The 230,686-nt window shown below is 71.7% G+C and carries 184 protein-coding genes, 1 tRNA gene and 7 pseudogenes (2 of these 192 cut by a window edge); 114 read left to right on the top strand and 78 right to left on the bottom strand.

All coding sequences use genetic code 11. The features are described from left to right. The 5 genes from CLT72_RS11935 to CLT72_RS11915 all read left to right on the top strand — a co-directional run. Nucleotides 1-1,953 carry the 3' portion of a nitrate- and nitrite sensing domain-containing protein gene (locus tag CLT72_RS11935; RefSeq protein ID WP_101411600.1) on the top strand. It extends 639 nt beyond the left edge of the window, so only the last 1,953 of its 2,592 coding nucleotides appear in the window; its start codon lies off the left edge, out of view; its stop codon occupies nucleotides 1,951-1,953. Nucleotides 1,954-2,044: 91 nt separating this feature from the next. Further along, nucleotides 2,045-2,467: a roadblock/LC7 domain-containing protein gene (locus tag CLT72_RS11930; protein WP_088999398.1), complete on the top strand. Its 423-nt coding sequence runs from the start codon at nucleotides 2,045-2,047 to the stop codon at nucleotides 2,465-2,467. A gap of 5 nt (nucleotides 2,468-2,472) precedes the next feature. Continuing rightward, nucleotides 2,473-2,859, top strand: a complete 387-nt coding sequence (locus CLT72_RS11925) for a DUF742 domain-containing protein (RefSeq protein ID WP_088999399.1) — start codon at nucleotides 2,473-2,475, stop codon at nucleotides 2,857-2,859. Next, nucleotides 2,840-3,451, top strand: coding sequence for a GTP-binding protein (locus tag CLT72_RS11920; RefSeq protein ID WP_101411598.1), 612 nt, complete (start codon nucleotides 2,840-2,842; stop codon nucleotides 3,449-3,451). The genes CLT72_RS11925 and CLT72_RS11920 overlap by 20 nt, the downstream gene beginning before the upstream one ends. A gap of 419 nt (nucleotides 3,452-3,870) precedes the next feature. After that, nucleotides 3,871-4,032 (top strand): hypothetical protein, encoded by a 162-nt coding sequence (locus CLT72_RS11915; protein WP_199184556.1) that lies wholly within the window; start codon nucleotides 3,871-3,873, stop codon nucleotides 4,030-4,032. A 52-nt stretch (nucleotides 4,033-4,084) separates the two neighbouring features. Here the strand turns inward: CLT72_RS11915 and CLT72_RS11910 are convergent, their stop codons facing one another. Then, nucleotides 4,085-6,940 (bottom strand): aconitate hydratase, encoded by a 2,856-nt coding sequence (locus tag CLT72_RS11910; protein ID WP_101411596.1) that lies wholly within the window; start codon nucleotides 6,938-6,940, stop codon nucleotides 4,085-4,087. 161 nt (nucleotides 6,941-7,101) lie between these two features. On the opposite strand from CLT72_RS11910, the gene CLT72_RS11905 reads away from it, so the two are divergent. Next, on the top strand, nucleotides 7,102-7,458 hold the full coding sequence (locus CLT72_RS11905; protein WP_101411594.1) for a VOC family protein: 357 nt from the start codon (nucleotides 7,102-7,104) through the stop codon (nucleotides 7,456-7,458). Nucleotides 7,459-7,491: 33 nt separating this feature from the next. Here the strand turns inward: CLT72_RS11905 and CLT72_RS31920 are convergent, their stop codons facing one another. The 4 genes from CLT72_RS31920 to CLT72_RS11890 all read right to left on the bottom strand — a co-directional run bounded on the left by CLT72_RS31920 (nucleotide 7,492) and on the right by CLT72_RS11890 (nucleotide 11,389). Then, nucleotides 7,492-7,647, bottom strand: a complete 156-nt coding sequence (locus CLT72_RS31920) for a hypothetical protein (protein WP_158242025.1) — start codon at nucleotides 7,645-7,647, stop codon at nucleotides 7,492-7,494. A 185-nt stretch (nucleotides 7,648-7,832) separates the two neighbouring features. After that, nucleotides 7,833-8,486 carry a C39 family peptidase gene (locus CLT72_RS11900; protein WP_101411592.1) on the bottom strand — a complete coding sequence of 218 codons (654 nt, stop codon included), beginning with the start codon at nucleotides 8,484-8,486 and terminating at the stop codon, nucleotides 7,833-7,835. A gap of 1,021 nt (nucleotides 8,487-9,507) precedes the next feature. After that, a complete protein-coding gene (locus CLT72_RS11895; RefSeq protein WP_101415110.1) occupies nucleotides 9,508-10,800 on the bottom strand; it encodes a DUF6596 domain-containing protein in 1,293 nt (430 codons plus the stop codon). Nucleotides 10,801-10,984: 184 nt separating this feature from the next. Further along, a complete protein-coding gene (locus CLT72_RS11890; RefSeq protein ID WP_101411590.1) occupies nucleotides 10,985-11,389 on the bottom strand; it encodes a YciI family protein in 405 nt (134 codons plus the stop codon). Nucleotides 11,390-11,601: 212 nt separating this feature from the next. On the opposite strand from CLT72_RS11890, the gene CLT72_RS11880 reads away from it, so the two are divergent. Next, complete coding sequence (locus tag CLT72_RS11880) at nucleotides 11,602-13,989, top strand: right-handed parallel beta-helix repeat-containing protein (protein WP_486484255.1); 2,388 nt, start codon at nucleotides 11,602-11,604, stop codon at nucleotides 13,987-13,989. 12 nt (nucleotides 13,990-14,001) lie between these two features. On the opposite strand, the gene CLT72_RS11875 is transcribed toward CLT72_RS11880, so the two are convergent. Further along, the gene (locus CLT72_RS11875; RefSeq protein WP_088999406.1) at nucleotides 14,002-14,184 is read right to left on the bottom strand and encodes a hypothetical protein; all 183 of its coding nucleotides are present in this window, start codon (nucleotides 14,182-14,184) and stop codon (nucleotides 14,002-14,004) included. Between the two features lie 19 nt (nucleotides 14,185-14,203). Between CLT72_RS11875 and CLT72_RS11870 the strand changes: the two genes are divergently transcribed. The 4 genes from CLT72_RS11870 (at nucleotide 14,204) to pulA (ending at nucleotide 21,894) form a co-directional block, all read left to right on the top strand. Then, nucleotides 14,204-14,968: a C40 family peptidase gene (locus tag CLT72_RS11870; RefSeq protein WP_101411588.1), complete on the top strand. Its 765-nt coding sequence runs from the start codon at nucleotides 14,204-14,206 to the stop codon at nucleotides 14,966-14,968. 37 nt (nucleotides 14,969-15,005) lie between these two features. After that, entirely contained in the window at nucleotides 15,006-15,395 is a 390-nt protein-coding gene (locus CLT72_RS11865; RefSeq protein WP_101411586.1) for a hypothetical protein, read from the top strand. A 165-nt stretch (nucleotides 15,396-15,560) separates the two neighbouring features. Continuing rightward, entirely contained in the window at nucleotides 15,561-16,250 is a 690-nt protein-coding gene (locus tag CLT72_RS11860; protein ID WP_101415108.1) for a cellulose binding domain-containing protein, read from the top strand. 151 nt (nucleotides 16,251-16,401) lie between these two features. Continuing rightward, nucleotides 16,402-21,894, top strand: coding sequence for a pullulanase-type alpha-1,6-glucosidase (pulA, locus tag CLT72_RS11855; protein ID WP_101411584.1), 5,493 nt, complete (start codon nucleotides 16,402-16,404; stop codon nucleotides 21,892-21,894). Nucleotides 21,895-21,994: 100 nt separating this feature from the next. Here pulA and CLT72_RS11850 read toward each other — a convergent pair whose 3' ends face one another. From CLT72_RS11850 to CLT72_RS11840, 3 genes are all read right to left on the bottom strand, one after another. Then, nucleotides 21,995-23,563, bottom strand: a complete 1,569-nt coding sequence (locus CLT72_RS11850; RefSeq protein WP_250100036.1) for a right-handed parallel beta-helix repeat-containing protein — start codon at nucleotides 23,561-23,563, stop codon at nucleotides 21,995-21,997. Nucleotides 23,564-23,928: 365 nt separating this feature from the next. After that, complete coding sequence (locus CLT72_RS11845; RefSeq protein WP_486484254.1) at nucleotides 23,929-25,428, bottom strand: right-handed parallel beta-helix repeat-containing protein; 1,500 nt, start codon at nucleotides 25,426-25,428, stop codon at nucleotides 23,929-23,931. Nucleotides 25,429-25,771: 343 nt separating this feature from the next. Next, nucleotides 25,772-27,253: an aminopeptidase P family protein gene (locus CLT72_RS11840; RefSeq protein ID WP_101411579.1), complete on the bottom strand. Its 1,482-nt coding sequence runs from the start codon at nucleotides 27,251-27,253 to the stop codon at nucleotides 25,772-25,774. Nucleotides 27,254-27,480: 227 nt separating this feature from the next. Between CLT72_RS11840 and asnB the strand changes: the two genes are divergently transcribed. Then, complete coding sequence (asnB, locus tag CLT72_RS11835; RefSeq protein ID WP_089003352.1) at nucleotides 27,481-29,442, top strand: asparagine synthase (glutamine-hydrolyzing); 1,962 nt, start codon at nucleotides 27,481-27,483, stop codon at nucleotides 29,440-29,442. 146 nt (nucleotides 29,443-29,588) lie between these two features. On the opposite strand, the gene CLT72_RS11830 is transcribed toward asnB, so the two are convergent. After that, nucleotides 29,589-30,689 (bottom strand): lytic polysaccharide monooxygenase, encoded by a 1,101-nt coding sequence (locus CLT72_RS11830; RefSeq protein WP_101411577.1) that lies wholly within the window; start codon nucleotides 30,687-30,689, stop codon nucleotides 29,589-29,591. 357 nt (nucleotides 30,690-31,046) lie between these two features. Here CLT72_RS11830 and CLT72_RS11825 point away from each other — a divergent pair, with 357 nt between their 5' ends. Further along, a complete protein-coding gene (locus CLT72_RS11825; protein ID WP_101411575.1) occupies nucleotides 31,047-31,985 on the top strand; it encodes a carbohydrate kinase family protein in 939 nt (312 codons plus the stop codon). A 169-nt stretch (nucleotides 31,986-32,154) separates the two neighbouring features. Here CLT72_RS11825 and CLT72_RS11820 read toward each other — a convergent pair whose 3' ends face one another. After that, nucleotides 32,155-32,982 (bottom strand): MBL fold metallo-hydrolase, encoded by an 828-nt coding sequence (locus CLT72_RS11820; RefSeq protein WP_101411573.1) that lies wholly within the window; start codon nucleotides 32,980-32,982, stop codon nucleotides 32,155-32,157. Beyond that, nucleotides 32,979-33,389 (bottom strand): thioesterase family protein, encoded by a 411-nt coding sequence (locus tag CLT72_RS11815; RefSeq protein ID WP_374208800.1) that lies wholly within the window; start codon nucleotides 33,387-33,389, stop codon nucleotides 32,979-32,981. Before CLT72_RS11815 ends, CLT72_RS11820 begins: the two co-directional genes overlap by 4 nt. A 96-nt stretch (nucleotides 33,390-33,485) precedes the next feature. Between CLT72_RS11815 and CLT72_RS11810 the strand changes: the two genes are divergently transcribed. After that, nucleotides 33,486-34,517, top strand: coding sequence for a phosphatase PAP2 family protein (locus tag CLT72_RS11810; protein ID WP_101411569.1), 1,032 nt, complete (start codon nucleotides 33,486-33,488; stop codon nucleotides 34,515-34,517). A 15-nt stretch (nucleotides 34,518-34,532) separates the two neighbouring features. Here the strand turns inward: CLT72_RS11810 and CLT72_RS11805 are convergent, their stop codons facing one another. Genes CLT72_RS11805 through CLT72_RS11795 form a run of 3 tightly spaced genes read right to left on the bottom strand, consistent with a single transcriptional unit; the run spans nucleotide 34,533 to nucleotide 36,791 of the window. Next, nucleotides 34,533-36,002, bottom strand: coding sequence for a PH domain-containing protein (locus CLT72_RS11805; protein ID WP_101411567.1), 1,470 nt, complete (start codon nucleotides 36,000-36,002; stop codon nucleotides 34,533-34,535). Beyond that, nucleotides 35,999-36,538 carry a PH domain-containing protein gene (locus tag CLT72_RS11800; protein ID WP_101411565.1) on the bottom strand — a complete coding sequence of 180 codons (540 nt, stop codon included), beginning with the start codon at nucleotides 36,536-36,538 and terminating at the stop codon, nucleotides 35,999-36,001. The genes CLT72_RS11805 and CLT72_RS11800 overlap by 4 nt, the downstream gene beginning before the upstream one ends. A 22-nt stretch (nucleotides 36,539-36,560) precedes the next feature. Beyond that, a complete protein-coding gene (locus CLT72_RS11795; RefSeq protein WP_101411563.1) occupies nucleotides 36,561-36,791 on the bottom strand; it encodes a hypothetical protein in 231 nt (76 codons plus the stop codon). Nucleotides 36,792-37,066: 275 nt separating this feature from the next. Here CLT72_RS11795 and CLT72_RS11785 point away from each other — a divergent pair, with 275 nt between their 5' ends. The 7 genes from CLT72_RS11785 to CLT72_RS11755 all read left to right on the top strand — a co-directional run bounded on the left by CLT72_RS11785 (nucleotide 37,067) and on the right by CLT72_RS11755 (nucleotide 44,233). Then, the gene (locus tag CLT72_RS11785; protein ID WP_101411561.1) at nucleotides 37,067-38,173 is read left to right on the top strand and encodes an AAA family ATPase; all 1,107 of its coding nucleotides are present in this window, start codon (nucleotides 37,067-37,069) and stop codon (nucleotides 38,171-38,173) included. Then, nucleotides 38,152-39,156 (top strand): DUF58 domain-containing protein, encoded by a 1,005-nt coding sequence (locus CLT72_RS11780; RefSeq protein WP_101411559.1) that lies wholly within the window; start codon nucleotides 38,152-38,154, stop codon nucleotides 39,154-39,156. The genes CLT72_RS11785 and CLT72_RS11780 overlap by 22 nt, the downstream gene beginning before the upstream one ends. Beyond that, entirely contained in the window at nucleotides 39,153-40,103 is a 951-nt protein-coding gene (locus tag CLT72_RS11775; RefSeq protein WP_101411557.1) for a VWA domain-containing protein, read from the top strand. The genes CLT72_RS11780 and CLT72_RS11775 overlap by 4 nt, the downstream gene beginning before the upstream one ends. A 623-nt stretch (nucleotides 40,104-40,726) precedes the next feature. Further along, the gene (gene fabG / locus CLT72_RS11770) at nucleotides 40,727-41,431 is read left to right on the top strand and encodes a 3-oxoacyl-ACP reductase FabG (protein ID WP_101411555.1); all 705 of its coding nucleotides are present in this window, start codon (nucleotides 40,727-40,729) and stop codon (nucleotides 41,429-41,431) included. A 33-nt stretch (nucleotides 41,432-41,464) separates the two neighbouring features. After that, on the top strand, nucleotides 41,465-42,232 hold the full coding sequence (gene fabI / locus CLT72_RS11765) for an enoyl-ACP reductase FabI (protein WP_088999425.1): 768 nt from the start codon (nucleotides 41,465-41,467) through the stop codon (nucleotides 42,230-42,232). 112 nt (nucleotides 42,233-42,344) lie between these two features. After that, nucleotides 42,345-43,403 carry a ferrochelatase gene (locus CLT72_RS11760; protein ID WP_101411553.1) on the top strand — a complete coding sequence of 353 codons (1,059 nt, stop codon included), beginning with the start codon at nucleotides 42,345-42,347 and terminating at the stop codon, nucleotides 43,401-43,403. Then, nucleotides 43,325-44,233, top strand: coding sequence for an HAD-IIA family hydrolase (locus CLT72_RS11755; RefSeq protein ID WP_199184555.1), 909 nt, complete (start codon nucleotides 43,325-43,327; stop codon nucleotides 44,231-44,233). The genes CLT72_RS11760 and CLT72_RS11755 overlap by 79 nt, the downstream gene beginning before the upstream one ends. A gap of 258 nt (nucleotides 44,234-44,491) precedes the next feature. Here the strand turns inward: CLT72_RS11755 and CLT72_RS11750 are convergent, their stop codons facing one another. Next, on the bottom strand, nucleotides 44,492-45,286 hold the full coding sequence (locus CLT72_RS11750) for a hypothetical protein (protein WP_101411551.1): 795 nt from the start codon (nucleotides 45,284-45,286) through the stop codon (nucleotides 44,492-44,494). Between the two features lie 118 nt (nucleotides 45,287-45,404). On the opposite strand from CLT72_RS11750, the gene CLT72_RS11745 reads away from it, so the two are divergent. After that, nucleotides 45,405-46,214, top strand: coding sequence for a DUF3097 domain-containing protein (locus CLT72_RS11745; protein WP_101411549.1), 810 nt, complete (start codon nucleotides 45,405-45,407; stop codon nucleotides 46,212-46,214). Between the two features lie 18 nt (nucleotides 46,215-46,232). Here CLT72_RS11745 and CLT72_RS11740 read toward each other — a convergent pair whose 3' ends face one another. Further along, complete coding sequence (locus CLT72_RS11740) at nucleotides 46,233-47,549, bottom strand: serine hydrolase domain-containing protein (protein ID WP_101411547.1); 1,317 nt, start codon at nucleotides 47,547-47,549, stop codon at nucleotides 46,233-46,235. 189 nt (nucleotides 47,550-47,738) lie between these two features. On the opposite strand from CLT72_RS11740, the gene CLT72_RS11735 reads away from it, so the two are divergent. The 5 genes from CLT72_RS11735 to CLT72_RS11715 all read left to right on the top strand — a co-directional run bounded on the left by CLT72_RS11735 (nucleotide 47,739) and on the right by CLT72_RS11715 (nucleotide 53,451). Continuing rightward, nucleotides 47,739-48,212 (top strand): NfeD family protein, encoded by a 474-nt coding sequence (locus CLT72_RS11735; protein WP_101411545.1) that lies wholly within the window; start codon nucleotides 47,739-47,741, stop codon nucleotides 48,210-48,212. Nucleotides 48,213-48,216: 4 nt separating this feature from the next. Next, nucleotides 48,217-49,323 (top strand): SPFH domain-containing protein, encoded by a 1,107-nt coding sequence (locus CLT72_RS11730; protein ID WP_101411543.1) that lies wholly within the window; start codon nucleotides 48,217-48,219, stop codon nucleotides 49,321-49,323. A 149-nt stretch (nucleotides 49,324-49,472) separates the two neighbouring features. Further along, complete coding sequence (locus CLT72_RS11725; protein ID WP_101411541.1) at nucleotides 49,473-50,267, top strand: hypothetical protein; 795 nt, start codon at nucleotides 49,473-49,475, stop codon at nucleotides 50,265-50,267. A gap of 143 nt (nucleotides 50,268-50,410) precedes the next feature. Further along, complete coding sequence (locus tag CLT72_RS11720) at nucleotides 50,411-52,627, top strand: transglycosylase domain-containing protein (protein WP_101411539.1); 2,217 nt, start codon at nucleotides 50,411-50,413, stop codon at nucleotides 52,625-52,627. A 260-nt stretch (nucleotides 52,628-52,887) separates the two neighbouring features. Beyond that, a complete protein-coding gene (locus CLT72_RS11715; protein ID WP_101411537.1) occupies nucleotides 52,888-53,451 on the top strand; it encodes a dihydrofolate reductase family protein in 564 nt (187 codons plus the stop codon). A gap of 3 nt (nucleotides 53,452-53,454) precedes the next feature. Here CLT72_RS11715 and CLT72_RS11710 read toward each other — a convergent pair whose 3' ends face one another. After that, on the bottom strand, nucleotides 53,455-55,317 hold the full coding sequence (locus CLT72_RS11710) for a thiamine pyrophosphate-requiring protein (RefSeq protein WP_101415107.1): 1,863 nt from the start codon (nucleotides 55,315-55,317) through the stop codon (nucleotides 53,455-53,457). Nucleotides 55,318-55,397: 80 nt separating this feature from the next. Between CLT72_RS11710 and CLT72_RS11705 the strand changes: the two genes are divergently transcribed. The 3 genes from CLT72_RS11705 to CLT72_RS11695 all read left to right on the top strand — a co-directional run bounded on the left by CLT72_RS11705 (nucleotide 55,398) and on the right by CLT72_RS11695 (nucleotide 59,663). Continuing rightward, nucleotides 55,398-56,276, top strand: a complete 879-nt coding sequence (locus CLT72_RS11705; RefSeq protein ID WP_250100148.1) for a TrmH family RNA methyltransferase — start codon at nucleotides 55,398-55,400, stop codon at nucleotides 56,274-56,276. Nucleotides 56,277-56,337: 61 nt separating this feature from the next. After that, nucleotides 56,338-57,789 (top strand): argininosuccinate synthase, encoded by a 1,452-nt coding sequence (gene argG / locus CLT72_RS11700; RefSeq protein WP_101411533.1) that lies wholly within the window; start codon nucleotides 56,338-56,340, stop codon nucleotides 57,787-57,789. Nucleotides 57,790-57,878: 89 nt separating this feature from the next. Continuing rightward, nucleotides 57,879-59,663 carry a PucR family transcriptional regulator gene (locus tag CLT72_RS11695; RefSeq protein WP_455644591.1) on the top strand — a complete coding sequence of 595 codons (1,785 nt, stop codon included), beginning with the start codon at nucleotides 57,879-57,881 and terminating at the stop codon, nucleotides 59,661-59,663. 92 nt (nucleotides 59,664-59,755) lie between these two features. Here the strand turns inward: CLT72_RS11695 and CLT72_RS11690 are convergent, their stop codons facing one another. Next, nucleotides 59,756-61,105: a MurL-like N-terminal domain-containing gene (locus CLT72_RS11690; RefSeq protein ID WP_101411531.1), complete on the bottom strand. Its 1,350-nt coding sequence runs from the start codon at nucleotides 61,103-61,105 to the stop codon at nucleotides 59,756-59,758. A gap of 89 nt (nucleotides 61,106-61,194) precedes the next feature. Here CLT72_RS11690 and murD point away from each other — a divergent pair, with 89 nt between their 5' ends. Next, a complete protein-coding gene (murD, locus tag CLT72_RS11685; RefSeq protein WP_101411529.1) occupies nucleotides 61,195-62,541 on the top strand; it encodes a UDP-N-acetylmuramoyl-L-alanine--D-glutamate ligase in 1,347 nt (448 codons plus the stop codon). A 1-nt stretch (nucleotide 62,542) separates the two neighbouring features. Here the strand turns inward: murD and CLT72_RS11680 are convergent, their stop codons facing one another. From CLT72_RS11680 to CLT72_RS11670, 3 genes are all read right to left on the bottom strand, one after another. Next, a complete protein-coding gene (locus CLT72_RS11680) occupies nucleotides 62,543-63,064 on the bottom strand; it encodes a DUF6114 domain-containing protein (protein ID WP_250100048.1) in 522 nt (173 codons plus the stop codon). Nucleotide 63,065: 1 nt separating this feature from the next. Beyond that, on the bottom strand, nucleotides 63,066-63,695 hold the full coding sequence (locus CLT72_RS11675; protein WP_101411527.1) for a DUF6230 family protein: 630 nt from the start codon (nucleotides 63,693-63,695) through the stop codon (nucleotides 63,066-63,068). A 175-nt stretch (nucleotides 63,696-63,870) separates the two neighbouring features. Beyond that, on the bottom strand, nucleotides 63,871-64,641 hold the full coding sequence (locus CLT72_RS11670) for a TetR/AcrR family transcriptional regulator (RefSeq protein WP_486484253.1): 771 nt from the start codon (nucleotides 64,639-64,641) through the stop codon (nucleotides 63,871-63,873). Between the two features lie 379 nt (nucleotides 64,642-65,020). Here CLT72_RS11670 and CLT72_RS11665 point away from each other — a divergent pair, with 379 nt between their 5' ends. Then, the gene (locus CLT72_RS11665) at nucleotides 65,021-65,701 is read left to right on the top strand and encodes a Tat pathway signal sequence domain protein (protein WP_101411523.1); all 681 of its coding nucleotides are present in this window, start codon (nucleotides 65,021-65,023) and stop codon (nucleotides 65,699-65,701) included. Here the strand turns inward: CLT72_RS11665 and CLT72_RS11660 are convergent. Further along, the gene (locus CLT72_RS11660) at nucleotides 65,689-66,741 is read right to left on the bottom strand and encodes a hypothetical protein (RefSeq protein WP_250100050.1); all 1,053 of its coding nucleotides are present in this window, start codon (nucleotides 66,739-66,741) and stop codon (nucleotides 65,689-65,691) included. The two genes, CLT72_RS11665 and CLT72_RS11660, sit on opposite strands and share 13 nt — an antisense overlap. Nucleotides 66,742-66,906: 165 nt before the next feature. On the opposite strand from CLT72_RS11660, the gene CLT72_RS32760 reads away from it, so the two are divergent. Together CLT72_RS32760 and CLT72_RS11655 are read left to right on the top strand one after the other, a co-directional pair. Then, complete coding sequence (locus CLT72_RS32760; protein WP_284039161.1) at nucleotides 66,907-67,035, top strand: hypothetical protein; 129 nt, start codon at nucleotides 66,907-66,909, stop codon at nucleotides 67,033-67,035. 17 nt (nucleotides 67,036-67,052) lie between these two features. Next, nucleotides 67,053-68,543 (top strand): CoA-acylating methylmalonate-semialdehyde dehydrogenase, encoded by a 1,491-nt coding sequence (locus tag CLT72_RS11655; protein WP_101415105.1) that lies wholly within the window; start codon nucleotides 67,053-67,055, stop codon nucleotides 68,541-68,543. Here CLT72_RS11655 and CLT72_RS11650 read toward each other — a convergent pair. Further along, nucleotides 68,515-69,942: an acyltransferase family protein gene (locus tag CLT72_RS11650; protein WP_101411521.1), complete on the bottom strand. Its 1,428-nt coding sequence runs from the start codon at nucleotides 69,940-69,942 to the stop codon at nucleotides 68,515-68,517. The genes CLT72_RS11655 and CLT72_RS11650 overlap by 29 nt on opposite strands. Before the next feature lie 196 nt (nucleotides 69,943-70,138). Between CLT72_RS11650 and ngcE (CLT72_RS11645) the strand changes: the two genes are divergently transcribed. The 3 genes from ngcE (CLT72_RS11645) (at nucleotide 70,139) to CLT72_RS11635 (ending at nucleotide 73,434) form a co-directional block, all read left to right on the top strand. Next, nucleotides 70,139-71,554 (top strand): N-acetylglucosamine/diacetylchitobiose ABC transporter substrate-binding protein, encoded by a 1,416-nt coding sequence (gene ngcE, locus CLT72_RS11645; protein ID WP_101411519.1) that lies wholly within the window; start codon nucleotides 70,139-70,141, stop codon nucleotides 71,552-71,554. A 69-nt stretch (nucleotides 71,555-71,623) separates the two neighbouring features. After that, a complete protein-coding gene (locus CLT72_RS11640) occupies nucleotides 71,624-72,532 on the top strand; it encodes a carbohydrate ABC transporter permease (RefSeq protein WP_101411517.1) in 909 nt (302 codons plus the stop codon). Continuing rightward, complete coding sequence (locus CLT72_RS11635; RefSeq protein WP_101411515.1) at nucleotides 72,529-73,434, top strand: carbohydrate ABC transporter permease; 906 nt, start codon at nucleotides 72,529-72,531, stop codon at nucleotides 73,432-73,434. Before CLT72_RS11640 ends, CLT72_RS11635 begins: the two co-directional genes overlap by 4 nt. Before the next feature lie 383 nt (nucleotides 73,435-73,817). Here CLT72_RS11635 and CLT72_RS11630 read toward each other — a convergent pair whose 3' ends face one another. Next, nucleotides 73,818-74,807 carry a BadF/BadG/BcrA/BcrD ATPase family protein gene (locus CLT72_RS11630; protein WP_101415104.1) on the bottom strand — a complete coding sequence of 330 codons (990 nt, stop codon included), beginning with the start codon at nucleotides 74,805-74,807 and terminating at the stop codon, nucleotides 73,818-73,820. A gap of 190 nt (nucleotides 74,808-74,997) precedes the next feature. Here CLT72_RS11630 and CLT72_RS11625 point away from each other — a divergent pair, with 190 nt between their 5' ends. The 6 genes from CLT72_RS11625 to CLT72_RS11600 all read left to right on the top strand — a co-directional run bounded on the left by CLT72_RS11625 (nucleotide 74,998) and on the right by CLT72_RS11600 (nucleotide 81,811). Then, nucleotides 74,998-75,960, top strand: coding sequence for a MurR/RpiR family transcriptional regulator (locus CLT72_RS11625; RefSeq protein WP_101411513.1), 963 nt, complete (start codon nucleotides 74,998-75,000; stop codon nucleotides 75,958-75,960). Beyond that, complete coding sequence (locus CLT72_RS11620) at nucleotides 75,957-76,706, top strand: sugar isomerase domain-containing protein (protein WP_101411511.1); 750 nt, start codon at nucleotides 75,957-75,959, stop codon at nucleotides 76,704-76,706. Before CLT72_RS11625 ends, CLT72_RS11620 begins: the two co-directional genes overlap by 4 nt. 25 nt (nucleotides 76,707-76,731) lie before the next feature. Next, a complete protein-coding gene (ngcE, locus tag CLT72_RS11615) occupies nucleotides 76,732-78,168 on the top strand; it encodes an N-acetylglucosamine/diacetylchitobiose ABC transporter substrate-binding protein (RefSeq protein WP_101411509.1) in 1,437 nt (478 codons plus the stop codon). Nucleotides 78,169-78,188: 20 nt separating this feature from the next. After that, complete coding sequence (locus tag CLT72_RS11610; protein ID WP_088999454.1) at nucleotides 78,189-79,097, top strand: carbohydrate ABC transporter permease; 909 nt, start codon at nucleotides 78,189-78,191, stop codon at nucleotides 79,095-79,097. Then, nucleotides 79,097-80,023, top strand: coding sequence for a carbohydrate ABC transporter permease (locus tag CLT72_RS11605; protein WP_101411507.1), 927 nt, complete (start codon nucleotides 79,097-79,099; stop codon nucleotides 80,021-80,023). Before CLT72_RS11610 ends, CLT72_RS11605 begins: the two co-directional genes overlap by 1 nt. Nucleotides 80,024-80,107: 84 nt before the next feature. Further along, nucleotides 80,108-81,811, top strand: a complete 1,704-nt coding sequence (locus CLT72_RS11600; RefSeq protein ID WP_101411505.1) for a bifunctional 3'-5' exonuclease/DNA polymerase — start codon at nucleotides 80,108-80,110, stop codon at nucleotides 81,809-81,811. Between the two features lie 61 nt (nucleotides 81,812-81,872). On the opposite strand, the gene CLT72_RS11595 is transcribed toward CLT72_RS11600, so the two are convergent. Continuing rightward, nucleotides 81,873-82,286 (bottom strand): winged helix-turn-helix transcriptional regulator, encoded by a 414-nt coding sequence (locus CLT72_RS11595; RefSeq protein ID WP_088999458.1) that lies wholly within the window; start codon nucleotides 82,284-82,286, stop codon nucleotides 81,873-81,875. Nucleotides 82,287-82,367: 81 nt separating this feature from the next. Here CLT72_RS11595 and CLT72_RS11590 point away from each other — a divergent pair, with 81 nt between their 5' ends. Together CLT72_RS11590 and CLT72_RS11585 are read left to right on the top strand one after the other, a co-directional pair. Continuing rightward, nucleotides 82,368-83,186, top strand: a complete 819-nt coding sequence (locus tag CLT72_RS11590) for an NAD(P)H-binding protein (protein WP_101411503.1) — start codon at nucleotides 82,368-82,370, stop codon at nucleotides 83,184-83,186. Nucleotides 83,187-83,331: 145 nt separating this feature from the next. Next, nucleotides 83,332-83,925 carry a nucleotidyltransferase family protein gene (locus tag CLT72_RS11585; RefSeq protein ID WP_101411501.1) on the top strand — a complete coding sequence of 198 codons (594 nt, stop codon included), beginning with the start codon at nucleotides 83,332-83,334 and terminating at the stop codon, nucleotides 83,923-83,925. A gap of 146 nt (nucleotides 83,926-84,071) precedes the next feature. On the opposite strand, the gene CLT72_RS11580 is transcribed toward CLT72_RS11585, so the two are convergent. The 3 genes from CLT72_RS11580 to CLT72_RS11570 form a co-directional block, all read right to left on the bottom strand. After that, nucleotides 84,072-84,881: a metal-dependent hydrolase gene (locus CLT72_RS11580; RefSeq protein WP_101411499.1), complete on the bottom strand. Its 810-nt coding sequence runs from the start codon at nucleotides 84,879-84,881 to the stop codon at nucleotides 84,072-84,074. A gap of 207 nt (nucleotides 84,882-85,088) precedes the next feature. After that, nucleotides 85,089-86,417 (bottom strand): glycosyltransferase family 4 protein, encoded by a 1,329-nt coding sequence (locus CLT72_RS11575; RefSeq protein WP_101411497.1) that lies wholly within the window; start codon nucleotides 86,415-86,417, stop codon nucleotides 85,089-85,091. A 144-nt stretch (nucleotides 86,418-86,561) separates the two neighbouring features. Then, the gene (locus CLT72_RS11570; protein WP_101411495.1) at nucleotides 86,562-88,505 is read right to left on the bottom strand and encodes an amylo-alpha-1,6-glucosidase; all 1,944 of its coding nucleotides are present in this window, start codon (nucleotides 88,503-88,505) and stop codon (nucleotides 86,562-86,564) included. Nucleotides 88,506-88,816: 311 nt separating this feature from the next. Here CLT72_RS11570 and CLT72_RS11565 point away from each other — a divergent pair, with 311 nt between their 5' ends. The 6 genes from CLT72_RS11565 to CLT72_RS11540 all read left to right on the top strand — a co-directional run bounded on the left by CLT72_RS11565 (nucleotide 88,817) and on the right by CLT72_RS11540 (nucleotide 105,683). After that, nucleotides 88,817-91,255 (top strand): trehalase domain-containing protein, encoded by a 2,439-nt coding sequence (locus CLT72_RS11565; protein ID WP_486484252.1) that lies wholly within the window; start codon nucleotides 88,817-88,819, stop codon nucleotides 91,253-91,255. Between the two features lie 72 nt (nucleotides 91,256-91,327). Further along, nucleotides 91,328-91,948 carry a TetR/AcrR family transcriptional regulator gene (locus tag CLT72_RS11560; RefSeq protein WP_101411491.1) on the top strand — a complete coding sequence of 207 codons (621 nt, stop codon included), beginning with the start codon at nucleotides 91,328-91,330 and terminating at the stop codon, nucleotides 91,946-91,948. Between the two features lie 55 nt (nucleotides 91,949-92,003). Further along, entirely contained in the window at nucleotides 92,004-92,711 is a 708-nt protein-coding gene (locus CLT72_RS11555) for an HAD family hydrolase (protein WP_101411489.1), read from the top strand. A 661-nt stretch (nucleotides 92,712-93,372) separates the two neighbouring features. After that, nucleotides 93,373-102,039 carry a golvesin C-terminal-like domain-containing protein gene (locus CLT72_RS11550; RefSeq protein ID WP_144082242.1) on the top strand — a complete coding sequence of 2,889 codons (8,667 nt, stop codon included), beginning with the start codon at nucleotides 93,373-93,375 and terminating at the stop codon, nucleotides 102,037-102,039. Between the two features lie 212 nt (nucleotides 102,040-102,251). Continuing rightward, on the top strand, nucleotides 102,252-103,109 hold the full coding sequence (locus CLT72_RS11545; protein WP_144082241.1) for a hypothetical protein: 858 nt from the start codon (nucleotides 102,252-102,254) through the stop codon (nucleotides 103,107-103,109). 681 nt (nucleotides 103,110-103,790) lie between these two features. Next, nucleotides 103,791-105,683, top strand: coding sequence for an AfsR/SARP family transcriptional regulator (locus tag CLT72_RS11540; protein ID WP_101411483.1), 1,893 nt, complete (start codon nucleotides 103,791-103,793; stop codon nucleotides 105,681-105,683). 74 nt (nucleotides 105,684-105,757) lie between these two features. Here the strand turns inward: CLT72_RS11540 and CLT72_RS11535 are convergent, their stop codons facing one another. The 4 genes from CLT72_RS11535 to CLT72_RS11520 form a co-directional block, all read right to left on the bottom strand. Further along, nucleotides 105,758-106,525 carry an SH3 domain-containing protein gene (locus CLT72_RS11535; RefSeq protein ID WP_101411482.1) on the bottom strand — a complete coding sequence of 256 codons (768 nt, stop codon included), beginning with the start codon at nucleotides 106,523-106,525 and terminating at the stop codon, nucleotides 105,758-105,760. Further along, nucleotides 106,513-108,348 (bottom strand): C39 family peptidase, encoded by a 1,836-nt coding sequence (locus CLT72_RS31915; RefSeq protein WP_158242024.1) that lies wholly within the window; start codon nucleotides 108,346-108,348, stop codon nucleotides 106,513-106,515. The genes CLT72_RS11535 and CLT72_RS31915 overlap by 13 nt, the downstream gene beginning before the upstream one ends. A 95-nt stretch (nucleotides 108,349-108,443) precedes the next feature. Beyond that, nucleotides 108,444-109,082: a hypothetical protein gene (locus CLT72_RS31910; protein ID WP_158242023.1), complete on the bottom strand. Its 639-nt coding sequence runs from the start codon at nucleotides 109,080-109,082 to the stop codon at nucleotides 108,444-108,446. Between the two features lie 20 nt (nucleotides 109,083-109,102). Then, the gene (locus CLT72_RS11520) at nucleotides 109,103-109,828 is read right to left on the bottom strand and encodes a hypothetical protein (RefSeq protein ID WP_158242022.1); all 726 of its coding nucleotides are present in this window, start codon (nucleotides 109,826-109,828) and stop codon (nucleotides 109,103-109,105) included. A gap of 91 nt (nucleotides 109,829-109,919) precedes the next feature. On the opposite strand from CLT72_RS11520, the gene CLT72_RS11515 reads away from it, so the two are divergent. Beyond that, nucleotides 109,920-112,829, top strand: a complete 2,910-nt coding sequence (locus CLT72_RS11515) for an AfsR/SARP family transcriptional regulator (protein ID WP_158242021.1) — start codon at nucleotides 109,920-109,922, stop codon at nucleotides 112,827-112,829. A 113-nt stretch (nucleotides 112,830-112,942) separates the two neighbouring features. Here the strand turns inward: CLT72_RS11515 and CLT72_RS11510 are convergent, their stop codons facing one another. From CLT72_RS11510 to CLT72_RS11495, 4 genes are all read right to left on the bottom strand, one after another. Then, nucleotides 112,943-113,323, bottom strand: coding sequence for a YccF domain-containing protein (locus CLT72_RS11510; RefSeq protein WP_101415103.1), 381 nt, complete (start codon nucleotides 113,321-113,323; stop codon nucleotides 112,943-112,945). A 130-nt stretch (nucleotides 113,324-113,453) separates the two neighbouring features. Next, nucleotides 113,454-113,729, bottom strand: a complete 276-nt coding sequence (locus CLT72_RS11505) for a hypothetical protein (RefSeq protein ID WP_101411476.1) — start codon at nucleotides 113,727-113,729, stop codon at nucleotides 113,454-113,456. 47 nt (nucleotides 113,730-113,776) lie between these two features. Beyond that, nucleotides 113,777-114,208, bottom strand: coding sequence for a RusA family crossover junction endodeoxyribonuclease (locus CLT72_RS11500; protein WP_101411474.1), 432 nt, complete (start codon nucleotides 114,206-114,208; stop codon nucleotides 113,777-113,779). Between the two features lie 262 nt (nucleotides 114,209-114,470). Then, nucleotides 114,471-115,049, bottom strand: a complete 579-nt coding sequence (locus CLT72_RS11495; RefSeq protein WP_101411472.1) for a mycothiol-dependent nitroreductase Rv2466c family protein — start codon at nucleotides 115,047-115,049, stop codon at nucleotides 114,471-114,473. A gap of 231 nt (nucleotides 115,050-115,280) precedes the next feature. On the opposite strand from CLT72_RS11495, the gene CLT72_RS11490 reads away from it, so the two are divergent. Genes CLT72_RS11490 through CLT72_RS11475 form a run of 4 tightly spaced genes read left to right on the top strand, consistent with a single transcriptional unit; the run spans nucleotide 115,281 to nucleotide 119,653 of the window. Next, on the top strand, nucleotides 115,281-116,570 hold the full coding sequence (locus CLT72_RS11490; protein ID WP_101411470.1) for an ABC transporter substrate-binding protein: 1,290 nt from the start codon (nucleotides 115,281-115,283) through the stop codon (nucleotides 116,568-116,570). A 46-nt stretch (nucleotides 116,571-116,616) separates the two neighbouring features. Then, nucleotides 116,617-117,603 (top strand): carbohydrate ABC transporter permease, encoded by a 987-nt coding sequence (locus CLT72_RS11485; protein ID WP_101411468.1) that lies wholly within the window; start codon nucleotides 116,617-116,619, stop codon nucleotides 117,601-117,603. 1 nt (nucleotide 117,604) lies between these two features. Then, nucleotides 117,605-118,438, top strand: coding sequence for a carbohydrate ABC transporter permease (locus CLT72_RS11480; protein ID WP_088999481.1), 834 nt, complete (start codon nucleotides 117,605-117,607; stop codon nucleotides 118,436-118,438). A 9-nt stretch (nucleotides 118,439-118,447) separates the two neighbouring features. Next, complete coding sequence (locus CLT72_RS11475; protein ID WP_101415102.1) at nucleotides 118,448-119,653, top strand: ABC transporter ATP-binding protein; 1,206 nt, start codon at nucleotides 118,448-118,450, stop codon at nucleotides 119,651-119,653. Between the two features lie 83 nt (nucleotides 119,654-119,736). On the opposite strand, the gene CLT72_RS11470 is transcribed toward CLT72_RS11475, so the two are convergent. Further along, the gene (locus CLT72_RS11470; protein WP_101411466.1) at nucleotides 119,737-120,471 is read right to left on the bottom strand and encodes a YsnF/AvaK domain-containing protein; all 735 of its coding nucleotides are present in this window, start codon (nucleotides 120,469-120,471) and stop codon (nucleotides 119,737-119,739) included. Between the two features lie 154 nt (nucleotides 120,472-120,625). Next, on the bottom strand, nucleotides 120,626-121,735 hold the full coding sequence (locus CLT72_RS11465) for a winged helix DNA-binding domain-containing protein (RefSeq protein WP_101411464.1): 1,110 nt from the start codon (nucleotides 121,733-121,735) through the stop codon (nucleotides 120,626-120,628). 126 nt (nucleotides 121,736-121,861) lie between these two features. Between CLT72_RS11465 and CLT72_RS11460 the strand changes: the two genes are divergently transcribed. Next, on the top strand, nucleotides 121,862-122,251 hold the full coding sequence (locus CLT72_RS11460; protein ID WP_088999483.1) for a DUF4190 domain-containing protein: 390 nt from the start codon (nucleotides 121,862-121,864) through the stop codon (nucleotides 122,249-122,251). A 195-nt stretch (nucleotides 122,252-122,446) separates the two neighbouring features. Here the strand turns inward: CLT72_RS11460 and CLT72_RS11455 are convergent, their stop codons facing one another. Beyond that, nucleotides 122,447-122,935: a GNAT family N-acetyltransferase gene (locus tag CLT72_RS11455; RefSeq protein WP_101411462.1), complete on the bottom strand. Its 489-nt coding sequence runs from the start codon at nucleotides 122,933-122,935 to the stop codon at nucleotides 122,447-122,449. A 117-nt stretch (nucleotides 122,936-123,052) separates the two neighbouring features. Between CLT72_RS11455 and wrbA the strand changes: the two genes are divergently transcribed. Beyond that, nucleotides 123,053-123,670 (top strand): NAD(P)H:quinone oxidoreductase, encoded by a 618-nt coding sequence (wrbA, locus tag CLT72_RS11450; protein WP_101411460.1) that lies wholly within the window; start codon nucleotides 123,053-123,055, stop codon nucleotides 123,668-123,670. Between the two features lie 126 nt (nucleotides 123,671-123,796). On the opposite strand, the gene CLT72_RS11445 is transcribed toward wrbA, so the two are convergent. After that, nucleotides 123,797-125,725: a chorismate-binding protein gene (locus CLT72_RS11445; RefSeq protein ID WP_101411458.1), complete on the bottom strand. Its 1,929-nt coding sequence runs from the start codon at nucleotides 125,723-125,725 to the stop codon at nucleotides 123,797-123,799. A 256-nt stretch (nucleotides 125,726-125,981) separates the two neighbouring features. On the opposite strand from CLT72_RS11445, the gene CLT72_RS11440 reads away from it, so the two are divergent. The 3 genes from CLT72_RS11440 (at nucleotide 125,982) to CLT72_RS11430 (ending at nucleotide 130,429) form a co-directional block, all read left to right on the top strand. Then, nucleotides 125,982-127,361 (top strand): FGGY family carbohydrate kinase, encoded by a 1,380-nt coding sequence (locus tag CLT72_RS11440; RefSeq protein ID WP_101411456.1) that lies wholly within the window; start codon nucleotides 125,982-125,984, stop codon nucleotides 127,359-127,361. A gap of 99 nt (nucleotides 127,362-127,460) precedes the next feature. Continuing rightward, the gene (locus CLT72_RS11435; protein WP_101411454.1) at nucleotides 127,461-130,010 is read left to right on the top strand and encodes a nitrate- and nitrite sensing domain-containing protein; all 2,550 of its coding nucleotides are present in this window, start codon (nucleotides 127,461-127,463) and stop codon (nucleotides 130,008-130,010) included. Beyond that, a complete protein-coding gene (locus CLT72_RS11430; RefSeq protein WP_088999490.1) occupies nucleotides 130,007-130,429 on the top strand; it encodes a roadblock/LC7 domain-containing protein in 423 nt (140 codons plus the stop codon). Before CLT72_RS11435 ends, CLT72_RS11430 begins: the two co-directional genes overlap by 4 nt. Before the next feature lie 72 nt (nucleotides 130,430-130,501). Here CLT72_RS11430 and CLT72_RS11425 read toward each other — a convergent pair whose 3' ends face one another. After that, on the bottom strand, nucleotides 130,502-131,968 hold the full coding sequence (locus CLT72_RS11425; RefSeq protein WP_101411452.1) for a GH1 family beta-glucosidase: 1,467 nt from the start codon (nucleotides 131,966-131,968) through the stop codon (nucleotides 130,502-130,504). Nucleotides 131,969-132,925: 957 nt separating this feature from the next. Between CLT72_RS11425 and CLT72_RS11420 the strand changes: the two genes are divergently transcribed. Then, complete coding sequence (locus tag CLT72_RS11420; protein ID WP_199184743.1) at nucleotides 132,926-135,817, top strand: glycoside hydrolase family 48 protein; 2,892 nt, start codon at nucleotides 132,926-132,928, stop codon at nucleotides 135,815-135,817. A gap of 283 nt (nucleotides 135,818-136,100) precedes the next feature. On the opposite strand, the gene CLT72_RS11415 is transcribed toward CLT72_RS11420, so the two are convergent. Further along, nucleotides 136,101-136,793, bottom strand: a complete 693-nt coding sequence (locus tag CLT72_RS11415) for a DUF3159 domain-containing protein (protein WP_101411448.1) — start codon at nucleotides 136,791-136,793, stop codon at nucleotides 136,101-136,103. A gap of 84 nt (nucleotides 136,794-136,877) precedes the next feature. On the opposite strand from CLT72_RS11415, the gene CLT72_RS11410 reads away from it, so the two are divergent. Continuing rightward, nucleotides 136,878-137,774, top strand: a complete 897-nt coding sequence (locus CLT72_RS11410) for a phosphatase PAP2 family protein (RefSeq protein ID WP_101411446.1) — start codon at nucleotides 136,878-136,880, stop codon at nucleotides 137,772-137,774. A gap of 4 nt (nucleotides 137,775-137,778) precedes the next feature. Here the strand turns inward: CLT72_RS11410 and CLT72_RS31905 are convergent, their stop codons facing one another. Beyond that, nucleotides 137,779-137,925: a hypothetical protein gene (locus CLT72_RS31905; RefSeq protein ID WP_158242020.1), complete on the bottom strand. Its 147-nt coding sequence runs from the start codon at nucleotides 137,923-137,925 to the stop codon at nucleotides 137,779-137,781. A 109-nt stretch (nucleotides 137,926-138,034) separates the two neighbouring features. Between CLT72_RS31905 and CLT72_RS11405 the strand changes: the two genes are divergently transcribed. Beyond that, nucleotides 138,035-138,703, top strand: a complete 669-nt coding sequence (locus CLT72_RS11405; RefSeq protein ID WP_486484251.1) for a maleylpyruvate isomerase N-terminal domain-containing protein — start codon at nucleotides 138,035-138,037, stop codon at nucleotides 138,701-138,703. Between the two features lie 75 nt (nucleotides 138,704-138,778). Here CLT72_RS11405 and CLT72_RS11400 read toward each other — a convergent pair whose 3' ends face one another. Continuing rightward, entirely contained in the window at nucleotides 138,779-139,663 is an 885-nt protein-coding gene (locus CLT72_RS11400) for a DUF1028 domain-containing protein (RefSeq protein WP_101411442.1), read from the bottom strand. 126 nt (nucleotides 139,664-139,789) lie between these two features. Here CLT72_RS11400 and CLT72_RS11395 point away from each other — a divergent pair, with 126 nt between their 5' ends. Together CLT72_RS11395 and CLT72_RS11390 are read left to right on the top strand one after the other, a co-directional pair. Then, the gene (locus CLT72_RS11395) at nucleotides 139,790-140,764 is read left to right on the top strand and encodes an LLM class F420-dependent oxidoreductase (protein ID WP_101411440.1); all 975 of its coding nucleotides are present in this window, start codon (nucleotides 139,790-139,792) and stop codon (nucleotides 140,762-140,764) included. Beyond that, entirely contained in the window at nucleotides 140,761-141,552 is a 792-nt protein-coding gene (locus CLT72_RS11390) for an SDR family oxidoreductase (protein ID WP_101411438.1), read from the top strand. Before CLT72_RS11395 ends, CLT72_RS11390 begins: the two co-directional genes overlap by 4 nt. Nucleotides 141,553-141,954: 402 nt before the next feature. On the opposite strand, the gene CLT72_RS11385 is transcribed toward CLT72_RS11390, so the two are convergent. The 6 genes and pseudogenes from CLT72_RS11385 to CLT72_RS11355 all read right to left on the bottom strand — a co-directional run. Further along, a complete protein-coding gene (locus CLT72_RS11385) occupies nucleotides 141,955-143,022 on the bottom strand; it encodes a DUF2855 family protein (protein WP_101411436.1) in 1,068 nt (355 codons plus the stop codon). An 88-nt stretch (nucleotides 143,023-143,110) separates the two neighbouring features. Continuing rightward, the gene (locus CLT72_RS11380) at nucleotides 143,111-145,336 is read right to left on the bottom strand and encodes a transglutaminase TgpA family protein (protein ID WP_486484377.1); all 2,226 of its coding nucleotides are present in this window, start codon (nucleotides 145,334-145,336) and stop codon (nucleotides 143,111-143,113) included. 194 nt (nucleotides 145,337-145,530) lie between these two features. After that, a complete protein-coding gene (locus CLT72_RS11375; RefSeq protein ID WP_101411434.1) occupies nucleotides 145,531-146,697 on the bottom strand; it encodes a DUF58 domain-containing protein in 1,167 nt (388 codons plus the stop codon). 12 nt (nucleotides 146,698-146,709) lie between these two features. After that, nucleotides 146,710-147,705: an AAA family ATPase gene (locus CLT72_RS11370; RefSeq protein WP_101411432.1), complete on the bottom strand. Its 996-nt coding sequence runs from the start codon at nucleotides 147,703-147,705 to the stop codon at nucleotides 146,710-146,712. A gap of 27 nt (nucleotides 147,706-147,732) precedes the next feature. After that, the gene (locus tag CLT72_RS11365) at nucleotides 147,733-150,303 is read right to left on the bottom strand and encodes a fibronectin type III domain-containing protein (protein ID WP_486484376.1); all 2,571 of its coding nucleotides are present in this window, start codon (nucleotides 150,301-150,303) and stop codon (nucleotides 147,733-147,735) included. A gap of 2,487 nt (nucleotides 150,304-152,790) precedes the next feature. After that, a pseudogene (locus CLT72_RS11355) lies at nucleotides 152,791-153,435 on the bottom strand (tetratricopeptide repeat protein); the annotation flags it as partial. A 221-nt stretch (nucleotides 153,436-153,656) separates the two neighbouring features. On the opposite strand from CLT72_RS11355, the gene CLT72_RS11350 reads away from it, so the two are divergent. From CLT72_RS11350 to CLT72_RS11335, 3 genes are all read left to right on the top strand, one after another. Next, nucleotides 153,657-153,740 (top strand) — tRNA-Leu (locus tag CLT72_RS11350). 595 nt (nucleotides 153,741-154,335) lie between these two features. After that, nucleotides 154,336-155,355, top strand: a complete 1,020-nt coding sequence (locus CLT72_RS11340) for a tyrosine-type recombinase/integrase (RefSeq protein ID WP_486484250.1) — start codon at nucleotides 154,336-154,338, stop codon at nucleotides 155,353-155,355. A gap of 46 nt (nucleotides 155,356-155,401) precedes the next feature. Next, a complete protein-coding gene (locus tag CLT72_RS11335; protein ID WP_101411429.1) occupies nucleotides 155,402-155,689 on the top strand; it encodes a DUF7660 family protein in 288 nt (95 codons plus the stop codon). A gap of 1,268 nt (nucleotides 155,690-156,957) precedes the next feature. On the opposite strand, the gene CLT72_RS11330 is transcribed toward CLT72_RS11335, so the two are convergent. The 3 genes and pseudogenes from CLT72_RS11330 to CLT72_RS11320 form a co-directional block, all read right to left on the bottom strand. After that, nucleotides 156,958-157,695 carry a transposase family protein gene (locus CLT72_RS11330; protein WP_101411427.1) on the bottom strand — a complete coding sequence of 246 codons (738 nt, stop codon included), beginning with the start codon at nucleotides 157,693-157,695 and terminating at the stop codon, nucleotides 156,958-156,960. A gap of 104 nt (nucleotides 157,696-157,799) precedes the next feature. After that, nucleotides 157,800-158,441, bottom strand: coding sequence for a hypothetical protein (locus CLT72_RS11325; RefSeq protein ID WP_144082240.1), 642 nt, complete (start codon nucleotides 158,439-158,441; stop codon nucleotides 157,800-157,802). Nucleotides 158,442-158,998: 557 nt separating this feature from the next. Then, a pseudogene (locus CLT72_RS11320) lies at nucleotides 158,999-159,359 on the bottom strand (helix-turn-helix domain-containing protein); the annotation flags it as partial. 444 nt (nucleotides 159,360-159,803) lie between these two features. Here CLT72_RS11320 and CLT72_RS11315 point away from each other — a divergent pair. The 3 genes from CLT72_RS11315 (at nucleotide 159,804) to CLT72_RS31545 (ending at nucleotide 166,957) form a co-directional block, all read left to right on the top strand. After that, a complete protein-coding gene (locus CLT72_RS11315) occupies nucleotides 159,804-161,189 on the top strand; it encodes a Wadjet anti-phage system protein JetD domain-containing protein (RefSeq protein WP_144082239.1) in 1,386 nt (461 codons plus the stop codon). Next, entirely contained in the window at nucleotides 161,182-162,534 is a 1,353-nt protein-coding gene (locus CLT72_RS11310) for a hypothetical protein (protein ID WP_144082238.1), read from the top strand. Before CLT72_RS11315 ends, CLT72_RS11310 begins: the two co-directional genes overlap by 8 nt. 1,330 nt (nucleotides 162,535-163,864) lie before the next feature. Then, the gene (locus CLT72_RS31545) at nucleotides 163,865-166,957 is read left to right on the top strand and encodes a coiled-coil domain-containing protein (protein WP_486484249.1); all 3,093 of its coding nucleotides are present in this window, start codon (nucleotides 163,865-163,867) and stop codon (nucleotides 166,955-166,957) included. Nucleotides 166,958-167,282: 325 nt separating this feature from the next. Here the strand turns inward: CLT72_RS31545 and CLT72_RS11295 are convergent, their stop codons facing one another. Then, the gene (locus tag CLT72_RS11295; protein ID WP_486484248.1) at nucleotides 167,283-167,750 is read right to left on the bottom strand and encodes a hypothetical protein; all 468 of its coding nucleotides are present in this window, start codon (nucleotides 167,748-167,750) and stop codon (nucleotides 167,283-167,285) included. Nucleotides 167,751-168,071: 321 nt separating this feature from the next. On the opposite strand from CLT72_RS11295, the gene CLT72_RS11290 reads away from it, so the two are divergent. The 15 genes from CLT72_RS11290 (at nucleotide 168,072) to CLT72_RS11215 (ending at nucleotide 183,446) form a co-directional block, all read left to right on the top strand. Further along, entirely contained in the window at nucleotides 168,072-169,133 is a 1,062-nt protein-coding gene (locus CLT72_RS11290) for a hypothetical protein (protein WP_158242019.1), read from the top strand. Nucleotides 169,134-169,135: 2 nt separating this feature from the next. Continuing rightward, nucleotides 169,136-169,504 (top strand): hypothetical protein, encoded by a 369-nt coding sequence (locus CLT72_RS11285; protein ID WP_486484247.1) that lies wholly within the window; start codon nucleotides 169,136-169,138, stop codon nucleotides 169,502-169,504. A 79-nt stretch (nucleotides 169,505-169,583) separates the two neighbouring features. Continuing rightward, entirely contained in the window at nucleotides 169,584-170,207 is a 624-nt protein-coding gene (locus CLT72_RS11280; protein ID WP_144082235.1) for a hypothetical protein, read from the top strand. Nucleotides 170,208-170,210: 3 nt separating this feature from the next. Then, entirely contained in the window at nucleotides 170,211-172,400 is a 2,190-nt protein-coding gene (locus tag CLT72_RS11275) for a hypothetical protein (RefSeq protein ID WP_101411412.1), read from the top strand. A 21-nt stretch (nucleotides 172,401-172,421) separates the two neighbouring features. Next, nucleotides 172,422-173,888, top strand: a complete 1,467-nt coding sequence (locus CLT72_RS11270) for an SCO6880 family protein (RefSeq protein WP_101411410.1) — start codon at nucleotides 172,422-172,424, stop codon at nucleotides 173,886-173,888. Next, entirely contained in the window at nucleotides 173,885-175,459 is a 1,575-nt protein-coding gene (locus CLT72_RS11265; RefSeq protein WP_486484246.1) for a hypothetical protein, read from the top strand. Before CLT72_RS11270 ends, CLT72_RS11265 begins: the two co-directional genes overlap by 4 nt. Continuing rightward, the gene (locus tag CLT72_RS11260) at nucleotides 175,459-177,309 is read left to right on the top strand and encodes a type IV secretory system conjugative DNA transfer family protein (RefSeq protein WP_486484245.1); all 1,851 of its coding nucleotides are present in this window, start codon (nucleotides 175,459-175,461) and stop codon (nucleotides 177,307-177,309) included. The genes CLT72_RS11265 and CLT72_RS11260 overlap by 1 nt, the downstream gene beginning before the upstream one ends. Beyond that, complete coding sequence (locus CLT72_RS11255; protein ID WP_101411408.1) at nucleotides 177,309-177,914, top strand: hypothetical protein; 606 nt, start codon at nucleotides 177,309-177,311, stop codon at nucleotides 177,912-177,914. Before CLT72_RS11260 ends, CLT72_RS11255 begins: the two co-directional genes overlap by 1 nt. Beyond that, nucleotides 177,911-178,177, top strand: a complete 267-nt coding sequence (locus tag CLT72_RS11250; protein WP_101411406.1) for a hypothetical protein — start codon at nucleotides 177,911-177,913, stop codon at nucleotides 178,175-178,177. The genes CLT72_RS11255 and CLT72_RS11250 overlap by 4 nt, the downstream gene beginning before the upstream one ends. Nucleotides 178,178-178,182: 5 nt before the next feature. Beyond that, nucleotides 178,183-178,401 carry a hypothetical protein gene (locus CLT72_RS11245; protein ID WP_101411404.1) on the top strand — a complete coding sequence of 73 codons (219 nt, stop codon included), beginning with the start codon at nucleotides 178,183-178,185 and terminating at the stop codon, nucleotides 178,399-178,401. Beyond that, complete coding sequence (locus CLT72_RS11240; RefSeq protein WP_101411402.1) at nucleotides 178,398-178,889, top strand: hypothetical protein; 492 nt, start codon at nucleotides 178,398-178,400, stop codon at nucleotides 178,887-178,889. The genes CLT72_RS11245 and CLT72_RS11240 overlap by 4 nt, the downstream gene beginning before the upstream one ends. Next, complete coding sequence (locus CLT72_RS11235) at nucleotides 178,886-180,010, top strand: peptidoglycan DD-metalloendopeptidase family protein (protein ID WP_101411400.1); 1,125 nt, start codon at nucleotides 178,886-178,888, stop codon at nucleotides 180,008-180,010. Before CLT72_RS11240 ends, CLT72_RS11235 begins: the two co-directional genes overlap by 4 nt. 136 nt (nucleotides 180,011-180,146) lie before the next feature. Next, entirely contained in the window at nucleotides 180,147-180,671 is a 525-nt protein-coding gene (locus CLT72_RS11230; RefSeq protein WP_101411398.1) for a MarR family transcriptional regulator, read from the top strand. 265 nt (nucleotides 180,672-180,936) lie between these two features. Continuing rightward, nucleotides 180,937-182,193 carry an MFS transporter gene (locus CLT72_RS11220; protein ID WP_486484244.1) on the top strand — a complete coding sequence of 419 codons (1,257 nt, stop codon included), beginning with the start codon at nucleotides 180,937-180,939 and terminating at the stop codon, nucleotides 182,191-182,193. A gap of 164 nt (nucleotides 182,194-182,357) precedes the next feature. Further along, entirely contained in the window at nucleotides 182,358-183,446 is a 1,089-nt protein-coding gene (locus tag CLT72_RS11215) for a pyridoxal-dependent decarboxylase (RefSeq protein ID WP_158242018.1), read from the top strand. On the opposite strand, the gene CLT72_RS11210 is transcribed toward CLT72_RS11215, so the two are convergent. Continuing rightward, nucleotides 183,447-184,112, bottom strand: coding sequence for a hypothetical protein (locus CLT72_RS11210; protein WP_199184824.1), 666 nt, complete (start codon nucleotides 184,110-184,112; stop codon nucleotides 183,447-183,449). Nucleotides 184,113-184,145: 33 nt separating this feature from the next. Here CLT72_RS11210 and CLT72_RS11205 point away from each other — a divergent pair, with 33 nt between their 5' ends. The 3 genes from CLT72_RS11205 to CLT72_RS31900 all read left to right on the top strand — a co-directional run bounded on the left by CLT72_RS11205 (nucleotide 184,146) and on the right by CLT72_RS31900 (nucleotide 187,590). Beyond that, on the top strand, nucleotides 184,146-184,916 hold the full coding sequence (locus CLT72_RS11205) for a tyrosine-type recombinase/integrase (RefSeq protein ID WP_486484243.1): 771 nt from the start codon (nucleotides 184,146-184,148) through the stop codon (nucleotides 184,914-184,916). Between the two features lie 8 nt (nucleotides 184,917-184,924). Continuing rightward, a complete protein-coding gene (locus CLT72_RS11200; protein ID WP_486484375.1) occupies nucleotides 184,925-185,239 on the top strand; it encodes a helix-turn-helix domain-containing protein in 315 nt (104 codons plus the stop codon). A 68-nt stretch (nucleotides 185,240-185,307) separates the two neighbouring features. Then, nucleotides 185,308-187,590 (top strand): XRE family transcriptional regulator, encoded by a 2,283-nt coding sequence (locus CLT72_RS31900; protein ID WP_158242017.1) that lies wholly within the window; start codon nucleotides 185,308-185,310, stop codon nucleotides 187,588-187,590. 65 nt (nucleotides 187,591-187,655) lie between these two features. Here CLT72_RS31900 and CLT72_RS11190 read toward each other — a convergent pair whose 3' ends face one another. The 4 genes from CLT72_RS11190 to CLT72_RS11175 form a co-directional block, all read right to left on the bottom strand. Then, complete coding sequence (locus tag CLT72_RS11190; protein WP_101411383.1) at nucleotides 187,656-188,372, bottom strand: cation efflux transmembrane domain-containing protein; 717 nt, start codon at nucleotides 188,370-188,372, stop codon at nucleotides 187,656-187,658. Next, a complete protein-coding gene (locus tag CLT72_RS11185) occupies nucleotides 188,369-188,737 on the bottom strand; it encodes a metalloregulator ArsR/SmtB family transcription factor (protein ID WP_199184740.1) in 369 nt (122 codons plus the stop codon). Before CLT72_RS11185 ends, CLT72_RS11190 begins: the two co-directional genes overlap by 4 nt. Before the next feature lie 178 nt (nucleotides 188,738-188,915). Continuing rightward, complete coding sequence (locus CLT72_RS11180; RefSeq protein ID WP_101411380.1) at nucleotides 188,916-189,191, bottom strand: hypothetical protein; 276 nt, start codon at nucleotides 189,189-189,191, stop codon at nucleotides 188,916-188,918. After that, nucleotides 189,188-189,580 (bottom strand): ArsR/SmtB family transcription factor, encoded by a 393-nt coding sequence (locus tag CLT72_RS11175; RefSeq protein ID WP_047891325.1) that lies wholly within the window; start codon nucleotides 189,578-189,580, stop codon nucleotides 189,188-189,190. The genes CLT72_RS11180 and CLT72_RS11175 overlap by 4 nt, the downstream gene beginning before the upstream one ends. 98 nt (nucleotides 189,581-189,678) lie before the next feature. Here CLT72_RS11175 and merA point away from each other — a divergent pair, with 98 nt between their 5' ends. Further along, the gene (merA, locus tag CLT72_RS11170) at nucleotides 189,679-191,088 is read left to right on the top strand and encodes a mercury(II) reductase (protein ID WP_101411379.1); all 1,410 of its coding nucleotides are present in this window, start codon (nucleotides 189,679-189,681) and stop codon (nucleotides 191,086-191,088) included. Nucleotides 191,089-191,814: 726 nt separating this feature from the next. On the opposite strand, the gene CLT72_RS11160 is transcribed toward merA, so the two are convergent. Continuing rightward, nucleotides 191,815-192,951, bottom strand: coding sequence for an IS701 family transposase (locus CLT72_RS11160; RefSeq protein WP_101411378.1), 1,137 nt, complete (start codon nucleotides 192,949-192,951; stop codon nucleotides 191,815-191,817). A gap of 65 nt (nucleotides 192,952-193,016) precedes the next feature. Beyond that, nucleotides 193,017-193,822, bottom strand: a protein-coding gene (locus CLT72_RS11155) for an IS5 family transposase (RefSeq protein WP_486484374.1) whose coding sequence is annotated in 2 segments (ribosomal slippage) — nucleotides 193,017-193,484 and nucleotides 193,487-193,822 — 804 coding nt in all. Because the reading frame shifts where the segments join, the coding sequence is not laid out codon by codon here. A 1,056-nt stretch (nucleotides 193,823-194,878) separates the two neighbouring features. Between CLT72_RS11155 and CLT72_RS11150 the strand changes: the two genes are divergently transcribed. The 3 genes and pseudogenes from CLT72_RS11150 to CLT72_RS32755 all read left to right on the top strand — a co-directional run. Beyond that, nucleotides 194,879-195,967 carry a site-specific integrase gene (locus CLT72_RS11150; protein WP_101411376.1) on the top strand — a complete coding sequence of 363 codons (1,089 nt, stop codon included), beginning with the start codon at nucleotides 194,879-194,881 and terminating at the stop codon, nucleotides 195,965-195,967. A gap of 395 nt (nucleotides 195,968-196,362) precedes the next feature. Continuing rightward, nucleotides 196,363-196,551 carry a transposase gene (locus tag CLT72_RS32280; RefSeq protein ID WP_486484242.1) on the top strand — a complete coding sequence of 63 codons (189 nt, stop codon included), beginning with the start codon at nucleotides 196,363-196,365 and terminating at the stop codon, nucleotides 196,549-196,551. 105 nt (nucleotides 196,552-196,656) lie between these two features. Beyond that, nucleotides 196,657-196,833: pseudogene (locus CLT72_RS32755) on the top strand (hypothetical protein); the annotation flags it as partial. Here CLT72_RS32755 and CLT72_RS32275 read toward each other — a convergent pair. Next, nucleotides 196,816-197,118, bottom strand: a complete 303-nt coding sequence (locus CLT72_RS32275; protein WP_199184823.1) for a hypothetical protein — start codon at nucleotides 197,116-197,118, stop codon at nucleotides 196,816-196,818. The pseudogene CLT72_RS32755 and the gene CLT72_RS32275 overlap by 18 nt on opposite strands. Between CLT72_RS32275 and CLT72_RS32750 the strand changes: the two genes are divergently transcribed. The 5 genes and pseudogenes from CLT72_RS32750 to CLT72_RS11115 all read left to right on the top strand — a co-directional run bounded on the left by CLT72_RS32750 (nucleotide 197,030) and on the right by CLT72_RS11115 (nucleotide 200,257). Further along, nucleotides 197,030-197,362: a DDE-type integrase/transposase/recombinase gene (locus CLT72_RS32750; RefSeq protein WP_486484373.1), complete on the top strand. Its 333-nt coding sequence runs from the start codon at nucleotides 197,030-197,032 to the stop codon at nucleotides 197,360-197,362. The two genes, CLT72_RS32275 and CLT72_RS32750, sit on opposite strands and share 89 nt — an antisense overlap. Then, nucleotides 197,284-198,635: pseudogene (locus CLT72_RS11130) on the top strand (IS30 family transposase). The gene CLT72_RS32750 and the pseudogene CLT72_RS11130 overlap by 79 nt, the downstream one beginning before the upstream one ends. Beyond that, nucleotides 198,616-199,038 (top strand): integrase core domain-containing protein, encoded by a 423-nt coding sequence (locus tag CLT72_RS11125; RefSeq protein ID WP_101411374.1) that lies wholly within the window; start codon nucleotides 198,616-198,618, stop codon nucleotides 199,036-199,038. Before CLT72_RS11130 ends, CLT72_RS11125 begins: the two are co-directional and overlap by 20 nt. A gap of 32 nt (nucleotides 199,039-199,070) precedes the next feature. Further along, on the top strand, nucleotides 199,071-199,370 hold the full coding sequence (locus CLT72_RS11120) for a transposase (protein ID WP_088981155.1): 300 nt from the start codon (nucleotides 199,071-199,073) through the stop codon (nucleotides 199,368-199,370). Then, a complete protein-coding gene (locus CLT72_RS11115; RefSeq protein ID WP_101409310.1) occupies nucleotides 199,367-200,257 on the top strand; it encodes an IS3 family transposase in 891 nt (296 codons plus the stop codon). Before CLT72_RS11120 ends, CLT72_RS11115 begins: the two co-directional genes overlap by 4 nt. 164 nt (nucleotides 200,258-200,421) lie before the next feature. Here CLT72_RS11115 and CLT72_RS32745 read toward each other — a convergent pair whose 3' ends face one another. The 8 genes from CLT72_RS32745 to CLT72_RS11075 all read right to left on the bottom strand — a co-directional run bounded on the left by CLT72_RS32745 (nucleotide 200,422) and on the right by CLT72_RS11075 (nucleotide 206,929). Then, nucleotides 200,422-200,613 carry an arsenate reductase/protein-tyrosine-phosphatase family protein gene (locus CLT72_RS32745; RefSeq protein WP_486484372.1) on the bottom strand — a complete coding sequence of 64 codons (192 nt, stop codon included), beginning with the start codon at nucleotides 200,611-200,613 and terminating at the stop codon, nucleotides 200,422-200,424. Nucleotides 200,614-200,623: 10 nt separating this feature from the next. Continuing rightward, a complete protein-coding gene (locus CLT72_RS32270; RefSeq protein ID WP_486484241.1) occupies nucleotides 200,624-201,259 on the bottom strand; it encodes a low molecular weight phosphatase family protein in 636 nt (211 codons plus the stop codon). Between the two features lie 647 nt (nucleotides 201,260-201,906). Beyond that, nucleotides 201,907-202,512, bottom strand: coding sequence for a response regulator transcription factor (locus tag CLT72_RS11100; RefSeq protein WP_101411373.1), 606 nt, complete (start codon nucleotides 202,510-202,512; stop codon nucleotides 201,907-201,909). After that, a complete protein-coding gene (locus CLT72_RS11095; RefSeq protein WP_101411372.1) occupies nucleotides 202,509-203,657 on the bottom strand; it encodes a histidine kinase in 1,149 nt (382 codons plus the stop codon). Before CLT72_RS11095 ends, CLT72_RS11100 begins: the two co-directional genes overlap by 4 nt. Before the next feature lie 38 nt (nucleotides 203,658-203,695). After that, nucleotides 203,696-204,520 (bottom strand): ABC transporter permease, encoded by an 825-nt coding sequence (locus CLT72_RS11090; RefSeq protein WP_101411371.1) that lies wholly within the window; start codon nucleotides 204,518-204,520, stop codon nucleotides 203,696-203,698. A gap of 8 nt (nucleotides 204,521-204,528) precedes the next feature. Next, nucleotides 204,529-205,461 carry an ABC transporter ATP-binding protein gene (locus CLT72_RS11085; protein WP_101411370.1) on the bottom strand — a complete coding sequence of 311 codons (933 nt, stop codon included), beginning with the start codon at nucleotides 205,459-205,461 and terminating at the stop codon, nucleotides 204,529-204,531. Nucleotides 205,462-205,694: 233 nt separating this feature from the next. Further along, nucleotides 205,695-206,621, bottom strand: coding sequence for an IS3 family transposase (locus tag CLT72_RS11080; RefSeq protein WP_101409311.1), 927 nt, complete (start codon nucleotides 206,619-206,621; stop codon nucleotides 205,695-205,697). After that, on the bottom strand, nucleotides 206,618-206,929 hold the full coding sequence (locus CLT72_RS11075; RefSeq protein ID WP_158241945.1) for a transposase: 312 nt from the start codon (nucleotides 206,927-206,929) through the stop codon (nucleotides 206,618-206,620). Before CLT72_RS11075 ends, CLT72_RS11080 begins: the two co-directional genes overlap by 4 nt. 46 nt (nucleotides 206,930-206,975) lie before the next feature. Here CLT72_RS11075 and CLT72_RS11070 point away from each other — a divergent pair, with 46 nt between their 5' ends. Beyond that, nucleotides 206,976-207,323: a transposase gene (locus CLT72_RS11070; RefSeq protein WP_101411369.1), complete on the top strand. Its 348-nt coding sequence runs from the start codon at nucleotides 206,976-206,978 to the stop codon at nucleotides 207,321-207,323. A 71-nt stretch (nucleotides 207,324-207,394) separates the two neighbouring features. Here CLT72_RS11070 and CLT72_RS11065 read toward each other — a convergent pair whose 3' ends face one another. The 3 genes and pseudogenes from CLT72_RS11065 to CLT72_RS11055 form a co-directional block, all read right to left on the bottom strand. Then, nucleotides 207,395-208,378: a transposase family protein gene (locus CLT72_RS11065; RefSeq protein WP_101411368.1), complete on the bottom strand. Its 984-nt coding sequence runs from the start codon at nucleotides 208,376-208,378 to the stop codon at nucleotides 207,395-207,397. Nucleotides 208,379-208,560: 182 nt separating this feature from the next. Beyond that, nucleotides 208,561-209,415 (bottom strand): hypothetical protein, encoded by an 855-nt coding sequence (locus tag CLT72_RS11060; RefSeq protein ID WP_101411367.1) that lies wholly within the window; start codon nucleotides 209,413-209,415, stop codon nucleotides 208,561-208,563. 2 nt (nucleotides 209,416-209,417) lie between these two features. Further along, nucleotides 209,418-209,600: pseudogene (locus CLT72_RS11055) on the bottom strand (YibE/F family protein); the annotation flags it as partial. 821 nt (nucleotides 209,601-210,421) lie between these two features. Here CLT72_RS11055 and CLT72_RS11050 point away from each other — a divergent pair. The 10 genes from CLT72_RS11050 to CLT72_RS11005 all read left to right on the top strand — a co-directional run bounded on the left by CLT72_RS11050 (nucleotide 210,422) and on the right by CLT72_RS11005 (nucleotide 221,674). Beyond that, the gene (locus CLT72_RS11050; protein WP_101409309.1) at nucleotides 210,422-211,666 is read left to right on the top strand and encodes an IS256 family transposase; all 1,245 of its coding nucleotides are present in this window, start codon (nucleotides 210,422-210,424) and stop codon (nucleotides 211,664-211,666) included. A gap of 329 nt (nucleotides 211,667-211,995) precedes the next feature. After that, nucleotides 211,996-213,177 (top strand): glycoside hydrolase family 3 protein, encoded by a 1,182-nt coding sequence (locus tag CLT72_RS11045; protein WP_486484240.1) that lies wholly within the window; start codon nucleotides 211,996-211,998, stop codon nucleotides 213,175-213,177. A 217-nt stretch (nucleotides 213,178-213,394) separates the two neighbouring features. Beyond that, a complete protein-coding gene (locus CLT72_RS11040; RefSeq protein WP_199184738.1) occupies nucleotides 213,395-213,718 on the top strand; it encodes an NADH-quinone oxidoreductase subunit A in 324 nt (107 codons plus the stop codon). After that, nucleotides 213,709-215,013 (top strand): hypothetical protein, encoded by a 1,305-nt coding sequence (locus CLT72_RS11035; protein ID WP_101411366.1) that lies wholly within the window; start codon nucleotides 213,709-213,711, stop codon nucleotides 215,011-215,013. Before CLT72_RS11040 ends, CLT72_RS11035 begins: the two co-directional genes overlap by 10 nt. Then, nucleotides 215,006-215,944, top strand: coding sequence for a complex I subunit 1 family protein (locus CLT72_RS11030; protein ID WP_101411364.1), 939 nt, complete (start codon nucleotides 215,006-215,008; stop codon nucleotides 215,942-215,944). Before CLT72_RS11035 ends, CLT72_RS11030 begins: the two co-directional genes overlap by 8 nt. Continuing rightward, nucleotides 215,944-216,507: an NADH-quinone oxidoreductase subunit J gene (locus CLT72_RS11025; RefSeq protein ID WP_101411362.1), complete on the top strand. Its 564-nt coding sequence runs from the start codon at nucleotides 215,944-215,946 to the stop codon at nucleotides 216,505-216,507. The genes CLT72_RS11030 and CLT72_RS11025 overlap by 1 nt, the downstream gene beginning before the upstream one ends. Then, the gene (locus CLT72_RS11020) at nucleotides 216,504-216,806 is read left to right on the top strand and encodes an NADH-quinone oxidoreductase subunit K (RefSeq protein ID WP_101411360.1); all 303 of its coding nucleotides are present in this window, start codon (nucleotides 216,504-216,506) and stop codon (nucleotides 216,804-216,806) included. Before CLT72_RS11025 ends, CLT72_RS11020 begins: the two co-directional genes overlap by 4 nt. Then, complete coding sequence (locus CLT72_RS11015; protein WP_101411358.1) at nucleotides 216,803-218,743, top strand: proton-conducting transporter transmembrane domain-containing protein; 1,941 nt, start codon at nucleotides 216,803-216,805, stop codon at nucleotides 218,741-218,743. The genes CLT72_RS11020 and CLT72_RS11015 overlap by 4 nt, the downstream gene beginning before the upstream one ends. Nucleotides 218,744-218,746: 3 nt before the next feature. After that, nucleotides 218,747-220,237, top strand: coding sequence for an NADH-quinone oxidoreductase subunit M (locus tag CLT72_RS11010; RefSeq protein WP_101411356.1), 1,491 nt, complete (start codon nucleotides 218,747-218,749; stop codon nucleotides 220,235-220,237). 3 nt (nucleotides 220,238-220,240) lie between these two features. Continuing rightward, nucleotides 220,241-221,674, top strand: coding sequence for a proton-conducting transporter transmembrane domain-containing protein (locus tag CLT72_RS11005; RefSeq protein WP_199184550.1), 1,434 nt, complete (start codon nucleotides 220,241-220,243; stop codon nucleotides 221,672-221,674). Nucleotides 221,675-222,378: 704 nt separating this feature from the next. On the opposite strand, the pseudogene CLT72_RS32740 reads toward CLT72_RS11005, so the two are convergent. After that, a pseudogene (locus tag CLT72_RS32740) lies at nucleotides 222,379-222,684 on the bottom strand (multicopper oxidase family protein); the annotation flags it as partial. Here CLT72_RS32740 and CLT72_RS11000 point away from each other — a divergent pair. Next, nucleotides 222,644-223,313 (top strand): annotated as a pseudogene (locus CLT72_RS11000) (sensor histidine kinase); the annotation flags it as partial. The pseudogenes CLT72_RS32740 and CLT72_RS11000 sit on opposite strands and share 41 nt — an antisense overlap. A gap of 360 nt (nucleotides 223,314-223,673) precedes the next feature. Here the strand turns inward: CLT72_RS11000 and CLT72_RS10995 are convergent. Then, complete coding sequence (locus tag CLT72_RS10995) at nucleotides 223,674-225,236, bottom strand: multicopper oxidase family protein (RefSeq protein ID WP_101411352.1); 1,563 nt, start codon at nucleotides 225,234-225,236, stop codon at nucleotides 223,674-223,676. A 523-nt stretch (nucleotides 225,237-225,759) separates the two neighbouring features. Here CLT72_RS10995 and CLT72_RS10990 point away from each other — a divergent pair. Then, nucleotides 225,760-228,045, top strand: coding sequence for a heavy metal translocating P-type ATPase (locus tag CLT72_RS10990; RefSeq protein ID WP_486484239.1), 2,286 nt, complete (start codon nucleotides 225,760-225,762; stop codon nucleotides 228,043-228,045). Between the two features lie 89 nt (nucleotides 228,046-228,134). On the opposite strand, the gene CLT72_RS10985 is transcribed toward CLT72_RS10990, so the two are convergent. Continuing rightward, a complete protein-coding gene (locus CLT72_RS10985) occupies nucleotides 228,135-229,007 on the bottom strand; it encodes a F510_1955 family glycosylhydrolase (protein WP_101411348.1) in 873 nt (290 codons plus the stop codon). A 180-nt stretch (nucleotides 229,008-229,187) separates the two neighbouring features. On the opposite strand from CLT72_RS10985, the gene CLT72_RS10980 reads away from it, so the two are divergent. After that, nucleotides 229,188-229,640, top strand: coding sequence for a DUF2752 domain-containing protein (locus CLT72_RS10980; RefSeq protein WP_101411346.1), 453 nt, complete (start codon nucleotides 229,188-229,190; stop codon nucleotides 229,638-229,640). 137 nt (nucleotides 229,641-229,777) lie between these two features. On the opposite strand, the gene CLT72_RS10975 is transcribed toward CLT72_RS10980, so the two are convergent. Beyond that, entirely contained in the window at nucleotides 229,778-230,104 is a 327-nt protein-coding gene (locus CLT72_RS10975) for a hypothetical protein (protein WP_101411344.1), read from the bottom strand. Nucleotides 230,105-230,256: 152 nt separating this feature from the next. Here CLT72_RS10975 and CLT72_RS10970 point away from each other — a divergent pair, with 152 nt between their 5' ends. Then, nucleotides 230,257-230,686 carry the 5' portion of a DUF305 domain-containing protein gene (locus tag CLT72_RS10970; RefSeq protein ID WP_101411342.1) on the top strand. Its footprint extends 203 nt past the window's final position, so the window shows 430 of its 633 coding nt (coding positions 1-430); the start codon lies at nucleotides 230,257-230,259; the stop codon falls past the right edge of the window.

The following is a 230,686-nucleotide window of genomic DNA, read 5'->3' as shown; positions in this document are numbered from 1 at the left end:
GCCCAGCGCTACCTCGACAGCCAGGTCCGCACCGACCTGTCGAGCGCCGACCGGGCCCGCTACGAGGCGCTGCTCAGCGGCCAGGCGTACACCACGTTCCGGGCGTTGGAGGACCGGGTCGTCGTGCAGGCACGCGCGGGCGGCGCGCCACCGGTGTCGGCGGCCGAGTGGCGCGCGGCGGCCGACGTGGTGGTCGAGGAGCAGCAGCGCTTCATCATCGAGGCCGGCGACGCGCTCGTGGAGCGGGCCGTGCCCATCGCCGTCGGTGTCGTCCTGCGGCTGGTGCTGGCCGCCGGTCTGGGCCTGCTCGCCGTCATCGCCTCGATCGTCGTGTCGATCACCACCGCCCGGGCCCTCGTGCAGCAGTTGGAGCGGCTGCGCGACGCCGCCTTCCGGCTCGCCAACGAGCGGCTGCCCGGCGTGGTCGAGCGGCTCGGCCACGGCGAGGAGGTGGACGTCGCCAAGGAGGCGCCGCCGCTGGAGTTCGGCGACGACGAGATCGGCCAGGTCGGCAAGGCGTTCAACGCCGTGCAGGAGACCGCGATCCGCACCGCCGTCGAGCAGGCCGAGCTGCGCCGCAACGTCCGCGAGGTGTTCCTCAGCCTGGCCCGGCGTACGCAGGCGCTGGTGCACCGCCAGCTCACCCTGCTCGACGCGATGGAGCGTCGCGAGCACGACGCCGAGGAGCTGGAGGACCTGTTCCGGGTCGACCACCTGGCCACCCGGATGCGGCGCAACGCCGAGAACCTGATCGTGCTCTCCGGCTCCACCCCGGGTCGCGCCTGGCGGCGCAACGTGCCGATGGTCGACGTCGTGCGCGGCGCGGTCGCCGAGGTGGAGGACTACACCCGGGTCAACGTGCTGCCGCTCGGCGCCGTCTCGCTCACCGGCCGCGCGGTCGGCGACGTCATCCACCTGCTCGCCGAGCTGATCGAGAACGGCCTGTCGTTCTCGCCGCCGCACACCTCCGTCGAGGTGCGCGGGCAGATGGTGGCCAACGGCTTCGCCATCGAGATCGAGGACCGTGGCCTGGGCATGAGCGAGGAGGACCTGGCCGCCGCGAACCACCGGATCGTCGACCAGTCCGAGCTGAACCTGGCGGCCGCGTCCCGCCTCGGGCTCTACGTGGTCAGCCGGCTGACCGAGCGGCACGGCGTGCGGGTGCAGCTCAAGGAGTCCGCGTACGGCGGCACCACGGCCGTCGTGCTGATCCCGGCCGAGCTGGTCACCGCCGACGACGAGGACCCGAGCGCCTCCGGTGGCTTCCCGGCCGGTCTGCCCGCCGCCACCCCGGCGCCCGGCACGCCCGGCCAGGTGCCGCCCACCGCCGAGTCGCCGCTCACCGCGGCGCCGGTGGCGCTCGCCGAGCCGCTCACGCCCCGTACGCGGCCGGCCCCGCACGCCGACGCGCCTGCCGAGGAGGACGCCGACACGGGCGGCCTGCCGACCCGGTCGCGCGGCCGGAGCCTGTCGACGGCCGCCCCGGCCCTCGACGCGCGGTTGCCCGTCCGGCCACGCGGTGGCTCCGAGCAGTACGCCCTGGACGGCCCGACCTTCCCGACCGGCCTGCCGGTGGCCGCCGCCCGGCCCGCGCCGGCCGAGGCGACCGGGGCGCCGGACGCGTCGGAGGCGGACACCGGCTCCACCGCGACCGGCGGTCCGGCGCCGACGGCCCGCCAGGTGACCGCGCGTACCGACTCGGGGCTGCCGGTGCGGGTGCGCCAGGCCAGCATCGTGCCGGAACTTCGCGACGATCCGGCCGCTGGCGGGGACGACGACACCGACGACGAAGCGGCGCGCCCGCCGGAGCAGGTACGCCGGATGATGAGCTCCTACCAGACCGGTACCCGGCGCGGCCGCACGGACGCCGCCCGGCTGCTCGGTGGAGCGGGCGACAGCCGTATCGAGGCCGGCGGGGAACCCGACGCCGGCGACGACCTGCAAGCGACCTGACCGGCGCCGCGACGGCGCGGGGGACCTCCGCGCCGTGACGGTCAGCCGAGACGAGCACGGCGACAACTGCCGGGGGAGAAGAGGACGACGAGTGGCGCAGAAGACGGCTTCGAGTGCCGACCTGACGTGGTTGCTGGATGATCTGGTCGGCCGGGTGAAGCAGGCCGACCACGCGGTCGCGCTCTCGACGGACGGCCTGTTGATGGCCGCCTCGCGAGGGCTCAGCCGGGACGACGCCGAGCACCTGGCGGCCATGGCGGCCGGCATCCAGAGCTTGGCCCGGGGCGCGGGCAAGCGCTTCGGCGGAGGCCAGGTGCAGCAGACCATCATCGAGATGCAGTCGTCGTTCCTGTTCGTCACAGCGGCGGGGCGCAACGCCTGCCTCGCCGTCCTCGCCAGCGAGGACGCCGACGTCGGCCTGATCGCCTACGAGATGGCGATGCTGGTCACCCGCGTCGGCAAGTACGTGGCGTCGCCGACGCGGACCGGCGAGCAGCAGACCGGCGAGAAGTAGCCGCGATGACGGTGCAGGGGGAGTCCTCGGAGCACCAGTGGGTCGACGACCATGCCGGCCCGGTCGTGCGCCCGTACGCGGTGACACGTGGCCGGGCCCGGCCGGTCACCGGCACGTTCGACCTGATCTCCCTGGTCACGGCGACCCGCGCGGACGTGAGCCCGGAGGTCGGGCTGGGCCCGGAGCACCTGGCGATAGTCGGGCTCTGCCAGCGGATCCAGTCCGTCGCCGAGATCGCCGCCCACCTTGACCTGCCGGTGGGCACCATCCGGGTCCTGCTCGGTGACCTGGCGGCCCGCAGCCTGGTGCAGGTACGCGAACCGCACACCACGGCCGGCCTTCCCGACAACAGCGTTTTCGAGGCGGTAATCAATGGACTACGGGCACTCTGAGCGGCCGGCGGGAGCGACGCCACTGCCCACCGCGATCAAGATCCTCGTCGCGGGCGGCTTCGGCGTCGGCAAGACCACCATGGTCGGCGCGGTCAGCGAGACGCGCCCGCTGCGTACGGAGGAGGTGTTGACCGAGTCCGGCGTCGGCATCGACGACCTCTCCGGGGTGGAGAGCAAGACGACCACCACCGTCGCCATGGACTTCGGCCGCATCACCATCAGCGACGACCTGGTGCTCTATCTCTTCGGCACCCCGGGCCAGGACCGGTTCTGGTTCGTCTGGGACGAGCTGGCGCTCGGCGCGCTCGGCGCGGTGGTGCTGGCCGATACGCGGCGGCTGGCCGACTGCTTCCCCTCGATCGACTACTTCGAGGGCCGTGGCACGCCGTTCGTGGTGGCGGTCAACTGCTTCGAGGGGGCCCGGACGTACCGGCTCGACGAGGTGCAGGCGGCGCTCAACCTCGATCCGGGGGTACCAGTGCTGCTCTGTGACGCGCGACAGCGGGAGTCCAGCAAGGAGGTGCTCATCACGTTGATGGAGCACGCCATGAAGACCCGCGAGGCCCGCCGCCGCGCCGCCACAACCGAGTAACCGGATACCACCGCCACCGCAGCCGCTGCGGCGCGGGCGGGAGTGCGCCCGCCCGGTCCGGAGCGCGCAACCGCCACCGCACCGCAGCCGCTGCGGCGCGGTAGTCGCCGCTGCGCCGCTGTCCGCTGCGCCGCTGTCCGCTGCGCCGCTGTCCGCTGCGCCGCGTCTTCTCGGCGCGTTGCTGCCTGCTGCGTCGCGCTCCCGGCGCGCTGATTAGATCTTGGTAGGGAATGGCCCCTCCGGGGGCACGTCCGTACCAAGATCTCCGAGCGTGCACCGGTGCCAGCGCGCCGACGAGTGGCAGCGCGGCGTTGGGTGGCGGTGCGCCCGCTGGCGGCGGGGCGAGAGGGCACGGTCTCCGCTTGCCCGCACCGTCGGGTGGACGGCGCACCCGTGTGCACCGTACGCGGCTTCCGTGGGTGCCAGGTGGGGCGTGGCGGCAGTACGTGTACGTGGGCTCCGGCACGCCGGAGACGAACGGCACCGTGGTCGAGCCGCGCACGTACCATCCGTACACCCTCGACCCGGCGGCGGACGTGCCCGCCCTGGTCCTCGCGGGCGCCGGCACCGGCCGCATCTGAGCGGACACGCGATGGGCCCCCCGCCGTGGCAGGGGGCCCATCGTCCGTGCCGTCAGCTGGCGATCATGCGACGCAGCACGTACTGCAGGATGCCGCCGTGCCGGTAGTAGTCCGCCTCGCCCGGGGTGTCGATCCGGACCACCGCGTCGAACTCGACGCCGGTGTCGGTGCTGACCTTGACCGTACGCGGGGTCTCGCCGTCGTTCAGCGCGGTCACACCGGTGATGGAGAACGTCTCCGTGCCGGTGAGCCCGAGCGACTCGGCGGTCTCGCCCGCCGGGAACTGCAACGGGAGCACGCCCATGCCGATCAGGTTCGAGCGGTGGATCCGCTCGTACGACTCGGCGACGACCGCCCGGACGCCGAGCAGCATGGTGCCCTTGGCCGCCCAGTCGCGCGACGAGCCGGAACCGTACTCCTTGCCGGCCAGCACGACCAGCGGGATGCCGGCCTCCTGGTAGGCCACGGAGGCGTCGTAGATCGAGGTCTGCTCGCCGGTCAGGTGGTTGACCGTGAAGCCGCCCTCGACGCCCGGAACCAGCTGGTTGCGCAGCCGGATGTTGGCGAAGGTGCCCCGGATCATCACCTCGTGGTTGCCCCGGCGGGAGCCGTACGAGTTGAACTCGTGGCGCGGCACGCCGTGCTCGGCGAGGTACGTGCCGGCGGGCGAGTCGGCCTTGATGGAACCGGCCGGCGAGATGTGGTCGGTGGTCACCGAGTCGCCCAGCTTGGCCAGCACGCGGGCGCCGGTGATGTCGACGACCGCCTTCGGCTCGCGTTCCATGCCCTCGAAGTACGGGGGCTTGCGGACGTAGGTGGACTCGTCCGCCCAGGCGAAGGTGTCGCCGGTCGGGGTGGGCAGCGACTGCCAGCGCTCGTCACCGGCGAAGACGTCCTCGTACGCGGCGCTGAAGCCGGTGGCGCCGATCGCCGAGGCGATGACGTCCTGGATCTCGGCGCTGTTGGGCCAGATGTCCCGCAGGAACACCGGGTTGCCCTCGCTGTCCTCGCCGATCGGCTCGTTGGCCAGGTCGATGTCCATCGTGCCGGCCAGCGCGTACGCGACCACCAGCGGCGGGGACGCCAGGTAGTTCATCTTGACGTCCGGGTTGATCCGGCCCTCGAAGTTCCGGTTGCCGGAGAGCACGGAGACGACCGCCAGGTCGGCCTCGTTGACCGCGGCGGAGACCTCCTCCGGCAGCGGGCCGGAGTTGCCGATGCAGGTGGTGCAGCCGTAGCCGACCAGGTGGAAGCCGAGCTTCTCCAGGTAGGGCGTGAGGCCGGCCCGCTCGTAGTAGTCCATGACGACCTTGGAGCCCGGGGCCAGGGTGGTCTTCACCCACGGCTTGCGGTTCAGGCCCTTGTCGACGGCGTTGCGGGCCAGCAGGGCCGCGCCGATCATCACCTGCGGGTTGGAGGTGTTGGTGCAGGAGGTGATCGCCGCGATCACCACGGCGCCGTGGTCCAGCTCGTACTCGACGCCGTCTGCGCCGGTGACCCGGGTCGGGTTGCTGGCCCGCCCGCCGGCGCCGAGCGCGCCGTTGACCAGCTCGCGCGGGGCGTCGGCGGGGTCGTTGGTGCCATCGACGGCCGGGGAGTCGCTGGCCGGGAAGGACTCGGCGCTGGCCTCGTCGGCACGGCCCTGCACGCCGAACGGCTTCTCCTGCTGCGGGACGCCCGGCTTGCGGTCGGAGCCGCCGGTCTCGTCGGCGGCCACGTAGTCGGCCAGCGCCGAGCGGAACAGCGTCTTGGCGTTGCCCAGCGGGACCCGGTCCTGCGGGCGCTTCGGGCCGGCCAGGGACGGCTCGATCGTGCCCAGGTCGAGCTCCAGGCGTTCCGAGTACTCCGGCTCGGCGTCCGGGTCGTGCCAGAGGCCCTGCTCCTTGGCGTACGCCTCGACGAGCGCGACCTGCGCGGCGTCGCGGCCGGTCAGCTCCAGGTAGCGGACGGTCTCGGCGTCGATCGGGAAGATCGCGACGGTGGAGCCGTACTCCGGGGACATGTTGCCGATGGTGGCGCGGTTGGCCAGCGGCACGGCGCTCACGCCGGGGCCGTAGAACTCGACGAACTTGCCGACCACGCCGTGCTTGCGCAGCATCTCGGTGATGGTGAGCACCAGGTCGGTGGCGGTGGTGCCGGCCGGCATCTCGCCGGAGAGCTTGAAGCCCACCACGCGCGGGATCAGCATGCTGACCGGCTGCCCGAGCATCGCGGCCTCGGCCTCGATGCCGCCGACGCCCCAGCCGAGCACGCCCAGACCGTTGACCATCGTGGTGTGGGAGTCGGTGCCGACCACCGTGTCCGGGTACGCCTGGCCGTTGCGCTCCATGATCGTACGGGCCAGGTACTCGATGTTGACCTGGTGCACGATGCCGGTGCCCGGCGGGACGACCTTGAACTCGTTGAACGCGGTCTGGCCCCAGCGCAGGAACTGGTAGCGCTCCTTGTTGCGCTCGTACTCCAGCTCGACGTTGCGCTCGAAGGCGTCCTCGCGACCGAACAGGTCGGCGATGACGGAGTGGTCGATGACCAGCTCGGCCGGGGCGAGCGGGTTCACCTTGGTGGCGTCGCCGCCCAGCTCCCGGACGGCCTCGCGCATGGTGGCCAGGTCGACCACGCAGGGCACGCCGGTGAAGTCCTGCATGAGCACCCGCGCCGGGGTGAACTGGATCTCGACGCTCGGGTCGGCGTCGGATTCCCAGGCCCCGAGCTGCCGGATGTGGTCGGCGGTGATGTTCGCGCCGTCCTCGGTCCGCAGCAGGTTCTCCAGGAGGATCTTCAGGCTGTAGGGGAGCCGTTCGTGCCCCTCCACCTTGCTGATCTTGAAAATCTCGTAGCTCGCGTCTCCGACGCGTAGCTGGGTCTTCGCACCGAAGGTGTCGAGGCTCGCCACGTCGTACTCCTTCACACCAGCGACCGTGAGTAGTCCTGAGCAGTCTGTCGCACCGGTCGGGGTGCCGCCGTGGTTAGGGGACACTTACCGCCGATTCTCCGTCGTCAACAAAACCGTACGTCCGTCTTGCTAACTTCGCAACCTCGTGCCATCGTTCGGGACGAGGAGGTGTCACCATGATCCATCACGTTCAGCTCGCCTGCCCACGCGGCTCCGAGGAGGCGTCGCGGGCCTTCTACGTCGGCGTGCTCGGGATGGCCGAGAAGCCCAAGCCAGCCGCGCTCGCGGCCCGGGGCGGCTGCTGGTTCACCGGCCACGGCGCGGAACTGCACTTGGGCGTGGAGGACGACTTCCGCCCCGCCCGCAAGGCCCATCCCGGTCTGCTCATGCCGGACCTGGACATGCTCGCCGCCCGGCTGGCCGCCGCCGGATACCCGGTCACCTGGGGCGACGACGAACTGCCGGGCATGCGCCGCTTCCACTCCCAGGACGCGCACGGCAACCGACTGGAGTTCCTCGCCCCGATCGACTGACCCGCCACTGCCGCCAAGGGCGCGCTCCGGCCGCTACGTCCGCAACCACTGTGCGCTCTCGGCCAGCGCCGGCAGGTACGGGTCCGTGCCGTCGGCGTCGAGCAGGTTGGGCCGTTGGCGCCGACGCGGCCGGCTGAGCCGCGCCCGCCCCGCCCGGGCTGCTGGGGCTGCGGCCTGGCCGCGCGCCATCCGGACGCGATGTACTCGGGCGGCGCTGGGCTGCGGCCTGGCCGCGCGCCATCCGGGACGCGATGTACTCGGGCGGCTGAGTCGCCCCCGCGTCTCATGCCCGACAACGGCATGACGAAAGGGCCGGCCCCATCCGGGGCCGGCCCTTGTCGTCGTTGCGTGGTGCGTGATGGGTGGTGTCGTGGTCAGGCGGTGTAGCCGCGGGTGGCGATCCAGTCGGCGAGGTTGTCGATGTTCATGCGGTAGGAGGCCTGGTTGGGGTCGGCGGAGTCGGCGATGGTGACGGTGTTGCCGTTGTCGCGGTAGCCGACGACGCTGATGTAGTGCCCGCCTTCGAAGGAGTGGGTGGTGCCGTCGGTGTCGGTGGCGGTGCCGGCGATGTTGGCGACGACGGCGTGGCCTTCGTCGATGGCGGTGACGATGTCGGCGCGTAGCTTGTCGGTCTGCTTCTCGTCGGCCTTGGGTTCGCGGATCTCGACGGACTGGTAGGCGTCGCGGCCGGTTTCCTTGTTGAGTACGGGGGTGATGTCGTTGATGGAGTTGGTGCCGGCTTCGGTGGTGCCCATGCGCTGGGCCATGCCGTCGACGTCGATGTTCTTGCCCTGCACGCTCAGGGCGTTGCGGGCGGCGGCGGGGCCGCAGTAGTAGAAGTTGGGCTGGGCTTCGTAGCGCACGCCGAGTTCGCGCTCGCCGTTCTTGCGGTCCTGGGCGACCGAGGCGGAGGCGGGGTTGGCGTGGGCGGGCGAGGCGAAGGTGGTGAGGGGGCCGGCGATGGCGCCGCCGGTGACGGCGAGTCCGGCAGCGGTCAGGGCGGTCTTACGCAGGATGTCGGTACGCATGATGGTCGGCACCTTCCGATCGGGGGTACGCGGACACACGCCAAAGGGGGGGCGGGTGTGCCGCGAAAGGGGGAAAGGGTCGAAGCCAGGGAGAAGGGGTGCGCCCTACGGCTGGGGGGGGTGGGGCGCGTCCCGGGGGGATGCAACGACGCGGACCCGGCCGGCATTCCGGCCTCACCCCCGGCGGCCACCGCAAGGGGCGACTCGGCCCGGCCACCCGCAGGGGGTGACTCGGCCCGGGCACCGCAGGGCCTGCCGGGGGGTCACGCGCTCACGATGGATACAACGACCGGGGCCCCCGACCCATGCCACCGACCCGGTGACCCGCCCCACCCCAAACCCTCGCAAACGAGCCGATACCACCTGGGCGCGCGGACCTGTGACCGAAGACCATGCCTCGAACCGCCCGACATGCCCGAACCAGGCGCCGTGCCCGAACCGCACTCCATGCCCGAAACCACACGCCATGTCCAAGCCGGATTATCGTGCCCGAACCGGACGCCGTGCCCGAACCGGACGCCGTGCCGGAGCCGCATGTCACGCCGGAGCCGGACGCCACCCCCGAGCGGCACGGCCCTGGGCTGGCCCGCCCGCTGCCCGCTGCCCGCCGTCTGCCGTCTGCCGTCTGCCGCCCGCTGCCCGCTGCCCGCCGTCTGCCGTCCGCCGCCGGGCCGTTGCCTCGCAAGCGCGAGATGGCCGCACGGTGATCAGGACTCCATGGGCGTTATCCGGTTGCTCTACGGTCCATGGGGTCCTGATCACCGTGGCTGAGCGTCGTGAACGGCAGCGGCGTACGCGCGGGCGCTATCGGGGCGACGGGGTTTGTCGGCCCGCCGGACGCTCCGCCTCAGAACGCTGGCGCTACGGGAGTTGTCCCGCACGGGGGAGCGGGATCGCGCGCGGGATCCGGGCGTCACGGCCGCCGGGCGTCGCGGCCGCCGGGCGTCGCGGCCGCCGGGCGTCGCGGCCGCCGGGCGTCGCGGACGTGGGGCGGTCCCGTGCGGGGAGCGGGGGCTGGGCGTCAGGTGGCCGTACCGGCCGGGCCGGTCGGGTGTCTTTCGGGCTTCTCGGACGTAGCGTCCATCGAGGTGAGCCGGTCGGCTCGGGCACGCAGGTAGCGCTGCTCCGGGAGGCTGGAGGTGCGCTGGGACGCGAGCAGGTAGTCCTCCCTCGCGGCTGCCGGGTCTCCGGCGAGTTCCCGCAGGTGGGCGCGGGTGGCCGCGAGGCGGTGGTGGCGGGCCATCCGGTCGTCGGCGGCCAGCGCCGACACCATGGCCAGGCCGGCGTCCGGACCATCGGTCATCGCCACGGCGATCGCGTGGTTGAGCGTCGCCATGGGATTGGGCGCGATCCGGCACAGCAGGCGGTACAGGAACTCGATCTGCCGCCAGTCGGTGTCGGCCACGTGGGGCGCCCCCACGTGCACGGCCGCGATGGCCGCCTGTAGCTGGTACGGGCCGAGCGGGCAGCGCAGCATCGCGTCGGTGACGAGTCGGGTGCCTTCCTCGATCAGGTCGGCGTCCCAGCGGAGCCGGTCCTGTTCGCCCAGCGGGACCAGGCCGCCCTCGGCGTCGGTGCGGGTCGCCCGGCGGGCGTCGGTCAGCAGCATCAACGCGAGCAGGCCGGCGACCTCACCGTCGTCGGGCAGCGAGCGGTGGATCGCCCGGGTCAGCCGGATGGCCTCCGTGGCCAGGTCGGGTCGGTGCAGGTCGGGGCCGGAGGTCGCGGTGTAGCCCTCGTTGAAGATCAGATAGAGCACGTGCAGGACGGCGCCCAGCCGCTCGGCGTACGCCGGTCCGCTCAACGTCGTGTCGGCGGCCCGGATCCGTTGCTTGGCGCGGCTGATGCGCGGACCCATGGTGGCCTCGGGCACCAGGAAGGCACCGGCGACCTCGGCCGTGGTGAGACCGCCGACGGCGCGCAGCGTCAGGGCGACCTGCGAGGCCGGGGTGAGCGCGGGGTGGCAGCACATGAACAGCAGCGTCAGGGTGTCGTCATGGTCGCGCGGCACCTGCTCGTCGGGGCCGGGGGCGACCATCGCCTCGGGCAGTTCCCGGCTCGCGCTGGCCGCCTCCCGGTCCCGGCGGGCCCGTTCGCTGCGGATCTGGTCGATGAACCTGCGGGCGGCGACCGTGACCAACCAGCCGCGTGGGTGCTCCGGCACCCCGTCGACCGGCCACTGGACCGTCGCCGCCAGCATGGCCTCCTGGAGCGCGTCCTCGCAGGCGTCGAAGTCGTTGTACCTGCGCAGCAGCGCGCCGAGGACCCGCGGTGCCAGCTCACGCAGCAGGCGCCCGAGATCCTCGCCGCCCACCCGGCCGTCGCGTGCCGGCAGCCGGTCGTGGCCCGCCCGCCCGTCGTCGTGGCCGCGGCCTACAGAGTCACGGCCCGCCCGCCCGTCGTCGTGGTCGCGGCCCGCCCGCCCGTCGTCGTGGGCAGCGGTCGGTACGCCGGTGGACCGGTCGGCGAGCACCTGGCCGCCGACCGGTACGCCCGACTCAGCTCGTCGCCGCCGCACCGCTCACCCGTAACGAGGCCGCTTCGGCCCCCGCGGAGAAGATCACCTCACGGATCTCGACGCCGAGACCCTCCACCCTGGCGTCCGGGATCAGCGCGGCCAGCTCGACGGCCCGGTCCCGGTCGGCGCACTCGATGAGGTAGTAGCCGCCGAGGTACTCCTTGGCCTCCAGGTACGGGCCGTCGCTTACCGTGGGCGCGCCTCCGCGGACCCGGACGACGACGCTCTCGGCCGGCTCGGCCAGCGCGGTCGTCCCGAGCATCTCGCCGGACTCGCGGATCGTCTCGATGAAGTCCTCGTGGCCCTTCATCACCTCGTTGCGTTCGTCCTCGGTGAGCGCCTCCCAGATCTGCGGGTTCATGTGCATGATCAACAGGAACTTCACGTCTGATTCTCCTCGCCCGTGGGCGTCCTGGTGACGCCGCTCGCTCAGTGGTCGTCGCCGGTCCGCCGGTCTTGACATCGTCCCCGATCCGCGACGGGAGAACGCCGCGCCGCTCCGGCCGCGTACGGAAGGGACGAACGGGGGAACGCGGGTCACGCCACCCGGACGGCCCTCATCGTGCCGACGGCGGGGTGGTTGCGACCATGGCGGGCATGGAGATCTGGAACAACCCGTCCTGTTCGAAGTGCGCCGCCGCCCGTACCGCCCTCGACGAGGCAGGGGTCGGCTACGCGGTGCGCCCGTACCTGGACCGGCCGCCGAGCGCGGCGGAGCTGACCGAGGTGCTGCGCCGGCTCGACGCGCGCCCCTGGGACGTCTGCCGTACGGGGGAACCCGCCGCGGTGGCCCTCGGCATGGCCGACTGGCCACGGGACGAGGCGGCGGAGCCGCGCTGGATCGAGGCGATGGTGGCCGCCCCGGAGCTGATCCAGCGGCCCCTGCTGCTGCTCGACGACGGGGGAGCGCTCGTGGGACGTACCGCCGAGGCCGTGGCGGAGGCGGTGCGCCGCACCGGCGTGACGCCCGGCACCGGCGCGGACCCCGGCCCCTCGACGCCCGGCACCGGCGCGGACCCCGGCCCCTCGACGCTCGGCACCGGCGCGGACCCCGGCCCCTCGACGCTCGGCACCGGCGCGGACCCCGGCCCCTCGACGCTCGGCACCGGCGCGGACCCCGGCCCCTCGACGCTCGGCACCGGCGCGGACCCCGGCCCCTCGACGCTCGGCACCGGCGCGGACCCCGGCCCCTCGACGCCCGGCACCGGCCCGCGTCGTCGGAGAGGGCCGCCCCCGCCGGGTAGCACGTTTCCCGGCGGGGGCGGCGGGAATGCGCCGGTCACCGGCGAACGCCGGACGTCGTGGAGGAGGGGTCGGATGCCGCAGCAGGGCGTGTCCACCGCGAAGCGGCTCACCCCCGTCGCGGGGGCGCCCCTGTGGTGCGACGCGCGGGAGTTCGGGCTGCGCGGCGACGGCGTGACGAACGACCAGCCGGCGCTGTCAGCCCTGGTCGACCGCCTCGGCGAGGGGTACGCCGCCGATGGTCGGGCCCGGGTCATCCACTGCCCGCCGGGGATCTACTCGATCCGCGACGCCGGGACGGTCTGGCGCAGCGGGGTGTCGCTGATCGGCTCCGGTCCGGGGGCGACGCGGTTCCTGCTCAGCAACGAGGGCAACCGGGCGAACCCGACGCCGTTGGCCTTCTGGACGACGGTGCAGCACGGCGCGAGCCGCGACCGGTACATCGCCGACTGCACCTTCGCGGACTTCGAGATCGACGGCTCCGGTGTGGCGATGGTCGAGTACAGCTACCTCGCCAAGGGGCTCGGCCTCCAGTACGTGGCGCGCGGCGTCTTCCGCAACCTCTACATCCACCACACCGGCGCCACCGGACTCGGCTGCGACTTCCTCCAGGACAGTCTGATCGACGGCGTGGTCGTGGTCGGGTGCGGGCGGCTCGACAACGGCGAGGAGATGGGCGGCGCGGGCATCGGCGTCGGCATCGGCGGGTGGGGCGACGTGGAGCGCCTCACGATCGCCAACTGCACCGCCCTCGGCAACGGCACCAACGGGATCTTCCTCGAACTCCAGAAGGACTACTGGACCCCGCCGCGCGGCTACCGCATCATCGGCTGCCACAGCCAGGCGAACCGCTTCGGCATCTCCGACTGGGGCGCCGACGGGCTGATCGTCTCCGCCTGCACCCTGACCGGCAACCTGGAGGCGGGCTTCGACGTCTCCGGCAACGGCACGGCGGGAGTCGCCGGCCGGGGCGGCATCATCAGCGACTGCGTGATCGACCGCAACGTCCGCGACGGGATCAGCATGGGCAACACGCCCGGCCCGTACACGGTGCGCGGGAACCGGATCAGCGCCAACGGGGAGTACGGCTACCACGAGCACGACCTGGGGCACGGCCACCGGGGTGCGGCGGCGGGAGTGGTCGTTGACGGCAACGACTTCTCGGACAACGGTCTGGACGCGATCCGGATCGACCGGCCGATGACCGACGCGGTCGTGGTGGGCAACCGGATCCGCAACAACGGCCGCCGGTGCGCCCCGGCCGCCACCGGCCAGGGCGAGTCGGTGCGCTACCAGCACCGGTCCGTCACCGACCTGGCGGCGCACTGGCCGCACGACGGGCACCGGGGCAAGGTGGTGCGGGTCGGCTCACGCACGGCGGTGGTGGTGTCGAACACCGACACCGACCTGACGCTCGCCGAGGTGCGGGCGGACTCGCCGACCGGCTGGAACGAGGACACGCCGCCGCCCGGCGCGTCGTACGAACTGCCGGCGGCCCCGCCGATCAGGGCCGGCATCACCGTCAACGCGCCGTTCGACTCGGCCACGGTGCGCGGCAACCGGATCTGGGACCACCGCGACGAGCAGACCCAGACGTACGGGCTCTGGATCACCCCGGCGGGCAGTTGCGTGTCCTGCCGGATCGAGGACAACGACCTAGCGGGCAACGCCGTCGGGGCGGTGCGGCTGGACACCCCGCCCGTCGGCGGGCGCTGGGACCGCAACCACCACGACGTCGACTGACGTCGGCGGGGCTCAGCGCGCGTCGTCGGTGGGCGCCGTCGCCTCCGCGTGCCGGTCGCGCAGCCGGGCCCGGATCTCCTCCGGGGTGTACGCCCGACGCCGCCGTTCCGCCCGGGCGATGACCACGCCCGACGCCGCGACGCCGGCGAGGCCGGCCAGCCCGAGCACCTTCCACCACCGCATCCCTTGCCGCATCGGCCTAGGGTAGACCCCCATGAGCATCAGCCTGGACGAGGCCGTGGACCTGACCCGTACCGGTGACGTGTGGGTCTTCCGGGGCCGCAGCGTGCCCGACCGGGCCATCCAGTTGACCACGAACAGCCCGGTCAACCACGTCGGCATGGCGGTCGTGCTGGACGACATGCCGCCGCTGATGTGGCACGCCGAGCTGGGCAGGTCGCTGCCGGACATGTGGACGGGCACCCACCAGCGCGGCGTGCAGCTGCACGATCTGCGCGACGCGGTCTGCGTCTGGGCCAACCGGTACGGCCAGCGGGCCTGGCTGCGCCAGCTCGACCCGGCGGCCGACGCGGAGATGGAGAAGGCGGTGCTGCGTACCGTCGCCCGGCTGGACGGCACCCCGTTCCCGTCCACCGCCCAGCTCGCCTGGCGCTGGCTGCGGGGCCGGGTCCCGGCGGTGCGCGTGCCGACCCTGCGCGGCCGGGTCCCGGCGGTGGGCGTGCCGGCTCTGCGCGGCCGGGTCCCGGCGGTGGGCGTGCCAGCTCTGCGTGGCCGCGACGGCGACCGCCCCGAGGTCCCGGCACCCGGGCGTGCCGGGGCCGCGGCACGCGAGCGTGCACTGGAGACGGCGTACTGCGCGGAGGTGGTCGCCGTGACCTACGAGGCGATGGGGCTGCTCCCCGCCGGCCGGCGCCCCAACTGGTACGACCCGGGCCGGTTCTGGAGCGGCGACGACCTCGGCCTCGCGAACGGCGCCCGGCTCGGGGCCGAGATCGAGGTACGCATCCCGCCGCGCTGAGGTTTGGCCCGTGGTCCGGCCGGCAATTGCTGTCCCCGTGAGAGCATCCACCGATCTGGACACGCTGACCGACTTCTTCGACCGGTACGGCGTGGCGCTGACCACCGGCGACGTGGCCGCCATCGCCGCCTGTTACGCGCTGCCCGGGATGGTGGTCGCCGACACGTACAGCTTCTCGTTCACCTCCCCGGCGGCGGTGGCGCTGTCCTTCGTCGGCGCGGCCCCCGACTACCACGAGCGCGAGCTGGTCGCGGCGCACGCGGCCATCGAGGACGTGCAGCCGATGTCGGCGCTGTTGACCATGGTGGCCGTGGAGTGGGAGTTCCTGGACAGCCGGGGCCGCAGGGTGCCCGGCGAGCGCTACCGCTACCTCCTGCGCTCCACCGACGACGGTCCGGTCATCTGCACCGTCCTGCGTACCTCCTGACCGCCGCCGCGACCGCGACGCCCGAAGGCCGTGGCGGCGGCCCGCAGCGCCGCGCCGTGTCGGCACCGGACGCGTGAGTCGGCGTGCGGTCGCGCCGTGCGCGGACGGTCGCACCATGTCGCCGTCGACCGCTACGCTGCCCGGGACGACCGCGGGAGGATGGGCATGCCCGAGACGCGCCGAGCACCGAGCAGGTCCTACGGCACGACCGCCGTCGCGTCGTCGCCGTGGATCGTGGTGTCCGTCGGCGTCGTGGTGATGGTGGTCCTGCTCGCCATCGCGCTGGGCACCTACCGGGGGCGCGGTCCCGCGTTCGACGCACAGCCCGCCCCGCCGCTGCCGACCGTCGGCCTGGCCGACCCGGAGCCGTCGGCGACCAGCGCCATGGCCACCCGCTCGCCCCGGGCGACGACCTCGCCGTCCGCGCGTGCCACCGCCCGCCCCACCCCGACGCGGTCCAGGCCCGAGCGCAGCAGCCGCCCGCCGTCGCCGACCCCCAGCGGCAGTGGTGCGGCGCTGATCGCGCCGCCACCGTCGCCCGCGTCGCCGCTGACGGGCCGCTACCGGGTGGTGGAGTCGTACGCGGACGGCTTCGTCGGTGAGCTGCTGGTCGGCAACACTTCGTCGACGGGTCGGGAGTGGACGGCGCGGCTGACCTTCCCGGGGGCGCGGCTGGGCAGCGCGTGGATCGAGGGCGCGCCACAGGGGACGGCGCAACGGATCGACGACGGTTTCACCTACCGCAGCGGTGGCGACCTGCCCGGGGGCGCGTCGGCCACCCTGCGCTTCTACGTCCAGGGCGCCCAGAGCCGCCCGACGAGCTGTTCGGTCGACGGCGGCGCCTGCCGCGTCTAGCCTTCCCCACCCTCTCCGGCCCGGCGCGAACCTCGCCGGGCCGTTTACTTTGCAAGCCGTCTGCCGTGTTACGACTTTGTTTGCAAGGTATTGCAGAACGTTTCGGCAAGGGCTAGCGTGCGGGCCAGTCAGCGACCAGAGGAAGGCGTCGATGAAACCCCCGCCGATACCGCGCAAGGCCCTGCTCGCCCTCGTCTCCCTGCTCACCCTCACCCTCGTCGGCACCCCGATGGCCGTGCGGCAGCTCGCCGCCGACGCCCCCGACGGCACCGGCCCGCTGCTCACCGCCGGCGCCACGCAGTGGCGCGCCGAGCCCTCCGCGCAGGCGCTGCTCTCCGCTGGTGACCCGCAGGCCCGCGCCGAGCAGTTCTACTTCGTGCTGCCGGACCGGTTCGCCAACGGCGACCGGCGCAACGACACGGGCGGCCTCGCCGGCGACCGCCTCTCCACCGGCCTCGACCCCACCGACAAGGGCTTCTACCACGGTGGCGACCTCAAGGGCGTCATGGACCGGCTCGACTACATCGAGGGGCTCGGCACGACGGCCATCTGGCTCGCCCCCATCTTCAAGAACCGTCCGGTGCAGGGCACCGGGGCCGACGTCTCCGCCGGCTACCACGGCTACTGGATCACCGACTTCACCCAGGTCGACCCGCACTTCGGCACGAAGGAGGACCTGAAGCGGCTGGTCGCGCTCGCGCACCGGCGGGGGATCAAGGTCTACCTCGACGTCATCGTCAACCACACCGCCGACGTCATCAAGTACGCCGAGGACAAGTACACCTACGTGGACAAGGCGACGTCGCCGTACACCGACGCGCAGGGGCGCCCCTTCGAGGACCGCAACTACGCCGACGGCAGCCGGGGCTTCCCGAAGGTGGACACGACGTCGTTCCCGTACACCCCGACGTTCGCGAACCCGGCCGACGCGAGGGTCAAGGTCCCGGCGTGGCTCAACGACCCGACGATGTACCACAACCGGGGCGACTCCACCTTCGCCGGGGAGAACAGCGAGTACGGCGACTTCTTCGGCCTCGACGACCTGTGGACCGAGCGCCCCGAGGTGGTGCGCGGCCTGACCAAGGTCTACTCCGACTGGGTGGCCTCCACCGGCGTCGACGGCTTCCGGCTGGACACCGTCAAGCACGCGAACCTCGAATTCTGGCCGCAGTTCAGCCAGGGCGTCGAGCGCGCCGCCGCGCGCGCCGGCAAGAAGGACTTCTTCATGTTCGGCGAGGTCTACAGCGCCGACCCGGAGATCACCTCGACGTACGTGCGGCGCGGCGGCCTGCCGGCCACCCTCGACTTCGCCTTCCAGGAGGCGGCGCGCGGCTACACCGCCGGCGACGGCTCCGCCAGGGCGCTCGCCGACGTGTACGCCCGCGACGACCTCTACCGCGCCCGCGACACCGACGCACGCCGGCTGACCACCTTCCTCGGCAACCACGACATGGGGCGGATCGGCTCGTTCATCGCCGGCGGCGGCACCGACCCGGCCACCCACCTGCGCCGCGACCAGCTCGCCCACGAGCTGATGTTCCTGACCCGCGGTCAGCCGGTCATCTACTCCGGCGACGAGCAGGGCTTCACCGGCCCGGGCGGCGACAAGGACGCCCGGCAGGACATGTTCGCCTCGAAGACCCCCGACTACCTCGACGACGACCTGCTCGGCACCGACCGCACCCACGCCAGCGACCAGTTCGACCGCGCCCACCCGCTGTACCGGGCCATCGCCGAACTGGGCGCGCTGCGCCAGGCACACCCGGCCCTGCGCGACGGTGTGCAGGTCAACCGCTACGCCGCCGACGGACCGGGCGTCTTCGCGTTCTCCCGGATCGACCCGAAGCAGCGCACCGAGTACGTCGTCGCGGTGAACAACGCCGCGACGGCGCAGACTGTCACCGTGGACACCTGGTCGGCCGGCGCCACCTTCACCGGCGTCTACGGCGCGTCGGCCGCCCCGGTCGCCGGCGCGGACGGCAAGCTCACGCTGACCGTGCCGCCGCTGTCGGCCGTGGTGCACCGCGCCGGCACGCCGATCGCGGCGCCCGACGCCGCGCCACGGATCACGATCACCGCCCCCGCACCCGGCGAGCCCGTCGCCACGAGGGCGGCCGTCACCGCGCAGGTCACCGGCGACCCGCTGGCCACGGTCACCGTCGCCGCCCGGGTCGCCGGCGGCAGGTGGACGCTGCTCGGCAGCGCCGAGACGGCCCCGTACACGGTGCACCACGACCTGACCGGGCTGGCCGGCGGCACGAAGGTCGAATACAAGGCCGTCGTCCGCGACGGGAAGGGGCGCACCGCGACCGCCCGGTCCACCGCGACCGTGGGCACCCCCGCGCAGTCCGCGTCCCGGGAGTGGGCCGTGGTGCACTACCAGCGCCCGGCCGGCGGCTACGACGACTGGGGCCTGTACGCCTGGGGCGACATCGACCCGGCGTACGCGACCGAGTGGCCCAAGGGACAGCCGTTCGCCGGCGAGGACTCCTACGGCCGCTTCGCCTGGGTGAAGCTCAAGCCGGGCGCGAAGTCCGTCGGCTTCCTGGTCGTGGACAAGGCCGGCAACAAGGACGTGGAACAGGACCGGACGATCGACGTGACGAAGACCGGCGAGGTCTGGGTCAAGCAGGGCGACCCGGCGACCTACCCGAGCCGGCAGGCCGCCACCGGCGAGGCCGACCCGCCGGTGGCGGACGGCACCGCGCTCATCCACTACCGCCGCGCCGACGGCAACTACGATGGCTGGGGCCTGCACGTGTGGGACGGCGCCGCCAACCCGACGGACTGGGCCGCCCCGCTCGCCCCCGTCCGGATCGACTCCTTCGGCGCGGTCTTCCGGGTGCCGCTGGCCGCCGGGGCGACCGGGCTGAGCTACATTATCCACAAGGGGGACGAGAAGGACCTGCCGACCGACCAGCGGCTCGACTTCGCCGCCGCCGGGCGGGAGGTGTGGCTGCTCGCCGGCACGCCCGGGCGGCTGCTGCCGTCCACCGCGTCCGGCGCCGCCCGGGACGTCGACCTCACGAAGCAGAAGGCGCACTGGATCGACCGCTCCACCGTCGCCTGGCAGGCCGGGCCCACCGACGGCAGGACGTACGCCCTGGTGGCCGCCCCGACCGGCGGGGTGACCGTCGCCGACGGCGAGCTCGTCGGGACGTACACCACGCTGCCGCTGACCGCGCAGCGCAACGGCCTCACCGAGGCCCAGCGCGCGGCCTTCCCGCACCTGTGGGCGCACGGCGCCTTCACGCTCGACCGGCGGGACCTGGCGAAGGTGCCGGCGGCCCTGCGCGGGCAGCTCCTGGTGACCGAGCGGGACGCCGAGGGCGCCCTGCTCGCCGCGACCGGCGTGCAGATCCCCGGCGTGCTCGACGACGTCTACGCCCGCGCCACCGACGCGCGGCTCGGGCCCACCTTCGCCGGCAGGGTGCCGACGCTGGCGCTCTGGGCGCCGACGGCGCGGCAGGTGTCGTTGCAGCTCTTCGACTCGCCGACCGCGACGCCGCGGACGGTGGCGATGCGCCGCGACGACCGCACCGGCGTCTGGTCGGTGCGCGGCTCCCGCGACTGGGCCGGCCGGTACTACCGCTACCAGGTCCAGGCGTGGCAGCCGGCGACGCAGCAGCTGGTCACCGCCTCGGTGACCGACCCGTACTCGCTGGCGCTCGCGCCGGACTCCACGCACAGCCAGATCGTGGACCTGACCGACCCGGCGCTCGCCCCGGCGGGCTGGGCGAAGCTGCGCAAGCCGGCGGCGGTGCCGTCGACGAAGGTGCAGATCTCCGAGCTGTCCGTGCGGGACTTCTCCGTCGCCGACAGCACCGTGCCGGCCGAGCGGCGGGGCACCTACCTCGCCTTCACCGACCCGGGCACCGCCGGCATGAAGCACCTGAGGGCGCTCGGCGACGCGGGGGTGACCCACCTGCACCTGCTGCCCGCGTTCGACTTCGCCACGATCCCCGAGCGCCGCGCCGACCAGCGGCAGCCGGCCTGCGACCTGGCCGCCCTGCCGCCGGACTCCGAGCAGCAGCAGAAGTGCGTCGCGGCGGTGGCGGACACCGACGGCTACAACTGGGGGTACGACCCGCTGCACTACACCGTGCCGGAGGGCGGCTACGCCGTCGACCCGGCCGGGGCGAAGCGCACCACCGAGTTCCGGCAGATGGTGGCCGGCGTCAACGGCGCCGGGCTGCGCGTGGTGATGGACGTCGTCTACAACCACACCTCGGCGGCGGGCGCCGATCCGAAGTCGGTGCTCGACCAGATCGTGCCCGGCTACTACCACCGCCTGCTCGACGACGGCGCCGTCGCCAACTCGACCTGCTGCGCCAACACCGCCCCCGAGCACGCCATGATGGGCAAGCTCGTCGTGGACTCCCTGGTCACCTGGGCCCGGGCGTACAAGGTGGACGGCTTCCGGTTCGACCTGATGGGCCACCACCCGAAGGCGAACATCCTGGCCGTACGCGAGGCGCTCGACGAGCTGACCGTCGCCCGCGACGGCGTGGACGGCAGGAAGATCCTGCTCTACGGCGAGGGCTGGAACTTCGGCGAGGTCGCCGACGACGCCCGGTTCACGCAGGCCACCCAGGCCAACATGGCCGGCACCGGGATCGGCACCTTCAACGACCGGCTGCGCGACGCGGTGCGCGGCGGCGGGCCGTTCGACGCCAACCCCCGGGTGCAGGGCTTCGCCTCCGGCCTGTTCACCGACCCCAACGGCGACGACGTGAACGGGTCCACGGCCCAGCAGCGGGCCCGCCTGCTGCACCAGCACGACCTGATCAAGGTGGGGCTCACCGGCAACCTGCGCGGCTACCGGTTCACCGACTCGTCGGGCCGGCAGGTCACCGGCGCGCAGGTCGACTACAACGGCTCGCCCGCCGGCTACACCGCCGCGCCGGGGGAGGCCGTCACCTACGTCGACGCGCACGACAACGAGATCCTGTACGACGCGCTGGCGTACAAGCTGCCGCAGGACACCCCGGCGGCGGACCGGGCGCGGATGCAGGTGCTGGCGCTGGGCACGGTGGTGATGGGGCAGGGGCCCGGGTTCGTCACCACCGGCACCGAGCGGCTGCGCTCGAAGTCGCTGGACCGCAACTCGTACAACTCCGGTGACTGGTTCAACCAGATCCGCTGGGACTGCGCGCAGGGCAACGGCTTCGGCGCGGGCCTGCCGCCCGAGCAGGACAACCGGGACAAGTGGCCGTACGCGAAGCCGCTGCTGGCCGACCCGGCGCTGGTGCCGGACTGCGCGGCGATCGACCTGGCCGACGCCCGCTACGCCGAGCTGCTGAGGATCCGGGCTTCCTCGCCGGTCTTCGGGCTGACCACGGCGGAGCAGGTGCAGAAGCGGGTCGCCTTCCCGCTCTCCGGCGCTACCGAGACCCCCGGCGTACTCACCATGACGCTGGACGGCCGCGGCCTTGACGGACGCTGGAAGTCGGTGACGGTGGTCTTCAACGCCACGCCCGAGACGGCGCAGCAGCGGCTGAGCGGGCTGCGCGGGGCGGACGTGGCGCTGCACCCGGTGCTGCGTACCTCGGCGGACGAGGCGCTGCGGTCGGCTTCCTTCGACCGGGCCAGCGGCACGTTCACCGTACCGGCGCGCAGCGTGGCGGTCTTCGTGCAGCGGTAGGCGTGTCACACGTGTCCGGCCCCCTTCCGCCGAGCGGAAGGGGGCCGGACCGTCCTCTGTGTCAGCCGATGCCGTTCCAGCTGGTGCCGCGTGACTGTCGTCAGTTGGCGCAGCCGGTGACGTTGGTGCAGTTGCGGGGTTCGTTCTTCTTGATGATGGTCTTGTTGTCGATGTTGACGGCGGTGGCGTTGCTGTTGTTGTAGATGCCGCCTGCGCCGGCTGTTTCGGAGGCGAAGTTGCCGACGATCTTGCTGTCGCGGATGGTGAGGACGGCGTTGTTGTCGTTGTAGATGGCGCCGCCCTGTTCGGCGTGGTTGCCCTTGAACTCGCTGGCGTAGAGGTTGAGGGTTTCGCCGTTGAACAGGCCGCCGCCGTTGTCGCCTGCGGTGTTGTCGGTGAAGACGGCGTGCCGGATGGTGGCGATGTTGTCGCTGTCGTGGTAGACGCCGCCGCCGTCGTCGGTGGCCTTGTTTCCGGCGATGATGACGTATTCCAGCAGCATGGTGGAGTCGCCGTCGTTGTGGATGCCGCCGCCGTCGTCGCAGGCGGTGTTGTGGGCGATCTTGGTGCGGGTGACGGTGAGGCGGGCGTCGTCTTCGCTGTGGATGCCGCCGCCGTCGTTGCTGGCCTTGTTGTTGGTGATCTGGCTGTAGGCGATGGTGGCGATGCCGTCGTCCTCGTTGGCGATGCCGCCGCCGTTGCCGCTGACGGCGCTGTTGCCGGTGGCGGTGTTGTTGTCGACGCGGGTGTCGTGGACGGTCAGTACGCCTTCGTTGTAGATGGCGCCGCCGTTGCCGCCGTTGCCGACGCCGCGGGCGTGGTTGTTGGCGAGGACGCTCTTGTCGATCTCGACCGTGCCGAAGTTGGCGATGGCGCCGCCGTTGCCCTGGGTGCCGACGCCGGTGACCCGGTTGTCGACGAGCTTGGTGTGCTTCAGGGTGGCCTCGCCGCCCTCCTGGACCAGCAGGGCGCCGCCGTTGGCGCCGCTCGGTGGCGGCGGGGGCGCGGTCACCTGGCCGCCCTTGAGGGTGAGGTCCTTCAGCGTCAGGTCGCCGCCGGAGGCGACCTCGAAGAACCGGAACAGTGCGGTGCCGTCGTGGAAGAACGTCGAGTTGTTGCCGAGGATCGTGATCCGTTGGTCGATGACGGGAAAGGCGTTGTTGCCGGTCTCCTCGGTGAACTTGTACGTGCAGTCCTTGGCCAGCTTGAACGCTCCGCCGTTGTCCTCGTTGGCCCGGTTCACCGCCTCGACCAGCACGTCGGTGTCACACGGCAGTTCCTTGGCGTCCTTGCCGTCGTGGTCCTTGCCGTCACGACCGTCCTTGCCGTCGCGACCGTCCTTGCCCTGCCAGTCCTTGCTGTCCTTGCCGTGCCAGTCCTTGCCCTGCCAGTCGTCCTGGCCACCACGGGCATCCTGGCCACCCTGGCTCTTGCCGGTCTCGCCCGCCCGGTCGTCGCGGCCGGCGGTGTCGTCCTTGGCGACCTGCTCGGCCGTGGACCACTTCAGGTCGGTGAGACGGTCGACCCCGACGGCGCCCGCGCTGCTCGCGGCGGCGACGCCGGCGAGGCTGACCACGCCGGTCAACCCGGCGACGCCGGTGGCGAGCCACAGCTTGCGCCGGCTCTTCGGCGCGGTGTTCTCGGCGTTCTTGCGAAGGTAGTTGGACATCGGAGCTCTCTGCTCTCTCCTCGTACCAGACAGGGCTGCTCCGCCACCGCGGGCTGCCCTGGCTACAAATCGGTTGTAGCTACTGAGGATCACCGTATGAGAATCTTTTTCCCTTCACGGTCATATCCGAGAAGAACCCACGTTAGGGGTATCGCGGGTCAAGGCGTGACGGTCCGGACGCCGAGGAGTCGGGCCCCCAGTCGTGCCGAACCGGCGGGTACGCCACGAGTCGCCTCAACCGCCCGGAAAGCCACCGGAGGCAGGCACCTTTCCGGCCCGTGAGGCGGATTCGTCCCGGACGGCGCCCGCACGGAAGGGATCCCTCCCCCGGGGAGGGGGAAGGGATCCCTTCGTTATGTGGTGGTTCAGTTGGCGCAGCCGGTGACGTTGGTGCAGTTGCGGGGTTCGTTCTTCTTGATGATGGTCTTGTTGTCGATGTTGACGGCGGTGGCGTTGCTGTTGTTGTAGATGCCGCCTGCGCCGGCTGTTTCGGAGGCGAAGTTGCCGACGATCTTGCTGTCGCGGATGGTGAGGACGGCGTTGTTGTCGTTGTAGATGGCGCCGCCCTGTTCGGCGTGGTTGCCCTTGAACTCGCTGGCGTAGAGGTTGAGGGTTTCGCCGTTGAACAGGCCGCCGCCGTTGTCGCCTGCGGTGTTGTCGGTGAAGACGGCGTGCCGGATGGTGGCGATGTTGTCGCTGTCGTGGTAGACGCCGCCGCCGTCGTCGGTGGCCTTGTTTCCGGCGATGATGACGTATTCCAGCAGCATGGTGGAGTCGCCGTCGTTGTGGATGCCGCCGCCGTCGTCGCAGGCGGTGTTGTGGGCGATCTTGGTGCGGGTGACGGTGAGGCGGGCGTCGTCTTCGCTGTGGATGCCGCCGCCGTCGTTGCTGGCCTTGTTGTTGGTGATCTGGCTGTAGGCGATGGTGGCGATGCCGTCGTCCTCGTTGGCGATGCCGCCGCCGTTGCCGCTGACGGCGCTGTTGCCGGTGGCGGTGTTGTTGTCGACGCGGGTGTCGTGGACGGTCAGTACGCCTTCGTTGTAGATGGCGCCGCCGTTGCCGCCGTTGCCGACGCCGCGGGCGTGGTTGTTGGCGAGGACGCTCTTGTCGATCTCGACCGTGCCGAAGTTGGCGATGGCGCCGCCGTTGCCCTGGGTGCCGACGCCGGTGACCCGGTTGTCGACGAGCTTGGTGTGCTTCAGGGTGGCCTCGCCGCCCTCCTGGACCAGCAGGGCGCCGCCGTTGGCGCCGCTCGGTGGCGGCGGGGGCGCGGTCACCTGGCCGCCCTTGAGGGTGAGGTCCTTCAGCGTCAGGTCGCCGCCGGAGGCGACCTCGAAGAACCGGAACAGTGCGGTGCCGTCGTGGAAGAACGTCGAGTTGTTGCCGAGGATCGTGATCCGTTGGTCGATGACGGGGAAGGCGTTGTTGCCGGCCTCCTCGGTGAACTTGTACGTGCAGTCCTTGGCCAGCTTGAACGCTCCGCCGTTGTCCTCGTTGGCCCGGTTCACCGCCTCGACCAGCACGTCGGTGTCACACGGCAGTTCCTTGGCGTCCTTGCCGTCGTGGTCCTTGCCGTCACGACCGTCCTTGCCGTCGCGACCGTCCTTGCCCTGCCAGTCCTTGCTGTCCTTGCCGTGCCAGTCCTTGCCCTGCCAGTCGTCCTGGCCACCACGGGCATCCTGGCCACCCTTCTTGTCGCCTTTCTCGCCGGAGCCCGGGTCGGCCGTGCCGGCGTCGCTGACGTTCTGCCGCAGGGTCGACGACTGCGCGTCCGACAGCCGGTCCGCGCCGCCGGCCTTGTCGTCGCGGGCGGCCAGGCCGCCCAGTGCCGCCAGGCCGACCACGCCGGCAACTCCTGCAGCCACCCAGAGTTTGCGCCGCCCTCGGGCCGGTGCGCCCGTGGGGGCACCACCGTCGGGAGTCGTTACGTCATTGGACATCAGAGCCTTCCGCCCTTTCCTGCTGTCAGACGGGGTCGCACCATCTGAAGCGGCGCGACTAGCCACAAATGGGTTTGTAGCCTCTGATAGCCACCGTATGAGAAGGATCCTCGCGAGATGTCCTAATCCGAGAAAACCCCGTATTCCCCTCACTCCGGACGTGACGCGGCAACCCGGCCGGTCCGGGCAGGAAGGGGGTGAGCAGCGCAAACGACGACGGGACCCGCGCCGGTGGCGGCGGGTCCCGTCGTGTGGTCGTACCCCGGGATCAGCCCGGCAGGCGGGGACCCGCCTCGCGCTGCTCGGCCAGCCAGGTCTCCACCTCGTCGGCGGCGCGCGGCAGCCCGGCGGAGAGGTTCACCGCGCCCGTCGCGGTGACCAGGATGTCGTCCTCGATCCGTACGCCGATGCCCCGCAGCTCCTCGGGAACCAGCTCGTCCTCGGGCTGGAAGTAGAGCCCGGGCTCGACGGTGAGCACGTAGCCCTCGCCCAGCGTGCCGTCGCGGTACTTCTCCTTGCGGGCGTTCGCGCAGTCGTGCACGTCGAGGCCGAGCATGTGACTGGTGCCGTGCAGCGTCCAGCGCCGGTAGACCGTCGACCTCCCGTCCATGGCCTCGTCGACGCTCACCGGCAGCAGGCCCAGGTCCGACAGCGCCTGGGCGAGCACCCGCATCGCCGTCAGGTGGACCTCCCGGAACGCCACGCCGGGCCGGATCGCGTCGATGCCGGCCTGCTGCGCGGCGTGCACGGCGTCGTAGACCTGACGCTGGAGCGGGGTGAAGCGGCCGTCGACCGGCAGCACCCGGGTGACGTCGGCGGTGTAGAGGTGGCGGTTCTCCACGCCCATGTCCATCAGCAGCAGCTCGCCGGGCCGGGTGGCGCCGTGGTTGTGCACCCAGTGCAGGATCGTGGCGTGCTCGCCCGCGCCGACGATCGAGCCGTAGCCGACGTCGTTGCCGTCGTGCCGGGCGCGCAGCGCGAAGATCCCCTCCAGCAGGCGCTCCGAGACGCCCCGGTCCGCCGGCAGGGCCCGGGCCACGTCCTCGAAGCCCCGTACGGTCGCGTCGACCGCGTCCTGGAGCTGGGCGATCTCCCACTCGTCCTTGACCAGCTTCAGCTCCGAGATCGCGATCGCCAGCTCCCGGTCGCGGGCCGGCTGGCCCTCGGCGCGGTGGCCGTCGTACGGGCGCACCGCCGTGTCCACCCGCGCGTCGAAACCGCGCAGCACCCGGGTACGCCCCGGCGCCAGGTCGGCCAGCGTCGCGTCCAGCTCGGTCAGGTCCGCCGTGGGCAGGCCCAGCTCGGCCGACTTCTCGGCCAGGGTGTGCCGCCGGCCCACCCACAGCTCGCCGTGCCGGCTGCGGAAGAACTCGTCGGTCCGCCGCGACGAGCGGGGCCGCATGAACAGGGTGGCGTCGTGGCCCGACCCGTTCGGCCGCAGGACGAGCACGCCGTCCGGGTCGTGGTCGCCGGTCAGGTAGGCGAAGTCGCTGCCCGGCCGGAACGGGTGGTCGGTGTCGTTGGCGCGTACCTTCTCGCCGCCGGTCGGGATCACCAGGGTCTCGCCCGGGAAGGCCGCCGAGAGCGCGGCGCGCCGCTTGGCGTGGTTCGGCACCTCCGGGCGCGGGCCCACCGGCAGGGTGGTGTCCCGCCAGCCCTGCCGCATGAACGCCAGGAACGCCTCGGGGAAGTCCGGGTCGTGCGACTCGGTGCCGTCCGCCGGCCTGCTGTCGGTGCGTCCCTCGGCCATGCTGCGCTCCCTCCGCGTCGTCGCAGGTCAGACGGTACCGCGCGCCGTCGGGGGCCGGCCGGGCCGGGACCGCCGGCAGTGTCGGGGGCGACGGATGCCACCCGTCCGGGGCGTCCCCGGCCGGCCGTCGGCTGCCGACGTCCTCCCGCCCGGGCGCACGGTGTCGCGACGGGGAGAGCCCAGCGGTGCCGCGACGGCCGCTCGGGCCGCGTGGAAAGATGACGACCATGTGCGGACTCCTGGCCTTCTTCAGTGCGCGCGGCGACGCCGCCGCCCACCGCGACAACATCGCCGGGGCGTTGGAATGCCTGCACCACCGCGGACCGGACGAGACCGGTGTCGAGGTGGTCGGCGACGCCTCCGGCCGGTACGCGGACGGGGTGTTCGCGCACAAGCGGTTGGCGATCATCGACGTGGCCTCCAGCCAAGAGCCCCTGTCCTACGCGAACGGGCGCTACCTGCTCACCTTCAACGGCGAGATCTACAACTACATCGAGCTGCGCGAGGAGCTGATCCGGACCTTCGGCGCGCAGTTCGCCACCGCCGGTGACGGCGAGGTGATCGTCGCCGGCTACCACTTCTGGGGCGAGCAGGTGCTCACCCGGCTGCGCGGCATGTTCGCCTTCGTCATCTGGGACCGGCAGGAGCGCCGCGCGTTCGGCGGGCGGGACTACTTCGGCATCAAGCCGCTGCACTACCTGGAGACCGCCGACGGCCTCTACCTGGCCTCGGAGAAGAAGGCGCTGCTGCCCTTCGCCCACTCCAACTACCAGGGCGACGCCGGCATCGACACGGCCAACCTCAGCCACTACCTGACCCTCCAGTACGTGCCCGAGCCCGGCACCCTGCACAAGGGCATCAGCCGGATCGGCTCGGGCGAATACCTGACCTGGTCCCCGGGCGGGCGCATCGACGTGCGCCGGTGGTACCGGCCGGTGTTCCGGCCCACCCCGGTCGACGACGAGCAGCGGCTCTACCACGAGATCCGGGAGACGCTGCGCGAGAGCGTCCGGATGCACATGCGCTCCGACGTGCCGGTCGGCTCGTTCCTCTCCAGCGGCATCGACTCGACCGCCGTGGTGGCCCTGGCCCGGGAGTTCAACCCGAACATCCTCACCTTCACCGTCGGCTACGACGTGCCCGGCTACTCGGAGATCGACGTCGCCCAGGACTCGGCCCGGCACCTCGACGTGACCACCATCCCGACCAAGATCGGGCCGTACGACATGATCGAGGCGCTGCCGAAGATCGTCTGGCACCTGGACGACCCGGTGGCCGACCCGGCCCTGGTGCCCCTCTACTTCGTGGCCAAGAAGGCCGCCGAGCACGTCACCGTGGTGCTCTCCGGCGAGGGCGCCGACGAGTTCTTCGGCGGCTACACCATCTACCGCGAGCCGCTGTCGCTGAGCTCGGTCAACGGGCTGCCCGACGGGGTGCAGAAGGGGCTGCGGGCGGTCTCCAAGGCCATCCCGCAGGGGGTCAAGGGCAAGAGCTTCCTGGAGCGCGGCACCACCCCGATCGAGCAGCGCTACTACGGCAACGCCCGGATGTTCACCGAGGAGGAGAAGCAGCACCTGCTGCGCCGCTACGACCCCTCGGTCCGCTACACCGACGTCACCGCGCCCATCTACGCCGAGTGCACGGAGCTCGACGACGTCACCAAGATGCAGTATGTCGACCTCTACACCTGGCTGCGCGGCGACATCCTGGTCAAGGCCGACCGGATCTCGATGGCGCACTCGCTGGAGGTGCGGGTGCCCTTCCTGGACCGTGCGGTCTTCGACGTGGCGTCGCGGATCCCGGTGGACCTCAAGCTCCCGCCCCGCTCCGACGCCACCAAGTACGCGATGCGCCAGGCGCTCCAGGGCGTGGTGCCGCCGGCCATCGTCAACCGCAAGAAGCTGGGCTTCCCGACCCCCACCCGGGTCTGGCTGCGCGGCGAGATGTACGAGTGGGCCCGGCACGTGCTGTCCACCTCCGGCGCCGGCGACCTGCTCGACCTGTCGTACGCGATGCGGCTGCTGGAGGAGCACAAGCGGGAGGAGGCCGACCACTCCCGCAAGGTGTGGACGGTGCTGATCTTCTGCATCTGGCACGCCATCTTCGTCGCCAAGACCCTCGACCCGGGCATCCAGCGCAACCAGTCCGCCCTGCTCACCAAGCCGGTGGTCGGCTCCATGGTCCGCTGACCCACCCGGCCGGCCCTCAGCCGGCCCCGGCGACCACTTCGCCGGCCCTCCGGCGACCACTTCGCCGATCAAGAGGTTTGCGTCCCCGGAGCCGTTGCCGGGGTACGCAAACCTCTTGATCGTTCAGCGGGGTCGTCCCGTGGGGGTCAGCGGCCGGAGCAGGTGACCGTGGGCAGGGTGTTGGTGCCGTTGGTGGTGGCGACGAAGCCGAAGGTCGTGGTGCCCTCCGGTGGGACCGCGCCGTTGTACGGCGCGTTGGTCACGGTGACCGAGGAGCCGGACGTGCTCAGCGTGCCGCTCCACAGGCTGTTGATGCTCTGCCCGCTGGGCCACGTCCAGTTGGCCGTCCAGCCCGACCACGTCGACGCGCTGTGGTTCATGATCATGACCTCGCCCTGGAAGCCGCCGTTCCAGGCGCTGATCACCTTGAAGACCGGCATGCAGTCACCGCTGTGCGGCGGCGGCGTGGTCGGGTTGGGCGGGGGAGTGGTCGGGTTGGGCGGCGGGGTCGTCGGGTTGGGCGGCGGCGTGCCGCCCGGGCCCACGCCGGTCACCTCGCCGTTGCCGCCGTCGAAGGTGACGTCCGAGCAGCCGAAGAAGTTCTCCTGGCTGTCGGAGCGCACCCAGCGCGAGTAGATGAGGTGCCGGCCGCTCTTGTTGGTGGGCAGGTTGCCGCTGAAGTAGTAGTGCCCGTCGTTGGTGCCGCTCGAGCCGCGCTGCGGCGGGTTGGTCACCGTCAGGAACGGCTGCTCCTCCAGGTCGCTCCAGGCCAGCGGCCGGTCCGGGCTCCAGCTGTCCTTCGTGACGTAGAAGTAGAACGTGCCGGGGTGGTGGGCCCAGTTGCTGTAGCGGAACTCCATCCGGGCCCCGGCCGTCAGGTGGGTCAGCGGCCAGTCGGTGCGGGCCAGGTCGTAGCCGGCGAAGCCGGGGTTGCCGCCGCTGCACAGCTTACCGTCCGGGATGAAGCCGACGGTCCGGCCGCCGGCGTCGGAGCGCAGCACGCTGAACCAGTTGTAGAGCGAGTTGGTCCCGCTCTGGGCCACGGCGGCGGAGCAGGCGGGGTTGTTCGGCTTGATCTCGCCGGTGCTGGTGAGACCGTCCTTCCAGCAGAGGTAGGTGCGGCTGCCGGGGGCCATCGGGGTGCCGTGCGCGGCGGCGGGGTCGGGCCCCGCCGTCAGGACGACGGCACCCGCGAGAAGGGTCGCGGCCGCGGTGAGCAACGCGGCCGTACGCGATCGGTGGGACACGGGTTCTCCTCACTCGCGGGACGCGGGCGCCCCGCGGGCAACGCGCGGGAGGCGGCGCCGGCCGCCCCGCTGCGACGCGGGTAAGACGGTCGCGGCGGACGTGCCCCGGCGCGGATGGCCGGCGGGACGTGCGCCGTCGGCGGCCCGACTGGCGGGCCGGTGCCCTCGCGTGGATGTGAGACCCGGCGCCGGCGGCGCGGCAGCCCCCCGCACCGCCCGGCAAGCGCCATCCCACCACGGACGGCGGCGACGCGCAATAGCCGTTGCTTGATGTGTCAGTAGCGCTCGTCATGGCGCCTGACTGTGCCAGGCTGGTACGACAAGATCGTTCGGTGCGCGCCCTGGACGGAGGCCGGAATGGGATACGCGGTGGTGCTCGGCGAGGCACTGGTCGACCTGCTCGACACCGAGCGCGACGGTGAGCCCGTCTACCGGCAGGCGGTCGGCGGCGGACCGCTCAACGTGGCGGTCGCCGTCGCCCGCCTCGGCGGCGCGGTGCAGTTCGTCGGGTCGCTCGGCGACGACGTCCTGGCCGGGCGGATCCGTGCCTTCCTGACCGGGGCGGGCGTCGGCCTCGCCGGGGCGGTCACCGTCCCCGCCCCGACCGCGCTGGCGGTGGCCACCTTCGCCGGGGCGGAGCCCGACTTCCGGTTCTACGGCGAGCCGCCCTCCTACGGGCTGCTCGGCCCCGACGACCTCGACGCCGGGCTGGTCGCCGGCGCCGACGTCGTCTACTGCGGGTCGATCGTGCTGCTCCAGCAGCCGGTGCTGGCCGCCGCGCGCCGGGCCTGGGGGCTCGCCTCCGGGCTGCGGGTCTTCGACCCCAACGTGCGCCCCCGGCTGCTCGACGGGCCGGGCGCACTGGCCGGGCTGCGCGAGGTGGTGGCGGAGTTCGCCGCCGGCGCCCACCTCGTCAAGCTGAGCGCCGCCGACGCGAAGCTGCTCTACCCCGGCGAGCCGGAGGAGGGCGTGGCGGCCTACCTGCGGGAACTCGGCGCCGGCACCGTCGTGGTCACCCTCGGCGCCGCCGGCGCGGTGCTCGCCCCGGCCGGCGCCGATTCGGTACGCGTACCCGCGCCGAAGGTCGACGCGGTCGACGCCACCGGCGCGGGTGACTCGGTGATGGGGGCGCTCGTCGCGGACCTGCTCGTCGACGGCGAGCCCACGGACCCGGCGGGCTGGCACGAGCGGGTGGCCTTCGCGCTGCGGGTCGCCGGCCTGGTCTGCGAGTCCCCCGGCGGCGCCACCGCCATGCCCACACGCGCCGCGGTCCACACCCGCTTCGCCCGCTGGTAGTGCTTTGTGAGGTCCCGCGTCGCGAGGAGCCGTCGCCACTCGCGGATGACACCGACGAAGCACTAACCTCGGAACGTTGATACCTGTACGGCATAAGAATACCCGTGTGGTATCGGTCGAACGGACTACACCGCCGACGTCGAGATCCGGCGCAGCCAGTTCACCACCGTCAGGCGGTGCCGTCGAGTTCGGCGTAGCCCCGGCGGGCGGCGTGCAGGGCGGCGCGGGCACCGAAGGGCGCCTCGGCGGCGACGCGTTCGGGCGGGGCGCCGCCGGTGTGCCCGGCGCGGATGAGCCAGGCCAGCTCGACGAGTTGGGCGTGCTGGGCGCGGACGAAACCGGCGTCCACCGGCTCGCCGTGCCCCGGCACGACCACGGTGGCCGGGGTGGTCGTCCGCAGCAGCTCCGCCACCGTGTCGGGCCACTGCAACGGGTACGACTCCTCGAAGGCGGGCGGGCCGCTCTGCTCCACCAGGTCGCCGGCGACCAGCACGTCGGCGTCGGGCACGTGCACCACCAGGTCGCCGGCGGTGTGCCCCCGACCCGGGTGGCGCAGCACCACGCGCCGGCCGCCCACGTCGAGCACGGCCTCGCCGTGCACCGTGTGCGTCGGCGCCAGCAGCACGGTCCCGGCGACCTCCTCGGCCAGCGCGGGCTGCGTGTCGCGCAGCTCCGCGTACGCCTCCCGGCGCAGCCGGTCCGGCTCGCGCATCGCCTCGGCGGCGATCTCGTGCGCGTAGATCGGGCGGGGCGGTTCGGCGGCGAGCGTGGCGTTGCCGAAGCAGTGGTCGAAGTGGTGGTGGGTGTTGACCACCGTCCACGGGTGCGGGGTGACCGCCCGCGCGGCGGCGGCCAGCGCGGCGGCCTGCCCGGCGGTGGAGAGCGTGTCGACCAGCAACGCCGCCCCGTCGCCGACGACGAGGGTGACGTTGACGTGCAGCGACGGCTCGCGCAGCACGTGCACCCCGTCGGCGACCTGCACGAAGCGGGCGGTCACGACGACCGCGCGGCGCGTTCCACGAAGCGCTGCCGGTCGACCAGCACCCGCTCCACCCGGCCCTCGGCGACCGTCTCGTCGCCGTCGCTGACGCTCACCTCGAAGTGCAGCCGCCGCCCGTCGACCGCGCTCAGCCGCGCCTGCGCCACCACCGTCCGCCCCACCGGGGTGGCCGCGCGGTGGTCGAGCTCGACCCGGGTGCCGACGGTCGTCGACCCGCCCGGCATCCGGTCGGCGGTGGCCGCCACCGTGGCCGCCTCGGCGAGGGCGAGCACGCGGGGCGTGCCCAGGACGGGCACGTCGCCGGAGCCGACCGCCTGGGCGGTGTCGGCGTCGGTGACGGTCAGCTCCACCCGGGCGGTCAGCCCCGGGGTCAGCGCGGATTCCGGCTGCTCCTGCATGGTCAAAGCCTAGACGAGACGGCACCCGGCGACGGGTCGCCCGGGAGGGACCGCGGTGGTCGGCGTCGGTCGATGCCGCCCGCGCCGTTAACCTTGACCGCGATGTCTGTCGCGACCGACCCCCAGCACCCCGCCCGCACCGAGCCGCCCGCCTCGCCCGACGGCGGGCGTCGCCGCGTGGTCGCGATGACAGTGTGGGGGGTAGCCTTCGTCGCCGGCTGGCTCGGCATCGGCCTGCCGACCGACCCGGCGTACGCGTTCCTGTGGATCTGGGCGGCGACGATCGCCTGGAACAGCAGCCGGCCGTGGCGCAGCCACCTGCGCTTCGCGCGGGACTGGGTGCCGGTCGTGCTGCTGCTCGCCGTCTACAACCTGTCCCGGGGCTTCGCCGACAACGGCGCCACCCCGCACGCGTACGAGCTGATCGTCGCCGACCGGGTCATGTTCGGCTGGGCCACGGGCGGGCAGGTGCCGACGACCTGGCTCCAGGAGCACCTCTACCGGCCCGAGGTGCACTGGTGGGACGTCGCCGTCAGCTGGGTCTACTTCTCCCACTTCGTGGTGGCCCTGGCCGCCGCGGCGGTGCTCTGGCTGCGGGACCGGGGGCGGTGGGCGGCCTTCATGCGCCGCTGGGGCTTCCTCTGCGCCACCGGCCTGATCACCTACTTCCTCTATCCGGCCGCCCCGCCCTGGTGGGCGGCGCAGAACGGCCTGCTGGAGGAGGTCGCCCGGATCTCCACGCGCGGGTGGAAGGCGTTCGGCATGCACGGCGCCGGCAACCTGCTCAACGCCGGGCAGATCGCCTCCAACCCGGTGGCCGCGATGCCCTCGCTGCACACCGCGTTCGCGCTCTTCGTGGTGCTGTTCTTCCTGCGGCAGACCCGCCGCCGCTGGTGGCCGCTGCTGCTGGCGTACCCGCTGGCGATGACGTTCACCCTGGTCTACTCGGGTGAGCACTACGTCATCGACGTGCTGGTCGGCTGGGCGTACGTCGGGATGACCTTCCTCGCGGTCGGCCTGGCCGAGCGCTGGTGGGCGGCCCGCAAGGCCCGCCGGGCCCCGGCGGAGCCCGACGCCGCGCCGACCGACCCGCCGGCCTCCGCCGAGCCGCCGCCGGTGACGGCGGCGCGCTGAGCGGTCCGGGCGCCCTCAGCCCGCCCGGCGGGCGGCGTGCGCGCGAGCCGTCAGCTCCGCCGCCATGGCCCACGCCTCGGTGACGTCGCGGTCCCGGGCGGCGGCGCCAGCACCGCCCGCGGTGTCGGCATGCACCGTCGCCAGCCGCAGCCGCCGCTGCGCCGGCCCCTGCACGACCCGCACGCTCTGGATGCGGGCGTACGGCACGAGCGCCACCTGCCGGGTGAGCAGGCCGGAGCGGACGGCGAAGACCCGGGGGTCGAGCCCGGCGCCGAGCACGCCCCGGCTCAGCGGGTTGAGCCAGCGGGCCCGCGTCGGCGGCGGGCTCAACGGCAGCGCGTCGAGCCGCACCCCGGGCAGCACCTCGGCCACGATCGCCTCGCCGGTCGCCAGGTCGCCGACGGGGAGCAGCCGGTCCGGCCGGTTGCGCTCGTCGGCCTCACCGGCGGAGTAGCCCGCCACCTCCAGCCGCAGCCGCAGCCAACCCTTGACCCGCCACAGCAGCGGCCAGGTCACGCCGACGGTCTGCACCCGGTCCAGCGGCACGGTCTGCGCGCGCGTCTCCAGCAGGCCGTTGCGGATGCGCAGCGTGCCCTCGTCCCGGGCGAGGCGGAAGTTCCAGTCGTCGAGCACCCGCCGTACGGGTTGCAGCAGCACGCCTGCCATGGCGGTGAGGGTGCTCGCCACCGCGACGAACGACCAGGTGTCCTCGGAGAGGAACTGCGCCACCACGAACGCCACGCCGAACGGGATCATGAACGCCTGCGGGGTCAGCAGCTGGCTGACCAGCAGATCGTTGTTCGCCACGGCGTGCAGGGGCCGGCCGGGTGGCGCTGCCGGCGTCGCGGACGGGGCGGCGGCCACCCCGGCCGGCGACGGCGGGCGCGTCTCGGCCGCGACCCGCCCGGCGAGGGCGAGCAGCCGCTGGCGCAGGGCGTTCGCCTCGACGACGCCCAGGTAGGCCAGCGGCGCCTCGGTCTTGCCCCCGCCCACCACCTCCAGCCGCAGCTCGGCCAGGCCGGTGAGCTGGGCGAGCAGCGGCCGGACCACCTCGACGGCCTGGAGCCGTTCCAGCGGGATCGCCCGGGTGCGCCGCCAGAGGAGCCCCTCGTACACCCGCAGCTCGCGGCCCACCACGTGGTAGCCGGTGTAGTACCAGCTCACCACGGCCAGCACGGTGGCGCCCAGGGCGAGCACCGCCGCCATCAGGGCGAACCAGCCGAAGCCGACGCGGGACAGCGTCGACCAGGACAGCCCGGCGATGACCACCACCAGGGACTTGGCGCCGTGCAGGGCGGGGCTGAGGGGATGCAGCCGCTGCCGTGGCTCGGCGTGCTCGGGCGGCCCGGCGTGCTCGGGCGGCCCGGCGTGCTCGGGCGGACTTGCGTGTTCGGGCGGACTTGCGTGTTCCGGCGGCCCGGCGTGCCCGGGCGGTCCGGGGAGGGCGACGGGCTCCGCCCCGGGGCGGGCGGCCGGGTCGCTCACAGTCCCTCCGCCCGGTCCTCGCCCAGGGCGGTGAGCCGGTCGCGCAGCCGGGAGGCCTCCGCCGGGCGCAGCCCCGGCACCCGGGCGTCGGTCGCCGCCGCGGCCGTGTGCAACTGCACGGTGGCGAGCCCGAACGCGCGCTCCAGAGGGCCCGCGCTGACGTCCACGAACTGCATCCGGGAGTACGGGACGATGGACAGCCGCCGCACCAGCAGCCCGTGCCGGACCAGCAGGTCGTCCTCCCGCTCCGCGTAGCCCCAGGCCCGTACGGCGCGCACGATCGCCACGCTGCGCAGGACGCCGAACAGCAGGACCAGGCCGACCGCCGCGCCGAGGAACCAGCTGCCGCTGACCGCCCAGGCGACGCTCAGCCCGAGGGCCAGGACGATCAGCACCACCGCCAGGCGGATCAGCTCCACCCAGATCTGGTCGGACGAGATCGACTGCCAGCGGACGGTGTCCGGCCACGGCTCCAGGGGGCCCGCCGGCGGGAGGGACGGCGCCGGTGGCGGGCCGGCGGACCCGTCACCGCTCACCGGGGAAGTCCGTTGTGCGCGCTCACCCTTCGAGCGTAGGCGATCCGGGGGCCGCTACGACCTCCCGGAGGAAGCCACGGGCGTCGAGGAAGTCGCCGAGGGTGGCGCGGTGCGCGGTGCACGCCAACCAGGTCTTGCGCCGGTCGGCGTCGTGCAGCCGCGGATTGTTCCACCTCAGCGCCCATTCGGCTGGGGCGCGACAGCCGCGGGACGAGCAGATCAGGGGCTCGTCGGCGGGGAGGGGGGTGCTCATCCCGGCCAGTCTAGGGCGGCGGCACCGGAAGTTTGAGCGCCGGGCGGCCACGGGGGGAGCCGCCCGGCGACGGGGTGAATGGTACACGCGCCGGACCGGTCCGTGTCCAGACGTGATCGGCGATTCCGTGCCGCGCGACGGCGTGGCGGGCCGGCTACGTGCCAGCCGGGACGGTACGGCGAAAATCGCCTTCTCCCCACCTCGGCGCTCAGCCGGGCATGCGAGTCTTGATACGCACCACGCCGCCCGACAACCGATCATGCTGTGGAGGACCGGTGGCCCAGCCGACCACGCCCGACGCCCCGATGCCGAACGGGACGGGCCCGGAGACACCCGAGCCGGTGACCACGCCGGCCGAGGACGCGACCCTGCTCGAGCGGGCGTTGTTCGAGATCAAACGGGTGATCGTCGGGCAGGACCGGATGGTGGAGCGGATGTTCGTCGCGCTGCTCGCCCGGGGCCACTGCCTGCTGGAGGGCGTGCCGGGGGTGGCGAAGACCCTCGCGGTGGAGACCCTCGCGAAGGTGGTCGGCGGCTCCTTCGCCCGCGTGCAGTTCACCCCCGACCTGGTGCCCGCCGACATCATGGGCACCCGCATCTACCGGCAGTCGAGCGAGAAGTTCGACGTCGAACTGGGCCCGGTGTTCGTCAACTTCCTGCTCGCCGACGAGATCAACCGGGCGCCGGCCAAGGTGCAGTCGGCGCTGCTGGAGGTGATGAGCGAGCGGCAGGTCTCCATCGGCGGCGAGAGCCACCGCGTGCCCGACCCGTTCCTGGTGATGGCGACGCAGAACCCGATCGAGCAGGAGGGCGTCTACCCGCTGCCCGAGGCCCAGCGGGACCGCTTCCTCATGAAGATCGTCGTCGGCTACCCGACCGACGCCGAGGAGCGGGAGATCGTCTACCGGATGGGGGTCGCCCCGCCGCAGCCGGCGCCAGTCTTCACCACCCCCGACCTGATCGCCCTGCAACGCAAGGCGGACCAGGTCTTCGTGCACAACGCCCTGGTCGACTACGCGGTCCGGCTGGTGCTGGCCACCCGTGCCCCGGCCGAGCACGGGATGCCCGACGTCGCCCAGCTCATCCAGTACGGTGCCAGCCCGCGCGCCTCGCTGGGCCTGGTCCGGGCCACCCGCGCGCTGGCGCTGCTGCGTGGGCGCGACTACGCCCTGCCGCAGGACGTGCAGGACATCGCGCCGGACATCCTGCGCCACCGGCTCGTGCTCAGCTACGACGCGCTCGCCGACGACGTGCCCGCCGACCACGTGGTGCACCGGGTGATGTCCACCATTCCGCTGCCCTCGGTCGCGCCCCGGCAGCAGGCGACCCCCACGCCGACCGCCGCGCCGCCGGGCGGCGGTTGGCCCGGGCAGCGCCCGTGACCTCACCCGCCCGTCGGCCTGCCGACGTCCCCTCCGACCGCACCGAGGCCGTCCTGTCGCGGCTGCAACTGATGGTCACCCGCAAGCTCGACGGCCTGCTCCAGGGCGACTACGCCGGCCTGCTGCCCGGCCCGGGCAGCGAGGCGGGGGAGTCCCGCGAGTACCGCCCCGGCGACGACGTACGCCGGATGGACTGGCCGGTCACCGCCCGCACGACGATGCCGCACGTGCGGCGTACGGTAGCCGACCGGGAGCTGGAGACGTGGCTGGCGGTGGACCTCTCGGCGAGCCTGGACTTCGGCACCGGGCGATGGCTCAAGCGTGACGTCGTGGTGGCCGCCGCGGCGGCGCTGGCGCACCTGACCGTACGCGGCGGCAACCGGATCGGCGCGGTGATCGGCAGCGGCGGCGGCGCGAGCGCCCCGGCCCGCCGGTGGCGCGCCGCGCCCCCGGTGGCCGGCCCGGACGTCTTCACCCGGCTGCCCGCGCGCTCCGGCCGCAAGGAGGCCCACGCGCTGCTGCGGGCGATCGCCGGCACCGAGATCCGTCCCGGGCGCAGCGACCTGGGTGCCCTGGTCGACATGCTCAACCGGCCGCCCCGGCGCCGGGGCGTGGCGGTGGTGATCTCCGACTTCCTCGCCCCGCCGCAGCGGTGGGCCCGGCCGCTGCGTAAGCTGCGCGTCCGGCACGACGTGGTGGCGATCGAGGTGGTCGATCCCCGGGAGCTGGAGCTGCCCGACGTCGGAGTGCTGCCGGTGGTCGACCCGGAGACCGGTGAGCTGCACGAGGTGCAGACCGCCGACCCGAGGCTGCGCCAGCGCTACGCCGAGGCGGCGGCCGCCCAGCGGGCGGAGATCTCCGCGGCGCTGCGCGGCGCGGGTGCGGCCCACCTGCGGCTGCGTACGGACCGAGACTGGCTGCTCGACATGGTGCGTTTCGTGGCCGCGCAGCGGCACGCGCGCACCAGGGGGACGACACGATGATCCGCTTTCTGCAACCGTGGTGGCTGCTGGCCGTGCTGCCGGTGCTCGCCCTCGCCGCGCTCTACGTCTGGCGGCAGCTGCACCGCCGGTCGTACGCGCTGCGGTTCACCAACGTGGACCTGCTGCGCACCCTGGCGCCGAAGGGGCTGGGCTGGCGGCGGCACGTGCCGGCCACGGCGTTCCTGCTCTGCCTGCTGGTGCTGGCGACCGCGCTGGCGCGGCCGTCGGTCGACACCCGGGAGCCGCTGGAGCGGGCCACCGTGATGCTCGCCATCGACGTGTCGCTGTCCATGCAGGCCGACGACGTGTCGCCGAACCGGCTGGAGGCGGCGCAGGAGGCGGCCAAGCAGTTCGTCGGCGAGCTGCCGGAGAGCTACAACCTGGGGCTGGTCTCGTTCGCCAAGTCGGCGAACGTGCTGGTGCCGCCGGGCAAGGACCGGGACGCGGTGACCGCCGCGATCGACGGGCTGGTGCTGGCGGAGGCGACGGCGACCGGGGAGGCGGTCTTCACCTGCCTGGAGGCGATCCGGTCGGTGCCGGCGGACGGCGCGGCGGGGATCCCGCCGGCCCGCATCGTGCTGCTCTCCGACGGGTACCGCACCTCGGGCCGGGCCGTGGAGGAGGCGGCCGCCGCCGCGCAGGCGGCGAACGTGCCGGTCTCGACGATCGCCTTCGGCACCGACTCCGGCCAGGTGGACATCGGCGGCCAGCTGCAACGGGTGCCGGTGGACCGGCTGGCCCTGGCCGACCTCGCGGAGGCCACCGAGGGCTACTTCTACGAGGCGGCCTCGGTGACCGAGCTGAAGCAGGTCTACCAGGACATGGGCAGCTCGATCGGGTTCCGCACGGAACCGCGCGAGGTCACCCAGTGGTACGCGGGGGTGGCCCTGCTGCTGGCGCTCTGCGCCGGCGCACTCAGTCTGCTGTGGTCCTCGCGGATGCTCTGACGTGCCCGACGGCCGGCGGCGTCAGTGTGCGGCGCCGCCGGCGAGGACGAAGACGACGGCCACCCAGACGGCGGCGAGGGTGAAGCCCAGCGGGGCGACGTAGCGGCTCATGGACGGCTCCGGGTGGCGGCTGGACGGTCCGCGCGTGCGGGGGCGGACCGCAGGGGGTGGATCAGGACGCGCACACGAAGTCGTGACCGGGCGGCTCCCGGCGGGCCACCCGGGCGGCGGGCGGCGGCACGGTCGTCCGGCGCGGGGCCGGTGGACCGGGCGGGGGCGGGGAGCGGAGCTGGGTCAGCTCACCAGCTGAGTCGTGGCTCAGCGGGGCTGACGTTCGGCCCGGCCACGACTGGGAGGATCGCTATCTCGCACAGCGATCACCTCCTGCGGTCGGCGGGGCCCGGAACGCGGGCCGCGCGGCCCGCAAACGCGGATCATCGTACACCCGCCGGTCTCCGCCGCCGCACTCGGCCGAGCGGCCGGACGGACCTCCTCCGGCGGGCCGGCCGCCCGGGGCGACGGGCGCGACCTGACCGGTCCGGACGTGCCTGGCGTTAGCGCTTACCTGCCGGTAACGCCTAGGCTCCGACCGACCGGGAGATCACTGAACTACAGGGGGAACCGTGGCCCGTACCGTCCTGGTGACCGGCGGCAACCGGGGGATCGGCCTGGCCATCGCGCAGGCCTTCGCGAAGCAGGGCGACCGGGTGGCGGTGACCCACCGCAGCGGCGAACCCCCGGAGGGGCTGTTCGGGGTCCGCTGCGACGTGACCGACTCCGCGTCGGTCGACGCCGCGTTCACGGCGATCGAGGCCGAGCTGGGGCCGGTGGAGGTGCTGGTCGCCAACGCCGGGATCACCGACGACACGCTGCTGCTGCGGATGTCCGAGGAGCAGTTCACCCGCGTGCTCGACACCAACCTGACCGGCGCGTTCCGGTGCGCCAAGCGCGCCTCGGGCAAGATGCTGCGCGCCAAGTGGGGGCGCATGATCTTCATCTCCTCGGTGGTCGGCCTCTACGGTGGCCCCGGCCAGGTCAACTACGCGGCCAGCAAGGCCGGCCTGGTGGGCGTGGCCCGCTCGATCACCCGCGAGCTGGGCAGCCGCAACATCACGGCGAACGTGGTCGCGCCCGGCTACGTGGAGACCGACATGACCGCCGGCCTGCCCGAGGACCGCAGGTCCGAGTACCGCAAGGCCATCCCCGCCAACCGCTTCGCCCAGCCGGACGAGATCGCGGGCGTGGTCACCTGGCTGGCCGGCGACGCCGCCGGCTACGTCTCCGGCGCCGTCATCCCGGTCGACGGCGGCCTCGGCATGGGCCACTGACAAGCGGCACTGAGAACTACGGAGGATCCCTGCATGTCCGGACTGCTCGCCGGTAAGCGGCTGCTGGTCACCGGCGTCATCACCGACGCCTCGATCGCCTTCTCGGTGGCGAAGCTCGCCCAGGAGAACGGGGCGCAGGTCGTGCTCACCGGCTACGGCCGGCTCTCCCTGGTGGAGCGGATCGCCAGGCGGCTGCCCGAGCCCGCACCGGTGATCGAGCTGGACGTGACCGACGCCGACCACCTCGCCGGGCTCGGCGACCGCGTGCGCGAGCACGTCGACGGCCTCGACGGGGTGGTGCACTCGATCGGCTTCGCCCCGCAGAGCTGCCTCGGCGGCGGCTTCCTCGACGCCCCCTGGGAGGACGTGGCGACCGCGCTGCACGTCTCCACGTACTCCTACAAGTCGCTGGCCATGGCGGCGCTGCCGCTGATGTCCGCCGGCGGCGCGGTGGTCGGCCTGACCTTCGACGCCACGAAGGCGTGGCCCGTCTACGACTGGATGGGCGTGGCCAAGGCCGGGCTGGAGTCCGCCTCCCGCTACCTGGCGCTGCACCTGGGCAAGCAGGGCATCCGCAGCAACCTGGTCGCCGCCGGGCCGCTGCGCACCATCGCCGCGAAGTCGATCCCCGGCTTCGACCAGTTCGAGGACGCCTGGACCGAGCGCGCGCCGCTGGGCTGGAGCCTGACCGACCAGGAGCCGGCCGCGCGGGCCTGCCTGGCGCTGCTGTCCGACTGGTTCCCGGCCACCACCGGCGAGATCGTGCACGTCGACGGCGGCTACCACGCCATCGGCGCCTGACGCCACGGGAAGGGTCCCCGCCGACGCCCCCGGGCGCGGCGGGGGACCCTTCCCGTGCCCGGGACCAGGGGGCCCCGCCCGGCGGGGACGGCGACCGGGAAGAATGGGACCCATGGCGTACGACGCGGTGGTCCTGGTGTCCTTCGGCGGACCGGAACGGCCCGAGGACGTGATGCCCTTCCTGCAGAACGTGACCCGGGGGCGGGGTGTGCCGCCGGAGCGGCTGGCGGAGGTCGCGGAGCACTACCAGCACTTCGGTGGCGTCTCCCCGATCAACCAGCAGTGCCGGGAGCTGCTCGCGGCGATCCGGGAGGACTTCGCCGCCAACGGCGTCGACCTGCCGGTCTACTGGGGCAACCGGAACTGGCACCCGATGCTCGCCGACACCGTGGCGCAGATGCGCGACGACGGCGTCACCCACGCCCTGGCGTTCGTGACCAGTGCCTACGGCGGCTACTCCTCCTGTCGGCAGTACCAGGAGGACATCGCCGCCGCCCGTGCGGCGGTCGGTCCGGACGCTCCGCCGATCGACAAGATCCGCCAGTTCTGGGACCACCCCGGCTTCGTCGAGCCGCACGCCGACGCGGTACGGGCGGCGCTCGGCCGGCTCGACCCGGCGAAGCGGGACAGCACCCGGCTGGTGTTCACCGCGCACTCGATCCCGAACTCGATGGCCGCCACCGCCGGCCCCCACGGCGGCCGGTACGAGGCGCAGCTCACCGAGGCCGCCCGGCTGGTGCACGCGGCGGCGGCCCCGGACCTGCCCTGGGACCTGGTCTGGCAGAGCCGTTCCGGCCCGCCGCAGGTGCCGTGGCTGGAGCCGGACGTCAACGACCACCTGCGTACGCTGGCCGAGGCCGGCACCACCGCCGTGGTGCTCAGCCCCATCGGGTTCGTCTCCGACCACCTGGAGGTGGTGTGGGACCTGGACACGGAGGCGCGCCAGACGGCCGGGCAGCTCGGGCTGGACTTCGTCCGGGCCGCCACCCCCGGCGTCGACCCCCGGTTCGTGGCGATGGTCCGTGAGCTGGTGCGGGAGCGGACCGAGCCCGACGGGGTCGCCCTGCGCCGCCGCCTCGGCGAGCTGCCGATGTGGGACACCTGCCCCACGGTGTGCTGCGTCCCGGCCCGCCGCCCCGCCGCCCCGGCACCCGGGAACCCGGCCTCCTGACCGCCGCGCCGGCCCCGCTGGCGGCCCCGACACCCCTGGAACGAGTGACGATGCAGGACCGCAAGCCGGTGGAGAGCTGGCTGACCGACATGGACGGCGTGCTGGTGCACGAGGGCCAGCCCGTGCCCGGGGCGCCGGAGTTCGTCTCCCGGCTGCGCGCCTCTGGCAAGCCGTTCCTGGTGCTCACCAACAACTCGATCTACACGCCGCGCGACCTCACGGCCCGGCTGAGCCGGATGGGCCTCGACGTGCCGGAGCAGGCGATCTGGTCCTCCGCGCTGGCCACCGCCCAGTTCCTGGCCGACCAGCGGCCGGGCGGCACCGCGTACGTGATCGGGGAGGCCGGGCTGACCACGGCGCTGCACGCGGTCGGCTACGTGCTGACCGACTTCGCCCCGGACTACGTGGTGCTGGGCGAGACCCGCACCTACAGCTTCGAGGCGATCACCAAGGCGGTCCGACTGATCAACGACGGGGCCCGGTTCATCTGCACGAACCCCGACGTGACGGGCCCGTCGGTGGAGGGCGCGCTGCCGGCCGCCGGCTCGGTGGCCGCGATGATCTCCAAGGCGACGGGGGTCGAGCCGTACTTCGTCGGCAAGCCCAACCCGATGATGATGCGCTCCGCGCTGAACACGATCAACGCGCACTCCGAGACGACCGCGATGATCGGCGACCGGATGGACACCGACATCCTGTGCGGGCTGGAGGCCGGCCTGGAGACGATCCTGGTGCTGACGGGCATCAGCAGCCGCGCCGAGGCGGAACGCTACCCGTACCGGCCCTCGCGGATCGTCGACTCCGTCGCCGACCTGGTCGACGAGGTCTGAGCGGTGCCGGGCGAGGTCTGCGCGGTCCCGCCGAGGGGCGACGAGGCGGTGCGCGCTTCCTCGCCGTGTACGGCGTCTGTAACCCATTTCGTCAACCGGGACCGGCGGCGCCGGCCCCCGACGCCGACGGTGTAGTCCGCTCCTCCCGATACCGCGCAGGTATTTTCATGCCTCAGGGGTATCAGCGTTCCCGGCGGCACCGTCCATCACCCCCGTACGCCGTAGGTCGGCCCGGGCGGGCCGGCCCTGCCGCGGCGGTCAGGGGCGCAGCGGGGCGTTGCAGGCGGCGACCAGGGCCTGCCGGCAGGCGGTGGTCAGCGGGCGCAGCGCGGCGTCGCGCTGCTGGGCCTCGTAGTTGTTGATCGCGCCACCCGGCGCGGCGTGCCCGGCCAGCGCGAGCACCCGGTCGAGCACAGCGGCCCGGGCGAAGAGCCGGCGGGCCCGCGGGTCGAACCCGGGCGGCAGGTCCGTCGCGCCGTCGGGCCGGCGCAGCGCCTCCAGCGCCCCCGCCAGCTCGGGTCGCCACTGCGCGACGTCCAGCCGGGTCAGCGCGGCGGTGGTGTCGTGCAGCGCCGCCGCCAGCTCCGCCTCGGCCTCGGCGGCGCCGGGCAGCGTGAGCGAGGCGGCCGGGGCGTTCGCCGGCAGCGGATAGACCCGCCAGAGCACCGTCTCGAAGGTGTCGCCGGAGCCCGACGTGTGCGTGCGCACGTGCGGGATCAGCCCGAGGCCCCCGGCGACGACCGCCTCGCCGGCCACCAGCGCCGCCCCCGCGAAGTCGCCCGGACCGGGCAGCCCGCGCGGGTCGCCGGGCGCGGGCAGCACCAGCCGGATCTCGTCGGGCGAGAGCTTCGCGAGGGTGGGCAGCGCCTGGGGCAGGGGTACGTCGGTCCAGGTGCCGGGCGCGTCGGCGACCAGGTGCTCCTCGTCGCCGGCGATGGCGTCGGCCAGCTCGTCGAAGGGCACCAGCCCGGCGCGCCACGCGCGTACCCAGGCAACGAACCGGCTGGACCGGCGCGGTGTGAGAGTGGCCGCGCCCGCTGCGGGGGTGGACATGCCGAAAGGGTACGTGGTCACCGCCGCCCCTGTCTCGACTGCCGCTCCGAGCACCCCGCCGCCCCCGGCCGTGGCGTGTCGGGTGCGGGAGGAGGGGTGGGAGGTTAGCTTGATCGGCATGGGGCGGTATGCGGAGGACGTGCTGGCGGGGGACTGGCGGCGGCGGAAGGTCACGCCCGAGGTGGACGCCGAGCCGGATCTGGTGGTCGAGGACGCCGACTCCGGCTTCTGCGGCGCGGTGGTGGGCTTCGAGGCCGGCGCGGTGGTGCTGGAGGACCGGCACGGGCGCCGGCGCAACTTTCCGCTGCTGCCGGCGGCGTTCCTGCTCGACGGGCAACCCGTGACGCTGCGCCGGCCGGCCCGCACCCCGGTGCCGGCCGCCCGCCGCCGTACCGCCTCCGGCTCGATCGCGGTCGACGGCGTACGCGCCCAGGTCGCCAAGGCCAGCCGGATCTGGGTGGAGGGCGTCCACGACGCCGCCCTGGTCGAGCGGATCTGGGGCGACGACCTGCGCGTCGAGGGCGTGGTGGTGGAGCCGTTGGACGGCATCGACGCGCTCGACGCCGAGGTGCGCGACTTCGCGCCCGGCCCGGGCCGCCGCCTCGGCGTACTCGTCGACCACCTCGTCGCCGGCTCCAAGGAGAGCCGGATCGTCGCGAAGGTGACCTCTCCGCACGTCCTCGTGACCGGGCACCCGTACGTCGACGTGTGGCAGGCCGTGAAGCCGGCGGCGCTGGGCATCCGGGCGTGGCCGGTGGTGCCGCCGGGACGGCCGTGGAAGGAGGGCGTGTGCGCCGCGCTCGGGGTCGCCGAGCCGGCGGAGATGTGGCGGCACATCCTGTCCCGGGTGGACAGCTTCGCCGACGTGGAGACGCCGCTGATCAACGCGATGGAACGCCTGATCGACTTCGTGACCGAGCCGGCCTGAGCGCCGGCCCGGCGGTGGTCAGGGCTCCTGGTCGGGGGTACGCGTGAAGACGAAGGTGGCGATGTCGAGCGCCACCGCCCGCCCCGCCTCGTCGCGCAGCACCGACAGGATCTCGCCGTTCTCCGGGCCGGAGCGGCCCCGCCAGCGGTCGGGCCCCTCCGGTACGAAGACGCTGACCCGCTCCCCGCGTACGTAGACGACCAGCTCGCCCCTGGCCGCGTCCCAGGTGACGTCGAGCGACGCCCCCATCCACCACCAGCGGCCGGTCACCTCGTCGACCTCGGCGGGCGGGGCGGCGGTGGCGGGCCGCCAGGGCTGCGGGAACGCCGGCTCGGCGTCCAGCACGGTGGTCAGGACCCGCAGCGCGAGCCCGCCGATCCCGCCGGTGCGGAAGCCGTACGAGTTGGCGAAGCCGATCACGCCGGTGGCCGACGGGCGGTGCACCGCCAGGGCTGCCACGTAGCCGGGCATCGAGCCGCCGTGCCCGACGTACACCCGCTCGCCCTGCCGGTAGAGCTCCAGCCCGAGGCCGTGCCCGCCGGTCCACGAGTCGACGTCGCTGATCGACACGGGGACGCACATCTCGGTCAGCGTCCCGGCCGCCAGCACCTGCGGCGTCGGGTCGGCCAGGAAGGCCGCCCAGCGGGCCAGGTCCTCGGCGGTCGACCAGAGCTGCCCGGCCGGGGCCATCGCCCCGGTGTCGGTGCGCGGCTCCTCCCGCAGCGTGTCGTGCCAGGGGTGCACGACGTAGCCGCGGGCGAACGGCTCGGTGGCCGCGTACGTGGTGCGGCGCATGCCGAGCGGCTCCAGCACGCGCTGGCGCAGCAGCTCGGCCCACGGGGTGCCGGTGAGCTGCTCCAGCACCCCGCCGAGCAGCCCGTACGCCAGGTTCGAGTAGTGGTAGGCGCGGTGCGGAGGGTAGGCGATCTTCTCGGCGCCGACCCCGGCCAACAGGGTGGGCAGGTCCCCGACCTCGGCGCGCTCCCACCACTGCCCGTCCGGCTCGCGACGCAGGCCGCTCGCATGGCCGAGCAGCTGCCGCAGGGTGAGCGTGCCCACGCCGGTGTCCGGTAGGTGCTTCTCCAGCGGGTCGTCCAGGGCCAGCCGGCCGGCGTCGCGCTCCTGCATGACCAGGGTGGCCGTCATGGTCTTGCTGATCGACCCGAGGCGGTACTGGAGGTCGGCGTCGGGGCGCGGGTGCTCGCCGGCGGTGGCGAGGTGCGTGAGCGCGCCGTCGCGCACCACGCCGACCAGCAGCGACGGCGTGCGGCCGGCGGACTGCGCCGCGGCGACGAGGGCATCGACCTGGCGGGTGGTCTCGGGCAGCAGGGACACGGGCTCTCCTCCGGGTGATTCCGGTGCCGTCGGGGTGGACCGTCGGCGTGCCGCCGAGCCTACTGATCTTCGTGCATCCACCGCCGCCCCGCGCCCCCACCCGCGATCCGGTGGGCCGCCGGCACGTCGCCAGGGCCAGTTGATCTTCATGGGTGGGCTTCACGTGCTTCGACGTGTCACGATCGGGGGGTGGACGCCGTGTTCTGGATCGTGCTGGGTGTCGTTCTGGCGGTCGCTGAGATCTTCACGACGACGCTGTTTCTGATCATGTTCGCGGTCGGGGCCCTGGCCGCCGCGGGAGCGGCGGCGCTCGGTGCCCCGGTCGAGGTGCAGGCGATCGTCTTCGCCGGCGTGTCGGCGCTGACGGTGCTGGGTGTGCGGCCCACGCTGCGCAGGCACCGCCGCTCGGCGCTCGAGAGCGGCGAGCAGCCCTTCGGCGTGGAGGCGATCGAGGGCAGCACGGCGCTGGTGCTGGAGCAGGTCGACGCCGGGCAGGGCATGGTGAAGATCGACGGCGAGCTCTGGCAGGCCCGCTCCTACGACGCGAGCCAGCACTTCGCCCCGGGCGAACGGGTGCAGGTGATCCAGGTGCGGGGCGCTACCGCCCTGGTGTGGCGGGACGACGTTTCCCCTTCCGGCGAGCTACCCGAAGCGAAAAGGTGAGTACATGGAACTTGTGATCCCGGTCCTACTGATCGCCATCGCGCTGATCGGGGTGATCACCCTGGCCAAGGCGGTGCGGATCGTGCCGCAGCAGCGTCAGGACGTGGTCGAGCGGCTCGGCAAGTACAAGCGCACGCTCAACCCCGGGCTGAACATCCTGGTCCCGTTCGTCGACGCGGTGCGCACCAAGGTCGACATGCGTGAGCAGGTGGTCAGCTTTCCGCCGCAGCCGGTGATCACCTCCGACAACCTGGTCGTCTCGATCGACACGGTGCTCTACTTCAAGGTCGTCGACTCGGTGCGGGCCACGTACGAGATCTCGAACTTCCTCCAGGCCATCGAGCAGCTCACCGTCACCACGCTGCGCAACGTGATCGGCTCGCTGGACCTGGAGCGGGCGCTGACCAGCCGCGATCAGATCAACCGTCACCTGTCGGGGGTGCTGGACGAGACCACCGGCCGGTGGGGCATCAAGGTCACCCGGGTGGAGCTCAAGGCGATCGAGCCGCCGGCGAGCATCCGCGACTCGATGGAGAAGCAGATGCGCGCCGAGCGGGACCGCCGGGCGGCGATCCTGAACGCCGAGGGGCACAAGCAGTCGCAGATCCTCACGGCCGAGGGTGAGAAGCAGTCCGCGGTGCTGCGCGCCGACGGTGACCGGCAGGCCCGGATCCTCCAGGCCGAGGGTCAGGCGAAGGCGATCAAGACGGTGTTCGACGCGATCCACCAGGCGAACCCGAGCCAGAAGGTGCTCGCCTACCAGTACCTCCAGGCCCTGCCGCAGATCGCCAACGGCACCGCGAACAAGGTCTGGATCGTGCCGGCCGAGCTGACCAAGGCGCTGGAGGGCATGGGTGGCGCGCTGGGCGGGCTGAGCCGGATGGTCGGCGACGAGCCGGCGCCGGAGGCGGCCGGCAGCGCGAGCGAGGTGGAGCGCGAGGCGGCCGAGGCCGCGCAGGCCGCGGCGGCCGCCGCTCAGCAGATCCACGACGAGGTACGCGTCGCCGAGGCGCAGGCCACCGGCGGCAAGCCGCAGGGCCTGCCGGCACCCGAGCCGGTCTCCCCGGCGAGCCTGCTGCGCGACCCCGCCAACCAGCGCGAACGGGGCTGACCGGTCCCGGGCGCCGACCGCCCGAAAATGCGAGAAGAACTCATGGGGCGCTCCGTCGCCTGCCACCATCGGTCCTAGGACGGGCGGTGAGCAGGCATCGGGGCGCCCCGGCGCGTCCCGCACCGCTCGTCGGACGAGCGAGGTGACGCATGAAGGATCCGGCGAAGCGGGTACGCTCCTCGGCCCCGGTGCCCGGCGCGCACGACCCCACCGGGCCGCTCGGCAGCCGGCGCACCGGCGGGGGGTTCGGCGTACTGCCCTTCGTCGAGCCGACCCCGGTCGGGCCGGCCACGAACGCCGCCTGGGCCTGGTCGCTGCGCCGGCTCGCCCGCGGCGCGGTGTGGCTGCTGCCCGCGTACGCCATCCTCTACGCCGTCGTGGCGATGGGCAGCGACGGCGGGGTGGGCAACGATCCGTATCCGGCCGACGGCCGGCCCCTCTACCTGGTGGGCTGGGTGGCGGCGGTGTGGCTCGGGCTGCTCGCCCTGCTGGCGCTGACCGGGCTGCTGGCGGCGACCCGCAGCCGCCGGGCGGCCGTCGCCGGCCTGCTCGTGTCGATCGCCGGCACGGTGCTGATGCTGCCCTTCGCGGGCCTGGCGGAGCAGACCCCCGTCTTCGGCACCACCGCCCGCACCCTCGTGCTCGTCGGCGCCACCTGCTACAGCCTGGGCTGGCTGCTGACCGGCTGGTCGGTGGCCCGCTCCGGGACGTTCAGCATCGGCGACGGCGCCATGCTGATGATCGCCGCGCCGCTGCTGGGCGCCGGTGGCGCGTTGATCGGCTCGTTGCAGACCTTCGGCGCGATCTTCGTGCTGATCGCCGGCATCGGCATCGGCTACCGCTCCGGCCGGCTGGTGCCCCGGGACATCGCCCGCGACGCCGCCAGCGCGAGCCTCACCGCCGCCCCGGCCGCGCCCGGCCCGAACGGCCCCCTGCCCACCTGAGCGGCGCGCCGGCGGGTCCGGTGGGGCCCCCGGTGCCGCTGTGACGCCGAAGATGGAAAGTCGCTGGCAGTGGGCGGTGAAGTTGCTGACAGCAGGGCTTCAGGGGTGGTCGGTTGGCCGCTTTCGTGGCAATCCTGGGGACCATGGCCCCACCCCGCCCGCCGCTGTCGCGGCTGTTCACCGTGCTGCTCGCCGGCGTGCTCGCCGGCCTCGTCCTGGCGGTCGCCGCGCTGCCGGGAAACCTGCTGCTCGGGTTCGCCGCCAAGGCCGCAGTCGGCTCGTACGCGGCGCTGCCCGAGGCGCTGCGCACCCCCGCCACGCCCCAGCGCTCCTACCTCTACGCCAACGACGGCAAGACGCTGATCACCACGTTCTACGACGTCAACCGCACCGACGTGCCGCTCGACGAGATCGCCCCGGTGATGCGGCAGGCGATCGTGGCGGCCGAGGACCGGCGCTTCTACGACCACGGCGGGGCCGACCTGCGCGGGCTGCTGCGGGCCGTGGTGTCGAACGTCTCCGGCGGCGGCCAGCAGGGCGGCTCCACGCTGACCATGCAGTACGTCCGCAACGTGCTCAAGACCGACCCGGGCCGCACCGCCGAGGAACGTGCCGCGGCCACCGAGCAGACCGTCGGGCGCAAGATCCAGGAGATCCGGTACGCCACGGCGCTGGAGCAGCGCCTCAGCAAGGACGAGATCCTCAACCGGTACCTGAACATCGCGTACTTCGGCTCCGGGGCGTACGGCATCGCGGCGGCCAGCCAGCGCTACTTCGCCAAGCCCCCGGCGGAGCTGACCCTCGGCGAGGCGGCGCTGCTCGCCGGCCTGGTGCAGTCGCCGGAGGCGTACAGCCCGATCGACGGCGACGCGGACGCGGCGCTCCAGCGGCGCGGCTACGTGCTCGACTCGATGGTCTCCACCGGAGCGATCAGCGCCGAGGAGGCCGCGCGGGCCCGGGCCGAGAAGCTGACCCTGCGCCCCACCGCCCAGCCCAACGGCTGCACCGCCGTGGCCGAGGGCCACGACGACTGGGGCTTCTTCTGCGACTACCTGCGGCAGTGGTGGCTCGCGCAGCCCGAGTTCGGGGCCAGCGTGGAGGAGCGCGAGCAGGCGCTGCGCCGGGGCGGCTACACCGTGGTGACCTCGCTCGACCCGCAGGTCCAGGCCACCGCGCAGAAGCAGGCCACCCGGGTCTACTCGTACGACAACAAGCGCGCCCTGCCGATCGCCGCCGTCGAGCCGGGCACCGGCCGGGTCCTGGCGATGGCGGTCAACCGGCACTACAGCCTCGACCCCAACCCCGACGGGCAGGCCAACCACCCCAACACCGTCAACCCGCTGATCTCCGGCGGCGACAGCGTGGACGGCTACCAGGCCGGCTCGACGTTCAAGCTCTTCACCATGCTCGCCGCGCTGGAGGCCGGCAAGCCACTGTCCACCGGCTTCGACGCGCCCAGCCGGCTGCCCACCCGGTACGCCGCCGAGGGCGAGGGCAGCTGCGACGGCCGGTGGTGCCCGGCCAACGCCAACCCGGAGTGGATGGACGGGTACCGGATGATGTGGGACGGCTTCGGCCGTTCGGTGAACACCTACTTCGTCTGGCTGGCCGAACAGGTCGGGCAGGAGAAGGTGGTCGAGATGGCCGAGCGCCTCGGCATCACCTTTCGGGCCGACGCCGACGCCACCTTCGCCGAGAACGACGCCGCCGACTGGGGCTCGTTCACCCTGGGCGTGACCGCCACCACCCCGCTCGACCTGGCCAACGCGTACGCCACGGTGGCCGCCGAGGGCACGTACTGCGCGCCGCTGCCGGTGGTCTCGGTGACCGCCGCCGACGGCGAGAAGGTGCCGGTCGGCAACCCGTCCTGCCGCCGGGCGCTCGACGCCGACGTGGCCCGGGCCGCCACCGACGCCGCCCGCTGCCCGGTCGGTCAGCAGTCCACGCTCGCGCAGTGCAACGGGGGCACGGCCACCTCCGTCAACCGGATCCTCGACGGTCGGCCGGTGGCCGGCAAGACCGGCAGCTCGGAGCGCAACGCCACCGAGACCTTCGTCGGCTTCACCCCGCAGGTCGCGGTCGCCGGCATCGCCGCCAACCCCGACGACCCGACCGACTCGGTGGGCGCGGCGGTGCAGGCGAAGGTCATCGACGCGGTGGCCCGGGTCATCGGCACCGCCGTCGCCGGTGAGCCGGAGAAGGCCTTCGCCGCCCCGAGCCGGGAGCTGACCGGCGACCCGCGCCGCCCCGTGGAGCGCCCGCCGGTCGAGCAGCGCCGCCCGTCGGAGGAGCGGCGGCCGTCGCCCCCGGACGATCAGCGCCTGTCCGACCTGCGCCGCTGGCTGGAGCGCCGCGGCTGACCGACGGTCCGCGAGGCGACGGGCGGGGCGTCGGAGCGCCGCGCGCCGGTCGCGGTGCCGCCCCGCCTGCCCGGTCTGCCCCATCCGTGGGGGCAGCTCGACAGCGCGCAGTCGGAGCCTCCGCCGGCCCTCGGTTCCGACACCAGTCGCGGAAGGTCCCGAAGAAGAGTCGTCCGAGGATGTCAAAGCCGGCGGTGCCGCTCCGACCACCTGGCGAGGACGCCCACGAGGGGCGTCGCGACGCCAGCGGGAGCAAGGCCATGCGAGAGATCGTCTACGGGGTGCACCAGTCGCTCGACGGGTTCATCGAGGGGCCGAACGGCGAGTTCGACTGGCCGCAGATGGGGGACGAGCTGTCCGCGTACTCGCTGGCGCAGTGCGAGCAGGTCGGCGGGTTCCTCTACGGCCGCCGGGTCTGGGAGCTCATGGCCGGGTACTGGCCGCAGGTCGAGTCGATCTCCGACCACCCGCACGACCTGGCGTTCGCGCCGATCTGGCGGCGTACGCCGAAGGTGGTCGTCTCGCGCACCCTCACCGGGGCCGAGCACGGCGCGCAGGTGGTCGGGGGTGCCGACCTCGGCAAGGAGGTCAGCGCGCTCAAGGAGCAGCCGGGCGGCGACCTGCTGCTCCTCGGCGGCGCCGGGGCCGCTGGCGCGCTGACCGGACTCGGCCTGATCGACGAGTACCAGATCTTCGTGCACCCGGTGGTGCTCGGCGGCGGCAAGCCGGTCTTCGCGCCCAGCGAGCGGATGGGCCTGCGCCTGGTCGACTCGCGGGTCTTCGACGGCCGGTCGGTCCTGCTGCGCTACCGCCGGGAGGGCTGACAGTCAGCCCCACCCGCGCCCCGATCGGAGGGTGGCGACCGCCGTGGGCAGGCCCCGCCGGATGATGCCCGCCCAGTCGGTGTCGCCGCGCAGGACTGCGGCGGCGGTGTTGCGGGCCTGCTCGGCGGTGAAGTGCGGCGGCAGCATCAGCTCGGCCGGGTCGACCAGGGCGTTGACGACCACCGGCCGGTCCGCGCTCAGCGCCCGTTGCCAGACGCCCGGCACCTGCTCCGGCGCGTCGACCAGCTCGCCGCCCAGGCCCAGCACCTCCGCCCACCGGTGGTAGGCGATGTCGGGCAGCTGCTGGCTGTCGGGGAACATCGGCGTTCCTTCGCTGGAGCGCTGCTCCCAGCTGACGAAGGCGAGGTCCCGGTTGTTGAGCACCAGCACCACGAACCGCGGATCCGACCAGCTGCGCCAGTACTTGGCCACCGTGATCAGCTCGTTGACCCCGTTCATCTGCATCGCGCCGTCGCCGATCAGGGCCACCAGCGGGCGGTCCGGGTGGGCGAACTTGGCGGCCAGCGCGTACGGCATCGCGCCGCCCATCGAGAGCAGGGTGCCGGAGAGGCTGGCCAGCATGCCGGGGCGCACCTGGACGTGCCGGGCGTACCAGGCGGTCGTGGTGCCGCAGTCGACCGAGATCATCACGTCGTCCGGCAGCCGGTCGCTGAGGGTGGCGAAGAGCAGCTGCGGGTTGACCGGGTTCGCGGACTGGCCGGCCAGTTCCCGCTGCGTACGCCGCCAGGCCGTGGTGGCCTCGCCGATCGTCGCCCGCCAGCGGGTCGGCCCCGGGCCGGGCCCGAGCTCGCGCAGCAGGCCCCGCAGGGTCGGCCCGGCGTCCCCGGTGAGGTTCACCTCGGTCGGGTAGCGCAGCCCCAACTGCGTGCCGTCCCGGTCGATCTGCACCGCGCGGGCCCGCCCCTGCGGCGGGTAGAACTCCGAGTAGGGCATGTTGCTGCCCACGATCAGCAGCCGGTCGCACTCGTTCATCAGCTGCCAGCTGGGCCGGGTGCCGAGCAGGCCGATGGCGCCGGTCACCCAGGGCTCCCGGTGGTCGACCGCGGCGAAGCCGAGCAGCGCGGTGGCCACCCCCGCGCCGAGCCGGTCCGCGACGGCGCGGACCTCGTCCACCGCGCCGAGCGCGCCCTGCCCGACCAGCATGGCGACCCGTTCGCCGCCGCCCAGCACCTCGGCGGCCCGGCGCAGGTCGGCCTCCGGCGGCACCGTCGGGTCGGTGCCGGGCACGTCGCTGGTGCGGTAGTAGCCGTGCGCGTGCGGTGGCTCTGGCACCGCCGGCGCGTCCTGGATGTCCGACGGCAGCACCAGCGCGGTGACGGTACGCCGCGCCAGCGCCGTGCGGCAGGCCCGGTCGACCAGGTGGCGTACCTGGCTGGGGTGGTCGAGCTGGGCCAGGAAGGCGGCGGCCACGTCCTTGTAGAGGGCGAGCAGGTCCACCTCCTGGTAGTAGCCGCCGCCCTCGGCGGTGAGCGCGGTGTGCCCGACCAGGGCGACCACCGGCTGGTGGTCCAGCTTGGCGTCGTACAGGCCGTTGAGCAGGTGGATCGCGCCGGGGCCGCTGGTCACCAGCGCGCAGCCGAGCGGCCCGCCGCCGTACTTGACGTGGGCCGAGGCCGCGAAGCCGGCGGTCTCCTCGTGCCGGACCTGGACGAACTGCGTCCGTTCCCCGGTGCGTTGCAGCGCCGAGGTCAGGCCGTTGATGCCGTCGCCGGGATAGCCGAAGTAGCGGCGTACGCCCCAGCCGGCCAGCCGGTGCACGATGTGGTCCGCGACGGTGGCGTCGCGCGGCAGCGGGCCCAGGCCGACGCGCCGTCCGTCCGGTTGTTCGGCGGCCGGCCCCGGCATGCCCATGGGACGTACGTTCACCTGGCTGTCCTTCCGTCGGTCCGACCGCTCCGGCCCGCCATTCCCCTTCCTACCCGGACATAACGCCCCAGGGTGCCCCGCCGTCGGGCGGCCCGGGGCGGCCGCCGCGCGTCCGGCAGAATCGGCGGGTGCCCATCCACCCCATCACCGACCCCGACGACGACCGGATCGCCGACTACCGGGCGCTGACCGACGTCGAACTGCGCACCCGCTGGGAGCCGCCGCACGGCCTGTTCATCGCCGAGGGGGAGCTGGTGCTGCGCCGGGCGCTGCGGGCCGGCTACCCGGCCCGGTCGTACCTGGTGGACGCCAAGCGGGTCGACCAGCTCGCCGACCTGGACACCGGCGACGCCCCGGTCTACGCCGCGACCCAGGACGTGCTGCAGCGGGCCACCGGCTTCCACGTGCACCGGGGTGTGCTCGCGTCGTTCCGGCGCAAGCCGCTGCCGGTCGCCGCCGACGTCCTGGCGGCGGCCCGACGGGTGGTGATCCTCGAGGACGTGAACAACCACACCAACCTCGGGGCGGTCTTCAGGGGCGCCGCCGCGCTCGGCATCGACGCGGTGCTGCTGTCGCCGTCCTGCGCCGATCCGCTGTACCGGCGCAGCGTCCGGGTCAGCATGGGGGAGGTCTTCGCGGTGCCGTACGCCAAGCTCGAGCAGTGGCCCGCGGGCCTGGACCAGGTGCGGGAGGCGGGCTTCACCGTGCTCGCCATGACGCCGGCCCCGGACGCCGTACCGATCCAGCGGCTCACGCCGACGCAGCGCGAGCGGGCGGCGCTGCTGCTCGGGGCCGAGGGCCCCGGCCTCACCGCGGCGGCCCAGTCCGCCAGCGACGTACGGGTGGTCATCCCGATGCGGCGGGGGGTGGACTCGTTGAACGTGGCCGCCGCGGCCGCGGTCGCCTTCTGGGAGCTGGGCCGGGACGACTTCGCCTGACGCGGCGGCGCGGAGGCGCCACTATTTGCATGCCCATGCGGCCTGGTGCATAATATTTCCCGTGTCCAAGGTCCTCACCTCCCTGCCCATCGGCGAACGTGTCGGCATCGCCTTCTCCGGCGGCCTCGACACCTCGGTCGCGGTCGCGTGGATGCGCGACAAGGGCGCCGTGCCCTGCGCCTACACCGCCGACATCGGCCAGTACGACGAGCCCGACATCGCCTCGGTGCCGGGTCGCGCGCTCAGCTACGGCGCCGAGGTCGCCCGGCTGGTCGACTGCCGCGCCGCCCTGGTCGAGGAGGGCCTGGCGGCGCTGACCTGCGGGGCCTTCCACATCCGCTCGGCCGGGCGGGCCTACTTCAACACCACCCCGCTGGGCCGGGCCGTGACCGGGACCCTGCTGGTGCGGGCGATGATCTCCGACGACGTCCAGATCTGGGGCGACGGCTCGACGTTCAAGGGCAACGACATCGAGCGGTTCTACCGCTACGGCCTGCTGGCCAACCCGCAGCTGCGCATCTACAAGCCGTGGCTCGACACCAACTTCGTCGCCGAACTGGGCGGGCGCAAGGAGATGTCGGAGTGGCTGCTCGAACGCGGCCTGCCGTACCGGGACAGCACCGAGAAGGCGTACTCCACCGACGCCAACATCTGGGGCGCCACGCACGAGGCGAAGACCCTCGAGCACCTCGACACCGGCATCGAGACGGTCAACCCGATCATGGGAGTCCGGTTCTGGGACCCGTCGGTGGAGATCCCGACCGAGGACGTCACGATCGGCTTCGACCAGGGCCGCCCGGTGACGATCAACGGCAAGGAGTTCGGCAGCCCCGTCGACCTGGTGCTGGAGGCCAACGCCATCGGCGGCCGGCACGGCATGGGCATGTCGGACCAGATCGAGAACCGCATCATCGAGGCCAAGAGCCGGGGCATCTACGAGGCGCCCGGCATGGCGCTGCTGCACGCCGCGTACGAGCGGCTGGTCAACGCCATCCACAACGAGGACACCCTGGCCAACTACCACAACGAGGGCCGCCGCCTCGGTCGCCTGATGTACGAGGGCCGCTGGCTGGACCCGCAGGCGCTGATGCTGCGCGAGTCGTTGCAGCGCTGGGTCGGCACGGCGGTCACCGGCGAGGTGACGCTGCGGCTGCGCCGGGGCGAGGACTACTCGATCCTCGACACCACCGGCCCGGCGTTCAGCTACCACCCCGACAAGCTGTCGATGGAGCGTACGGAGGACTCGGCGTTCGGCCCGTCGGACCGGATCGGCCAGCTCACCATGCGTAACCTCGACATCGCCGACTCGCGGGCGAAGCTGGAGCAGTACGCCACCCTCGGCATGGTCGGTGGCCCGACCCCGCAGCGGATGGTCGGCGCCGCGCAGGCGGCCTCGACCGGGCTGATCGGTGCGATGCCGCAGGGCGGCGCGGAAGCCATCGCCTCCCGGGGCGTCTCCTCCGGCGACGACGAGGCGCTCGACCGCGCCGCGATGGAGTTCGGCGTCGACTGAGCGGGCAGCGGCCGCCGCTCCGCGTGTCCCGGCGGCAGGCCGAGCGGCGCCCGTGCGGAACCGAGGTCACGGACGGTAGCGTGTCGCCCGTGTTTCCTACCGTCCGTGAGGTGCTCGCGCTGGGCCCCGTCCGCCACGGCGCTCCGCGCCTGGTCGCCGGGGACGCCGGCCTCGACCGCCCGGTGCGCTGGGTGCACGTCACCGAGGTGCCCGACATCGCCCCCCTGCTCAGCGGCGGGGAGCTGGTGCTGACCACCGGCATCGGGCTGCCCGCCGACGACGCCGGGCTGCGCGCGTTCATCGGCGACCTGGCGGACGTCGGCGTCTCCGGTCTGGTCGTCGAGCTGGGCCGCCGGTACGCCAGCGCGGTGCCCCGGGTGATGGCCGCCGCCGCGCAACGGCGGGGGCTGCCCCTGGTCGAGCTGCGGCGCGCCACCCCGTTCGTCCGGATCACCGAGGCCGTGCACGCCCTGATCGTCGACGCCCAGCTGACCGAACTACGGGCGACGGAGGAGATCCACCAACGCTTCACCGAGCTGTCGGTGGAGGGCGCCGACCCCGGCGAGGTGGTCCGGCAGGCCGCCGACCTCTCCGGCTGCCCGGTGGTGCTGGAGAACCTCTCCCGGCAGGTGCTCGCGTACGACCCGGCGGGGGAGAGCGCCGAGCTGCTGCTGGACTGCTGGGAGCAGCACTCGCGCCGGATCCGGCCGGCGGGGCGGACCGCGTACGACACCGACAACGGCTGGCTGGTCACCACCGTCGGCGCCCGGGGGCAGGACTGGGGCCGACTGCTGCTGCGCTGGCCCGGCGAGGGCGACCTGGCCGCCGACCGGCGCGGGTTCGGACCGGGCGAGGAGGGCGGCGCGCCCGTCGGCGTCGCCGCGCCGCCGACGGCCCCACCCACCCGGCTGACCATCCTCATCGAGCGGGCCGCCTCGACGCTGGCCCTCGGCCGGCTCATCCGGCGCGACGCCGAGGGCCTGGAGCGGCAGATCCACCGTACGCTGCTCACCGCCCTGCTCGACCACTCGCTGCCGGTCGACGAGGTGTCCCTGCGGGCCCGGGCGCTCGGCGTGGTGCTGGAGCGCCGGCACCTGGTCGGGGTCATGGTGCGGCATCGCGGCGACGACCCGGCGGGGGAGGGCGGCCCGCTCGCGGAGCCCGGCCACCCGGCGGAGGCCGGCACGGCTGGCCCGCAGGCCGGCCCGGCGCGCCTGCGGGACCTGGCCGAGGCCGTCGGGCAGGCGTTGCGCGAGGCGAAGCTGACCGGGCTGACCAGCGCCGTCGACGACCAGGCGGTGGGGGTGCTGCTCGCCCTGCCGGAGCCGGCGGCCGAGGAACGGGCGTTGGCCGCGTTCGCCACCGCCCTGCGCCGCACCCGTCCGGACGCCCCCGCCCGCCCGAACGGTGCGCCGCCGCAGGGCGGGGCGGTGCTCGTCGCGGCCGGGTCCGGTGTGGCCGGCCTGCGCGAGGCGCGACGGTCGCTGATCGAGGCCCGGCAGATCGCCGACGCCGCCCGCCGGGACCGGCGGGACCTGCCGGTCTTCCGGCTGCCGCACGTGGGACTGGCGGGGCTGCTGCACCTGCTGCGCGACGAGCCCCGGTTGCAGACCTTCGTCGAGCGGGAACTCGGCGCGCTGCTCGCCTACGACGCGCAGCATCCCCGGGAGCAGTTGCTCGGCACCCTACGCGCGTACCTGGAGCAGGGCCGGAACAAGTCGGCGGCGGCCGGCGCGGCGCACCTGTCCCGGCCGGCGTTCTACGAGCGCCTGGCCCGCATCCGCCGCGTCCTGGACGTGGACCTCGACTCGGTGGAGGCATGCCTCTCCCTCCACGTCGCCCTCCTGGCCCTGGACGCCGTCCGCACCCCCTGACCCTTCCCCACCCCGTCGACCGAGAGGTTTTTGTCGCGACACGCCGAGGCGCAGCGCCACAACCTCATGATCAACGGGCGGGAGAGGGGCGGTCAGGGGAGGGGGGTGAGGGCCTTCGCGTACGGCGGGGGGACGTGGTTCGGGCCGCCCGGGGTGAATACGTCCGAGGTGGCCGCCGCCGACCAGGCCGTCGCCGGAACCGCGTCGACCAGGGCGCGTACGACCGGGGCGTCGCGCCACTGCTCCTGCTCGGCGAGCAGGCTCAACGCCACCACCGACTCCTCCACCTCGCCGACGCACTCGAACGGCTTGTGCCCGTCCACGCCGAGCAGCTCCCGGTAGCCGGGGATCTGCGAGGAGTCGGCGAGCAGGTCGCCGCCGAAGATGTGGGTGACCCGCTCGCGGGACATGAACGGCGCCATGGCCAGGAAGACGAACCGGCACTTCGGGCAGTCGCGGCACCAGCGCTCGCTGGCGTCGCGCAGCTTGAACGCGGCGTTGCAGCTGGTCACGACGTCGTCGTAGCGGTCGATCTCGGCGAACGCGCGGGCGATGTGCAGCTCCGACAGCGAGCGCAGCAGGGAGAAGTACGGCTCGGTCAGCCCGGCGTGCTCGGCCAGCGCCGCCCGCAGCAGCCCCTCCGCCTCCACGCCCTTGGACCACTGGTGGTTGATCTCGTGGCCGTTCCAGAGCAGGTTCGGGTCCGACGCCGACCGCTCGTTCGACATCACCACCGGGCCCAGCCCGTGCAGCACCGCCGTGGCGACCGCGATCAGCGAGTTGATCGCGGTGACCGGGATGTGGCCGTTGCGTGCCCCGGCGGCGTTCAACTCGAACAGCACCGGGTCGATGCGCCGCCGGGCGGCGAGGGGGGTCAGCCCGGACGCCTCGTTCACGGCGACGATCACGTGGTTGGGGTTGACCGAGAACGGCACCGGGTCGAACCCGGCCCGGCGCAGCGCCTCCAGGCTGACGATGGAGTCCTTGCCGCCGCCGACCGCGGAGAGCGGACGCCGGTCGGAGTCGTCGTAAACCCGGGGGGCCGACACCTCGCCCGCCGGCACCTCCGGACGCAGTTCGAGCACGTGCGGCAGCTGGTTGCGGTACGCGTACTCCGCGAGGCCCTTGGTGTAGACGGCGGTGACCAGCTCGGCGGCGGCCGTGCCCAGCGGCGCCGGCAGCACCAGGCGGGGCGGCGCGGCGGCCTTGTAGTAGCTGACGCCGGCGACGACGTGCAGCAGCTCCAGCACCCGGCCGAGGGTCGCCACGGTCTCGTCCGACGGGGGCGCGTCCGGCAGGGGGAGGGTGATCACCTCGGTGAACCGCTGCTCGCCGTCGGGGCCGGTGAGGGCGTAGTCGAACAACACCTCCCCGGTGGAGAGGTCGACCGAGTAGGACGGGAAGGTGAAGGCGTCCATCCGCCGCAGCTGCTCATTGGGCACACGCCATACTAGGCCCTGGTTCGTCCGGCCGTGTCCGGCTGCGGCGGACCCGCCCCCGTCTCACCGTCGAGATCCCCCGAGGAGAGCCAGTGCGCCTGTCTGACCTGCGCGGACGTACCGTCGCCGTCTGGGGGGCCGGCCGGGAGGGCCGGGCCGCAGTGATCGCGATCGCCGCGCACGGCCCGGCCGACCTGGTCGCCGTCGACGACAGCGCCAACTTCCTCAGCCTGCCCTGGGAGGGGCCCCTGGCCGAGGCGGCGCCGCTGGTCACCGGCGAGGAGGGCTTCGCCCGGCTGGCCGCCGCCGACGTGGTGGTCCGCTCGCCCGGCGTGCCGCAGACCCACCCGTGGCTGGTCGAGCTGCGCCGGCGCGGCGCGACCGTGACCCAGGGCACGGCGCTGTGGATGGCCGACCACGCCGCCCGTACGGTCGGCGTCACCGGCAGCAAGGGCAAGAGCACCACGTCCAGCCTGATCAGCCACCTGCTCGCCGCCGTGGACCGGCCGAACGTCTTCGGCGGCAACATCGGCGTGCCGACGCTGGACCTGCCGGAGGCGGAGCTGTACGTGCTGGAGCTCTCCAGCTACCAGTGCAGCGACCTGACGGACTCGCCGCGCGTGGCGGTGGTCACCTCGCTCTTCCCCGAGCACCTCGACGCGCACGGCGGCGAGCGCGAGTACTACCGCGACAAGCTCAACCTGCTGGCGCACGGGCCGCGGACCGTGGTGGTCAACGGCGCCGATCCGAGGCTCGCCCTCGAACTGGGCGACCGCGCGGCGGTGCGCGCCGGCCTGCCGGACACCGTCCACGTGGCCGGCGGCGCGGACGGCACGCCCTGGTTCCACCTGGGGGACCGGCCGCTGTTCCCGCGCGCCGTGCTGCCGCTCGTGGGCCGGCACAACGAGGGCAACCTCTGCGTGGCCCTCGCCGTGCTCGACGCGCTCGGCGTCGACGTGGTGGCCCGCAAGGACACCCTGGCCGTGGCGGTCGCCGGGTTCCAGGGGCTGGCCCACCGGCTCACCGAGATCGCCGACCCGTCCGGCCTGACCTTCGTCGACGACACCCTCGCCACCAGCCCGTACGCGGCCATGCACGCCATCGACGCGTACGAGGGGCGGCCGTTGACGGTGATCGTCGGCGGCACCGACCGGGGCCTGGACTACACGCCGCTGCGCGAGCACCTCGCGGAGCGCGAGCTCACCGTGCTCGGCATCCCCGACAGCGGCGCCCGGATCGTCGAGACGCTCGCCGGGCTGCCGAAGGTGCGTACCGAGGTGGTCGACGACCTCGTCGCCGCCGTCCGGCGGGCCCGCGAGCTGACCCCGGCCGACGGGGTGGTGCTGCTCTCCCCGGCCGCGCCGAGCTACGGGCGGTTCCGCAACTTCGAGCACCGCTCCGAGGTCTTCGCCCAGGCGGTACGCGACACCGCCGGCTGACTCAGCCCCGGTCGGCCGGCGTCGGGTCCGGCGTACGCGCGCCCGGCAGCAGCGCGGTGCCGGCGTCCCGGTCGTCGTCCTCGTCCGTGGTCTCCGGCCCGGTTGCCGGGGGCGTCGAGGCGGCGCCGGCCGGTTCGCGCCGCTTGTCGGGCGTCCAGGCGAAGGCGAGGGCCCCGCCGACCAGGGCCAGCAGCATCCCGATCAGGAAGCCGCCGAGGTTCGAGGTCAACCAGGAGACCAGCCCGAGCAGCAGTGACAGCACGGCGTAGAAGACCCGCTGCTGCGGCGTGGCGATGAGCAGCACCCCGCAGAGCACCAGGACGGCCGGCACCAGGTACGCGGCCAGCCCCTGCGGCCCGACGTGCAGCAGCACCCCGAGCGGCGCGCGCAGGGTCACGAGCATCTCCACGCCGCCGAGCGCGACGAGTACGCCGGCGGTGAACGGGCGGCCCCGCCGCCAGCGGCGCCAGCGCCCGCCGGGTCGGCGGGCGGCCGGCACCGGGTGGTGTCGTCCGGCGGTCACGTCAGCATCCGTCGGAGGTGAACGCCATGCGCAGGTTGGGCAGGTTGAACACGGCCGCCGTGGTGGCGTAGTTGTTCTGCCGCAGGTTGGTGATGGTCACCGTGTCGGCCTGCTGGGCGAAGACGCCGGGGTTGCCCTTCACGCCGGGCACCTGGTCGAGGGTGCTGGCGTCCTGGCCGACGTTGATGTTCCGGAACGAGGCGTTGCCGGCGACCTCGTCGCCGTCGACGACCAGGGTGCGGGCGGTGACCGGCCTGCCGTCACCGCCGGCGGTGATCTTCAGGTGCACGCCGCCCAGGTTGATGCTCTGGCAGAGGTTGGTCAGCTCGGCCTTGTCGATCGCCGACACGATCACCAGCACCTGCCCGCCGGTGTCGCCCTGGTTGGGGCTGTCCGGGATCATCTGGTCGAGGGTGGCGAACTGCTCGAATCCCGTGCCGGTGAGCTTGTCGGCGGTGACGGTGAACGGCATGCCGGAGATGGCGAACTGGGCGCCCAGCACGCCCTGGGCGGTCAGCACGACCATGCCGGCGGCGCCCGCGACGACGGTGCCCAGCGTGACGGCGAACCGGCGCCAGCGCACGCCGCTGCGCGGCGGATCGGGTTCGACCGGTGCGATCTGCTCCGACATGACGGCTCCCTTTCGAGATCAATTCATCTGCGACAATGGGAAATCAGCTTGAGCGTTTGCGCAGGCTGAAGTTACCGCCGAGTAAATGGCTGGTCAACGGCTGGTGGGGACTGGTTGAGGCGGTATCTGCCAAATGCGGCCAAAGTGAAAAACCGCTGCGGTTTTCGACCGGGCGTCAGGGGAGCGCGGCCGCCTCGCCGGTCGGCGCGCACGGCGCGGTCGTGCCCGGGCCGTCGGCCGGGCGGGCCAGCCGCGTCGCCCGGGTCGCCTCGTCGGGGCCGAGGAAGGGCGCGGTGGCCGCGTAGGTGAGCACCGGCAGCAACTGCGGCAGCTCCGCCGCCCGCCCCCGGGCCGCCCAGCCGCGCACGGTGGCGTGGATCCCGCCGACCACGGTGGACACCAGCGCGTCGCGGTCCACGCCCACGGCCGTCGGGCCGGGCCCGGCGTCGGCGAAGAACCGGCGGAAGCTGAGCAGCAGCGCGTCGCGCTCCCGGCGGGCGTCCGGGCCGGCCGCGTCCACCTCGACGAGCGCCATGCGGGCGAAGGCGGGCACGCTCGCCAGCACCTCCAGCAGGGTGCGCAGAGCGGCGCGGGCGGCGTCGGGCCACGCCGGTCCGGCCTCGCGGTAGGCGCTCTCCATGAGCTGCGACAACACGGCGATGCCGTGCCGGTACGCGGCGAGGAAGGCGTCCTCCTTGCCGCTGAAGAGGGCGTAGAAGGCCGGCCGGGTCACCCCGGCGGCGTGGCAGATGTCGGTGACCCGCGCGTTGTCGTAGCCCTTCGTCGCCACCTCCCGCACGAGCCCGTCGAAGAGGCGGTCCCGCTGGGTGGCGGCCACCGCCTCGGCGGAGAGCCGGCGCGGACCGCGCTTGATCGCGCGGTCGGGGTCGCGGCCGGGGCGTGCGCCCGGCAGGGGCGCCGGATGCGGGCGGCGCGGCGTGGTCAACGTACCCACCTCTCGATTCGATTGACTTTGCGACCCTCCGGGGTTTATAACTTTCTGCACGCTCAGTCGGGATCCCGTCACCTTGGGTGATCTTCCGGATGGTCACCCTTCGGCTCGTCGAAGGAGGGTTCGATGGCCGCCATTATCGCGGAACAGGAGCGCCCTCCCAAGGCCGGAAAGACGCAGGTGACGCCGCTGCGCGGCGGCACACCACGCCGACCTGCCCGCTGACGTCGCGACACCACCATCGCCACCACCGCCCGGCCCGACGGCCGCCCGGCATCCGCCACCGCCGTCCGCGACGCGACGGCCCCCGACGCCCGCGCGGGCACCCCCGCCCGCGCCACGTGGATCACCCCGTCCCCCGAAAGGAAGAACCATGCTCAGGTACGGACGAATCGGCGTGGGTCTCGCCACCCTCGCGCTGCTGACCGGTCTCGGCGCCGCCCCGGGCTCCGCCGCCGCCCCGACACCGCTGGCCAACAACGTGCTGACCTACCCGACGCCGGGTGGCACCGCCGTCGCCGTCAACGACGTGATCCAGGCCAGCCTGAGGACCGGCACCAACGCCACCTTCTACTCCTCCGCCACGGGCACCACCGGCGTGAAGTGCGCCGCGTCCAGCTTCAGCGCCAAGGTGCTGAGCAACCCGGCGGCCCCGGGCACCGCCACCGAGAGCCTGACCGCCCAGTCCTTCACCAGCTGCACCACCAACGTCATCGGCACCACCGGGGTGCAGAGCGTGACCGTCCAGAACCTGCCGTACGCGACCTCGGTCACCAGCGCCGGCGTGGTCAAGATCAGCGGTACGGCGACGGCGCCGATCCAGAGCACCGTCGTGCTGAACTCGCTGCTCGGCCAGATCACCTGCGTGTACCGGACCGGCACCAACAGCCTGACCGGCACGGCGACCAACGCGAACAACTCGATCACCTTCACCAACCAGACGCTGACGAAGTTCTCCGGCCCCAGCCTCTGCTTCGGCACGGCGTACTTCTCCGCCGCGTACTCGCCGGTGCGCGACGTCACCAAGGGCAACAGCCCCGTCTACGTCAACTGACCGCGCCCCACCGGGCCGGCGTGCGGCGCTGCGTCGCGCGTCGGCCCCCGGCCGTGCGTCGACCAGCCGTCGCCCAGCGTCGCGTGCAGGGCGCGCATCGACCGGATGGCCGAGCGGATCTCCTGGAGGTAGCGGCCCGGGGCGAGCGCCGGCTCGGGCAGCCCGGCCACGTCGGGCAGGGCCGGGTCGACGCCGACGGTCTCGATCGCGCAGCCGTACGGCCCGGCGAGGGTGCGTAGCGCGTCGCAGTGCTGGAACGGCACGTAGATCGGCGCGGTCACCGTCAGCACCGGATCGCCGGCGCGCAGGCGGACGTGCTCGGCCCAGAACCGCTGGGTGTCGGCGGTGTGCGCGCGGCGCCGCGCCGGATCGCTGGACGGCGCCGCCAGCACCCGCACCGGCGGGCCGCCCGCCGGCCGGTACGTGCGCGACGACCAGGAGTGGTGCGGGTGCCCGGCGTCCCGACCGTCGTCCTCGGCCGGCGCGGCCACCCCGAACTCGCGTCGCACCGCGGCGTCCAGCGCCGCCACCTCCGTGTCGCAGGGCGGTACGCCGGCCGCGTCCAGGGCCCGGCACTCCACCTCGGACAGGGGGCGGAAGCTGCCCAGCACCGCCACCTCGCCGGTGACCCGGGTGCCGGCGCGCAGCAGGTGCGCCGCGTACGCGACCCGGCGCTGGCAGGCGTGCGCCAACCCGCCGAGCACGACCAGGTGGGCGTAGCGCGGCCGGGCCGGCACCGCCGGGCGCACCATGCCGAGCGCGGCGGCGGTGGCGAGCACCAGCCGCGCGGTGGCCGGGTCGAAGGCCGGCTCCCGGGCGTCCGGGCGTTCGCGGCCGCCCCGGAAGTCCCAGTGCCGGGCCGAGAAGTCGTCGAGCCGGGCCAGCACCGCCGCCAGGTCACCGTCCGGCCAGTCGCCGCCGAAGTGCCCGACGAGGCCGCGCAGCGGCGCCGAGCCCACCCAGGCCCGTACGCCGGCCGTGATCGCTTCGGCGCTCGTGCCCGCCGCGCCGCTCGGGAGCGCCACCTCACCGGTCCGCACCGCCGGATCGTACCGGCGGCCGGGCCGGCGCACGGGCGGGTCGTCGCCGGCCCGGGGCGACGACTTGGCGGGCGGCCCCCGAGCCGGGGGCACACCGACCCTTGTCCCCGCCGCCGGGTGGTGGCAGCGTGCGGTTACCGCGAACGCCGCTGAGAGGGTGCGACGATGACCACCGACGATCTGCCCGCCCGGCACCGGGCCGTGCTCCCGTCCTGGATGCCGCTCAACCACGACGAGCCGATCGAGCTGGTCTCCCGCTCCCGCTCCCGCGCGGTGGCGGAGGTGGCGGCGTGAGCGCGCCGGAGCACGACGTGGACGTCATCGGGCACTTCGTCGACGGCAAGCCGTTCAGCGGCTCGTCCGGGCGGCACGGGGACGTCTTCGATCCGGCGACCGGCCGGCGTACGGCCCGGGTGGAGCTGGCCTCGGCGGCGGACGTCGCGGTGGCGGTGGAGGCCGCCGGGCGCGCGGCCCGGCTCTGGCGGGACGCGTCGCTGGCCAGACGGACGGCCGTGCTGTTCGCCTTCCGGGAGTTGGTGCACGCGCGGCGGGACCGGCTCGCCGAGGTGATCACCGCAGAGCACGGCAAGGTGCTCGCCGACGCCGCCGGCGAGGTGCAACGCGGCCTGGAGATCATCGAGTACGCCTGCGGCATCCCCTCGGCGCTGCGCGGCGGATTCAGCGAGAACGTCTCCACCGAGGTCGACTCGTACACCCTGCGGCAGCCGCTCGGCGTCGTCGCGGTGATCTCCCCGTTCAACTTCCCGGCGATGGTGCCGCTGTGGTTCCTGCCGATCGCGGTGGGCTGCGGCAACGCGGTGGTGCTCAAGCCGAGCGAGAAGGACCCGGGCGCGGCGCTGCTGCTGGCGGAGTGGTTCGCCGAGGCGGGCCTGCCCGACGGGGTCCTCAACGTCGTCAACGGCGACGCCGAGGCCGTGGACGCGCTGCTGGAGCATCCGGGCGTGAAGGCCGTGTCGTTCGTCGGCTCCACCCCCGTCGCCCGGTACGTCCAGCAGCGCGGCACCGCCGCCGGCAAGCGGGTGCAGGCCCTGGGCGGGGCGAAGAACCACATGGTGGTGCTGCCCGACGCCGACCTGGACCTGGCCGCCGACGCGGCGGTCAACGCGGGGTTCGGCTCGGCGGGGGAGCGGTGCATGGCGATCTCGGCCCTGGTCGCCGTGGAGCCGGTCGCCGACGCCCTGGTCGCCCGGATCGCCGAGCGGATGGGCCGGCTGCGCACCGGCGACGGCCGGCGCGGCTGCGACATGGGCCCGCTGGTCACCGCCGCGCACGCCGCCCGGGTGCGGTCGTACGTCGAGGCGGGGGTGGCCGCGGGCGCGGTGCCGGTGGTGGACGGCCGCGACGTCGAGCCGGACGGCGACGCCGACGGGTTCTGGCTGGGCCCGACGCTGTTCGACCACGTCACCCCGGACATGTCGGTCTACACCGACGAGATCTTCGGCCCGGTGCTCGGCGTCCTGCGCGTCGGCTCGTACGACGAGGCGGTGGAGCTGGTGAACGCCAACCAGTACGGCAACGGCACGGCGATCTTCACCAACGACGGCGGCGCGGCCCGGCGCTACCAGCACGAGGTGGAGGTCGGCATGGTCGGCGTCAACGTGCCGATCCCGGTGCCGATGGCCTACTACTCCTTCGGCGGCTGGAAGGCCTCGCTCTTCGGCGACCTGCACGCGCACGGCGAGGACGGGGTGCGCTTCTTCACCCGGGGCAAGGTGGTCACCAGCCGCTGGCCGGACCCCCGGCACGGCGGGGTCAACCTCGGCTTCCCCACCCAGACCTGAGCAGGCGCAGGGTGCCGGCACCGACCAGGTACGCCATCAGCGCCGCCGCCGGCAGTCCCAGCGGCTCGGGCGCCGACCTCGGCGTCTGGGCGTTGACCACCAGGGCGTACACCACGGCGGCGAAACCGGCGGCGGCGAGCGCGCTGCGCGCGGTGGCCCGCCACCCGCCGCCGGCCGGTCGGTCCCGCCCGGTGCGGCCGGTGCGGCCGGTGCGGGCCTCGACGGGGCCGAAGACGGCGACCAGGGCGGCCAGCACCACGGTCAGCATCAGCACCCAGGGCACCCGCCAGGCCAACCAGGCGGCCGACCCGACCGGCGGGGTCGGCAGCACCCCGGCCGCGTCCAGCGCCCCCACCAGCAGGATCGCGGCGCTGAGGTGCCAGAGGAAGACGGTGAGCACGACGGCGTTCACCGCGATCACCGCCTGCCACGGGCGGGGGCGGCGCAGCCAGCGCTCCGCCGGGTCGCGCAGCAGCAGGATCAGCCCGAACTGGGCGACGGTCAGCGTCAGCAGGGCCAGGCTGGGCGGGGCCGCGTTGTCCAGCCGCTCGCCCGGCACGTTGAGCATGCTCACCGGGTACGGTCCGACGGTGGTCAGCAGCACCGTGGCCGCCAGCCCGCCCAGCAGCGCCGCCCCGCCCGCGCGGCGCGACAGCGGCAGCCGACGTGCCCGCGCCCGGTCGCGCGCGGGCACGGGGCGCGGCGGGTGCCCGCCCGCCGCGTCCGGGTGGGCGTCGTGACGCCCGGCGTCGGCGTCGCGCCAGGCGATGCCGAGCTGGTGCACGGCCAGCCAGCCGAAGACGTAGTTCGGCAGCGCCAGCTCGGCCGGGCCCAGCGCCCGCCCCACGTCGCCGGCGACGACCAGCGCGGCCAGCGCCGCCGGCACGAGCAGGCCGAGGCGCCGGTGCAGGGCGAGCATCGCCGGGGTCAACGGCACCACGATCAGGTAGGCGGCGAGGAACCAGAGCGGGATCGTGGCGAACCACGCGACCGTACGGACCAGCGTCGCCGCGACGCCGACGAGCGACGCGAGCGCGGCCGCTGCGGCGATCACCAGCAGCAGCGCGGTCGTGGGGCGCAGCAGCCGGGCGCCCCGGCCCAGCAGCCAGGCGGTGGCGTCGACGCCGGCGGCCCGGCGGGCGGTCAGCGAGGCGGCGTTGGCGTACCCGCCGACCAGGAAGAAGATCGGCATGACCTGGGCGAGCCAGGTGAGCGGGTACGCCCACGGCAGGTCGGGCAGCGCGGAGCGTCCCGTCGGCCGGCCGGCGGCGTCCTCACCAATCGCGGCGACCGCCCAGTGGCCGAGAACGACCATGCCGATGGCGAGCGCCCGGAGCAGGTCGACGTAGCGTTGCCGACCAGCGGGGGTGCGCGCGGCGAGTTGCCGCAGGCGGCGCATGGCCCCGAGGGTACGTCAGGCGCGGACTGGCCGGTGCTGATAACGGTTCGGTCCCCGGGGGTTGAAGTCCGCGCCCTCCTGCCGTAGAAATTCTTCAGCAACAGTTTGCCAACTGAAGACAAATTCCCCCTGCGCCTCGTGCGGCGGTCGCTATCCCCCATTCGGCGCCCGCCCGGACCGATCCGAGGAGAGACCCATGAACAGGCGTGACATCCTGCGGCGTACCGCCGCTGCCGGCCTCCTGGCCACCCCCGCCGCCGGCCTGCTGGCCGGCTGCGCCACGGGCGGTGGCGACGACAAGGGCGACGCCGACACCTTCAAGGGCACCAAGAGCGAGCAGAACCCGCTCGGTGTCAAGGAGGACGCGCCCCTCGAGGTGGTGATCTTCAACGGCGGCTTCGGCGAGGAGTACGCGAAGGCCCACGAGGCCATGTACACCGAGAAGTACCCGAAGGCGAAGATCAACCACTCGGCGACGCAGGAGATCGCGAAGACGCTCCAGCCGCGCTTCGTCGACAACACCCCGCCGGACGTCGTCAACAACTCCGGCGCCAACCAGATCGACTTCAACGGGCTGGTGTCGCAGAACGCCATCGCCGACCTGGGCGAGCTGCTCGCCGCCCCGAGCCTCGACATTCCGGGCAAGACGGTCAAGGACACGCTGCTGCCGGGCGCCGTCGAGGTCGGCTCGTACGACGGCAAGTTCCTGGTGATGAACTACACCTACACCGTCTACGGCATCTGGCACTCCACCAAGCTCTTCGCCGAGCGCAAGTGGGAGTACGCCAAGACCTGGGACGAGCACATCGCGCTGTGCAAGCAGATCAAGGCCGCCGGCATCGCCCCCTGGACGTACGCGGGCGCGCACCCGCGCTACATGAGCTGGCCGGTCATCTCGACCGCCATCAAGTTCGGCGGCCCCTCGGTCGCCACGGCGATCGACAACCTGGAGCCCAACGCCTGGAAGTCCGACGCGATGAAGACCGCAGCCGACGCCTGGCACCAGATCGTCAAGGACAAGTTCATCCTCGAGGGCTCGCCCGGCCTCGACCACAAGCAGTCGCAGACCGCGTGGTGCCAGGGCAAGGCGGCCTTCATCTCCTGCGGTTCCTGGCTGGAGAGCGAGCAGAAGGACGTCACGCCGGCCGGGTTCAACATGACCATCCAGCCGACCCCGAGCCTGGGCAGCGGCGACAAGCTGCCGTTCGAGGCCGTCCGGGGCACTGCCGGCGAGCCGTTCATGGTCCCGGCGAAGGCGAAGAACGTCGCCGGCGGCCTGGAGTTCTTCCGGGTCATGCTCTCCAAGAAGGGCGCGCAGGACTTCACCAAGAAGGTCTCCAGCCTGACCGTGGTGGCCGGCGCCAGCGAGGGCGTCGAGCTGCCGTTCGGGCTGAACACGGTCGTCAAGGCGCTGGAGGCATCCGGCAGCAACGGCTTCAACTGGGTCTACAACAACTACTACCGCAAGCTGGAGCGCAACCTCGTCGACGCCGCGTGCGGCGAGTTCTTCAGCGGTCGGATCGGCCCGGCGGAGTTCCTCGACCAGTGCCAGAAGGGCGCGGACTCGATCGCCCAGGACAGCTCGATCAAGAAGTACAAGCGGGCCGTCTGACATCCCGGCCGGTGGGGGCGGGGGCGTCCCGCTCCCACCGGGCCGACGCTGAAGAGGTAGGACCTCATCGTGAGACATGGCAAGTACCCGCTGATCGTCACCTTCCTGGTGCCGCCGGTGCTGCTCTACGTCATCTTCGTCGTGTCGCCATACCTGCAGGCGTTCCAGATCTCCACCACCGACTGGCTCGGCTACTCGGCCGACGCCAACTCCGTCGGGCTGGCGAACTTCAAGACGCTGTGGAACGACGACTACGTCTGGAACGCGTTGAAGAACAACGCGATCCTGCTGGCGCTGGTTCCGGTGCTGACGATCGTGCTCGGCCTCTTCTTCGCCGCCATGCTCAACATGGGCGGGCGCAAGGGGCGGGCGGGGGTCAGCGGGGTACGCGGCTCGTCGTTCTACCGCACGGTCTACTTCTTCCCCCAGGTCCTCTCGGTCGTCATCATCGCGCTGCTGTGGAAGGAGGTCTACCACCCGAACAAGGGCCTGCTCACCAGCGCCCTGAACAGCGTCGGTCTGGGCGCGCCCACCTGGCTGGGTGATCCGAGGACCGCCTTCTGGTGCGTCCTCGCGGTGATGATCTGGAGCAACGTCGGCTTCTACGTGGTGCTCTTCGGCGCGGCCATGTCGGCCATCCCCAAGGAGATCTACGAGGCCGTCATGCTCGACGGCGCCTCCCGGCTGACCACGCTGTGGAAGGTGACCATCCCGCTGCTGTGGGACACCGTCCAGGTCGCCTGGGTCTACCTGGCCATCTTCGCCCTGGACGGGTTCATCCTGGTGCAGCTGATGACCAACGGCGGCCCCAACTTCTCCACCGACGTCATCGGCGTGCGGATGTACGACACGGCGTTCGGCAGCGAGACCAAGTTCGGCTACGCCTCGGCGATCGGCGTGGTGATGTTCTTCCTGACCCTCACGGTGGCGGTGCTGGCGCTGCGGGCCAGCAAGCGAGACAGGATCGAGTACTCGTGACGACTCTGGACAAGCCCGCCCCCGTGGCGCTGCCCCGCGAGCCCTCCGCCCCCGCTGACCGCCCGGTGCGCCGCGAACTCGGCGTCGCCAACGTGCTGTCGCACGGCTTCCTGCTGTTCTGGGGCGCGCTGACCGTACTGCCGCTGCTCTGGATGTTCATCAGCTCGTTCAAGAGCAACGCGGAGATCCTGGCCGACCCGTGGTCGCTGCCCGGCGCGCTGCGCTTCGACAACTGGTCGCGCGCGTGGAGCGGTGCGCACATCGGTCAGTACTTCCTCAACAGCCTGGTGGTGGTCGCGGGCTCGGTCACCCTGACCATGCTGATGGGGGCCACCGCCGCGTACGTCTTCGCCCGCTACGAGTTCCGTGGCAAGCAGGTCGTCTACTACCTGTTCGTCGGCGGGCTGATGTTCCCCGTCTTCCTCGCCCTGGTGCCGCTGTTCTTCGTGGTGCGCAACGCCGGCCTGTTCGGCACCTGGACGGGTCTCATCCTGGTGTACGCGGCCTACTCGCTGCCGTTCACGGTGTTCTTCCTGACCGCCTTCTTCCGCACCCTGCCCACCGCCGTCGCGGAGGCGGCCCTGGTCGACGGCTGCGGCCACTTCCGGTTGTTCTTCCAGGTGATGCTGCCGATGGCGCGTCCGGGACTGATCAGTGTTGCGATCTTCAACTTCCTCAGCCACTGGAACCAGTTCCTGCTGCCGCAGGTGCTCATGCAGGGCGACGAGTCCAAGTGGGTGCTGGCCCAGGGGCTCGCCGCGCTCTCGGTCAACCAGGGTTACGCGGGCGACTACGCGCAACTCTTCGCCGGTCTCACGATCGCGGTGGTCCCGGTCCTGCTGGTCTACATCCTCTTCCAGCGCCAGGTCCAGTCCGGCCTGACCGCCGGCCAGCTCAAGTAGCTCCGTCGGCCGCTGCGACGGCCTCGTTCGTCGGCACGGGCCGCGACCGATCCTGATCCCCGCGCCACCGGGCTGTCGGACGCCGCCGACCCGGAACGGCGTGCGGAGCCGGTGGGGTGCCTCGGCCGCTGTCGAGCTGCCCCGTCCATGAGACCGCGACGTCGGCCCCGCCGGTCCGCCACGCTCAGTCCGGCGTCCGGCGTCCGGCGTCCGGCGTCCGGCGTCCGGCGGTCCGGCCGGACGGCCGTCCGGAGTCCTCAGCCCGGCGTCCGGGTCGAGGGTGGTCCTGTGCACGGGGCAGCTCGACAGCGGCCGATCGCCCTCCCCCGCGCCGGGGTGGTGCCGACGGCGGTGGCGGGCAGCACGTCCGGCCTCGGTGCGGGTCAGGCAGTCGGCGGCACCAGCAGGGCGTGCAGGGTGACCGGGTCGGTCACCTCGGGCAGGTCGAGCGCGGCGAGCCACGCCGCGGCGGCCGCGCCGTCGCCGGCCGAGTGCAGCGGTGCGTCCGGCCACTGCCGGCCGACCTGGGCCCGCACCGCCGCGGCGAGCGGGGTGTCGCCGGTCAGCAGGCCGCCGCCGAGCACGATCGGGGAGGCGTCGCCGGCCGGGCGGATCCGCGCGGCGCTCTCGGCCAGGTGCGCTGCGGCCTCGTCGATCAGCCCGCGGGCGACCGGCTCGCCGTCGACGGCGGCGGCGACCACGAGGGGCGCGAGCCGGGCCAGCTCCACGGGGGGTCGCCGGGTCACCGCCTGGACCAGGGCGTCGACGGTGTCCCGGGGGCGGGCCGCCACCTCGGCGGAGCCGAGCAGTTCGGTGAGCACCCCCGTCGCCAGCCGGCCCGGCGCGTGCCCCCGGTCGAGGTCGGCCAGCAGCCGGCGGACCGCCTCGCGGCCCAGCCAGAAGCCGGAGCCCGCGTCGCCGAGCAGCCAGCCGTGACCGTCGGCGACCCGGTCCAGCCGTAGCTCGCGGACCCCGGCGGCGATCGCCCCGGTGCCGGCGATGAGCACCGTGCCCTCGGGGCTGGCGGTGCCCGAGGCGTACGCGACCAGCGCGTCGCCGTGCACCGCGTACGGGCAGTGCAGGCCGGCGTCGCGCCAGGCCCGGTCGAAGGCGTCGCGGCCCGCCGGGTCGGCGAGCAGCCGGCCCGCCCCGGCCAGCCCGATCGTGCCACCGCGCACCCGGGCGGGATCGACGTCGGCGAGCGCCTCCCGCAGGGCGGCCAGCAGCTCGCCGGCGGCCCGCTCGGCGCCGTGGCTGGTGGGGTTTCCGCCGCCCGCCCGGCCGGTGCCCAGCCGCCGCCCGTCCAGGGCCAGGGCGGCCGCCCGGGTGGACGTACCCCCGACGTCGAGACCGACCACGACGCTGCCGGACATCCGCACCCACCCCTCGATCGACGCCGCGTTCATGCTGGTCGGCCCGGCGGCGGTGGGCAAGGGCAGGACCGGTTCCGAGCGTGTGCGCCAGGTAACAGTTTGAAAACTTCGCCCACGGTCTTGACACGGAGGGGCTTTCAGTAAGAACTTTTACCACTAACAGTTAACACTCTTTTCCGAAAGGTGCCCCATGGTTGATCACGAGGTGGACACCTCCGCGGGGACCGCGGTGGTCGACGCCGGCGCGGTCGACCGGCGGGGGGCGCTCGGGGTCGGCTCCGACGGCGTGCTGGCGCGGGTCCGGGCCGGCGCGGGCGAGCTGACGGGGGCACTGCGCCGCGTCGCCGAGCACGTGCTCAGCGACCCGGAGGCCGCCGCCCGGGCGACCATCGTGGAGCTGGCCGAGCGCAGCGGCACCTCCCCGGCGACGATCACCCGGTTCTGCCGGGCGATGGGCTTCGACGGCTACGCCGACCTGCGACTCGGCATCGCCGCCGAGACCGGCCGGGCCCGCTCGGCGGGCTGGACCGTCGACATCGGACGCGAGATCCAGCCGAGCGACCCCCTCTCCCGGGTGCTCGACCAGATCATGGCCGCCGACACCCGCGCCATGCACGACACCGCCGCGTTGCTCGACCTCGCCGAGGTCGAACGGGCCGCCGTCGCCATCGCGGGGGCGTCGCGGGTGAACATCTTCGGGGCCAGCGGCAGCGCCCTGGTCGGCGAGGAGATGCAGTTCAGCCTGCACCGCATCGGGGTGGCGGCCTGGGCCTGGAACGACGTGCACGAGGGCCTCGCCAGCGCGGCCCTGTTGCGCCAGGGCGACGTGGCGCTCGGCATCTCGCACACCGGCCAGACCCGGGAGACCATCGAGATGCTCGCCGAGGCCGGCAGCCGGGGCGCGACCACCGTGGCGCTGACCGGGTTCCCCCGCTCCCCGCTGGCCGAGCTGGCCGACATCGTGCTGCTCACCGCCAGCCAGGCCACGACCTTCCGCCCCGACGCGCTGTCCGCCCGGCACCCGCAGCTGGTCGTGCTCGACCTGCTCTACATCGCCGTCGCCCAGCGCACCCACGACCGCGCCCACGCGGCCTTCCGGCGTACCGCCCAGGCCGTCGACGGGCACAAGGCCGCGAAGGGGGCCACCTCATGATCAGTGCACAGGGGTACGCCGACGCCGTCCGTCCGGTGCTCGACCGGGTCGTCGACGCCAGCGCCGACGGGATCGGCGCCGCCGCCGACCTGATCACCACCAGCCTGCGCGCCGGCGGGGTGCTCCAGGCGTTCGGCGCCGGCCACTCCGAGGCGTTCGCCGCGGAGCTGGTCGCCCGGGCCGGCGGGCTGGTGCCCACCAACCGGCTCTCCCTGCACGACCTGGTGCTGCACGGCGACGCCCCGCGCGACGTGCTCGCCGACCCCAAGCTGGAGCGCGATCCCGCCGTCGCCCACCAGCTCTACGCGCTGGCGGCCCCGCAACCACGCGACGTGTTCGTGGTGGCGTCCCAGTCCGGCATCAACGGCTCGGTGGTCGAGCTGGCGGCGCTGGTCACCGGACGCGGCCACCCGCTGATCGCGGTCACCTCGGTCGCGCACACCGCACGGGTCGCCCCACGGCACCCGTCCGGCCGGCGCCTCGCCGACCTCGCCGACGTCGTGCTGGACAACGGCGCGCCGTACGGCGACGCACTGCTGCCGCTCGAGGGCGGCGGCGCGGTCTGTGCGGTCTCCTCGGTCACCGCGGCGCTGCTGGCGCAGCTGCTGACCGCCGAGGTCGTACGACGGTTCCACCAGGCCGGGGAGGTACCCCCTATCTACCTCTCCGCCAACGTCCCCGGCGGGGACGAGCACAACCACGCCCTCGAGTCGCGGTACGCCGGGCGCCTCCGGCGCACCGCCTGACCCGAACACACAAGGAGAGACGACGATGTCGATTACCCCCGACAACCCGGCCGACCTGAGCCGCCGGACCGTGCTGCGTCGGGCCGCCGCGGTGGGCCTGCTCGCCACCCCGGCCGCCGGCCTGCTGAGCGCCTGCGCGACCAGCGGCGGCGACGAGAAGAACGAGCAGGTCGCCGGCGGCACCAAGAGCGCCACCAACCCGCTCGGCGTCGCCGAGGACGCCGCGATCGAGGTGGTCATCTTCAACGGTGGCTACGGCGAGAAGTACGCCACCGACGTGCACCAGCCGCTGTACAAGAAGGCGTTCCCGAAGGCCGAGGTCAAGCACCAGTCGACCCAGGCCGTGTCCACGGTGCTCCAGCCGCGGTTCGCCTCGGGCAACCCGCCGGAGTTCGTGAACAACTCCGGCGAGAAGCTGATGGACTTCGGCGCCCTGGTCGCCGACGGCCAGCTTCAGGACCTCACCGAGCTGTGGGACGCCCCGTCGGTCGACGACCCCAACAAGAAGGTCCGCGACACCGTGGTGCCGGGCACCGTCGACGTCGGATCCTTCAACGGCAAGCCGTACGTCCTGTACTACGTCTCCACCGTCTTCGGCATCTGGTACTCCGGCAAGCTTTTCAAGGACAACGGCTGGGCGCCGGCCAAGGACTGGTCGGAGTTCACGGCCCTGCTCGACAAGATCAAGGCCAAGGGCATCACCCCGTACGGCTACGCCGGGGCGAACGCCGCGTACTACCAGTGGAACGTGATCCTCACCCACGCGGCGAAGATCGGCGGCACGGACGTGCTGAAGAACATCGACAACCTGGAGGACGGCGCCTGGCAGCAGGACGCGGTCAAGCAGGCCGCCGAGGCATGGGCCGAGATCGGCGCCAAGTACGTCGACAAGAGCTTCGAGGGGCTCAAGCACACCGACGTGCAGCTGCGGCAGAACCAGTACAAGCTGGCGTTCTACCCCAGCGGCGACTGGCTGGAGGGCGAGCAGAAGAAGGACACCCCGTCCGGCTTCGAGTACCAGCTCATGCCGGTGCCGAGCCTGTCCGCCTCGGACAAGCTGCCGGCGACGGCGCTGCGGGCGACCGCCGGTGAGGGCTACTTCGTCTCGGCCAAGAGCAAGAACCCCAAGGGCGGCCTGGAGTACATGCGCCAGATGCTCTCGGTGGCCGGCGCGAAGGGCTTCACCGAGGTGGTCAAGGCCCCGACCGTGGTCACCGCCGGCTCGGAGGGCTTCGCCTTCCCGCCCGGCGTGGCCAGCTCGCAGGCCGCGCTCAAGGCCGCCGGCAAGGACGTGTTCAACATCTACTTCGACGGCTGGTACAAGGAGCTCGACACGGAGGTCCGCACGGCCACCAACGAGCTGATGTTCGGCCGGATCAAGGCGGACGCCTTCGCGGAGCGCATCCAGAAGCGCGCCGACGCGATCAAGAAGGACAGCTCCATCACCAAGTTCAAGCGCTGATCGATCGGAGCGTAGGGGTCATGCGGCACGGCAAGTATCCGTTCGTGATCGGGTTCCTCTTCGTCCCGGTCACGCTGTACGTGGTCTTCGTCATCGCGCCGTACGCGCAGGCGTTCCAGATCTCGATGACCAACTGGCGAGGGCTCTCGGCCCCGCAGTGGGTGGGCTTCGACAACTTCCGGAGGTTGTTCGACGACGACAACTTCTGGAAGGCGGTCCAGCACCACGGCGTACTGCTGCTTGCCCTGCCGCTGATCACCATCGCCATCGCGCTGTTCTTCTCGTTCCTGCTCAACGTGGGCGGCAAGAGCAGCGGCGGGCAACGCCAGGGGGTCTGGGGGTCGAAGTTCTACCGGGTGGTGTTCTTCTTCCCCCAGGTCCTGGCGGTGGCCATCATCGCGGTGCTGTTCCAGATGGTCTACCGGCCCAACGAGTCCGGCCTGATCAACGGCGTGCTGATGAAGCTCGGCTTCGACCCGGTGCTCTTCCTGGTCCGGCCGAACCTGGCGCTCTGGTCGATCATCGGCGTGCTGGTCTGGCAGGCGGTCGGCTTCTACGTGGTGCTCTTCTCGGCGGGCATGGCCTCCATCCCCGGCGAGATCTACGAGGCCGCCGAGGTGGACGGGGCGAACCGGGTGACGCTCTTCTTCCGGGTCACCCTGCCGCTGCTCTGGGACACCCTCCAGGTCGCCTGGGTCTACCTGGGCATCGCCGCGTTCGACGCGTTCGCCATCGTCTCGGTGCTCTCGGTGGACGGGGGCGGCCCGGACGGCGCCACCACCGTCCTGGCGATGGAGATCTACCGCAACGCCTTCGTCTACTCGAAGTACGGCTACGCCTCGGCCATGGGCGTGGCGCTGTTCTTCCTCACCCTCACGTTCGCGGCGTTGACGCTGCGGCTGACCAAGCGGGAAAGCGTGGAGTACTGATGAACCCGCAGACGACGCTGCCGCCGACACCGGCGGCGCTACCGCCGAAGACCGGGAAGCCGGGCGCCGCGGGTGGGCGCGCAGGCAGGGGACGACGGGAGGTACGGCTCTTCGCCAACCTCGGGCACGTGGCGCTCGCGGTCTGGGCGGTCATCGTGATCGTGCCGATCCTCTGGACCTTCCTCGCCTCGTTCAAGAACACCACGGAGATCTTCAGCAGCCCGTGGACCCTGCCGGCGGAGCTGCGGTTCGAGAACTACGCCCGGGCGTGGAACAAGGCCAACGTCGGGCGCTACTTCCTCAACAGCGTGATCGTGGTGGCGTGCAGCACCTTCGGCACCATGCTGCTCGGCTCGATGGCCGCGTACGTGCTGGCGCGCTACAAGTTCTGGGGCAACCGGGCGATCTACTACCTGTTCGTCTCGGGGCTCGCGTTCCCGGTCTTCCTGGCCCTCGTACCGCTCTTCTTCGTGGTGAAGAACCTGGGGCTGCTGGACACGCACACCGGGGTGGTGCTGGTCTACATCGCCTACTCGCTGCCGTTCACGGTGTTCTTCCTGGCCGCGTTCTTCAAGACGCTGCCGTCGTCGGTCGCCGAGGCGGGGATGATCGACGGCTGCTCGCACACCCGGCTCTTCTTCCAGGTGATGATGCCGATGGCGAAGCCGGGCCTGATCAGCGTCGGGATCTTCAACATCATCGGCCAGTGGGGGCAGTACCAGTTGCCGCTCGTGCTGCTCTCCAACGCCAAGGACAAGTGGGTGCTCACCCAGGGCATCGCGGACATCTCGGTGAACGCCGGCTACGAGGCGGACTGGTCCGGCCTCTTCGCCGCCCTGACCATCGCCATCCTCCCGATGATCGTCGTGTACGCGATCTTCCAGCGTCAGATCCAGTCCGGTCTCACCTCCGGCGCGGTGAAGTAGCCCCGCCGGCCCCGCGGCGCGCGGACGGTTTCCGCGCGGCGGTGGTCGTCCCACGGGGGACGACCACCGCCCTGTGGGCGCGAAGTGTCGCAGGGGCGAGGCAGAATCGCATCCGTGCTGGTGGCGGTGGTCTCGGACGAGCGGGGCGGGGGAGCGCTGCAACCCCTCGACGCCGCCGGGCTGCCCGCCGGCCCGGTGCGATCGGTCGCCGACCTGGCCGCCGCCGTCGCCGCGTCCGAGGCGGCGGAACGGCCGCGCTGGGTGTGGGCCTGCGGTGCGACGCTCTACCCGGCCCTGCTGCGCGCCGGGGTGCGGGTCGAGCGCTGCCACGACGTCGAGCTGACCGAGGCCCTGCTGCTCGGGCACGCCGGCCGCTGGGGCGAGCCCCGCTCGTTCGCGGCGGCCTGGGCCCGGCTGACCGGCACGCCGGTGCCGGCCGACCCGCCGCCGCGGCCGGCCGCGCCGCCCGGGCACGGCCAGGGCGCGCTCTTCGACGCCCTGCCCGGCCCGCCGGGCCCCGGCGTCGAGGCCCTGACCCAGGTGTACGCCGACCAGCTCGCCCGGATCGCCGCGACCGAGCACCCCGGCCGGTTCCGCCTGCTGGTCGCCGCGGAGTCGGCCGGCGCGCTCGTCGCGGCCGAGATGGGGGCGGCCGGGCTGCCCTGGCGGGTCGACGTGCACGACGAGATCCTCGCCGAGCTGCTCGGCGAGCCGTCGCCGGTGGGCGGCCCGCCGCGCCGGCTGGCCGAGCTGGCCGCGCGGATCGCCGACGCGTTCGGCGTACGCCAGCTGCACGCCGACTCCCCGGCGGAGCTGTTGCGGGCGTTCGCCCGGGCCGGCGTGGAGCTGCCCAACACCCGGGCCTGGGTGCTGCGCGGGGTGGACCACCCGGCGGTGCCGCTGGTCCTGGAATACAAGGAGCTCTACCGGATCTGGACGGCGCACGGCTGGGCGTGGCGCGACGCCTGGGTGCGCGACGGTCGGTTCCAGCCGGAGTACGTCCCGGGCGGGGTGGTCTCCGGTCGCTGGGCGACCCGGGGCGGCGGCGCGTTGCAGATCCCCAAGGTCATCCGGCGGGCGGTGGTCGCCGATCCGGGCTGGCGGTTCGTGGTCGCCGACGCCGGCCAGCTGGAGCCGAGGGTGCTCGCCGCGGTCTCGGGCGACGCCCGGCTCGCCGCCGCCGGTGGCGCCGGTGACCTCTACGCCGCCCTCGCCCAGGACGCCTTCGACGGCGACCGCCCACGGGCCAAGGTGGCGCTGCTGGGCGCCATGTACGGGCAGACCGGCGGTGCCGCGGTGCCGGCGCTGGCGGTGCTGCGGCGCAGCTACCCGACGGCCTTCGGCTACGTGGAGGCGGCCGCCCGCACCGGGGAGGCCGGCGGCCTGGTGCGTTCCTGGCTCGGGCGCACCTGCCCGCCCGGCACGGCCGGTTTCGGCGATCCCGACGCCGACCTGCCCGTCGGCGGCGACGACCCGCAGTCGCCGCGGGCCCGGGCGGCCCGGTCCCGGGGGCGGTTCACCCGCAACTTCGTCATCCAGGCCACCGCCGCCGAGTGGGCCTCGACCCTGCTGGCGACGTTGCGCGGTCAGCTCGCCGGCACCGGTGCCGAGCTGGTCTTCTTCCAGCACGACGAGGTGGTCGTGCACTGCCCGGCGGAGCGGGCCGACGCGGTCGCCGACGCCGTCGCCCGGTGCGGGGAGCAGGCCACGGCGCTGCTCTTCGGCGACACCCCGGTCCGCTTCCCGCTGGACCTGTCCGTCGTCGACTGCTACGCCGACGCGGCCTGACAGGGGTCGTCGCCCACCCGCCCGCCGTCTGCGTGGGCAGGCGCCTGCCGCCTCCGTCCGCTCAGGAGACGCCGGAGCCGGGGTTGGCGGCGTCCCACGCGTGCCGTGACTGCGCGATGGCGTCCTTGTGCGCCAGCGACCAGTCCGCCAACTGCCTGACCAGGTGCGTGAGGCTCCGCCCGCGCTCGGTCAGCTCGTAGGTCACGGTCACCGGGACGGTCGGGTACGCGGTGCGCAGCACCAGCCCGTCGCGTTCCAGCCGGCGCAGGGTCAGGGTCAGCATCCGCTGCGAGATGCCGTGGATGGCCCGTTGCAGCTCCCGGAACCGGCGGACGCCGGAGGAGAGCTCGACGATCGCGAGCACCGACCACTTGTCGCCGATGCGGTCGAGCACGTCGCGGATCCCGCAGTCGGGGTGCTCGGGCAGGCCGCAGGGCGCCAGCGCGTCGGTTACCGCCGTGTGCCCTGCCGACATCGAAGTGCCTCCTTGTGGCCGCGTCCGTGGTTCCCGACGATGAGGCTAGTTCCGATTCGGTACCACCGAAAGGCTCGCCACATGCTGCTGGTCACCGGCGCCTCCGGGCACCTGGGTTCCCTCATCCACGCCGGGCTGGTCGAGCGGGGGCTCGCCCCGCTCGCCGGCACCCGTACGCCCGGCCGCTTCGGCGACGCCGGGCGCCGCGTGGACCTCGACGACCCGGTGGGGCCGGACCTGGCGGGCGTACGCGTGCTGGTGCTCGTCTCCGCCGGCTACGGCGAGGACGACGTCGTCCTCGCCCGCCACGACCGGGCGATCGTGGCCGCCGAGCGGCACGGGGTGGGGCACGTGGTCTACACGAGCCTGATCGGCGCCGGCGACCACCTGGCCTTCGCGCTCGCGCACCGGTGGACCGAGCGTCGCCTCAGGGAGAGTCGCCTGGGCTGGACGATCCTGCGCAACGGGCTCTACGCCGAGCTGTTCGGGCAGTTGGCCGCCCCGGTCGGCGGCGCGGTCACGGCCCCGTTCGGCGCGGGAGCGCTGGCGGCGGTGGCCCGGCAGGACCTGGCCGACGCCGCCGTGCGGGTGGCCGCCGACCCCGCCGCGCACCACGGCCGCACGTACGAGCTGACCGGGCCGGTCGCGCTCACCGCCACGGGACTCGCCGCCGAACTGGGGGTGCCCTACCGCCCGGAGCCGCTGGGCGTCCGGCGCGCCGCGCTGTCGGGCGCGGGCCTGCTGCCCTTCCAGCCGGCCATGCTCATGTCGATCTACTCCGCCACGGCGGGCGGCTTCCTCGGGCGGACCCACGGCGACCTGGCGCGCCTGCTGGCGCGTCCGCCCCGCGACCCGATGCCGGTGGCGGTGGCCGCCGCCGGTCAGGTTCCGCCCCGGTAACAGTTGCACTATTTTCCCTTTTCGCCCCGCTACCCGGTCCGCCTCGTCCTCGTTGCTCCCGATGTCCGTACGACGGAGCGGGCCGTGCCCTCGTGCCACGGCCCGCTCCACGGTGGAGGGGGCCCAGCTGAACCGGATTGCAGGAATGATCATCGCCGCGGGTGGGGGGCGCCGCATCGGCGGCCCGGAGGCCCTGCTGCACCAGGGAGAGAAGCCCCTGGTGAGCCAGATGATCGACACGATGACCGAGGCGGGCTGCGAGCGGATCGTGGTCGTCCTCGGCGCCGCCGCCGACCAGGTCCGCGAGACGGCGGACCTGAGCCGGACCACGGTGGTGGTCAACAGGGCGTGGGGGACCGGCGTGGGCTCGTCCATCCGGGCCGGCCTGGCCGCGCTCGACGACGACGGCATCGAGGCGGTCGTGGTGGTGCCGGTCGACATGCCCGGCCTGACCGCCGCCGCCGTGCGCCGGGTGGTCGCGCTGCCGTACCCCGACGTGCTGGTCTGCGCGACCTACGACGGGTTGCGCGGCTACCCGATGCTGTTCGGACGCCGGCACTGGTCCGGCATCGCCACCCTGGCCAGCGCGGACGTCGGCGCCCGGCCGTACCTGCTGGCGCACAAGGACCAGATCGTCGACATCTCCTGCGACTCGGTGGCCGACGGCAGTCGGGTCGACACCCCGGAACTGATGGCGCTCTACGGGCTGACCGTCCCGCCGCAGCGCGTCGGCGTCTAGGAGCGCGGAGGGCGATGGTGCGTGGAGCGGGCGAACCATCGCCGAAGCGGCTGATACCTGTGTGGCATTTAAATACCCGTGCGGTATCGCGATGAGTCGGCAATACCGCAGATCGACGCCGGGGTCCGGTTCAGGTGACCACTACCTCAGACGTCGATGTTGAAGCGTTGCAGCACCGACGGGGCGACCAGCCCGGCCGCCGCGAGCACCGAGATCGCGGTCAGTACGGTCCGGACGACGACCACCTCGGTCTTGCCGCCGGCGCGCAGGGCGATCTTGTTCGGCAGGCCGATCGGCGTCCACATCCGGCGTTTGATCGGGATGGGCCAGAGGATGGGCACCCCGGCCCGGGTGATCATGTCGCCGAGGATGTGCACGAAGCAGCCCACCCCCACGGCGGTGCCGATCAGCGGGTAGCCCCGGCCGCCGGGCAGGTTGGCGAAGGTGTACCAGGCGGCGGCGGCCGAGGCGAGGGTGACGATGACCCAGCCGGCGCGCTCGGCCCACTTGTCGAACAGGCCGCGCAGCGCCAGCCCGAACATGAAGAAGAGGATGCCGATGACCGCCCACTTGCCGTACGCGGCGCAGAGCGTGGTGGTGCCCCAGCCGACCAGCAGGGTGAACGGGATGGTGTGGGTCAGGGTGCGGTGGCCGTTGTTGCGGCGCGGGTCCTTGCTGAGCTTCGTGGCGTAGTAGACCCCGAGCGAGACCTTCTCCATCACCTCGGCGATGAAGAGCGAGAACACGCCGAAGGTGCGGGCGACCGTCGCCCCGCCCTGGTTGCGGGTCACCTTGCCGGAGAGGTCGAGGTCGGGGAAGAGCGCCCCGCCCGCGCAGACGGCGGTGCCGACGGCGAGTTCCAGCGGCGACTGGTGGTAGTCGGCGAACTGTTGCAGCGCCCAGGATCCGGTCAGCCACACCGCCGCGCCGGACAGCGCGTGGGACGGTCCCATCATGTCGGCTCACCCTCCCCAGGGATCTTGAGCGCCAAAACTACGCCACTGTAGTTCGCCGGTGCGGCGCAGGGGCATCACCCGGACGGTCCACCTGGGACAGTGCCGGGAGGGGATGGGTGACGCTGGGCGTACCGGCAGGAAGTATGCCGTGCCGGGCGGCGGTCGGGGGCCGGTCTGTCGGCCACCCGACGGCGGGGAAGCGGCTCCTCAGCGGGCGCCGCCGACCGCGAGCAGATTCCCCTCGGGGATGGTGATCGTCCGGCGGGTCTCGCCGAGCCGTGCGGCGGCGCGCCGGGCCTGCGTCGGGCCGTGCTCCCGGCGGGCCGTCGCGTACGTGCCGGCGGTCCGGGCGGCGATGGTCGCCCAGCCGTAGCGCCGGCCGACCATGGTGCGCGCCCGCCGGGCCACCCGCCGCGCGAAGACCTCGTCGCCGAGGAGCTGGTCGACCGCCTCGCCGAGGGCGTCCGGGTCGCTGTGCGGGAACGTCACCCCGGTCACGCCCGGTTCGACGATCTCGGCGAGGCCGCCGGTGCGGGCCACGGCCAGCGGCGCGCCGGCCGCCGCGGCCTCCAGGGCGACCATCCCGAACGGCTCGTAGAGGCTGGGCACCACGGTCGCGTCGGTCGCGCCGAGCAGCGCGGGCAGCCGGGTCGAGTCCAGGAAACCCGCGAAGCGTACGGTCTGCCCGAGCCCGAGGCGTCGGGTCTCCTCCTCCAACTCGCGGCGGTAGGGGCCGTCGCCCGCGATGACCACCCGCAGCCCGGGGTGCCGCTCGCGCAGGTACGGCACGGCGTGCACCAGGTGCTGCACGCCCTTCTCGTAGACCAGCCGGCCGGCGTACCCGACGAGCGGGCCGTCCCCGGCGAAGCGGGCCCGGGCGGCGGTGACCGCCCCCGGCCGGGCGCGCCAGGCCTGGTCGTCGACCCCGTTGGGCACCACGTCGATCTGCCCGGACGGCACGTCGAAGAGCGTGGTGACCTGGTCGCGCATGTAGCCGGAGCAGGCGATCACCCGGACGGAGGCGTTGCTCAGCCAGTGCTCGACGCCGTGGATGGTGCGGTTCATCTCCTCCGGCAGCCAGCCCTGGTGCCGGCCGGCCTCGGTGGCGTGGATCGTGGTCACCAGGGGCAGGTCGAGGTGTTCGGCGACGGTGATCGCGGTGTGCGCGACGAGCCAGTCGTGGGCGTGGATGACGTCGTAGGAGCCGGCCTCGGTGGCGCGCAGGGCGGCGCGGGTGAGGGTGTGGTTGAACGCCATGGTCCAGGCCAGCAGGGAGGAGGTGGCCAGCGGGAAGGTGACCGGGTCCTCGGCGGCACGCAGGATGCGTACGCCGTCGGCGTACTCCTCCAGGGGTGCGCCCTCGCTGTGGCGGGTGACGACGGTGACCTCGTGGCCGGCGGCGGCCAGGGCGACCGACAGGGCGTGCACGTGCCGGCCGAGCCCGCCGACCAGGACCGGCGGGTATTCCCAGGAGAGCATCAGCACCCGCAGTCGCCGGGCGGGGTGGATGTCGATCACGTCGGCGTCAGGTGACATTCGGGCGGCCCCCTTTGAGTTGTCCCCGGGCGCGCCGTCGGGTACCGGAGACCGGTGCCCGGTGCGGTCGCGAGCGGATCGGAACCCATCCTGCTGGCGGCTGGCTAACCGGCGGAGACGCCGCCGTTGCGGTCGTGTAAAGCGCTACCGGCCGTTTCTGCGGGCGCGCAGCAGCTCGGCGACCGACCACGCCTGGAACGGGCACCCGGTGGCCGCGTGCGGCGCGAGGCCGTCGGCCGTCTCACTCACCGATCCTAGGCCAAATTCGGCCAGATGGGCCTCGATGCCGACGAAAAGGTCATCGACCGGCATCTTGGCCCGTCGGGCGGCGTCGGCGTACGGGCCGAGCAGCCACGGCCAGACGGTGCCCTGGTGGTAGGCGCCGTCCCGCTCGGCCGGACCGCCCCGGTGCCGCCCGACGAACTCGGGCGAGTCGGGGGAGAGGCTGCGCGGGCCCAGCGGGGTGAGCAGCCCGGCGGCGACCCGGCGCACGGTGGCCTCGTCGGGCTCCAGCGGGGCGTACGGCAGCGACCAGGCCAGCAGCTGGTTGGGGCGCAGCAGGTCGTCGTCGTGGTGCGCGGCCCCACCCAGCGGGTACGCGGGCGCGGGCGCGTCCACCACGTCGTGCAGCCAGCCCGACGGGGCCGGGAACCGGTCGGCGAACGCGGCGCCGGCGCGCTCGTGCAGCCGCCACAGCGCGCCCGCGTCCCGCCCCGCCAGCTCGGTCAGCTCGGCCAGGCCGGCCAGCCCGTTGACCCAGAGCGCGTTGACCTCCACCGGCTTGCCCGTGCGCGGGGTGACCGGCACCCCGTACACGCGGGCGTCCATCCAGGTCAACGCCGTGCCCGGGGTGCCACCCTGGGTGAGCAGCCCGTCGGCCGGGTCGACGGCGATGCCGAAGCGGGTGCCGGCCAGGTGCGCGTCGACCACCCCGTGCAGCGCGGGCAGCAGCTCGTCGCCGAGGTCGGTGTCACCGGTGACGGTGACGTGCCGGCTGACCGCGTGCAGGAACCACAGGGTCGCGTCGACGGTGTTGTATTCCACCCGCCCGGTGTCGGCGGTGTTCGCCAGCATCCCCTCCGACAGCGTCGCCGCGTACGCCCGCAGCAGCTCCCGGCCCTCGCCGGCCCGGTTGGTGCAGAGGAACAGCCCCTCGTAGGAGATCATCGTGTCCCGCGACCAGGCGCCGAACCACGGGTAGCCGGCCACCACGTCCGGCCCGGTGGCCGTGTCGACCACGAACGCGTCGGCGGCCAGCGTCAGCGTCGCCTCGACCGCGTCGGCCGGCTTCGCCGCGGCCACCACCCGCCGGTTACGTGCCCGCGCCGCCGCTACCACCTCGGTCGCCGGGGGCGGCTCCTCGACCAGCTCGCCGGCCCACGCGAGCACCGACACCGTGTCGCCCGGGCGCTCCAGCGCGCCGGAGAACCGGCCCGCGTACCAGAGGTCCTCATCGGGGTTCAGGCCCCGCGCCGCCTCCTCCCGGTGGTGCGCGCCGAGCCACCACCGGCCCTCCGGGGTCCAGTCCGGCCCGGCGATGCGAAACGCGCCCTCGACCACCGCGCCGCCCGGCACGGACTCCGCCCGGGGGGCCGGGCCGTCGGCGCGGCGCTCGCCGTGCGCGTCCCGCCAGGTGCACACCGCCGCCAGGTCGAGGCGCACCGGCCCACCGGAGACCAGCCGGTGCACCACGGCGACGCAGGGACGCCCGTGCGTCATCGCCAGCTCCCGCTCGATCACCACGTCGCCGATCCGCCACCGCCACCGGGGCAGGCCGTCGGTCAGGTCGAAGCGCTCCAGCAGCTCGAAGCCGCGCGGGTCGACGTCGCCGGAGGCCCACTCGTGCGCGCCCAGGCGCACCCGGGCGCCGGAGGGGAACAGCACGGCCGGGTCCAGGCCGACCAGTCCCACCCGGCGGGACGCCGGCGTCTCGCCGGCCACCACGAGCAGGCCGTGGTACCGGCGGGTGCGCAGCCCGCTCACCGTGCCGGTGGCGTAGCCGCCGAGACCGTCGGTGACCAGCCACTCCCGGGTGGCGCCGCCGGTCAGGTCGCCGCAGACCTGCGGGCCGAAGTGAATGTCGATCAACTTTCCTCCACCGGCGGCGGGGTGCAACACGCCACGACGAGAATGGCTCCTGTGGTGAAGTCCCCCGGCGACGTCGAAGATGTGCGAGTGATCACCAACGTGCCGCCCCCGACGACCACGCGCCCGACCCCGAACGGCTCCGGCTGGCTCAGGCCGACGCCGGCGAGCAGGACTGGCGCGCATGGGGTCCCTATCTGTCCGAGCGGGCGTGGGGGACGGTACGGGAGGACTACAGCGAGCACGGTACGGCCTGGGACTACTTCCCGCACGACCACGCGCGGTCCAGAGCCTACCGGTGGAGCGAGGACGGCATGGCGGGCGTCTGCGACGACCGGCAGACGTTCTGCTTCGCCCTCGCCCTGTGGAACGGCAAGGACCCGATCCTCAAGGAGCGGATGTTCGGCCTCGGCGGCGACGGCGGTAACCACGGCGAGGACGCCAAGGACTACTGGTGGTACGAGGACTCGACCCCCACCCACTCGTGGATGCGCTGGCGCTACCACTACCCGCAGGCCGCCTTCCCGTACGACGAGCTGGTCGCGGTGAACGCGCTGCGCGGGCGCGACGACACCGAGTACGAGCTGGTGGACACCGGCATCTTCGACGACGACCGGTACTGGGCGGTGACCGTCGACTACGCCAAGGCGACGCCCACGGACATGTGCGTCGTCGTCACCGTCGCCAACCGGGGCGACCGGGCGGCCACCCTGCACGTGCTGCCGACGCTCTGGTTCCGCAACACCTGGGCGTGGGGGCTGCCCGGCGGTGACCGGGTGCCCCGGCTGGTCGGCGAGGGATCGCGGCTCGTCGGCGAGCACCGGGTGCTGGGCCAGCTGCTGCTGGAGGGCGACGGGGAGCCCACGCCGCTGCTCTGCGACAACGACACCAACGCCGAGCGGCTCTGGGGCCTGCCCGGCCGCTCGCCCTACCCGAAGGACGGCATCAACGACCACGTGGTCGACGGGGCCCCGACGGTCAACCCGGCCCGGGAGGGCACCAAGGGCGCGCTGCACTACGTGCTGGACGTGCCGGCGGGGGCGCAGCGGCGGATCCGGCTGCGGCTGACCCGTACCGCCCCGCCGCCCGGCGGCAGCCCGCCGCCCCCGGCCGACCTCGGCGACGGCTTCGACGCCGTGGTGTGGGCCCGCCGGGCGGAGGCGAACCGGTTCTTCGCCGGGGTGGTCCCGGCCGCCGCGACCCCGGACGAGGCCCTCGTCGCCCGGCAGGCGATCGCCGGGCTGATGTGGGGCAAGCAGTTCTACCACTTCGACGTCAAGCGCTGGCTGGAGGGCGATCCCGGCTCGTCGCCGCCGCCGTCCGGGCGCCGGCACGGGCGCAACAGCGCCTGGTGGCACATGACGAGCTTCGACGTGATCTCCATGCCGGACCCGTGGGAGTACCCCTGGTACGCGGCCTGGGACCTGGCCTTCCACTGCGTGAGCATCGCCCGGGTCGATCCGGGCTTCGCCAAGGAGCAACTGCTGCTCCTGCTGCGGGAGTGGTACCTGCACCCCAACGGCCAGATCCCGGCGTACGAGTGGGCGTTCGGGGACGTGAACCCGCCGGTGCACGCGTGGGCGGCGCTGAAGGTCTTCGAGATCGACGGGGGCCGCGACCACGACTTCCTGGCCCGGGTGATGCACAAGCTGCTGCTGAACTTCACCTGGTGGGTCAACCGCAAGGACACCGTCGGCAACAACGTCTTCGAGGGCGGCTTCCTCGGGCTGGACAACGTCGGCCCCTTCGACCGCTCGGCGGCGCTGCCGGTGGCCGGCGTGCTGGAGCAGTCCGACGGCACGGCCTGGATGGCGATGTACGCGCTGAACCTGCTCGACATCGCCGTCGTGCTGGCCGAACACGACCGCACCTGGGTCGACACCGCCACCAAGTTCTTCGAGCACTTCGCCTACATCGCCGCCGCCGCGTACGAGCAGGGCCTGTGGGACGCCGAGGACGCGTTCTTCTACGACGTGCTGCGCCTCGCCGACGGCACGAAGGTGCCGCTGAAGGTCCGCTCGGTCGTCGGCCTGCTGCCGCTGGCCGCGACGACCCGGCTCACCGCCCGTACCCTGCACCGGCTGCCCGAGCTGCACGCCCGGCTGCGCTGGTTCCTCGCCAACCGCCCCGAGTACGCCGACGTCGTCGGCGCCCGGCGGCTCGGGCCCGACGGTCGCCAGCAGCGGCTGCTGTCGATGGTCGGCCCGGAGCAGATCGTCCGCCTGCTCGCCCGGATGCTCGACGCCGACGAGTTCCTCTCCGAGTACGGGCTGCGCACGCTGTCGCGCGCCCACCTCGACAAGCCGTTCTCGGTGACCCTCGGCGGCCAGGAGTTCAGCGTCGGCTACGAACCGGCCGAGTCGACCAGCGGCCTGTTCGGGGGCAACTCGAACTGGCGCGGCCCGATCTGGATGCCGACCAACTTCCTGCTGATCAGCGCGCTGCGCGACTACGCCGCCTTCTTCGGCGACGACCTCCAGGTGGAGTATCCGACGCGGTCGGGGGTGAAGCGGACCCTCGACGAGATCGCCGACGACCTCTCCGCCCGGCTGATCTCGCTGTTCACCCGCGACGGCTGGGGTCGGCGGCCGATCTACGGCGCCGCCCAGCTCTTCCAGACCCACCCGGACTGGCGGGACCTGATCTGCTTCCCCGAGTACTTCCACGGCGACAACGGCGCCGGGCTGGGCGCCTGGCACCAGACCGGTTGGACGGCCCTGGTCGCCGACCTGATCCTTACCCTGCGGCGCTGACCCGAGCAGCGTCAGAGTCGCCAATCCGTCGCGTGGGCGTCACCGCCGGTGACGCTCACTAGCATCGGCGGGGTGTCGTCAGCAGACGGAGCAGACGCCGAACCGGCCGTGTCCGCGCGCGTCGTCCTCGCCGCCCGGGAGCTGGCCAAGGCCGAGGGGTGGGCGGCGGCCACCCACCGCCGGCTGGCCGAGCGGACCGGCGTCGACATCGAGGCCCTCTACCGCCGCTTCCCGGACCCGGCCGCGCTCATGTCCGCCGTGGCGGTGCGCGGCTTCGCCGACCTGGCCGCCGCGCTCGCCGCCGCCCGCGCCGCCCCCACCGGCCACGGCGACTGGCCGGCGGTGGTGGCGGCCTACCTGGACTTCGCGTACGCCAATCCCGAGGTCTACGACGCCATGCTCGCCCACACCTCGGACCTGACCCTGGGCCGCGACCCGGGCCCGGGCGCGCCCGGCGCCGCCTTCGCCGAGCTGCGCGCCGGCGTGGCCCCCCTGGCCGCCGGCCGGGATCCCGACACGCTCGCCGAACTCGGCTGGGCGCTGCTGCACGGCACGGTCATGCTCACCCGGGGCGGGCGGCTGCGCCCCGACAAGCAGGAGCAGCGGGAGGACATGATCATGTCGGGGCTGCTCGCCGGCCCGGAGGCCCCGGCGTCCGCCAGGGACGAGCCGACCCCGCGAAAACCTGGCTGACCGGGCCGACGGGCCCGCAGTACCGTGGCCCCGGCCAGCACGGGGGAGGAGAGTCATGGGGAACGCCACGCGCCGCCGCGACGGGCAGGTGCTCGTCTTCGACGCCGACGACACGCTCTGGGAGAACAACATCCTGTTCGAGCGGGTGATCGACGACTTCCTGGAGTGGCTGGACCACCCGACCCTCGACCGGGCCGAGATCCGGGCCATCCTGGACGACATCGAGCGGGCCAACGCGGTCGCGCACGGCTACGGCAGCAAGGTGTTCCTGCGCAGCCTCGGGGAGTGCCTGGAGCGGCTGCGGCAGCGTCCCGCCACCGGGGCGGAGCGCCGCCAGCTCGACGAGCTGACGGCGGCCCTGGTGGCGCACCAGGTGGAGTTGATGCCCGGCGTGGCCGAGGCGCTGGACGCCCTGGCCGCCCGGCACCGGCTGCTGCTGCTGACGAAGGGCGAACGCGAGGAGCAGCAGCGCAAACTCGACGCCTGCGGCCTGCTGCACCACTTCCGGGCCGCGCACATCGTGCCGGAGAAGGACGTCGACACCTACCGGTGGCTGGTCCGGGAGCACGGCGTCGACCCCGCCGTCACCTGGATGATCGGCAACTCCCCGAAGTCCGACATCCGGCCCGCCCGCGCCGCCGGCCTCAACGCCGTGTTCATCCCCAACGACAACACCTGGGTGCTGGAGCACGACGAGCTGGATCCGGCCGACCCGGGGGTGCTGCGGCTGTCCGCGTTCCCCGAACTGCTGCGCCACTTCTGAACCGACCTCCGGGGGCGTGCGCAGCACCGGACGCAGTGGCGGCCTCGACGGGAAACAGCGCTGGCCGGTAGGGCCGTGTTACGTCGACATGCCGCTTTTTCGCCTTGACATCAATCACCCCCGGGGGGCCCGACTCGTCCTTGTCCGGCCCGCCGCGGCACGCCTAGCCTGATCCGGCGCTCACGGCTCCTCGGGGTGAGTCGGGAGCGTGCCGAAGTCCGGTAGGTGGGCACCATGGAGCTGAGTGCAGGCGGCTGGCTCGTCGCGTTGAGCCCGGCGTGGGCGGCGTGCCACGCCCACGCGCTCATCCGGCGCGCCCGCCACCACGCCGGACGGCTGGGGGCAGGACCGGGGAGTTGCGGCCCCGGTCCTGACACCCTCGGCGGTCGGCCATCGACTCGCCGCGCAGTGGCGGCGGAATGCTGCTGCCACCGAGCTTCGCGCCGGGCGCCGGCGGAGAATCCTCAGCCCGCTGTCGCGGCGACACCAGCCTCCGACGCCCCGGCGACGCGCCACCGACGACGCCGCCGCAGCGCCGTCGATCCGCGGTGCCAGCGGTCCTGAACCAGCCGGTCCGGGCGGTAGCCGGACGATAGCTGTCGATATGCGGACGCCTCCTAGCTTCTACCCGTCGTGCTGACTCCTTGGCGGAGGGTGACGGGTGAAGAGGAAACTACGGGGGCCGCTGATAGCGGGCCTGGTGATGGCGTTGGCCGCCACCGTGGGCGGGACGCAGGTCCTGTCCCAGCGGGAGCCGGAGAAGGCCGCGACCGCAGCGCAGGACGACGGCCTGCTGTCCCGACTCGGCGACGCGGCGAAGGGGCTGGTCGACGGCGGCTCGCGCCCGGCGAGGCCGGAGGTGGTCGGCGCCGGCCTGGCGGTGCGGGAGAAGGCACCGCCGGCGAAGGTCTGGCCCCCGCAGAAGCGGGTCAGGGAACTCCCCGGCAAGCGCACGAAGAACAGCCGCGTGTACCAGCTGTCCGACGGACGCACCCAGGCGGAGATCTCCGCCGTGCCGTTGCACTACAAGGACGGCAGGGGCCGGTACCACCCGATCGACACCAGGGTGCGCCCGACGAGCGACAAGGGATACGTCCAGGGCAACACGACGAACAGCTTCACCAGCCTCTTCGGCGACCGCTCGGACGAGCTGGTGCGGTTCGAACAGGAGGGTCGCAGCGTCGAGCTGGGTTTGGCCGGTGCGGCGAAGGCAGTCACGCCCCGGGTCTCCGGCTCGTCTGTCACCTACCCCGGTGTGGCCGGTGGCGCGGACGTCGTCTACGACGTGACCCCGACGGCCCTGAAGGAGAAGATCGTCCTGCACCGGGCGCCGAGCGGCCCGGCGTCGTACACGTTCACCCTGGACGCCACCGGGCTCACCGCGCAGCAGCGTGCCGACGGGTCGATCGCGTTCGTCGGCCTGGCCGGTGGCGCTCCGGTCTTCGTGATGCCGGCCCCGTTCATGTACGACGACCGCAACGACGAGGCGTCGCCGCACGGCAAGGTGTGGAGCGACAAGGTCACCCAGACCGTGGCCGGGTCGGGGGCCGTCACGACGGTGACGGTGACCGCGGACGCCGCCTGGCTGGCCGACCCGAAGCGGGTCTACCCGGTGGTGATCGACCCGACCATCCGGATCCAGCCGGTGCCGACCGACTCCCAGGACGTGCAGGTCTACTCGGGCAACCCGAACCACGCCCACCAGACGGATCCCACGAACTGGCCGTTGCGGGTCGGCACCGACACCGGGGTCTGGCGGTCGCTGGTGCGGTTCCCGTTGGCCGCGGTGCCGTCCGGGACGGCGATCGACGACGCCAGGCTCGAGTTGTACTACGACCAGACCCACACCTCGTACGACCACGACGTGCTGATGGAGGCGCGTCGGGTGACGCAGCCGTGGACGGACGAGTCGGCGACGTGGAACAACACGTACCAGAACATCGCCGCGCAGCCGGCCGGGAACCTCGTGCAGCTCGACGACGGTGACGCAGGCACCTCGGTCACCGGTTCGTGGGCGTGGTCCGGCAACCCGGACATGACCAAGCACGCGGTGAAGACCGACTACCGGTTCAACAACGACGCCACCGCTGGGGACACCCACACCTGGACGCCGACGATCACCGAGACCGGCGACTACAAGGTCGAGGTGCACTACGTGGGCGCGTCCGACCGGGCCAACCCCACCCCGTACACCGTGCACCACGCCGAAGGGTCGGCGACGCCGTCGGTCAACCAGACCACTCCGGACAGCAAGGGCGCCTGGGCGACCCTCGGCACGTACCGCTTCAACGCCGGCACGGCCGGCCGGGTGGTGCTGCGGGACGTGGCGGGCAAGGCGGTGATCGCCGACGCGGTGCGGTTCACCCGCTGGGGTGTGGCGAACAAGGCCAAGAACGTCTCCAGCGTGTGGAACTCGTTCGCCGTGCGCGACGTGGTGCAGCAGTGGCTCAACGGCACGCCGAACCACGGTTTCGTGGTCAAGGCGGTGGACGAGGAGACCAGGGGCCGCGGCGGGCCCATCTACGAGGCGTCGGAGTACGCGTACCAGAACGACCGGCGTGACCAGAACCTGCCCAGGCTGATCGTCACGTACGGCCGGCCGGGCGTGGCGGTGCACCCGCCGACCACGGTCACCGCCACCGGCGCCGTGCTGACCTGGCCGCAGTACCAGGACCCGTCGTCGAACACCGGCGACGACGCGGTGGAGTACCAGGTGCACCGCAGCATCTACCAGGACTTCCGGCCGTCGTCGGCGACGCTGATCGCCCCGGTCGGCACGAGCACGCTCACCTATCAGGACACCACGGCGGTGCCGACGGCGGCGGACAACACCGACCCGATGGCCCGCAAGTTCTACTACTACATGGTCGCCGTGAAGACCCACGACGGGCAGGTCCTGGCCGGGCCGAGCCAGGCCGTCATGCTGCCCAAGGCCGGGCAGATCACCCGGATCTACCGGGACGCGGCGGCGGCCGGGGACACCAACGGCGTCAACGGGGTGGTCGACACGAACCTGTCGCTGACCCGGCGCACCGAGAACGTCGACAGCTACGTCGGGGACCCGTACCTGGGGGTGGGGAACAACTCCACCTACTACGGCACCACCCGCAACCTGGTGAAGTTCCCGACCCTGGCCGGCATTCCGTCGACGGCGCGGGTCGTGGACGCGCAGCTGCGGATGTGGAACACCTCGCTCTTCCCCGGCGACAACCAGACCGAGTACGTCGACGTCCACCGACTGACCCAGGGCTTCGACGAGACGACCGCCACCTGGGACAAGGCGAACGCCACCACCGCCTGGACCACCCCCGGCGGCACCTACGACACCACCTGGAAGGCCGGGTTCAACGGGTTCACCAACGACCCGGAGTGGGCCACCTGGACGGTCACCGACCCGGTGAAGGGCTGGGTCGCCACGCCGGGCAGCAACAACGGCTTCCTGCTGCGGATGCGTAACGAGGCCACCCAGACCGCCCGGGCCATGATGCTGTCGTCGGAGGCGCCCGAGCCGCTGCTGCGCCCGACGCTGGAGGTCACCTACCTCGAGCAGAGCGCCGAGTCGACCTACCACGCGCCGAGCACCCCGCACCAGCTCGCGCCGGCCTCGACGTACACCGTCCCGGTCACCGTGTCGAACCCGACCGGCGCGGCGTTCGCCGCCACCGAGTGGGAGCTGACCTACCAGTGGAAGCGGGCCGACGGCCTGCCGGTGGCCGACCCCGCCATCCACGTGCCGACGCCGCTGCCGGCCGCCGTGCCGATCGCCGGCACGGTCGACGTCGACGCGCAGGTCAAGACCCCACCGCCGTCTACGGAGGGGAGCAAGCGCACCGACTACGTGCTCGACTGGGAGCTACGCAACAAGGTCACCGGCAAGAAGCTCTCCGAGACCACGGCGATCAAGGCGTTGCCGCAGAACATCGCGGTGGAGGAGCCGACCTCCGACCAGCTCGGCCTGGAGAAGTTCTACTCGTACGCGGGGAAGAACACCGGCGCCGGCGGCACCCTGATGAACAACCTGTACGCGGGCAACACCGTCTGGTCGTACAACGCGTTCAGCAACCCGTCACGCGGCCTGTCGACCTTCGTCCGGCTGGCGTACAACTCCCTCGACACCAGTGACACCGTCGCCGGCTACGGCTGGTCGTTGCAGGCATCGTCGATGATGCGCCTCGGCACCCCGCTGGACTTCCATCCCAACCCGAACCCGACGAAGGTCACCCTGACCGACGGCGACGGCACCAGCCACCGGTTCACCTGGGACGCGGCGGCGAACGAGTGGAAGAGCCCCAAGGGTGTGCACCTCTACCTGCAGAAGCACAGCAGCGTGCAGTGCAAGCCCAACACGCAGGAGCCGAAGGCGTGGCTGCTCACCAAGCCCGACCGGACGCAGTTCTTCTACGACTGCGAGGGCTTCATCACCAGCACGGTCGACAACAACGGCAACGAGCTGCGCTTCGTCTACGAGGAGCGCAGGTCCAACAACAAGCCGACCAAGTTCCTGCGGTACCTGACGGACGCGACCGGCCGGCAGACGCTGACCGTCGACTACTACGCCAAGGGCCAGGCGTTCGACTACATCGACGACACCACCTGGACCCGGCAGTCGGGCACCAACCTGACCAACCCGAAGATCATCGACCACGTCTCGCAGATCACCGACATCTCGGGACGCAGGCTCACCTTCGCGTACACCGACAAGGGCCTGCTGGGCGAACTGATCGACGGCGCCGGCTCCAGCCAGCCGAAGGTGTTCAAGTTCGCCTACGACATGACGCAGGGCAACAAGAACGTCAAGCTGGTCAAGACCACCGACCCGCGCGGCAACGCCACCGAGCTGGTCTACCACTACCCGCAGGCCGGCGACGACCCGAAGTGGCATTGGCGGACCAAGTCCTACGAGGACCGGCTCGACCACCTGACGCAGTTCGGCTACGTCGACCCGGACGCCAGCAACGACATCCGGACCACGGTCACCGACGCGGAGAACCACGCGACCGTCTACCTGATGGACGGCTACGGGCGGCCGAAGGAGACGACCAACGCCAAGAACCAGACCACGAAGCTCGGCTGGGACGACGACCACAACGTGATCCGACTGGAGAAGGCCAACCAGGCCGTCTCCACCTGGGCGTACGACGCCAAGACCGGCTACCCGACCGAGATCAGGGACGCCGAGGCGGTCAGGAACGGCACGCCGGGCACGGTGCTGACCTATCAGCGTCAGCTCAACGGCTACGTCGCGGAGCTCACCGGGAAGACCAGCCCCGAGGGTCGCAAGCACACCTTCGGCTACGAGGCCGACGGTGACCTCGCCTGGGTGGTCGACCCGATGGGCAACACCACGACGGACCCGGAGGACTACAAGACCTCCTACACGTACGACGCGTGGGGCCAGATGCTGACGGCGACCGACGCCAACGGCAACGTGACGGTCAACAGCAACTTCGACCCGAGCGGCTCCCCACGGACCATCGTCGACGCGAAGAACAAGTCGACGACGTTCGTCTACGACGTGCGCGGCAACGTCCTGAAGGTCACCGACGCCTACAGCAAGGACACCACGCAGACGTACGACACGTTCGGGCGTCCGCTGGAGAACCGGGTCCCGAAGGACCAGGCCGCCGGCGACTTCGTCGTCACCTCGGCTCCGAAGTACGACGAGAACGACAACGTCTACGAGTCGTACGCCCCGAACGGCGCCGTCAGCAAGGCGGTCTACGACAAGGCCGACCAGCTGTCCTACAGGCTGGACCCGGTCGACGCCACGGGTGACCCGGAGCGGAAGACCTCGTTCACCTACGACAAGGTCGGCAATCTGGAGACCACCACCGAGCCGAAGGGCAATCTGTCGCCGGAGGAGGGCGACTTCGTCACCACCAACACCTACGACGCGATCTACCAGCTCACCACCGCCACCAACGCCGAGGGCCACCGGATCACCTACGAGTACGACAATGTCGGGAACGTCCGCAAGGTGATCGACCCGGTCAAGAACGCCTCGGCCGCGACCGATGACTACACCATCCTCTACGAGTACGACTGGTCCCACCGGCTGACCAGGACCACGGACGCGCTGGGCAAGTTCACCACCAGCACGTACGACCGGGACGGCCTGGTCAAGGCCACCACCGACCAACTCGGCAACACCACCGAGGTCACCCTCGACCCGCGGGGCATGCCGAGCCAGGTCAAGGTGCCGCACAAGAACGACGCCGGCACCATCACCTACCGCACCGCGAAGTACGAGTACGACGAGGTCGGAAACCGGACCAGGGTGGTCAGCCCGCGCGGCGTCGCCACCACGGACGACCCGGACGACTTCGCCACGGTCACCGTCTACGACGAGCTGAACCGGGCGAAGGAGACCCGCACGGCGTACGACAAGGACGACGCCCGCTACAAGACGGCGGACGTCACCACCTACGAGTACGACTTCGTGGGCCGGCTGGCGAAGGTCAGCGCGCCACCGTCGGCGGGTGAGTCGGTCCGCAACGACACGACGTACAGCTACTTCGACAACGGCCTGACGAAGACCAGCAGCGACCCGTGGGACATCGTCACGTCCTACGACTACGACAAACTGGGTGCCCAGACCGCGCGGACGGTGACGTCGGCGGGCGGATCGTCGAACCGCACCATGACCTGGTCCTACTTCCCCGACGGCAAGCTGAAGTCACGCACGGACGACGGCGTGCCGGTCGGCAGGCAGGTCGTGCTGATCGACAACTCCGACTTCAACAACACTGCCGCCACCGGCACCTGGACCGCGGCCACCTCGGCGACGAACAAGTATGGCCACAACTACGTCACCCGCCCGGCGGGAACGGGCACGAACACGTTCACGTGGCAGCTCAACGTGCCCCAGGCCGGCACGTACGAGGCGTTCGTCCGCTACCCGAGCGTGTCCGGTGCCGCCACCGACGCGAAGTTCACGGTCAACCACGGTGGCGGCAACACGGTGAGGACGGTCAACCAGACCGCCAACGCCGGCGCCTGGGTGAGCCTCGGCTCGTACAGCTTCACCGAGGGCAACAGCCACAGGGTGTCGCTGTCCGACCAGGCCGGCGGCACAGTCGTCGCCGACGCGGTGAAGCTGGTGCGGAACAACACCGGTGAGACCGACGACGAGAGGGTCGACTACACCTACCGGTACGACCCGAACGGCAACCTCCAGACCATCACCGACGCGTCGCCCAATGCCCGGGTCGACACCTACTCGGTCGCCTACACGGGTCTGAACCAGGTGCAGACGGTCGTCGAGAAGAAGACGGGGACGGTCAGGAACACCACCACCTACACCTACAACGAGAACGGCGCACCGGAGACCACCACCCACGACAGCCAGTACGCCAGCTACACCTACGACCCGCGAGACCTCGTGTCGACGGTGATCAACGGCAAGTCCGCCACGGACCCGGACAAGAAGACCACCACCTTCAGCTACACCGACCGTGGCGAGAAGCTGACGGAGACGAAGGGCAACGGCAACACCGTCGATCACACCTACTATCTCGACGGGGCGCTGAAGTCCCAGGTCGAGAAGAAGCCGAACGGAACGTTGGTGTCGGAGCACACCTACACCTACGACCTGAACGGCAACCGCACGCGGGACGCCGCGAGGAAGATGAACGCCGACAACAACGCGGCGTACCTCGACACCACCAGCGCCTACACCTACGACCCGCGCGACCGCCTGTCCCAACTGGTCAAGACCGGTCACGGCGCCGACACCGAGATATACGTGCACGACGCCAACAACAACGTCATCAACCAGACGATCAAGAACGCCACGACCACCTTCAACTACGACCGCAACCGGCTGCTCACCGCCTCGACCGGCGGTGCGACCGCCGCTTACAACTACGACCCCTTCGGCCGTCTCGACACGGTCACGGCGGCCGGGACTGTCATCGAGCGGAACGTCTACGACGGCTTCGACCACGTCATCGAGAACCGCAAGACGACGAGCACGGGGACCTCGCGGACGAAGTACACGTTCGACCCGCTGGACCGGACGACGACCAAGACGACGGACCTGGGCGGCGCCAAGGAGAAGACCACGACGTTCAACTACCTCGGTCTCTCGGGCGAGGTCCTGAACGAGTCGGTGGCCGGCGAGGTCACCAAGTCGTACCAGTACTCGCCGTGGGGCCAGCGACTCTCGCAGATCACCCACAAGGACGACGGCAGCGAAGAGGACGCCTACTACGGTTACAACCGGCACACCGACGTCGAGCAACTGACCGACGAGACCGGAGACACGAAGGCCACCTACGGCTACACGGCCTACGGCAAGAACGACGACGCGCAGTTCACCGGCATCGACAAGCCCGACGCCGCGGATCCGGCGAAGGAGCCGTACAGCGCCTACCGCTTCAACTCGAAGCGCTGGGACCAGAACTCCGAGTCGTACGACATGGGCTTCCGGGACTACAATCCCGGCCTCAACCGGTTCTTGTCGCGGGACAGCTACAACGGCGCCCTCGACGACATGCAGCTCGGCACCGACCCGTTCACTGGAAACCGCTATGCATTTGGCGGAGGAAACCCGGTGACAATGGTCGAGTACGACGGCCATCGGCCTTTGGGTGCGGAGGACGGCGCCCAAATCGGTGGCGACTCACATGCGCACGACACAGCGATCGCCCTTCGAGTGCTGGACCTCGAAGCGATGTACCCAGGTGCCGCCATCACTGCTAACCAGCGGTCGAATTCGGGTCCGGACCTGGTATGTTGGAATTGCGCCAGCATCGCGTCAGGGCACAAAGTGAAGGAAACCTGGGTATGGGAATTCAAGGCGGCTGGTCAGTCCAATGCGGCTGCGGTGCAGAGCCTTGAAAGCGGGATGGCCGACGCCGCCAACGACCCATTGAACAAGAATCAGGTGGTCAAGGCTGGCCCGGCATTCCCGTCGCCCAACGTCGGCGTTGTGCCGAACGCCCCGAACGAGATCGTGACCGTCTATTCCGACCCTACCCGCAACCCGAAGGAGAATGGCGTCGAGCGCTATACGGTGGAAGACAACGGGCTGCCGGTTCCTCTCAACGACCCTCGCCGACAGAAGGCAAACGAGGCCCATGATCTGGCGGCTACCAAGAACTACCATTCGAACAACCATCGTCGAATCCTGGAGATAGACCAGCCGGTGCAGGACGACCCGGTCAGTGGGTGGATAGTCGCGGGTCTCGTCGGCGTCGGGGCTGCGGCAGTCTGCTACTTCCTCTGCCCGGGCGTCGGCGTCGGTGCCGCGGGTGCCGGCGCGAGAGGCGGCGCGGGCCGGGGTGTAGAGCCTGGTCGTCGCGGTGACTACGATCTGGTCAGGTAGGCGAGTGAACGCGAAAGGGCAGGCGCTGTCGATCTAGGTGATTCTCCCGTAGGGCGGCCCGTGCCGGGCCGCCCTACGGCAGTCCAGTGGCGTTCGTCGTTCCGGCAATGGAGGTCCCGATGTCGTCGGCGCTCGGCTCCGTGGCGATCGAAGAATGATGACGGCTCAGTCAAATGCTCGTGCAGTTGGTGTCATCTGACGGAAGGGGCGTGATGGACAGGCGGTTCGTCGGGCAATGGCCGACTGGTCCTCAACCGTATGTGCCGACGGTTATGCAACTTACGGTTGAAGTCGAATCCGACGGAGGTTTGGCGCGCAGTCTCCTGCGCGAATGGTTCGAAGCTGGCCTTCGTATCCTGGCGGCCAGCCTTGTCGGGAATTCGAGATCAGGCGCGGATCATGGTCACTCCCTGGAGGGGTGGACAGGCGCCGCGATGTTCATTACCCCTTTCGAGGGGCGCGCAGAGTTGCGGCAGGAGTATTCGCCTGAATCTTGGCAAGGTTTTCTCGACGCGCTGATCAGGTTGCCCTCCTTCGCCTCGTTCGAGGCGCAGCAGCTTGGTCCTCAAGGGGTACCGAGCTTTCCGTCCACTGTCGTCTCCTGTGAGCGGGTAGACGGAGATCGTGCCTGGCTCAATTTGTCGATGGTGACCAAACCGCAGTTGCGGCGTAGTGGCAAACGGTGGGGTGAGGCGCTCTCCTTTCTGCGTGAAATGGCAGAGAAGGTGAACCCGTCGTATGGCGGAATTTCGTTCCTCGATACCGTCTTCAGCAGCCCCTTGGAAGCGCAGCTGCACCTGAGGTCGCGCGATACGGTTCCAATCTCCAGGAGTAGGTTGCGCGGCTACGGCTGGATCACCATTCTCCCAGAAGAGGTCGGAGTGCGGTTGGGGGGAGTTGCGGGCCTGCGCGCTTCGGGAGCATTCGCCGAGGTGGCGGCGTTGGAGAACGGGGGGTTCTGGCTGAGAGCCACAGAGGATCTCGACAACTATCGTGCGCAGCAGGCTGAACTCGTGCGGAGTGCGCTTGCCGTCGTCCTGCCCAACGCTGGCATGGTTGAAACGAGGTGATTGCCGTCCTCTCCGGGCGGGCGTCGGCAGGGAGTGCTCATGGGGGAACGGGCGACAGTTGGATACCCCGGCTTCGTCGCGATGCGACCGGCTCGCCTTCTGCCGAACGGTCGACCGGGCTGTGGGTGTTCCGGGATCCGAGCAGGACGGTCCGCTCACGGTCAGCATCGACCGGTCGGTGCCGGAGCTCGTGGGTCAGGCCGGATGGCCGGACCCTTGTGACCGGGAGGGTGGGCTCGCCGCTGCGGCGGGCCCACCCTCTTCGTTTCGTCGCCGGACGGTTCCCGTCGCGACAGGCTGGCCGGGCCGGGGCGCCTCCGTCCCACGGGCGGCTGTTCCTCGAACGACTGCCGGTGACCAAGCCGGGCCGGTGGGCGCCAGCGGTCCATTCGGCTGCCTGGCGTGCCGCCCGCTGCGGTGTGGACTGTCGGCGGCCCCTCGGCGGTGTTTCACCTCACGGCGTCGGGTATTTTGGGCGCCTGGCCGGCCCGGGTCGACAGGAGGCCCGTCACGCCGCGTCAAGGATCGACGGGAGCGTTTCCCTGACAGATCTCGTTACGGAGACACGCCGCCGACTGACATTGATGGTAATCACCATCTGCCGTTGTCCGCATGTCTTGTTCCGTGCGGAACCCCCCACTTAGCCTGAGCGCGCTCAAGGTTCAACGGGGGAGCGGCACCATGAAACTACAGATTCGGCTTTTGGGCTGTGTCGAGCTGTGCGTCGACGGCCAGCTCGTCACGCCCGGCGCGGCGAAACGTCGCGCGGTCCTCGCAGGCCTGGCACTGGAGGCGAACCGCCCGGTCTCGTTGTCACGGTTGGCCGACATGGTCTGGCCCGACGTGCCACCCGCCTCCGCGGTGGCGAACCTGCGTTCCCACGCCGCCGGGCTGCGGCGGGAGCTGGGCGACCGGCTGGTCGCCCGCCCCAACGCGTACGAGCTGCGGCTCTCGCCGGACGAGCTGGACGTGACCCAGTTCCACCGGCTGGCGGGCGAGGGGCGGGCCCTGCTCGCCACGGCCGATCCGGCCAGCGCCGTCGGCACCCTCACCGCCGCGCTGGCGCAGTGGCGCGGGGTGTCGGGCGACGGCCTGCCCAGGGGCACCGCGCTGGACAACCGGTGGGCCAGCCTCGACGAGCAGCGCCTCCAGGTCTTCGAGGAACTGGCCGAGGCAAGGCTGGCCGCCGGCGAGCACGGGCACCTCCTGCCCGAGCTGCGCGGGCACCTCGCCGCCCACCCACTGCGCGAGCGGGCCTGGACACAGCTCATGCTGGCCCTCTACCGCTGCGGGGACGTCCCGGCGGCGCTCACCGTCTACCGGGACGCCCGGACCACGCTCGACGAGCAGCTCGGCATCGAGCCGGGCGAGGAGCTGGCCGCCCTGCACCGCGCGATGCTCGACCGGGCACCCGAGTTGGCGTACACCCCGCCGACCGCACCGGTCACGACGACGACCGTGCCGGTCGCCCCGCTGCCCGACGCCGCCGGGGTGGCGCCGCCCCCGTCCAGGTTCGTCGGGGGTACCGGCTGGGTGGTGCCCCGTGAGCTGCCGGCGGGCGTGGCCACCTTCGTCGGCCGGGGACGGCAGACCGACGAGATCACCACCGCTCTGCGTGCCCCGACCCCCGCCACCGTGGTCGTGACCGGCGGGTTCGGCAGCGGCAAGACCGCATTGGCGGTACGCGCCGCGCACGCCGTCGCCGCCGACTTCCCCGACGGGCAGGTCTACGTCGACCTCAACACCCGGACCCCGGCGGCCCCCGGTGAGGTGCTGGCCCGGGTGCTGCGCGCGATCGGCGTCCACCCCGCGGAGGTGCCGGTGAGCACCGACGAGCGGGCCGGCTGGTACCGGTCGCTGGTGGCCGGGCGACGGCTGCTGCTGGTGGTGGACGGGGTCACCCGCGCCGCCCAGGTCCGCCCGCTGCTGCCGGCCGGGCCCGGTCCGGGCCTCGTCGTGGTCGCGCAGCGCCGGTTGGGCAGCCTGGACGGCGTACGACGGGTGACGCTACGCCCGCTCGCCGCCGCCGCCGCGCGCGAGCTGCTGGGGACGCTCGCCGGCCCGGAGCGGCTGCGCGTCGACCCGGCCGCCACCGGCGAGCTGGTGCGTCTCTGCGCTGGTTCGGTGCTCGCGCTGCGCGTCGCCGGCACGCGCCTGGCGGCCCGACCGGGCATGTCGGTGGGCGCCCTGGTCGGTCAGCTCGCCGACGGGCGGGAGCGGCTGGACCTGCTGGACTACGAGGACCTGTCGGTGCGGGGCAGCCTGACCACCGCCGTCGCCGCCGTCCGCACCGACGACGAGATGGCCGGGCGGATCCTCGCCCTGCTCGGCGCGGCACCCGACGCGCTGCGCCAGCCCGAGCGGGTCGCCCGGCAGCTCGGGATCTCCGCCGCCCGGCTGGACCGCGCGCTGGACGACCTGGCCGACGCGCACCTGCTCCAGCCCCACTCGAACGAGCCAGGGCGTCACCGGCTGCCGGCGCTGGTGCGGGAGTACGCGGCCGAGCTGGCCGCCGAGCCCAGGTCGGCGGCTGGCGCGTCGACGGGCCGGCGGGTGGGCCCGCTGGTCGCCTGACCGGTGACGACCCGCCGCTGCGCCCGGGTCCGCGCCCGGGCTGTTCACCCGGGCGCGGGATCGTGCTTCCGGCGTCAGCAGCTCGGGGCGACCGTGCCCGACGAGCCCGTGTGGACGAAGCCGTCGGAGACGAACCGCCCGTCGCCGATCTTGTCCCAGATGTCGGTCCAGTACTGGTAGACGTCGCTCCAGACGCGGGTGCCCCGGGTCTGGCAGATGATCCGTACGGTCGTGCCGTGGGCCACCGTGCCGACCAGGGCGTACGAGGTGCCCGGGCCGGAGCGGACGTTCAGCGGGTCTCCGCCGGTGTTGACCGTGCCGTAGACCCCGCCGCCGGAGTTGTTCACGCCGTCGCGGGCCTCGGTGAGGTAGTTGCGGTAGGAGCCGTTGGTGTAGGTGGCCCACGCGCTCCAGCCCGACCAGCCCCAGATGTCGTGGGCGGCGCGGGCGTTGCAGTAGACCTCGTAGGCGCAGGCGTCGGTGACCCAGGAGTGGTAGCAGTTGTTGATCTGCCAGGCGCCCCGGTCCAGGGAACCGTTGGGGCAGCCGGACGTCGGGCCGTTGTAGCCCTGCGCGCCCGCGACGCACTGCGACTCGGCCAGCGCCACGGCGACCGAGATGACCAGGTTCTCGCCGGTCCAGCCGGCGGCCCGGGCGGCTCCGGCGCAGCGTACGGAACGGGCGGTGGCCTGGATGCCCACCTCGTCCGCGTCCGACGCGGCCTGGGCCGCCGGGACCTTCACGTCGGTCCTGGCAGGCACGGCGGCGGCGGCCGGGCCGCCGGCGTACCCGATGCCGAGTACGGCCACCAGTGCGATCAGCCCACGGGTCATGCGGCCCATGCGTACCACCCCCGGATGTAGTCGAGTGTGTAGACGGTGTTCTTGCCGTCCCAGCTGCCGTCGGTGCCGGCGCCGTACGGGTCGTTGACGTAGACGCGGCCGTCGTCGAGGTAACCGGTGATCAGCCCGATGTGTCCGTACTGGCCGTAGGCGAAGTTGCCGCTGACCACGACCATCAGGTTGGCGTCGATCTTCGACTTGATCCACGACCAGGTGACGGTGCCGGTCTCGGCGACGGGATAGCTCACGTGTCGGTCGAGGTAGTCGCCCATCCAGCGGTGGATGGTGCCCTGGGACGGCGTCTCCACCAGCCAGCCGTACGCCCCGGCGAAGTAGTTCCAGTTCGGGTCCGGCGCCACCGCGTCGTAGGTGGTGCCGTAGGCGGTGTAGCTGTGGGTGATGTATCGGCCGTACGGCGACCAGTGCCGCGACGGCGTGCTGACGTAGTAGCCGTTCTGGTTGGCGAGCTGGTAGCCGGCGAGGTCCATCACCGCGCTGGTCGGCCCGCAGGCCGAGTTGCCGTTGAAGGTGTCGGCGGTGTCCCACAACTGGTGGATGAAGGTCGAGCCGACGATCTTGGACTGGACGCCGATGTCCCCGGCGCCGTCGCGCCCGCCCGCCGGCGTCGTCGGGGTCGCCCCCTTGGCGCCGGTGGTGACGGCGGAGGCCGGGGCGGCGGCGGTCGCGTCGAGCTGTGCCGCGGTCACCGGCCGCGCCACGTCCACCGTCTGGATGCCGTACCGCTCGGAGGCCAGGCGCAGCTGCGAGCCGGCGAACCCGTCGAGACGGTAGTGGGGGGTCACGCCCTCGACGATCCGCCGGGCGGTGGTCGCTGCGAGGTCCCGTACGTAGGTGCCGTTGAGTTCGTCGAGGCGTTGCAACGCCCGGGAGCGGCTGGCCGTCTTCTCGGCGGGGGAGACGCACGCCTGGATGGTGTAGGCGACCCGGTCGCCGTCCGGACTCCAGGCCGCCTCGCGGTAGGAGTCGCGGGTGGCGCCCGTACGCACGACCGTCGCGCCGTGTTCGTCGGCGAGCAGCAGGCTCGACGAGGTGCCGGCGCACGGGTAGATGTGGTCCGCGACGATCGCGCTGACCCGCTGCGCCCCGTCGATCCGGGTCACCCGGATGTCGCGGTAGACGACGCTCTTCGCGGCGTCGCCGGCCAGCACGGTCCGGGTGGCGCCGGTGGCCAGGTCGACCCGGCTCAGTGACGGACCCGACGGTTCGCCGGCGGCGCGGTGGGTGAGCAGCGCCGCGGCGTCGCCCTCCCCCCAGCCGACCAGCTGTACGTCCGCCCCGTCGACGCTGGCGAGCGGCCGGTCGGGTCCGGCGCCGTCGGGTTGGCGCAGCCGCAGCTGCCCGGAGCTGTCGCCGGCCAGTACGTAGCCGAGCCGGCCGTCGTCGGTGTAGACGGCGGAGGTGATCCGTCCGGCGGCGATCCTGGTCAGCCGTCCGCTGTCGACGTCGAGGGAGAGCAGTTCGGCGCCGTACCGGCCGTTGAAGTCCCCGATCAGTGCCGCGTGTCGCCCGGTGGGGCTCAGCGTGGTCCGTACCGAATGGCCGGGGTCGCTGACCGCGACGGTGGCGCGGGTGACGCCGTCGACCCGGACGTGGTAGCCGGCGGCGGACCGCACGGTGTGGATGCCGGCGGTGGCCGGGCCGGCTCCCGGGGCCGTCGTGGTGGGGTCGGCGGTGGCCGGTACCGCTGCGGTGAGGGTGGTCGAGAGCGCGGCGGCGCAGAGCCCGGCGAGCAGTGCCGGTCGGGATGCCCGGTGCCGGGTGCGCCGGTGTGGTGGGTGGCCGGGGGAGGGCAATGGTTGCACGTGCCCCTCCTTCGAGTCGTTCCGATCGGCCGCGAGGGCGGGATCGGGCGGGATGGGACGCCGGCCTCCGGCCGGCGGCGCCGGCCGGAGGGTGTTCACGGGGCGGGTTCCTGGTGCGCCCGGACGAGACCCAGCGCGGCGCGCAGCGTCGGCGCCACCGCGGCCGCGTCCGCCAGGTGGCTGCGCCGGACCAGCAGGGCCGTGGAGACGGGCCACATGCTGTTCGCCTCGCGCATCAGTTCGGCGGTCGCCACGTCGGCCGGCCGGCCGACGCCGAGGATCCGGTCGGCGGTGGGATCGTCGAGGACGTAGACCCAGACGCGGTACGGGCTCGGATCGTCGGTGAGGCCCGGTCCGGCCACCGTGGTGCGTTCGACCCGGCCAGGCAGGTTCGGGGCCGGGCAGCCGGACGTCAGCGCCGTCGCCGGGTCGAAGCGCGCCCTGCCGTAGGCGCCGGTCCAGTTCGGGTCCTGACGTGCCTGATCGAGTCCCGCGAGCAGGTCGGTGTGGATGGCCTGCCCGTCGGTGCCGCCGCCGGCCTCGACGCACATCCGCAGCGACGAGCGGTTGGTGACGAGCAGCCCGTTGGTGGTGTCGACGTGGGCGTGGTCGTCGTGGTCGTGCCCGTGGTCGCGGTCGAGGACGGACACCGCGACGGCTCCGGCCGCGACGGCCGACGCCAGGCAGGCCGTCAGCGTGGTCAACAGGCGGTTCCTGAGGGCGTGTCGTGCCATCGTGACTCCTCGCGGGAACGTCAGGCCATGACGTTCAGGACGGACTGGAAGTCGGACGGGCTCGGGTACCAGTTGGTCCAGTTGCCGCAGCCGTAGCCGACGACGGTGCTGTGCATGAGGCTGGGCGGGTTGCAGGTGCCGTTGTCGTCGGCCAGCCCGAAGACGTGCCCGAACTCGTGGTTGATGAAGCCCCGTCCCACGTTGTCGAGGCGCCCGCCGGAGCTGAAGACCAGGAAGACGTACGCCCACTGGCTGTCGTAGTGGCCCTGGGCGGCGTCCCACACGGGGTTGTCGTGCTCGACGCAGTTGTAGTAGCCCACGGGGGCGCCGCAGCGTGCGCTCCAGTCCCAGCCGTAGTGGACCTCGATCTCGATGGTGTTGCGGGTCGAGGCCGGGTACGAGGTGCAGTTGCTGCTCGTGGCCCACAGGTCGATGCGCCAGTTGCCCAGGCCGTCCCAGACCTTCCCGGACCCCATCTCGGTCAGTGTCTGCTTGACGAAGGCGCGTGCCGCGCTGTGGCTGACCTTGGACGTGTCGGTGGACTCGACGCAGAACTGCTCGTCGTTGGCGCCCGCCGACGATCCGGCCGTGGCGTAGTGCATGTTGTGCAGGTGGCGGGTGGAGGAGGGGTTGGGGTGTGAGGCGTGGGCGGGGCCGGCCGGCACCAGCAGCGCGGCGACGAGCACGGCGGCCCACATCGCCGGCACCCAGACAGGCAGTCGCTCTCCGACGTTGCGATCAGACACGGGAGGATCTCCTTTCCCGGTGGGAGGTGCGGCGCAGCTTCCCAGTCGCCGTTCTATTTCTGGTATAGATGGACCGCTATGCTTCGGGGGTATGGGTGGTCGGCTGACCTTCGGGCTGCTCGGTCCGGTGCAGATCTGCGCGGACGATCAGCCGGTCCCCGCCGGTCCGCCCCGGCAGCGGGCGGTGCTCGCCGCGCTGCTGCTGCACGCCAACCGGGCCACCGCGGTCGACGACATCGTCGACCTGCTCTGGGGCGACGAGCCGCCCCGCACCGCGCGCAAGAACGTCCAGCTCCACGTGTGGCGCCTGCGGCAGCTCGTGGGTGACCGGCTGGCGTCGGACCCGCCCGGCTACCGGATGACGGTCGACCCGGCCGAGCTGGACGTGTCCCGGTTCGACGCCCTCCTGGAGTCCGCCCGCGCGGCGGCGGCGTCCGGCCTGAGCGAGAAGGCCGCCACGCTCTACCGATGCGCGCTGGACCTGTGGCGTGGTGACCCACTGGCCGACGTGGCATGCCTGGGCAGCTTCGGAGTCAACGTCGCATGGCTGCACCGGCAGCGGCTGACGGCGTACGAGGAGTACGTCGACGTCGGGCTGGACCTGGGCCGGCACCACGAGATGCTGGCGGTGCTCGACGAGCTCGTCGCGCGGTACCCGTTGCACGAGCGCTTCGCCGAGCAGCAGGTGATGACGCTGCACCACCTCGGGCGCCGCGGTGAGGCCGTCGACGCCTACCGGCGTTGTCGTCGGGCCCTGGCCGACGAGCTCGAACTGGAACCGGGCCCGGTGCTGCACCGGCTCGGCGAACTGGCGGCGAAGCCGGCGCCGACCGACACCCGCGCGCCCGCACCGGCGGCTACGGCGACCCGGCAGCTGCCGCACACCGTGCCGACGCTCGTCGGGCGGGAGCGGGCCCTCGCGGCACTGCGGGACGCGCTGAGCACCGGGCCCGGATCCGGCATGCCGCTGTGCGTGGTGAGCGGCCCGGCGGGGGTCGGCAAGTCGGCGCTGGCGGTGCGGGCGGCCCACCAGGTGGCCGACTCCTTCCCTGACGGGCAGCTCTACGTGGACCTGCGCGGTGCCACGGCCGGCGTGTTCCCGGTGTCGCCCCTGGACGCGCTGGGCCGCCTCCTGCGGGCGCTCGGTGTCGCCGAGACGGCGATCCCCGTCGACGTGGCCGAGGCGTCGGCCACGCTGCGGTCGCTGCTGGCCGACCGGCGCCTGCTGCTGGTGCTCGACAACGCGTACGACGCCGGGCAGGTGCGGCCCCTGATCCCGGCCGGCGCCGGGTGCGCGGTCCTGGTGACGTCCCGTCGTAGCCTCAGCGACGTCGACGGCGCCACCCACCTGGAACTCGACGTGCTCGACGACGCCGACGCCGTCGAACTGCTCCGCCGGCTCGTCGGCGCCACCCGGATCGACGCCGAGGCCGACACCGCCGCCCGGTTGGTCCGCCGGCTGGGCGGACTGCCCCTGGCGATCCGGATCGCCGGCGCACGCCTGGCGGCCAGAGCGAACTGGACCCTGGCGACGCTCGACGACCGCCTGCGCGACGAGCATCGCGTGCTGCACGAGCTGCGCCTGGGCGACGTCGCGGTGCGCAGCAGCTTCCTGGTCAGCTACCAGCACCTGACACATCCGCTGGCGCCGCGGCTGTTCGGGCTCATCGGCGCCGTCGACGGCCCGGACGTCACCTGCGCGGTGGCCGCGGCGCTGCTCGACGTCGACGTGTCGTCGGCGCTGGACGCGCTCGACGAGCTGGTCGACGCGCGACTGCTCGACGAGCCCGTGGCGAACCGGTACGCCCTGCACGACCTGATCCGGCTCTTCGCCCGTGAGCGGGCCGAAGACGAGACGGGAGCGCAGCGGACGGCCGCCCTGAACCGGATGCTCACGTACTACCTGGAGCGGACCCGCCACGCGGTGGCGTTGCTGCGTCCGGGCACCCGGGCCGCGCCGATCAGCGGCCCGGCACACTTCGTGGACGCCGACGCGGCGCTGGAGTGGCTGATCGCCGAACGACCGAACCTGGTGGCGGCCGTCGTCCAGTCCGTCGGCTCGGCGGTCACCGCGCGTGCCGGCGTCGATCTGGCCGACAGCCTCTTCCTGTTCTTCGAGATGCGCGGTCACGTGGGCGACTGGATCACCGTGGACCAGGCGGGGATCGCCGCGGCGGAGCGGCTGGACGACCGGGTGGCGCAGGCGGGTCTGCTGCACGACCTGGCGGTGGCCTACTTCCACCTGCACCGCACCGAGGAGGCGACGCGCCTGCTGCGCCGCGGCCTGGAGATCAGCCGTGCCGTGGGCGACGACGAGGGCCAGGCCCGCGCGCTCAACCAACTCGGCGTCCTGCACGGCATGGCCGGCGAGTACGAGGAGTCGGCCGAGTGCTTCACGCGCAGCCTGCGGCTGCGTCAGCGGCTCGGCGACCTGCGCTCCTGCGCCGCCACCAAGGGCAACATCGGCATGGCGTACCGCCTGGCCGGCCGCTACGAGGAGTCGATCCGCCACTGCCGGGCGGCGGCACGCCTCGCCCGCCGCAGCGCCGCCCCGGAGATCGAGGCCAACGCGCTGGGCAACCTCGGCGAGGTGCAGTGCCTGCTCGGTCGCTACCGCTCGGCGCTGCACTACCTGCGGCGTGGCCTGGCGGTCGCCGGCGTACCGGTCAACGAGCGCAACCGGGGCAGCCTGATGGGCACCCTGGCCGAGGCGTGCCTCGGCGACGGACAGATCGGTCCGGCCGTCCGGTACGCGGAACTGGCCGTGGAGGCGATGCGGCGGGCCGACTTCCGCCACGGCGAGGCGGTGGCGCTGCGCCGGCTCGGCCGGATGCTGTTCCGGCGCGGTGACCCCGCTGGCGGGATCCAACAGCTCCGGCTGGCGCTGGCCCTGTTCACCGAGGTGGGCAGCGCCGAGGCCGACGAGGTCCGTGCCGAGCTGCGGGCGCGGAGCGCGCGCTCGGAGGTGCACGGCGGACGCCGGCCGGCGGGTGCCGGCTGATCACCGTCGCGGGCGGCTACGGTCGCGCATCGCGGTCGGCAGGGCGGGACGTTCCGCTCCGGCCGGGATCCGCCGGGTGCCACCAGCGGCGCCGGCACGGACGGCCGGGCCTGTCACGGGGCGTCGACGACCTCGCGTCCGAGGGGCCAGATCGCGGCGGGGACGAGCTTGAAGTTGGCGATCCCGAACGGAATGCCGATGACCGTGAGGCACAGCGCGACGCCGGCCAGGACGTGGGACAGGGCCAGCCACCAGCCGGCGAGCACCACCCAGAGGACGTTGGCCAGCCCGGAGGCGATTCCGGCACCGGGCTTGGGCACGACGGTGCGCCCGAACGGCCACAGGGAGTAGACCGCGAGCCGGAGCGACGCGACGCCGAACGGGATCGTGACCACCAGGACGAAGCAGATGAGCGCGGCGATGCCGTAGCCGGCGGCGAGGACGATGCCGCCGCCGAAGACGAGCCACAGCACGTTGAGCACAAACCGGATCATGTTTCCGAGCATGACCGACGCGTGCCACCCGCTGTCGACCGGAACCGGCGGGCTCCCGGCTGGCGGTCCCGGTCGGCGGCCTCCGGCTTGCCGGTGCCGGCGACGGTCCCGGCCCGTCGGGCACGCTCTCTCAGGAGGTCTCGCCGCGCACGATCGCCACCGCCACCCGGCAGAACTCGTCCATGTCCGGGTTGAATCCGGCGGCGATGTCGGGGTGCAGCCCGGAGCGCGTCTCGTCGAGCAGCCGCTGGCAGACCTGCTCCACCGGCTCGCCGGCGTAGCTGGCGCTGACCCGTTCCGTGGCGGCCCGCAACGCCGAGGTCAGCTGGTCCTCCAGCGGGCCCTGCAGCTTCTGCTGCACGGGATCGAGCCCGCGAGGGTCCAGCGTGACATGTGGCTCCGACATCGGCGCTCCCTTCGTCGGCGTCCGCGGTACCCCACCGCGGTCGTCGGTCAAACCACGTTCGGTACGGCGGCGACCCGAACCTGGTACGAGAAGTCCTCCGCCGGCTGCTCCGCGTACGACAGCCGGCGGATCTGCCGGTCGTCGTCGTAGAGTGCGACGTCCACCAGGACGCCGAGGTGCGCCAGGCCGATGCTGGCGACCCGCTTCTTGTCCTGGAGCACCGCGCACACCCCGCCCAGCAGGGTGCTGGCGTCGGAGGTGCGGTGCCCGGGCGGGCAGCGCAGCACGAGGTCCACCTCGATCGGCCCGGACAGCGGGGTCCAGCCGGTGCGCTGGGCCGCCGCGCAGGCCGCCTGGAGCAGGGCGCGGACCCTCGTCGCCTGCCGGTGCCCGGCCGCGAAGATGGACAGCGCCTCGGTCTTCACCGGTGGCAGGCCGCTCACCTCGAACGTCAGGGCGAGAGCGCGGGTGTCCTGCACGACGGCACCTCCTCGTTGGGGACGATCCTGCCCAACCGGCCCGGCGGTGGAGGGAGGTTCGCGCGAGAACCCACCGATCGGGACGCACCGCCCCCACCGCCCCCACCTCCCCGCCCCTGCCCCCTCCCCGTTTCGCCCCCGTCGTCGATCATGAGGTTGGCCGCGACGAAACGGACGAGACGCACCGCCAACCTCATGATCAACGAGGCGGGAACCGATCTTGTTGCGGTGGCCGCAGGGCCCGGGAGGGCGACGCCGCAGGTCAGTGGCGGGCGCGCTTGACCTCGTGGAAGGCGGGCATCCGGATCAGCGGCAGCAGCGAGTCCCAGATCGTCAGGGCGTCGTCGGTGCCGGGGACCTCGGTGAGGATCGGGCCGTGGATGCCCCGCTCGGCGCCCGGCACCATGAGCACCGGCGCGCCGACGTCCGGGCCGGCCGAGGCGTACGCCAGGGCGTGCGACTCGCGTACCGCCTCGTCCCAGCGGTCGTCGTCGAGAGCCGGCGCCGCGGCACCCAGGCCCGCCGCCTCGACGGCCGCGTCCACGATCGTCGCCGACAGCGGGTTGCCCGCGTCGTGGCTGCGGGCGCCGGTCTCGGCGTAGAAGCGCGCGACGTCGTCGTGGCGGCCCTCGGCGCGCAGCGCCTCGACCAACCGCAACGCGCGGCTGGAGGCGGCCATCGCGTCGGCGAACTCCGGCGGCACCCGCCCGGCGTTGAGGATGGCCAGGCTGAACGCCCGCCACTCGATGTGCAGGCCCCGGGCGTCGGCGACGGCGACCAGCCAGCGGGAGGTGCGCCAGGTCCAGGGGCAGGCGGGGTCCAGGAAGAAGGTGGCGTCCATCGGCCGAGCCTACGGGCGGCCGGGGCGGCCCGCATGGCGGTGATCCCCGCCACGTCCGGCGGTGTCGGCGCCGTCGCGTCGACGCCAGGTTTCGCACCTTCGCAGGTCGGGCAGTGTTGGGCCACGTAACGTCCGGGCGGGCGCAAGCGCTGCTCAGAAGGCCCGAACGCTCGTCGTGCGCCGGGGCACGGAGCCTCACCCCGGCCTTTGGCCGACACGAGGGGAGGGGCGATGAGCGACCCTGACAAGGCCCGACGGCGCAGGCGGCCGCGTGTGCGCGCGGTGGCCGCCGCGGCGGCGTTGACGCTGGTGGCGCCGATGGCGGCCGCCTGCGGGTCCGGCGGGGACGGCGGTCCGCCCACGATCAACCTGTACTACCCGCCGGAGCAGAACCTGCAGAAGGTCGTGGACGACTGCAACGCGCAGGCCCAGGGGCGTTACAAGATCGTCTACCGGGTGCTGCCCCGGCAGGCCGACGACCAGCGGGTGCAGATGGTCCGCCGGCTGGCCGCGCAGGACAGCGGCATGGACGTACTCGGCCTCGACGTGACCTGGACCCAGGAGTTCGCCAGCGCCGACTGGATCAGGGAGTGGACCGGGCAGGACCGGGCCGAGGTCGAGCAGGGCACCCTCGCCGGCCCGCTGGAGACGGCGCGCTACGAGGACAAGCTCTACGGCGCGCCCAAGAACACCAACGTCCAGCTGCTCTGGTACCGCAAGGACCTCGTGCCGCAGCCGCCGAAGACGTGGGACCAGATGATCTCCACCGCCCAGGAGCTGAAGCAGCAGGGCAAGCCGTACCAGGTGCTCACCATGGGCGCCCAGTACGAGGGCCTCGTCGTCCTCTACAACACCCTCGCCGAGAGCGCCGGCGGCAAGATCCTCAGCGACGACGGCAAGCGGGCCGTCATGGACGAGGGCACCGTGCGGGCGCTGGAGCAGCTCCAGCGCTTCGCCACGTCGGGCGTGACCTCGCCGTCGTTCAGCAACGCCACCGAGGACCCCGTCCGGCTTGAGTTCCAGTCCGGCGACGGCGCGTTCCAGGTCAACTGGCCGTTCGTGTATCCGGCGATGCAGGAGGCCAACCCGGAGCTGGCGAAGCAGGTCGGCTGGGCGCGCGTCCCGGGCGTCGACGAGGACACCCCGAGCAAGGTCACCATCGGCGGGATCAACATGGCGGTCAGCGCCTACTCGAAGCACCCCGAGGAGTCCTTCGAGGCGGCCCGCTGCATCCGCAACGAGAAGAACCAGAAGTTCTCCGCCGTCAACGACGGCGTGCCGCCGACCATCGAGAAGGTCTACGACGACCCGGAGATGGCCGAGGCGTACCCGATGAAGGACACCATCCTCGAAGAGCTCAAGGAGCCGGCGGTCCGACCGCTGACCCCGGCGTACCAGAGCATCTCCACCGTCATGTCGGCGATCCTGTCGCCGCCGTCGGCGATCCGGCCCCAGCAGACCGCCGACGAGCTGCGTGACGCCATCGCCGACGCCCTCGAATCGAAGGGGGTCCTGCCGTGAGCGAGCGCACCCGGCGCCTCGACGCCGACGGCCGGGAGGTGGCGGCATGAGCGTCAACGCCACCCCGGCGGGCGCCGAGGTCGCCGCCGAGGAGACCGCCGACCGGGCGACGGCGCCGGCCCCGCGCGCCGGCCGGGGCCGCAAGGCCCCGTTGAGCGAGAACAAGAAGGCCGAGCGTCGGCTGGGCTGGCTGCTCTGCGCGCCCGCCGCGCTGGTCATGGTGCTGGTGACCGCCTACCCGATCATCTACTCGGTCTGGCTGTCGTTGCAGCGCTACGACCTGCGCTTCCCCGCCGAGCGCGAGTTCATCGGCCTGGAGAACTACGTGACCGTACTGACCAACGAGTTCTGGTGGACGGCGTTCGGCGTCACCGCGCTGATCACGGTGGTCACCGTCGCCGTCGAGCTGGTGCTCGGCATGGGCCTGGCGCTGATCATGCACCGTACGCTGGTCGGTAGGGGCCTGGTGCGCACCTCCGCGCTGATCCCGTACGGCATCGTCACGGTCGTCGCGGCCTTCTCCTGGCGGTACGCGTGGACGCCGGGCACCGGTTACCTGGCCAACCTGTTCAGCGACGGCGCGCCGCTGACCGAGCGGGCCAGCTCGCTGGCGATCATCATGCTCGCCGAGATCTGGAAGACCACGCCGTTCATGGCGCTGCTGCTCATGGCCGGCCTGGCCCTGGTGCCGGAGGACCTGCTCAAGGCGGCCTCCACCGACGGCGCCACCTCCTGGCAGCGGTTCACGAAGGTGATGCTGCCGGTGATGAAGCCGGCGATCCTGGTCGCGTTGCTGTTCCGCACCCTGGACGCGTTCCGGGTGTTCGACAACATCTTCGTGCTGACCGCGGGCGGCAACGAGACCTCGTCGGTGTCGATGCTCGCCTACAACAACCTGATCCGGGGGCTGAACCTCGGCATCGGGTCGACGATGTCGGTGCTGATCTTCCTCACCGTGGCGATCATCGCCTTCGTCTTCGTGAAGCTGTTCGGTACCGCTGCCCCCGGCAGCGACGACGGGGAGAGGCGTTGAGATGGCTGACACCACCACCCGGGCCAAGCTGCGCTGGGGCCTGCTGGACGCCATCGTGGTCGTCTTCGCGCTGGTGCCGGTGCTCTGGATCATGTCGTTGTCGTTCAAGACCCCGGCGACCCTGACCGACGGGAAGTTCATCCCGCAGGAGTGGACGCTGGACAACTACCGGTCGATCTTCTCCACCGACCAGTTCGTCCGGGCGCTGGTCAACTCGATCGGCATCGCGCTGATCGCCACCGTGATCGCCGTGGTGCTCGGCGCCATGGCCGCGTACGCGATCTCCCGGCTGGACTTCCCCGGCAAGCGGCTGCTGGTCGGGGTCTCCCTGCTGATCGCGATGTTCCCGCAGGTGTCGCTGGTGTCGCCGCTGTTCGAGATCGAGCGGCAGCTCGGCCTCTTCGACACCTGGCCGGGTCTGATCCTGCCGTACATCACCTTCGCGCTGCCGCTGGCGATCTACACGCTGTCGGCGTTCTTCAAGCAGATCCCGTGGGACCTGGAGAAGGCGGCGAAGATGGACGGCGCGACGCAGGCCCAGGCGTTCCGGCGGGTCATCGCCCCGCTGGCCGCGCCGGGGCTGTTCACCACGGCGATCCTGGTCTTCATCTTCTGCTGGAACGACTTCCTCTTCGCCATCACGCTGACCTCCACCGAGCGGGCCCGCACGGTGCCGGTGGCGCTGTCGTTCTTCACCGGTGAGTCGCAGTTCGAGGACCCCACCGGGGCGATCTGCGCCGCCGCCGTGGTGATCACCGTTCCGATCATCCTGTTCGTCCTCTTCTTCCAGCGCCGCATCGTCTCCGGCCTGACCTCCGGCGCAGTCAAGGGATAGGTGGTACTCATGGCTGACATCGTGCTCGACAAGGTGAGCAAGAAGTTCCCGGACGGGACCGTCGCGGTGGCCGACGTCGACCTGGAGATCGCCGACGGCGAGTTCGTCATCCTGGTCGGCCCGTCCGGCTGCGGGAAGTCCACCACCCTGAACATGATCGCGGGCCTGGAGGACATCAGCTCCGGCGAGCTGCGCATCGGCGGCGCGCGGGTCAACGACAAGGCCCCCCGGGACCGGGACATCGCGATGGTGTTCCAGTCCTATGCCCTCTACCCGAACATGACCGTCCGGGAGAACATGGCGTTCCCGCTGCGGCTGGCCAAGATGGACAAGGAGACGATCACCCGGAAGGTGGAGGAGGCGGCGAAGGTCCTGGAGCTGACCTCGCTGCTGGACCGCAAGCCGGCCAACCTCTCCGGCGGCCAGCGCCAGCGGGTCGCGATGGGTCGCGCGATCGTCCGGCAGCCCAAGGCGTTCCTGATGGACGAGCCGCTGTCCAACCTGGACGCGAAGCTGCGGGTGCAGATGCGCACCGTCGTGTCGCGCCTGCAGAAGAAGCTGGGCACCACCACCGTCTACGTCACCCACGACCAGACCGAGGCCATGACGCTCGGCGACCGCGTGGTGATCATGCGGGGCGGCGCGGTGCAGCAGGTCGGCCCGCCGCAGGAGCTGTACGACCACCCGCGCAACCTCTTCGTCGCCGGCTTCATCGGCTCACCGTCGATGAACTTCCTGCACGCCGCCGTCGAGGACGGCACGCTGCGTACGGCGTTGGGCGACGTGCCGATCGGCGAGCGGATCCGGCGCGAGCTGGAGGGGGCCGACGCCCCGCGCGAGCTGATCCTCGGCATCCGGCCGGAGCACTTCGAGGACGCCGCGCTCATCGACGACGACACCCGCCGCCGGGGCATGGAGTTCGAGGCGCCGGTGGACATCGTCGAGTCCATGGGCTCCGACAAGTACGTCTACTTCAGCGTCGAGGGGGAGCGGGCCAGCGCCGCCGAACTGGAGGAGTTGGCAGCCGACGCGGGCGCCGACTTCAGCGGCGGCGGCGCCAACCTGGTGACCCGGCTGTCGGCGGAGTCCCCGGTCGAGGAGGGGCAGCACCGGCGGGTCTGGTGCAACCTGGAGAAGATCCACCTGTTCGACCCGTCCAACGGGCGCAACCTGACCCTGCACGAGGGCCGGGCGGCAGGCGCACTCGGCGACTGAGTACGCCACCACGGCGGCACCGGCCGCCGGCCCGACGGGCGGGTGGGTCGCACCGACCCACCCGCCCGTTGCCGTGCCAGCGGTCAGCGGCGTCGCCGGCTGGGCTCCGGGATGTCCGCGTCCACCCGCTCGCGGCGGATCTGGTCGTCGACGGGCTGCTCCTCGACGACCTCCTCCTTGGCCAGGTGGACCCGCTCGACGGGCACCGTCTCCTTGCCGACGACGGGTCGCTCGGCCCGCAGGGTCATCTCCTGCTCGGCCTCGCCGATGTCGGCCCGCACGCCACGCGCGTCACGGGCGGCGATGGGCTCCCGCTCCACGTACACCTCGTCGTGCTCGACCGGCACGGTGGTGTGCACGTCCTCGGTCACCACGTACTTGCGCAGCCGTGCCGTACCGGCGGGCTGGCTCTCCGTGCCGACCCGCAGCCGCTCCTCGGAACGGATCAGGTCCCCGTCGGCAGCCGGCGCCCGTCCCCGACCGGCGGTCGGCGGTGCCTGCGGCGCCAGGCGGTAGTGCGCGTAGAGCTGCTCGATCTCCGCCGTGTCCAGCGGCTGTTCGGTGCCGGCGTCCACCGCCGGAGCGTTCTTCACGGTGGCCTTGTCGTAGTCGACCGCCAGCCCGCTGTCGGTGATCCGGGCCTTGTCCAGCGGAGCCATCGACTCCTTGTGGCCCATCAGACCGGTCTTCACACTGACCCAGGTCGGCTCACCGGACGCGTCGGTCCAGATCTGACCGACGTTTCCGATCTTCGACCCCGAGCGGTCCTTGACGTCCTGCCCGTACAGCGAGTTGGCCTGCTGTGCGTTGAGCTTCATGGTCGTCTGCCTCCCTCTCGTGTCAGGGCTCGGATACCCGAGCGGCCGGCCCGGATTCGTCGTCGGCCGGTCGGATAGGAGCAGCGCCGCGGGCCGGCGGCGCCGGTCACAGTGCGACGGGTGGGGCCGGCGGGACCGGTGAGGCTCGTGCCGCTCAGTCGGGCCAGTCGACACGCAGCGGCAGGCCCAGGAAGCCGGCGTAGCGGCTCAGGGCACCCTCCACCCGGGCCCGGCCCGGCTCGTCGAGGGGCACCAGGGGCGACACGGTGACCGTCACCCGGTTCTTGCCGACCGTGCGTTGCCAGGTGCCCACGACCCGCCCGTCGCGGACGATCGTGGCCCGGAACACGCCGTTGCGGCCCGGCACGATCGCGTCGGCGTGGGCGGGGTCCAGCATCAGGGCGCGGTCCTTGAAGCCCAGCAGGTATTCGTCGAAGCCGGGCAGCACCAGCAGGTCGTCGAGCGGCACGCGGGGCGCGTCGAGCAGGGCCGCGTCGACGTGCGTCTCCTCCCCGTCGACCCGTACCACCGCCAATGCGTCGCCGGCCGCCGCGAAGCCCCGGCGCGCGTCGGTGAGGGTGAGCCCCGTCCAGCCCGCGAACTCCCGGGCGGTGACGGGCCCGTGCCCGCGGACGTAGCGGTGGGCGAGCATCGCCAGCGCCTCGTCCCGTTCCGGCCGGCGTGGCTCGGGCGCCCACTCGTCGAGCAGCGCGAAGGTCTGCTCGGTGCCCACGTTGGGCGCGAGGCAGGTGACGCCGCGGACGCTGGCATACCACAGCAGGTGGTAGCCGCGCTGGTCGCCGGTGTCGAGGCCGGCCGCGTTCAGCGCGGCCAGGCACCGTGCGCGGGTGAGCCGGCCGCCGCCGGCCAGCGCGGCGCCGAGCACGTCGAGCGCGCGGTGCACGTCGGCCTCGGTGAGCCCGAGCCGCGCGCGGCGGGTGGCGGCACCGGCCAGCGAGCGTACGCCGGTGAGCTCCAGCATCCAGCGGGCGTCGCGGGGCGGGACGAGGTGCACGGTGCCCCGCATCGGCCAGGTGCGCAGCGCCTCCCGGCGTTCCAGGGCGGCGTGCACGTCGGCGTGGCCGAGCGCGGGCAGCCGCACCCCGAGCGACCACATGCCGCTGGCCAGCTCCTGCGCCTGCATGGCCCCGAACCACTCCACGACGTCGGCGACCCCGCCCGCCGCCGCCGTGGGGTGCGGGCGGAGCAACAGGCTGGTCATCCGCAGCGCGAGCGCCTCGCGCGCGGTCAGCTCCGTCGGCATCGGGCTCCTCGACTCGGGTGGGGCATCAGCCTAGGGCCCACCTGCGACATCCGACGCATGACCGGCGTCGCAGCGGGAAAGCGGCCGGCCAGCAGGCGCGCCGTCCGCGCGCGCGGAGGGAGCGACATGACCGCGTCCAGCGAGCCGGCCCGGGGCGCCGGCGTACCGACCCGCGCCGGCCGCGGCGGCCCGGCCGCCAAGACCAGCGCCGCCGCCGCGTTCGCCCTGGTCTTCGGGGTGGCCGCGCTGATCAGCGTGCTGACGGTGATCCTGTCCTGGTTCGGCCTGATCCTGGGCATCATCGGGGTGATCCTGGGCATCGTCGGGCTGAAGATGGCCGGTCGGCCCGGGGTGACCGGCCGGGGCGTGGCGATCGGCGGTCTGGTGCTCAGCGCCCTGGCCGTGCTGATCGGGTTGGCCTTCGCCGCCGGGATCACCACCGCCCTGAACGACGAGGGCGCGGTGGACCGGATCCAGCGGGAGGTCGACGACCTGCGCGACCGGCTCGACAACTGACGACCGGGTGCGCCCCTGATCGCGCTTCGCCGGCGACGCTGCCGGCCAAGCGCGATCCCCCGTTCAGGTTGGCCGGTGCCGGGCGGCTGCCGGTCCGCCGGCACCGGTGCGACCAGCATCGCTGCCCGACGGCCGGATCGGCACCGCAACGCATCGAAACTTGCGGACATCTTGAGCTGTCGGCGGCGGCCGGGATCAGAGCCGGCGGTGCATGACGAGCAGGTCGACGTAGTCCTCGGTCGGGTGCCGGAACGCCTCCGGCACCCGGCCGACCACCTCGAAGCCCAGTGACCGCCAGAGCGCCACCGCGCGGGTGTTGGTCGCCACGACGGCGTTGAACTGCATGGCCCGGTAGCCCTCGGCGCGGGCGAGCCCCAGCACGTGCTCGCCGAGGGCCCGGCCCACCCCGCGCCCACCGGCGGCGGGATCGACCATGAAGCTGGCGTTGGCCACGTGGTCGCCCGGTCCGAGCTGGTTGGGCAGCAGCTTCGCCGAGCCGAGCACCGTGCCGTCCGGGTCGACCGCGACGACCGTGCGCCCCGGCGGCGGCACCAGCCACATCGCCCGGGCCCGCTCCTCGTCGACGTCGCGGGGCCAGGTGTACGTCTCGCCGGCCGCCACGATGGTGCGCAGGAAGGGCCAGATCAGCGGCCAGTCGTCGGGCGTGGCGGGTCTGATCTGCATGCCGCCAGCATCCCTCACGGCGGCGGGCCCGAAGAGGCGACCTCCGGGTCGACCGTTTGACGGCGCAAACATCGGGTAGTCGCCGGAGCTGACCCGACATGAGGAGGGAAACATCCGATGGCTGCCCAGACCAAGGTAGCGGTGATCTACTACAGCGCCACCGGCATCACGTACCAGATGGCCCAGGCGGCGTGCGAGGCCGCCGGTGAGGCGGGTGCCGAGGTGCGGCTGCGCAAGGTGCGTGAGCTGGCGCCGGACGAGGCGATCCGCTCCAACTCGGGCTGGCACGCGCACCACATGGAGACCCAGGACGTCCCCGAGGCCCAGCTCGACGACCTGTCCTGGGCCGACGTGGTGATCTTCGGGACCCCGACGCGGTACGGCGTGATGGCCGCCCAGCTCAAGCAGTTCATGGACACCACCGGGCCGCTGTGGTCGCAGGGCGCCCTGGCGAACAAGGTCTACTCCGCGTTCTGTTCGACGGCCACGTCCCACGGCGGGCAGGAGGCCACGCTGCTGTCGATGTTCAACGTCTTCTACCACTGGGGCGGGGTCGTGGTGACCCCCGGCTACACCGACCCGAGCCAGTTCGTCGCCGGCAACCCCTACGGCGCCTCGCACACCAGCAACAACGGCGAGACGGCGCCGGACGACATCGCGCTCGGCGCCTGCGCGTTGACCGCCCGGCGGGCCGTGCAGATCGGTGCGGCGCTGAAGGCGGGCCTGTCCGGCTGAGTCGCCACCGGCGTCCGGGTCGGCCGGCCGCGCGCCGCCGACGGGCCACGCGACCGGCGGTCCGGGCGGGGGCTCTCGGCCCGCCCGGCCCGCCGGTCGCAGCACCCCTACCCCCGTTCGGGTCGACTATGCACGCCCCGGCGCCCTCCCGGCGGCCGCCGTCGCCGGGTTCCGTGCCGGCAGCAGCCCGCCCAGCAGGTCGGCGAGCACGGCCATGCCGTCGGGGCTGAGCACCGACTCCGGGTGGAACTGCACCCCGGCGAAGCCGCGCCCGCGCAGCGCGTGCACCGCACCGTCGGCCGCGTCGCGGGCCAGCTCCACCGGGCCGTACGGGGTGACCAGCCGGTCGGTGTCGGCGCGTGCCGTGAAGCTGGAGTAGAAGCCGACCCGGCGGCGCGTGCCGAAGAGGTCGATCTCCCGCTGGAGGCCCTGGTAGGGCGCGTGCCGGCGGTGCGGGGCCAGCCCGAGCAGGCCGGCGAGCAACTGGTGACCCAGGCAGACGGCCAGGGTGGGCCGGCCCTCGGCGAGCAGGCCGGTGAGCAGCCCGCGCATCGCGCGCATCTTCGGCTCGGTGCCGCTGCCCGGGTCGCCCGGTCCGGGGCCGACCACCACCAGGTCGTGGGCGTCCACGCGGCCGGCGGCGTGCCACGGGCGCAGCGTCACGACGAGGCCGAGCGCGCCCAGCTGGTGGGCCAGCATGCCGGTGAAGGTGTCCTCGCCGTCGACGATCAGCGCCCGCAGCCCGGCCAGCCCGGGTGGGCCGTCGGCGCCCGGCGAGCGCTGGTCCAGCCAGAACCGGGCCAATGGCGCGTTGCGCGCGGCCAGCGCGGCGCGCACCTCGGCGTCGTCGGCCAGGCGTACGGCGGGGCCCGGGCCGGCGGCGGGCGCCTGCGGGCCGAGGCCCAGCGCGGCCAGTACGCCGGCCGCCTTGGCGTGCGTCTCGGCCACCTCGCCCTCGGCCGTCGAGTGCCGCACCAGGGTGGCGCCGACCGGCACCCGCAGTTCGCCGGTGGGGGAGATCTCGGCGGTACGGATCAGGATCGGCGCGTCCAGGGTCTGCCGGCCGGCGTCGTCGCGCCCGAGCAGCGCCAGCACCCCGGCGTAGTAGCGCCGCCCGGTGCGCTCGTGGCGGGCGATGACGCGGCAGGCGTTCTCCATCGGGCTGCCGGTGACGGTGGGCGCGAACATCGTCTCCCGCAGCACCTCCCGCACGTCCTTCGTGCCCCGGCCGGCGAGCAGGTACTCCGTGTGGGCCAGGTGGGACATCTCCTTGAGGTGGGGCCCGACGACCTGGCCGCCGTGCTCGGCGACCGTGGCCATCATCTTCAGCTCCTCGTCGAGCACCATGTACAGCTCCTCGACCTCCTTGGGATCGGCGAGGAAGCGCAGCAGCGCGGCGCGGTCGGCCTCCGCGCCGGTGTGTCGGAAGGTGCCGCTGATCGGGTTCATCATGACCAGGCCGTCGTCGACGCTGACGTGCCGCTCCGGGCTGGCGCCGACGAGGATGCGGGTGCCGGTGTGCACCAGGAACGTCCAGTACGCCCCCCGTTCGCTCGCCAACAGCCGGCGCAGCGCGGCCAGCGCGGCGGCCAGCGGTGGGCCCTGCACGGTGGCGCGCAGGCAGCGGTGGATGACGAAGTTGGCGCCCTCGCCGCGCCCGATCTCCTCGGCGAGGACCCGGCCGACGGTGGCGGCGTACTCGTCGTCGGTGACGTCGAAGCCGGCGTCGGCGGTGCGTACGGGCGCGTCGGGCAGCGCCGCGAGCGCCTCGGCGAGGCCGACCCGCTCGTGCCGGGCGACGTGCAGGAACTCCAGCGGGACGCCGTCGTCGACGCAGGCGAGGCCCCGCTCGGTGACCTGCCGGTACGGCACCAGCGCCAGGGTGCGGGGGCCGGGCGGCCCGTCGGGCAGCGGGAGGTCGGCGAGCCGGTCGGCCGTGCGTACCGTGCCGGTGAACAGCTCCAGGTGCGCGGCGCCCTCGCGTCGCACGAGCGCGAAGGGGCCGGGGTCGCCGCCGGTGGCGGCGGTGGCGAGCAGCGCGGTCAGGTCGGTCATCGGGGTCTCCTCGGGCCGGGCGGCGCCCGGCGGGGCGACCGGGAGGGCCGGGGAGAAGCCGGCGGCCGCCTCGTCGGGCGGCCGCGTGGGGAAGCTACGCGCGGGGGATGGCCGCCGGGTCGGCGGGCCACCAGCAGGACAGGTGCGCGGGCATGCGATCACCCTACGGCCCGTCGTGGGCGACGGAAAGCCGATCGGGCGTACGGCCCACCCGCTGGGACGCCGGGACACGGCGCACCGGGTAACTTGACCCGCGATGAACATTCTCGCGCTCGACCTGGGCACCTCCTCGGTACGCGGACTCGTGCTGGACACGGACGCCCGCCCGTTGCCCGGCGCGCTGGCCCGGCGCAAGGTGAGCCTCGTCGTGCACGACGACGGCACCGGCACCCTGGACGGTCCCGGCTACCTGGCCTGCCTGGCGGAGTGTCTGGACGAGCTGGCCGCCGGCGGCCACCTGCGCGACGTGTCGCTGGTGGCGACGTCCGCGCAGTGGCACTCGGTGGTGCCGGTGGGCGCCGACGACGCGCCTCTCGGGCCGGTGCTGACCTGGCTCGACACTCGTCCGGAGGTGCCGGCCGGGGTGCCCGGCCCGGCCGACCCGGCGGACTTCCACCGGCGTACGGGCACGTGGTGGCACCGCTGCTACTGGTCGGTCCGGCTGCCCTGGCTGCGGGCGCACACCGGCGGCCGGATCGCCCGCTTCGTCGGCCTCGCCGAGTACGTGCTGGGCGAGCTGCTCGGCCGGGTGCCCATGTCGGTCTCCCAGGCCTCCGGCACCGGCCTGCTGGACCTGCGGACGCTGGACTGGGACGCCGAGGCGTGCGCGCTGGCCGGCAGCGGCGCCGGCGAGCTGCCCGAGCTGGCCCCGAACGGGTGGCGGGGTCGGCTGCGGCCAACGTACGCGTGGCGCTGGCCGCAGCTCGCCGACGTGCCCTGGGCGGGCCCGGTGGGCGACGGCGCGGCGTCGAACGTCGGCTCGGGCTGCGTCGAGCCGGGCCGGGTCGCGGTGACGGTGGGCACGTCGGCGGCGGTGCGGCTGGTGCAGCGCGTCCCGGCGGGGCAGGCCATGCCGGCGCTGCCCGAACAGCTCTGGCGCTACCGGGTCGACCACGAGCACGTGGTGACCGGCGCCGCGTACTCCTCCGGTGGGAACCTCTTCGCCTGGGCCAACCGGGAGCTGCGGCTGCCCGAGGGCGCCGAACTGGACGCGGCCCTGGCCCGGGTGTCGCACGACCGGGGCATGCCGGTCAACGTGCGCTTCGGCGGGGACCGGCCGCCCGGGATGGCGCCGGCGGGCTCGGGCGCGCTGGGGGGCCTGAGCTTCGGCACCACGGCGGTGGAGATCCTGGCGGGGCTGATGCGCGGCCTGTGCGACCTGGTCGCCGACGACCTGGTGACGTTGGAGTCCACCGTCGACGAGCCGGTCGAGGTGGTGCTCGGTGGGGGAGCGGTGGCGGCCTCCCGCTGGTGGCGTACGACGTTCGCCGCGGCGCTGGCGCCCCGGCCGGTGTGGTACGGCCGCAACCCGGAGGTCGGGGCGAGCGGCGCGGCACTGGTGGCGATGGATCGCCTCGGTGACGCCTCTCGGCTCGCCGCCATCGTCCGGACGGACGACACCGCCTCACCCTCCTGAGTCGCACCTCAGCCCGCCCCGTTGACACCGCTCCCGGGCCTGGTTGGATGGACTCCGCTCCCCGGCTCGCGGCGGACGCGGGACAGGCAGGAGGCAGGGGTGGGGGCAGGTCCGGAACGGTCCGACGGCACGGTGTCGCAGCACCGTCGACGCCGGTTCGACGTCCGGGTCGTGCCGCACCGCCGCCGTTCCCCGTTCCGGCTGCGGGACTGGCGGATGCGCACCAAGCTCGCCACCGTGCTGGTCATTCCGTCCGTCGCGTTCCTGGTGCTGGCCGGCGTGCAGACCCACACCCTGGTGGGGCGGACGACCGCGTTGGGTGACTTCGCCCAGCAGGTGGGCATCGGTCGGCAGGTCGTCGCGCTGGTGCACCAGCTCCAGCAGGAACGCGACCGGGCCGCCGGCGAGCTGGGGGAGCTGCGCCGGGGCGGCGCGGGCGTCGACCGGGACGCGGCGATCGTCGTGCTGAAGCCGTTGCAGGGCGCCACCGACCAGGCGCTGCGTGACCTGCGTCGGGCCGCCGAGCCGCTGGCCGACGCCAACGCCTCCTGGCGGGTCGCGTACTCGGAGGTGCTGGAGGCCTACGACCAGGTCGTCTACATCCGGGCGGCGATCCCCCCGGCGGTGCTGGGCAGCGACACCATCCTGAGCAACTACCACCGGGCCGTCGACGCGCTGCTGCGCCTGCTCGCCGAGCCGTCGCCGGGCGAGGACCGCCCGACGCTCAGCGACGCGGTGCTGCGCTACGTGCAGCTCGCCCGGGTCAAGGAACTCTCCTCGCGGGTCCGTGCCCAGCTCTACGAGGCCGCCCGCGCCGGCCGGTACGGCGTCGAGGACCGGGTGGTCCTGAGCGACCTGCGCGCCCAGCAGCTGACGGCGCTCGGGGCGTTCCGGGTCGTCGCGACCGCCGCACAGGTCCGCCGCTTCGACGAGACCTCGGTGGACCCGGCGTTCCTGGCGGCCACCCGGCTGGAGGAGCAGAGCCTGCCGACCGGCGCCGCGCCGGCCGTGCTGCCGGCTCCACAGTGGTGGGCGGCCAGCGAGCAGCGTCAGGAGCTGCTGCGCCGGGTCGAGGCGTCGGTGCTCGACGACGCCGTACGGCAGGCCGACGAGGTGAGCGCGTCGCAGCTGCGTACGACGCTGCTGGTCGTCGGCAGCATCGTCTCGGTGCTGCTGGTGGCCCTGCTCATCTCCGTGCTCGTCGGCCGGTCCATCGCCCGGTCGATGCGGCTGCTGCGTGGCCAGGCGCTGCGGATCGCCCAGCTGGAGCTGCCGGAGGCCCTCGACCGGCTGCGGACCGTGACCGGGGGCGTGCCCGCGATCGAGGTGCCGCCGGCGGTGGTCCGTTCGCTCGACGAGATCGGCGAGCTGGCGGAGGCGTTCGTGGCGGTGCACCGCAGCGCGGTCAACGTCGCCGTCGAGCAGGCGACGACCCGGCGCAACGTCAACGCGATGTTCGTCAACCTCGCCCGGCGCAGCCAGGTGCTCGTGGAGCGCCAGCTGGAGCTGCTAGACGACCTGGAACGCGAGGAGAGCGACCCGGACCAGCTGGAGAACCTCTTCAAGCTCGACCACCTGGCCGCCCGGATGCGGCGCAACGACGACAGCCTGCTGGTGCTCGCCGGGACCGAGTCGACGCGCCGGTGGAACCGGCCGGTGGGGCTCGGGGCGATGCTGCTCGCCGCGAGCGCCGAGATCGAGCAGTACCAACGGGTGCGGCACGGGGCGGTAACCGACCTGCACGTCGTCGGCCACGCCGTCGGCGAGCTGGTCCACGTGCTCGCCGAGCTGCTGGAGAACGCCACCTCCTTCTCCCGCCCGGACACGGTCGTGGGGGTCACCGCCCGGGCCGAGGGCGCCGGGGCGGTCATCGAGATCAGCGACCAGGGACTCGGCATGAGCGCGGTCGCCCTGGCCGAGGCGAACGCCGTCCTGGCCACCCCGCCGGCCGCCGACGTGGCGACGGTCGAGCGGATGGGCCTGTTCGTGGTCAGCCACCTGGCCGCCCGGCTGGGCGTCGAGGTGCGCCTCGACGGCGGCGAGGGCGGCCTCGTGGCCCGGGTACGGCTGCCCGGCGGTCTGCTGGCGGCGGCCCCCGACCGGGAGGCGCCCGCCCCGGCGCGGATGCTGACGGCCACGGCGGCGGGCGCGGCGTGGGGCGGCGTGCCGCCGGCGGGTGAGCTGCCGGTTGCCGGTCGGCCGCCGGTGTGGGGCGGTGCGCGGCCGGCGGGTGAGCTGCCGGTGGCCGGGCGCCGGGCGGAGACCGCGCCCCGGCAGGCCCGGTCGGTGCCGGTCCGGGCCGAGGACGTGCTCGCCCCGTCGGGCCGCCCGCCCGCGTCGGCCGGTGGCGGCTGGTGGTCCCGGCAGGGGCCGTCGCCGGCTTCCGCGCCGCAGGGCTCGCCGACGCCGCCGGCCGTTCCGGTCACCGGTGGGACGAATGAGCGCGGCCTGCCCGTGCGGGTGCCGATGGCGCAGCTCTCCGCCGTCACCCGGCCGCAGCAGCCGGTGGCGCGCCACGACCCGGACCCGGAGGCGGTCGGGGGGATGCTGTCGCGGCTCTACAGCGGGGTACGGCGGGCCGAGGCCGAGGACACCACGGAGATTTCCATGCCGCCGGGCGGCGTACGCACCGAAGGGGGACAGCGATGACGACGTTGAGCCGGGAGGCCCGCGACCTGAGCTGGCTGGTCAGCGGATTCGCGGAGCGGGTGCCGGGGGTGGTGCACGCCATCGTGGTCTCCTCCGACGGCCTGCTGGTCGCGATCTCCGACCACCTGCCCCGTGACCACGCCGACAAGCTCGCCGCGGTGACCTCGGGGCTGATGAGCATCACGGCGGGCGCGGCGCAGATGTTCGACGGCGACATCGTCAAGCAGACGGTCGTCGAGATGGGGCGCGGCTACTTCCTGGTCATGCAGGTGCGCGACGGTTCCATCCTGGCCACGCTGGCCGGTGCGGAGGCCGACATCGGCGTGGTCGGCTACGAGATGGCGCGACTGGCGAAGCAGGCGGGGGAGATGCTCACCCCGGCGCTGCGGGCGGAGCTTCAGCAGGCCCTGCCCCGCTGACCGGGGCGGCGTGCCCGCCCGGTGCCCACCCCGGCGCCGTCGACCGGTGCCGGGGTGGCGGGAGCCGGGCGCTCAGAGACCGTTGGCGGCGATGACCTGGCGGTACCAGTGCGCGCTGCGCTTGAGCACGCGCCGCTGGGTCTGGTAGTCCACGTAGACCAGTCCCCAGCGCTCGTCGTATCCCGCGTCCCACTCGAAGTTGTCGAGCAGGGACCACACGTGGTAGCTCTCCAGCGGTACGCCGGCGGCCACGGCCCGGTGGGCGGCGGCGAAGTGGTCGCGCAGGAAGGCCACCCGGCGGGCGTCGTCGACGGTGCCGTCGGCGTCGAGGGTGTCCGGGGTGGGCAGCCCGTTCTCGGTGACGGTGAGCGGGATCGGGCCGTAGTCGCGGGTCACCCGGGTCAGGATGTCGTACATGCCGTCGGGGTGGATCTGCTGCCAGGGGGCCTGTGAGGTGGGCCAGCGCGGGATCGACGTGCCGTCGCCGTCGAGGTAGTACGGGGTGTAGTACTGCACGGCGAGCAGGTCCACCGGCGCCGAGATGGTCGCCAGGTCGCCGTCGCGGATGCCGCGCACCAGCCGGCTGTCGGGGCCGAGGTCGTCGAGCACGTCCTGCGGGTAGCGGCCGGTGAGGATCGGGTCGAGGTAGAGGCGGTTCTCGTAGCCGTCGTGCAGCCGGGCGGCCCGGGCCGCCTCGGGCGAGTCGTCGGCCGGGTAGCAGGGGTGCAGGTTGAGTGCCGGGCCGATCCGGCCGGCGCCGGTGGCGCGGTGCGCCGCGACGGCGAGCCCGTGGGCCAGGTGGAGGTGGTGGGCGACCAGGTACGCGGCGTCCGGGTCCTGCCGGCCCGGGGCGTGGTGGCCCGCGAGGTAGCCGTTCTGCACCACGGTCTTCGGCTCGTTGACGGTCAGCCAGACCGGCACCCGGTCGCCGAGCGCGCGGAAGACGATCTCGGCGTAGTCGGCGAAGCGGTGGGCGACGTCGCGCGACTCCCAGCCGCCGGCGTCCTGGAGGGCCTGCGGCAGGTCCCAGTGGAACAGCGTCGCCATGGGTGCGATGCCCCGCTCGTGCAGGCCGTCGACGAGGCGGCGGTAGAAGTCCAGCCCGCGCTGGTTGGGCGCGCCGGTGCCGTCGGCCTGCACGCGGGGCCAGGAGATGGAGAAGCGGTAGCTGTGCAGCCCGAGGTCGCGCATCAGGTCGAGGTCCTCGGCGTAACGGTGGTAGTGGTCTGCGGCGACGTCGCCGGTGTCGCCGTTGCGCGTGCGGCCGGGCGTACGGCTGAAGGTGTCCCAGATGGACTCGCCGCGGCCGTCCTCCTTGGCGGCGCCCTCGATCTGGTAGGCGGAGGTGGCCGCGCCCCAGCCGAAGCCCGGGGGGAAGCGCAGGGCGCCCGCCGGCGTCGTGTCGGTGCGCGGCGCGGGGCCGGCGGGCCGGTCCGCGTCGCCCGCCACGGCGGCGGGCGTGCCGGTGCCGGCCGGGTCGGCGGGGGCGGTGGCGGAGAGCGCGGCGCCGTGGGGCGGGCGCGGGGTGGGCATCGACATCGGTTCTCCTCATGGTCTGCGTGGCCACCGCCGGGCCGGGAGCGCTCCCAGCATAGGGCAGGAGGCCCCGGGCGGTCGCCTCCGCCCGGCGCTGCCGGGTGGGGCGACCGAAGGTGGAAGAGGGGTGCGTCGTACGCCCGTGACGGCCCTGCGGGAGCGGGGGCGCGGTGGCGCGCCGGCGCTCGGGGCGACCGGCCGCGGGACGCCGGGGCGCCGGGGGCGCGGGGCGTCGACCGGGCGGTACGGGCGGACAGCGTGCGAGGCCGGTCGGAACGGCGACACGGCCAGTCCCGTCGGCCTCTTTTCCCATCGTGCAAGGGGGTTTAGTGTGGGGACGGGGGAGGGCAACCCCCGTCCCCACCATTGCTGCACACGCACGGGCGGAATTGGCGTCCTGTCGTGCGTGTCGCGCGGGAGCCGGGCCACGCGAGTGGCTAGAGGATCCACCTCCCTCCGTGTTGGCGGGATGGCTGACGGCGGTGTCCGGGCTGGCCCGCCGTCAGCCTCGGGCTGACTCCCCGGTTTCCGTCGTCCGACGAACCCCGGGTGATCTTCTAGTTGGAACTCCGTCGATGGAAGCGCTCCCATCGACCGATGCTGCGACTGTAACGCCCGTCACGACTTTGTGAAAGCCCCAAAACGAGATCGAAACATGTTGTTGCCTCGGGGCGCGGCAGGCCATTGTGGGAGCGCTTCCATGCATGGCACACTGTCGCCACCGCGACGCGGAGCCAGATCGCGCATGCGTGGGTCGCCGAGGGCAGCCGGTGTCTCCGGTACGGCATCCGACGCACCGGTGGAGTCGCCGCCCCGCACGGGGCGCCGCCCGCCGCACCCCGGCCCCGGGCCGGGGCGACCACCATCCCGGGCGCCCGGACCACCTTCGCGGGCAGGGCGCCCCGCCGGGGCCGCACCGTCCCCGGCCAGGTCCGAGGAGACACCGCGCACATGAGAAATCTGGCAAGACGTCGCCGCCTGGCGATGGTCGCCGCCGCCGCGCTCGCCGTGGGCGGGGTGACCCTGCCGGCCGGCGCCGCGCAGGCCGCCCCCGCCTGCGACGTGGTCTACGCGACGAGCGACTGGAGCAACGGCTTCACCGCCAACGTCACCATCAAGAACCTCGGCGACCCGATCAACGGCTGGACGTTGAAGTTCGCCTTCCCCGGCGACCAGAAGGTCACCCAGGGCTGGTCGGCCAAGTGGAGCCAGAGCGGCAACCAGGTCACGGCCACCAACGAGGCGTGGAACGGCAGCATCGGCACGGGCGCCTCCACCAGCATCGGCTTCAACGGCACGCACAGCGGCGCCAACCCGAAGCCCACCTCCTTCTCGGTCAACGGCGTCACCTGCGGCGGCACCCAGCAACAGCCGCCGACGGTCGCGCTCAACGTGCCGGCCGGCCCGTTCGAGGCCCCCGCCGACGTGCCGCTGAGCGCCACCGCAAGCGACCCGGACGGCACGATCAGCAAGGTCGAGTTCTACCGCAACGGCCTGCTGGTCAACACCGACACCACCGCCCCGTACGGCTACACGCTGGAGGACCTGCCCGCCGGCGCGTACACCGTGCAGGCCAAGGCGTACGACAACGCCAACCTGACCGCCACCGCCGAGAAGTCCTTCACCGTCACGGCCGCGTCCGGGCCGGTGCTGGTCGCCACCCCGTCGGCGGTGAGCGTGACCGAGGGCGGCAGCTCGACGGTCAACCTCAAGCTCAGCGCGGCGCCCACGGCCAACGTGCCGGTCTCGCTGGCCCGCACCGGCGACACCGACATCACCGTCTCGCCGGCCTCGGTGACGCTGACCCCGAGCAACTGGAACACCGGGGTGAACGTGACCGTCGCGGCGGCCGAGGACGCCGACACGGTCGGCGGCACCGCCACCGTCACCGCCTCGGCCACCGGCTACGCCCCGCTGGCCATCACCGCCACCGAGATCGACAACGACACCGGCGGTGGGGACGACACCTACGTCAAGCGGTTCCTCGACCAGTACGGCAAGATCAAGAACTCGGGCTACTTCAGCCCCGAGGGCGTGCCGTACCACTCCATCGAGACGCTCATCGTCGAGGCGCCCGACCACGGCCACGAGACGACCTCCGAGGCGTTCAGCTTCTGGCTGTGGCTGGAGGCCCAGTACGGCCGGGTGACCCAGAACTGGGCGCCGTTCAACAACTCCTGGAACGTCATGGAGAAGTACATCATCCCGTCGCACGCCGACCAGCCCACCGCGGGCGCGGCCGGCACCGCGCAGTACGCCGCCGAGCACGACCTGCCCAGCCAGTACCCGTCGCAGCTCGAGCCGTCCGTGCCGGTCGGCCAGGACCCGCTGCGCGCGGAACTGCAGAACACGTACGGCACCGGCGACATCTACGGCATGCACTGGCTGCTCGACGTGGACAACACCTACGGCTACGGCCGCTGCGGCGACGGCACCACCCGGCCGGCGTACATCAACACCTTCCAGCGGGGCACCCAGGAGTCGGTGTGGGAGACCGTGCCGCAGCCGTCCTGCGACACCTTCGCCCACGGCGGCCCCAACGGCTACCTCGACCTGTTCGTCAAGGAGGCGAACGCGCCGGCGAAGCAGTGGAAGTACACCAACGCCCCCGACGCCGACGCCCGCGCCGTGCAGGCCGCGTACTGGGCCCTGACCTGGGCCAAGGAGCAGGGCAAGGAGGCCGACGTGGCGGCCACCGTGGCCAAGGCCGCCAAGATGGGTGACTACCTGCGCTACGCCATGTTCGACAAGTACTTCAAGAAGATCGGCAACTGCGTCGGGGCGTCCACCTGCCCGGCCGGCACCGGCAAGGACTCGGCGCACTACCTGATGTCCTGGTACTACGCCTGGGGTGGCGCGTACGAGCCGAACCAGAACTGGTCGTGGCGCATCGGCTCCAGCCACAACCACTTCGGCTACCAGAACCCGTTCGCGGCCTGGGCGCTGACCAACGTCAACGAGCTGAAGCCGAAGTCGCCGACGGCGGTCACCGACTGGACCAAGAGCCTGGAGCGGCAGCTGGAGTTCTACACCTGGCTCCAGTCCGCCGAGGGTGGCATCGCCGGCGGCGCGACCAACAGCTGGGGCGGGAACTACGGCCAGCCCCCGGCCGGCACGTCGACCTTCTACGGCATGTACTACGACGTCGACCCGGTCTACAACGACCCGCCGTCGAACCAGTGGTTCGGCATGCAGGCGTGGTCGATGCAGCGCATCGCCGAGCTGTACCTGGAGACCGGCAACGCCAAGGCCAAGGCGCTGCTCGACAAGTGGGTGCCGTGGGCGATCGCCAACACCACGCTGGGCACCAACTGGTCGATCCCGTCGGACATGAAGTGGACCGGCCAGCCGACCACCTGGAACCCGGCCAACCCGCAGCCCAACACCAACCTGCACGTCGAGGTCACGGTGAAGGGCCAGGACGTCGGCATCGCCGCCGCCTACGCCCGCACCCTCATCGCGTACGCGGCGAAGTCGGGCAACGCGGCGGCGAAGACCACCGCCAAGGGGCTGCTGGACGCGCTGCACGCGGCCAGCGACGCGCAGGGCGTCTCCACCGTGGAGAAGCGCGGCGACTACCGCCGCTTCGACGACGTCTACGACGCCAGCACCGGCCAGGGCCTCTACGTGCCGCCGGGCTGGACGGGGACCATGGCCAACGGTGACGCCATCGCCGCGGGCAAGAGCTTCCTCGACATCCGTTCCTTCTACAAGAACGACCCGGCCTGGCCGAAGGTCCAGGCGTACCTCGACGGTGGCCCCGAGCCGGAGTTCAAGTACCACCGGTTCTGGGCGCAGGCGGACGTCGCCATGGCGTACGCCGACTACGGCAAGCTGTTCCCCAACGGCTGAACCGACTCCTCCGGATGGGCGGCGCGGCCCGCCCATCCGGAGGCCGACCGGGCCCTGGGGGAGCGGAGACACCGGTCGGCGGACGGCCTGACTCCCACGGTCAGGCCGGGGTGGGCCGGCCAACCGGCCGACGCAGCGGGGCAGCCGGCCCACCCCACCACACCCGGATACGCACCGGGCGCGAAAACGCCCGAAAAACCGGCCACCACGGGATCACGTGTGGGGCCGTGACGGAGTAACGTACGTCACCGGAGAGGCCGCTCCCCCCGTGGCGGCCTCTCCCTTACTTTCCCGCCGGCTCCACCGGCGCAGTGGCCGGCACGACCGGGTGGCGCAGCCCCGGATGGCCGGCCGGCAGCGACCGGCGCACCACCACCCAGCTCACCGCGAGCACCGCCGCCACCAGCGGCCAGGACAGCGCGACCCGGGCCACCGTCAGCGCGACCACCTGACCGCCGAGCCACAGCGGCAGGAACACCGCCACCCGCAGCACGTAGGACACCGCCCACACCCAGCTGCCCCGGCCGTACGCCCGCAGCAGCGCCGGATCCCGGCGCCACCGGGTCTTCTGGCCGAGCGCGGCGCCCACCACCACCCCGAGCAGCGGCCAGCGCACCACGATGCTGACCACCCAGGCGAGCGTGCTCGCCGCGTTCGACAGCAACTGGACCAGGAAGAAGTCCTCGGCGCGACCGGTACGCAACGCGACCAGCGCCGCCACGCAGACGGCCAGCAGCCCGATCAGCACCGAACGCGGCCGGCCGCCCCGGTGCAGCCGCCAGCCGGCCAGCGCGGCGCCGGTGAGCACCGCCGCGCCCACCCCGCCCCACAGCGAGTGCCCGCCGAGCAGCCAACCGAGCGCGAACGCCACCGGCGGCAGGCTGGCGTCGACCGCGCCCCGGCGACCGCCGAGCAGGTCAGCGAGCGTCTCCGGCCGGTCCGCCGGGGCCGCCGCACGCTCCGGTGTACGCGTCACCGCACCCTCCTCACGTCCGCCACCAACCTAGCCGTCCCCGAGCGGCAGGCCACCCGCCGACCGGGGTGCGCCTGCCGCTACGGTGTGCGGGTGCGAGCGACGCCGAGGGGTTGGACCGCGGTCTGGTTGGTCGTCCTGGCGATCGTCCAGGCGGCGGCCTTCATCGCGGTGTGGCGGGTCGCCGTGCACGTCGAGATCGGCCAGTGGGTCGACACCGTCGCCCTGACCGGCAACCGGATCGGGCAGGACCACATCGAGGAGCCGGTGGACCGGATCCTCAACGCCATGTCGGTCGTCTCGCTGCTGGCGGCCACCGCGGTGATCGGCTTCATCGCCCTGATCCGGGGCCGGGTCGCGCTGGCCGTCACGGCGACCCTGCTGATCGCCGGCGCCAACGCCACCACCCAGCTGCTCAAGTACGGCCTGGTCCGGCCCGACTTCGGCATCGACCCCGAACGGATCTACGCCGGCAACAGCCTGCCCAGCGGGCACGCCACCGTCGCCGCGTCCGTCGCGGTGGCCCTGGTGCTCGTCCTGCCCCGCACCGTACGGGTCTTCGGCGCGTTCCTCGGCGCCGGCTACGCCGCGATCGCCGGGGTCGCCACGCTCTCCGCCGGCTGGCACCGGCCCAGCGACGCCGTGGCCGCGTTCCTGGTCGTCGGGGTCTGGGCGGCGCTGGCCGGGCTGGTGCTGCTGATCACCCAGCGGGAGCAGGCGCAGGTGGAGTCGGCCGACGCGCACCGCGTCGCCGCCACGGTGCTCGGCGTCGGCGGCGTCCTGGCGGTGGTCGCCTGCGGGTTCGCCCTCGCCTGGCTGGTCGACCTGCGCGGCGACCCGCCCGTGCTGCCCGCCGAGTTGGCCCGCCGGCCGCTGCTCGTCGGCTACGCGGGCAGCGCCGCCGGGATCGTCGGCACGATGGGCGTGGTGATGGCGCTGGTGCTCGCCGCCGTGCACCGGCTGGTGCCCCGGGTCAAGGGCTGACGCCTCAACGGAGCAGGACCAGCTCGGCCGCCGACTCCGGCACCTGCGCCCACTCCAGCGGCGGCGACACGTTGCCGCCCTCCCTCGAGAAGCGGCCCGGCAGCATGTCGTGGTCGTTGAACGCGGTGCTGCGCAGCATGATCCCGGCCATCCTGGCGCTCCTCTCGTCGGCCCGCCGCGCGTACCCGCCGGGCGGGCCCCGAAACGGCCGCGCCGGGTGTGAGAGGGTCGGGCGGGCGTACGGGACGGGGGAGGGGACCGTGGAGGGCGTACGGACGGCGTTCCGGGACGAGTGCGAGCGCCTCGGTGAGGTGCTGCGCGGCGTCGACGAGGCGGATCTGGACCGCCCGACCGACTGCCGGCCGTGGACCGTACGCGAACTGCTGGCCCACGTACGCACCGGTGCGGGCCGGCTGGTCGACATGCTCGCCGCGCCGGCCCCGGGTGAGGCGCGGATCGACGCCGCCGCCTACTTCGGCGCCGCCAAGTTCACCCCGCCCGTGGACGCCGCCCGCGTCGACGCCGGCCGGCGGGAGGCCCGGGAACTCGACGGCGCGGCCCTGGTGGCCGACTTCGACCGGGCCTGGCGCGCCGCCCTCGACGCCGTCGACGCCGCACCGCCGGACCGGGTGGTCCGCACCCGGCACGGCGACGCGATGGCGCTCGGCGAGTTCCTGCGTACCCGCGTGGTGGAGGTCGGCGTGCACGGCCTGGACCTGGCGGCTGCCCTCGGACGGCGGCCGTGGCTGACGCCCACCGCGGCGCAGGTCGTCGCCGACCTGCTCACCGGCGGGCGGCCGGCTCCGGCCGCGCTCGGCTGGGACCGGCTCACGCTGATCCGCAAGGCGACCGGCCGGGCCGCCCTCACGGCCCGGGAGCGGGCCGTCGTCGACGCCGCCGGCTTGCGCTGGCTCTCCTTCGGCGGCTGATCCGGGCAGGGCCCCGATCCCGGCCCCGTGCCCGCCGCCCCGCGAGGCCCGGACCGGCACGGCCCGGCGCGCGGGTCAGGCGTCGGCGGCGAGCGGGTCCGGCGCCGGGCGCGGGGCGGGCACGTGCGGGACGGCCTTGCGCAGGTGGTCCAGCACGACCGGGTCGATGCGGCCGGGCACCAGCCGCTCCTCCAGGTTCTCCAGGCCCGCCCAGGAGAAGAGCGCCTCCTCCGGGCCCGCCGGATCGACCGGATGCCCGAGCGCGGTCAGCAGCGCGCCGACCTCGGCGGCGACTGCTCCCGTCAGGTCGAGCAGGGTGGCCGGGTCGGGCCGGGTGAACAGCAGGGTGTGCACCGCGAGCAGCCGCCCCAGCTCGGCGACCGGGTCGGGGTGGTCGTCGACCCGCAGGTCGACCAGGACGTCGCCGGTGCCGTCGTAGCCGCCGCCGCGTTCGACCACGAGCAGCCCGGCGCTCTGCCGGCCGCGCCGGTCGCCGCCGGCCTGGTCCCCGGCGCGCAGCGCGGCCAGCAGCCGGTCGGCGAACGGCAGCGCGGCCCCGCCCAGCCAGGCGTCGCGGACCGCGTCGATGACCTGCGGACCGACCAGGATGTTGCCCTGCGCGGCCCAGCCGTCCCCGGCCTGGCCCCCGGCCCAGGGGTGGCAGGCCGGGCCGGTCCAGGTGGCGCCGGCACCGGTGGCGGCGACCACGCCGAGCTGGCGGTGGTCCCGGTCCGGGTCGGCGGCGACCAGCCCGGCCACCACGTCGGCGGCAGCGACCCCGGTGCGCAGCAGCGCCAGCCCCTGCGGCCGGTAGGCGAGGTTGACGTGGGCCTGGGTGGCGAGCGCGCCGACCTCGGCCTCGGCGGCCGGCACCAGCGCGCCGGCGGCCAGGAACCGGCTGGCCACGACGACGCCGTGGCGGCGGCCGTCGGCGGAGCGGGCGACGAGCGAGAAGGTCACGCATGGAGACTATCCCCCGCCCCTGCGTACATATCCCTAGACGTCGATGGGTGTGGGATCGTCGACGGGATCTTGCTCTGCGGCCCGGCGAGCGGGCACCATCGACCGATGACGACGCGATGGGGCATGACCGTGCCGCTGGACGGCATCCCGCTCGCCGAGCACGCCGCGGTCTACGCGGCCCTCGACGCGGCCGGCTTCACCGACGTGTGGTCCTCGGAGGTCAACGGGGCCGACGCGTTCACCCCGCTGGCGCTCGCCGCCGCCTGGCAGCCCCGGCTGCGCCTGGGCACCGCGATCACGCCGGTCTTCACCCGGGGCCCGGGTCTGCTGGCGATGAGCGCGGCGGCGCTGGCCGACGCCGCCCCCGGCCGGTTCGCGCTCGGCATCGGCGCGTCCTCGCCGGTCGTGGTCGGCAACTGGAACGCCGTGCCGTTCGACCAGCCGTTCCGGCGCACCCGCGACGTGCTGCGGTTCCTGCGCGCGGCGCTGGCCGGGGAGACCGTCGACGAGAAGTACGACACCTTCGCCGTACGCCGCTTCAGCCTGGACCGCAGGCCCGCCGTGCCGCCGCCGCTGCTGCTCGCCGCGCTGCGTCCCGGCATGCTGCGGCTGGCCGGCGCCGAGGCCGACGGCGTCATCCTCAACTGGCTCGCCGCCACCGACGTGCCCCGGGCGCTCGCCGAGGTGGGCCAGCGGCGCCCCGGCTTCGAGGTGGTCGCGCGGATCTTCGTCTGCCCGACCGAGGACGCCGCGCACGCCCGCGCCCTGGGCCGCCGGCTGATCACCAGCTACCTCACCGTCCCGGCGTACGCCGAGTTCCACCGCTGGCTGGGCCGGGAGGCGGTGCTCGGGCCGATGTGGCAGGCCTGGGCCGCCGGGGACCGGCGCGGCGCGGGCGCGGCGGTGCCCGACGAGGTCGTCGACGCGCTGGTGCTGCACGGCTCGCCGGAGCACTGCCGTGAGCAGGTCCGCCGCTACGCCGACGCCGGCGTGGACGTACCGGTGCTGGCCCTGCTGCCCACCCCCGAGCTCGCCGCCGGTGGCGCGGCGGCGCTGGGGGACCTGATCACGCGCCTGGGTGGGGGTGGGTCGCGGTGAACCTGACCGACCGGGTGGTGGTGATCACCGGCGGGGCCGGCGGGATCGGCTCGGCCCTGGCCCGGCGCTTCGCCGCCGAGGGCGCCGCCGCCGTGGTGGTGGCCGACCTCCACGCCGACGCGGCCCGCGCGGTGGCCGACGGCCTCGGCCCGGTCGCCCACGCCGTCGGGCTGGACGTCACCGACGAGGAGCAGGTCCGCGCGCTGGTCGCCGACACCGAGCAGCGGTACGGGCGCATCGACCTGTTCTGCGCCAACGCGGGCGTCACCTCCGGCGGCGGGATGGAGGTCGACGACGCGGGCTGGGACCGCGCCTGGCGGGTCAACGTGCTCTCCCACGTCTACGCGGCCCGCGCGGTGCTGCCGGCGATGCTCGCCCGGGGCGGCGGCTACCTGCTGCACACCTGCTCGGCGGCGGGCGTGCTGACCTCGGTCGGCGACGCCCCGTACGCGACGACCAAGCACGCCGCCGTCGGCTTCGCCGAGTGGCTCTCCGTCACCTACCGCGACCAGGGCGTCCGGATCAGCGCGCTGTGCCCGCAGGGCGTGGACACGCCGATGCTCGCCGACGGGCTGGCCGCCGGTCACCTGGGCGCCCGGGTCGTGGCTGCCTCCGGCGCGGTGCTCACCGGAGACCAGGTCGCCGACGCGGTGGTCGTCGGCCTCGCCGAGGAACGCTTCCTGATCCTGCCGCACCCCGAGGTCGCCGACTACGCCCGCCGTAAGGCGGAGGACCCGGACGGCTGGCAGTCCGGCCTGCGCAAACTCGTGCGTCGCCTGCGGGGCTGACTGCGTTCTGTTCCGCGGGCGTGACCCGCCGTGCCGGACGTGGACGGCAGGCCCGCTAGGCGTGTACGTCAGAAACACTGATACCTGAGCGGCATAAATATACCTGTCTGGTATCGGGGCGAGGGCAATGTACCGCCATCGCCGACCGACGGGGGGCGGGTGTCAGCGACCGACCGACGCTGCGTCCAAGCGGCGCGGTGACAGCCCGTCGGAGCCTGCGGTCGTGATCAGGTAGCCGGCGAGGCTGTAGGCCCGGTCGGCGTCGCGAGCACCGCCAGCCAGTCTGCATCGGGGCGAAGAACACCTCGTCGGAGGCGACGGGCCTGGTACGGCCGTCGGCGGGGGTGCGGTTTTCCGCACCCCGGCGGAAGGCTGCGTGCGGGGCTGGCGCCGCGGCGCCGCTCACAGTCGGACGATCCGACCCACGCGCGGTGGCGTCCGGCCGGCGAGGACCTCCAGCCAGGCGCGCTCCAGGGCGTCGGGCCCGGACCCGGTGCGGACGTCGAGCCACCCGCTCACGACTCCGGTGAACCGTTGCCAGGCGTCGGTGAACCGCTGGTCGAGCCCCTCGCGTCCCCAGTCCTGGCGGCGCTTGCGCATCTGCACCGGGGCGAAGAACACCTCCTCGGCGGCATCGGCGTTCGGGGTCTGGGTGGTGAGCCCGACCGCGATGTCGCGGACGAGTCGGTCGCCGAGGCGCCGCCGCAGGGCCGCGCGGGTGGCGGGCGCCCCCGACAGGTCGAGGTAGGCGGTCGGTACGGCGGCCAGGGCGTCGATGTCGTCGTAGGAGACGACGTCGTCGTAGCAGCCGAGGGACCGCGTGAACGCCAGGTTGCCGGGCGAGGTGAGCCCGACCAGACGCGGGCCGCGACCGTGCAGCTCGAACGCGGCGGCGTACGCGGTCTTGCTGGACGCCGACGACAGCACCAGCGACTGCGCCCCGTAGAAGTCGTTGTCGACGACCTGGTCGGCCAGCATGAAGGAGGTGAAGAACAGCGGCCGGAACAGCACCAGCAGGTCCTCCTGGTCCTCCCGGTACGCCGGGTCGCCGGTGGTCGCCCGGTACACGTTGTACGGCGAGGGCAGGTCGGTCCGGTGCGCGCTCGCGTCGCGGAACCCGGAGTCGTCCACCCGGTCCGGCCGCAGCACGAGGTGCCCCGCCGGCGGGAGGTAGCCGTAGACGCGCTGCCCGGCCGTGACCCCGTCGACAGTCGACTCGACCACCTCGGCGAAGCCCCACAGTGGCGGCAGCCCCCACTGCGGGTCGAGCCCACGGGGGCCGGGCGGGAAGAACTGCCAGTACCGCATCGAGTCGCCGAGCACCGCGTAGGTCACGTTGTTGGCGGTGAGGCCGACGCGGTCGACCCGCAGCAGCGCCTCGCCGTCGGTGAGGGCGGGCGTCGCGCCCTCGACGAGGGCGGTCCGGCTCAGGTCGTCACGGGCGACGGCGAAGGTCCAGGAAGCAGGCATGGGCCGACGCTAAGCAGACCGCAGCGCCGAGACAAGTGCACTGTGAGTGCAAAATCCCACTCCTCGGCCGGGTTGACGGAGCACCAGTTCAGCGGGGCCAGCGCAGGGGACCCGGGCGTACCGACCAGAGGAGCCGGCGCCACCAGGGGCGGGCGGCGCGCAGCGCGGCGACGTAGTCGCCGGCCGTCGCCACCGCCCGGGCCGCCTGCTCCGCGCTGGCCGTACCCGGGGCGAACGCCGTCTCGTTGAGCAGCACCGCCAACTCCTCGACGTCCGCCCCGAACGGGAGTGCGGCGCGGGCGCGGGCGGCGACCTCGGAGGCGGAGAGGTCCCCGCCGACCGGGTGGCCGGCCAGGCGCAGCGCGTCGGTGACCTCCCGCCAGGCGCCGGCGATGCGCTGGCCGGGGTCGCCCCGCGCCAGCCGCCCCCGGGTGAGCGACCGGCGCATCAGCAGCAGCGTGAGCAGCGCGGCCACGACCAGCAGCAGCATGCCGCCCGTACCGCCGCCGACCAGCAGCGCCGTCGACGGTCCGGCGTCGGCCGGCCCGCCCGGCGCGGCCACCGGTTGCGGGGTGGCGGTCGGCTCGACCGTGGGCTCCGGCACCTCCGACGGGGGCGGGTCCTCCGGCGCGGGACGGAAGTCCTCCTCCACCGGGCGCGGCTCCTCGTCGGGCCGGGGCAGCGGGTCGAACGGCACCCAGCCCAGCCCCTCGAAGAGCACCTCCGGCCAGGCGTACGCGTCGCCGGCCCGGACGGGACCGTCGTCGGCGGCGCGGAAGCCCACCACCACCCGCGTCGGCAGCCCGGTCAGGCGGCCCAGCACGGCGAACGCCGCCGCGAACTGCTCGGAGGTGCCTCGCTGCCCGCCGGCGTTGCGGGGTCCGAAGAGGAAGAAGTTCAGGTTCGGGTACGCGTGCCCGCTCGGCGCGTCCGCGACGAGGCGGTAGTGCTCGGCGAGGAACTGCTCCACGGCGGCGGCCCGCGCGTACGGGGCGCCGTTGGACTCGGCGAGCTGGGCGGCGAGGCGACGCAGCGGATCGGGCGCCCCGTCGGCGACCCGCAGCACCCGGGCCACCTCCTCGCCGGCCGGTACGTCCGCAGTGGCGAGCAGGTTGGCGTCCGGCGTCTCCAGCGCCGACGTCACGCTGTAGCGCAGCCCGGGGGTCAGGCCCTCCGGGCGGATCAGCGTCCCGGTCGTGGGGTCGTACGCGACCCGCGCGCCGGTGACCTGGCGCGGGGTGGCGACGGCGGGCAGCAGCCGGCCGCTGAGCCCGGCGACGGTGATCTCCTGGCGTACCGTCTCCACGGTGCTGTCGGGTGCCGGCGCCGTCACGGGCAGGATCCGCCCCGCGTTGCGGTACGTGGCGCCGACCCGCCAGGTCACCCCGTCGTAGTCGCTGAGCACCGCCAGCCGGATCGGCACCGGGCGTCCGGCGGCGCCCGGCCCGCCGTCCGGGGCGGGCGCGGAACCCGGCGGGCCCGGGCGCTGCGTGCGCACGTCGAGCAGCTGCTGCCCGGGGTTCAGCGCCCAGCCGGAGATGCGGATGAGCGGGTTCTCGTCGAGGGTCTCCACCTGCGGGGGCTCGACGTACCGCCGGGGATCCACCGGGCGGCCGTCGACCTGGCCGGCGACCAGCGGAGCGAGCAGCGCGACCAGCCCGAGCACCACCGCGAGACCGGCGGCGGAGGCGGCGGCGAGCCGGGCGCGGACGGCCGCGCGGACCGCCGGGGCCAGCCCGGCGGCCGCGTCGGCGCCGGCCGCGCCGCGCGCCGGCACCGCCAGCCCGAGCACCGCCACGGCCACGAGGGCCAGCGTCGGCCCGATCGCCGGATCGGCGTTCGGGCCGACGACGTAGAGCGCGGCGGCGTAGAGCAGCACCGGCGGCAGGTAGCCGAGCAGCACCCGGCCCGCCCGCATCGCCACCTCCGCCCCGGCGAGGCCGGCCAGCCACGCGGCGACCAGCGGCACCAGCACCGTGTCGGGGGTCGGCTCCACCGGGATCATCGCCGTCAGCAGCCGGGGGATGCCGTTCGCGGCGGCGTCCGCGGTCACCTCGGCCAGGCCCCCGGGCAGCTCGGCCCGGGTCGCGGTGAGCCGCAACGACCAGGCCGTCCAGCCCACCATCGCGAGCACCGAGACGGGCGCGACCAGCCACGAGGGCAGCCGGCGGGCCGCCACGCTGACGAGCACCGAGCCCGCCGCCGCCCCGAGCACCAGCCAGGTCAGCAGCGGCCCGGCGTACACCCGGCCGAGCACCGCACCGGCCAGGCCGATCATCGCGACCAGCGCCAGCGGCACCGGGACCGCCCGCAGCGCCCGGGCCGCCGCCCGCGCCGGCCCGGCGGCCCCACCGCCACCTGCCGGCCCGGCGGCTTTATCGCCACCGCCACCGGCCGGCCCGGCGGCGTCGACCGATCCGCCGCCAACCCCGGACGGCCCGGCGGTGCCCGTCGCGCCGCCGCCGGTGCTCCGCCCCGCCGGACCGTCGGGAACGCCGCCGGCCACCGTCACCACCTGCGCACCCCGTCCCACTCGGCGGCGAACGCCGCACCGTCGGCGGCGTCGATCACCACCAGGCCGGCCGCGTCCGACGGCGCCGGCTCCGTCGCCCCGAAGACCCCCACGACCACCGACGGGTACGCGGCCCGCAGCGCCCCCACCGCGCCCAGGTCGTCGCGGCCACCCGGCCCGGTGAGGAAGACCAGCGTGTCGCCGAGCCGCTCCCGGCGCAGCCGGGTGGTGGCGGGTTGCAGGTCGCCCGCGTCGACGAGTTCCGCCGCCGCGAGCCGGTCCAGCGGCCCCTGCGCCGCCGCGCCGCCACCCGCCGACGCGTCGTCCGACTCCCGGGCGACCAGCAGCAGCACCACCGGCAGGGCCTCGCGGTACGCGGCGACCAGCACCGACGCGGCGGCCTCGCACGCCGACTCGAACGACTCGGCCACGCCGTCGACGCGCTGCGGGTGGGCCGCCGCCCGGTTGTCCAGCAGCACCACGATCCGGGGCAGGCTGGTGTCCACGTTCTCCCGCACCATCAGCTCGCCCACCCGGGCGCTGGTGCGCCAGTGCACCCGGCGCAGCTCGTCGCCGACCACGTACTCACGCAGCGAGTCGAAGGTGATCGACCCGTGCGGCACCTTGTCCACCCGGCCGTCCAGGCTGCGCCCCGCGCCCGTGGGCACCGCGTTCAGCGGGTGCACGCGCGGGTGCACCCAGACCGGCACCGTGCCGCCGTACGGGCGGGCCAGCGCCACCAGGCCCAGCGGGTCACGCCGGGTCACCCGCAGCGGCCCCACGGGCACCACGCCCCGGCGGGCGGTCGGCACCTCGTAGCGGACGGTGCTGTCGCGGCCCGGGCGCAGCCGCAGCAGCGGCACCGGAACCGACCGGTCCCCGCAGCGGTCCTCGGCCACCAGGCTCGCCGCCCGCAGCCGCCCGGCGTTGCGCACCGTCAGGGTCATCATCGCCGCCTCGCCGCGCGCCACCCGGTCCGGATCGGCGCTGCGGGTCACCTCCAGTCGGGGCCGCCAGGCCGCGGTCAGCGCGGCGTAGGCGACGGCGATGCCGGCCGCCGCGCCGAGCAGCGTCAGCTCCGGGTACGCGAAGCGGAAGCCGGCGCCGAGCAGCACGACGGCGGCGACGAGCAGCCCGACACACCGGGCGGTGAGCGCGGACACCGGCGTCGCCGGTCAGCCCTGGACCGGGGCCGGCTGGCCCGAGGGGAGCGGCACCGGAACCGAGGCGACCGCCTGGCGCAGCACCTCGGCGGCGCTCACCCCGCGTACCTGCGCGTCGGGGGTGAGCAGCAGCCGGTGCGCGAAGACCGGCTCGGCCAGCGCCTTCAGGTCCTCCGGCATGATCCAGCCCCGCCCGTCGATCAGCGCGTACGCGCACGCCGCCCTGGTCAGCGCGATCACGCCCCGGGGGCTGACGCCGACGCGCACCTGCGGGTGGTTGCGGGTGGCCGCGGCCAGCCGCACCGCGTACGCGTAGAGCGGCTCGGCGATGTGCACCCGGCGGGCCATGCGGACCATCTCCCCGACGGCGGCCGTGTCGGTGACCGCCGTCAGCGCCTCGGGGGAGCGGACCGTCGCGCCGCGCAGCACCTCCACCTCGACGGCCTCGTCGGGGTAGCCGACGGAGAGCTTCACCAGGAACCGGTCGAGCTGGGCCTCGGGCAGCCGGTAGGTGCCGTCCATCTCCACCGGGTTCTGGGTGGCCACCACCAGGAACGGCTGCGGCACCGGGTGCCGGACGCCGTCGACGGTGACGGTGCGCTCCTCCATCACCTCCAGCAGCGCCGACTGGGTCTTCGGCGACGCCCGGTTGATCTCGTCGGCGATGACGATGTTGGCGAAGACCGGCCCCGGGTGGAACTCGAATCCCCGGGTGGCCTGGTTGAAGATCGTCACCCCGGACACGTCGGAGGGCAGCAGGTCGGGGGTGAACTGGATACGCCGCCACTGCCCCTTCACCGTCGCCGCGACGGCCCGGGCCAGGGTGGTCTTGCCGACCCCCGGCACGTCCTCCAGCAGCACGTGCCCCTGGGCGAAGAGCGCGGTCAGCGCGAGCCGGACCACCTGGGGCTTGCCCAGCACCACCGCGTTGACGTTCTCGGCCAGCCGGGCGGCGAGGGCGGCGAAGCCCTGCACCTCCGGCTGGGTGAGCGGTTCGGGGGTGTTCACGGCGGTGGTGCTCCTTGCCTGGGTGGGTCAGCAGGTGGGCAGATCCTTGATGTCGTCGCCGCCCTCCAGGTTGAGCCAGGCCCAGGGGATGTAGTTGCGTCCCTTGTAGTCGACCTGCACCCACCAGGTGCTCTGCTTCTGGTCGTTGTAGATCCAGGAGTCGACGTTCTCACCCGACTTCTTGCAGTACGCCTTGAGTCGGGTGCCGGGCTTGGCCCAGCCGACCTGCCGGTCGTTGTCCTGGCGGGGCACCGAGAAGATCTCGTTGCCGTTGCGGCCGTCGACGTCCTTGTCGCAGTACGTCCGCTGGTCGCCGTCGGGCCCGTTGCGGCAGGTCGCGATGCCGTAGAGGGCGCCGGTGGCCTGGGCGCGGGTGGCGGTGCCCTCGCCGGCGGCATTGCGAGCCGTCACGGTGAACGTGTACTTCGTGCCCGGCGTCAGGCCCGTCATCGTGATGCTGGAGCAGTTCCCGGTCTTCGCCGGCTCGCCGGCCGTGCTCAGTGAGCAGGTCGCCTTGCCACCCCCGGCGTCCACGGTGAACGTCACCGTCGCCGAGGTGGCGGTGGCCGAGGAGCCCGTCACGGTGACGCGGGGCTCGGCCACCGTACGGGCCGTGGTGGTGGCCTCCGGGCCGGGGCCGGCCTCGTTGACCGCCCGCACCTTCACGGTGACGTTCTGGCCGTTGCCCAGCCCGTCCACCGTGGCCTGCGTGTCGGTCACCTCGCTGCTGCGCCCGCCCACGTCCACCACGTACTTCGTCACGGGGCGGCCGTTCGCCGCCGCCGGGGACCACCGCACCGCCACGGTGCCCGGCCGGTCGGCCACGGTGCCCGCCCGCAGCTCGCCCGGGCGCTGCGGCGCCGCGTACGGCACGACGGTGTTGCTCACCGGCGAGGCCGCCGAGCCGGCGCCCCGGTCGTTGACCGCGACCACCGTGAACGCGTACTGCGTGCCGTACTCCAGCTCGCCCGCCGGCACCACCAGCTCGGTGCGGCGGGACTCGCCGGCGGGGGCGTTGGTGCCCGCCGACGTGGCCGTGACCACGTACTTCGCGATCCTGTTGCCCTGCCCGTTCGCGGCCGGCCACTTCACCAGCACCGTGCCGTCGGGGCGCTCCTGGGCGGTGACGGCGGCCGGCGGGTCCGGTACGGCGGCCGTGGGCTTCACCGGGTTGCTGGTGCGCGCGGGACCGTCGCCCTTCGCGTTGACCGCGTGCACCGAGAACCGGTACGTCTCGCCGTTGGTCAGGCCCTTGATCTCCACGGCCCGCTGGTTGGCGCCCACCTGCACGCGCTGGCCCGCGCCCTGCACCACGTACCGGACGATCTCCGCCCCGTTTGCCGGCGCCGGCCGCCAGCTCACCCGGGCCTGCGCGTTGCCGGCGGCGGCGGTGACCCCGCGCGGCGCGCCCGGCCTGCCCACCTCGGGCTTCTTCGGCGGGGGCGGCGGCGGGGGGGCCGGCGGCGGGTCGCCGCCGAGCACGTCGTTGGCGTACTTGTCGACCTCGCGGACCTGGTGCCTGTCGTCGACCACCTGCGCGGTCGCCGAGTCGGGGGCGTTGATGAACAGGTGGTTCTCCCGCACCTCCAGCTCCAGCGGCCCGGTGCCCCGTCCCCGGATGGTGTCGACGAGCTGCCCACCGGAGTCGAACGCGTAGACCGTGCCGGACGCCTCGTCGGCGCAGTAGTAGCGGCCGGCCCACGCCACGGCCGGGCTGAGCTTGTCGCCCGCGCCCGGCACGGTGAACGCGCGCACCGCGCCGTCGTCGTCGACCACGTGCACCCGCCGCTCGCCGGGCACCGTCACGGGCACGTCCGGCCCGCTGGTACGGGCCGGCAGCGCGCCCGGCGCGGTCATCGTCAGCGGCGTGGTCCGCACCTTGCCGCGCTGCACGGTCACCAGCGCCCCGGCCGTACGGTCGAGCACCGCGACGCCGTCGTCCAGTGTGGAGACGACCAGCTCGTGGCTGGCGTCCGCGACGTCGTACGTCTCGACCTTCTTCGGGCTGAGGCCGGCCCCGGCGGGCGCGGCCGACGCGGGCGCGGCCGGCAGCCGCGCGGCGGTGATCGCCGAGACGGTGCCCTCGCTCGGCACCGCGATCCACAGCCGCCCCTCGCCGTCGAAGGACCCGCCGGTGATGCCCGGCGGGTAGCGCACCGGCTCGCCGACCGGCGTCAGCGACCTCGGGTCGAGCTGCCGGACGACGCCCTGCACGGCGTCGACGACGAACGCCGCGTCCTCGTGCAGGGCGACGTTGACGCCCAGCCCCGGGGTCGTCCGGGTGGTCGCGGTGATCTGGAGGGTGGCCAGGTCCAGGGAGCTGACCTGCCCGGTGTTCAGATCCCGCAGGACCAGCAGCCGGTCGGTCTGGGTGACCTGCATCGGGTGCCGGCGGGCGCCGGGAACCCCGACGCGGGTGTCGACCCGGGCGGTGATCCCGTTGACGCGGGCCAGCTCGCTGCGCGCCGCGCTCCACAGCCAGGAACTCGCGTCGTGGCTCGCCACCGCGTTATCCGCCGCGCCGAGCCCGTGCACGGTGAGCCCCATGGCGGCCAGCAGCGCGGCGACCGTCGCGATGGTGACGACCCCGCCGCGCATCCGGCGGGGCCGGGGACGCGGGGGACCGGTGCCGGCGTGCCCGGCGTCGTCGATGGTGGCCACTACCGGCTGCCTCCCGTGTCGTCCCTGGCAGGTGGCGCGCCATGTCCGGCGACCCTCCCCTGAGCCGGCTGCCATCATATGGCCCGGTCGGGGGCGGGGGAACCCGCACCGTCCCCCTGTGGACACCCAGCGTGTGCGCCACGCCGCGACGACGGGTCAGCTCGACGGCGTGTCGCCCTCCCGTTCCGTGCAGACCTGCCCCGACGTGGCGAACGAGTCCGTCGAATAGACCGCCAGCACCGTGAAGCAGTAGTCAACCCGCGAGTTCAGCCCGTTGACCGTGTAGCTGGTCCGGCCCGGGTCCACCGTGGCCATCACGCCCAGCGCCTGCCCGACCCGGCCGCCGGCCACCATGAACGGCACCCCGCCACCCGCCGGGTCCGTCCACTTCAGGGTGACCGTCGCCGACTCGTCCGTCAGCGTCAGCCCGCCCGGCGGCGGGCCGGCGGCCGACGTCGCGGCGGCCGCGGGCGCTGCGGGACCCGCCGGCGGCGCCGCGTCGCGGGTGAGCATCAGCACGCCCACGCCGACGAGCGCCACCACGGCCAGGACCGCGACGACCACCGCGACGATGATCGCCGTGCGGTTGCGGCCGCCCTCCTCGGGCTCCGGCATCATCGGGTACGCCGGCGGCGGCGGGAAGGCCGGCGCCTGCTGCTGTACGGGGTGTTCGGCCGTCGGCCGGGCCCGTACGGGCTGCGCCTTCATCGGGAACGTCTCGTCGATGTCGAGGTACGCCGGCGGCAGGTCGTCGACCCGCTCCCGCTCCGGCTCCGCCTGCTCCACCTCCTCCCGCTGCCGTTGCGACCCCGCCCGCTCCAGTTCCTCCTCGACGTCCGGCTGCTCGGTGTCGGTGTCGGTGTCGGTCGTCGGGCCCGTGAGCGCCTGCGGGGGAGCCGTACTGCTCCACGGCGGCGCGGACATGCTCCACGGCGGCGCGCTCACCGGCGACTGCACCCCGGGGGGTGCGCTGAACTGCTGCGAAAGAGCGGGCGGCGCGCTGATCGGCGGTGGCATCACCGGCGGGGGCGGGATCGGGGGCAGCTGGGGCACCGGCGGCGTACTGACACCCCGCGGCGGCGCGCTGACCGGCGCGCTACTCGTCCCGTGCGCGGGCGGCGCGCTGACCGGGGGTGCGGGCGGTGCGCTGACGGGTGGGCTGCTCGTGGGGTGGGCGGGCGGTGCGCTGACGGGTGGGCTGCTCGTCGGGGGCGCGGGCGGTGCACTGACCGGGGGCGTCGGCGGTGCGCTGACGGGTGGTGCGCTGACCGGCGCGACGTGCGCCGCGGCCGATGGGGTGCCGGGCGGTAGTGCCTCGGGCGATCGGGCGGGGCTGACTGGAGCATCCGGTCCGGCGGGAGTGCCGGCGGCGCGAGCGATCTCCTCGGCGAGCAGCGGTTCGATCTGCTTGACCTGGATGGTCGGCTTGGCCCACCCGGGCGCCGGCCCCGCCGGGCGCCCCGGTGCCTCCGGCGTCGGGACCGCCGCCTGCGACGTCGAGGCGGCCGCCTCCGGCGCGGATGCGCGCGGGGCCTCTACGGTCGGCCTCGCTGCCGTCGATGACTGGACGTCGGCTGCGGCAGGTTCGGGAGCGGCGGCCACCTCGCGCGGGGGCGGCGGAGCGGGCGGGGCCGCGGGCGGCGTCACGGCAGGCGGGGACGACACCGGGGCCGCCGTCGTCGGCGGCGCCGGCCTCGGAGCCGGAACGACCGGGGCCACCCCGGCCGCCGCCGGCGTGGCGGCACGTGGCGGCGACGGCGTAGCGGGACCCGGCACCGCCAGCGGTTGGGCCGGCCCGGAGGAAGGCGCCCAGGGAGACTGCGGCGACGCCGGTGCGGGGCGTTGCGCCGGGACGACCGGGGGCGGTGGCACGGGCACCGGCGGCACCTGAGGGGCGGCGGTGGGCACCGACGGCACGATCGGCGGCGGCGGGATGGGCACCGCCGGGGCGTACGGCGGCTGCGCCGGGGCGGTTGCCGAGGGCGGCACGGCCGGAGGCGGGGGTACGGCGGCGCGGGCCGAACCCGGCGGAGCGGGCACGACTGGCGGCGGCGGGATGGTCGGCGGCGGGGGGATCCGCTGCGGCGGAGCGACGTACGGGGCGGCCTGTCCCCGCCCCGGGGCATGTGGTGCCTGCGGCGGGGCCGGCACGTGGGGCGGCATCGGCGGGGCCCACGCCTGCCGGGGCGCGACGGGCACCACCGGCGGTGGCGGCACGTGGGCGCCCTGCGGGGGCGTCGGCACGGGGGTGCCCTGCGGCGGGAGCGGAACCTGTGCGCCCTGCGGTGGGCCCGGGTACGGCTGCGGTGGTGCGGGCGGCACCTGCGGCGCGTGGCCAGCAGGGCGGGGTGGCTGCGGTGACACCGCAGGGTGCGGCGTCGGGGCGACGGGAGCAGCCCGGCCCACACCGCGTACGCCCGGAACGGGTGGCGGCGGGATCGGCGGAGTGTGCGGAGGCGCCGGTGTGGCCGGCGGGCCGCTCGCGACGGGCGGCGTCGGGCGCGCGGCCGACGGCTGCGGGGGGCCGACGGCGGCCGGCTCGTGCGGCCGCCAGGTGGTGGAGAGCACCGCCAGCGACATCGTCGGCTCGGAGAGCGCAGACATGTCGGGCCGCGCGGCGGGCGCGGACTGAGGGGCGGGAGCGGCGTCGCCGAGGTACTGCCGTGCCGTGCGTACCGCCGGGTGGTCGACGCCGAGCACGGCGGGCCCCAGGGTGGCGACGCGGGTGTAGTTGCGGCGGGCCTCGTGCCGGTTGCCCAGCTCGTCCGCCACCGCGGCCAGCTCGAAGGAGAGCGCCAGCATCAGCGGATCGGACGGCGGCCAGAGCCGCTCACCTGCGGCGAACGCCTCCTCCAGCACGCGCCGGGCGGCACCCGGGTCGTCCGCCTCCCGGTGCAGGCGGGCCAGCAGGTGCGCGGTGCTCAGCACATCCGGGTGGTCCTTGCCGTACGGCGGTCGGGCGGAGCCGACGGCGTCGTTGAGCAGTCGACGGGCGGAATGGAGATCGCCCGCGGCGCGCAGGGCTAGGGCCCGGTGCTGCACGGCGGCCAGGGGAGAGGGATGGGACACGTGGCCATGCTGCCGCGTGAGGCCCGTCGGACGCTACCCAGCCCCTCCGGTTTGCCACGGTTCGCCCGGGGCCAGACACCTTCCGACCTGCGTCGGCCCAACCGCCGAAAGCCGATGTGCATGATCCACCCCGGGCGTGTACAGTAACTCCCCGTGCGGCCCACCAGGGCGGCCGACGGGCGGAAGGCCGCCTCGGTCGACACGGTAGGCTGGACGAGCAGGTCCGGGTGGCGGAATGGCAGACGCGCTAGCTTGAGGTGCTAGTGCCCGTATAGGGCGTGGGGGTTCAAGTCCCCCCTCGGACACAAATTTGCGGCATCCATGCCGTCTTCTACGTACTGGTGGTCAGGGCTCCTTGACCACGTGAATCTGATCTTCGCGACCAGCCTCACCGACCCTGTGTCGGTTGACGGTGGTGGTCGCTGTGGCTGAGCACTCTCTGGCTTCCGTCATCCCTCCGGTCCTTCTGCCGGACCGTGGGCGAAGCAGCCCGCGTGACTCCCGCGCACCTCTGCGTCGGGCTCCGTTGCCGATGCCAGCGCTTGCGCGGCAGCGGTCCGAGGCCAAGGTGTACCGTCTCGCGTCGGTCGATGCCAGTGGCCGGATCCGTGATCGAGGCATCGTGCGTGCCCTGGCGTGGGAGCCGGGTGCCCGACTGGAGATCCGCGTGAGAGTTGGCGTCATTGTCGTGCGTCGGGATCCTGGTGGAGTTTTCGCTCTCACCGGTCAGGGACACCTGTTGTTGCCGGCTGCGGTGCGGCATTGGTGTGGGCTCAAAGCTGGGGATCGGGCCTTGTTGACCGCCGATCCTGTCGCGGACTTGCTCGTGGTGTATCCGCCGACGGCCTTGGACGACATGATCGCTCAGGCTCAGCGTGCGGTGTTGGGTGGTGATGAGGCGTGAGTGCGGCGATGGCGGGCAGGGCGGAGTTGGATGCCGCGCGGTTGTTGCTGGCGCGGATGGGGATCTCGCCGGCGGACCTGGTGGGGGCGGCGTCGGATCGTCCGGCGGCGCCGACGTTCGCGGAGTACGTGCCGGTCGTGGCGGCAGCGGTCACGGCCGGCACGCGGCGGGCGTACGGCTCGTACTGGAAGCGTGTGGTTGAGCAGTGGGGTCAGCGGCGTATCGATGAGCCGACGCCGTCGGAGATCGAGCGGTTGGCGGAGTATGTCAGGGCGCATGTGGTGGCTCGGCGCAACGCGCGGGGTGGGCGCAGCGCGGCGGAGCACCTGATCGCGGCGTTGCGCTGTCTGTACCGGCGCGCGGTCGCTGACGGCCTCATAACCGAGGCAGACAATCCCGCGTTGAAGGTGGCGAAGCCGCGGCGGTTGCCGAGTACGCGGCGGGCGTTGGCCGACAGTCGGCTGGCCGAGATCAATGAGGTGGCGGCGTCTACGGGTGATGATCCAGCCTTGGACAGTCTGCTGCTGCGGTTGCACATCGAGACGGCGTGCCGTCGGGGTGGGGCGTTGGCGTTGAGGCCGGTGGATCTGGACCGGGATCAGTGTCTGGTCATGTTGCGGGAGAAGGGCGAGACGGTGCGGTGGCAGCCGGTGTCGCCGACGCTCATGCGGTACCTGCAGCGGCATGTCGAGCAGCGGCACACGACCGAAGCGGGTCCGCTGTTCCGGTATCGCAGCGGGCAACCCATCACCTACCGGCGATATGACCACCTGTGGGTGCGCATCGGTGAGCGCCTGCCGTGGGTGCACGCCCAGCAGATCAGTACGCGCTGGTTGCGGCACACAACCCTGACGTGGGTGGAGCGGAATTTCGGCTACGCCATCGCCCGTGCATACGCCGGACACTCGGGCAGCGGTGGCGACGCCGGCACCACGGCCACCTACGTCCGAGCGACAGTCCACGAAGTCGCCGCCGCACTCGCGGCACTTACCGGTGAACCGCACCCGTTGGCGTGAAGCGGGCCCGAAACAGGTCCCCCAACAGAACAGGCACGATGACCCGATGAGCAGCCCCTACGAGACCGGCAGATTCACCAACATCCGTCCGGACGAGGTCAGCCACGTCACCACGCACACCGACGCCGCCGACATCGTCGGCCGGATGCTCACCGACCTGCGCTCCCACCCCACCGAGTGGGAGAACCACACCCTCGAACGCTTCCTGGGCGCACTCGAGTCCTCACTCAAAGCCCTGCCCGGCCTCTACCTGAACCGAGGAGAAGACTTCCCCGACCAGCCGACCTGGAAGCAGTTCACCGAGGCCCTCATCATGGCCACCGGCCGCGAATAGCAGTCCGGCAGCAGCGCCGACCGGGTCGTGGGATCAGCCCCGCAGGCGCGGGGAGCAGCCGGGGGTGGGCTTCGCGAAGTCGATCCCTCCAAATTCTCCCCGTGTATGCGGGGAGCAGCCTGCGGCCTTGGGATTAGAAGTTGGATCCCGGTCATGATTGCCTATGATGGACAATCCACAGGGGTGTCTATCTGTCCTGGTAGACACCCCTGTAGGTGCCGATGAATGCTCAGTAGTGCCGTCCGATCCGCAGGCGTCCGGGCTCACATCGGGCTCACCGCGCTGCCTTCAAACAGCACAGACGCATACCGGGCCAAGTACAGGTTAACGTGGACGACCACTCTGCTTCTTGATAGCTTTCGGGCTGCTGGCCCTGTGGGCGGGTGCCCGACACCGCTGCGAGGAGCCCCGACGAACGAAGCTGGCACCCACGCAGTCAACCGCGACGCGGGACGGCCCGCTCCGCAACTGCATCCCAGGTGGCGACCTCGGAGAGCACCAGCACCGCTCGTCGCCGGAGGTGCCGGCTCAGCCCACGCCTGAGGACTGGTGGAAGTGGTGGGACTGACGCCGCGCCAGGCGTCGTACCGGCGTGCTCAGCCCCTCGGCAATCTCCGCACCCTGCATCATGACCCCTCGAAAGGGCCAGGGCCGATCCATGCGCTCCCCCGGGTGTGTCTCCGCTGATCCGGCTTATGGCCGCGTTGGTCATCGCACCCTGAGCCGCACCGAGGCATCCGCTCATCGGCCACGATCGCGCGCCGCCGGCACTCCTAGCATGGGTCGCTCTTCCGGTCTCGGGTATCACTCCCGCACGGTTCCACGGGCGGCGGGACGTGCCCATCGGCACTCCCGGACGTCAGCGGTGGGGCGCAACCGCACCTTCGGCTACGAGCGCTTCGCGGCTAGATATGCACACGCCTCGGTCACGTACCAGCCTACGGCTGCTGCTGGACGACGCCTGCGGCGAACCATGTCACCAGCGTAGTGGCGAGATGCACTGCGGCACGTGCCTGGGCCGCTGTTTCCAACACCGTCCGACACTGTCCTCCATGCCGCGACGTCTGCCCCTTCCAAAGCACGTCCATCATCGCAATGACTGTTTCGATGCCGGCGGAGGTTCCAGGCTGCCCTACGTCTGCCGTGAACCGATGCGGCATCCTCCGAAGTGCCCCGAGCATGGTGCCGAGGGTCGCCTTGGCATTGTTGGGCTCCACGATTGAATGCGCCGCGGCCTCAACAGCTTTGATCGCCTCACTGAGCGCTTTTCATCGTGGGTTTCGGCTGGTCTGGGCGTGATGTAGGACGAGGATGGCCTTGATGATCGCGGTGGCGCGTCGGGGGCAGCAGCGGAGCTTGGCCAGGATCTTCCAGCCCTTGAGGGTGGCGACGGCACGCTCGCCGACGGCACGGATCTTGGCGTGGTGCCGGTTGACGGTCTTCTGCCGGCGGGACAGCCGCGGTCGGTGACGGCGGTGCTTGAAGGGCGTGCGGATGCTGCCGCCGGCGCCCTGGTACGCCTTGTCGGCGAAGGTCATCACGTTGTCGCTGCTCAGAGCGTCGATCAGGCCGTGGGTGCGAGCGGCGGTCAGGTCGTGTACGGCGCCGGGCAGGGCGGGTGAGGCCCAGATGAGGCGTCCCTTGCAGTCCGCGATGACCTGCACGTTGACTCCGTGCCGCTTGTGCTTCCCGGAGTAGTACGGCCTCTGCTCCGCGAGCCGGGCAATGCGCCGTATGGCCGCGTTCAGGTCCTCGGCGTGCGTGGCGAGCAGGTCGATGGCTTCCCGGACGTACCGCCAGTCCGTCGTGACGCTGACCGCGAAGCCGCAGGCCAGACGGGCGATGGTGTCCCCGTTGCGGAGATGGGCCAGAGCGAGTAGGGCCTGCTGGCCTGCGTCGAGGCGCCGCCATCGGCCTTGGCGCCGGATGCGTTCGTCGCGGATGAGGCCGGCCAGGTGGTTCAGGGTGCGGCTGAACAGCGCGACCGCGGACGGGTAAGACAGCACAGCGAAGCTCCCGGTCGGGGCATCGGGTTTTGGTCGACTGCTGTCTTACCGGGAGCCTCCTCCTATGTCGACAGCCTTTCCCCGCCCCACCGTGACCAGGCCTATCACGATGAAAAGACCTCACTGTAGGCCCGCGGGGCGTCCGGATGCAGGGCGCTTATAGCGGCCCAAGCTGATCGGAGGAAGTCCGCAGCCGAGCCAGACGCGGGCATCTGGTCAAGCGCCGTACTCGCATCTTTGAACGCTAGTTCACTTGCTGGGTCTGTGCGGCGCACCAGACGGCACCCGTCCTTCGAGATGACGTAGATCAGTCGGGCGTCGTCGAGGTGCTGCTGCAGGTTTTTGCGGTGGTCGGGTTTTGCCGCTGCCATCGCCGCGAACATGCGGAGCGGTATCGGGTCGGTAGGTTTCGGCATGGGCGAGCGACCGGGAAGCAGATCCAGGAATGCGTCGACCAGGTCAAGTAGGGCGCGGTCCGGCACGGTGTGGGCCAAGGCATAGCAAACCCGGACGCGGCGGTCGCGAAAGGCGAGGGGTTCGCTGTCGTCGTATGGCTCCGGCTCCCAGTCCTGCCGAAGGCCCAGTCGCACAGGTACGCGCTCAAGCTCCGATCTGCCGATGTCCTGACCGGAACGGAAGATCCACTCCCTCAGCTGAGCGGCCAAGGCCGGGGAAACCTTCTGGTGCCATTGTTGGTTCCCACTTTGACGAGCAGACAGCGGCTGCCACAGTTCAGACGTCGACACGGGAAGACGGTAGCGCTCCGGATCATCGCGATGCGACAGAGATGCCGCTGTCGCCCAAGGCGTGTCCTGCCGATCATGACACCAGTGACGGCGGCGACGGCGCGAAGGGTGGGGCAGGTCAAGCCTGCTGCGGGCCGGCAGCGCCGTCGTGTCCGGATTGAGCCGTCTTCCAATGCGGTGGGCGGCCGTGTGCTCCGCCCAACCACGTCGACAGCGGCCCCTGATTCCGTCCTACGGATCGGCGCATGGCGTTGACCAAGGCCAGTTGCGCTCGGGCCGGCGCCACCATCGCGGGCCGGCGCCTCGACCATCCTGCGGTGACGGGGGCAGCGGCTGACGCAGCTCTACGTCGGGCTTCGGGCCGCTACGATCATCGACCGGCAGTTCCCGCCGTCTCTCCCCCCGGTGACCGCCGAGCCGGCGCGCTCTCTGCACCGGGCCGCAGACGCAGTCGGCGTGCTCGGTGACATCCTCGCCAGCCACGTTCCTCCAGGGTAGGGACCCCGAACACCGGAAGGACTCGCGATTCGAGCCGGCGGAGGCGTCCAGTCGGGCATCCCGGAGTAGTACGGCCTCTGGTCCGCGACCCGGTCGATGGGGATCAGGGTGCCGTCGAGGATCGCGTAGGCGGGCCGGGCGATGCGCCGCATGGCCGCGTGCAGGTCCTCGGCGTGCGCGGCGAGCAGGTCGATGGCTTTCCGGACGTGCCGCCAGGCGGTCGTGACGCTGACCGCGAAGCCGCAGGCAAGGCGGGAGATGGGGTCACCGTTACGGAGATGGGCCAGGGCGAGTAGGGCCTGCCGGCCGGGGTCGAGGCGTCGCCACCGGCCCCGGCGGCGGGTGCGTTCGGCGCGGATGAGGCCGGCCAGGTGGTTTCAGGGTGCGGCTGGACAGCGCGACCGCGGACGGGTAAGACAGCGCAGCGAGGCTTCCGGTTGGGGCATCGGGTTTTGGTCGACTGCTGTCTTACCGGGAGCTTCCTCCTATGTCGACAGACCCTTCCCCGCACCCACCGTGACCAGGCCCATCCCGATGAAAAGACCTCAGTGGACCTGATCATGTTGCGGGCGGAACCGCCAGCCGTCGGAGCTTCGGCGTCTAGGTCGCGCCTTCAGGCCGTGGCTTATGCAACTTCGAGGCAGTGAGACGATTTCTGTCGCATATCGGACATGCCGAAGCCGTAACCTATTCGCGCGTGGTCGCTCAGCTGCAGGAACCGGGTTTGAAGGGGAACCGGGGGCATTGTGTGCCCGGGATTGCACGCTCTGCCGCGCTTAGAATCTCTGGTCCGGGCAGATTCGACTGTCGGCTATCAACGTCTTGTCGGCTGCGGTAGCTGCCGCGCTGTGCTAGGTGGGGCGAGTGCAACTTCTGTTCAGTGAACGTGAAGGACGCGAGCGTGCACCGATCGGCAACCTGCCCGACGGAGTCATTGCGGTCACGGTGCCTGTTCGCCGCGACGGGCAGGGGCATGTCCCCCGAAACCGACGCGGTCAGCTCAACATTGAGGTCGTAGACCTCATTGCCGAAGGCCCGACAAACGCCTACGATCCACCAGCCGTGCTCGACTCGCGGGAGTTGATATTCGCGCTCGAAGCAGGACGCCGAAGCTGGGCCACGATCGTAGATTACTTCGGCCCGTCTAGGGCGCAGGAGGCGGCGACCGCCCTGGTTCGCAGCGGTGGCGTGATACTCCGTTGCGCAGTCGATGATGTTCTTGATCTAGCGCATCCCGTGAGCTGGCGCCGCTCGCACTCATGGTCGCTCATGCACATCGACGTCCTTCGCGACCTTCGCGGTCGGCCCGACCCCGATGCACTTCGCCAGGAACTGGTTAAGCTCATGTCGGTCGTTCCGCAGCTCGATGCGGAGCGCGCTCTGCTCGAGGGCGTCGCGCCTGGATCTCCACTGCGTGTGCCGGCGGGTTCGGACACTTTGGCTGGAGCTTGGAGCGTCTACGAGCACGCTCTGCGTGCGGCGATCGTGTGGTTTCCTCACCAAGCAAGTGGTGCCGACAAGATGACCGCCAACGACCTTGCCGGTAGAGCATTCCTTGACTCGAAGGCCTGGACCCCGGAACGGGAGGCCGCCTTCGCCAACCTCATCGGGCTCAGCTTCGACCAAGCTGTGGACAAGGCGGACACCGATCTGCGCCTACGAGGCCCGCTCAAGTGGTCGCTGGGCAGCGTCGCCGCCGACGCCAGCGTCGCTGTGCCGTGGATCTCGCTTCCTGCCCGAGGCTTGCGCGCTGCCGGCGATGTTGAGTGCCGGGCGGTCGGCGTGCTCCTCGTAGAGAATGCCGATACATTTGAAAAGGTATGCACGGTCGCTGGTGTGGCCGACAAGTGGCTGTGCATCTGGGGCGCAGGCTATTCTAGCGACGGCATGGTTCATCTGCTGAGGGACCTCGATTTGCCGGTCGCGGCCTGGGGTGATCTCGATGCGCACGGCATTCAAATCATCGAAGTCCTGGAAGGTAAGCTCGGCCGAGCGGTCTTCCCGCTCGGTATGGAGCTACATCTGTGGCAAAAAACGCCCCATCGAAAGAACCAACTGCCCAGGAGCGTCGAGAAGGACAAAAAGTTGGCCGCGAAGCTGGCTAAATCTGGCCCGCTGAGCTTGCGCCCGCTTGCCGCAGAGATTGCCAAGTATGGCGGATCATGTGAGCAACAGCCCATACAGGCGCAGGTGCTGCCGCAACTGCCACGGTTGTTGCAGGATGTTCTCCGGGGTGAGGTGCATGCCTGATTCCTTGGGCTTGGCCGACGAGCACCCGCAGGCCGGTCTTCACGCCGCGCCGAGCGACCTGTTCGACTCCCGCCGCGAGCAGTTGGCCGTCTCCGAGAGGCGGGCGACTTGGAGAGCTTTCGCAGCTCCGCTCACCAGTCAGAGCGGAGCGGTAGTTGATAATCCTGATCTGGTTGAGATGGCTGTTGCGGTCATCGGGGCCTTCGCAGAGCACCACAGCGAGCACGGCATGACTTTCGCCCAGATCCGAGAAGGGCTGAGGTCGCACGGGGTTGATCTGGCGCCTGCGGCCATCGACACGCGCCTGGGGCACCTTCACGCGGAGGGCTTTCTGGATCCGTACCTGCCAAAGCTGCACCAAGGGCGGTACGTGATCCGGCCGGCGGGTCTGGTGGGGGCGTTGGCCGCCCGTCGGGTTGCGGAACACGGTGGGATTGACGAGATGGTTCTGCTGCTTGACCGCACGCGAGCAGCCCTACAGATGACCAACCCCGACCCGCGCCGTGTACTGAACCACCTGCACACTTGCCGGTTCACGCTGACCGTGTTCGCCAGGGACCTTCAACGGTGCGTTGCCACCGGCACATCGGCAGAGCTGATCACGCTTGGTCGTCAACATGACCACAGTGGCTACACACAACAGGTCGTCGACCTGAACTCACTTGTTAGCTCGCGTTTCGCCGGCGTGTATGAGCTCGAAGATGCCGGTGCAGCGCTTATTGAGGCAGAGCAGTACTACCGGACGCAAGTCCGAGCTGCCATCGGCAAGGTCCTCGCGCACGGCGGTGCGAGTCTCAACTTCGACGTGCTTACGCCACGCGAGTACGAAGACGCCGCGATTGAGAGCCCCCACGACCTGCTCGCCGAGGTCGGCGCACACCTCGTCGCCGACGCACCAGAAGTCGTCATCGACATCAACGCGATGATCAAGGTGCTCGACCACTATCGGCCCCGGCCGAAGCACCGGTTCCGGCCTCCCGAACCGCCCCAAGGCGCTCAGGACCCCGATCCGATCGCAGCGATCGAGCGGACTGCGGCCGAGACGCGTCGCCGGCGGCGCCTCGGCCTCGAAGCGCTTCTCGGCGGACGAAGAGAGGCGGACTTGACGTCGGCCATGCAGACCAGTTGGCCAGCTGCCATCCGCATCTTGACCGACGCGATGGCGCTGGACGCGGACAGGACCGAACCGTTCGTGCTGAACATCGACCAAGCACTGCTCATTGATGCGGAGGCTCCGGTCACCTACCTGCACCCTACGCGGCTAATACGAACGGACCTCGCGCTGCCTGAAGCCGGAGCGACCAACGAGCCGGCCCAGGTGGAATGGAACGGTGAGAATGTCTAGCCCTTCGGCAGCGATCGGCAGCCAAGCGCAGCGTGCCGAGGCCATCGACGAATCTGCGGAGCCAGACCCGGGAGCGCTGCTGCTCGCCCACGTGCGGGCGATTGGACACGTCGACGGGTCGGTGGCAGCTTCGACGCTGAGTCGAGCGATGACCGCCGCAGCAGCAGCGGACCGACGCCTCGGTGAACTGACTCAGGCGAACGGGCGAACAATCCTGGTTCGCGGCTGGCTCGACGGTGCTGCACCCAACCCTGGCCTACACCCCAGCGGGCCGCCGAAGACGTTGCCCCCGGTGGCGAACCTCGTGTGGGCTGCATGCCTCGGCGCGGCGTGGCCAGACCCCACCGCAAGCCCGTACCCGGGACGCCCCTTCTCCCGCGCGTCCATTATTGCGACATGCGCGGCGTTGGACGCCGATAGTAGATCGGTCGTCACCGCGCTGGACACCACACTCCCGACCGCAGGACTGATCACACTGGACGGCAATCGCGGTGCGCTCGGCCCGGCCGCCGCTGCGCTACCGTCGGCCACTTGGTCACAGCTACGAAGAATTCATGAGCGGCTGCCGAGACCTAGGGAACAGGGTCAGCCGCCGAAGAACGAGCCAGAAATGGAGCTTGAGTCATCGACGGTGCGATGGATCGCCACCGACTCACAAGCGCCGGCGACCGAATTCGACGAGAACCTACGAGGGATTACTTGTGCGCTGGAGGCAGCCGAGGGGCCGATTCGGCGCTCCGACCTTCCCATGCTCATGGACCCGGCGATCCGCGCCGCAGTCGAGATCACGCTTTCCCGATGCGGGCGAACACTAATATCGGTGGGATCGCATAGTTGGATCACCGGCTACCCGACCGCCGTCGCGGCGGCCCTAACACGGAACCAAGTCGGCACCTTGCAACCGACAGAACGAGCAGTCCTAGCCCTAGTTCTACTCCACACGGTCGCCATTCCCAGAGCACGAGGCATCCATCTCGATGACACCTGGGCCAGTACCCACCCGGTTCAGATGGACACGCTTATTGCCAACCGGGCGGTCAAGCGCACAGCCGCTGTCGCCGCCCTACGGGGACTGCGCCGGGCAGGCTTCGTCGCAACCGCAAAAGCAGGCGGCTACCTACCAGGACCCGCCCTACTACGGCTAACCCCCGCCCAGCGGAACCTCCTCTGGGAAGACTTGATCGTGCTCGGCCGGCCAAACGGATACATGGCACGCCGAATCCGTGAGCAACGCACAACCGACGCCTAGCCCGAAAGGCTCGCAACTACTGTGACGGCACCGACTTTTGCGACCGCCAAACTCGGAATCGTCGGCACTAGGCAACTCATCTTGGTGCAGACCCTTGACATTGCGCGACTGACCGCTCACCCAGTGAGACTGATCCCCGAGACCTTCATCGCTGTGACCGGCATGGGGCCCGTCGACTCCAACGAATCCGGCAAAACCAGCTTCCTCGCCGCAACCGCCCTGCTCCTCGGCGATCCTGAGTGGCGAGTCGGCGGCAACGGCGCTGGCGCCGTTGCATCCCTGCTGTTCGAGCCGGTTACCGCAGGCATCACCGGGGCAAGCGCTGCCACTGAAGGCTACATAGCCGGCGTGTTCGCCCATCCCACGAACATCGCTGAATCTGCCTGCACCGTGTGGATGAAGATTTCCTCCGGGGCCCCCTACGTCCAGGTGAAGCACGGGCCAGGGATCCACTTGGCACCAGGAAGCGACGATCGGGAACGACACTCCAATGCCAATCGAATGTTTCGATCCCTGCCCAGCGAAACCTGGGGTGGTGCCGAGTTCGTCGAGAAACTCTATGGCCGAAGCCCGCGTGTCTTGGCCTACGTGGCCAGCCGCGGTCAGGTCCGCTCCCGCCCTTCGCTGCTGAAGCTAGACGCGGGAACATTCACCCCGGATCAAATCGGGGATGCGCTCATCGCCCTGACCGGGCGAGCGACTCTTTTCGAGCGGGACGAACAGGATCGCCTAGGCCTCGCAAACAAACAGGCAGAGCTGCAAACACATATCGACAACGACCGTAAGCAGACAGCGCGCGAGGTTGAAATTCTGCGCCAGGTAGAAGCGCGCGACGAGCTTCGGAAACAAACCGGCGCTGCGCTTAAACTGTGGAACGGCAGCCTTGCGCGCGCTGTTGTGGACACCTACACGCGAGCTGCATCGGCCACCTGCCTGCTGTCCAAGGCCAATACAGCCTGGGAAGAGCTGACGAAGCAGGTCGCGACACTCACCATCCAGCGCGACGGACTGCGCAACCTCAAGACACTCCAGGATGCTCATGAGGAACAGAAGCGCAAACTAAGCGAGGCCAAGGACGCTCACCAGCTGGCCATCGGGGTCGAAGGACAGCTCGTTGGCGAGTTAAACATCTTGGAAGGCCGCCTCAATAATGAGCGCCAGAAGGCAGTCGGCTACGACCTAAAGTTCGATCCACCTGCCGCCGAGGCCGCCAGGGAACGCGAAACGCGTACTCAGGAAGTCGGTGCAGCCAAGTCCAACCTGAAGTCTGCAAAAGACGCACTTGCCGATGCCAAACAGGCTAGGCAGGAGGCGGCTCACGGTCAATTCGGGGAATCCGGCAAGGTTATCCGGCTATTGGTTGAAAAGGGTATACCCGCACAGTCACTCATCGCCTCGGTACGCTTGGAGGCGACCTATCGTCACGAGTGGGAGGCCAGACTCAACCCGTGGCGAGAAGCGCTTGTGGTCTCGCGTGAGCACCTCACCGAGGCGTTGCCCCTTCTGCATGAACACCCTGGCACGATCCTCATCTCACGACCAGCCCCAGAAAGTTCGACGGATATTGTCTCCGACCTTCCCATCGGAGTGGTCTCAGCACCACGTGACGCAATCGCTTTTCTCGATGCGCTAGGGCGGCAGCACCACGCCGCCGAGCCCGTCACCCATGTGTACGATCATCGCGTCGGCCTGCGCATCATTGGTGGCTTCCAGGCACCGACTGTCGGCCTCGACGACCTCATCGCCTACTGGGATCGGCAGGTCGCGCTCGCCCAAGATAAGGCCCAACGCCGCATCGACGAGCTTGGCCGGGCGGAGAAACTCGCCGAGCTAGCCGCCACCAATGCGGCACGTGCGGATGCTGCCGAACAATGCGCCTCGCTGGCGCAACAACAGAAAGAGCTCCAACATCGCCTGACCAACCACCGTCAACAGGTCATGCCGCCCCTGTCCGACGCGGTTGACGACGCAGACGCCAACCAACGTGCCGCCGAGAGCGCCTTGGCACAACGAAGTCAACTGCTCGATCAGGCCAACACCAACCTGAAGGCCGCACAGGACGAACTCCGTCCTCTGGCCGCGGCTATCGACCGATACAAAGCCGCAAGCCGACCGGACGACGCCATACTCTTTGCATGGGCACGCGGTATCGACGCCGCGCTGCAGCAACTGAGGTGGCCGACGCTCAACATCGACGACGACTACGACCAACTTGTTGACGAAGCCGACGCTCCGCTGGCGAGCGACGAAAACCCGCACGTCGAGCGCCGCACCAACGCAACGCTCCAACAAGGCGCCCACGACAAGCTCGTCGAAGCCATTGCGAGCTTCAAGGTTTACCCGGATAGTAGCGCGCCGCCACCTGCCGATGTTGCTGAGGCTGCGAGCAGATATGCCGCAAGCCGCGAGAGTTCCGGCTCCGCATCCGCCGAACAGTTCGTGTCTACACTCGCATGCATCATGGAGTGGCTTGACGACTCGGCGGAGCGCGACTCTTCCGCCCACGAAGAAGTGGCTCACGCCCGCAAAACGCGGCAGCGCACCACCGAATTTGCCAGCGAAAAGTGCCGCGAGCTTGAACAAGCCCTCATCATGACGCAAGACGCGATAAAGCAGCGCGCATCCTCCGCATTGGATCGAATCAGCACTGCGTTAAATAATCTAAACCGCAACTCTGGCGGTCTGGGCGCGAAGCTCGATTACACGCTCGTCCCGCCAGCCGCACCCGACAAGAAATGGCTGTGCCAGGTGGTGCCGCGATGGCGGCGCAATCCAGAGGGCCCAATGTTAGCTTACGACAACGTCACCAACACGGCTCAGGAAAAACTTTTCTCGATTCACCTCGTCCTGGCTGCCCTGCTCGCAGCACCGAATCCCGAGGGTCGAGTTCTGATTCTCGATGAGCTTGCCGACTCCCTGGGCGCTGAACATCGTCGTGAAGTGCTCGATGCCATCGCAGAGGTTGCTCGTGAGCACCGGATAACGATCCTTGCCACCTGCCAGGATGCCATCATGTCCGAGGCAAGCCCGCATTGCGGACAGATCCTATACTTCCACTACCCGTCCAAGTCCGAGGCACTGAACCGGCCCACGAGAATGTTCGGAGTGGATCGGCTGGGCGGCAGGGTTGAGCTAACCGCGGAAGCTCTTCTGGAGGACAGAGAGCTGATATAGAGATCGAGAGTCTGACCGAGACACTGGTCGTCGCAGCCCTCGTCTGTCGACCGTCATGGGCAGGACCCTGATCGCCAGGGGTGCCGCGTTCGGCACGATCTGGGCTTGTTCGCCACCGCGTTCAACTTTGTGTTGGAGACGCGAGTCGTGACCGAGCAACTCCGGCGATCCAGAGCCTCTGCGCGAGACCCTGGCGCAAGGTCATGCACCGCTGCCGCTCCTACAAACCTTCTTCCGGCGCAGCGTCACGTTACGGCTTGCTCGCCCACTACTAGGTCGATCGTGGCTTCGGTGGGTGTCAGGTGGTACGCCATGATGCCATCGCTCATTGAGCTGGGGGGTTCGGCGAGTGGTGCGTGCTAGACGGCGGGGTCGACGTTTGGTGGTCGCTTGCCCTCGCGGTCTCTTCGACTCGAAGTAGGTTCTCGATGATCACTTGGAGGCCGTCTTGGGCGGCGGGTGACAGCTTTGTGATGGAGCGGGTCATAACGCGAATTCGAGGGTCGGGTTCCTCGGGCTGTTCGCTGCCGCCTAGGAGATAGCCGACTGGCACGTTGAAGAACTCTGCGAGGCCGCGGATTGTCGAGGCTTTCGGATTGACGCGTTCGGCTTTGAGTAGGTGACGTATGCCGTTCGCGGTGATCTTGTGGCCGGCCTTGGTAAGGGCTGCCGCGACTTCATGTTCTGTATACGGCGGCCGTCCTGGGGGGCTGGCGGCGAAGAGGGCGCGAAGTCTGCCTTGGATGAGGTCGGAGGTGGCGGCCTCGGTCTGGTCGGCTGGTGTGTCCTGCATGGAGCCTCCCAACTGCAACCACTCGTAGCCGGAACCCGAAACTGTAGTTGACGCCGCTCCGTAGTCCGTGCTTAGCTCTCTGCATCGCCAATGAAGTGCACTTCATATAACAGGAAGTGTGCTTGGAAGGAGCGTAGCGGATCGAGCCAGCTGCCGGGGGGTGGCTTCTCGGTTCGTGGGAGATCGGCGTTGCAGGGGCGCGCTGGTCTTCGTGGGCCTGCTTCGTTTGGTCAGCGTCCAGGTCGTGACAGCAACGGGGGACCAGCCGTGTCGATGTCGGCGACGGCTTGTGCTGTACGGCAAGCCTTCGGGGAGGCGGACGTGCAAGATCCATCAGACGGGCAGCCCGATCAGGTCGCTGCTGGCAAGCCTTCGGGCGGGCGCGGTGGCGAGCTGGTGGGGGAGCCGGCGGTGGGGCAGAGGGCCTTGCCGCCGGCTCCTACCCCCGAGGAGATCGCGGTCCGGGTTCAGGCTTTGACGTCGCAGTGGCGGCACCGTGCGGATGCGGCGGCGAGGCGGGAAATCCCTCGCGAGTTCGGTGCGGGCAGGCGGGTGGAGTCGCTGTGGTGGCGGGCGGCGCTGCTGAGCGAGGGGTGCCCGCTGGTCTGCGTGTCGTCGGCGGATGGCGGGGTCGGGCGGTCGGCGTTGACGGCGTCGTTGGGTGGGTTGCTGGCGCTTGCGGTGCCTGATCCGGTGGTGGCGGTCGACGCGACGTTGCGGGCGTGGGGCGGTCTGGAGCATCGCGTGGCCCGCCGCACCTCGTCGACGGTGTGGGATGCGGTGGCAGCCGGGGCGGATCTGGCGGATGGCGGCGTGGCGGATCGGCTGGCGCAGGTCGGTCCGACAGGGCTGCGGGTGCTGGTGGGGGAAAACAAGCTGTCGTCGCAGCGGCGTCCACCGACGTGGCCGGAGCTGTTCGGTGTTGTCGCTCATCTGCGCGCGGTGTTCCGGTTGGCGTTGCTGGATCTGCCGACGGCGCACAGCGCGTCGACGTGGCGGGCGTTGAGTTGGGCGACGGTTCCGGTGTTGGTGTCGCGGGCGACGGTGGATTCGGTGCAGCACACCTTGCGGCTGTTGGCGCACATGCGCACGGCGGGGCTGACGCAGGTGCCTGACCGGGCCGTGGTGGTCGTCATGGCCACGTCGCCGTCGGTGGCGCGTGAGGTGCGGGCGGTGGAGCAGTTGGCGCGACAGTCCGCCGCGGTCTTGGTGCGGGTGCCTTACGACCCCGCACTCGTGCGCCTGGATCCACTGGATCCGCGGGTGTTGACGAAGGCCACCCGGTCGGCGCTGACCGAGGTCGCCGCGGCAGTGATCGACAGATGTCCGGCTGACCCTGCGGCTGCCAACGGCCCAAGGTCGGCCTCGAACGGGGAGAAGTGATCGTGTTGCATCAGCTTGCGGCTGTCCTGACGGTGCGTGCCCCTGGCGTGATGGCGCTTCTGGCGCCGACCCCTACGCCGACGCCGCAGCCGTCGGGTGGCGGCTTCGACTTCAGCCGGATCAGTCCGGATCCGGCGGCGGTGCCGCGCTCGGATCTGTTCTACAAGCTCGCGAACGCTGCCTTGTTTCTTGGGGTGATTTCGGCGGTGGCGGGGTTGGCGGCGGGGGCTATCGCGTTCGGGATCGGGCCGATCTTCGGCGCGCACATCATCAGTGATCGCGGCAAATCGATGATGTGGAAGGCCGGTTTGGTGGCGATCGTGGTCGGGTCAGCCACGTCGATCATCGCGTTCCTGCTCAGCGAAATCTGATCGGGGCCGGACGATGAGTCGAGCGGATTTCAAGCCGAGCACCGGCCGCCGGCCGGGCGCCCTCGTTGCGGTACTGGTCATGGTGATGGCCCTCAGCCTGGCGGTGTTCGCCGCCGGCCGAGCGAGTGTTCCACAGCGGCAGGTGGCCGCCCGGTACGTCGACCGGATGCAGGCCGGGGTGCCGGTGGGTTTCCCGGGTACGCCTCGCGGTGCAGCGGATGCGGCAGCGGCCTACACGCAGGTCCTGGCGGCGGCCGGGACAAGGGACGTGACGAGCCGGCAGGCATTGCTGGAGCTGATTGCCGCCGAGGGGGCCGCGCCGGCGGTGCAGCCTCTCGTCGGGCCACCGTCCGAAGGGGCAGCGATTGCGCAGACGGTGGTGGTGCGGGTGTGGGTGCCCGATACGGACCTCGACGTGGTCGTGCCCGAGGGCCGCGAGGTGGCGGTGCGGATGCTCGTCTGCGCCCTGAGCGGCACCACCGCGAATGCTGGCGGCCTGGGCGCCGGGTTGGCGGGCGGCTGGTACGTGCAGCCCGCGACGGCACGGTGGTCGCAGGGCCGGTGGCGTCTGGTGGGTGCGGAGCGTGCGGTGCCGGTGCCGCCGCCGGATCAGCGTGGCACCCGCCGCGACGGCGGACCACGAGACATGCAGCCCTTGGCTGAGGTGATCGGCCCGCGGTCGTGGGCGCCGGGGACGGTGTGACCCATGGCTGTCCTGCCCGCAGCCCTGCGGCTGCTGCTCGCGGTGGTGTCCTCGATGACGGTCGCGGCGGTTGCTCCCGCGTCCGCCGCAGCGGCACCAACGCCCACGCCGTCGCCGTCCTCGCCGGTTTCGGCGTGCCCGGCCCCGCCGGCTGACGTCCGGCCTGGCGCGGGTGCCGAGCCGTTGAGGCAGCCGCAGGTGGCCTGGTGTCTGCCGTGGGCGCGGTGGCAGCAGGGCGACGGCTGGACGACTGTGTGCAGCGCGGCGGCCAGCACTGTGGAGCAGGAACACTGCGACGCGGTGGCGGTGACGGTGCAGTCCCCGCCGCCGGACGGCACGCCATCGGTGCTCGACGAGCGGCTGCCGGCCGCCGGTGAGCAGCCGGTGCGCTGCGAGCGGCTGGACGCGAAAGCAGCGCAGGACGTACCGCACGCGTCGCGGTGGACGGCGAAGGCCGAGCGTTGCCGTGCACTGCGGTCGGTGTTGACGGCGTCGTCGTCGCTGAAGGCGTCGTCGGAGTGCGGGCCGTTGGACGTGTCCTGCAAGGTGGGCGCCCAGGTGAAGGACGCGGCGCGCACAGGGTTCGAGGGCCTGGCCGACATCGCGGTGGCGGGGTTCGCGTGGGCGTTGGGCAAGCTCGCCGAGGTCGTGTTCACGCAGTCGTCGACGGTGGCTGATGAGCCGTTTTACGGCGTCTACAACGACATCTCCGGCGTGCTGATCGTGATGGTGCTGATCGTGTTCGTGATCTCTACGGCGATCAACGGGCTGCGGGTGAGCGGGCCGGGGCCGCTGTCGAGCCTGGGCGGGCTGGTGCGGGCGATGTTCGGCATCGCGTTCGCCGGCGGCATCGCGTACCTGCTGATGGCGGCCTGGGATGAGGCGACGCTGGCGCTGATCGCCCGCAACCAGCAGCGGGACTGGCAGCCGAGCATGTGGGTCGACGCGTTGAACGCGCTGACGGCCGACATGGGCACGATCCTGCTGGCCTTCGTTGTCGCCGTGGTCGGCGTGTTCGGCCTGGTGCTGGTGTTCGTGATGCTGTTGTTTCGCTCGTTGCTGGCCGCTGGGGCGGCGTTGTTCGGGGCGATGGCGATGACCGGTCAGGTCATGGCCGAGACCCGGGCGTGGGGTCGGAAGTGGTTCTGGACCTGCAACGCGCTGGCGGCGTCGAAGTTCTTCATCGCGGCGTTGTGGATCTACGGCACCCGCACCGCCTACGAGAGCGACAACGTGGTCAACGTGCTGCGAGGGTTGTTCATCATCGTGTTGATGGTCCTCGCGCCGTGGATCCTGCTGCGGTTGACGAGCATGTGGGACGGCTACCTCGCCGATGTCGACGCCCGAGGGTTCCTGACCTCGGCGGCCGGGGCGGTCGGGCTCGACGCCGCAGCGCGGCGCCTGAGCGACCCGTCGGACGACGGGGGTGAGATGGATGCGGCGTCGCTGATGCAGGGCAACGCTGACGCCATCCCCACCAGCCCGACATCTTCCACCGGACCTGCCGGTGCGCTGGCGGGGCTGCCGGATGAGGGGGAGGCCCTGCACGGCCGAGGCGACAGCGACCAGTTCGGCCAGTCCGCCAACACCGGTGGCGAGCAGGCTGCTGGGGGTGAGAACGCCGACGAGGCAGCGGGGGTGCAGCGGGACTCCCGCACCGCCCAAGGGGACGTGACGCGCGGGCAACTCACCCTGCCGGGCGACGCCACCGGCGAGCAGGGCGCCCTCCCGGTGACACCGCAGGACGCCCACGACCAGACGCCCGCCTCGGCCGGCTCAGGCAATGGGGCCCCCGGCAGTTCCGGCATGGGTGGTGGGTCTGCTGTCCCGTCGGGTCCGAGCGCGGGATCGCCGAGCCCTGGCGGAAGTCCGCTGCCGCAGCTCGCGGACGACAGCGATACCGCCGGACGGGCCACCGGGGCAGCGGCGTCTCAAGACCAGACGTCCGTGTCGGCCGGCTCGGGCGCCGGGGAACCCGTTGGCAGCGCTCTGTCGCCGGTCGGTGGTGGCCTCGGCGTGAGCGGTGGGGCTTCTGGCTCGTCGGGCGTGGGGGCGGCATCGCTGAGTTCCGGTGGTAGCCCGCTGCCGCCGGAGAACGACGGAGATGGCGCTGGTGGCGCTGCGGCGGGCCGGGGCGGTGGGCAGGGCGCTGCCGCTGGTGGTGCTGCCGAGATTCCGATCGTGCCGGCCTAGATCACTGCGAAGGGGGAGGTCATGACGCAGTTCCAGTTTCCGCCGCGCTCGACGCGGGGATCGATGCTGGGCTTCAGCTGGGGGCAGATCGGCACGGCGGTGGCCGGGGTGATCTGCCTGGTCATCGCCGCGAACCTCCTGGCGGTGGGCCGGCAGGGCGCTGCTGCCGGGATGCTCGCGGCGGCGGTGCTGCTGCTGACCGTGGCGCTGTTGCGGATCCGGGGCCGGCGGGTCACCGAGTGGACGCCGATCGTCGTGGGCGCTCTGGTGCAGCGGGCAGTCGGGCAGGACCGCTACCGGGGGGCGGTGTGGGCGGCGAACCCGGGTACCGCGCATCTGCATCTGCCGGGGCCGGCGGCGGGCTATCAGTGGTTGCCGGCGGTTGCCGCTGACGGGCTGACGGAGGTGGGGCTGCTGCATCACCGTCGGGAGGGCACGGTGACCGCGACGTTGTCGTGCGCCGGCAGCAACCTGGTGTTGGCGGACACGACGGTGCAGCAGCAGCGCCTTGCCTCGTGGGCGGACGTGTTGAACCTGCTGGGCACCGAGTACGCCGACAGCGGCCTGGTGCGGTGGGCGGTGACGGCGCGGGCGGTACCCGATGTGGCGAACCGGGCGCAGCGTTACCTCGGCCAGGCGGTGGATACCGGCACGCGGGCGTACCGGTCGCTGGCGGAACTCACGGCGGCGGCGGGGCCGGGCACCCAACGCCACGACGTGTTCCTCACGGCCGTGTTCGATGTGCGCAAGCTGTCGGGGGAGGTCGCGGACGCGGGCGGCACGGACGCCGCTATCGCCGCGGTGGTGCTGGACAAGCTGACCGGTGTGCAGGCGGCGGTGCGTGAGGCCGGTATAGAGACTGGTGGCTGGTTGACGCCGCGTGAGTATGCGGCGGTGCTGCGCGGGCAGTTCGACCCGGAGGACGTCGAGGCGCAGGTGGCGCCGCACGCGGGTGGGCCGGTGGCGGCGGAGACGGTGGGCTGGTCGGCGTATCGGCACGACTCGGGGTTCTCCCAGACGCTGTGGGTCTATGAGATGCCGCGGCAGGCGGTGCCGATGACGTGGATGACGCCGCTGTTCACCCGCACCGTCGGCCGGCGTGCGGTGACGGTGGTGGCGGAGCCGGTGCCGGCGCAGTTGGCGCAGTTGGCGACGCGGCGGGACAAGGTCGCCCGTGCCGGGGACGAGGTGACCAAGCGGCGGATGCGGCTGGTGCGCACCGCCCGCGAGGACGAGGAGGCTCGCGCGGTCGAGCAGGTCGACCGGGAGCAGGCCGCGGGGCATGTGCGTTACCGGTACGCGGTGCTGGTCACTGTGACCGCTGACAGTCCTGAGCGGTTGCGCCATGACGTGCGTGCGGTGCGTCGGGTGCTGGGCCGCTGCGGCTGCCACGCGGTCGTGCTTTACGGCGAGCAGGACCAGGCGTTCGCGGCTGGGGCGTTGCCGCTGGCGCGTGGGCTCAAGCCGATGCGGGGGTGGTTCGCGTGAGTGCGGGCAACGGTAGAACTGCTCGACCGCGGGTCCGGCGGGAAGGCTCGTGGTCGCAGCGCCTCGCCGATTCCGCAGCCCGCCGTGACCTCGCGGCGGCGCAGGCGGATCTGGCGGGGGAGCAGCGGGCGGTGCGGCGGCTGTCGGATCGGCTGTTGGGCCCGCCGTCGGTGGACGGGCGCGGTGCGTTCGGGCGGGCGGCGGGGCGGGTGTATTGGCGGCTGCGGCTTCCGCCGCTGGTGACCACGAGCGCGCAGTTGTGCAGCGTGTACCCGTTCGTCGCGGACCCGGGGTTGGGGGTGGACGGGCCGCTGATCGGGCAGGAGGTGTACTCCCGCGCCGGGTTCGTCTTCGGCATCCACGAGCTGTACCGGGCGGGCGTGCTGAGCGCCCCGAACATGGTGGTGACCGGGGAGATCGGGTCGGCGAAGTCGTCGCTGCTCAAAACGGTCGCGTTTCGTGGTGTGCCGTTCGGGGTGCGGTTCTACATCGTCGACGTCAAGGGCGAGTACGACACCCTCGCCGACGCCGCCGGCATCCGACCCGTGCGCGTCGGCCCGGGGTCGGGGGTGGTGATGAACCCTCTGGCGGGGATCCGTCGGCTGCCGGGGCAGGGTGAGGCGGAGTGGTTGCAGCTGCAGCGGGCCCGCCGCCTGCTGCTGCTGGAAGGGCTGTTGGAGATCCAGCTCGGCGGCCTGCTCGGTGAAGCCGAACGGTCCCTGGTCGAATACGCCCTCGACGCGGTGACCCGCGCCGATGACGGCACCAGCCCGGACCGGATGGACATCCCGACGCTGTCGCGGGTCCTCGCCGCGATGGGCGACCCGCCGCGGTGGGCGCACCGGCTGGCCGGCGTGCACTACGACGTCGACCAGTTCACCGCCGACAGTCGCCGCGTGCGCCTGGCATTGGAGCGGCTGATCACCGGCGCGCTCGGCGGGATCTTCGACGCCCCGGCCGCGTCGACGCTGACGATCGACTTCGACGAGCCGGGCGCGATCCTGGACCTGCGGGCGGTGCGCGCGTCGGACCAGATGACGGCGATGGCGATGACCTGCGCCCAGTCGTGGCTGGAGACGGAGCTGACCCGCCCGGACGCCCCGACACGTGTCTGCCTCTATGACGAGTTCGCCCTCGTCAGCCGCCACCTCGGGCTCATGCGGCGAATGCGGGAACAGCTGAAGCTCGCCCGAGCCCTCGGCACGGCCAACATCCTCGCGTTCCACCGGTTCTCCGACCTCGCCGCCAGCGGCGCCGCCGACTCCGAGCAGGTCCGTATCGCCCGGGGCCTGATCGAGGACACCGGTGTGCGGGTGTCCTACCGGCAGGCGCCCGGCTCCCTGGATGCGGCCCGCGAGTTCCTGGGCACCACCGATGTGGAGACGAACCTGTTGCTGCACCTGCGTCGTGGTGTCGGGCTGTGGAAGGTGGGGCTGCGCTCCTACGTCGTCAAGCACCAGCTCTCCACCATCGAGCGGCAGATGGTCGACACCGACAGTCGGATGCGGCAGACCCCGCGCGTAGCGACCGCGTCGCCGGGGAAGCCGGATGAGGCCGAGGCGGTGCGGTGATGGCCGGCTCGCTGATGTCTCCCGGGCATCGGCTGCCCCGCCGTGGGGTGGCCCGCGCCGATATCCTCGCCCGACTGACCCTGGCCGGCATCGCTGTCCTGCTCGTGGTGACCGGAACGGTCACCCTGTGGTTGGCCGGGCAGGTGGGCGGGCTGCTCACCCATGCCGGGTGGCCGGACAGCTCACCGGCCGACATGCCTGGCATCGCCGCCCGCTTCGTCACCGCACCGGGTGACCCCGAGCAGGCGTGGCCGGGCGCCGCCCGCGAGGAACTGCCGCCGGCACCGCTGCTGTACGGGCTGTGGACCATGCTGTTCAGCGTCTCCCTCGCGGGGATCGGCCTGCCGACGGTACGAATCGCTCGCCGGTGGGCGCGGCGGCGTGGGTTCGCCGGCCGCAAGGACCTGGACCGGGTGGTGACCGCCGAAGCGGTGCTGCGCCGCGTTGACGTGCTGCGACCTGGCCTGACGATCCGCGACACGGACTCTGCCGACATGGTGACGGTCAAAGAGCGCCGCCGCAGCGACCCCCTCGAAGTGGCCCGGCTACTCGGCCGGCACGCCCTGACGGGCGAACCGCTCTATCTCGCCAACGAGTACACCGAACTGCTCGCCGGAGCGGCCCGGTTCGCGAACAAGACGTCCCGCTACATCATCCCGAGGGTCGCCGACGCTCGCGGCGCGGTCATCACGACCTCCACCCGCCTCGACGTCGCCTCGGTCACCTACGACCTGCGTGCCGCGCTCGGCCCGACGCGGATCTTCGAACCGCAGGGCCAGGTGCCGGGGGTGCCTCGGCTGCGCTGGTCACCGATCGACGGCGCGGACGACCCGGACATCGCGGCACTGCGCGCCAAGGGCTTCGCCGCTGGCGCCGGACTCAAAGGCAACGTCGACAACGGCCAATACTTCCAGGACCAGGCGGCGGCGATCATCCGTGGGCTGCTGCACGCCGCCGCCCTCGACGAGCACGCCACCATGACCGAGGTGGCGAGCTGGGCGGCCAACCCGAGCGAGCCGCGCGCCGAGCGGATCCTGCGCCACCACGGGCAGACGGTGTGGGCCGACCGCCTCGCCTTCCACCGCGAGTCCTCTGGCCGTAGCCGTGACGCCATCCAGTCGGTCGTGTTCGGCGCACTGGACGCGTTCAGCAACCCCCGTATCCTGCACGCCTGCTCACCGCCTCGCGGGCAGCAGTTCGACCCCGAGCAGTGGCTCGATGGAGCCGGCACCCTCTACCTGGTTGGCACCCGCAGCGGTCAAGCGTTGACCGCGCCGCTGTTCGCCGCCATCGCCGAGGACATCATCTACCGCACCCTGCAACGGTCATTCGTATCCCCAGGCGGCCGGGTCGAGCCCTGCCTGTACCTGGTCGGCGACGAGATCACCAACATCGCGCCGCTGCCCTCCCTACCGGCGCTGGCGTCCGAGGGCGGCGGCTCGGGCATCGCCCTGTCGATCGCCTGCCAGAACACCCACCAACTCGAAGAACGATGGGGCCGCGACGGCGGCCAGGCCCTGCGCGACGGCGCGAACGCCCGCTTCGTGATGGGCGGCACGCAGGACGTCAACGCCCTCAAGGACGCCCAAGCCCTCCTCGGGCAGGTGCAGGAGCTGTCCTCGTCCGCGTCGTGGGGTGGCGGGAAGGCCAGCGTGCAGGAGAACACCCGCCGCGAGAACCTGGTCGACCTGGCGGAACTGCGCACCCTGCCGACCGGGCACGCCCTGGTGCTGCTGGGCAACATGCCACCGGTCGAGGTGGTGCAGCAAGCCTGGTGGGAACGCCCGGACGCCGACCGATTCCACACCGCGCAGGACGCCTTCAACACACGGTTGAGGAGGGCCAGCTGATGCCGGACCGCACCTTCCTGTTCCACATTCCCGAGCAGGCGTCACCGCAGGAACGCGCCACCGCCGAACTCGCCGCGCTGATCGATACCCTGCGCGGCTCGGTGGAACAACTCGCCCAGGCCCACGTGACGCTGTCCGAGCGCGTCGACGCCCTCGGCTCACCGACCGGATTCGTGCCGGCGCGGCACTGCTGGCGTGACCTGGACCGCGACCGCGCCCGGGAGCTGTGGGCGTGGCTCATCGCGTGGACCCGCTGGCTGTCCGACCGCTACGGGCTGGCCCAGGACTTCGGCGCCTGCTGGCCGGCACACCCGCCGCTGGTGGAGGAACTGACTGCCTTGGCGGTGTCGTGGCACCACGCCTACTCGACCAAAGCCGACCCTGACGCGCCCCTGCGCTGGCACGAGGCGCTGCATCGCGCACGCACCCGCTGGCAGCAGTGGGACTACCCCCGCTGCCGCTACGGCCAGCACAGCGAACCCAGCCCGGACGCCGTTTGGTCGCAGCCGTGGCCGACACCGGCCGAAGACGCCGTGCGCGCCGACATCGACGCACGCCCGGCGCCCGCCGCGGCGGTAGCCCAGGAAGGAGAGACCAGCCGATGACACATCCCGCCGAGATCACCAACGTGTGGGACTGGCAGCGCTTCGAGGCTGCCCTGGCAGGGCTGCGCGTCGGGGTCGACACCCTCGACGACTTCATCACCGGCCTGCGTGAAGACCCCAACGAGGCATACGGCAATAGCCGCAACCCCGAGGAGAAGCAGCAGTGGACGGACATCGATCAGCAGACACGGCGCAACACGGAGCTGGACTGGGCCAGCGACGGCTACCTCGACGGCGACTACCACCGCGACATCGAGGAGTAGACGCGATGTCGCGCGACGCTCGCCTCACCGCGACCATCACCAGCCTCACCTACCTGCACATCGACATCAACGAATTCGTTGACGCTTCCGCCGGGCAACTTTCGGCGCAGCGCCGCGCGGCGCTGGTTGACGTGCACCACCAACTGCGTGTGCTCGGACAGTGCGTCAACGCCGCGCTCGGCCCGGCGCCCGCCCCGGACGCTGAGCCCGCGGAGCCGACATGACCCGCCACTACCTCACGGCCCAGGTCCTGGCGGCGGCCGTGCTGCTGACCGGCGGATGCGCGAACCCGACGTACCAGGCCCCGGCGGCGCCGGCTACCAGTACCTCACCCGGTCAGCCGCCGTCAGGGCTGGCGGCGGATCCGGACGGGGTGCTGCCCACCCGCTCCGCCGCCACGGATCCGGCTGCCGCGACCGCGGCGGCCCGCTTCGTCGGACTGTGGGCCCGCCCCACAGTGCCGTCCGCCCGGTGGCGCGCTGAACTGCGTCCCTACGCGGTGCCGGCCTACGCGGATCTGCTCGGCACCGTCGACCCGGCCAACGTGCCCGCCACCCGCATCACCGCGCCTGCCCGGGTCGTGTCCGCCAGCGACACCCGGGCGGAGGTCGACGTCGACACCGACGCAGGCGTGCTCCGCGTGGTGTGCGTGCGCGACGACCAGCGGTGGCTGGTGGCCACCGTCGGCAGGAACTCGGATAACCGCCGATGAGCAGGGGCCGGGCCGGGCTCGTCGTGGCGGTGGTGGCCGCGCTGCTGCTGTGCGGGCTGCCGGTGGCGTCGGTGATCACCGAGGCGCCGGCGGCGGCCTGCGGCCCCACCGCGGCGCAGACCGCGAGCAGTGCCGGTGCCCGTGGCGGAGTCGGCCGGTGGACCAGTGAGCAGGTCACCAACGCGGCCACGATCGTCGCGGTCGGTCAGCAGCGGGGGATACCTGCCCGAGGCTGGGTCATCGCGGTAGCGACGGCCATGGTCGAGTCCAGCCTGCGCAACCTGCGCGGCGGCGACCGCGACTCCCTTGGCCTGTTCCAGCAGCGGCCCAGCCAGGGATGGGGCACTCCCGCGCAGATCCTCGATCCCGTCTACGCCAGCGGGAAGTTCTACGACAAGCTGCTGCGCATCGACGGCTGGGAGAAGATGCCGCTCACCGTTGCCGCGCAGCGGGTTCAGGTCTCGGCGTTCCCCGACCGCTACGGCGAGTTTGAGCACGACGCCGAGCAGGTTGTCGCGGCCGTGGTCGGCGTCAACGCGATCGGCGAGCTGCCCGGGGCGAGTCTCGCCTCCTGCGGCAGCGCACCGAACGTGGCGGCGTCGGGCTGGACCGTGCCGTTGCGCGCGAAAGTGGGCAGCGGCTACGGGCCACGCGCTGGCCGCCTGCACGCCGGCGTGGACCTCAGCGTGCCCCGCAACACCGTCATCCGTGCGGCCAGCGCCGGTGAGGTGGTGTGGTCCGGCTGCGACCCGAGCACCGGCAACTGCGACATCGACGGCAGCCCGAGCACCCGAGGCTGCGGCTGGTACGTCGACCTCGTGCACGCCGGAGGCTACGGCACCCGCTACTGCCACATGGTCCGCCGCCCCGACGTCCGCGACGGCGACACCGTCCAGGCAGGCCAGCCCATCGGCCTGGTCGGCACCAGCGGCCACTCCTCCGGCCCACACCTGCACTTCGAAACCCACCAGGCGGTCTGCGACCAGTCGCGCTGCGACCTCAGCAACGCCAACTCCACCGACCCGGTGCCGTTCATGCGTGAACGCGGCGCCCCACTCGGCGACAACAGCTATACCCGGACCTTCAACAGCACATCGATAGCGCACCAATCACGGGGGTGAAGATGCGCACCGATCAGAACGGGCACCCGCGCGTGCCCACACCACAACCGCCGCCACCGGCCGACCGTGCCGGCGGCAAAGGCCAGCGCCGAGACCGCAACACCCTGCGCCGACCGCGACACCTGCGTAGGCCGCGATGAACCACCGCCACCGCCGGCAGACCGCCGGCGTCTACCGCCCACCGGTCAACACCCGGCCCATCGCACCACCGCGTCCCGATGCGGTGGCGCAGCTGTGCCGCACCGCGAACAGCGTCCGCGCCCTGCTGGAACGCACCGTGCTGCGCGAGGCCGACCTGACCTGGACCAGCTACGACGTGCTGGTGCTCATCTGCACCCACCGCGTCATCGAAACCCGCGCCATCACCGTGGAAGTCGGCATCGCCAAAGCCACCCTCACCAAAGTCCTCCGCGACCTCGTTCAGCGCGACCTCGTGCGTCGCCAGCTCCACGAGCGTGACCGCAGACGAATCGTCGTCCGACCCACACAAGCCGGCATGGAACTGGCACGCGAGCTGCAACACCGCGTCCACCTACAGCAGGCGGAACTGTTCGCCGCTCCGGGATTGCCACCAAAAGACGCCCTCACCAGGGCACTGCGAGTGGTGGCCACCCGCAGCCACCCCAACGACACCCCTGCCACGGGAGGGGACACGCGATGACCAGCCGCACGGCCCAACACGCCGTCCCGTGCGTCGCCACGGTCCTCGACCCCAGCGTCCGCGTCGCGCCGGCCGTGGCCGTACGCGGCGCCGGACCGGCCGAACTGCTGGTTGAAGCGCTTACCCACCACACCGCCTCCACCCAGACCCCCGCTTACGCGGCGGCGACGGAAGCGAGAACCCGATGACCACACAGGCAACGCTGTCGAGCCCGAAGCCGGCCCGAGTCACCGCCGGACGCATCACCGCAGGGGCGGGGTGGCGGTTGGGCCTGTTGTACGGGCCTGCGGTCTACGGCGTCAGCGCCGCCGCCGTCGCGCTTCCGGACGCCGCCCGACACCTGCACGCCAGCGGCCCAGCTCTGGCATGGCTGCTCACCGCGTACGCCGTGGGCATCGGCGTCGGCGCCGTCACCGCCGGACGCACCATCGACCTGTGGGGTGACCGACCGGTCCTGCTGATCGCGGTCACGCTGCTCGCCGCCGGAACACTGGCCTGCGTCGTGGCCCCCAACCTGACCATCGCCGTTGCGGGGCGCATTCTGCTGGCAGTGGGATCCGGCGCGGTCAAAGCCGTAAGCCTCGCCACGGCCGCCCGCCTACCCGCACCGCAGCGCCCGACGGCGTTGGCGCGTTTCGGTGCGTGTCTGGCCGCGTTCGGCGCTACCGCGCCGCTGGCCGGCGCACTCGCGGCAGCCTGGTCCTGGCGTGTGGCCCTGGCCCTGCCCGTGCTGTCCATCGCCGCGATCCCGCTCTGCTGGCCCCTGACCACCCCTCGGCGCCAGCGAGAACCGCTGGACTGGCCCGGGGCGGGACTCCTCGCCGCTGTGGCAGCCGGGCTCCTCCTGACTGCCCAGACCGCTGCTCAGCACACCAGTGCACTCACCACCGCGGCGTCCGCGGCAGCCACGGTGACCGCCGCGCTGACCCTCGCCCTTCGCAGCCGCCGCCGCACGAACGGATTCGTCGTCGACGGCGTGATCGCGGCCCCATGGTTTCGGCGCACGGCATTCGCCGGGGCGGGCGTCTACGCAGGGCTGTTCGCCGTCCTCTACGCCGCACCCCACCTGCTGACCACGCTCGGCTACGACACGATGGACATCGGGCTGCTCCTACTGCCCGGCGCCGCAGTCGGAGCCGGCCTGGCCCGAGGTGCCGCCGTCGCCGCCCGACGGCTACCCGCCCGGCACGTCCTGACGGCAGCCAGCCTGCTCCTTGCAGGCACGCTCTGCTACGCCGCACTCGACCCCAGGCCGCTCGGCGTCGCCGCAGCAGCCACAGCCGCGTTCGCCACATCGGCGACCGCGCAGATGCTGCTCACCGCAGAAATCACCCGCCACGTCACACCACAACAGCGAGGCGGCGCCACCGGACTACTCATGCTCGCGATCTTCACCGGCGGAGGCGGCGGCACCGCACTCTGCGCCGCCCTGTGGCAACCCTGCGGACCCAGCATCGCCCTAGCGCTGGCCGCGCTGCTGCCCGCCGCAGCCGCCGCCGCAGCCTCGCGCCTGCGCCCCTGACAAGGCATCCCCCGACCGACGAAGGAACACCCATGCCCCACACCCCTCACCCTGATCCCGACCTCGGCTCCCGGCTGGCCGCGCTGTGCGAGCGACTCACCACCGCACGCCGAACCGACCTGAGCGGCACCACCGCCACCACCGGATTCCGCGCCCTTGCGCCCTTGCTCGACTTCGCGATCTACAACAGCGGCGACACCGACTCCGACCCCACCCACCTCAACCACTGCCACGACCTCGAACGCGAAGCCGTGAGCTTCTTCGCCGGCTTGTTCCGCGCCCCTGAACGATGGTGGGGTTGCGTCACCCACAACGCCGCCGACGCCACACTGCACGCCCTACACCTGGCACGCATCCGACTCGGGACGGCAGTCGTCTACCACTCGGCCGCCGCGCACCCCAGCGTGCCGAACGCGGCACGGATCCTCGGACTGCACGCCATCGCCATCCAGACGACCGACACCGGCGAAATGAACTACCACCACCTCACCCACGAACTCGCCCACCACCGCGGCCCAGCCGCCATCGTCGTGGCGAGCATCGGCACACCCTGGACCGACGCCGCGGATGACGTCGCAGAGATCCACCGACGCCTGGACCAGTTCGCCATCATCCGACGGCACGTCCACAGCGACGCCGCAGGCACCGGCATCCCGCTGGCCCTCAGCGACGCCCCACCGCCGTTCGACCTGTCCGACGGAGCCGACAGCATCAGCATCAGCGGCAATACCGTTCTCGGCCTACCCGTGCCCGTCGGCGTCCTCGTCACTCGCCGCCGACGCGCCACAGCCGCCCTGACAAGCGCTCACCGCAGCGGCGACCCCGTCGACGCCCACAGCGGCCTCGCCACCATCATGCTCTGGCACGTCGTCGCCAGTCTGGGCCGCCAGGGACTCCGCGAACGCGTCCAGTACGGCATCGACCTGGCCGCCTACACCGAACAGCGACTCCACGACATCGGCTGGCCGAACTGGCGCCGCCCAGGCGCACCAGCCGTTGTCCTGCCCACACCGCCACCAGACGTCACCGCTCAATGGACCTTGATGACCGACGGCAGAATCAGCCGCATCACCTGCCACCCCGGCATGACCTACCAACACGTCGACAAGTTCGTGACCGACCTCGCGCCGCACAGCGTCGACCACGCCCGCACCTACCGGCATGGTGCGACCACCCGGGAGCCCTCCCGCAGCTCAGAGGGGCCAGTGAGCTCGCCTGGGGAGACGCGACGCCGTACGTCGGCGCGGGTGTAGCTACGCGTCAACGTCTAGCCCAAGCTCCCGGCGAATCGCCCTTAGAAGGTCAGCAGACCGCGCGCCAAGGTCCCATAGGTTGCTTCTCAATATGCGGATGCGCTCCTCGTTCTGCAGGGAGCCACCGTTGAAGGCGTTCCAGCAGACCGTCGCCCGCACGAAGGCATCCCCGCAGATCCTGTCCGTCTCCGTGGACGTGAAGAGCCTCGCCTTGGCCCGGACCAAGCCTAGGTGGTTGAAGAGTTGTGCGACCTCGCCCCGCCACTCCGCGTCGAGCCTCTTTGGGCCAGGGCCATCGACGGGCAAGCGGATGGAGATTGCGGTCCGGAAGCGGTCTAGCTGTTGAATCAGCTCGCTGTAGGAGGTGAGGCGTTCCTGCTGCCAGCGGGCGTGGTCCTCGCGATCCCACTGTTCCTGGCGTTCCGCCCGCTCGCGCTCCCAGCGGGCAAGCTCCTGCCTCTGCTGCCTCTTCCACTGTCGGCTCTCGCGCCGTCCGCTGAGGACCTGGGTCACGACAGCAGCAGCGAGCGTGCCGATCACGGCTAGGGCAGCAGCAACTAGGACCATCCACGACGGCGCACTGGAACCCACCCGACCATGGTCGCTCATCCGTGCTACCTGGTCGTCCGAGCCCATTCCGAGAGATTTTTCGGGCAGGAGTTCCAACTGCGCAACCCTGGATCGGCGCCGGTGCTATCCGTGATCTCGTTGGGGGTGCGCGGCACGGCGACGGCTTCGATCCTTTTTCACCAGGACAACTCGGTGATCCATGTCGAGGACTACGAGGGCGACCCGAGCCGGCGACCGCTGACCTACGACGAGTTGCAGGCATTGTTCGACGCCGCCGACGGACGGGCAGAGCAGATCAGAGCGCGAGGGGTGAAGGGCGCGTTGTCCGCGCTGAGGGACGCGGCGATGCTGAAGCTGACGTACGCCTTCGGGCTGCGCCGACGCGAGGTGGCGATGCTTGATCTCGTTGACGTGCGATCGAATCCGAAAGCGCCGCAGTTCGGCCGGTGCGGGATGGTCATGGTGCGCTACGGCAAGGCATCGCGGGGCGGTCCACCGCGGCGCCGCACCGTGCTGCTGGTGCCAGAGATGGACTGGATGGTGCCGGTGGTGGAGCACTGGGTGCACGAGGTTCGCCCGGCTCTGGGACCGGGGAAACATCCGGCGCTGTGGGTGACCGAGCGTCGGGGACGGGTGTCCACGCGGTTGGTTAACGAGGCGTTCGTCGCCGCGAAGAAGGCGGCCGGGTTGGACCCGGCGCTCGACCCGCACTGCCTGCGGCACTCCTACGTCACCCATCTGGTCGAGTTCGACTACCCGGTCAAGTTCGTGCAGGACCAGGTGGGGCACAAGTTCGCCAGCACCACGGCCATCTACACCGGGGTGTCCAACGAGTACCGCAATCAGCTGCTGCAACGCGCCTTGCAGGACCGGCTCGGACGGATGTGGGAGGCGCAGTGATCAAGAAGATGGGTTACCGGTGGCACCTTCGGCAGCTCATGGCCGGCAAGGACATGTTCGCCACCACGGACCTGGTGCCGCTACTGGCCGAACGCGGTGTCACCCTGTCGCGGGAACAGGTGTTCCGGCTGGTGACCCAGCCGCCGCAGCGGCTGTCGATGGACACCCTCGTCGCGTTGTGCGACATCCTCGGATGCACGCCGAACGACCTGATCGAACCGCAGGTGGTGAACCAGACCGTCCGCAAGGCTGCCTCCGGCGGCGGCAAGGTTGCGCTACCGGCACCGCCGCGTGCCGCGATACGCCGGCCGCGGAACGGATGAGCGCCCGCCGGCGACGCAACCGGAACCGCTATGCCGGCGACCCCACGGAGGCCGCCCAGGAACGGCTCGTGGGTCACGTGCTCGCGGCTACCAGCGATCGCCTGTCCCGAGAGGCGGCGCGGGCCCTGCTGGAAGGGGCTAACGCCTGGACGTTCATCCCGATGCGCCAGCTCGACCAGCACCTGACAGCCCGCCCTGACGCCCTGCTCGCGCCGGACCCGCACGCACCGAGGGTCTTCCTCCGGTTGGTCTACGCCTTGGTCGACGCCGGCTTCGGCGATGCCGTCACCCTGCCTGGCTGCGCGAACTGCGGTCGCTCGCTACCGGACCTGCAACGTGGCCGACCACACCCAGACGGGATCGGCCGATGCTGCCAGCCGTGCATGCTCAAGATCGAGCAGATCATCTGCGCACGATGTGGGCGACCGGGTGACCGCGCCGCCCGCCGCGACGAGGGAGTGATCTGCCGCTCCTGCTACCGCACGGACCCGGCCCGGCAACAACCGTGCGCCCGCTGCGGACGGCGACGCCAGCCGACCCGGCGGACACCGGCCGGTGAACCACTGTGCCAGGGGTGCGCGCCCCGCCCGGTTCACATCTGCGCGACGTGCGGCCTCTCGGCGCCCGCCCACGCCCTGACCAGCGAGGGGCCCATCTGCCGCCGCTGCTACCAGCAGCCAGAGCGCCGCTGCGGAGGCTGTGGTCGCACCCGGCCCATCAAGCAACGCGCCATCGGCGGCGACCCGGATCTCTGCTCCGCCTGCAACCAGTCACCCGTGTCCGAATGCGGGGTCTGCGGCCGGTGGCGGCACTGCCAGCGCGGACCGGACGGCGCGCTTCGCTGTCCCAGCTGTCGGCCCCGGCCGCTGCGTGAGTGCGCCGTGTGCCACCGCCACCGCACCACTCAAGCGTTCTGGCCACTGGGGCCGGTGTGCTCGACCTGCTACAGCGCGACCGTGAACAACCCCTGCTCCTGCTCGATCTGCGGACAGCACCGGGTCCTGGTCGGTCGCGACGACGGTGGGGCCGGCACGTGTGGGCCCTGCGCGATCCGGGTCGCCGGCCCGATCGAGACCCGCGCGAACCTGGACTACCTGTGCGCCTCCTGCGGCGAAGCCGGTGACCTCTACGCCGCGCACCGCTGCGCCCGCTGCGTCCTCACCGACCGGGTCAGCGACCTTCTCGGCGACGAAAACGCCGTGATCGGCCCTCAGCTCCTGCCCTTCGCTGACGCCCTGGTCGACGCAGCCGTTCCCCGCAACGTGCTCGCCTGGCTGCGACGCAGCGACTCCGCCCGGCTTCTCGCCGAGCTGGCATCCACCGGTACCCCGGTCACCCACGACGTCCTCGACCAACTACTGCAATCACCGAGGATGGCCGCGGTCGACTACCTCCGGAAACTGCTCATCGCCACCAACGTGCTGCCCGATCGGCTGGAACCCCTTGCCCGGCTCGAACCATGGCTCGATGCCCAACTCGCCGACCAGCCCGCCGAGCATCAACGACTCGTGCGCCCCTTCGCCCAGTGGGTCGTCCTGCGCAAAGCCCGCCGAGCCGCCAACCGCGGTCGATACACCGGCAGTTCCGCCAACGCCGACCGCGAGGACATCCGCCAGGCGCTCGTCCTACTGTCCTGGCTCACGGAGCGCCACCTGACGATCGATGACCTCACGCAAGCTCACCTGGACGAATTCATGGCCCTCGCCAGATCCAAGCGACGTCGAGCGGTCCGAGCGTTCACGGCCTGGACCGCCGCCCGCCGGATCACTCCAGAGCTGATCATCGCTCGCCGTCGTGACGACACCCCATCGCGGTTCATCGCCGAAGAACACCACCTCGACCTGCTGCGACGCTGCCTCACCACCGACGGACCCGCGCCGCTCGACGTGAAGGTCGCCGGCAGCCTCATCCTGCTCTACGGCGCGCGCCTGTCGAAGATCCACAGGCTGACCACCGACCGCCTGAGCCAAGACGACCGAGGCACCTACCTAGCGATCGACTCCGTGCCGGTGCTGCTACCACCGAGCCTCGCCCAGCTCGTCAACCAACTCATCGCGGAACCACCACGCACGTTCGGTCTGCGGCCCACCACCCCGGCGCTGACGACCTACTTGTTCCCCGGCCGACCGCCGGCACGGCCCATCGGTCCAGCCCACCTCGGCGCCCGGCTCCGGCGGCACGGCATCCCCGTCGGTGCCGCACGCAACACCGCTCTCATCGCTCTCGCGGCCGAGTTGCCCGCAGCCGTGATCGCTGACCTGTTCGGGCTCACCTACAAGACCGCCAGCGCCTGGAGCAGCTACGCACAAGCTGACTGGACCGCCTACCTCAACAGCCGGACCGTCCCGTAACCCTCGTCTCCGGGACGGACCTCGTGGCCCGGCCAGGGCGACCGCGGCCGGCCCGACCGGGCGGGTCACCGGTTCGCTTGGTCGGTACAGCAGGCGTCGGTGCAGCCGGGCCCGCACCCACAACCGTCGGTGCCGCCGCCAACGGCGGGCAGGGCGCAGTCGTCGCACTGCTCACCGCGCCATGCCTCGACGCCCTCACGCACAGCGACGGCGGCGATGACCAGCGCGGCGACCGGGTCGGCCCACCACCAGCCAAGAGCGGCGTTGGCCAGCAGCCCAACCAGCACGATCACCGACAGGTACGTGCACAGCATGGTCTGCATGGAGTCGGCCACGACGGTGGCCGAGCCGAGTTCGCGGCCGGTGCGCCGCTTGGCCCAGACGAGCAGCGGCATGACGAGGACGGAGACGGCGGCGATGCCGATGCCGACCGGCGACGTCTCGGCCTGCTCACTGCCGAGCAGGGAGCGCACCGCGTCGACGGTGACCCAGGCGGCCAGTGCGAAGAACGACACGGCGATCAGTCGCAGCGCCAGCCGCTCGCGGCTCTCGGGTACGCGGGAGCGGAACTGCCAGATCACCACCAGCGCACTGGACACCTCGACGAAGGAGTCCAAGCCGAAGCCCAGCAACGCCGTCGATGACGCCGCCACCCCGGCCGCGACCGCGACGACGCCTTCGAGGGCGTTGTAGCCAGCAGTCGCGTACGCCAGGTGCAGGCTGCGCCGGTTGAGTTGCGCCCGCCGCGCCGAGCTCGGCGCCACCGGAGTCGGAGCGCTCACCGGGTCACCACCGCGGTGTCGGCGCCATAGGCCGGGCACAGCGCGACGGCGGCACCGGTCGCGGCGAGCACCCCCTCGGCAGCGGCAAGCAGGTCCATCAGCTCTGGGCGGGTCAGCGCGTAGAACGACTGCCGACCCTCGGTGCGATAGTCGACCAAGCCGCAGTCACGCAGGCAAGCCAGGTGCTTGGACACCGTCGACTGGGCCAGACCCAGCTCACCGGTCAGATCCACCACCCGAGCCTCACCTGCGGCGAGCCGAGCCACGATCCGCAGCCGAGTCTCGTCAGCCAGGGAACGAAACAGCGCCACCGCCGGCGTCATCCCGGCTGACACCGCAGCAGTCACACACTCATCCGAATTCATCGCCACACCACGATGATAGCCCAAGCCGGCGATGACAAGTCTGCCGGGCTCCTGGTGACTCTCACCCTTGACCCAACCAGCCGCCTGGATCAACTGATCAAAGCGGCCCGATTAGCGCCGAATCGAATAAGTGCACTCCACCGGTGAAGTGCGCGCGGCCTGCTCGACGCCCAGGCATTCACCGCGGTGGGCAGCACACCGCTGCGGTGGTCGTCTTGCGACGGCGCAGCAGGACCGCGATCACCCACACGGTGGCGGCCGTGGCCAGCCCAACGGCGAGGGCGATGCCGCCGATCGCGGTGCCGCCGAGCCCGGCGAGGACACCGGCGACGATGAGTAGGTGCACGGTGCAGCAGGCGACCATCGCGCCGACCCCGCCAGCGATGGCGGCCGGGCCGCCGACGGTGGATGGGCGCTGGGCCGGGGTGCTGCCGGTGGGAGGCACGGCGCTCACCCCTCCGTCCTGCGCGTCGGGGCGATGCGAATACAGGCGGCCAGGGCTGTGGCGTTGTCCGCGGCCAGAGATCGGGCCAGCATGATCAGGTCGGCCACCCGAGGGTCGGTGACCTGGTAGAAGGTGCGCCGCCCGTCGCGGCGGGCCGCAACGTAGCCGCAGTCGGCCAAACAGGCCAGGTGGCTGGAAACCCGGCCCTGGGCCAGGCCGACGTGCGTCACGCACTCGCCGACCGTGTGCGGCTCGTGCAGCAGGAACTCCAGCAGCCGCAGCCTGGTCGGATCGGCGAGGGCGCGGAAGAACTTGGCCACCATCCCCACCCCCTCGTCCTCGGCCGGCAGCAGCGCCACGGCCGGCGTTGTCAAGGCCGGCGTCGCACGCTCGGTCACCTCACCACCCCAATCCTGGAATCATCCGGATAAGCAGATGCTAGCGTGGCATCCAAGGATCCGGTACCCGGATGGTTTCCGCTTGAGGACGGTGCGTGATGCGGTACGACCTGGCAATCGTCGGCTCCGGTGGCAGTGCCTTCGCGGCGGCGATCGCCGTGCGGCGTAAGGGCAAGCACGTGGTGATGGTGGAGCACGGCGACGTGGGCGGCACGTGTGTGAACACCGGGTGCGTACCGTCCAAGGCGCTGCTGGCCGCCGCGCACGCCCGCCACGTCGCGCTGGACGCGGCCCGCTTCCCGGGAATTCGCGCGAGCGCCGAGCAGGTGGATTTCCAGGAGCTGATCGCCGGCAAGCGGCGACTGGTGGCAGACATGCGGGCGGACAAGTACGTCGACCTCGCCGCCGAGTACGGCTGGGATATCCTCACCGGCCACGGCCGGTTCACCGAGGGCCCGCTGCTGTGGGTCGATCTGCCCGACGGCGGCAGTCAGCGCATTGAGGCGGAGAACTACCTGATCGCCACCGGCTCGGCCCCGTGGATACCACCCATCGACGGCCTCGCCCAGGTCGGCTACCTAACCTCCACCACGGCGATGGAATCCGACCACCTGCCGCAGTCCCTGCTGGTGGTCGGCGGCAACTACATCGGCCTCGAACAGGGGCAATTGTTCGCCCGACTCGGCACCCAGGTCACCGTGGTCGAGACCCTCGACCGACTCGCGCCCAAGGAAGAACCGGAGGTGTCCGCTGCCATCGAGCAGGTCTTCGCCGACGACGGCATCGCCGTCCACACCACCGCGACCGTACGGTCGGTACGCCGCGAGAACGGACACGTCGTCGCCGTGCTCGACGGACAACCCGGCCGACAGATCCACGCCGAGCAGATTCTGATCGCCACCGGACGCCGCCCAGTTGTCGACGGCCTGAACCTGGAGACGGTCGGAGTCAAGACCGGCCAGCACGGCGAGATCCTGGTCGACGAGCACCTGCGCACCACCAACCCGCGTATCTGGGCCGCCGGAGACGTCACCGGCCACCCCCAGTTCGTGTACGTCGCCGGCGCACACGGGTCGATCGTGGCCGACAACGCCTTCGACAACGCGGGTCGCACCGTCGACTACCACCACCTGCCGCAAGTCACCTTCACCACCCCGGCGATCGCGTCGGCCGGGATGACCGAGGCCCAGGCGATCAGCGCTGGTCACCGCTGCGACTGCCGGGTACTGCCGCTGGAGTACGTGCCACGCGCGATCGTCAACCGCGACACCCGCGGCCTCATCAAGCTGGTCGCCGACGCCGACACCGGCCGACTCCTCGGCGCCCACGTGGTCGCCGACACCGCCGGAGAGGTCATCGCCACCGCCGTGTACGCCCTTGCCAACGACATGACCGTGCAGCAGATGGCCGACCTGTGGTGCCCATACCTGACCATGGCCGAAGGCCTCAAACTCGCCGCCCAGACCTACACCCGCGACGTGTCGAAACTGTCCTGCTGCGCCTCCTGATTAACCCGCGCCCACCAGTCCCACGACAGGAGATGCCTGGTGAATAGGACAGCCACCACCGGCGAAGACCTGGGCGTCGCCGCTCTGGCCGGCTACCTGGGCACGAAGATCATGGAGCTGGTGTCGCAGAAACTCTACGAACTCGAACCCGCACAGGCCGCGCCCACGAAGACGCGGCCCGTCCCGGGGGTCACCGTACCGAATCGCAGCCGCCCAAACCGCCAAGCTATTCGGCCTCGACCTCAGCCAGAAGCAGCTGGACTGGGCGGGACTGCTGTTCCACTACGGGCTCGCTGTCTCGTGGGCACCCCTGTACGCCCTGCTGCGCCGCACCACGCCGATGCGGCCGGTAACCGCAGGGCTGACACTGGGCACCGCGATGAGCCTGATCGTCGACGAAGCGATCACCCCAGCCTTGTAGTTCTCGGCCCCCAACCGGGCCTACCCACTGGTGGCCCACCTGCGCGGGTTCGCCGCCCACCTCACGTTCGGCCTCACCGTCGCCGCCGTCACCGAAACCATATGGGCGCTGCGCCGCCGACGCCCCTAATACTGCAACGGCAGTTGGTCAGGGGTAGCCGCGTCGTCGGTAGTGGCAGGTTCGGGCTTGGTGTTGGCGTCGTCGGCGCCAGTTGGACCAAGCCCAGACGCGTTCTGGTGGGTGAGTTGATCGCACTACGAGTGCGGTAAGCAGTCTTCGGATCTCGGGTACGGTGTAGCCGATCATCATGCCGTCGCCGGGACTGGATCCCCTTTTGTAGTCAGGGATCGGGCGACGGAGAGCCAGGCGTGGGCGGCCATGGACAGGGTGATGTGGGCGTACCAGGCTCGCCAGTCGCGGACCTGGTATTCGTCGAGGCCGGCTTCGTTCTTGGCCTGCTGGAAGCACTCCTCGACCGCCCACCGGGCACCGGCGATACGGGCGAGGTCGACCAGGCGGGTGCGGCGGGGCCCGTAACAGACGTAGTAGGCGATCTCGCCGGTGGCGATGCTGCGCCGGGCCAGCAGCCAGTGCCCGCGACCGGGCTGCCAACCGATGCGCACCGGCACCCGCGCCCACCAGTACTCGCGGGGGCCGTGGGCGCCCGCGCCGGCGGACAGCCGGCACCACGCCCGAGCAGGCAGGGCCGCGATCAGCTTGTCAGCACGGGCGATGCCCATCGTGGTGGTGATCATGTCGTCGTTGCGGCGGGTCGCGACCACATAAGCCACATCCCGGTGTTCCAACCACAGCCGCAGCGACTTCGACTGCCCGTAGGCCTCGTCCATCGTCACCCACCCCACCGGCACGTCAGCGTCCAGAGCGCGGGCCAGCATCTCGCGGGCCATCTGCACCTTCGTGGCGAACTGCACCTCGTCCGGGATCCCGGCAGCCCGGCACCGGTCCCGGTCCTCAGTCCATGACGTCGGAAGGTAGAGCTGCCGATCGATCAGCGCGTGGCCCTTCGCCGACCGGTAGGCCAGGAACGTGCCGACCTGGCAGTTCTCCGTCCGACCGGCGGTGCCGGAGTACTGCCGTTGCACCCCGGCCGAACGCGTGCCCTTCTTCAGAAACCCGGTGTCGTCGACGATCAGCACACCGTCCGGCTCGCCGAGGTGCTCAACTACGTAGTCCCGCACATCATCACGGACCGCATCGACGTCCCAGTCCGCCCACCGCAGCAGCCGCTGCATCCCGTCCGGCGACACATCCCCGGCCTGCTCAGCGAGGGTCCAGCCGTTCTTACGGCCCAGACCCGACACCAGGCCGCACAGGTACTGACGCGCCCGCCGCCGCGGCTCGGAACGGCGAAACCGAGGCCCGATACGGGCATGCAACCGGTCCAACTCCCCATGCCAACGATCGACATCAACGTCCGTCACAGGCAGACCAACGAACGCGAACCGAACTCGATTCGCCTACTGCCGTTGCAGTATTAGAGCGTGTCTCAGGTGGTGAGTTTGAGATAGCGCTTGTGGCAGGTAAGGGCGGCGGCGAGGGTTACGAACGCGCAGTACAGGCTGGCCGAGCGTTCGTAGCGGATGGTCAGCCGGCGGTAGCCGGTGAACCAGGCGAAGGTCCTTTCGATCACCCACCGGTGCCGCCCGAGTCGGTGTGAGGATTCGATGCCTCGGCGGGCGATGCGAGGACGGATGCCACGCTGGCGGAGCATGCGGCGTAGATGGGGGTAGTCGTATCCCTTGTCGGCGTGCAGCTTGTCGGGCCGCCGGCGGCGAGGGCCGCGCCGGGAGCGCACGGCAGGGATGGCCTGGATGAGGGACTCCAGGCAGAGGCTGTCGTGGGTGTTCGCAGCGGACACCCCGACGGACAGGGGCAGGCCGTTGCGGTCGGACAGGGCGTGGATCTTGCTGCCGGGCTTGCCCCTGTCTACCGGGCTGGGGCCGGTCAGGTCGCCCCCCTTTTCGCCCGCACCGACGCCGCGTCGGCGGTGGCCCGGGACCAGTCGATGAGCCCCTCGGCGCCGAGTTGGTCCAAGGCGGCCATGTGTAGGCGCCGCCAGAGGCCCGCGTTCGTCCAGGCGACGAATCGGCGGTGCGCGGTGGCCTTGGACACCCCGAACCCCGGCGGCAGGTGCCGCCACGCGCAGCCGGTCGTCAGCACGTACACGATCGCGGCGAACACCGCCCGCGCCTCGATCGGCGGCGTGCCGCCGCCCTGCGGGCGTCGAGGCGGCAGTGGGATCAACGGGGCAGCAAGGTCCCACAACTCGTCCGGCACCCACTGCGAGATCAACCGCTCGTCCACAGTAGAAGTGATCTACCACCAAGGTCAGCTGACCGCCACCTGAGACGCGCTCTTATCGACTGTCTACTTTGCCCGTTTGGTCAACGGTTCCCTGCTTGGGGGACCCGGACGTCCCGGAACGGTCCGACACGGGGTGATAGTGCACGATACGCCATTGGGCTTATTGGCTGCTTGGGCGGCATTGGCTAGCATCAACCATCATGCCTCCGGCATTGACGAGCGCAGACTCTTAATCTGCGGGTTCGGGCTTCGAGTCCCAGGCGACACCTTTCGAGCCGCATCAAGACGTAGCCACCCTTAGCCCGTTCTCTTGAACGCCATCACCGCGTTCGCTAGCGTCGGTTGCGGTGGAAGTGCTAGTCCGTCTGGCCTGGCACACGCCACCAGGAACGGGGAAATTAGTGACCCAAGCGTGAGTCGCCACGCCACCTGCCGAACGATTACTGGTAGGCCGGTAAAGGATTGACCTGCACGCGGACAGTCTCTTGCAGTGGACGTGGGAGATGTACATGACGGTCAGGGATCAGTGCGCCTACTGCTGGTTGAAGCTACGGAGGTGATGTGAGTGCTTACGGGCGAGAATCATGTGGCTAGATCAGCGAGATCAGAAACTGATCAGTGCCGACCTGATCGACACGGCCATTATGAGAACCTTCTGAGTCAGGGCCTGCCGCTTCCACGCCTCGCGCGGAACGTGCAACCACAGGCACGTTGTTGTGCGGTCACACCGGTCGACTCTAGCGGTCGCCTTGGTGATCGGGCGCCGCTTCTGTCCCTCGGATGGTTGAAGGGGCGAACCCTTGATATCGCTTGCCAGGACGGTGCTGTTGCTGTGACCGCCCGGCGCGGCGGTCGTTGGAAGGTTACCAGACAGGGGCATCTACTGTTGCCGTCCGCGATACGCCGGAGCTGCGGCATTGCAGTCGGTGACCGCCTTCTGGTTCTGGCGTATCTTGACCGAGGATCGTTGATGGTGTACACGATGGGCGCGCTGGAATTGATGGTTGCCCTGTACACCGGAGAGCATGAGGTGCGGTGAAGGAAATGGGCAGGCAGGCCGCCGAGGGTGAGGATTTGAGGGCGGCACGCCTTCTCCTAGCCCGATTGGGTCTAACCCCCGAGCAACTTTTATCGGTGCCGAACACGCCCGTATGCATGCCTACCTTCGACGAATACATCGATCGTGTGTCCGAGGCAGTAACGGTTGGCACGCGGCGTGTCTACGGCACCTACTGGAAACGGTTGAGTGACGTCTGGGGAAACAGGCACCTGAATGAGCCCAGCCCTTTGGAAATTAGACAGCTCGCCGAGCGGATGAAAGAACAGGGGGTAGTGCGACGAAACTCTCGCGGCGGTCGGACGGCCGCCGAGCACCTCATCTCCTCACTCAGGTGCCTCTACAACTATGCCGTAGCCGACGGACTCATTACCGAGGCCGACAACCCAGCCAAGCGGGTCCCGAAGCCGAGACGCCTTGCTAGCACGCGCCGCGCCCTGTCGCAGGCGCAACTCGCATCAATCAATGAAGTCGCTGCTACGACCGGAAATGATCCTGAACTCGATACTCTCCTGCTGAGACTCCACATCGAGACCGCCTGCAGACGCGGCGGCGGCCTCGCCCTGTGCCGAAGGGACCTCGATGCGGACCAGTGCATGGTTCAGCTGCACGAAAAGGGCGAGACCGTGCGGTGGCAGCCCATCTCTCCCACCTTGGCCAGTCGACTCGCGGAGCATGCAGGGGACCGCGGCGGTAGCGATCCCGCCGACAAGTTGCTCAGATATCGAACAGGAAGACCAATCACGAGCCGCCGCCACGACCATCTTTGGCAGCGACTCAGCCGGCACCTGCCCTGGGTAGCAGTCCAGCAGATCAGCACGCACTGGCTGCGCCACACAACCCTGACCTGGGTGGAGCGTAGTTTCGGATACGCCGTCGCGCGAGCATACGCAGGCCACAACGGCAGATCCGACGCAGGTACAACCAGCACTTACGTGCGCGCAGATGTATACGAGGTCGCCCGCGCTCTCACGGCATTGACAGGCGAACCGCACCCACTTCTTTCTCCGAACCGCTCGGTGAGCTCTACTTCTCGAAGCGACAGGCCGATTCCAGAAAGGCATCCGAGGACTTGAAAACAACTCCAGCGCTGGTCAAAGAGGGATGACGATTCGGGGCTCCAGGCGTTCGCGCAGGGCCCCTGACCAGGGATGGAGTTGTTTTTCGCTGGAACCTACGGCGAGGCCCATGAGTGCCGACCACCCCATGAGTGCCCGGACGCCGACGAGCACCCGGCCCCGGGGCGCGGGTGCTCGTCGACCAGGTGCGGTTGCTCAGGATGTCGTCCAGCAGCGCCCGGTGCGCGTCGAACACCACGGGGTCGATCGCGGCCAGCTCGTTGACGAGCACGGCGTACGAGCCGTCCGCAGGCCGTGGGTCAGCGGGCCGGCAACAGATCGGTGAGTAGGGCCTCGATGCTGGCCTTGAGGCTCCCCCGGTAGCTCGGAAACTCTGATGTTCCCCGGGTTCGGTGGAGTCAGGTTGGTTGACTCGTCAGGCTCGTCACTCGTTGAGGAGAGACGTGCCGAGGAGATATCCACCCGAGTTTCGTCGTAAGGTCCTCGATCTGCTCAAGGCTGGCCGATCGGTAGCGGAGCTGGTCCGTGACCTGGATATCAGTGATCAGACGATTTACAACTGGCGCGCCGCCAGGAGCTGATCGACACCGGTCAGATGCCGGGCGTGAGGTCCGCTGACCAGTCGGAGTTGGTCGCCGCTCGGCGGCGTATTGCCGAACTGGAGGCCGAGTTGGCCGTGCATCGCCGTGCGGCTGAACTGCTCAAGGAGGTGGTGCCCCCACAAGACCGGTACGCGGCCGTCCAACGGATGGCCGCTGAGGGGCTACCCGTCGAGGTCTGTTGCCGTGTGCTCGAGGTCTCGGCGTCCGGGTACTACGTACGGTTCCCGCCGCGTGCATGCCGAACTACGGCTGGGCCGTGGACTCGTCGTGGGCTATCACGCGGTGGAGATGCTGATGCGCCGCGCCGGCATCCGCGGGCTGCCTGGTAGCCGGCGCCCGCGGCCAAAGCACCAGACCCCCAACCGCGAGCGATCTGGTCAACTGCGGCTTCACCCGCTCGTCGCCGAACCAGTTGTGGGTCACCGACATCACCGAGCACCCGACCCGGGAGGGCAAGGTGTACTGCGCAGTCGTGCTGGGCACCTTCTCCCGCAAGGTCGTCGACTGGTCCACCGACGCCACCCAGACGGCCACGTTGGTGACCAACGCCCTGAGTATGGCCATCAGCAACCGCCAACCCACCGGCACCGTGATCCACTCGGACCGCGGAGTCCAGGGCGGATTCAACCGCTCGTCGCAACACCTCGTTGGAGAGGTGGAGCGATGGCGTACGGGCCGAGGCAGAGGCAGGTTCGGGAGTATCGGGGTCAGATGCCTTCGCCGGGACGGCCGACGGTGGCGTGGCGGGAGGACCGGGTCAAGTTCTGGGCTGCGATCAGTCGCGGTGTGATGACCGAGGACGCGGCTGCGGCAGCTGGCGTGTCCTCGCCGGTCGGGTTCCGGTGGTTCCGGCACGCTGGCGGCGTGAATCCCGCGTTGCCGCCGAAGGTGTCGGGCCGCTATCTGTCGTTCAGCGAGCGAGAGGACATCGCGTTGTCGCGGGCGCGCGGCCTGGGCGTTCGGGAGATTGCACGCCGGCTGGGCCGGGACCCGTCGACGATCTCGCGGGAGTTGCGGCGCAACGCCTCGACCAGGACCTACCGGTTGGACTACAAGGCCTCGACTGCGCAGTGGCATGCGGAGCGTCGAGCCCGTCGGCCGAAGACCGCGAAGCTGCTGGCCAATGAGCGGCTGCGAGAGTACGTCCAGCAGCGGCTTGCCGGTGCGATCCGGACAGCGGACGGCCGGCCTGTCGCTGGGCCTCGGGGCCCGCAGTGGAAGGGCCGCAACAAGCCCCATCGGGCCGATCGGGCATGGACGACCGGGTGGAGCCCGGAGCAGATCTCCCGCAGGCTCAGGGCCGAGTTCCCGGAGGATGAGTCCATGCGCATCAGCCATGAGGCGATCTACCAGGCGCTCTATGTCCAGAGCCGTGGCGCCCTCAAGCGCGAACTCGTCGCCTGCTTGCGGACCGGTCGGGCGCTTCGCGTTCCCCGAGCCCGCGCGAGGCAACGCGCGTAGCGCACGTCACGAGCGACACGCTGATCAGTGAACGGCCCGCCGAAGTCGCCGACCGTGCCGTCCCCGGGCACTGGGAGGGGGATCTGATCATTGGGTTGCAGCGTTCCGCGATCGGGACGCTGGTCGAGCGGACGACGAGGTTCATGATGCTGGTCCACCTGCCTCGTGAGGCTGGCTGGGGTGTGATCCCGCGGACGAAGAACGGCCCGGCTCTCGCCGGCTATGGGGCGATCACGATGAGCAAAGCCCTCGCTGAGACGATCACCCAACTGCCTGAGCAACTGCGCAGGTCACTGACGTGGGACCGCGGCAAAGAGCTGTCCGCGCACGCCCGCTTCACGATCGAAACCGGCGTCCCGGTGTTCTTCGCCGACCCGCATAGCCCTTGGCAACGCGGCACCAACGAGAACACCAACGGGCTGCTGCGGCAGTACTTCCCGAAAGGCACCGACCTGTCCCGATGGAGCGCCGACGAGATCAACGCCGTCGCCCACGCCCTCAACAGCCGACCCCGGAAAACCCTCGGCTGGATGACTCCAGCCGAAGCCCTCGACGAACATCTACGATCGCTTCAACAAGCCGGTGTTGCGACGACCGGTTGAATCCGCCCAGTTCACGTCATGGGCCTTCACCTGCCGGATCCAGGAAGCCGGCCTGGCGCCGTCGATGGGATCGATCGGCGACTGCTACGACAATGGCATGATCGAGTCGTTCTGGGGCCGGATGCAGACCGAGCTGCTCAACCGCCGCCGCTGGCGCACCCGAATCGAACTAGCCAGCGCGATCTTCGAGTACCTGGAGATCTTCCACAACCGGCAACGCCGCCACAGCTCACTGGGCATGCTCACTCCGGTCGAGTATGAAAGGCTCCACCCGATCGCCCTATTCGTAGCCTCACGCCAACCAACACGGCTCCGAGAAACCCGGGGAACATCAAACCCTCCGCGTTATCGGGGAAACCTCACCTTGATCTCGTCGCGGATCGGCCTGCCCTTCCCCTCGTAGCGTGGAGGCCAGAGCTTGAGGGATAGAGGTTCATGGCTGAGACGAGACGCCAGTTCGATCCGGAGTTCCGGGCGGGCGCGGTGCGCATCGTGCGCGAGACGGGCAAGTCAATCGCTCAGGTCGCCCGCGACCTGGGGATCAACAGCGGGACCCTGGCGAACTGGGTGAAGAGGGACCGCGAGACTCGCGGTGAGGCCGCTGCTGGGCAGCTGGCAGAGGACGAGCGGGCGGAGCTGGCACGGTTGCGGCGGGAGAACGCGGAGCTGGCGATGGAGCGTGATGTCCTCAAGCGATCCGTGGTCCTGTGGGTCAAGGAAGCGACGGGCCGGTGAGCGTGGCCGCCTTCATCGCTTCCCAGAGGACCGAGCACGACGTGCCGCACGCGCTAGCCTGCCGGGCCCTGGGGGTGTCCGAGTCATGGTTCTACAAGTGGCGTGACCGGCCGCCAACGCGCCGCGATGACCGGCGTGCTCGATTGTCGGCCGCGGTCCAGAAGGTGTTCGACGACTCGGGTGGCACCTACGGCAGCCCGCGCATCGGCATCGAGCTGCGCGAGTCCGGCTGGCAGGTCTCCGACAACACGATCGCGCAGCTCATGGCCGAGCTGGGCTTGGCCGCCCGGGTCAAGCGCCGCCGGCGGGGCCTGACCCGCCAAGGTAAGCGTCCGGCCGCACCGGACCTCATCAAGCGGGTGTTCACCGCGCCGGCGCCGGATGTCGCCTGGTGCGGCGACATGACCGAGATCCGCACCGACGAGGGCAAGCTCTACCTGGCCACCGTCATCGACCTGTACTCCCGTCGCATCCTCGGCTACGCGATGGGCGCCCATCACGACGCCGGGCTGGTCGTCGCCGCGCTGAACATGGCCGCCGTCACCCGCGGCGGCTGCGTGGACGGGGTGATCTTCCACAGCGACAGGGGCAGCGAGTACACCTCGGCCGACTTCGACCGGGCCTGTGCCCGGTGGAAGGTACGCCAGTCGATGGGCCGGGTCGGGTCGTGCTTCGACAACGCCGTCGCCGAGGCCACCTTCTCCACCATCAAGGTCGAGTACGTCCACCGCCGTCACTTCCGTACCCGTACCGAGGCACGCCTGAAGATCGCCACCTGGATCACCGACTTCTACAACCGGCGCCGCCGGCACTCCGTCTGCGACTGGCGATCCCCCATCGACTACGAACGATCAGAGACCCGCGCCCTGGAGGCCCAGGCCGCATAACGGAGCCCTCCACGATTCCAGGGGATTGACAGCCGCACGGCCTCGACGCCTTTGCCGGCCGGGTCTTCGAGTTCCAGTCTTCGTAGCGCTTGCCTGTTAAGACGGGGCAGACGTCGCCGCAGCCCAAGGTGATGACGACGTCGGAGGCTTCGACGGTGTCGTACTCAAGGAGCTTGGGGATCTGGTCGGTGATGTCGATGCTGACCTCGCGCATGGCTTCGACGGCGGCGGGGTTGATGGTCTCGGCGGGGGCGGGAGCCGGCGGAGCGGACCTCGACGGCGTCGCCGGCGAGGTGGCGCAGCCAGCCGGCGGCCATCTGGGAGCGGCCGGCTTTGTGAACGCAGACGAACAGCACGCTGGGCTTGTCAGACACGGGTTTCCCTTACCGGTCGGTGGGGTGGGCGGTGAGGTCGGCGAGCTGGGCCCGCACGCGGGTGTCGATGTCGTCGCGTACGGCGCGCGAGGTTGAGGTTGTCGCCGCTGGGGTCTGCCAGGTTCCAGTTGAGGTAGCGCTTGCAGCTGATGATGGGGCAGGCGTCGCCGCAGCCCATGGTGACCACGACGTCGGCGGCGCGTAGCACGTCGTCGGTGAGTGGCTTGGGGAACGCCTCGTCGAGGCTGATGCCGATCGCGGTGAGCACGGCTGCGGCGGAGGCGGACACCGTTGCGTCGGGTGCGGACCCGGCGGAGCGGACGTTGACCCGACCCTGGGCGTGGTGGGTCATGAGTGCGGCGGCCATCTGGGAGCGGCCGGCGTTGTGCACGCAGAGGAACAGGATTTCGGGCACGGGCTTGGCGATGGTGCCCTTGGCCTGCGCGAGGGCGGTAAGCCGGCCGGTGGTGAAGCGTTCGGTCAGCGCGGGCAGGCGCTGGTTGAGTCGGGCGGTTCGGTAGAGCGCGACGTAGGACTCGTGGACGTAGCGGCTGATGGTCTCGGGGTTGAAGATGCCGTGGCTCGCCAGTGTGTGCTTGCGCAACTGGAGCTGGACTATCTCCTGCACAGCAAGCCCATAACGCCGGCCGCGTCCTGGGTGCTGGAGTTCGCGGTGTTCCCTCCGTTGCCCACAGCACCTCGATGACCGAACGGTCACCGATGACCAATGCCTGTCTGTCTGCAACCGGAACCTTTCACCATTGGCGGCCTCCGGCATCGACGATGGGACCTGGCAGCGCTTCGAGAACCAGATCGCCGAGATCCGACAACTGCTTGACGCGGATGAGCGCGCAGCAGTCCGCGCCGCCGATCTAGCAAGGCCTGCGTGGCTGCACCTGCACGCGTCGATAACGTGTTGACGAGCTCACCCGCAGCCGTACCGCGCCGCTGCTCACTCAGACAGCGGCCCTGAGCGGTCAGCATGCTACGACGCTGGCCCGCCTCGCTCGATGAGATGACCAACCTGAGCGGTTCAAGGATATCGAGCAACGGCTGCACGTGGACGAGAACCAACAGAGAACGGTTCGTGCGGACATCAAGTGCCGGAAGCAGGCCTTGACTCAAACCAGAGGTCGCGTCGACCGCTTCAACGCCGAGGTCCAGCGGGAAATCCAGCTCATCGGCGTCCCAGGAGTACAAGACGCTTGCATCGACTCCGACGGCTACCTTCCAGAGCCGCAACGGCCTCGTCGCCGACGGTCTTGAGCGGTGCCGTCAGAGCCAGCCGTTGTCCCGGGCGGTGCGGAACGCCTCCGCCCGGTTGGCCACCCCGAGTTTGCTGACCGCGGCGGAGAGGTGGTTGCGGACCGTGCCGGCGGAGAGGTGGGTACGCCGGGCCACCTCCGCCACCGGCGTGTCGTACTCGGCCAGCCGGAGCACGTCCAGCTCGCGGGGCGTGAGCGGGCACTCCGGCGCGGTGAGCGCGTCCGCGGCCAGCGCCGGGTCGACGTACCGGCCGCCGGCGTGCACCCGGCGGATGACGTCGGCGAGCGTGCCGCCGGGCGCGCCCTTGGGCAGGAACCCCTTGGCCCCGGCGGCCAGCGCGCGTTGCAGGTGGGGCGGCCGTCCGTGCCCGGTCAGGATCACCACCTTGCAGGCGGGCAGGACGCGCGCCAGCTCCGCGGTCACCTCCAGCCCGTCCAGGGCCGGCATCTGGAGGTCCACCACGGCGACGTCCGGCCGGTGGGCGAGCGCGGCGGTCACGGCGGCCCGCCCGTCCGGCGCCTCGGTCACCACCTCCAGGTCGGACTCCAGACCGAGCAGGGCGGCCAGCGCCGCCCGGATCAGGTCCTCGTCGTCGGCGAGCAGCACCCTGATCACGGGCGGGTCCGTACCGTCACGTCGAGGCGGAACACCCCGTCGTCGATCCGGTGGCGCAGGGTCCCTCCGGCCTCGGCCAGCCGCTCGGCCAGCCCGCGCAGCCCGAAGCTGTGCCGGTCCGGCGTCGCCCCCTCGGCGCCGTCGTTCGTCATGGTCATCCGTACCTCGTCCTCGTCCTGGCTGATCTCGATGGTGCACCAGGTGGCCCGGCTGTGCCGCAGCACGTTGGTGCTGGCCTCACGCAGCACCGCGACGAACTGCCGGGCGATGTCCGGCGGCACGGCGTCCGGGGGCAGCGCGACCGCGCAGCGGATGCCGGAGGAACGCAGCACCTGCTCCACCGCGGCGATCTGGTCCCCGAGGTCCACCGCACGGTACCCGTGCACCACCTCGCGCAGTTCGACGAGCGCCGACGCGGCCAGCCGCTGCACCTCGGCGGCCTCCCGGCTGGCCCGCCCGGCGTCCGTGGCCGCCAGCCGGGACGCCAGCTCGGCCTTGAGCGCGATGACCGAGAGGCTGTGCCCGAGCAGGTCGTGCACGTCGCGGGCGAACCGCAGCCGCTCCTCGGTGGCGGCGAGGCGCCCCTGGGCGGCCCGCCCCCGCTGCGCCTCGACGAGGAGCCCCCACAGCCAGAGCTGGAGGGCGTTCCAGGCGGCCATGGAGAGGCCGGCGACCATCACGATGGTGACCTGGCCGCGGACCGGGGCTCCGTTCCAGGCCGCCACCCCGGCGGCCGTCGCCAGGGACAGCAGCACCGCCGGGCCGGCGACCCACCACTGCCGCAGCAGGGACACCGAGCCGATCACCGACGCGCCCAGGAAGCCCCAGGTCGCCCACTCCGGCCCGCCCACGGGCCCGACCAGCGGTACGGAGAGCACGGCGGCGCAGACGAACCCGGCGAGCAGGCGGCGCCGCGTCGACTCGGCCAGCCACGGGGTGATCGCCCCGTACAGCGCTCCGCTCTGCGCGGCGACGAACAGGACGACGCCCACCGTTCCGGCCACCGCCCAGCGGGGGTCCTCCTCCCGCGACAGTCCGACGGCGGCCAGCAGCAACGTGCCCAGGACGCCGCTGCCGACGGTGCTCAACGTGACGGCACGGGCGCGGCGCAGGCCGACGTCGCGCTCGACCTGCGCCCGCTCCATGCGCACGCTCCCGATGCCAGGTGGTGCGATGACCTCGATCATCCGTGCCGGGGCTCCCATCGGAAGTACCGGGCGGCCATGAACAGCGACACCGCCAGCCAGACCAGCAGCACACCGAAGGAGGGCAGCGTCTCGACGATCGTCCCGGCGAAGCTCAGGGCCTGGCCCTCGTCGGTGCGGGCGAGCCAGCCGACGCGCATGATCTCGGTGAACGGCCCCATGGGCAGGAACCAGAGGATCCGTTCCAGCGACTCCGGCAGCGCGCCGAGCGGCAGCAGCGCGCCGGGCGTGGCCAGGAAGATCACCAGGGTCGGCAGGGTGGTCAGCATGGCCGCCTCGGAGCTGCGGGTGATGGCGGAGAGCGCCGCCGAGAACGCCGCCATGATCGCGGAGCCGAACAGCAGCGCCACCGCCATCACCAGCGGGTTCTTCGGCATCGGCAGGCCGAGCACCAGGAGGGCGTAGCCGGCCAGCACGACGAACTGGGCGAGGAAGATCGCCACGGTGCTGCTGGCCGTGCCGAGCAGGATGGTGCGGTCCGAGGCGAGCCCCGCCCGCAGCCGCTTGAGCACCAACTCCTGGCGGCGCGACGCGTACACGGTGGTCAGGTGGTGGTGCACCAGGAAGACCATGATCAGGGTGGTGATGCTGACGACCCGGCGGACGCCGGGCACCGCCTCGCCCCCGTACTCGCTGACGAGCAGGATGGCGATCATCAGCGGGGTCACCACGGACATGGCCGTGGCCGTCCAGTTGCGTCGCAGCGCCAGCAGTTCCATCTTGAGCATCGCGGCCATCTGCCAGAACGGCCGGGTCGCCCGGTCGCGCGGGGTGGCGGTGGTGGTGGGGCTCGGCGTCGTCATCGTCCCGCTCATCGGGCGGCCTCCGGTTCCGCGTGCTGGTCGGTCGGGTCGTGGTCGGCGGCGATGTCCAGGAAGACATCCTCCAGGGTGGCCGGTCGGGCCGACAGGGAGGCCAGCCGGATGTCGGCCGCGTTGGCCCATTCGAGCAGCCGGGTGAGGTCGGTCTGGAGCTGGCGGGACTCGTACGTGACCCGGTCGCCGTCGACCAGGCGGGCGGCGTGCGGCAGGTCGGGAAGGGCGTCCGTCGCCGGCAGCCGGAAGCTGATCCGGGCGGGCAGGGTGCGTACGACGTCCTCCGGGGCGCCCGTGGCGACGATGCTCCCGCCCCGCATGATGGCCACCCGGTCGGCGAGGACCTCCGCCTCCTCCAGGTAGTGCGTGGTGAGCAGGACGGTGGTGCCGCCCTTCTGGAGCTCGCGGACGACGTCCCAGGTGCGGCGCCGGGAGGCCGGGTCCATGCCGGTGGTGGGCTCGTCGAGGAAGAGCACCTCCGGGCGGCCGAGCACGGCCAGCGCCAGCTCCAGCCGCCGGCCCTCGCCGCCGGAGAGCTGCTCGACCGCCACGTTCATCCGGTCGCCGAGGTCGACCAGGTCCAGCACCTCCGCGGTGGTCTGCGGCCGGACGGTGAGGGAGCGCCAGATCTCCACCGTCTCCCGGACGGTCAGCGCACCGGTGAACCCACCGTGCTGGAGCATCACCCCCGTCCGGGGGCGCAGCGCGGCCCGGTCCCGCACCGGATCCAGCCCGAGCACCCGGACCCGGCCGGAGGTGGCCGGTTGCAGCCCCTCCAGCACCTCGATGGTGGTGGTCTTGCCGGCACCGTTGGTGCCCAGCAGGGCGAACAGCTCGCCCCGGCGGATCCGCAGGGAGATCCCCCGCACCGCCTCGAACTCCCCGTAGCTGCGGCGCAGCCCGTCCACTTCGATCACGACGTCATCCATGCTTCACAGGCTGCCGGCGACCGGCGACGGATCCAACCCCCGTCGCGTCACGTTCCGACCGTGTCGTACGCATGCCTCACCCGTGCATCCCACACGGAACGGGCATGCCGGAGTCACGGCCGGGCCGGTTTACCCGCCCCGGGTCGGGCCCGTCCGGAACCGTGCTGTGGGCCGACTCGACTTGCCGCTCATTTGGCTGACGTTGAGTTCCCCCCGCTTTGATGGAGCGGTGGTTACCTGCTGCCGGCTGGCGCAGGGGTGGCGATAGGTGGCTCGGCTGACTCGGTATGGCGGCTGTGCCAGGCGGCCTCGTACTCGTTCGGGCTGAGGTAGCCCAGTTCCTTTTGGATGCGGCGGGTGTTGTACCAGCCGTCGATGTAGGCGAAGATCGCGTTCTCGGCCTCGTCGCGGGTCCGCCAGGACGTGCGGTAGACGAGTTCGATCTTCAGCGTGGACCAGAAGTTCTCCATCAGGGCGTTGTCGTACGAGTCGCCGACGGAGCCCATCGAGGGCAGGATCCCGTTGTCCTGTAAGCGTTCCGCGAAGCGGAAGGACGTGTAGTTCGACCCGCGGTCGCTGTGGTGGATCAACTGGCCGGCGCGGACGTCGCGGGACCAGATGCCGTATTCGAGGGCGGCGAGGATCAGGTCGGTGTCGCAGCGGTCAGACGTCTTCCACCCGACGATCCGGCGGGAAAACGCGTCGCGGACCGCAGCCAACCAGAACACGCCCTCACCGCACGGAATGCGGGTGGCGTCGGCAACCCAGAGCCGGTTCGGCCCGTCCGCGATGAACTGCCGGTTGACCAGATCCGGCGCCGGCGTGTGCCGGGGATCCTGCTTCGTGGAGCCGCCACGCCAGCCTCGACGCAGGAACGCCCCCTGCCAGCCCTGCTCGGCCATCAGCCGCTCGATGCGCTTGCGGCCCACGCGGATGCCGTCACGGCGTAGCTGCCGGTGGACCCGGTCCGCGCCGTAGGTGCGCCCGGAGGTCTCCCAGATCTCGTGGATGTTCGAAATCAGCCCCAGGTCGACCACGTCCCGATCACAGGGCTGCTCGACCTGCTTGACCCACGCGTAGTAGGTCGAGGCGCCGATGTTGAGGACCCGTAGCAGGAGCGCGACCGCGAACTGGTCACGGTGTTCGTGGATGAACCTCATGACCGTCGCCGGGTCGGGTCGAGCTCCGCCGCGAAATACGCGCTCGCGGCCTTCAGAATCTCGTTCGCCCGCCGCAACTCGGCCACTTCCTTGCGCAGCCGCCGGTTCTCGTCCGCCATCTCGCTGGTACGCCGGTCGGTGCGCTCACCCGTGTCGGCCTCGGCCTGACGGATCCAGTTCCGTAACGCCTCGTGATGCACGCCGAGTTGCTCGGCCAGGCGCCGGATCACCGGCTTCGGGTCCGACTCGCGATACAGGCGCACAGCGCGCTGACGTAGCTCGTCGGGGTACTTCTTCGGTGCTGCCACGGACGACTTCCTCCCCACGGCCATCAGACCATGATCAAGAAGCTCCATGAAAGCGGGGGTGGCTCACGTGTACGACGCCGACGTGTCCCGGGAGTTAATGAGCAGTGTCACCGCCAGCGTCGTGGGAGACATGGAAGCCTGGCGGCTACGGCCCCTCGACAGGGTATCCGCTGGTGTTCATCGACGCACTGGTGATGAAGATCCGGCAGGGTCAGGTCGCGAATCGAGGTCTGCGTCGTGTCGACTCAGCCTCGACAGGGAACGTGGCGTACTCGGCATGTGGGCTGGCACCGGTGATGAGGGCGCCAAACAGTGGGTCGGTTGCCTCACCGAACTGTTTAACCGGGGCGTGGAGGACATGTTCATGGTCTGCTCCGACCGTCTCGAGGCATGACCGACGCCATCGAGTAGATCTGGCCCTAACGACCTCGTGCACGGTTGGCGGGACGAAGGATAAGCGTCGTTTCATTGGACGAGGGGTGCGGCGGGTAGTGCCCTGCGCCGCCGGGTGGTGTCTTCGCTGCGGTCGGTGTGTTGGTGTTCGGACAGGAGGCCGGCGATCGCGCGGATGGTGGCGTCGAAGGAATCGCGTCGGCCGTGGTAGCGGCCCAGAATGCGCCAGTTCTTCAGATGTCCGATGGCATGTTCGACACGGATGCGCTGGGAGGAGTGCCGTTTGCGGATCGCCTCGTGTGCGGCGATGACGCTCGGTGGTAGTGAGGTCTGGCGTTTACGCGGCTTGGGTCTGGGGGTGATGACCACGCCGCCGGTGTCGGCACCCAAGCCCTGGTAGCCGGCGTCAGCGAGAATTTGCACGCCCAGTGGCGCGTGCAGAAGAAGATCGACCAGTCCGGCGGTGCGGGCCTGGGTGATGTCGTGCATCGAGCCTGGACGTGTCTCCCCGCAGAACAGCAGCCGGCCGAGCGGATCACAGATCACCAGGGCCTTAATCGTGTTCAGCCGGGCCTTGCCGGACACGAACCGGTCCCGCCCGCTCCGCCCCGCGATCGGCCGACGTACCCGCACCTCGGTGGCGTCCATCAACGCCTGCGGGTGGTACCCGAGGTAAGCCACGACGTCGGCGAGCGTGCGTAGCCTGACGCCGCTGTGTACTCGGCAGCCACGCTCGGCCAGCAGCGGTCGGATCTCCGCGATGCTGCGACTGATCGTCGAGCGGTGCACCCCGAACCAGGCGGCGACGACGTCGTGGGTCAGCCCGTGCCGCAAATGCACCAGCGTGGCCAGCAGCCGATCAATGAACCCGAACCGGTGCTTGGCGCCAGCTCCGATACGGCGACGGCGTGTCCGTGCGGCAAGCCGGTCACGGTGTCGTGCCCGCCACTGCGGCCCCACCTCGCTGACCAGGCCCTCAATCACCGAACGGGACAGGCCCGTCAACCGACGATTCGTCATGATCGCAACACCAACCATGGTCGAAACAACGATCATCGATACTCAAGGATTCGCAACCGTGCACGAGGTCGTTAGGCGCAGTTCGTGCCTTCCTTACGCTACGACCACGAGGTCGGCCGCCCTGATCCTTGCCTACGACGACCCGATCTTCATCGAACAATCTCGATCACACCGCAGGCCAAAACGCGGAAATCGACACGCACCGCTGGATTATTGCATTAGGCGGCCTTCTTTCGGGCGTGGATCATCGTGCTGTGGTGCGTGCGCAGCACAACAGCGGGGTCGGTCATGAGGTGGTGAAAGCGGTCGAGTTGGGCGGGGCTGAAGCCACCGGTGGTGAGGTGGTCGCGGTGGTGTTGGGCGGTGTCGCGGTAGATAGCGCAGCGGGGTCCGCCGCCGCGGCTGGTCTCGGTGTGGCTGCCGGCGCAGACGTGGTCCATCCCCAGATCGAGCAGTAGCCGGAGGATGCCCTCGACCGAGGATGGTGTCGGGTGCGGGTTGAGGGTGTTGAGAGTGTGCACAACCAGGGTGATGAGTTCGGCGGCGGCCGGCGGCGCGGTGTAGATGACCGGTGGCCTGAGGGGGGTGGTGTCGGCGAGTATGAGCCAGCCGCCGGGGCGGAGCAGCGCGATCATGCAGGCGAGGCTGTCGGCGTGGTGGGGCAGACGTCCGGCGAGGACGAAGTCGTAGCGGGCGGGTCCGTCGGGTAGCCCCGTCTTCGTGGCGTCGGTGCTGTCGATGTGCCCGCTCGGACCGAGCATGTCGGTCAGGCGCGTGCGATCGACCGTGCCGGTGAGGTCGAGTACCCGCTGCCCTGAGGCCACGCCGACGCGGGTCAGCTCGGCGGTCAGTAGCCGCCCGACCGACGCCCGTGCCGCGGCCTGCCAGGCCCCGGCGCCGTCTGTAGCCCGGATAGTGCGGTCGGTGTCGTTCATGACTCTGCCCTCCTGGTCAATGTAGATGCCGTTTGTCGGCCGCGAAGTCGAAGCCAGCCCACGGCACTCGGTGGCGATCGCGGCGGCGAAGAGCGCGACCAGCCAGAGCAGCGGCTTGCCGTGTTGATGCTCGGTCACCCCCGCGTTACCGTGCCGTGGTGGCGGGCCGGGTCGGTGCCGGGCGCCGCGTCTGGGGCGTCCCACGGCCAGAGCGCCAGGGCCGCGATCAGGGTGGCGCCGATCAGGGGCACCACCGTGGCGACGAGGATCCGTCGCACCCCCGGCGGGGCGGATGGTGCGGGGCGGCTGTGGTCGGCGCCCACGTTCACTCTCCCACCGGTCGTGAGCTGGGCTGTGAACAACTTCCTAACATTCTCAGGTGCCCCTGCCTCTGCTGCGAGATCTCCCCGTGCACTCGTCCCGCCGTCGCCACGTGCGATGACGGCGGGACGGTCAGCTGCTGATTGAGCAGACGTGGCTGTGTCACTCCTGTTGTGCTCTCTTGGCCGGTCTTTACCTTGCAGCGCGGATCTTCAACGGTCTCCTACTATTTGGCCATAGTAGGGGGAAGGTGGAGTTGTGGCAGAGGATGCTCGTCACACCAGCGCGGGCTTTGTCGAAGGCGACGGCGAGCATCTGGCCGCTGCCAGGGACGACTGTCCCCGGCAGCCACTGACTCCACGGCCACCCCGCACGCTGTGGCCGTGTCTCCGGATCGCGCCCCGCTGCTGCAACGGCGAGACCCGCGTCGCCCGCTCCACCGACGCCCGCCGTACCTGGACCCGCAGCACCTCCGATGCTGGAGGTTGCCGGCAGGGCGGTGCGGGCGTGGCTGGCGCGTGGAGCTCTCGCAGATTGGGGATGTGGTCGTATGCGGATTGGGCCGGCATGTCCCGACAGCGTGGATGATCTCGAGCATCGCAACGCTCGATCGGCCGCCAACCCGGGCGCGGGCCGCAGCCAGACCCTCCCTGTACAGGAGACGATGAGCTCGCGGATAACGCGGTAGGTTCGGCCGTCGAGCCGGGTTGCGTCCACGGAAGTGGTGTACGACTTGCCCGTGATGGGCGTGTTGGGTAGATAGGAGACGGCCACCGCGCGATCCTTCGAGACGGCTAAGCCCAGTGAAGGAGAGTGATGCGCGATGGCCGCATCTGAGAGTGTGAACCCTGTTGAGCTGCTGTGCGAGCAGATCGCGGGCGCGTCGCCGGATCTGTTGCAGGCGATGATCAAGACGTTCGCGCAGGCGGTGATGTCCGCCGAGGCCGACGCGATCTGCGGTGCTGGTTATGGGCAGCGCAGCGACGAGCGGGTCAACTCCCGCAACGGCTACCGGCCGCGGGAGTGGGACACCCGCGCCGGGACGATCGACCTGGCGATCCCGAAGCTGCGGCAGGGCAGTTACTTCCCGGACTGGCTGCTGACTCACCGGCGGCGGGCCGAACAGGCGTTGGTGTCGGTCGTGGCCACTTCCTACCTGCTCGGGGTGTCGACGCGGCGGGTGGAGAAGCTGGTCGAGCAGCTCGGCATCCGGCAGTTGTCGAAGTCGCAGGTCTCGGAGATGGCAGCGCACCTGGACGTCCAGGTTGAGGCGTTCCGCAACCGGCCCCTCGACGCCGCCCACTACACGTTCGTGTGGATGGACGCGCTCACGATGAAGGTCCGAGAGCACGGCCGCACCGTCAACGTCCACGCGCTGATCGCCGTGGGCGTCAACGCCGACGGCCAGCGTGAGGTGTTGGGCCTGGACGTGGCCTCGGATGAGGACGGCGCCGGCTGGCTGGCGTTCCTGCGCAGCCTGACCGCCCGTGGTCTGACCGGGGTGCGTCTGGTCATCTCCGACGCCCACGCCGGCCTCGTGGCCGCCATCGGCGCGGCTCTGCCCGGGGCGTCGTGGCAGCGGTGCCGGACCCACTACCTGCGCAACCTGCTGACGAAGGTGCCCAAATCGGCGCAGCCGTGGATCGCCACCTTGGTGCGCACGATCTTCGACCAGCCCGACGCCGACGCCGTCCGCGCCCAGTTCGACCGGGTCGTGGCCACGATCGAGGCGAAGTTCCCGGCCGCCGCCGAACACCTCGACGCCGCCCGCGACGATCTCCTGGCGTTCACCGGCTTTCCCCGCGAGATCTGGCGCCAGATCTGGTCGAACAACCCGCAGGAACGGCTGAACAAGGAGATCCGCCGCCGCACCGACGTCGTCGGGATCTTCCCCAACCGGCCGTCGATCATCCGCCTCGTCGGCGCCGTCCTGGCCGAGCAGACCGACGAGTGGACCGAAGGCCGCCGCTACATGGGCCTGGAACTCCTCGCCAAAGCCCGCATGGTCACGATCGACACCAGCCAACACGACACCGACCAGACCGACCCCACCCCGATCGCCGCATAGCATCAAACCGGATCCCGCGATGGCCGTCTCCTACACCACCAGCGCGGACGCGACCTCGAGCCGAAGCTGTGGGCCATATGCTGTAGTAACGGTTGAAGCGGAGGACGTCGCGCGGCTCCCGGGCTCGGTGAGCCCTACCGGCGGCGAGCGCGAGAGAGATCGCAGACCGCAGTCGATTCGACAGCGGTTGGGGCAACGCGCGGTGCGCGGGTGAACCCTCCGCTCCCGGGCCAACCGGGTCGGTACGAGACTCTGATGTCCGGTACCGGACGGGTGAAACGTCGCGCTCCGGTGAGGTCGAAGGGAACGGCGGACGTAGCGTGCCGGGGGTGGACCCCGTGCATTTGCCTCGCAGGGCGCTGCTGGCCGGAATCGGTTTCGCCGCAGTGGCAGCCGCGACAGCCTGCACAACGAGTGGTGTCACATCCACGAAACCCGGCCCGAGTGCCGGGACATCCCATTCACGGCGGGCGCCAGGCTCCGGCGACGAGGCGGCGCTGCGGCGGAAGATCGCGGGCCTGCTGGTCGTCGGGTTCCGGGGTGAGCGGCTGAACGACAACGATTGGATCGTCAGAGCAGTCAGGGGCGGCCTTGGCGGTGTGATCCTCTTCGATCGTGACCTCGAGAAGAAGTCGGCTCGCAACATCCGTTCACCGGAGCAGGTGACAAGGCTGGTGACCACGCTGAGAGACGCGTCGCCCGGACGCCTCATCGTTTCGATCGACCAGGAGGGCGGCACGACCTCCCGGCTCAACTCGAGCAACGGATTCCCGGCCACCAGGTCGCAAGCGGAGGTCGGCGCGGAAAACGACCCGACCGCGACGCGGGACTGGGCACACGGGTTGGTCGCCAGCCTCACCCGGATCGGTGTCAACCTCAACTACGCGCCGGTCGTCGACTTGAACATCAACCCCGAGAGTCGGGCGATCGGCAAGCTCGACCGCAGCTTCTCCGCCGATCCCGACGTGGTGGTCGCCAGAGCCGCCGAGGAGATCCAGGCGCACCGGGCTGCGGGCGTGAAGACTTCGCTGAAGCACTTCCCCGGTTCCGGCAGCGCCGCCGGTAATACCGACTTCGAGGTAGTCGACGTCAGCGGCGGCTGGCAGGAGCGGGAGCTCGAACCCTTCCAGCGCCTAATCCAGGCCGGCCTCGCCGACTCGGTTATGGCCGCGCACGTCCTCAACGGGCAACTGGACCCGCGATATCCCGCGTCGCTGTCGCGGGCGACCGTGACGGATCTGCTCCGAGGCCGGCTGGGCTGGCAGGGGCCGGTGGTCAGCGACGACATGCAGGCGGTAGCGATCACCCGCCGTTACGGCGCCGCCGAAGCCGTCGCGTTGGCCTTGCAGGCCGGGCTGGACCTGCTCGTCTTCGCCAACCAGCAGGTGTACGACGCCAGGATCGTCGAGAAAACGATCGACAACGTGGTCGATCTCGTCCGCGTCGGCCGTCTCACCGAGGACCGGATCGATCAGTCGGTGGCCCGTGTCGACGCGCTCCGTCCGAAGTGATGACACCCGTGCTGGTGCGACGTCGCCCGTACCACTCCGAGGAGGTGCGCGCCCTACTATCGCGTGATAGTAGATAGGGAGTGGGCGCCTGTGCCGCATGGGATCTTCGGCCCGGCTGCCCTGCCAGGTTCGAGTGTGCCGGCTGGGGCGACGTCGGTGTCGAACTAGCGTCGGGCGCGATCAGACAGGAGTGGACATGTACGCAGGCGTCGCGGGGATGGCGCTGGTAGCTGCGCTCGTCGTCGCCGGGCTGTACCTGGCCCACCGGGCTTTCGCGATCGAGTCTTCACCGCTGGAGGGTCTGCCTTTTCAATCCGGCTGGCGCCCCGCTGAGCACGCCCTGTCCCGGTACCACGTGCGGTGGTACCCGGCGACGCTGCTGTTCCTCGCGTTCGACGTGGAGATGCTGTTCATGTATCCCTGGGCAGTGGTCGTCGCCGAGCTGGGGGCCACGGCCATCGTGGAGATGTTCGTCTTCCTGGGCGGGGTCTTCGTGGCAGTGCTCTGGGCGTGGCGGGAAGGTGCCCTCCGATGGGTGTGAGGACCGCGCTGGCCCGGGCCGCCAGCCGACACGTCCATGTGCTGACTGTGGAGGCGCCGGGACACTGGTCGACCCGCGCCGCCGTCGAGCGGAACATCCTTGCCCGGGGATGGCGACTGGCCCTGTCACCGGCCGACGCAGACGTCATGGCCGTCTGCGGTTCGCTCGGACCGGGCATGGCGCCGGTCGTGGCACACCTGTGGGATCAGCTGCCCGGGCCGCGGGCACGGGCTGACATCCACTCGGTGGACGCGGTGGCGCCTGCCCTCGACGACGCCGTCGCCCAACTGCTCGACACGGCACGGCAGCGGGCCGACAGCCGTGACCGGACCCGAAGTGCGGGACAAGTCGCCGATGCGCCCGAGCACCACGTGGCGGGACACGGCGTCCACGGTGGGGCGGAGCACGGCGGCGACGGCGGGATGCAGCATGACGCCCATGGCGGAATGCGGCACGGTGACGACGGCGGTCAGGGCGGTCACGGCGGAATGCAGCACGACGGCCACGGCCGGATGCGCCACGGTGGGCACAGCGAGATGGGCCACGGTGGGCACGGTGGCATGAACCATGGCGGCGGTGAGCACAGCGGCATGGACCACGGGCACATGGACATGGCCCCGGGTGGCGTCCCCCTCGCTCAGGGCGGTGAGGACCGGGACGGCCTGGAGTTGGACGTCCTGCACGTACGGCTGGGCCCGGTCCTGCCATATTGGCCGGCCGGCCTCGTGCTGCGCTGCACCCTTCAAGGCGACGTGATCGTCGACGTGGAGGCCGACCTGGTCGACGCTGGTGACAATCCAGCCAGGATCGACGTCACAGGTGAGCGGTCGCGCCGCTTCGCTGCCCGGCGATGCGACAACGCAAGAAGCCTGCTTGCTCTGGCCGGGTGGGAGAACGCTGCTTCCTGTGCCCGCCGCGTACGTGACGCGCTGCTCGCCGATAGCGGCGACCTGGCCGGCCCAGCGGCCGACCTCGACCGGCTCCGTCGCGACCTCCGGCGGTCGCGGGCGCTGCGCTGGTCGCTGCGCCGGCTCGGTCCGCTTACCGCCCAGGACCTGGCCCGTTGGCGCCTGCCTGAACATCTGCGGGGTGATGCCTGGGACCGGCTGCTCACCATGCTTGACCGCGCCGCTGCGGGCATTGCGGGGGAACAGATGCCCGAGCCGCCGAGCACCCCACCGGTGCAAGCGGTAGCCGACCTCTTACGGGGGTGGGACCTTGCGACCGCGCGGCTCATCGTCGCCAGTCTCGACCTCGACCCGTTGACGGCGGACCACGCGGCGAGCCATGTCTGAACCCGCCGTCACCGTGGTCCCCGCCGGATGGGCGCCGGTGGCCGCCGGACTGCTCGGCCTGTTGGCGGTCGCGGCCGCCGCGCTCGACGGCGTGCTGTCCGCCCGATCGGCCGGCGCCGTCCGGTCGGGCCTGGGCCGGCCGGTCGGGGAGGTGGCCCGGCTGATGCGGCAACGACGCCGGAGCACACTGGCGGCGGATTCGCTGCTGTGGCGAATCGGTGCGGCGGGCCTGCTGGTGATGGCGTTGCTGATCGTCACGGTGGTGCCACTGGGCGAGTGGACGCTGTTCAACCTGGACGTCGGGGTGGTCTGGTTCAATGCCATGGACGTGCTCGCCTGGGCCTTCGTCTGGCTGACCGGCTGGGGTGCCAACTCCGCCCACTCTCTGGTCGGCGGGTACCGGTTCCTCGCCCACGGCTTGGCCTACGAGCTGCCGCTGATGTTCGCGCTGGTGGCGCCCGCCGTGGCCGCGTCGAGCTTGAACGTCGGGGAAATAGCGGCCGCGCAGCAGGATCTGTGGTTTGCGGTGTGGATGCCGGTGGCGTTCGGTGTCTACTGCATGGGCGTGCTGGCGATCGCGGTCTGGGGACCGTTCTCCCCGGCCCTCGGCGCCGACGTGGCCGGCGGTGTCACCGCCGAGCTCGCCGGGGTCGACCGGTTGCTGTTCCAGGGCGGCCGGTACGCGCTGCTGGCCGCTGGGGCGGCGTTCGCGGTGCCGATGTTCCTCGGTGGTGGCGCCGGCCCCCTGCTGCCAGCATGGGCGTGGGTACTGGTCAAGACAGTCGTCCTGCTGGCCGTGTTTGTCTGGTTACGTCGCCGCGTGCCCGCCGTGCGACCGGACCTGTTCATGGAGGTCGGGTGGGTCGTGTTGCTGCCCGCCGTACTGGTGCAGGACCTGCTGGTCGCGGTCGTCGCCGCAGGGAGGAACTGATGGTCACCGCCGTCGCGTTCTGGGTGCTGGCCGTGGTGGCCGTGTTTACCGGTGCCGCGGTGTTCGTCGTCGACTCGATGGCCCGCGCCAGTTACGCACTCGCCGCGTCGTTCATCGCCGTCGGACTGCAGGTGCTGCTGCTGCAGCAGAACTATGTCGGGGTGGTGACCATCCTGATGATGGTCATGGAGATGGCCGTGATGGCCGTCTACATGGTGATGTTCATGGGCATGAACCCGGCGCTGATGCCGATGAGCATGGTCCACGACAAGCGCCACGCCTTGGCCGTGTCGATCGGCGTGTTCGTGCTGCTCGCCGCCGGTGTGCTGCTCGTTCCGTGGCCCACCCGGCGGGGTGAGCCCGCGCCTGATGTGACGATGGCGCTGGGGGAGGAGTTGATGGGCCCCAAAATGCTGGCTATGGCCGGCATCGGCGCCGTGATGGCGGTTACCATCGTCGCTGGCATCGTGCTCGCCGCGCATCGCACCCGGTACGACCGGTTCGGTGACGACCTGCGCCGTCGCCCGGCGGACGACCCGCAGCCGGGCGGTGTCGGGCGGTGACCCTACAGACTGTGCTGCTCGTGGCGGCGGCCCTGTTCAGCGTCGGCCTCTACGGCGCACTGTCCCAGCAGGTTGTGGTCATGGTGATGATGGGTCTGGAGCTGATGTTAAACGGGCTCATCCTGGCCGCCGCCGGATTCTGGTGGTTTCTCGCCCCCGACCCGTCCGGGCAGGTGCTGCTACTGATCATCATCGCCGCGATGACCGTGGAGATGGCGATGGGATTCGGCGTGGCCACCCTGCTACACCGGGTCCGCCGCGCCGACATGACCGACATGGCCGCGGACCTGTCCCGATGAGCCCGTACACGCAGGCGGCACTGTGGGCCCTGGTGATCCTCCCGGCCACGGTGGGTGCCCTGCTCGCCGTGTCCCGGCGCGGCGAGCGGGTCGCCGTGCCGGTCGCGCTCGGCACGGCCGGTGTGTCGGTGGCACTGTCGGTAGTGGTCGCGGTGGCGAGGCCGGCCGTCGCGGTCCCGTTCCTTGCCGGCACCGATTTCGCGCTGGCCGTGGACGGGCTTTCCGCTCTGGTCTTGCTGATGCTCACCGTTGTTACCCTGCTGGTGCTCGCCGCCGCCGCGGGGGAGATCCACCGGTCGCGGGCCAGGTTCCACGGCCTGATGCTCCTGTTTGCCGCCGCCGTCGCGCTCACCGTCACCGCGAATACCCTGCCTGTCCTACTCTTTGCCTGGGAAATCATGGGGGCGGCCTCGTACGCCTTGATCGGGTTTTGGTGGCGCGACGCCGAACGCGTGTCGGCCGGCCTCACCGCGTTCGTCACCACCCGCGCTGCCGACCTGGGCCTCTACGTGGCCGCCGGTGCGGCCCTCGCCGGCGGCGCCGGCCTGGGGCTGGCCGATCTGCCCGACGGCAGCCCGGGGTGGCGGCACATCGTCGCTGGCGGCATCCTCGTGGCCGCGCTCGGCAAGGCCGCCCAGCTGCCGTTCTCATTCTGGCTGTCCCGGGCGATGGCTGGCCCCAGCCCGGTCAGCGCGCTGCTTCACTCTGCGGCAATGGTCGCCATGGGCGGCTACCTGTTGCTGCGGGTACAGCCGCTGCTCGCCGCAACCGGCTGGGCGGGGCCGGTGACCATGTGGGTCGGGGCGGCGACCGCCCTGCTACTCGGCGCGGTGGCGCTCGCCCAACGCGACCTCAAACAACTGCTCGCCGCCTCCACCTCTGCCCAGCTCGGCTTCGTGGTCCTGGCGGCCGGGGCGGGCGCGGTCGCCGGCGGGGCAGCGCACCTGGTCGCCCATGCCGCCACCAAGGCCCTGCTGTTCCTCGCGGCGGGGGCGTGGCTGGCGGCGCTGGGCACCAAGCAGCTCGCCGGCCTGCGCGGGGTCGCCGGCCGATGGCGGTGTGTCGGCTGGTCGGCCGTCACCGGCCTGCTAGCCCTGGCCGGGATCGCGCCGCTGTCGCTATGGGCCACCAAGGACGCGGTGCTCACCAAAGCGCTCGAGGAGTCCCCGTGGCTCTACGCCGTCGGCCTGGCCGCGTCGGCTCTCTCCGCGGCCTACGCCGGGAAGGTGCTCGCCGTCATCTGGCGGCGGGTGCCCGCCGACCAGCGCGCCGAGGTCGACGCCCACCGCGACGAGGACGAACGCGGCGGCGGCCGCGTCGTAGCGCTCCAGCAGGTGCCGCTGACAGTGCTCGCGGTCGGCGCCGCGTACGCCGGTCTACTGGCGCTCCCGCCAGCCGGCACGCTGGTCGCCCGGGCGGTCGGCCAGCCAGGGGAGGTCCATGTCTCCGCAGTGGAACTAACGGTCTCCGCAGCGCTCGCCTTGGTGGTCGTGATCGTCGTCGCCCGCCTTCCGGTCCCTCAACCGCATTGGGCGAGCAGGTGGCTCGGGCTGGAGACGGCGGCGCGGGTGCTGGTGGCCCGGCCGACGATGCGCTGCGCCGAGGCGCTGGCCCGCTTCGACGACCGGGTCCTAGACCGGGCAGTGACCGGCCTGGCCCGGGCGACATGGCGGCTGTCCCGCCGGGCCGGGCGGTTCGACGACCGTGTCCTCGACCGTGGTGTCGACCTCGCCTCCGCCGTGACGCTGCGGACCGCTCGTCGGGTCGGGCGGGCCGACGACCGGTGGCTCGACGGCGCGGTCGAGGCGCTTGCCGCCGGGATGCGCCGGCTGGGGCAGTTGGCGCGCCGACCGCAGACCGGCCAGCTGCACCAGTACTACCTGCAAGCTGTCGTGGTGCTGGTCGTCGGCGTCGTCGTCCTCGTGGTGTGGGGGTAGCCCGTGCTCAGCGTGATCGTCTTTCTGCCCCTGCTCGCCGCCGTGGCGCTGGTCGCCGTGCCGCGCCTGCCTGCCACCGCCGCGCGTTGGGTGTGGGTTGCGGTGGCCGCCGTCGACCTCGCGCTCGTCGCCGCCCTCTGGGCACGTTACGACTCCCCGCCGCCGGGGGAACTGGCCTTTGCCGAGCGAGCGGCGTGGATACCTGGGGTGAACAGCAGCTACCACGTCGGAGTGGATGGCTTCTCGCTGCCCCTGGTGGCGATGACTGCGGTGATCTTCCTGGCCTGCGCGGTGTACGCGCTGCGGGAACACCACCAACCCCGAGGCCAGGGCGCGCTCTTCCTGTTCCTGCAGAGCGTCAGCCTCGGCCTGTTCGTCGCCGCCGACCTGATCCTGTTCTTCGTCTTCTTCGACCTGTCCATCGTCGGCATGTACTTCGTCATCGCCGGCTGGGGCCACGGCGACAAGGGCCGCTCGGCTTTAAAGTTCTTCCTCTACACCTTCCTCGGCTCGCTCGCGCTGCTCGTCGGCTTCATCGGCCTTTACGTCGCCGCCGACCCGCACACCTTCGACATACCCGAGCTCGCCGCCGCTGCGCCCTTATCCGGCCGGCCGCTCGCCGGTGGGCTGGTGCTCGCGGCGATCCTCGTCGGACTGGCAGTGAAGACCCCGACCGTGCCGTTCCACACCTGGTTGCCGCCCGCGCACACCGACGCCCCCGCCGTCGGCTCGGCCGTGCTGGCCGGGGTGCTGCTGAAGATGGGCACGTACGGCTTCGTCCGCATCGCCATGCCGATGCTGCCGCAAGCGTGGCGTGCCTGGGCGTGGGTGATCATCGTGGTTGGTGTCGTTTCGGTGATCTACGGCGCGCTGGTGGCGATGGGCCAGTCGAACCTCAAGCGGATGATCGCCTACACCTCGGTCAACCACATGGGCTACATCGTCCTCGCCGTCGGCGTCGCCGGCCTGGTCGCCGCCGACACCGCGCAACCTCGCACGGTCGCGGTCACCGGCGCGGTCACCCAGATGGTCAGCCACGGCCTGATCACCGCCGCGCTTTTCCTACTCGCCGGTGTGCTGCGAGACCGCGCCGGCAGCTACGACATGCAGGAGTACGGCGGCCTCGCCGCCCCCGCGCCTGCCTTTGCCGCCCTATTCGCCGTCGGTGCCTTCGCCTCTCTCGGCCTGCCGGCCTTCTCCGGGTTCATCGCCGAGTTCCAGATCTTCACTGGAAGTGTCGCCGCCGCCCCGGCCACCGCCGTTGCGCTGCTCGGGATTCTGATCACAGCGGCGCTGTTCCTACGCGCGCTGCAACGTGTCTTCACCGGCGAAACCCGCGCCAGGTCGATCGGCTTTGCCGACCTGACCGCGCGCGAACTCTGGTCGGTCGGGCCGCTGCTGCTGCTCTCCCTGCTGATCGGCGTCCTGCCCCGCCCGCTGCTCGACATCGTCGAACCCGCCTCACGGGCCGTCGTCGACCTGCTCGGGCGATGATCCGTGGAAACCGAGATGATGCGGCCGGCGCTGCTGCTGCCCGAAATGCTCCTGGCCGGCGGCGCGCTCACCGCCCTGATCGGCGGCTCCTTCGTCCCCCGCCACCGGCAGGGGATCATCCGCACTCTCACCGCCCTCGTGCTCGTCGGCACCATCGTGGCGGCGGCGGTCCAGTTGGGTGCCCCGGCCACCACCGCCTTCGACGATGCGTACGCCGTCGACACCGCCACCGGCATCGCCCGCCTCCTCGCCGCCGCCGGCACCCTGTTCATCCTCGCGATCGCCACCGACGAGGTCGCCGGCACCGCGCGGGAGAGCGAGATATACGCCCTGCTGCTCTTCGCCACCGCCGGCGCGGTGCTGCTCGCCGGCGCCAACGACCTGCTCGTCCTCGCCGCAGGCTTCCTGCTCGCCAGCATCCCGCTCTATGCGCTGATCGGCCTCGCGTTCACCGCCGACGCTGCCGAGGCGGCCATGAAGACGTACCTGATGGGGGCACTGTTCGGCATCCTGCTCCTGCTCGGCGTGACCGTCCTGTCCGGACTGACCGGCAGCACCGCGTACGCGGAGCTGACCGACCGTCTGCCCGACGCCCCGCGCGCGGCGGTCACCGTCGCCGCGCTGGCCCTGCTCGCGGGGCTGATGTTCAAGGCCGGCGGGGTGCCCGCTCACTTCTGGGTGCCCGACGCCGCACAGGGGGCCAGCGCCACGGCGGCGACCTTCCTGACCACCGTGCCCAAGATCGGCGCTCTGATCGCCGCGTTCCGGCTCGCCGGGGTCTTTCCCCCGGCCTTCTCCTGGCCGGTCCTGGTAGCGGTCCTCGCCGTGGCCAGCATGACGCTGGGCAACCTCGCCGCGTACTGGCAGTCCGACCCGAGGCGGCTGCTCGGCTGGTCCACCGTGAGTCAGGTCGGCTTCATGCTCGTGCCGGTCGTCGCCGCCGGCCGCAGCGACCTCGCGCTGCCGTCTCTGCTGGTCTACCTGGCCGGCTACACGGTCACCAACATCGCCGCATTCGCGGTCACCGCCGCCCTACCCGGGCATCGCGACCTCGTCGATTACCGAGGACTAGCGGGGCGACACCCCTGGCTTGCCGCTGCGCTGCTGGTGGCGCTGCTCGGCTTGGTCGGCACGCCACCAACCGCCGTGTTCGTCGGCAAGCTCACCACTGCGGCCGCCGCCTGGGACGCCGGCCACGCCTGGCTCGCCATCATCGTATTCGTCAATACCGTAATCAGCCTCTTCTACTACCTGCGCTGGATCGCCCCGGCATATGGACGTCCCGGATCGGCGGATCCGGCCTCCGGCCCGCAGCCGGAGACCGACGCCATGACGGTCCGGCCGTGGTCGACGAGGCTGGCCGTCGCGGCAGCCACGGTAAGTGTGGCGATGGGCGTTGCAGCTGGCTCTGTCTGGGCTGTTGCCTCCGCGCCGTAGGTCATCGTCACCGGGCGACGGCGGCCCGCTCTCCCGCCGCTCCCTACATCGAGGTGGCGATGAGGTAGCTGGACTCGATTGAGCGCGTGCGTTGACCGTGACGATGAAGCTGTGTCCTGACATCAAGAAGGCGGCGGTATCGGCCCCAGGATCAGAGGGAACGCGGGTTCGAACATCCCGGCCGCGATCGGCAGCGCCAGCATGTTATAGCCGATCACCCAGCCCAGGTCCTGGTGCGTAGTTCCGCGGACGATTCGAGGGCGGTTGGCACTTCTGTCGGGTCCGAGCGCACCACGCCGACGGTCTCCAGAGCAACATGGGCGCCCGCGCCGATGGCGATGCGCAGATCGGCCTTGCAAGGGCGGGCCGTCGTTGACGCCATCGCCCACCACGGCCACGCGGCAGCCGCTGGCCTGCAACTCCGTGATCTCGGCAACTTGTCCCCGCGAAGCACCTCGGCGATGACGGAATCGACGCCGAGATCACTGCGATGGCCGCGCCCTGGATTTCTCCCGTCAAAAACCAAGACCTCAACCCCAAGCCCCTGCAGCGTCGCCTTCAAGCGAGTCTCGCGAACCGCGTCCGCGACACCGATAGGTGCGGCCGGCTTCCCGTCGATTGCCGACCGGCTCGGCGGTCCCTGCTCCTGCGGCCAACTCGTCGCGATGGCAGCCCGCGAAGGAAAGCCCGTAGAAAGCCCAGGTGCCGCCCCGCACCAGCAGAGGATCCAGCTTGTCAAAAGTCGCGCCGTTGATCGTCCAGCGGTACGGCATCATGGCGCCGCCCAACGCGACGCGATGCACCCGATCGGGCCGACGATCGTCGAGCGCGACGGCATCCGACGCCCGCAATGCGCCGGTAATCAGCACCCGCCGGTCCAGCTCGGCGGGCCGCACGGCGACTGAGGGAGTGCCGCCCGTGCCCGTACGAACCAGGGCCAACCCCTGCCCGGTCTTGCCCTCGGCGACCGCGACAATCGGGCACGAGTTGCGCACCCCCGTGGCCACCATCGAGGCGTACGTGAACGCGGCGGAAGACGGCATCGCGGTTGAGGGTGAGAGCACGTGGCGCGTCCTGCGCACCCAGACCACCCGGCTGCGGCGCCTCGCCGAGGACCTCGCCGCCGTGTCCCGCGCGGAGGAGCACCACCTCGACCTGCGTCCGCAGCGGGTGCCGGCGGCCGAGATGTCAGGACCGCCGTCGCCGCCGCGCGCCCCCGTTTCGCCGCCAAGGGGGTGGCGCTGCGGACGCTCATCGAGCCGGACGTAGGCGACGTTGACGCGGACACCGAGCGGATGGGGCAGGTGCTGGGGAACCTGCTGGACAACGCTCTCCGCCACACCCCGTCCGGTGGCCGGGTGAACGTCACGGCCGCGCGTGGCCCGGCTGGTGTGCACCTGTCCGTGGTCGACACCGGGGAAGGTATCGATGCCGCCCATCTGCCACATGTGTTCGAGCGGTTCTACCGCTCGAACCCGTCTCGGGACCGCAACCACGGAGGGTCCGGGATTGGTCTGGCCGTCGTCCGCGCGACCGTCGCGCAGCATGGGGAGCGGTCAAGGCAATGAGTGGGGGTGAAGGCGCGGGTGCTGCTTTCACGATCACCCTGCCGCCGGCGAACACCCGTCCGGTTGGGTGAGAGCCATGGCGCAACCCAGGGCGGCCTCCACCTGTGCCGGGCAGCCGCTCGCCGGATCAGCGCAACGCGTCCAGGTCGGTGTCATTCCAAGTGTCCGATTCACCGCGCGGGTCGCGGTTCGGACTGGATCTGGCGTGCGGAACCGTCGCTGTCCGGCGTCGACTGGCGCTCAATCGGCCACTTCCGCTCCCCGGACTCGGCGACTGCGTGGAGCTCAGGCGTGGGCATTGCTCTCCGGCCGCCGCCGTCGAGCGCCCCACCTAATCCGGTGAGAGGGGACATTATGACTGACATCGCCTGCGGCCCTGGCCTCTGTCGGTGGTCTTGGTGCGCAGGTCCACCGCCTGTTTGGCAGGCGTGTCACAGCCGGTACGCCAGGTGCGCCATCATGCCGGCTTGGCCGTGGTAGACGTTGTGGCAGTGGGCCATCCACAGACCCGGGTTGGTAGCGTCGAAGTCGACGGTTACCGTCCGGTCCGGGGTGACGATGACGGTGTCCTTGCGGGCGCCGCTGCCGGTCACGGCGAAGGTATGCCCGTGTAGGTGCATGGGGTGGAACATGGTCGTGTCGTTGACGAATTCGAGCCGCACCCGCTCACCGTGCTCTACCAGGAGCGGGTCGGCGTGATCGAAGGTCACGCCGTTGATCGTCCACCGGTAGGGCGCCATCGACCCACCCAGCACCAGCCGGTGCACCCGGTCCGGTCGCTGCCCGGTCAGCGCTACGTTCTCGCCAGCGCTCAGCGTGTGGGTGAGCAGGACGTGCCGGTCCAGTTCCGCCGGTCGGGCGGCGGCCGGGGGTGGGTCGCCCGCACAGGTGCGAACGAGGGCGAGAGCCTGCCCGGACTTCCCCTCGGCTGCGGCGACCAGTGGGAACACCCCGTCAATGAGCTCCACGTTGACGTCGAGCCGCTCACCCATGCCGAGTATGACGGCGTCGGTCGTCGTGGGGGCGACCGGGAAGCCGTCGGTGTGAGTGACCGTCATCCGATGCCCGCCCAGCGCCACCCGGAACGCCGTGTCGGAGCCGGCGTTGACCAGCCGGATCCGCACTCGCTGCCCTGACGAGGCCCGGAAGCTGACCGGTGCGGTGGGCACACGGCCGTTGATTAGGTAATGCGGGTACGCGACGTCCCCGGCGCCGCCGAGCAGGGGCGAGGTCATCATCTCCATCCCCGCCATGTCCCCGTGGCCGCTCATGTCCCCGGGACCAGTGACGTCCATGGCGCCGTGGCCCATGCTCGGCACGTCACCCGTGCTGCCGTGATCCCTTCCCGGGGTGCTGTCGTGGCCGGACATCGCGGTCAGGGCGGCGAGTACGTCCTCCGGGGTGCGGCCGGTGCCGTCGACCCAGTCGTCGATGACCACGATCCACTCGCGGTCATAGTCGCCGGGGTCGTGCGGGTCATCAATGACGAGGACCCCGTACAGCGCCCGGTCGAGTTGCAACCCCGAGTGCGGGTGGTAGAAGTAGGTGCCAGGGTCGGGGGCGATGAACTCATAGCGGTGCCTGCCTCCGCTAAGGATCGGCGCCTGGGTGAGGCCCGGGACGCCGTCCATGTCATTGCGCAGTGCCACGCCGTGCCAGTGAACGCTGGTGTCGGCGGGCAGGTCATTGACCACGTCGACGCGAATCAGGTCACCGGCGCGAGCCCTGATCAGCGGCCCGGGTAGGTCGTCTGCGTAGCCCCAGGTCCTTACCTGTGGCCCGCCGAGGTCGATGGTGACCGGCCGGGGATTCAGTATCGCGGTCACCGTACCCCCGTCACGATGGCGACGGGCCCCCTCGACGCGGGACACCAGGTCGGCGTGAGGGCTAGTCGGCCGAGGATCGAGAGCGCCGCCGGTGACAGCGGTTCCTGCAAGCCCCATCGTGCCTGCCAATCCAGCCAGCAACCGACGGCGGGTGATGGCCGGTGTCATGGCTACTCCTCAGTCGTGACGACGCCGCATTTTCGGCGCGCGGCGGGCGATGTCATGAACGAGTCTTGCTGCGACGGAGCGCGGCAGCGGGGGGTTCACGGAGGATTGCCCTGTTTGGGTGGTTGCCTGGTGATTGCCGGCTGGCCCAACCACTGCAGGATGCCGGCGGCGCTTCCCGTGGGCGGGAGGTATGGATGCGGGCCCGTGCGCCGCCTCGACCGCACCTATGGCCTCGACCGCCAGTAGGCGGGGTCCACATCCTGAAGCCCGTTACCCCCCGCCGGGTTCCCAGTGCTGGGGATTGCAAGCGGCGGGCTGGGGTTCGTGGGCAGGCTTCGCGCTGTCCTTGTTGTCCGTTGGATCCGGGAGCTCCGGGCCTCTTGTCCTTGCGGGGCGCGAACACGGCTGCGGCATGCCGGCCTCTCAACCTGAGCCCCGATACGGCTCTGGGGTAGGGGTACCAATCGATGCCAGTCGTCGGGTTCCTGATCCCCTGCCCGCCGGGCGAGTTAGCGGCGGCCAGATGATTTGCCGAATACCCCTACCGGGTATATGGTGCCGGTCGGAGGTGGACGGCATGAGACACGAACACAGGACCCACACTGATCCGACCGGTGAGTCGCAGCACCAGGGGCATCAGGTGCAGGTGGGCGAGCACAACAGCGGTGGACCGCATGACGGACATCTGGGCAATGCTCAGCCGGCGGGCAGCCACAACGGCGGCCACCACGACCACGCGGGGCACGGATCCACCGGTGGGCACGGGGCCCATGACCAGCACGCGGGACACGGCCACGGGGCCCATGACAAGCACGCGGGGCACGACCCGGAGCAGTTCCGGCGTAAGTTCTGGCTGAGCTTCGCGCTGACGATTCCGATCGTGGCGACCAGCCATATGGTGATGGGTTGGTTCGGCTACACCCTTGACTTTCCTGGCATGAACTGGGTTGGACCGGTTCTCGGGTCGGTGGTGTTCTTCTACGGAGGCTGGCCGTTCCTGGTCGGCGGCGTCCGCGAGGTACGCGACCGGGCTCCAGGGATGATGCTGCTGATCTCGATGGCGATCGCCGTGGCCTACGTCGCCTCGATGGCCACCAGCCTCGGCGCGTTCGATCTGGATTTCTGGTGGGAACTGGCCGCGCTGGTCACGATCATGCTGCTGGGGCACTGGCAGGAGATGAAGGCGATCGGCCAGGCGCAGGGTGCCCTCGCCGCGCTGGCGGCGCTGCTCCCGGATGACGCCGAACGGGTCCACGACGACGGTGCTGTGCACCGGGTATCGGTGTCCGAGCTGCGAGTGGGCGACGTGGTTCTGGTTCGCTCCGGGGGCAGGGTGCCGGCTGACGGCCGGATCATCGACGGTGCCGCCGAGCTGGACGAGTCGATGATCACGGGGGAGTCCCGGCCGGTGCCGCGCGGCGTGGGCGACCGGGTGGTGGCCGGCGCGGTGGCCACCGACTCCGCGCTGCGGGTCCGGGTCGACGCGGTAGGCGAGGACACGGCGCTGGCCGGCATCGGCCGGCTCGTCGCGCAGGCGCAGGCGTCCAGCGGCCGGGCCCAGGTCCTGGCTGACCGGTTCGCCGCAATGCTCTTCTACGTCGCCTCCGCCGCCGCGTTGGTCACCTTCGCCGCCTGGTGGGCGCTGGGCGATGTTGACCAGTCCGTGGTGCGGACGGTGACGGTCCTGGTGATCGCCTGCCCCCATGCCCTCGGTCTGGCTATCCCGCTGGTGATCGCGCTGTCCACCGCGGTGTCGGCGAAGGCGGGCATCCTGGTCAAGGACCGCATGGCGCTGGAGCGGATGCGCACTGTCGACGCGGTGCTGTTCGACAAGACCGGGACCCTGACCAAGGGCGCCCACACGGTTACCGACATGGCCGCCGCCAGCGGCGTCAGCGAAATCGAGGTGCTGCGGGTCGCCGGCGCGGTCGAGGCCGACAGTGAGCACCCTCTCGCCAAGGCTCTGGTCAAGGTCGCGCAGGACTGGGGGCTGCGCGCGACCGCCCGGGATTTCCGGTCCCTGACTGGTCGAGGGGTCCAGGCGGTCGTCGACGGCACCACCTGGGCGGTCGGCGGCCCCGCCCTGCTGCGGGAACTCGGCGTAGCGGTCCCCGAGGACCTGGCCACGATCACACGGGGATGGTCGGCCCGTGGTGCGGCCGTGCTGCACCTGATCCGTCTGCCCGAGGACGGCCAACCGGCCGCGGTGGGCGCGTTCGCCTTGGAGGACGAGGTTCGTCCGGAGGCCCGCCAGGCCATCTCCGACCTGCGCGAACAGGGCATCAAGAAGATCGTGATGATTACCGGAGACGCCCGTCCGGTTGCCGAGGCGGTCGCCGCCGACCTCGGGTTCCGGCCGGGGGTGGATGAGGTCTTCGCCGAGGTGCTGCCCGCGGACAAGGACCGGGCGGTCGCCGAGCTGCAGGCACGGGGGCTGACCGTGGCGATGGTCGGCGACGGCGTCAACGACGCTCCGGCCCTGGCCCGCGCCGACGTCGGCCTGGCGATCGGTGCCGGCACCGACGTCGCCATCGAGTCCGCCGGGGTCATCCTGGCCTCGTCGGACCCGCGTGGGGTCACGGGCGTGATCCGGCTGTCTCGGGCGTCGTACCGGAAGATGATCCAGAATCTGGTCTGGGCCGCCGGGTACAACGTGGTGGCGATCCCGCTCGCCGCTGGAGCGCTGGCCTGGGCTGGGTTCACGCTCAGCCCGGCGGTCGGTGCGGTGCTGATGTCCGTCTCCACCATCGTGGTGGCGCTGAACGCCCAGCTGCTGCGCCGGGTCAAGCTCACCGCCGAACAGCACTGACACCCAACGACGGCGGCGCGGCCGGGATTCATCCCTACCGCGCCGCCGCACCGTCCCTGACCGGGGTGGAGCCGATTCGGGACCCCGGCTCAGGGCGTCATCGCCTGCCACGTCACGCCTGCGTTAGCACTGCGCAGCACCTGGCCATCCTCGGTCGCCAGGTAGATGACGTTCTCGTGCACGGTGAGGGCGGCCGGGGTACCCGGCGCCCGGCCGGCGGTGGGCGACCATGTCGCGGCCGCGTCGGCGGAGCGCACCAGTGCGCCGTCCGCCGTGACTGCCAGCAGCTCCCGCGGGGACCAGTGCAGTAGCACCGCCCGCGGGCCGCCAGCCGGAGTCCAGGTACGGCCACCGTCGGTGGAGCGGCGCATGCCCTGCTCAGTCGTTGCCAGCAGGGTGTCTGGCCGGCTGGGATCGACCGCCAAGTCGTAGGCCTCGATGGTGGAGCGGGATTGCCAGGTGATCCGGTCACTGCTGGCCATCAGGGTGCCGCTGGTCGAATCGAGGCCGTACACGATGCCGCCGGAGGAGCGCAGCAGGTGAAAGTCGGCTTGCCCAGCCAGGGAAAGGCTCTGCCAGGAGCGGCCGGCATCGGTGCTGTGAATGAGCCCCAGGTGCCTGGGCCCGTCCTCGTTCGCGGCAGGGTGTCCAGAGGCGAGGAACTCGTTAGGGCCGGTCACCGTGAAGCCCATGGTGTCCTGCTGGCCGTCCCCGACCCGCGTCGCCTCGGCGTCGGAGAGCCGGAATACGCCGTGGTGGGTCGCCACATACAGCTGCCCGTCAGCGGGGTTTACGCCGAGGCCGTGCACGTGGCTGAGCTGACCGCGTCCCGACGCCGTCGAGGCGGTCGAGGTGGCGGCGTCCTCACGCCAGCTGTTCGCGATGGCCGCGGCTGCGACGAGCAGGAGGACGCTGACGGCCACCCCCACCCAGGCCATCCGATTCTGCCCCTTGAGGGCCACACTCAGCTCCCTTGCCTCGACTCCGCGATCTGCAGGCAACGCGGGACCATCCCGCAGCCGCGCCCCGATGGTAAGCCATCTACTATCGCTCGCTAGTAGTAGCCTCGTGGAGGCGTAACGGTCTAGACGTGACCGCGACAGGTCGGGTGGGCGCCCTCTGGCGCAGCGAGGAGGTTACCGGTGCGTCAGGTTACGGCGGCGCCTGGCCAGGCGATGCGGCGCGCGGCGTCGGTGGCCGCAGCCGCAGTGCTGGCTGCGGCGGTCGGATCCGTGCTGCGGTTCGATCCCACCGATCGGGTCGCCGACCCGACCGGCCCCTGCCTGTGGCACTCCCTCACCGGCATCAACGGCCCAGGCTGTGGCGGCACCCGCATGTTCTACTACCTGTTGCACGGCGACCTCGCCGAGGCCGCGCGCCACCACCTGGCCGCGCTGATCGCGGTGCCATTCCTGGCATACCTCGGCGTACGCTTCCTCGCCTCGGCCTGGCTCGGGCGCGAACTACCCGCGCTGCGCCTGCCCGCGTGGATCTACGGGATGTACATCGTCTTCTTCCTGCTCTACAGCACGGTGCTGCGCAACCTGCCGTGGGCGCCGTTCTCCTGGTTCGATATCCCTAACCTGACGCCGTAAGCCCGGCCGTCACACGGCCCATCCCGCCCGGCCGCCGCGCACGTGCCACTTCTCCGCCAGGCGCGACTACTCGCCCCTTATGCCACCTACTATCCTGGATCGGTATGAACAGGACAGCATGCCAGCGCCCGGCCGGGTTAATCAGCCCGCCGCGGGTGCTGCTGCTCGTCCTGCTGGCCCTCGGTGTCGCCGGCATGCACACCTTCGGCCACCAGGGCCACGCGGCGAGCGGGCACGAGAGCACTGCCGCCGACCTGCCGCACGCGCTCACCGCTGCTGGTCCAGACGGCTTCCACGAATTGCGTCAGATCGCGCAGGTAGGTGAACCGACGACAGGCGGCGGCACCGATTTGGATCTCTTCTCGGTGTGCCTGGCGGTGCTCGGCGCGTTCGGGTGGGCCGTCGGACTGGCTCTGTTGCGTGTGCGATCCCACCGCAACAGGCGTGCAGTCCGGACTGGTCACGCAGCCCGCAGGGGTGGGCGCGGCCCACCAGCTCCGTCGCTGGGGCTGCGCCTCGCTGTGGTGTCGGTGTCGCGCATATAGGAACGCGGCCGGTCAAGCGACCGCCAATTGCCTGTATCGCCACACCATCAACCGAAAGGCATTCCTTTACCATGAAGCGCACCATTGTGCTGCGCCGGGCACTGCTGACCGGGGTCACGCTGTCCGCTGTCCTCGCGACCACCGCAGCATGCGGCGATGACATGAGCGGCATGGACCACGGCAGCGGCAACAGCCCGGCCGTCACGGCATCGGCTTCGGCGCAGACCAGCGCCACCGTCAACGACGCCGACGTCATGTTCGCCCAGATGATGATTCCGCACCACCAGCAGGCCGTCGAGATGGCCGATCTCGCGCCGACCCGTGCCAACGACCCTGAGTTGAAGGAACTCGCGGTGAAAATCAAGGCCGCGCAGGACCCGGAGATCACGACCATGACCGGCTGGCTGACCGCGTGGGGCAAGCCCACCGCCGCCCCCGAGGGGCACGACATGCACGGCACGGGCTCTGGAATGGCCGGCATGGCCAACGACGAGCAAATGA

Source organism: Micromonospora sp. CNZ309, from assembly GCF_002846525.1.
The sequence above is the reverse complement of the archived record's forward strand: the minus strand, read 5'-3'. Positions and strand labels throughout refer to the sequence as shown.

Bases quoted from the DNA above. Each gene is read 5' to 3' on its own strand.
- CLT72_RS11925 (WP_088999399.1), top strand. From the start codon at position 2,473: ATGACGGTGCAGGGGGAGTCCTCGGAGCACCAGTGGGTCGACGACCAT.
- CLT72_RS11920 (WP_101411598.1), top strand. From the start codon at position 2,840: ATGGACTACGGGCACTCTGAGCGGCCGGCGGGAGCGACGCCACTGCCC.
- CLT72_RS11905 (WP_101411594.1), top strand. From the start codon at position 7,102: ATGATCCATCACGTTCAGCTCGCCTGCCCACGCGGCTCCGAGGAGGCG.
- CLT72_RS31920 (WP_158242025.1), bottom strand. From the start codon at position 7,647: ATGGCGCGCGGCCAGGCCGCAGCCCCAGCAGCCCGGGCGGGGCGGGCG.
- CLT72_RS11900 (WP_101411592.1), bottom strand. From the start codon at position 8,486: ATGCGTACCGACATCCTGCGTAAGACCGCCCTGACCGCTGCCGGACTC.
- CLT72_RS11880 (WP_486484255.1), top strand. From the start codon at position 11,602: ATGGAGATCTGGAACAACCCGTCCTGTTCGAAGTGCGCCGCCGCCCGT.
- CLT72_RS11875 (WP_088999406.1), bottom strand. From the start codon at position 14,184: ATGCGGCAAGGGATGCGGTGGTGGAAGGTGCTCGGGCTGGCCGGCCTC.
- CLT72_RS11870 (WP_101411588.1), top strand. From the start codon at position 14,204: ATGAGCATCAGCCTGGACGAGGCCGTGGACCTGACCCGTACCGGTGAC.
- CLT72_RS11860 (WP_101415108.1), top strand. From the start codon at position 15,561: ATGCCCGAGACGCGCCGAGCACCGAGCAGGTCCTACGGCACGACCGCC.
- pulA (WP_101411584.1), top strand. From the start codon at position 16,402: ATGAAACCCCCGCCGATACCGCGCAAGGCCCTGCTCGCCCTCGTCTCC.
- CLT72_RS11850 (WP_250100036.1), bottom strand. From the start codon at position 23,563: ATGTCCAACTACCTTCGCAAGAACGCCGAGAACACCGCGCCGAAGAGC.
- CLT72_RS11840 (WP_101411579.1), bottom strand. From the start codon at position 27,253: ATGGCCGAGGGACGCACCGACAGCAGGCCGGCGGACGGCACCGAGTCG.
- asnB (WP_089003352.1), top strand. From the start codon at position 27,481: ATGTGCGGACTCCTGGCCTTCTTCAGTGCGCGCGGCGACGCCGCCGCC.
- CLT72_RS11825 (WP_101411575.1), top strand. From the start codon at position 31,047: ATGGGATACGCGGTGGTGCTCGGCGAGGCACTGGTCGACCTGCTCGAC.
- CLT72_RS11810 (WP_101411569.1), top strand. From the start codon at position 33,486: ATGTCTGTCGCGACCGACCCCCAGCACCCCGCCCGCACCGAGCCGCCC.
- CLT72_RS11795 (WP_101411563.1), bottom strand. From the start codon at position 36,791: ATGAGCACCCCCCTCCCCGCCGACGAGCCCCTGATCTGCTCGTCCCGC.
- CLT72_RS11775 (WP_101411557.1), top strand. From the start codon at position 39,153: ATGATCCGCTTTCTGCAACCGTGGTGGCTGCTGGCCGTGCTGCCGGTG.
- fabI (WP_088999425.1), top strand. From the start codon at position 41,465: ATGTCCGGACTGCTCGCCGGTAAGCGGCTGCTGGTCACCGGCGTCATC.
- CLT72_RS11760 (WP_101411553.1), top strand. From the start codon at position 42,345: ATGGCGTACGACGCGGTGGTCCTGGTGTCCTTCGGCGGACCGGAACGG.
- CLT72_RS11750 (WP_101411551.1), bottom strand. From the start codon at position 45,286: ATGTCCACCCCCGCAGCGGGCGCGGCCACTCTCACACCGCGCCGGTCC.
- CLT72_RS11745 (WP_101411549.1), top strand. From the start codon at position 45,405: ATGGGGCGGTATGCGGAGGACGTGCTGGCGGGGGACTGGCGGCGGCGG.
- CLT72_RS11730 (WP_101411543.1), top strand. From the start codon at position 48,217: ATGGAACTTGTGATCCCGGTCCTACTGATCGCCATCGCGCTGATCGGG.
- CLT72_RS11725 (WP_101411541.1), top strand. From the start codon at position 49,473: ATGAAGGATCCGGCGAAGCGGGTACGCTCCTCGGCCCCGGTGCCCGGC.
- CLT72_RS11720 (WP_101411539.1), top strand. From the start codon at position 50,411: ATGGCCCCACCCCGCCCGCCGCTGTCGCGGCTGTTCACCGTGCTGCTC.
- CLT72_RS11715 (WP_101411537.1), top strand. From the start codon at position 52,888: ATGCGAGAGATCGTCTACGGGGTGCACCAGTCGCTCGACGGGTTCATC.
- CLT72_RS11710 (WP_101415107.1), bottom strand. From the start codon at position 55,317: ATGCCGGGGCCGGCCGCCGAACAACCGGACGGACGGCGCGTCGGCCTG.
- CLT72_RS11675 (WP_101411527.1), bottom strand. From the start codon at position 63,695: ATGTCGGAGCAGATCGCACCGGTCGAACCCGATCCGCCGCGCAGCGGC.
- CLT72_RS11665 (WP_101411523.1), top strand. From the start codon at position 65,021: ATGCTCAGGTACGGACGAATCGGCGTGGGTCTCGCCACCCTCGCGCTG.
- CLT72_RS32760 (WP_284039161.1), top strand. From the start codon at position 66,907: ATGACCACCGACGATCTGCCCGCCCGGCACCGGGCCGTGCTCCCGTCC.
- CLT72_RS11650 (WP_101411521.1), bottom strand. From the start codon at position 69,942: ATGCGCCGCCTGCGGCAACTCGCCGCGCGCACCCCCGCTGGTCGGCAA.
- ngcE (WP_101411519.1), top strand. From the start codon at position 70,139: ATGAACAGGCGTGACATCCTGCGGCGTACCGCCGCTGCCGGCCTCCTG.
- CLT72_RS11630 (WP_101415104.1), bottom strand. From the start codon at position 74,807: ATGTCCGGCAGCGTCGTGGTCGGTCTCGACGTCGGGGGTACGTCCACC.
- CLT72_RS11625 (WP_101411513.1), top strand. From the start codon at position 74,998: ATGGTTGATCACGAGGTGGACACCTCCGCGGGGACCGCGGTGGTCGAC.
- CLT72_RS11620 (WP_101411511.1), top strand. From the start codon at position 75,957: ATGATCAGTGCACAGGGGTACGCCGACGCCGTCCGTCCGGTGCTCGAC.
- ngcE (WP_101411509.1), top strand. From the start codon at position 76,732: ATGTCGATTACCCCCGACAACCCGGCCGACCTGAGCCGCCGGACCGTG.
- CLT72_RS11610 (WP_088999454.1), top strand. From the start codon at position 78,189: ATGCGGCACGGCAAGTATCCGTTCGTGATCGGGTTCCTCTTCGTCCCG.
- CLT72_RS11605 (WP_101411507.1), top strand. From the start codon at position 79,097: ATGAACCCGCAGACGACGCTGCCGCCGACACCGGCGGCGCTACCGCCG.
- CLT72_RS11595 (WP_088999458.1), bottom strand. From the start codon at position 82,286: ATGTCGGCAGGGCACACGGCGGTAACCGACGCGCTGGCGCCCTGCGGC.
- CLT72_RS11590 (WP_101411503.1), top strand. From the start codon at position 82,368: ATGCTGCTGGTCACCGGCGCCTCCGGGCACCTGGGTTCCCTCATCCAC.
- CLT72_RS11585 (WP_101411501.1), top strand. From the start codon at position 83,332: ATGATCATCGCCGCGGGTGGGGGGCGCCGCATCGGCGGCCCGGAGGCC.
- CLT72_RS11580 (WP_101411499.1), bottom strand. From the start codon at position 84,881: ATGATGGGACCGTCCCACGCGCTGTCCGGCGCGGCGGTGTGGCTGACC.
- CLT72_RS11575 (WP_101411497.1), bottom strand. From the start codon at position 86,417: ATGTCACCTGACGCCGACGTGATCGACATCCACCCCGCCCGGCGACTG.
- CLT72_RS11565 (WP_486484252.1), top strand. From the start codon at position 88,817: ATGGCGGGCGTCTGCGACGACCGGCAGACGTTCTGCTTCGCCCTCGCC.
- CLT72_RS11555 (WP_101411489.1), top strand. From the start codon at position 92,004: ATGGGGAACGCCACGCGCCGCCGCGACGGGCAGGTGCTCGTCTTCGAC.
- CLT72_RS11545 (WP_144082241.1), top strand. From the start codon at position 102,252: ATGGACAGGCGGTTCGTCGGGCAATGGCCGACTGGTCCTCAACCGTAT.
- CLT72_RS11540 (WP_101411483.1), top strand. From the start codon at position 103,791: ATGAAACTACAGATTCGGCTTTTGGGCTGTGTCGAGCTGTGCGTCGAC.
- CLT72_RS11535 (WP_101411482.1), bottom strand. From the start codon at position 106,525: ATGGGCCGCATGACCCGTGGGCTGATCGCACTGGTGGCCGTACTCGGC.
- CLT72_RS31910 (WP_158242023.1), bottom strand. From the start codon at position 109,082: ATGGCACGACACGCCCTCAGGAACCGCCTGTTGACCACGCTGACGGCC.
- CLT72_RS11515 (WP_158242021.1), top strand. From the start codon at position 109,920: ATGGGTGGTCGGCTGACCTTCGGGCTGCTCGGTCCGGTGCAGATCTGC.
- CLT72_RS11510 (WP_101415103.1), bottom strand. From the start codon at position 113,323: ATGATCCGGTTTGTGCTCAACGTGCTGTGGCTCGTCTTCGGCGGCGGC.
- CLT72_RS11505 (WP_101411476.1), bottom strand. From the start codon at position 113,729: ATGTCGGAGCCACATGTCACGCTGGACCCTCGCGGGCTCGATCCCGTG.
- CLT72_RS11495 (WP_101411472.1), bottom strand. From the start codon at position 115,049: ATGGACGCCACCTTCTTCCTGGACCCCGCCTGCCCCTGGACCTGGCGC.
- CLT72_RS11490 (WP_101411470.1), top strand. From the start codon at position 115,281: ATGAGCGACCCTGACAAGGCCCGACGGCGCAGGCGGCCGCGTGTGCGC.
- CLT72_RS11485 (WP_101411468.1), top strand. From the start codon at position 116,617: ATGAGCGTCAACGCCACCCCGGCGGGCGCCGAGGTCGCCGCCGAGGAG.
- CLT72_RS11480 (WP_088999481.1), top strand. From the start codon at position 117,605: ATGGCTGACACCACCACCCGGGCCAAGCTGCGCTGGGGCCTGCTGGAC.
- CLT72_RS11475 (WP_101415102.1), top strand. From the start codon at position 118,448: ATGGCTGACATCGTGCTCGACAAGGTGAGCAAGAAGTTCCCGGACGGG.
- CLT72_RS11470 (WP_101411466.1), bottom strand. From the start codon at position 120,471: ATGAAGCTCAACGCACAGCAGGCCAACTCGCTGTACGGGCAGGACGTC.
- CLT72_RS11465 (WP_101411464.1), bottom strand. From the start codon at position 121,735: ATGCCGACGGAGCTGACCGCGCGCGAGGCGCTCGCGCTGCGGATGACC.
- CLT72_RS11460 (WP_088999483.1), top strand. From the start codon at position 121,862: ATGACCGCGTCCAGCGAGCCGGCCCGGGGCGCCGGCGTACCGACCCGC.
- CLT72_RS11455 (WP_101411462.1), bottom strand. From the start codon at position 122,935: ATGCAGATCAGACCCGCCACGCCCGACGACTGGCCGCTGATCTGGCCC.
- wrbA (WP_101411460.1), top strand. From the start codon at position 123,053: ATGGCTGCCCAGACCAAGGTAGCGGTGATCTACTACAGCGCCACCGGC.
- CLT72_RS11445 (WP_101411458.1), bottom strand. From the start codon at position 125,725: ATGACCGACCTGACCGCGCTGCTCGCCACCGCCGCCACCGGCGGCGAC.
- CLT72_RS11440 (WP_101411456.1), top strand. From the start codon at position 125,982: ATGAACATTCTCGCGCTCGACCTGGGCACCTCCTCGGTACGCGGACTC.
- CLT72_RS11430 (WP_088999490.1), top strand. From the start codon at position 130,007: ATGACGACGTTGAGCCGGGAGGCCCGCGACCTGAGCTGGCTGGTCAGC.
- CLT72_RS11425 (WP_101411452.1), bottom strand. From the start codon at position 131,968: ATGTCGATGCCCACCCCGCGCCCGCCCCACGGCGCCGCGCTCTCCGCC.
- CLT72_RS31905 (WP_158242020.1), bottom strand. From the start codon at position 137,925: ATGGCCGGGATCATGCTGCGCAGCACCGCGTTCAACGACCACGACATG.
- CLT72_RS11395 (WP_101411440.1), top strand. From the start codon at position 139,790: ATGACCGTGCCGCTGGACGGCATCCCGCTCGCCGAGCACGCCGCGGTC.
- CLT72_RS11385 (WP_101411436.1), bottom strand. From the start codon at position 143,022: ATGCCTGCTTCCTGGACCTTCGCCGTCGCCCGTGACGACCTGAGCCGG.
- CLT72_RS11365 (WP_486484376.1), bottom strand. From the start codon at position 150,303: ATGCGCGGCGGGGTCGTCACCATCGCGACGGTCGCCGCGCTGCTGGCC.
- CLT72_RS11335 (WP_101411429.1), top strand. From the start codon at position 155,402: ATGAGCAGCCCCTACGAGACCGGCAGATTCACCAACATCCGTCCGGAC.
- CLT72_RS11310 (WP_144082238.1), top strand. From the start codon at position 161,182: ATGCCTGATTCCTTGGGCTTGGCCGACGAGCACCCGCAGGCCGGTCTT.
- CLT72_RS11295 (WP_486484248.1), bottom strand. From the start codon at position 167,750: ATGCAGGACACACCAGCCGACCAGACCGAGGCCGCCACCTCCGACCTC.
- CLT72_RS11280 (WP_144082235.1), top strand. From the start codon at position 169,584: ATGGTGATGGCCCTCAGCCTGGCGGTGTTCGCCGCCGGCCGAGCGAGT.
- CLT72_RS11275 (WP_101411412.1), top strand. From the start codon at position 170,211: ATGGCTGTCCTGCCCGCAGCCCTGCGGCTGCTGCTCGCGGTGGTGTCC.
- CLT72_RS11270 (WP_101411410.1), top strand. From the start codon at position 172,422: ATGACGCAGTTCCAGTTTCCGCCGCGCTCGACGCGGGGATCGATGCTG.
- CLT72_RS11260 (WP_486484245.1), top strand. From the start codon at position 175,459: ATGGCCGGCTCGCTGATGTCTCCCGGGCATCGGCTGCCCCGCCGTGGG.
- CLT72_RS11255 (WP_101411408.1), top strand. From the start codon at position 177,309: ATGCCGGACCGCACCTTCCTGTTCCACATTCCCGAGCAGGCGTCACCG.
- CLT72_RS11250 (WP_101411406.1), top strand. From the start codon at position 177,911: ATGACACATCCCGCCGAGATCACCAACGTGTGGGACTGGCAGCGCTTC.
- CLT72_RS11245 (WP_101411404.1), top strand. From the start codon at position 178,183: ATGTCGCGCGACGCTCGCCTCACCGCGACCATCACCAGCCTCACCTAC.
- CLT72_RS11240 (WP_101411402.1), top strand. From the start codon at position 178,398: ATGACCCGCCACTACCTCACGGCCCAGGTCCTGGCGGCGGCCGTGCTG.
- CLT72_RS11235 (WP_101411400.1), top strand. From the start codon at position 178,886: ATGAGCAGGGGCCGGGCCGGGCTCGTCGTGGCGGTGGTGGCCGCGCTG.
- CLT72_RS11230 (WP_101411398.1), top strand. From the start codon at position 180,147: ATGAACCACCGCCACCGCCGGCAGACCGCCGGCGTCTACCGCCCACCG.
- CLT72_RS11200 (WP_486484375.1), top strand. From the start codon at position 184,925: ATGGGTTACCGGTGGCACCTTCGGCAGCTCATGGCCGGCAAGGACATG.
- CLT72_RS11185 (WP_199184740.1), bottom strand. From the start codon at position 188,737: ATGAATTCGGATGAGTGTGTGACTGCTGCGGTGTCAGCCGGGATGACG.
- merA (WP_101411379.1), top strand. From the start codon at position 189,679: ATGCGGTACGACCTGGCAATCGTCGGCTCCGGTGGCAGTGCCTTCGCG.
- CLT72_RS11150 (WP_101411376.1), top strand. From the start codon at position 194,879: ATGGGCAGGCAGGCCGCCGAGGGTGAGGATTTGAGGGCGGCACGCCTT.
- CLT72_RS11120 (WP_088981155.1), top strand. From the start codon at position 199,071: ATGGCTGAGACGAGACGCCAGTTCGATCCGGAGTTCCGGGCGGGCGCG.
- CLT72_RS11095 (WP_101411372.1), bottom strand. From the start codon at position 203,657: ATGGAGCGGGCGCAGGTCGAGCGCGACGTCGGCCTGCGCCGCGCCCGT.
- CLT72_RS11090 (WP_101411371.1), bottom strand. From the start codon at position 204,520: ATGACGACGCCGAGCCCCACCACCACCGCCACCCCGCGCGACCGGGCG.
- CLT72_RS11085 (WP_101411370.1), bottom strand. From the start codon at position 205,461: ATGGATGACGTCGTGATCGAAGTGGACGGGCTGCGCCGCAGCTACGGG.
- CLT72_RS11080 (WP_101409311.1), bottom strand. From the start codon at position 206,621: ATGAGGTTCATCCACGAACACCGTGACCAGTTCGCGGTCGCGCTCCTG.
- CLT72_RS11070 (WP_101411369.1), top strand. From the start codon at position 206,976: ATGAAAGCGGGGGTGGCTCACGTGTACGACGCCGACGTGTCCCGGGAG.
- CLT72_RS11065 (WP_101411368.1), bottom strand. From the start codon at position 208,378: ATGATCGTTGTTTCGACCATGGTTGGTGTTGCGATCATGACGAATCGT.
- CLT72_RS11050 (WP_101409309.1), top strand. From the start codon at position 210,422: ATGGCCGCATCTGAGAGTGTGAACCCTGTTGAGCTGCTGTGCGAGCAG.
- CLT72_RS11040 (WP_199184738.1), top strand. From the start codon at position 213,395: ATGGCGCTGGTAGCTGCGCTCGTCGTCGCCGGGCTGTACCTGGCCCAC.
- CLT72_RS11035 (WP_101411366.1), top strand. From the start codon at position 213,709: ATGGGTGTGAGGACCGCGCTGGCCCGGGCCGCCAGCCGACACGTCCAT.
- CLT72_RS11030 (WP_101411364.1), top strand. From the start codon at position 215,006: ATGTCTGAACCCGCCGTCACCGTGGTCCCCGCCGGATGGGCGCCGGTG.
- CLT72_RS11025 (WP_101411362.1), top strand. From the start codon at position 215,944: ATGGTCACCGCCGTCGCGTTCTGGGTGCTGGCCGTGGTGGCCGTGTTT.
- CLT72_RS11015 (WP_101411358.1), top strand. From the start codon at position 216,803: ATGAGCCCGTACACGCAGGCGGCACTGTGGGCCCTGGTGATCCTCCCG.
- CLT72_RS10995 (WP_101411352.1), bottom strand. From the start codon at position 225,236: ATGACACCGGCCATCACCCGCCGTCGGTTGCTGGCTGGATTGGCAGGC.
- CLT72_RS10990 (WP_486484239.1), top strand. From the start codon at position 225,760: ATGATTTGCCGAATACCCCTACCGGGTATATGGTGCCGGTCGGAGGTG.